Below are 227,303 nucleotides of genomic sequence, written 5' to 3' on the forward strand. Positions count from 1 at the left end.
TCGCTGGACAAGGGCCTGTCCGAACCGTCGTCGGAATTTGCGCCGGACTCCCTGCGCAAGGCGTTGGATCGAACAGCGCCGGCCGCCGAAACGCAGTTCGGTCCCGACGCGCACCTCGCGGGGCCAGCTGGCAACCTTGCACCCAACGCCGGCGTGTCGACAAACGGCACGGGGTTCGACGTTCCCGGGGCCTACAGTCGTGAGCCGATCGGGAACCTGCTGCCCGACCCGCACGCATTCGGTGTCTACCGCGATGAAAAGGGGATGCCTTATGTCATGGCGAACCGGCAGCCCTTTCCGGTCACGTTCGATAAGGACAATCAGACTTGGCGCGTGGCCCGGCCAGATAATCCGGCGGGATACAAGTATCCGATCCATCTGGAACAGGGCAACTGGCAAGTTCATGGAGACGTCGGCCTCCCGGCGGGCAACAAACCGGACCCCGACACCTCGGGCAATAGTCTCGCCAACCGGGAACAGCTCGAATCCGTACTGGAACGGTCGCCCACCTACGGTCAACCGGGCTCGTATCCCAACACCGTCAGTGTCGTGAACCGGATGTTGAAGCACTACGGCATCAACCTGTCGGACCCCTCCACTGAAAGGATCATTGCCAACGTGCGCCGGGTCGATGCGGGCGACCTCTCCCACGCCGGCGCATCGGCGTCCGAAGTCTGGACCTTCCGCAACGACCTCATGAACGACAAATTGCCATTGAAGGACCGCGCCGCGGCAGCGGTCGGTGTCTGTCTGAATGCGATTGGCGGCCCAACTTACATGGCTGATTTCGACTTGCAGAATTACCACTTCGGCAAGGACCAGTCCGCCAATCTGCGCCAGGCAATGCACCTGTATTCCCAGTTCGACCCGAAGGGATAACCGGTCTGAGTCGGCATTGACCGGCATTGAGCGGCATTGAGCGGGCGGGCGGCGCTAGCCATGTTCGCGGCCCTCCGAGGCCACGCGGGCGAGCGCCGCCCGCCCGCGCGCTTTCGCGTCATCGTGCCGAGCCCGCTCGATCTGCCACGCCCGTAGCGCCTCGCCGGCCTGCTGGCGCGCCAGTTCGTGCGCCTGCCGCGCGTTGCTCAAGCTCTGCTGCAACACCGGCGCCATGGCGTCGTGCGCACGCAGCGTGGCGTACCACTGTCCGCCCGCGCGCTGCTCGTGCCGGCAGAACATAAGCACACGCGTGCGCTCGTCCCCATGACGCGCCAGTGCCGCAACCTCAGCCTCCACGACAGCGGCCGCGCGCCGCTCCTGACGACGTGCGTCGGCCAGCGCATGCAGCTTGCGGCGCACCCGCAAACCACGCACTTTCGCGAGCACCCGCCAAAGCTCTGCTTCCCGCGCCGCGCCGCACGTCATACAGTGCCTGGCGCCACACCCGCGCTCGCGCACAACGCGCGCAGCGACGCCAACGTTTCCGCCCACGGACTACTGCGATCGTACGGTTGACACAGAAAGCGCTGGATCGCGGGACGCTGGTCGATCGCGCAGTCCGTTTCGGCGTCGTGACCGCGCTCGTACTCGCCGATCTGCAGCAGCATTTCGATCTCTTCGTAACGCGCGAGCCAGTCGCGCACACGGTTGGCGTCCGCGCGCTGCGCCGCGCCCGCCACGCGATTCATCAGGCGGCTGCGGCTGCGCAGAATGTCGATGGCCGGATAATGGCCGGCCGCGCCGAGCTTCGTCGAAAGCTGGATATGGCCGTCGAGCAGCGAACGCGCTTCTTCCGCGACCGGGTCCGACATGTCGGCCTCGTCGGCGAGCACGGTGTAGAACGCGGTAATGCTGCCCTGCGCCGTCGCGCCCGCGCTTTCGATCAGGCGCGGCAACTGGGCGAACACGCTCGGCGGAAAGCCGCCGCGCAACGGCGGTTCGCCGACGGCGAGGCCCAGTTCGCGCAACGCGCGCGCGTAGCGGGTCAGCGAGTCGAACAACAGCAGCACGTTGCGGCCCGTCGCGCGCAATCCCACCGCCACGCGCGCGGCCAGTTCCGCCGCCTTGATGCGCTCGGCGGCGGGACGCTCAGAGGTGGCGGCGATCACCACCGTCGATTCACGCCGCTGCGCCAGGTGATCGTGGATGAACTCGGCCACCTCGCGGCCGCGTTCGCCGATCAGCGCGACCACGACCGCATCGGTGGCCGCGCCATTCGCGATCATGCCCATGATGGTGCTCTTGCCGCCGCCCGCTGGCGCGAAAATGCCGGTGCGTTGTCCGACGCCGCAGGTCAGCATGGCGTCGATCGCGCGCACGCCGGTGGCGAATGGCGCGGAGATCACCGGACGCTCGAGCGGGTTGACCGAAGCGGCCGCGTTTCCAGGCTGGGTTGCATCGAATGAGGACGGCGACGGTGGCAGCGCCCTGCCGTCGAGCGGATTGCCGAGTCCGTCCACCACGCGGCCGAGCAGTCCGCTCGCCTCCACACTGCTCCAGGTGGCGCCGCAGCCCTGCACCTCCGTGATGTCGGACAGCCCGATGAGCCCCGCGAGCGGCATGACGAGCGCGCCGTCGTGCGCGAAGCCCACCACCTCGCCGAACTGCGCTTCGAGCGTATCGGGCCGCACCAGCCGCACCTTTTCGCCGATGCGCAAGGACACGCCCACCACGCGCGCGATCACGCCGCGCGCTTCCACGACGCGGCCATGCAGCGTGGGCGTGGAAATCAGCGTCGGCGCCCCGCCTCGCGCCCCACGTGGCAGATCGAAAGTCATGCCACCCCCAGAGTGGCGACGGTCCGCACGCGATAGATGTCGAGTGGAATTTCCTCGATCGCCAGCACGTCGATACGTCGGCCAAAATCGTGCAGCAGACGCATCAGATGCGGACGCAACAAGGCATTCGTGACGATCAGTCCGATGCCCGACAGGTCGCCGGTCAGGATGTGCTGCGTGCGCGCCATTTCGTCGGCGGACAACACGCATTGCGGCTCGCCATCCACGCCACCCCGGATTTGCGCTTCCAGGCTCGCTTCCCAGCCGGGGTCCAGCACCGCTGCACTGATCGTCCACGTTTCGAGGTCGGCGTAGACACGCGCGATCTGCCGCCCTAACTGAATGCGCGCCTCGCGCAGCATGCGGTCGGTGGTACGCTCGCCGGCGGGCACCCTCACGATCGCCTCCAGGATCGCGCGCAGATTGCGGATCGGCACCCGCTGCTGCAGCAATTGCCGCAGCACGCCCGCGAGTTGCACCGTGCTCACCGCCTGCGCCGCCTGGGCAACCAGTTCGCGGAATTCGATCGCCAACTGATCGAGCAGGAAGCGTGTTTCCTGGGTGCCGAGAATGTCGGCGGCCGAACGCTCGCACACCTCCGCCAGATGCTCGCAGAGCGCCTCTTCCACCGTCGCCTTGTGCAGTTGCGGATCGCGAAGCGACGCCGCCGTCGCGGCCGCCACCCAGACCGCTTTTTCCGCGCGCGACCGATAGCCTTCCACGCCTTCGAACGTGACCTGTGCCGCGTCGCCGCTCACCAGCATGTGCCCCGCCACCAGCGTGCCGCTAGCGAACGGCACGTCCTCAATATCGACGATGTACCGTTCCGGTGACAGCCGTTTGTCGCGCAACAACGCGAGACCCGGAAACGGCACGCCGAGATCGGTCATCAGATTGCGGCGCAACTGGCCGAGCGAGCGGTTCAGCGCCTCGGGCCGCAACGCGTCGAACGCCTTCAGACCGACCCGCAAACGCAGCGTCGCGCTCGTACCCAGTTCAACGTCGTCGAGAATGCGCGGCACGTAGTTGCCGCCGTCGCGCGTCATGCCGGGCATCAGCGCGCGCTGCGAGTTCGCCGCCAGCGATGCGTTGCGCAGCAGCGTGATGGCGAGCGTGAGCAGGAGCCCGCCCGCCACCAGAAACTGGATGTGCGGAAAACCCGGGATCGCGGCCAGCGCCATGCAGGTGGCCCCGGCCATGCCGATCGCCTTCGGATGCACCGTGAGCTGCTTGTAGATGTCGCCGCCCAGGTGCGCGTCGGCGCCCTCGCCCGCGCTCACGCGCGTCACCAGAATGCCCGCCGCCACCGAGACGATCAGCGACGGAATCTGCGAGACGAGGCCGTCGCCCACGGTGAGGATCGTGTACGCCTGCAGTGCGTCGGCGAACGACATGCCACGTTGCGCGATCCCCACCGTCAGTCCGCCGACGATGTTCACTAGCGCCACCACGAGGCCCGCCACCGCGTCGCCCTTGACGAACTTCATCGCGCCGTCGAGCGAGCCGTAGAAATACGTTTCGCGCTCCAGCGACGCGCGCATGCGACTTGCCTGCACCGCCGAGATCACGCCGTTGCGCAGATCGGCGTCGATACTCATCTGCCGCCCGGGAATACCGTCGAGCGTGAAGCGCGCCGCCACTTCCGCGACGCGGTCCGCGCCCTTCGCGACCACGATGAACTGGATCGCCGCCAGCACGATGAACACCACCAGCCCCACCGCCACGTTGCCGCCCACCACCAGCGCGCCGAACGCGCCGATGATCTGGCCGGCGTGCGCATGCAGCAGGATCATCTTGGTCGACGCGATCGCGAGCGCGAGGCGCAGCAAGGTGGTCAGCAGCAGCAAGGAGGGAAAGCTCGCCAGTTCCACCGACTTCGACACGTACAGCGTGGTGGTCAGCATCATCAGGCTGGCCGCGAAGCTCACGCAGATGAACAGATCGAGCACGAACGGCGGCACCGGCACGATCAGCAGCGCGAGCACCGCCAGAACGCCGATCCCGACGGCGAGATCGGCGTGCCGCGCGAAGAACGCCGAGAGATCGTAGCGACCGAGAAACGAAGGGTTCGACATGTTATTGACCAAGCTCCCGATGAAGTGCGCGACGACGGCTTTTCACATAGGGGTCGCCCTCGTCGTCGCGGAATTCGCGTTTGATTTCGTTCTTGTCCATGCGCAGTCCGCGCATCCACAAGAAGTGTTGAATGAGATAGTCGGCCACGCCGGGCACGATCTGCGACGCCGCCATCCACGCCAGCAGATGCGAATGCGAGATCGCCGTGTAGCCCAGCAGCACCGGCAGTGAAAACGTATAGGCGGGTGCGAGCTGGCGCAGCCATGTCTGGATCGCCATCGCGAAGAGAATCAGCAGAATCGCGAACTGTATGATCGTCAGCACGGAATCCCACACCAGTCGCAGGCTGAACATCTGCCTGAGTCCGTTGAGCGGATTGAGCCGCTTGAAGTCGGGCTTCACCCGCTTCAACGCGAGCAGGCCGCGCGTTTGCGCCAACTCCGGAATCAGCACCGCGAGCGCCCCCACGCCGAGTGTCGTCAGGAACGGCATCGTGAACACCTGGCAGGCGGCGAAGGTTGTAGCGAACTGGTCGTCGAAAGCGCGTGAGGCGTCGAGCGTCGTCACGCGCACGATCAACTGGCAAGCCAGCGCATAGAGATGCGGCGCCTCAATGACGAGATACAGCCACCAGCACAGGCCGCTGAACGCGACGCTGACGTGCGTACTTCTGGCGATCTCGCCGTCGTCGCGCGCGCGGCGGATACGTTTTGGGGTTGGTGCTTCGGTTTTGTTGCTCATGGGTCGCCCGGTGGCTTACGGAATCAGATGAATCGCGTGCTGGAAGACGAGTTGCAATTGCGCAAACAGCGCAGGCACACTCAACACCACCGCTAGAGAAAGCACCAGCGCCTTGACGGTGCGCGCGGTCGCAAACGGGTTGAGGCGCTTCGCGTGGCGCGACATCAGTCCGAAAGCGATGTCCACCATCAGCACGAGACCGAGCAGTGGGCTTGCGAGCCGCACGCCGTCGATAAACGTGTCCGTGATATCGCGTAGCGCGAGTTGCCGGAAAACGTCGACCAGATCGGTCCGCCAGCGTCCCGGTGGCCATAGCACCCAGGCGTCGGCAAAAAAGCCGAATAGCAACGGCAAGCCGGGCCCGGTGAAGAGCGTCAACGCGGCGAACTGCAGGAACAATGTTTCGAACAGCGCCGCGTCCTGCTGGAAGTTCGGGTCGTACATCGCGGCGCTCGCGTAGCCGCCCTGCTGGTCGAGAATCGCGCCGGCCGCGGCGGCGGCATGAAAAATCGTGCTGAGCAGCAAACCCAGCGCGATGCCGGTGGCCACCTCGAGACCGGCGCCCGTCAGCAGATGCGGCGGCCAGCCGACCTGCTGCGGCAGCATGGCGAGGGCCAGCAGCACCGGCAGGCGCAGCGCGATACCCAGCGAGCCGCTCTGCCCGAATGGAATCAGAAAGAGCGCCACGGCGGGGCGGATCGCGCAGAAGGCGAAGCCCTCCAGATAGTCGACGTGGTTCATGTTCAGTGCAGGCGCCCCGCCGCGATGAACGTGAAGACGTGCGCGAGAAAACGCGCCAGTTCGCGACTCGCCCACGGTCCGGTGAGCATCAGCACGAAGCCCACGCAGATGATCTTCACGCCGTACGGCAGGCTCTGATCCTGAATCTGCGTGATCGACTGCAGGAGGCCGATCACGAGACCCACGGCGGTGGCGACCGCGAGCGCCGGCAACGAGAGCCAGAACACCAGCAGCAATGCGTCGCTGGACAAGGTGGCGAGAGTCGGCACGCTGCTCATTTAGCGTAGCCGACAATGAGGCCGTGCATCAGCCTGGACATGCCCGATACCGATACGAAGACGAACAGCTTCAACGGAATCGATACCGTGCTCGGCGACAGCATCATCATGCCCATCGCCGTCAGCACGTTGGCCACCACGAGATCCACTACCAGGAACGCGATATACAGCAGGAAGCCCGCTTCGAAGCCGCTTGAAATCTCGCTGATCAGAAACGCGGGAATCAGAAGCGGCATATCGGTTTCGCGCGCGTCGCGGGCGGGGTCGATCCGCTTCGCGGCCGTGACGAGAAACTGCCGCTCGGCGGGGCGCGAATGCTTCATCATGAAATCGCCGAGCGGGCCGCGCACCGCCTGCAGCAACTCGGCGGGACGCGGCAGGGCGCCGGTGCTTTCAGCGCCCTGCGCGTCGTCGAGCGCCGACTGGATGGCGGCAATCGTCGGTGCCATCACGACCAGCGTCGCCGCGAGCGCGAGGCCCGAGATCACGAGATTGCTCGGCGCCTGCTGCACACCGAGCGCGGAACGCAGCAAGGTCAGAACGATGCTGAACTTCGTGAACGAGGTGGTCATCGCGACCGCGAGCGGTAGCAGGCCCATCATGAAAAACAGACTGACGACCTGCAACTGGTCGAGTTGGGCGATCATGCCGGCAGATCTCCGTGCGTCAATCGCGTGACGCGCACGCCGAGCGATCCCTCGATATCGATCAGTTCGCCACGCGCGAACGGAATCCCTTGACATAGCAACGTTACCTTCCGTTCACGCGTCGGCAAGCGAAACGCGACGATCGATCCCTCGCGCAAATGCGCCAGTTCGGCAACCGATAGCGACAGCGTGCCGAGCACGGCGTCGAACGGAAAAGTCAGGGCGTCGATGGGCAGCAGTTCGCTGCTCACTTCGAGGGGCGTGGCGGCTTCGGTCAGGACTTGGTCAATCATGGTGTGCTCCTCAGCAAACTTCAACAAAACCCTGCCCGTGCCCATTCGCATGGGCACACGCAGGCAACAGGAATGACGGTCGAATAGCAGTGCGTCGCCCACCGCGATCTTGCGCAGGCGCGGCAGCGATAAAGACGGACCGCTCACGCAAACAGGCAGGCGCACGTGAAGGCGTGCGAGCAGCGCCTCGCGGCCGACCGGGGGCGGCGGCCGCTGGCGCAGCCAGGCGTCGACCGCCGGACTGCGAAACGAAAAATGTGCTGTGCGACCGCTCGCGGTGTGCGTCACGGCGACGCCGTAGGCGCCCGTCGGCGCGAGCGCATCGAAGGCAACACCGTTCACGTCGAAGGTAAAACCAAACAGACCTTCGAGCGCGCACAGCCAGTCGCTCAGGGCGTCGGTGATATGCGTGGGGGCCGCGTCGCCGCGCGCGCCGAGCACCGGCGTGGCGAGTTCGGGCAGTAGCGCGCCGGCGTCGCACGCCACGCTGAACGGCGATTGCGCGGCAACGCCCGAGAGCAACAGCGGATAGCGCTCGCGGCACGCTTCGAATTGCAGCGTGAAGCGCCGCGCGCCGACCTGCACCGCGAGCGGGAAGCCAAAATGCCGGATCGCCAGGTTGTGGCGCTCCACGTCCTCCAGCGCGAGCGTCTCCATGTCGGGCCAGAGCGTCATGCCGCCTCCCGGATATAGGGGCGACGCACGATGCGCACGACGTTCGGCGGCGGGGCCGGCGGCACTGACGGTGGTGGCGAAAGTGGTGGCGAAGGCGGCGGCGCGATCGTCACGGGCGCCGACAACGCGGCCAACGTGTCGCGCACGCCGTGCTCGATCGCCGCTAGCGTCGTGCGGCCGGCCCGATCCGGGAAGTCGTATTGGTGCAGCATCGCAGCCACGCCATCGCGCATGCCCTGCTCCAGCGCGCGCAACTGCACCTTGAGGCCGCCGTCGATCACGCCCGCCTCCGTTTCGATCACGCACGAGTGCGCGGGCAGACCCGCATCGGCAAGCACCGTGCATAACGGCGCGCCCAGTTCGCGCTCAACCGTGCCGATCAGTTGCTTCGCCTCGTCGAACACCTCAGGGGCGACGCGCACTGAGACCAGCCGCTGTGATTGCGCGACGATCACCGAGCGGCGCAACTGATTCGCGAGCGCCGCCGAGGGCGGCAATTCGCCCACGATGTCCGTCACCGCCTCGAGCACCATGCGCATGAGCCGCTCCTCGAGACGATGCGCCGCGTACGCCGCCGCAGCCGTGCGCGCGACCTGCTCGCGCAACGCGGCGGCGACGCCGGACGCGTGCCCGCGCCGCCACGCCCGCCGCTTGAGCTTACGGGCGAGCGTCACGAGCCGACTGCGCTCGCGGGCGGTTTCGGCAGCGCGCTCCGCCTCGACGGCGCGCAGGCCATCGAGCGACAGTTGCTCACGTATGCTCAGATGCCCGTCGCATTCAATTCGCCACGGGCCAATTCGGCAGATCAGCATGGCTTGCCCTCCAACAGACGTCGCGCGGTAGCGACCAGCTCGCGTGCGTCGGCGGCGGTGAATTCGTGCACCTGGTAATGCGACGCGGCTTCTGAAATCCCGCGCGGCAACCTCAGGCTCCACCAGAACGCGTAGCGCGAATCTGCGGCAGCTTCGAGCGCCAATGCGAGGCCGACCGCCGTCATCTCGCGGCGGCTGAACAGCGGCGGCATGGGTTCGATCCGCAGATCGGCAACGGCCGCGCGTGGGTGACGCTGGATCGCGCCGAGCATGCGCGGCGCGACGCCCATCGCGAAGGCGGTGCGCGCCTGCGCGGCGACCACGCGGCGCAGCGAACGGGCGAACGCGAGCGCGGCGACGATGCGGCACAGGCGCGCGCACGCGGGACGCGGCCAGATCGGCAGCGCGGGCGGCACGTCGGAAAGCGCCACCTGAACCAATTGCGGGTAGCGGCCAAACAGCGCCGCATGTGCATTGCGCGCGGCGCGTTCGTTGCGGATCGGACGGCCGTCCTCGAGCCAGCTGTGATGCGCCCAGTCCGCCGGCGCGCAGGTATAGGCGTGCTTCATGCGTCTTCTCCGCGATGCTCCGTCGGGCCGGCCGCTTCTCCTGCTTCTTTCGCTTCGCCGGCTGCGCGTGGCTTGTCGCCCGTCATCGGCTCGCGGCGCCCGTCTGACGCGCCTGCCGGCTTGCGGCCGCCGCGCGGCTCGCGTTCGAACCGCGTGCGCAGACCCGAGCGCCATAGCCAGATCGATCCCGACACCAGCAGCACCAGCGCAGCCAGCGCACCCAGCACGGTGGTGGCACGCGACGGCATGCGCGCCCTGGCTTCGCTACAGGTCGTCACGCTGACCGCGCCTGCGGCGCTGGCCACATCGTTTCCGCCGGCGATGTCGTGATCGTTGTCGCAACCGCCAGGAAAACTCAGCACCGGCGTGACCGGCACGAGCGTCAAGGCCACGCGCTCGGGCATCAGTCCCTCGACCCCACCCGCCACCAGCGCGCGAATCCGGTCACGCATCGGTTCAAGATTGGTGTCGCCCCGGTAGCGCATCATCACGGAGGCCGACGGCAGCGTGTCGTGCGTCGGGTCCATCGGATCCTTCTCCGGCAGCACGATATGCACGCGCGCCAGCAACACGCCGTCCATCTTTTCAAGCGTTTCGGAGAGTTCCTGCGACAGGCCGAACACGTAGCGAATCCGGTCCTCCTCCGGACTTGAGATCAAACCCTGGCGGCTGAACAGGTCGCCGAGGTTGGCGTGGCCGCCGCGCGGCAGCGCATAAGCGCTCGCGAGTTCGGTGGCGACCACCGCGTCGGCGTCGTCGACGGAAATGTTCCAGCTCCGGTCGGCGTTGCGTTCCTTGTAGCCATTGATGCCGTGATGGCTCAACGCGGCGACGATCCGGTTCGCCTGGTCCTCGTCCAGGCCTTCGAATAGCGAGGTTCTGCAGCCGGCAAGGAGGAACAGCACCGGCAGCAGGATCAGAACGCGGCGCATCAGCTTCGCTGCGACAGCGTCTGGATCGCGCGACCGGCTTCGTCGGCGACGCGCACCGTCATCTGCACCCGCACCGCGAACGCGCCCATGTCCGCCTGGAGACGCAACATGTCGGAGGTCGAAATGCGACCGGAGTCGAGCTGCTCCATGTGCGTGTTCAGTTGCTGTGCCGACGCGTCCTGGGCGTCCTGGGCGCGCGCCAGCAGACGTTCGATCAGGGAGCCGTCGGTAGCCGCGTCGCCTGGCTGGCCGATGGTCTGGGCGCCGACGGTGGACCAAAGATCGGCCGGCGGCGGCGCGGTAATAACAGGGGGTTGCAACATATCAATGTCCGCTTCGGATAGTCAGTCGTTCATTGGTGGATAGAAAAACCGCAGGGCTCGCGGTCTGGGTCGTGCTGGCGGCTCGCGCGTAAGGCACGCATTCGGGCAGGCCGAGAAAGGCCGCCGCCATGGAACTGGCGCCGGGCTCGTCGGCTGTGACACTCGTCAACATCCGCACGCCGGCCGCGTAGCGCTGCTCGAGCACCAGACACACGCCAAGCCAGGCGCGCGCGAGCATGCTGGCGGGCGCGACGTCCATCGCCCGGCCAAACAACAGCGAGGCGCCGCGATAGTTGGCGCGGTCCAGTTCGACGAGACCAAGGCCGAGATACGGAAAAGCGCGCTGCGGATACAGCAACGCCAGTCGCTCGAACAGATAGCGCGCCTCGTCGAAGCGTCGGTAGACGCGGGCGTAATGGCCGATCGAAATCAGCAGTTCCAGGGTATCGTCCTGCATCGATGAAGCTCCCGAAGACACCCGAAGGTGTCTCCGTCCGGTTAAGAAAAAGCGTTAGTGGGAAGCGCGAGCGGTTTCCTTCTGCGCGTCAGTCAGGCCCTGGATACAGGACGTCGCGACGCTCTGGGTCGTGTTGACCGCGCCCATGGCCTGCTGCACTTTCATCATCGCGACGTTCTGCTGTTTGTCGTCCGCGCCTTCGGCCTGTTGCAGCTTGTTGTCGAAGTCCTTGTTCTGCTTCTCGAGGATCTTCGCCAGCACTTCCGACACTTTCTGCGCGGAGATGCCGCCAGTCGCGCCGACCGTGGAACCGCCATCGCCGCCGCCAAAGCCGCCGAAACCGTTGGCCCCGGTGTTCGGAGCTACTGTGTTGACCTGATTCATGATCTGGATTCCTTTCTGTTGTCGCGCGCGTTTGTGAAGTTGGCACTTCGTTCCACCACTTGCCGAGCCGCGCGCAAACACTCGACAAGCAGAATCAGTTCTTTTTGCGGGGCCGGCGCCGCGCTTTGCAGCACCTGGCTCAGGGCGGCGATTTCGTCCGTCAGTTGCGCAACGATGGCCGCGCGTCCCGCGCCGCCGCCTTCGGCGAGCCGCTCTTCCAGCAGCAGATCGGCGCAGGCGCCAAGGGTGCTTTTAACGGCAGTTTCTGGGGGCATGGCTCGCCTCCATGAAAAATTCGTATACCGAACCATCGTCATCACGCGTCACTTCCGCGGCGCACGCCGAGATGCGTGTAATCCGGCCCACCGGCAGCCGCGCCCCGGCGAAATAACGCGTGCCCTGCGCGTCCGTGAGCCAGAGCGCATGTTTTCCAACCAGCAGATTCATGCCGAGCGCGTCGAGGGGCACCCGCACGCGGTCCGCGCCTTGCGCATGGCCTGGGAAGGTAAGGCCGCGCAAGCCGTTGATTTCGCCGCGAGCCAGCCGCTCGACGCGGCCGTAGTCCCACGATTCGGGTGACACGAAGCCACGTCCGTCGGGCAGCGTCACGCTGAACGCACCGGGTTCGGCGGCACGCACCTCGGCGCCGCGGTAATAGCGGGTGAGGAACTCCCGGACCGCGTCCTGCAACTGGTCGAGCACGATCACCCGCATGACCGGCGCGCGTTGCCGCGACCACGCGCTCGCGCTCAGCGCAGCGAGATCGGTTTGCGTACGTACGTAGCCCTCGTAGACGAGCGCGCCGGATTTCGGATCGACATGGGTCTTGACGAGCCGAAAGGTCTCGCTGGTTCGAGATGAACGCGGCGGGTCCACCAGATGGTTCGACGCGAACCACGGAAGAAGCGCCAGCGCGCACGGCGTGGCGACCACGCAGGCCCTCAGGATCGGCGAAGCGTCCGACCAGCGTCTCGTCACGTAAGCGAGCGGCGCATGGCGCAGCAGATAGGCCCGCTCGGCGTCGCGCGCCATCGTCGTGGTGGATGCATCGCGTCCGCTGAAACGGAACTTGACCGGCCCCGCCGAGAACCACGCACCACGCCGCAACAGCACGCGACGCCCTGGCGCCAGGCTTCGCCCGAACACCGCGACGCCCGCCCGATGCGCGGTCAACGCGAGGCGCGCGTCCTGCAACTGGACACTCAGATGGCGCGCGTGGACCCCTTCGTCGATCACCATCAGATCGGCCTCGCTGCTGCTGCCGATCTGCAGTAACCGACCCGGCTGCAGCACCACGCTCGCGCCGGTGTGCACGCCGTCCGTCACCTGGATTTGCGCATCAGCGGTCACGGCGGTTCTCCCACGGCATCCTGTTCACCGGCTCGAGCGGAGACGGAGCCGATTGCATCGATTGGCCTGACGGCTTCGCTTGCGCCGCCTGGCCAGCCGGCAGCAACGCCGCGCCGACCTGCGACTGCACGGCTATGGCCGTCGCAGGCGCCGCCATCGACGCGCGCGCCAGTTGGCTCGTCAAATCCGGCGCTACGTCGCCGCCCGACGCGCGCTTCATGCGCGGCGTGATGAGAATCAGCCGCACGAGCCGCTCGTGAGTGGTCTCGGTGGAACGGAACAGCGCACCGACATACGGCACATCGCCTAGCCACGGCACCTTCGAGGTGCTGCTCTCGCTGCGTTCGTATTGGTAGCCGCCGATCAGCAAACTTTCGCCGTCGCGCACCACGGCCTGTGTCACGATCGAATGGTTGTCGACCTTTGGAATCCCATCCACCGACATCGTCGAGTTGAAGCCGCCGTCCTCGATCTGGATATTCAGGCGGATGCTGCTGCGCGCGTCGCCGGTCGCTTCGACACTCGGCGTCACTTTCAGCGTGAGCCCCACGTCGATATTGAACAGATCGACGTCCTGATTGCCCGCGACCCGCACGTACACCGAACTGCGCGAGGTCAACACCGCCTCGGTGTTGTTCAGCGTCAGCACCTGCGGACGTGAGAGCACGCGCGCCTTGCCGGCGTCCTCGAGTGCGTGAAGCTGGGCGAACAGGTACTGCGCCGAATTGCCGACGAGCGTCGCGAGATTCAACCCGCTGGCGGCGCTGGCGGGAGTCAGCAACCCCGGATTGCCGAAGCTCACCGGTGCGTTCATGGTCCCGGAGGCACCATTGATGCGCCCGCTCGCGCCGCCCCACTGCACGCCGAGCGAACGCGCCGCGCTGGACGACACGTCGATCACCACCGCATCGATCTCGACCAGCTCCTGCGGCTGATCCAGCATCGCGATCGCGCGTTCGTAATTCGGCATCATCGAAGCGAGGTCGTTGACGACCACCGAATTGGTGCGCGGATCGGCAAGGATGTTGCGCCGCGCGGGCGTCGCCGCCGGCGGCGCAGTCTGGGCATTCTGCGCGCCCGGCAGCGGCGGCGCGCTGTGGGTATCACTGTCGTCATCGCTGTCGGAGCTGGACGGCGTGCCGGCGAGACCCAGGCCGCGCAAGCTCGGCAGCGGCGGCGGCGCGCCGCGCGCATTGCGCACCTCGGCGCGCGAGCGAGTCACGGCGGGCACGCTTGCCTGCCACGTGTCGTTCATCAGACGGCGTAGCAGCGAGGCCACGCCCGGCACCACCTGATCCTGCGAGCGCACCGTGTAGTGAATGTCTTCCGCCTGCGCGTAACGCAGCGGAAAAATCCGGATCACGGTCTGATCGAACGAAGGCTCGACCGTCGCCTGGCGTTGCGCCTTGTCGATAGCCTCAACCACCGCGTCGACGAAAATCGCAGGACCGGCCACGCGCGCGGTGGTCGGCGAGTAGCGGACCGGCAGACGGGCGTCGTCGAGATCGAGGTTGCGCAGCAACGAAGCGACCGCGTCGCGGGTCAACGGCGCGAACGGGATGACACGACTGCGCACGCCGGCCGCGCTTGTGACGTGCATCGCCCTGCCGTCGAAATACCAGACCAGACCGTAGGCCTCGACCAGTTGCGCGAACACATTGCCCGGCGCGTCGTCGAAACGGCCGTTGACGACACCCTTGACGTCGCGGCCAATGTCCGCGGTCAGCCCTTCCACCGCGAGTACGTCGCGCAGCACGTCGGGCAACGGCGCGCCGTTCACCGCGTAGTGCATGGTGGCGCCTCGCCATACGGGCATGGCGGCGGGGGCTGCCGACACCAGCAACGCCGCCAGAACCGCCGCCACCGCAAGCTGGCCGGCGAGATGACGCACGGCCCGGGCCGCGGGCGGCGGCGAGCAGGCAGGTCGGCCACCGCCTTTCCTTCTGGTCGAATCACTGCGCAACATCATATGCATTGGAAAATTCCTGGCCACGTTTATTGACTACGTCAGCCATGAATTTAATGGCCCCGACAAAATCGCGGTCATATACATGTACGACAAAGAGCGGCGACACAGCGAAATGCCGTCCGATTAAATTTTTCTTGATCAAAAACAAAAAAACCTCTTGAACGGCCTTTAAATTCATTTCGCATATCCAGAAAATAAGACATTCATCGATTTATTAACGTCGTATCCCTGTATGACCCATTAGGCACTCCATAAGATGAAGATTGGCGAACTGCCACTCACTTCGTCCAGACATGCGAAACATCCGGTTCTATTTATCTCGTAAATTTAGCGATAACAATAAAAGCCTTGCGGCAGGAGTTGGCTTCATCGCATTACCCGTCGTCGCGTGTTCATGCATTCCTACACGCGAACGCCTATGCGGATGACAGAGTATTGCAACTTCACTCCCGCGCTGGCACGGCCACGACTGCGCTCCATACGTATCAACGGACTCGCAACCTGTCTGCGGCTGGAAGAAGTCTATTGGCGAATCATTGAAGAAATTGCCCGCCAGAAATCCATGTCGGTGGGGAAATTGATTTCTCAATGGGCACGCGAAATTGATTTGACGCAGGAGACGGTCTGCAACTTCACCGGCCTGATACGCATTATTTGCGTCACCCAATTACTTGACAAAAAACATCCAATCAATCCGGAAGCAATCGATCCCGACGCCTTGCGGAATCCGCCTCAATAACCCAGAAGGAGATTTATCGAAAAATTGAAAAAGACTGATCCGTTAGCTTTATAAAAATCTTTAGCCGGCGGCTGACGCGCTATTTTCGTTTCACGAAATCGCCGCACGGCTTTTCCGGCTCGACAATGGGCCAACACAAGGATATTAGTATGACGAATGCAATTGGTGACGGTGGCAACGGTATGGCTTTCGATATGGGCGCCAGCATGCCTTTCGATTTGGGCGGCGGTCCGGGCGCGCTGCAAGGCGGTATGCAGGCCGACGCGAATATCGGCGCCACGCAAATGTTCGCTCCTCCGGACGACGGCGGCGTTGGTGATATGGGCGGAGCCGGCCAGGTCGCCCGGCACGCGCCTGCGCAACAGGCCGGCGTCGCGGAGGACAATGGCGCGGCCCAAGGCGCGGGCGGCAAGAGTGGCGGCGGAGCGGACATGGCCCAGGGAATCGGCCAGATCATGGACATCATTAAACAGGCGCTCTCCGCCGCGACGCAACTGGTCTCGCCGATCCTCGGCATGATCACGTCCATGATGGGCAAGGCCGGTGGCACGGGCGGCGGCGGCGCCTGAGCGGGGCGCTCCACGCGAGCTTGACTCGCGCTGAACGCAGCCGGCCGCCGCATGGGTCGCCGGGTCATCCAATAAACCAGTCGGCTGCGCCCGCTCTGACCCGGACCTCCGCTTGAACCACTACGCCCGACTTCTCATTACCTTGATGTCGCGGGGCGGCAGCAATGTTGGAATCGGCAAGTCCATTGTCGAATTAGCTCCCGCCCCCGCTGTTCGCGCTACCGCGCTTCGCGATCGCCATCGCGGTGGCGTGGCCCGTGCTGCGCCTCGCGAAGGTGCAGCGCGCCGCAGCAAATTCATCCGACGCTGTACAATAGCGCGCCTGACGCGAGCTTCTCCGGCCTCCCTGGCCGCGTACTGCGCCGTCTGCGCCCTGGTTTGCGTGCTCGACCGCGCGTTTGATTTGCGCGTCGGGACAGCGCATTTAGTCCGTGTTCCGTCACCTGCGTTTCATCTGACTCTTACCTATGTCCGCTCCGCGACCCGACTCCGCCCGTCAGCGCCGCCCGATGCGCCCGCTGCCCGTCATCATCTTCATGAGCCGCTGGCTGCAGGTGCCGCTATACCTGGGGCTGATCGTCGCCCAGGCGGTCTACGTCGTCCTGTTCCTGAAAGAGGTCTGGCATCTGGTCAGCGCGTCCATGACGCTCGACGAAACCAACATCATGCTGGTGGTACTCGGCCTGATCGACGTGGTGATGATCTCGAACCTGCTGATCATGGTGATCATCGGCGGCTATGAAACCTTTGTGTCACGCCTCGGTGTGGAAGGTCATCCGGACGAACCGGAATGGCTCGACCACGTGAACGCCGGCGTGCTGAAGGTCAAACTGTCGATGGCGCTGATCAGTATCTCGTCGATCCATCTGTTGAAGACCTTCATCAGCCCCGACCAGAATTCGACGCACGCCATCATGTGGCAAGTGATCATTCACGTCGCGTTCCTCGTCTCGGCGCTGGTAATGGCACTGGTCGACCGCCTCACTACGCATACGCACCCGAAACATTTTCAGGAGCCCACGGCGCTGCATGTCGTGAGTTCCCACGATTCCACTCCCCTGAAGGCGCACGACTGACCGCACTGCCCTGCGTGTCGGAATAACAAGCGCCATTGTCCCCACTGAGCTAGCCATGACCGTCATCAAACAGGAAGATCTGATTCAGAGCATTGCTGATTCGCTTCAGTACATCAGCTATTACCACCCGCTCGACTACATCCAGGCCTTGGGCCGCGCTTACGAGCTCGAAGAGAGCCCGGCCGCGAAGGATGCGATCGCGCAGATTCTCACCAACAGCCGCATGTGCGCCGAAGGCAAGCGCCCGATCTGCCAGGACACCGGCATCGTCACGGTGTTCGTGAAGGTCGGCATGGACGTGCGTTGGGACGGTGCGACGATGGGCGTCACCGAGATGATCAACGAAGGCGTGCGCCGCGGTTATCTGAACCCGGACAACGTGCTGCGCGCATCGATCGTGAGCCCGCCGGAAGGCGCGCGCAAGAATACGAAAGACAACACGCCGGCCGTGATCCACTACGAAATCGTGCCGGGCGACAAGGTCGACGTGCAGGTGGCGGCCAAGGGCGGCGGCTCGGAAAACAAGTCGAAGTTCGCGATGCTGAATCCGTCGGATTCGATCGTCGACTGGATTCTGAAGACTGTGCCGACCATGGGCGCGGGCTGGTGCCCGCCGGGCATGCTCGGCATCGGCATCGGCGGCACCGCTGAGAAAGCGATGGTGATGGCGAAGGAATCGCTGATGGATCCGATCGACATTCAGGACGTGATCGCACGCGGTCCGCAAGACTGGATCGAAGAACTGCGCGTCGAACTGCACGAGAAGGTCAATGCGCTCGGGATCGGCGCGCAAGGTCTTGGCGGTCTTGCCACCGTGCTCGACGTGAAGATCATGGCCGCACCGACGCACGCCGCGAGCAAGCCGATCGCAATCATTCCGAACTGCGCAGCGACCCGTCACGCGCACTTCACACTCGATGGTTCGGGCGTGGCGAAGCTCGAAGCACCGTCGCTCGACGCATGGCCGAAAGTGCAGTGGGAACCGGATACGGAAAAGAGCCAGCGCGTCGATCTGAACACGCTGACGCCGGAACAAGTCGCCTCGTGGAAACCGGGCCAAACGCTGCTGCTGTCGGGCAAGATGTTGACGGGCCGCGACGCCGCGCACAAGCGCATCGCCGACATGCTCGCCAAGGGCGAAAAGCTGCCGGTCGATTTCACGAACCGCGTGATCTATTACGTCGGCCCGGTCGATCCGGTGCGCGACGAGGCAGTCGGCCCGGCAGGCCCGACCACCGCCACGCGCATGGACAAATTCACCGAGACCATGTTGTCGCAAACCGGCCTCATTTCGATGATCGGCAAGGCCGAGCGCGGCCCGGTTGCGATCGAGGCGATCAAGAAGCACAAGGCCGCGTATCTGATGGCCGTGGGCGGCGCGGCTTACCTCGTGTCGAAAGCGATTCGCAGCGCGAAGGTTCTCGCGTTCGAAGACCTCGGCATGGAAGCGATCTACGAGTTCGACGTGCAGGACATGCCCGTGACGGTTGCCGTCGATTCGAACGGTACCTCGGTGCACCAGACCGGCCCGAAGGAATGGCAAGCGAAGATCGGCAAAATTCCGGTCGCGACGGTTTGATCGCTATTGACATCCGCTGAATAATTTAAAGCCGGGGCCTGAAACCCCGGCTTTTTTTATGATGAAATGAGAACGGTACGCATCACGCGAAAAACCCTCTGAAATCAAGCGAAAATCTGATTTTTTGCCTTGGCTTTTTGCGTTTCGGCGTTTATTGTTCTGGGAAAATCAAATCCCCTACAAGGACACATCATGCAAGGCGACAAGAAGGTCATCGAATATCTCAACTCACAGTTGAAAAACGAACTGACCGCGATCAACCAGTACTTCCTGCACGCGCGAATGTACAAGCACTGGGGTCTCGAGAAGCTCGGCAAGCATGAATACGACGAATCGATCGGCGAAATGAAGCACGCCGACTGGCTAATCGAACGCATTTTCATGCTCGACGGCCTGCCGAACCTGCAAGACCTGCACAAGCTGCTGATCGGCGAGGAAACCAAAGAAATCCTCGCTTGCGATCTGAAGCTCGAACAGATTTCACAGAGCACCTGTAAAGAAGCGATCGTGTATTGCGAATCGGTTCGTGATTTCATCTCGCGCGAAATCTTCGTGAAGATTCTCGACGACACGGAAGAGCACATCGACTGGCTCGAAACGCAACTGGACCTGATCGACAAGGTCGGCATCCAGAACTACCAGCAAACCGCAATGGGCTCGATCGAGTCCTGATCGAACCAAGCTGAAAAAACCCGCGCGCCGGCTCATGGATCCGTTCATACGCCATCCGGCCTGGCTGGTGATCAGCCGGCAAGCGAGCCGGCTCGTTTATCAAAGCAGGCGCCGTGCGGGCGATATACTTGCGCACTTCCCCGTTTTCGTGAGTTTCCCGTGACCGGTGCGCCGCGCGTCTCCCTATCGCCTATGTCCACAGAATCGCCGTCTTCAAGTGTCGGGATTGCCGCCTCGGGTGACAATTCACGAGCGCCGGTCGGCATTTTCGATTCGGGTCTGGGCGGTTTGTCGGTGTTGCGGGCGGTTCGGGCGCAACTGCCCAACGAGGCGCTCATCTACGTCGCCGACTCGCTCTACGCCCCCTACGGCGAACGCGACGACGACTTCATCGCCGATCGCACCCTCGCAATCGGGGAATGGCTCGCAAAACAAGGGGCGAAAGCGCTGGTGGTCGCGTGCAACACGGCGACCGCACAGTCGATCGCGCTGGTCCGCGAAAAGCTGGCGATCCCGCTGGTGGGAGTCGAGCCGGGCATCAAACCCGCCGCGCTGCAGTCGAAAACGCGTGTTGCCGGCGTACTCGCCACTCAGGTGACTTTGCGCAGCGCCCGCTTCCAGGCCTTGCTCGAGCGCTACGCCAGTGATTGCCGTTTTCTTTGCCAACCGGGCCATGGGCTCGTGCAGGCGGTGGAGCGCTGCGACGTCGGGTCCGCTGAACTGCGCGAACTGCTGCGCAGCTACCTGGAGCCCATGCTCGACGCCGGCGCCGACACTCTGGTGCTCGGTTGCACCCACTATCCGTTTCTCGATGCGGCGATCCGCGATATCGTCGGCGACCGGTTGATGCTGATCGATACGAGCGTGGCCATTGCGCGCCAGCTGGAACGGGTACTCGACCAGCATGGGCTGCGCGCCACACCGGAAAGCACCGGCACTGTTCCGGCCCGCTTTTATTCGACCGACGACGGCTCACATCAGCAGCAACTTGCCGCTACCCTGCTGCATATTGACGCAACGGTCGACCAGGTCGTGATCCCTTCGCGCCGCACGGCCGCGCCGGATTCCCAAGCCGCATAAATCCGTTGCCCGCTGTGTTTCAGGCCTTCAGACGGCCTTTTCGCGTGCTTTTCAGACGTTTTTGCCCTCTTCCCGCCGCTCGCGCCCGACCCCTCCATTAGACGAAACCCTTCTAAGAGTCTGGTTTTGTTACAAAAAATGATGCAGGACGCTTGCCAAACCGGCCAATCAAAATGATAATAGTTCGCATTAACGTTAGCTATGACGCCCTGCCATGATTGTCTGTGTCTGCAAGTCTGTTTCTGACCGAAAGATCCGTGCCTCGATCGCGGAAGGCGTCGATTCGTTCGACGAACTCCAGTTCGAGCTCGGCGTCGCTATCTGCTGTGGAAAGTGCGCGGATTCCGTGCGCGGCGTCATGATGGAAAGCGGCGTGTGCGCGAGCCGTTGCGGCTTCGATCATCACGCGCAGGCCGTGCCGCTGACGTTTTACGAACGCAAGGCCGCCTGAGACCGTTTGCAGGGCGTGGCCCAGGCCGCGCCCCGGGGCTTGCCGCCCCACTGCTTCACGCGTTATCCCACTGCCGTCAGCAAGCCAGTATCCGTACCAGCCAGCTACCCCGCTCATCCGTTAAAAGGAGTTCGAGATGGAATTGCTGATAGGTTTCGTGACCACTTTGTTCATTTCGCTGCTGATCTTCCGAACATGACGATGTCTTGTCTGACGTGCCGCATCGACGGCACGCCTCCACGCTAACATGCAGGCCTCGCATACCGTTTCAGCCCGCACCACGCCGGCTTCGTCCCTCAGAATGAACTCCCGTGCCTTGACCGCGACTGCCGCGGTCGCGGCGATTCATGTCGCTTTGCTCGCCGTGATCCTGACGCTGCGTCATGACCCCACGCCACCGGCAATCGAATCGCGCGTCATGACCGCGCAGTTGCTGCCGCCGGCACCGGTGGCCGCGTCCGTCGCGTTGCAATCGATCGCGCCGCCACCGCCCAAGCCAACGCCGCCGGTCCATACCAAAGTCAAAGTCCAGCCAAAGCCGACACCGACGCCCAAACCAGCGCCTACGCCGCTACCCGTGGCTGCCGCGCCATCGCCCACGCCTGTCGCCGCGCCTGATCCGACGCCGCCCGCGCCGGCTGCACCGCCCGTTCAGGCCGCACCGGCAGTAGGCCGTCCGACGATGGAAATCACCGCGCCGAAAAACGTTTCGCACATCGACTGCAACATGGTCACGCCAGAGTACCCGTCGCTGTCCAAACGGCGTGGCGAAACCGGCACGGCCTACGTGAAGTTCGTGGTCGGACTGACGGGCAAGCTCGAAAACATCGAACTGAAAAAGAGCAGCGGCTTCAACCGTCTGGACGATGCCGCGCTTGCCGCAGCGCACGCGAGTGCCTGCAAACCCTATCTCGAGAACGGCCAGCCAATTCGGGCCGCGTACACCCAGCCTTACAACTTCAATCTGAACGATTGAGGCGGATTTTAAAAAAGAAGGAATAGCAATGCAAAACTACGGACTGGCGCACGTGTGGGCGCAAGGGGATTTCGTGACGCGCGGTATCGCGCTCGCGCTGTTGGTCATGTCGGTGATGTCGTGGAGCGTGATCGCCATCAAGGGCTGGAATGTGATGCGCCTGAACCGTCTCACGAAGAACGCCGAGCAGCAGTTCTGGCATTCGGACGACCTCGCCGATGGCGTGAAGAAACTCGGCGCCGGTTCGTCGACGCCGCAGGACAATCCGTTCCTCGCGCTCGCGCTGTCGGGCCAGGAAGCCGCCGATCACCATCATCAAACCCAGCCGCATCTGCACGACCGCATGGACGTGTCGGACTGGGTGACACGCTGCCTGAAAGACACGATGGATGAAAGCGTCGCGCGCATGCAAAGCGGTCTGGCGATTCTCGCCTCGATCGGCAGCACGGCTCCGTTCGTCGGTCTGTTCGGTACGGTGTGGGGCATCTATCACGCACTGCTGGCAATCGGCGCGAGCGGCCAGTCGTCGATCGATCAGGTCGCGGGCCCGGTCGGCGAAGCGCTGATCATGACCGCGTTCGGCCTGTTCGTGGCGATTCCGGCCGTGCTCGGCTACAACGCCCTGACGCGCGCCAACAAGGCGATCGTCGCCAAGCTGAGCCGCTTTGCGCACGGTTTGCATGCGTTCTTCGTGACGGGCGCCCGTCTGTCGTCGTCCAAGCGCGGCGACGGTTTGCGTCTCGCCACGCGCGCTCACTGATCGACGAGGTATTCCGATGGCAATGAGCCCCTTCGCCAGCGACGATGACGACGGCCTGATGAACGAAATCAACATGACGCCGCTCGTCGACGTGATGTTGGTTCTCCTGATCGTCTTCATGGTGACGATTCCAGTGATTCGTCACGCGGTCAAAATCGATCTGCCGCATGCAAGCAGTCAGAAGGAAGATACCAAGCCCGCGCAAGTGACAGTCGCGATCGATGCGGACGGCAACGTGTTGTGGGATGACAAGAAGGTCGACGACGCGGCACTGAGCGCGAAGATTGCAGAAGCCGCGCAAGCGAATCCGCAGCCGGAGCTGCATCTGGATGCGGACCGCAAGGTCGCCTACGAGAAAGTGGCGGAAGTGATGTCGGCGGCGCAGGCCGGCGGCCTCACCAAGATCGGCTTCGTCACGCAGCCTAAAACGAAATAAGGGCAAGCGCTCCGCCTGTGGCATCGCGCCCCTGTTAAGCAACGCCTGCCGAAAAAGCAGAATAGCCCTTGAAACAGGTGCTAAAAGTAAAAGGCCTTCATCGTCAGATGAAGGCCTTTTTTTGTGCGCACTCGGCGCCTTCGGGCGGCGGGATCACTTACCGTCAGAAGATGACTGATAGCTCGAATCACCGCATGCGACAGCCGTGGTCGACACGGACAGCGCGGTCAGCCCTATCAGGCCCACTATCATAGAGGCCATGAGTTTTCGCATAAGAGACTCCTTAGCGAAGGGATTTCACTATAGGCCCGCAAACGCGCGCATTCAAGCAAACTGCCATTGAAAGTACTCATGACAGGCGGCGCTTAAATGCTAAAAGCGATGTTGCCACCCGGAATAAGTGCTATGACGCGACCGCGAGAGCCGACTGCGCGGCGTCTTGTGTTTCTCGCGTCGGACACTCGCCCATGATGTGTTTACCTTCGTCCGGATCGAGCATTTCAACCAGATAATCGACGAACGCCCGCACGGCCGGCACCATTCCCTGCCGCGACACAAATACCGCGTACAACTGCGGCGTCGGAAACGTCCAGCCCGGCATCACCGGCGACAACTGCCCCGCGCGCAACGCGCTGCCATACATCATTTCCGGCAACGCGGCGATACCCACACCGGACAGCACCGCTTCACGAATCGTCATCAGATCGGCCGTGACGAGGCGCGGCTCGTGTTCGTGCGCGTGGCGCGTGCCGTCCGGAGCAATCAGATCGAAGACGTGGCGCCCGTCGCCGGTCGGCACGTCGAGCGTTTCAAAACGGCTGAGATCGGCAGGCAACAGCGGCGGCGCATTCTGCTGCAACAGGCTCGGTGCGCCGACCAGCATCTGCTGCGTGCGCCACAGCGGGCGCACCACGATGTTGGCGTTCTCCGGCGGATCGGAACGCACGCGCAACGCGATATCGATCGAATCGTCGAACAGATCGACCACGCGGTTCGTCACGCGCATCACAACCCGCACTTCCGGATAGCGATGCATGAACTCCGGCAGAATCTGCGACAGGATGGTTTGCGAAACCGTCACCGGCACGCTCACGCGCACCGTGCCGCGCGGCGACGAACGCAGCTGCTGCACCACGTTGACGGCCGCCTGCGCCTCGCTCAGCATCGCCTGACAGTGCTGGTAGAACAATTGACCGGCTTCAGTGAGCGCCAACTTGCGGGTGGAGCGTTGCAGCAGGCGCACGCCCAGCGACGCCTCCAACTCGGTCAGCCGACGCGACAGGCGCGACTTGGAAATACCCAGCACGCGCTCGGCGGCGGAAAACCCGCCATGTTCGACGACCTGCGAAAAGTACATCAGGTCATTCAGATTATGTGAATCGATCTTCATCTCATCGTTCCAGTAATAGAACAATCCATTGCGTAAGGGCGGCTGGCACCTAGGAAAACGGTCCCTATAATAGCTCTATGTTTCAAAAATAACGCTATTCCCCATTTTTTGAGGTGACTTTGATGAGCACGACGCGCACGATCGAACGCACGTTTCCCGCCGTTCGCACGACCGAAGGTGGCGGCTTTATCGTCCACCGCCCATTTCCGACCCGCCTACTGATGGATTTCGATCCGTTCCTGCTGCTCGACGAAATGGGTCCGATCGACTATGCGCCGGGCGAGGCCAAAGGCGCGCCGGATCATCCGCATCGCGGCTTCGAAACGGTCACCTACGTTCTCGAGGGCCAGTTCGGCCACAAGGATTCGGGCGGCCATTCCGGCACGTTGCGGGCCGGCGACGTGCAATGGATGACCGCGGGCGCAGGCGTTGTGCATAGCGAAATGCCGGACCCGTCGTTCGTGCGCTCCGGCGGGCGCGTACACGGCTTGCAGTTGTGGGTGAATCTGCCGCGCCGCGACAAGATGATCGAGCCGCGCTATCAGGAGATACCGTCGGCCAGCATTCCGGTCGCGACGTCCGCGGACGGCAAGGTGCGCGTCAAGGTCATCGCGGGTGAGGCGCTCGGCGTCAAGGCGGCGATTGAAACGCGCACGCCGATCCTCTACCAGCATTTCTCGCTGCAGCCGGGCGCGACGATCCGGCAACCCGTGCCGGCCGACTATCGGGTGTTCGCTTATAGCCTGTCGGGTAAGGGCTTTTACGGCGAAGGCGACGCGCGTCAGGAAATCGATGCGCAGAAGATGGTGGTGTTTCAGAACGACGGCGAGTCGGTCACGCTGAGCGCCGGCGCCGAGCCGCTCGAAGCACTGCTGCTCGGCGGGGTGCCGCTGAAGGAGCCAGTCGTGCGTTACGGCCCGTTCGTGATGAACACCGAAGATGAGATCCGCCAGGCCGTAATCGACTATCAGGCCGGACGCATGGGCGCGATCACGCACTGATTGCCCCTGCCAATGCGCGTTGCCGCTCACGATTGCGGTGACGCGCCACCACCGCGCCGCCACGCACTGGCGCGAAGGCCGGTAAATTCGTTCACAATAGTAATTTATGCCGCGCGCCACACCGTCTAAACATGACGGACCGTGGCGCGCGGCGATTTCCGTCCCTGTTCAGGAGCGCGCATGGCAGAGTCCCACGTCACCGCCCACATCGGTTCGACGAATTACCAGGTTCTTTTAGACGACGGCAAGCACACATGGCTCTCCGACGAACCCGAGTCCGCCGGCGGCGGTGATCGCGGGCCTTCGCCCGTCACGATGTTGCTGTCGAGCCTCGGCGCTTGCACGTCGATCACGCTGAAGATGTACGCTCAGCGCAAGGGCTGGCCGCTTGCCGACGTGCGCGTGGCGCTGTCGCTCGAAAGCGGCGACGCGGGCACAACGATCGACCGCAAGATCATGCTGGAAGGCGATCTGTCCGACGAACAGCGGGAACGGCTCTTGCAAATTGCCAATGCGTGCCCGGTTCACAAGATCCTCACGCATTCGATCACGATCCGTTCGGGTCTTGCCGCTGTCGCCTGAAGCAGGAAGGGTGCGGCACCGGCTGACGGGACCGCACCTATTGCAACGCTTTCATAGGAAGCCGTCGTTTTGAATTTCGAACACCTTATCCAGATCAACGATCCGTTGAATCCGCTTGTCGACCCGATAACCCGCGAGCAGTTGTGGGAAGGTCTCGTGCTCCGGGCTGAACAGCCGCAACTGTTCGTGATCGGCCTCGACAGCTGCACCATCCTTTCGCGCGAAGCCGACACGCTCGAACGGGAACTGCACTACGGCCAGGCCACCGTGCGCGACCGTGTCACGCTGCAGGATCGCCAGAGCGTGCGCTACGACATTCTGCCGACGGCGGACTATGTCGGCGGCTCGCTGACCATGACGATCGAGCAGCCCGACGAACTGCAGTTGTTCCTGCGCTTCGAATACACGACCACCCTGCCCGTGTCCGACGACCAGGACGCCGTGCAGACGCAGGAAATCGTGAAGTCGGCGTATCGCGAGAACGATATCGATACGGTGCGGCTGATCCGCCAGTATGTCGTGGCGAGGCAAGAACCCGGTTCGTTGCATTGATGTGGATGCGGGCGCCCTGCCCGCATCGTTGTACCGGGCGAGGCCGCTAGCTGGAAGGTGGCCTGCCTTTTTCTGCCGTTCGCCTCCACCCTTCCACTATCGAAAGCCAAATCCGATGAATTTCTCTTTCTTGTAAATGGGAATAGTTATCATTTAGAATTAATCCATCGAATCGACCAACAGCTAAAACGAATGACCGATCTCACGCGCTCTTCAACCCTCAGCCTGCGTCGCCCGGCGGCCGCGCTGACCAGCCGTCCGAAACCGTCGACGGCGACGGCGACGACAACCGCCGCGAAGCCGGCAGCGGATCGCGCCAACGGTGCCAGCGAAAAGTCGGATCGGGTCGTGCGCAGCGACGCACTGCTGCAAGGACACAGTCACGTCAGCATCGTGCATAACGGCGAAACCTATCAACTGCGCGCAACGCGCTTAGGCAAGCTGATCCTGACGAAGTAACAGGCAACACCGAATAGCAGTCAGTACCGGGTATTGTGGGGACCACCTCCTCGAGAGGTGTTGGGCATTAGCCAGCCACGACGGCTTGCACGTGAGAACTAGACCCCTTCGTGCAGACACCAAGCCAGCCGTCGCAGCCAGCCAGGCCGCTTTTTTGGTTCTCACTCAATGCGGATAGACGAACGACATCGTGTATCGCAAGACAGGAAAAGAAAAAGCCGTGGGATGTTCATCTCCACGGCTTTTTGTTTTGAACGGCGCCGATCAGGTTTCGACAGCACCACGAAGCGTTAGAACCTCGTTATGACCTACTTCGACGCCCAGCCCCAGAACATCAGCCACCACGCACTATCGACCACCGCCAGCGCCGCGGCGAACCACACCATCGCGAGGCTGCGTTGAACGAAGCGCTCGCTATAACGGCGTGTGACGAGCCACGCGAGCCACGCACTCCACAGGTTGGCAATCGCCAGAATCGCGATACGCATATCCGACGCCCACCATAACGGCACATGTTCCGCGCGCAGCAGCGACAGCGTGGTCGCCGACAAGCCAAGGAACACCCCTGCGCCTGCGATCGGAATGAGGCCTTGCGTCAAATGATGCAGACGCACGGTATTGAAGCGCCCCAGCATGCGCGTCGCGCCCATCAGCAACACCAGCAACGCGGTGCCGTACACCAGCGCGGTCGCGAGGATGTAGCCGATCACCATCGTGCCGTCGAGCCACGAGAATACGTCGTTCTGCTCAGGGTAATGCGTGAACAGGAACCACGGCGCGTTGGTGTCGAGCGGCCAGGTGATGTCGTGATCGACCAGCCAGTTGGCGAAGAACATCTTCAGGTCGATGAACCAGCGCGAAGCGGTCCAGTGGAACGCGCCGATCGCGATACCGAGCAGGCCGTACAGGATCAATGCGGTATCCCACGGGTTCGCCTGTTTGTCGCCGAGCTGCACGACTTCCGACGACGGCGCACGCCACGTCAGCGCGACCGCGTCGCGATGCCCGCTGCAACGGCCGCACATATGGCAATCCGCCGCGCCCTTCATATTGCGCAGCGGTACCAGCGGCGCGCAGTTGATTGGAATCACGCGATGCCCGTGCTCGCCGTTCTTGTACGACCGGCGCCACGCATCTTCATCGACTTTGTAGTGGAACGGCGCGAGACGCGCCAGTAGCGAAAAAACCCCGTTGACGGGGCACAGATACTTGCACCAGACGCGCTTCTCGCGTCCGTATAGCAAGCCGATGATCATTGCCGCGAAAGTCGAACCGCCGAGCACCAGCAGCACCGCTTTCGGATACTGGTAGACGCTGACCATCTGGCCGTAGATGGTCGTAATGCCGAACGCGACGAATGGCCAGCCGCCCCAGCGCATCCAGCGGGGAATCGCCCGGCCGCGGCCATACTTGCTCGCGAATTCCGCGAGCGCACCCTCCGGACACAGCACACCGCACCAGACACGGCCGAGCATCACCATCGACAGCAGCACGAACGGCCACCAGATGCCCCAGAACACGAACTGCGCGGCAAGCGTCAGGTTGCTCCACAGATGCGCGGTATCGTCAGGTAGCGGCATCACCGCCGGCACCAGAATCAGGAACGCGTACACGGCCACCACGACCCACTGAATGCCGCGGATCAGGCTGCCATGACGCTGCATCCACTGCCCGGCCGCAGCGAGCCGGCCCGGACGAGTCATCACGGCACTCATGCTGCGCGCCCGGCGGCCTGCTGCGCCGGCTTGCGATTCGCGCGACGCACCAGCAGATAGACGACCAGCCAGTACACGGCGTAGGCGATCAGATTCATCAACGCAGGGTGAGCGCGATAACCGGTGAGTGTCGCGACCAGCGAACCGAACGTACTGGAATCATCGAGGATGGCCGACGAATTCCACATCTGGCCAACGATTGTCGGCAGGATTTCCTTGTCGATCAGCTTATCGACACCGGTCTGGAACAGGCCCGCGCCGAGGAACAGCAGCATGATTTCCGTGACACGGAAGAAGAGCCGCCACGAGAAGATCTTGCCGCCCAACTGCAACACATAGAAGGTCAGGAATGCGAGACCGAGACCGATCGCCACCGCGAGCATCTGGCTGCCGTCCACCTGACCCGATTGGCCAAAGCCGAGACCGTACAGGAAGATCACGGTTTCGCTGCCTTCACGTGCGATCGCCAATGCGACCAGCAACGCGACGCCCCACCAGTTCGAATCGTGCTTGCTCTTTTGCAGCGACTGTTCCATGTCGCGCTTGAGCGAGCGGCCATGCTGCTTCATCCACAGCACCATCTGCACGATCAGCACACAGGCGACCAGCACCATCGCGGTCTGGAAATAATCCTGCGCGTCACCGGAAAGCACCTCGGTGAAACCGACCAGCGCCGCGCCGAGTGCGACCGCCGCGATCAGACCGGCCGCGACGCCGCCCCACAGGTACGGCAAACCACGGCGCGCATCGTCGTCGCCATTTTTCAACCATGCGTACAGGATGCCGACCACCAGCAGCGCCTCAACACTTTCCCGCCACACGATGAATAGAATCTGACCCATCCAAGCTCTCCCCTCTACCCTGCTACTGCTTTACCAGCCACTGCTCCGGCAAACGCGCCACCCGTTTGCTCAAGGTTCGCGTTCGCGCCCCAAGCCACTATTTCGCGACGATCACGCCCTGCGCCTGCTGATGAAAATCGTCGAAGAACTTGTACTCGCCCGGATCCAGCGGCGCGATCACGACGAACGAATCGCCGCCCGGCGCCAATACTTTTTCCTTACGCAATTGCACGCTTTCGAATTCAGCTGCACCCTTGCCCGTGTTGCGAATTGCAATCTTGATACGCTGCCCTGCCAGCACTTCGATGCGGGCGGGATTGAGCTTGCCGTCGTTCATTTCAAGATTGAAGGTGGGCAGATCCGCTGCGTGCGCGGCCCCAACTGCGAAAGCAGTCATGGCGAGGATGGCGATCTTTCGGTTAATTCTCATTAGCCTTTCCGGAAAACGCGGCGCGGGAAGTTTCATCGTCCGCGCGCCGCCTGCTGCATGCATTCACTCATTCGCTCATTCGCGGCCGGCCGCACGGTCATGTGTGACGAGTCGCGATGATCCGCGTGCGCGGCGATCAACGATCAGTAACCGCCCTTCTTGCCGATGCCCGCGAACGTGAAGTCATATTCGAGCGTGATCGGCTTGAACCACGGACCCACGCCAGTTTCCTTGTCGACGTGACGGCCGAACGCCATGTGACCGGTTTGCATCGGTGCTTCGACCGTCAATTTCAGATGGTATTTGCCCGGGCCTTGCAGCTTGACGTTGTCGCCGTAGTGCGGACCGTCGTTGGCGACCATCGCCATCATGTCGCCCTTCTGGGTCTGATTCGAACCGGCTTTCGTCAACTCATAGCGAACTTGCAGATACGGCATCCAGTCGCCTTCGGCGAAACCCGTCGGATTGTTCTTGACCGCGTGGATGTCGGCTTCCAGGTGGACGTCCGAATCCGACGCCTTGCGCATCATGCCTTCGGGTTCCATCGTGATCGGCTGCAGATAGACCGCGCCGATCTCCATGCCGCCCTGAATCTGGTGCTTGCCGATCGGGTATTCCGCAGCCGTTGCGGAAAGCGCCGCTACTGCGGCTACCGCTGCTGCGCCACCACGCACAAATGAAGAAATCCGCATTGAAACTCCTTGTTTTTATCTGACTGGAATCGAACCCATTGGAACAGCGCGCGGCGCCTGCTTCGATGCAGCCCTACCAATGCCCCTGTTGGCAGTCATCATGGGGCGTAAGCTGCATTACGAACGTTAATGCGAACCATTCTCAATATTGGTCGAGTTTATCATTGATCGGCAGGGAGAACAAACGCGGATGCACGCAAAGCCTTACGGGAGTAGGGCCTTAAGGCGGTTTTAAGGAAAGCGCGGGACTAGGGTGTCAGCGGGCTGCAAGGCGGGGAAAGACAGGGCGCGGCACATTGCCGCGCCCAGACAGGCAGGTTTACTGGACGCCGGGCACGTGGTCGCCGACGTTCGCACCGAACACGCGCTGCCGCAACAGCGCGAGCTGATCGCGAGTTTGTGCGGCCTTTTCGAATTCGAGATTCTTGGCGTGCTCCATCATCTGCTTCTCGAGACGCTTGAGCTCCTTGGCGAGCTGCTTCTCGGACATGTCCTCGAATTTCGCCCGAGTCTGCTGTTCCTTCAACTCGGCGCGGGCGTCGTCGACGTTGTACACCCCGTCGATGATGTCGCGGATCCGCTTGACCACGCCGCGCGGCGTAATGCCGTTCTCCAGGTTATAGGCGATCTGCTTGGCGCGCCGCCGCTCGGTTTCGTCGATGGCGCGGCGCATCGAGTCGGTCACCCGGTCCGCGTAGAGAATCGCCTTGCCGTTCACGTTACGCGCCGCCCGGCCGATGGTCTGGATCAGCGAGCGCTCGGCGCGCAGGAAGCCCTCTTTGTCGGCGTCGAGAATCGCGACCAGCGAGACCTCCGGAATATCGAGCCCCTCACGCAGCAGGTTGATCCCGACCAGCACGTCGAAGGTGCCCAGACGCAGATCGCGGATGATTTCCACCCGCTCCACCGTATCGATGTCGCTGTGCAGGTAACGCACCTTGACGCCGTGGTCGGCCAGAAACTCGGTGAGCTGCTCGGCCATCCGCTTGGTCAGCACCGTGACCAGCACGCGGTCGCCTACCTTGACGCGCTCGTTGATCTCGGCGAGCACATCGTCGACCTGGGTGCGCGCCGGGCGCACCTCGATTTCCGGATCGACAAGGCCGGTCGGACGCACCAGTTGCTCGGCCACCTGCCCCGCCGTTTTCTTTTCGTAGTCCGCCGGCGTGGCCGACACGAACACCACCTGACGCATCTTGCGCTCGAATTCGTTGAACTTGAGCGGACGATTATCGAGCGCCGACGGCAAACGGAAACCGTAGTCGACCAGATTCTCCTTACGCGCCCGGTCGCCGTTGTACATGCCGTTCAGCTGGCCGATCAGCACGTGCGACTCGTCGAGCAGCATCAGCGCGTCGGGCGGCAAATAGTCGACCAATGTCGGCGGCGGCTCGCCAGGCGCGGCGCCCGAAAAGTGCCGCGAATAATTCTCGATGCCCTTGCAGAAGCCCAACTCCTGCAGCATTTCCAGATCGAAGCGGGTGCGTTGCTCGAGCCGCTGCGCTTCGACGAGCTTGCCGCTGCTGTAGAAAAACTCGAGCCGGTCGCGCAATTCGGTCTTGATCGTTTCGACCGCGCGAATCACGGTATCGCGCGGCGTCACATAGTGCGACGACGGGTACACGGTGAAACGGGTGATCTTCTGCCGCACGCGGCCGGTGAGCGGATCGAACAGTTGCAGCGTCTCGACCTCGTCGTCGAACAACTCGATGCGCACCGCCATTTCGGCGTGCTCAGCGGGAAAAATATCGATCGTATCGCCGCGCACACGGAACGAACCGCGCTGGAAGTCGGCCTCATTGCGGTTGTATTGCATGGCGATCAACCGGGCGATGATGTCGCGCTGGCCGAGCTTGTCGCCGGTACGCAGCGTCAGAATCATCTTGTGATATTCCGACGGGTTACCGATACCGTAAATCGCCGACACCGTGCCGACGATGATCACGTCGCGCCGCTCCATCAGGCTCTTGGTGGCCGACAGCCGCATCTGCTCGATGTGTTCGTTGATCGACGAATCTTTCTCGATGAAGAGGTCGCGCTGCGGCACGTACGCTTCCGGCTGGTAATAGTCGTAGTACGAGACGAAATACTCGACCGCGTTGCGCGGAAAGAACTCGCGGAACTCCGAATAGAGCTGCGCGGCAAGCGTCTTGTTCGGCGCGAACACGATCGCCGGCCGGCCGAGCCGCGCGATGGTGTTGGCCATCGTGAAGGTTTTGCCGGAACCGGTCACGCCGAGCAGCGTCTGGAACGACAAGCCGTCCTCAATGCCTTCGACAAGCGTGTCGATCGCCGTCGGCTGGTCGCCGGCGGGCGGATACGGCTGGTAAAGCTGGAACGGCGAGCCTTCGAACGTGACGAATTTGGATTCGTCGAGCGTCTCGTCGGCTTCAGTCAGATGGTGTTCGGACATGGGGAGCGGCACCGGGCCTTAGGCAAAGGACTATTCTAACGGGTTGCGGGAACCCGGGCTGAACGGGTCTGCGTAGGGTTTGAACGGGCTGCGCAGAGAAGGTAAATGGCGCTTTGATGCCTGTTTTTCAAGCAAAAAATTCAGTCCAACGAGCTTTGCTGCCCGAAAATTGCCCACAAATTCGCTACAATGCCAAGTTGCGCTCGCTCGCCGATGCCCGCCCGCCGTCCGGATCGTCCGTCAGACGTCTTTGGCCGGGCTCCCCGCGCTCGAAGCCGCCCTCTTTTCACTACTGCTGCCCACCCATCATGTCTCTGTTCTCCGCCGTCGAACTTGCTCCCCGCGACCCGATTCTGGGCCTGAACGAAGCTTTTAACGCCGATGCGCGCGCCACCAAGGTCAATCTTGGCGTTGGCGTGTACTTCAACGAAGAAGGCAAGATTCCGCTGCTGCGCGCCGTGCGCGACGCAGAAAAGGCACGCGTCGAAGCCGCGCTGCCGCGTGGCTATCTGCCGATCGAGGGCATCGCCGCCTACGACGCCGCTGTGCAAACGCTGCTGCTCGGCAACGATTCGCCGCTGATCGCCGCAGGCCGCGTCGTGACGGCGCAAGCACTGGGTGGCACGGGCGCGCTAAAAATCGGCGCCGATTTCCTGAAGCGTCTGAACCCGAATGCCAAGGTCGCGATCAGCGATCCGAGCTGGGAAAACCACCGCGCGCTGTTCGAAGGCGCAGGCTTCGAAGTCGTGAACTATCCGTACTACGACGCACACACGCACGGCGTGAACTTCGAAGGCATGCTGAACGCGCTGAACAGCTACGCCGCGGGCACGGTTGTCGTGCTGCACGCGTGCTGCCACAACCCGACTGGTGTCGACCTGACGGTCGACCAATGGAAGCAGATCGTCGAGGTCGTGAAAGCGCGCAATCTGGTGCCGTTCCTCGACATCGCTTACCAGGGTTTCGGCGACAACATCGAATCCGACGCTGCAGCGGTCCGTCTGTTCGCCGCATCGGAACTGAACGTGTTCGTGTCGTCGTCGTTCTCGAAGTCGTTCTCGCTGTACGGCGAGCGCATCGGCGCACTGTCGATCATCACGGCAAGCAAGGAAGAATCGGCTCGCGTGCTGTCGCAACTGAAGCGCGTGATCCGCACGAACTACTCGAACCCGCCGACGCACGGCGGCTCGGTGGTCGCAGCGGTGCTCGCATCGGCTGAATTGCGCGCCACGTGGGAAACGGAACTCGCCGAAATGCGCGACCGCATCCGCGCCATGCGCAACGGTCTCGTCGAACGCCTGAAGGCAAGCGGCGTGGATCGCGATTTCAGCTTCGTGAATGCACAACGTGGCATGTTCTCGTACTCGGGCCTGACGGCGCCCCAAGTGGACCGTCTGCGTGAAGAGTTCGGCATCTACGCGGTGAGCACGGGCCGTATCTGCGTGGCTGCGCTGAATACGCGCAACCTCGACGTGGTGGCTAACGCGATTGCTCACGTGTTGAAGTAAGACATTTCAGGGCGCGGGCGTTGATCGCGCGCGCCTTGCCTTGCCTGGCTGGCTGAAGTTGCTTGAAGAAACGGCGCCCAATTCGGGCGCCGTTTTTCATTGGCCGACTGCTGCCGGAGGTGTGACTGACCTGCCGATGCGGCTTGCTGCCGTTAGTTGCTGATATGGCCTGCTGCTGCCTTGCACGACGATTTCACGGCAATTTCAGCGCGCATCCCGATGGATATCGTGCGTGACAAAACCTGCGTCGTTATCAGGCATGTCGAGCCAATCGGGTTGGGCCAGCGAATGGCGAATATCTTCAAGACCGCTACTCCAATGTTCGCGCATTGTAGAGAGGCCAAACTGAAAGTCTTTGAAGTGCCCTTCGTATTCCTTTTGCCGATAAATGAGGTGGATCACGTTGTAGCGCTTCGAACACGAGAGATCCTCCGCAAGCTTGCACCATGGATCGTCGCGCTGGTCAGACGGCACGCGATCGAGCACCTCGCGCAGCACATGCCGGAAACGCTGCGAACGTTGCAGCATATCGGTCACGAGACGCGTGCGGCTCGAGTACTGAATGTCTTTCATGCGCCCTTGAACATCGGTGATGTTGTCCGGCACCGGCCCGATCGCGCTCCATAGGTCAACCTGGAATGCAAGCGTATCGCGACGGGGCGTGGTCTGAATCACTTCATAGAGCGGCGTGTTCGACATCAGGCCACCGTCCCAGTAATACTGGCCGTCGATCTCAACTGCCGCAAAACCCGGCGGCAACGCACCTGACGCCATGAAGTGCTCAGGCCTCAGTTTCGTATGCCGGTTATCGAAGTAAGCGAAGTTGCCTGTCCCGCAATTCACCGCCCCGACCGATACACGCATCTCGCCGGAATTGATGCGATCGAAGTCACAGAGCGCCTCCAGCGTCGCCTTGAGCGGCGTGGTGTCGTAGTAGCTTGCCAATTGCGGCGGCCCGGAAACGGTGGGCAGCGGCGGCGGGAAACGCGGCACAAAAAAGCCCTTTTGGCCCTCCACAATCGCGCCCATGGCCTGAGTCGCCGTGAAAGCCTTGCGAACAGCTTCACTGGAATTGAACAGTGCGTGCTCGATAAAGGCCGGCAACGGCGGCCCGAACGCCGGTTGACAGATCGTTTCCCAGAATTGCAGCAGCCGCTCGACGCGCTTTTCCGGCGGATTGCCGGCAATGATGGCGGTATTCAGCGCGCCAATTGAAATACCGGCGAGCCAGTTCGGCTCGATACCGGCTTCGTAAAGTCCCTGAAAGACGCCTGCCTGATAGGCGCCCAACGCCCCGCCGCCTTGTAACATCAACGCGACGGTTTCGTAGTTGGGTAAATGGCGTTGCCGGCCGGGATGAGCGGCGGGCGCCGGACCGGCACCCTCGCCTTCCCCGCCGCCGGGCGCGCCGGCGCGCGCCCGTTTGAGATTGCGTTGCACCATGGGCGCCTCCTTATTGCATATACCAGCCGTGGCTCACAATAAAGGACTGGCCGGTCAGCGCCGCAGTCGGGAAAGTGGACAGGAACAGCACTGTCTGCGCGACGTCTTCCACCGTGGTGAAGATGCCGTCGACCGTGCCGCCCAGCATCACGCGCTTGATCACGTCTTCTTCGCTAATGCCGAGCTCTTTGGCCTGCTCGGGAATCTGCTTGTCGACCAGCGGCGTACGCACGAAACCCGGACATACGACATGTGAGCGCACATTGTGTTTCGCGCCTTCCTTGGCCAGTACGCGTGCGAGCCCCAGCAGCGCATGCTTGGCGGTCACATAGGCCGACTTGAGCGGCGACGCTTCATGCGAATGAACCGAACCCATGTAGATCACAATGCCGCCGCGATCGTCTTTGTACATGTGTTTGAGCGCGGCCTTGGTGGTAAGGAAGGCACCGTCCACGTGGATCGCCTGCATCTTCTTCCAATCGGAAAACGAGTAGTTTTCGATTGGATTAACGATCTGGATGCCGGCGTTTGAAATCAGAATGTCGATCGAGCCGAATTCGGCCGCGACTTTGTCGATACCCTGGTTGACGGCGTCTTCGTTCGTGACGTCCATCGCCACGCCGATTGCCTTTCCGCCAGCCTGTCTGATTTCTTCAGCAACGGCGTTCGCGCCGTCCTGGTTCAGGTCGGCGATCGCGATCGCCGCGCCCGCGGCAGAAAGCGTGAGCGCAATCTGCTTGCCGATGCCGCTCGCGGCGCCCGTAACCACCGCGACCTTGCCATTCAGATTCGTGTTCAGTGACGACATCCAGAACCTCCATGCAGTTGATGAGCAATGAGACCACGGGCCGCAGGCGGCGTGAAGTCAGCCAAACGGCATAGGCCGTTTGGCCGAATGCTGCACTGCGGCCAACGCTGCTATTGTGCATGAACCATGTGAACTACATCGGTAAAACGCGCATCGAGCTTTATCTCTTTAAACTAGGCGTCTTAGCGGGATTCCGGCGGCATCACTACCAAGGAGGAATGCATGAATTATCGACGTCTGGGCCGTTCCGGCCTGCAAGTCAGCGAACTGTCCATCGGCTCATGGGTCACCTACGGCAATCAGGTGGATCATCGCGCGGCACGCGAGTCGCTTGCGGCCGCACGCGATGCCGGAGTCAACTTCTTCGACAACGCGGAAGTGTATGCCGCCGGCCAATCCGAAGAAATCATGGGCCAGGCACTCAAGGAACTGGCGTGGCCACGCGTGAGCTACGTGGTATCCACAAAGTTTTTCTGGGGTCTCAACGAAGCGCCGAACCAGTACCACACGCTGAACCGCAAATATCTGCTGAACGCGATCGATACGTCGCTCAAACGCCTGCAGCTCGATTATGTCGATCTGGTGTTCTGTCATCGTCCTGACCCGAACACGCCGGTCGAAGAAACCGTTTGGGCCATGAGCGACATGATCACGCGCGGCAAGGCACTGTACTGGGGCACGTCGGAATGGAGCGCCGACGAAATCCGCGCGGCTTATGAGATCGCTGAACGGCATCATCTGCACAAGCCGGTCATGGAGCAGCCGCAATACAACCTGTTCCACCGCAAGCGCGTCGAGCAGGAATACAAGCGGCTTTACGAGGACATTGGCCTGGGGCTGACCACATGGAGCCCGCTTGCGTCCGGTCTACTCACCGGCAAATACCGCGACGGCGTACCTGCCGACAGCCGCGCGCAGTTGCAAGGCTACGACTGGCTGCGCAAGCAGGTCACCGACACCGGCAAGAACAACGTCGTCGGCAAGCTCGGCGAAGTGGCAGATGAGCTCGACTGTACGGTCGGCCAGTTGGCGATTGGGTGGATTCTGAAGAATCCGAACGTAAGCACGGTGATCACCGGCGCTTCGCGTGTCGAACAGATCGGCCAAAACATGAAATCCGCCGAGGTGGCCGAGCGGATCACGCCGGAGATCAAGCAGCGGATCGAGGAAATCATCGGCGACGCCTACGACTGACCCAACGCTCGCCGGCGCGCGCGGAACATGGCCCATGCATCATCAGGGCAGTGTCACGCGCAACGCATTACAGGGTGCAACGCGGCGTCGCGTACAATACGCGACCGCGCTGCACTTCTATTGTGCTGCCGCATTGCACTCGCACCGCCGAATCCGCCCTGGACCGGCACGCCCTCTTTCAGCGTCTCCTCATCATGCTCAGCTACCGCCACGCCTTTCATGCAGGCAACCACGCCGACGTTCTGAAACACGCCGTCGTGTTGCAGCTACTGCGCTACCTCGGCCAGAAAGACAAAGCCTATTGGTATATCGACACGCACGCGGGTGCCGGCGTCTATTCGCTGAAGGAAGGCTACGCGACCAAAACAGGCGAATTCCAGACCGGCATCGGCAAACTATGGGGCCGCAACGACCTGCCGTCGGTCTTCGCGGATTACGTCGATGAAGTGAGCGCGCTGAATCCAGACGGCCAGTTGCGCTTCTACCCGGGTTCGCCGTATATCGCATGGCGGCAGATGCGCGAACAGGACCGCATGCGTCTGTTCGAACTGCACACCACTGAAATCGACGTGCTGCGCCATAACTTCCGCGATGCGGGGCGCCGGGCAATGCTTTATGCGGGCGACGGCTTCGACGGCATTCTCGCGTTGCTGCCTCCGGCACCGCGCCGCGCGCTGGTACTGCTAGATCCGTCGTACGAAGACAAGCGCGACTACACGCGCACGCTGCGCTGCGTCGAAGAAAGCCTGAAGCGCTTTCCGACCGGTACCTATGCAGTCTGGTACCCGCAGGTCAGACGGCTTGAATCGCAGCGCTTCCCCGATCAGTTGAAGAAGCTGCAGGAGCGCAACTGGTTGCACGTAAGCCTGACCGTCAGCAATCCGCCGACTGACGGCTTCGGGTTATTCGGCAGTGGCATGTTCATCCTGAATCCGCCGTATACGCTGGCAAAAACGCTGAAAGATCAAATGCCCTGGCTGGTTCAGGCGCTCGGCGAGGACAAGGCCGCACAGTTCAAGGTGGAGTATCGCGGCGATTGAGCTCATTGCCCGCGGGGCATGGGACGAGGTTGCGGATAGGGTTGTGGAGACGGCGTGCCGCCGACAGGCACCGGGATATAGGGTGCGACAACGAACGGTATCGACGAATTCGGCGCCAACTCCGTGGGCGTGGCGATGGGCTGCGCCCCTACGATCGGCTGCCGCGAGAGCGGTGCGGTTTGCAGCACTGTGCCGCTCTGGCCGTCGTTGATACCGCCCTGCGAGTCGAGTATCACCGGTTTGCGGGTGTTGCCGCTCGTCGCGGCGAAACTCGCCGGTACTGCGAAACCCGAGGTCAGCGAAGTCGCGGCGATTATGACCAGGGCGGATTTGAGCAGGCGGACAGGAAACATGGGCAGACCGGTTGAGTTTGAGAATGCCGGATAGCGTGGAAAACGCTTTACCTTACCGCTACGACGCCCGTCAGGCTAGTCGTTATTGGCCATGGGTCGCTTTGAAGCGCCATTTGCCGTGAAATTTCCGTGGTCCAGATGTGACAAAGCCCCGTCTATACGGGGCTCAACACTTTACTTCTTCACTGCCGTGGCCGCGCACGAGCGCTGCCGGGTCAAACTTGATGCAGTTGAAACTTACAGCGAGTAGCCGTTGGTTTCGAGCGAGCGGATGCGCTGTTCGAGCTGAACGATATCCGACGACGACGCGAGATAGGCTTCACGACGGTTACGTTCTGCGGTTTCAAACCAGGTGCTCAGCTTTTCAAGTACGTATGCAAACATGATGTTCTCCAAGGATCAGATTGAATCCCCGGTGAGTTCTGCATCAGGGATTTCCCGCAAAAGGGTTAACCCGGATTATAGCCCTATGGTGCAACCTTGCTAGTGAAATGCCCGCATGACGTGCATTCCGTTTTGGAATGATGCACGTTTTCGGTGCACTTAAGTCCTTGATTTGTCTAAATTCGAGACGGCTGCCTCAAGACGATCGATAGCGCCCCCAATTATTTTGCACCGCTGTGGTGCTTTCTTACGTTCCGTCGCGACAAATCCCACAACGGGTTGCACCCGATGCGTTCAAATCGGATGACAGCCCTTCCCCGACACCAGATCGGTGTCGGCTAGCCGCTCGATAATCGGGCAATCCGGGCGCTCATCGCCGTGGCAATGGTCCGCCAGATGCGCCAATGTGTCGCGCATGTCGGTCAGTTCGGCAATGCGTCGATCGAGTTCCGCGACGTGCTCCAGCGCAATCGTCTTTACTTCGGCGCTGGCGCGCGACCGGTCATGCCAGAGCGCCAGCAACCGGCGGATGTCTTCGACCAGAAAACCCAGGCGGCGCGCCTGGCGGATAAAACGCAGCGAATGGACCTCTTGCGGCCCGTATACGCGGTAACCAGCGCTCGTGCGCGCCTTCGCTGCCAGCAACCCCACGCTTTCGTAATAGCGAATCATCTTCGCCGTGACGCCCGACGCGCGGGCCGCTTCACCGATATTCATGACTGTTTCCCCCAGTGTGTAGGTCGATCGTACGCCTTCCCATTGTGGGAAGGTCAGCCACCCAATTGCGCACCGGCAGGCATAATTCAACCGTCGCAACATTCATTTTTTCGAGGCAATCCCGATGACGATCGAATTCCAGGTAGAAGGTATGAGCTGCCAGCATTGCGTGGCAGCGGTTACGAATGCGATCCGCGAACACGATGACACCGCTCAGGTTCAGGTCGATCTGGCAACCGGGCGCGTGGCGATCGAATCGACGCAACAGGCTGGCACATTAAAGAGCGCCATTGACGAAGCCGGTTATACGGTGACCGGCGTAATCAGCGGCCCGGACCGTTAAGCGAGCGACCTTCATGTTCAAAGTTGCCGTCATTGGTGCTTCCGGGCTGCTCGGCCGGGCGCTCGTCAACGAACTGGCGCAGCAGGCCAGTTGGCAAGTTGTCGCCACGGCGTTCAGCCGACCGGGCCCGAACACCGTTGCACTGGACATTCGCGATGCGCGCGCAGTCGAGCAATTCATCGAGCGCGAAGCGCCGGACGCACTCGTGATTGCGGCGGCGGAACGTCGACCGGATGTGTGCGAGCACGATCCGGCGCTCGCCCGGGCATTGAACGTCGACGCAGTGCGCACTCTGGCTACGGCAGCCGGACGCCGCGGTGCATGGACGCTCTCGATCTCGACCGATTACGTATTCGACGGCACCCACCCGCCCTATCAGCACGATTCCGTGCCCGCGCCGCTCAATGCCTATGGGCGGAGCAAACTCGAAGGCGAACGCGCGCTGACGGAATCCACCGATCTCGGCTGCGTGCTGCGTTTACCGCTACTGTATGGGCCGATCGTCGATTGGGCAGAATCCGCGGTGACGAGCCTCGTGCCGGCGATTGCCGCGTCGGCTTCACGTGTGGGCAAGGCCGCCGTCATGGATGCATGGGCGATTCGTTACCCGACCTTTACACCGGACGTCGCGTTTGTGATCCGGCAGATGCTCGAATGGCATGCGCGGGGCGATGCGATCCGCGGCATCGTGCAATGGTCGGGCGACGAGCCGATGAACAAATATGAAATCGCTGTGCAGTTGGCCGCCGCGTTGCAACTCGATGCACAAATAACGCCGCAGCACACGCCCACGGACGCGACGCCGCGTCCGCATAACTGCCATCTGTCATCGGACCGGCTCGAGGCGCTTGGTATTGGCCGCCGCACGCCATTCGATGTGGCGATCCGGCAAGTGCTAGTCGAATTTCCATGGCGGGGTGAGACGGCAGCATAGCGCCCGGCAACGAGCTCGACCACGGCAGGTCCGCATCAATGAAAATCGCGGCTCGCCGTGGCCAGTTCGCCGAGCCAATCGCTGTGATCTTCAAGCCGATGCGCGACAAGATGGATCACCTCGCCCTTCTGTTTCCGTTTCGCCTTACCTGCCTGATTGACGTCCGCCGCGCTGCCGGTGCTGTCACCGCCGGTGGAAACGCCGTCATCACGCTGCAAGACGCCATACACCGCCAGCAACGATGAACCCAGCAACACCTTGCGCTGCTTTTCCACCAGCGATGGCCAGACGATCACGTTGATCGAGCCGGTTTCGTCTTCGATGGAAACGAACACGGTACCGTTTGCCGTGCCGGGCCGCTGCCGCACGGTGACAATGCCGCAGGCCCGCGCCAGCGTGCCGTGCCGGCACACCGCGAGTTCAGCCGCCGTGCGAAAACGCTGCCGGGCAAGACGTTCGCGCAATAAGGCTAGCGGATGGCGATTGAGCGTGAGACCGATGCTCGCGTAATCGTCGACGATCTCGCGACTCTCGGTTGCCTGCGGCAATGCCAGCGGCGTTTCGGTGATCGGCGCATCGCGCAGCAGCTTGGGCACCACGTGCTGCGCGGTCACCGCCCACCATGCTTCGCGCCGATGGCCCGCGATGCTGACCAGCGCATTCGCCGCGGCGAGCGCTTCGAGATCACGCCGCGTTAATGCCGCGCGACGCGTCAGATCGTCGACGTCGGTAAACTGCGCGTCGCTGCGAGCCGCCATGATGCGTTCGGCGGCCACCTGCGAAAGACCTTTGATCAGATGCATGCCGATGCGCACGGCCGGACCGCGTGCACCATAGGTTTTCGACGCTTGAAATACACGTGCGGTCAGCTGTTTTGCCGCGCGCCGGATCGTCCGGGCCACAGTGAAGCGCCGCAGCGACAGATCACGAAATTGCTGTGCGGACAATACGCCCTGCTGACGGCGCAAATAGGTCTCGCTCAATGAAATCCGCTGCCCTTCGTGGCCGCGTTGTTCGAAGGTCGACTCCCAATCGCTCAAGGTCACGTCAGGCGGTAATACCTGGACACCGTGACGCCTGGCATCCTGCACAAGTTGCGACGGCGAATAAAATCCCAACGGCTGACTGTTCAGTAACCCTGCCAGAAAAGCAGCCGGCTCATAACGTTTCAACCACGCGCTGAGATAGACGAGCAACGCAAAGCTCGCGGCATGGCTTTCAGGAAAACCATATTCGCCGAAGCCCTCGATCTGTTTGCAGATGCGGTCGATGAACTCTTTTTCGTAACCGCGCGCGGACATACGGTCAGTCAGGTCCTGCTGATGCTTCGCCAGATTGCCGGTGCGCCGCCACGCAGCCATCGCGCGCCGCAATTGATCAGCCTGCTCCCCGGTGTATTTCGCCGCAACCATCGCCAGGTGCATCACCTGCTCCTGGAAGATCGGCACGCCGAGCGTGCGTTCGAGCACGGGCCGCAACTCATCCTTTGCATAATCCACCGCCTCCAGCTCCTGCTTGCGACGCAGATACGGATGCACCATGCCGCCCTGGATCGGCCCGGGCCGCACGATCGCGACTTCGATCACGAGATCGTAGTACTTGTTTGGCTTCAGGCGCGGCAACATGCTTTGTTGCGCACGCGATTCGATCTGGAATACGCCGATCGTATCGGCATGACCGCACATTTCGTAGACGGCCCGGTCCTCGCGCGGAATATCCTGCATCCTGAATTCCGGCAAGCCGCGCCGCAAGGCGACGAATTCCAGCGCGCGCCGGATAGCCGACAACATGCCTAGCGCCAACACGTCGACTTTTAGCAGCCTGAGCGCATCGATATCGTCCTTGTCCCACTCGATCACGCTACGATCTTTCATCGTTGCGTTCTCGATAGGTACGAGCCGTGACAGCCTGTCTTTCGCGATCACAAAGCCGCCGACGTGTTGCGATAGATGACGCGGGAAGTTGCGCAACTCTTTGGTGAGACGAATCAGATTCTTCGTGATGTGCGAGTTGGCAGCGAAACCCGCTTCAGCAAGATATTTGGCGACCGCATCCGTGCCGTCCCACCACTGCTGCGATTTGCTGATTCGCTCGATCAGCGACGCTTCGAGTCCCAACGCCTTGCCGACATCCTTCAGCGCACTGCGTGCGTGATAGGTGATCAGCGTTGCAGTGAGCGCAGCGCGATGACGGCCGTACTTTCCATAGATATATTGAATCACCTCTTCCCGACGCTGATGCTCGAAATCGATGTCAATATCAGGCGGTTCGTTACGCGCACGCGAGATGAACCGTTCGATCAGCATGTTCATGTTTACCGGATCGATCTCCGTCACATGAAGGCAGTAACACACAATCGAATTTGCCGCCGAGCCTCGCCCCTGACACAAGATGTTTCTGGAACGCGCGAAGCTCACGATATCCTGTACCGTCAGGAAGTATTTTTCGTATTTCAGGTCGGCGATCAGTTGCAGTTCTTTCTCGATCTGATTGATCCGTTTGAGATCCATCCCTTTCGGCCAACGCTCCATCGCGCCGGCCATAACCAGTTTGCGCAGATAGCTTGATGGCGATTCACCGGAGGGCACCAGTTCTTCTGGATACTCGTACTTGAGCTCGTCGAGCGAGAAGCGACACAGGGCTGCAATGCGCAGCGTTTCTTCGAGCGTGTCGCGTGGATACAGTTTGCCGAGCCGCACGCGAGTGCGCATATGCCGTTCGGCATTGGCCTCAAGCGCGTGACCACACGCCGATAGCGGCGTGACGAGGCCAATCGCGGTCAGGGTGTCCTGCAGCGGCTTGCGCGATCGCACATGCATCAGGACGCCCCCTGCTGCTACCAGTGGCAAACCACTCGCTTTTGAAATCATTCGCAATGCGTCAATCTGAAGATCGTCGCTGCCGGTTTGCCAGAGTTCGAGTGCGATCCATGAGCGTTGCGGCGCGAACGATGCCAGCCAGTGCGCACAACGCAATGTGTGCGAGAGCGTCGCCGTGCGCTGCGGCACGAGGATCAGGACGCAATCGGGCAAAGCTTTGAGATGTTCGAGATGGGGTAGCGAATCGGTGAAGTCGGACGGACTAAGGCGATAGCTGCCTTTGTCCGCACGAGAACGAGCCAGCGTGATCAACTCGGAAAGATTGCCGTAGCCATTGCGGTTTGTTGCGAGCGCAATCAGGGTGCAGAACGGTTCGCCTGCATCGTCGGTCAGATTGAGTTCGCTGCCGATGATGAGGTGAGGGATTGGTTTTAACGCCTCTTGCTCTGCGGTTGCTGGCTCTGCGGTTGCTGGCTCTGCGGTTTCTTGTTGGGTGGTTTCTTGTTGGGAATCCGCTGGTTTTATAGCCGTCGACTTTGCTGCTTCCTCTAGAGACGCTCCGGTTTGCGCGGCTTTCGCCTTGTCATCGCGCTCCTTCTGTTGACGCTCCCGCTCCTGTTCGATTTCTTTCACCGCCATATGTGCGCGCACCACGCCCGCCAGTGAACATTCGTCGGTGATCGCGAGCGCGCTATAACCGCACGACATCGCCTGCACAACCAGTTCATGTGGGTGCGAAGCACCGCGCAGAAACGAAAAATTAGTCAGGCAGTGCAGTTCTGCATAGGGTGGTAACTGGGCTGCAAACGCCTGCTCCAATAAACCTGAGGCCTGGGAATCTGCCATGATGCTCAGCCGAACAAACCTTGCAAATACCACCCATCGCCAAAACGTTCCCGGTACACCCAGAACATATGGCCACGATCATCCGCCGCAATGTAGTAATCCCGCTCGACGAGGTTACCGTCCCACCACCCTGCTTCAATCCGTTCGGTGCGCGTGAGCATTTTCAGTGGCCGACGATAGATCGGCCGCTGGTCGCGCATCATCAGGCGCAGCGGTTTATCGAGCATCCAGACTGGACGAGGCTGGGACGACAATGCACTGTCGGTCAGATCGAGTGAAGCCTGGACATCGGCTGGTTGCGTGACGAATAGGCTACTGCTTTTAGCGTCGCCCGATTTGCCAGACTGCCGGGAAGGGTGCGCTGGGTGTGATGTGCCTGCTACCTGTTCTATCTGTTTCGCTTGCTCCATCGCATCGTTGTCTGCGCGCATGCTCTCCAATGCAGCGTTCTGCAACTCATCGGTCAGCCAGGTTTTATCCGCTTTGATTTTTGTCTTCGTAGACGAACGCTTCTTGCGCGAAAACGCCTGCGCCTGGTAGGCCTCGACGCGCATTGCCCGCTCGGGCCGATGATCGTCCTGCTCCGACATCTGCAGCACGTTCTCCGGCCCCAAACGCGCGCTCAAACGTTCGAGCAGACGTGCGATCGAATCGCCGTCTGATTCAGGCATAGGAAACAAGGTGTCCGACCGCCCTGCACACTCGCTGATCTGATCCGCGACCAGCTTCAACTCGATCACGGGCGCCGCCAGAACCGTCTGATTCAACTTCTCACGCAACAGCCAGATCAAATGCTCGGCGTCACGCGACGGTATGGCCCACGCGACCTTCAGACTCGATGTCTTCGGCGCATGACGGGATGCCAATTCATGTTCAAGCAATAACGTATAAGCACTAAGCGCGGCATGATGCGCGCTCAACCATCCAGCCAGTTGCACAATCAGCCGACGCGCGGCGAACAGTAGTGCATCAGCGTTATCGACCCGCGACGGCAACTCCAACTGAGCATGAAACGATGCCGGCGCACGAAACGATTCGCGCGGATCCGGACGGGTGCCATATGCTTGTGCCAGCAGATCCAGAATGCCGCTGCCGAAACGCCGCACGACACCGTGCCTTGGCAACTGACGCAAATCGGCCAGCGTCGTGCAACCGACATGCGTAAACGCATCGCGATTCGCCTGCGAAACCGGCAGCAACAACACGGATAAGCGATCGAGGACCCGCGCAAGCGACGCTTCCTTTACCACATGCCAACGACGATGCCCCTGCCGATCGGCGCACGCCTGCGCCAACAGCCACGCACCCCAAGCTGTCGGTGCACACGCGATGCGCGCCGTATAACCGAATTCGGCCACCGTCGCGGATACCCGTGACAACAACGTGCGCAAACCGCCAAACAACCGCAAACCGGAGCCGACTTCTAGCAACAAGGTGTGCGCATGCGCGAGCGACACCTTCGGTGTGTACGTCAGTAAAGCGAGCGCCATTGCTTCGAACGCCTGGGTTTCGCGGGGAGTATCCGCGGCAAGCATCTTGAGACCGGGCGCCAAAGCCAATGCATACGAGCGCGAATGACCCGCATGCACACCGGCACGCAGTGCGTCGAAATCCGGCATCAAGATGTGCGCGTGATCGGCCAGCGCATAGCAGCGCACCCCAATAACGTCTTCGGCGCCTGGGGGTTGGCTTGCCTCGTCGCCGGGCTCACACGGATTCGGCTTCGCGAGTGAACCACCCTGGAGCGACTCGAGAGGCTTCACCGCTTCCAGCGACAAGAGTGGCAATGTGACTGCGATCCACAACATGTTTGATCTCTCGTCCTTGATTGCTGCCGCTTCCGTTTTCCGGCAACACGACGCTTTGTAACGGCAAAATAAGGCGCAGAGGCTCCGCTAGCGGCGGGCCGCGGCGTTTGAAAATGTCAATCGAGATACCAATCTCCCGCAACCATTGACGACGATTGATCGTCTGCGCATTGGCCGGCAAAAGCGGTTCGCAGATCATTCGCAAAGGCGCTGGCGAAGATTGCGTTGCTGCCTCGACAGGCCGGATCAAAAATGCGAGTGAAGCCGACTCCTGGGCCGCGACCTGCAGACGTCGAACCTTATCGGTGCGCGCATTCGGCAGCCATACCAGCACGGCGCCCATACCATCCTGCTTCAATGCCTGTGCAGCGACCCAAAGAGCCTGATCCTCACTCGAACGCACCCATAAGACACGCTCGACATCGACACCCCAGGCCCTCAGAGCCGAAGCACTGGGCTGGTACGGCGGCGCCACGAGCATGACGTGCCGTTCGGCTTGTGCCGTGAGATGCTTGAGCGCACGGGCCAGCAGACGCAGCTCGCCAACTCCTTCGTGTTCAATCAATAATTCCGTCAGACCTCCAGCCGACCAGCCCTGCCCGGGCAGCAGTTGATCCAGCGCGGCATAACCGCTGGAAATCACCCGCGAGTCCGCCTCGGCAAGCTCACTGCCCTGCCATACCTGACGCCGCAATTGCGACGACAGCTCTGTTGTCGCCAGATGAATCGCTGCTGCCATAGACACGCTCATTCCATAGGAAATACTCCGCCCTGCCCGGTATCAGACAAGCATGAAGCGACGATCTTTCACTGTATATTTATACAGTATTTTAGGGGGGATGTTAAGAAGACAAAGCGAGGCGAAGAAGAGCACGCAGGGGGGAAATGACGAGGGGGTGAAGCTGTTTTGCCGTAGGTTTTCACCCGTGGGAGCAGTTGTTCTTTGGCGTAACGGCTAAGTTAGCCAACCTGGAGTTTCCATGTTCCAGAAGGATCGGAGCGAAAGTTCACGCATGTATGCTGCAGATATGCGCAAGAACTGACGGCTCATGCTGCGCCTCGATCCGTTGATGGACGATCAGGAACTTGATTCGCGCGAGTCGACCGGCGCGGTGTACTGGGAAGGTGCAGTGCGGGTGAGCCGCGACGGTGCGGACGTGGGCCGTGCGTATCTGGAGTTGACGGGTTACGCGAACGCGCTGCGGATCGGCAAGGAGTGAGCGGCGTGCCTGAGGGGATTTCCGGGGGTGCGTAAACGCAGAAACCCCACCTTGATGGGGCGGGGTTTCTGTTGCTGCTAGGGAGCCTGACGATTACCTACTTTCACACGGGAATCCGCACTATCATCGGCGTGGAGTCGTTTCACGGTCCTGTTCGGGATGGGAAGGGGTGGGACCGACTCGCTATGGTCATCAGGCATGACTTGTTGTCGTGTCGCCCTGGGGGGCGGCACAACCAATCTGGAAGAAGTAGTTTCTGGTGATGCTCACCAGAGGGAGATTCGGGGGTTGTGTTGTTTCTGGCACAACACTGATCTCAACCTGTGTGTGGTCTGCATAAGACCCTGCGCGTGGCGCAGGGTGGGGCATCCATAAGTGCTGAAGCACTCACGGCTGCCGACACACACCTGTTATAGGATCAAGCCTTACGGGCAATTAGTATCAGTTAGCTTAACGCATTACTGCGCTTCCACACCTGACCTATCAACGTCCTGGTCTTGAACGACCCTTCAAGGGGCTCGAAGCCCCGGGGATATCTCATCTTAAGGCGAGTTTCCCGCTTAGATGCTTTCAGCGGTTATCTCTTCCGAACATAGCTACCCGGCGATGCCACTGGCGTGACAACCGGTACACCAGAGGTTCGTCCACTCCGGTCCTCTCGTACTAGGAGCAGCCCCCTTCAAATATCCAGCGCCCACGGCAGATAGGGACCAAACTGTCTCACGACGTTTTAAACCCAGCTCACGTACCTCTTTAAATGGCGAACAGCCATACCCTTGGGACCGGCTACAGCCCCAGGATGAGATGAGCCGACATCGAGGTGCCAAACACCGCCGTCGATATGAACTCTTGGGCGGTATCAGCCTGTTATCCCCAGAGTACCTTTTATCCGTTGAGCGATGGCCCTTCCATACAGAACCACCGGATCACTATGACCTGCTTTCGCACCTGCTCGACTTGTCGGTCTCGCAGTTAAGCACGCTTATGCCATTGCACTATCAGCACGATTTCCGACCGTACCTAGCGTACCTTCGTACTCCTCCGTTACACTTTGGGAGGAGACCGCCCCAGTCAAACTGCCTACCATGCACTGTCCCCAGTCCGGATAACGGACCAAGGTTAGAACCTCAAACAAACCAGGGTGGTATTTCAAGGACGGCTCCACGCAGACTGGCGTCCACGCTTCATAGCCTCCCACCTATCCTACACAGATCGGTTCAAAGTCCAATGCAAAGCTACAGTAAAGGTTCATGGGGTCTTTCCGTCTAGCCGCGGGGAGATTGCATCATCACAAACACTTCAACTTCGCTGAGTCTCGGGAGGAGACAGTGTGGCCATCGTTACGCCATTCGTGCAGGTCGGAACTTACCCGACAAGGAATTTCGCTACCTTAGGACCGTTATAGTTACGGCCGCCGTTTACCGGGACTTCAATCAAGAGCTTGCACCCCATCATTTAATCTTCCGGCACCGGGCAGGCGTCACACCCTATACGTCCACTTTCGTGTTTGCAGAGTGCTGTGTTTTTATTAAACAGTCGCAGCCACCAGTTTATTGCAACCCCTTCACCCTCCTGGCGCAGGCCAGTCAGGCTACAGGGGCGTACCTTATCCCGAAGTTACGGTACCAATTTGCCGAGTTCCTTCTCCCGAGTTCTCTCAAGCGCCTTAGAATACTCATCTCGCCCACCTGTGTCGGTTTGCGGTACGGTCTTGTTAAACTGAAGCTTAGAGGCTTTTCTTGGAACCACTTCCGATTGCTTCTTCACCTAGGTGAATGGCCTCGCACCCTTGAATTCCGCGCCCGGATTTGCCTAAGCGCCTTCTCCAATGCAAGGACCGGGACTTCCAACACCCGGACAACCTTCCGCGATCCGTCCCCCCATCGCATTTAACAATGGTGCAGGAATATTAACCTGCTTCCCATCAGCTACGCATTTCTGCCTCGCCTTAGGGGCCGACTCACCCTACGCCGATGAACGTTGCGTAGGAAACCTTGGGCTTACGGCGAGGGGGCCTTTCACCCCCTTTATCGCTACTCATGTCAGCATTCGCACTTCCGATACCTCCAGCGCACTTTTCAATGCACCTTCGCAGGCTTACGGAACGCTCTCCTACCATGCACATAAATGTGCATCCGCAGCTTCGGTATATTGCTTAGCCCCGTTACATCTTCCGCGCAGGACGACTCGATCAGTGAGCTATTACGCTTTCTTTAAAGGATGGCTGCTTCTAAGCCAACCTCCTGACTGTTTTAGCCTTCCCACTTCGTTTCCCACTTAGCAATATTTGGGGACCTTAGCTGGCGGTCTGGGTTGTTTCCCTCTTGACACCGGACGTTAGCACCCGATGTCTGTCTCCCGTGATTGCACTCTTCGGTATTCGGAGTTTGCTATGGCGTAGTAATCCGCAATGGACCCCACAACCATGACAGTGCTCTACCCCCGAAGGTGATACACGAGGCACTACCTAAATAGTTTTCGGAGAGAACCAGCTATTTCCAGGTTTGTTTAGCCTTTCACCCCTATCCACAGCTCATCCCCTAACTTTTCAACGTTAGTGGGTTCGGACCTCCAGTACGTGTTACCGCACCTTCATCCTGGCCATGGATAGATCACCTGGTTTCGGGTCTACACCCAGCGACTGAATCGCCCTGTTCGGACTCGCTTTCGCTACGCCTGCCCTAATCGGTTAAGCTTGCCACTGAATGTAAGTCGCTGACCCATTATACAAAAGGTACGCCGTCACCCCTCGCGAGGCTCCGACTGTTTGTATGCATGCGGTTTCAGGATCTATTTCACTCCCCTCCCGGGGTTCTTTTCGCCTTTCCCTCACGGTACTGGTTCACTATCGGTCGATCACGAGTATTTAGCCTTGGAGGATGGTCCCCCCATCTTCAGACAGGATTTCACGTGTCCCGCCCTACTTTCCGTACACCTAGTTCTTCCTCGCTGTTTTCGTCTACAGGGCTATCACCTGCTATGGCAGCACTTTCCAGAGCCTTCGACTAACAATGAAGATAAAGAGTACAGGCTGGTCCCATTTCGCTCGCCACTACTCTGGGAATCTCGGTTGATTTCTTTTCCTGCGGTTACTTAGATGTTTCAGTTCACCGCGTTCGCTTCTCGTAACCTATGTATTCAGTTACGGATGACCCATACGGGCCGGGTTTCCCCATTCGGACATCTACGGATCAAAGCTCGTTTGCCAGCTCCCCGTAGCTTTTCGCAGGCTACCGCGTCCTTCATCGCCTGTGATCGCCAAGGCATCCACCACATGCACTTGTTCGCTTGACCCTATAACGGGTGTGTCTCTGTCGACCCAGAGTTAGCGCTTTAGCGCTTACTCTGGTCCCATCCCCGAAGGGGACAGGGACATTCACAGGGAATGTCCTGGACCTCAGTCACATCGTTACAGGTTGAGTATTCGTGTTGCGCCGTATTCCAAAAGCGATCTTTCGATCTCTCTTTTCATACATTGATACAATCACAACCCTGATTCACCTACTCGCATGCCCATCTCTAGACACGCTTTCGTGAATCTCTTTACTACTTCTTCCTGATTGTTAAAGAACGACAGCCGATATCGCAGTTGCTATAACCGCGTATCACTCTGACTGGCTCAATCGCCAATGCCTGTTTCACTACACCGCAAACCCCTTTCAAGGTTTGCCGCAGTAAAACCGGCATTGAAGATTGGTGGAGGATGACGGGATCGAACCGACGACCCCCTGCTTGCAAAGCAGGTGCTCTCCCAGCTGAGCTAATCCCCCAGTCATGCACAGACCATCATCACACTTCGGGGTTCATCGACTAGCGCAGCCATCGCAGACAAGACAATGGTGGGTCTGGATGGATTCGAACCATCGACCCCCGCCTTATCAAGACGGTGCTCTAACCGACTGAGCTACAGACCCCTCAGTCTGTCTGACTTACTGTCTAATTTCACAGCCGATAAGCGTGAGCGCTCAACGTTCGACACGTTAGCTCGAGAAAGGAGGTGATCCAGCCGCACCTTCCGATACGGCTACCTTGTTACGACTTCACCCCAGTCATGAATCCTACCGTGGTGACCGTCCTCCTTGCGGTTAGACTAGCCACTTCTGGTAAAACCCACTCCCATGGTGTGACGGGCGGTGTGTACAAGACCCGGGAACGTATTCACCGCGGCATGCTGATCCGCGATTACTAGCGATTCCAGCTTCACGCACTCGAGTTGCAGAGTGCGATCCGGACTACGATCGGTTTTCTGGGATTGGCTCCCCCTCGCGGGTTGGCGACCCTCTGTTCCGACCATTGTATGACGTGTGAAGCCCTACCCATAAGGGCCATGAGGACTTGACGTCATCCCCACCTTCCTCCGGTTTGTCACCGGCAGTCTCCCTAGAGTGCTCTTGCGTAGCAACTAGGGACAAGGGTTGCGCTCGTTGCGGGACTTAACCCAACATCTCACGACACGAGCTGACGACAGCCATGCAGCACCTGTGTTATGGCTCCCTTTCGGGCACTCCCACCTCTCAGCAGGATTCCATACATGTCAAGGGTAGGTAAGGTTTTTCGCGTTGCATCGAATTAATCCACATCATCCACCGCTTGTGCGGGTCCCCGTCAATTCCTTTGAGTTTTAATCTTGCGACCGTACTCCCCAGGCGGTCAACTTCACGCGTTAGCTACGTTACCAAGTCAATGAAGACCCGACAACTAGTTGACATCGTTTAGGGCGTGGACTACCAGGGTATCTAATCCTGTTTGCTCCCCACGCTTTCGTGCATGAGCGTCAGTATTGGCCCAGGGGGCTGCCTTCGCCATCGGTATTCCTCCACATCTCTACGCATTTCACTGCTACACGTGGAATTCTACCCCCCTCTGCCATACTCTAGCCCGCCAGTCACAAATGCAGTTCCCAGGTTAAGCCCGGGGATTTCACATCTGTCTTAGCGGACCGCCTGCGCACGCTTTACGCCCAGTAATTCCGATTAACGCTTGCACCCTACGTATTACCGCGGCTGCTGGCACGTAGTTAGCCGGTGCTTATTCTTCCGGTACCGTCATCCGCCCCGGGTATTAACCAGAGCGTTTTCTTTCCGGACAAAAGTGCTTTACAACCCGAAGGCCTTCTTCACACACGCGGCATTGCTGGATCAGGGTTGCCCCCATTGTCCAAAATTCCCCACTGCTGCCTCCCGTAGGAGTCTGGGCCGTGTCTCAGTCCCAGTGTGGCTGGTCGTCCTCTCAGACCAGCTACAGATCGTCGCCTTGGTAGGCCTTTACCCCACCAACTAGCTAATCTGCCATCGGCCGCCCCTGTAGCGAGAGGTCCTAAGATCCCCCCCTTTCCTCCGTAGAGCGTATGCGGTATTAATCCGGCTTTCGCCGGGCTATCCCCCACTACAGGACACGTTCCGATGTATTACTCACCCGTTCGCCACTCGCCACCAGGGTTGCCCCCGTGCTGCCGTTCGACTTGCATGTGTAAGGCATGCCGCCAGCGTTCAATCTGAGCCAGGATCAAACTCTTCAGTTCAAACCTGTTACTGTTTTTCGGTCTCTTTCGAAACCGGTCGCTCACTCAACGTACTGACGAATGATTAACCTGCCGGTGTGAATCCACCCCGACAGGAAAACCTTCCTTTAATACTCGTGTGAGACTTGATACTTTCGCTTCCGGCAGACCCCGAAGAGTCCACCGCGCGTCGCGCATCAAGCGCCCACACTTATCGGCTGTTAATTTTTAAAGATCAAATACGCATTCACCACCGAATCCGCACCGTGTCGCCCACCTGCTCAACCACCGGTACCGCTTCGTTCTGCGTCGCTGCATCAGCAGCAGAGAAACGAGATTATGAAGAACTTTCGCTACATCGTCAACAGGTTTTTATCACTTCCTGAACCCGTTCACGTCGCGCAAAGCCTTGCCACTACTGGCTCTCCCGCTTCCCGTGCCCCGGCGTCCGGAGCACGAAAGAGCGAGATTCTAGCGAGCCGGACCCCGCCTTGCAAGCGTTATCTGGAATTTATTTCAGGGCCCCTTTTCTATGCGCCTCGGCTCATCGACAACCGGCACTTCCACCTCGGATATCGGGACGTGCGCCGCCGGGGCGCCGATCGTCCAATCGTGCAGCACGGTATAGGCAACCGCCAGCAACGTTGGGCCGATGAAAACGCCAAGGAAGCCAAAAGCAAACGCACCGCCCAGGATACCCAGCATCACCAGGATCAGCGGCATGTCACTACTCTTGCCGATCAAAATCGGCTTGATGACATTGTCGGACATGCCGACCACCAGCACGCCCCACACGACCAGAAAGATTGCCCAACCCGTTGCGTCGCCGTGATACAACCAGATCGCCGCGGGCAACCAGACGATAACCGGGCCGCCCGGTATGACTGACAGGAAGAATGTCGCCAGCCCAAGCAGCGCCGGCGCCGGGACGCCCGCAATCCAGCATCCGAATCCGGCAAGAATGCCTTGCACAAGCGCGGTGCCGAGGATCCCGTAGACCACGCCCTTCACCGTGCTGCCCGCCAGTGTCAACAGATAATCGGCGCGTTCGCCGGCGATACGCCGCATGCCCGCCCGCAACCAGGCCGCCGCGCCCTCCCCGCCGGTATAAAAGAAAAATGCAAGCACGATACTCAGCGCCAGCAATCCCAGACCGTGCGTAACAGCGATCGCAGCCGCCAGGATCCACTTGCCGGCCGGCGCCGCAAGCGCACGCATTTGCGCGATCAGTTCGGAGTTGCTACTCGTTACATTCGCCCAAAACGCCTCGATGTTCGAGCCGACCAGCGGAATTCTCCCCACCCACGGCGGCAGATCCGGCAAGCCAGCCTCAAAGAGCCGCTGTACCATCGCGACGATCTCATGCACGTGTGCACCGAACGCAAAGCCTGCATAGACAAACGGGCCAAGCACCACAACCAGAATGATGAGCACGATCAATGTCGCGGCCAGCTTCCGCCGCCCACCAACTGCCGCAGTGAGCCGCCGGTACAAGCCCCACGAGCTATAACTGAGGATGGCGCCCCACAACAGCGCAGTCGTAAAAGGCGCAAGCACCAGCAGGGAGCCGCCTACCAGTATGATCAACGCGAACACTGCGGCGAGACGTTCAATCAGTTGGTCCGATTTCACTATGAATCTCCTGTTGCGCCAGACCACAGCGACGAATAGGCATGCACCTGCCAGGCGCCCACTGACCGCAGTCAGTATAGAAGCGAGTCCCGCTCCCGGGCATGTCTTATATCATCCGGCCAGGATGCCATGCAACGCATCTGACAGCGCCCGCCACAGCCTGATTTTCAATGCGAGAACGTCCTAATCCATCCCGCATAGCCGGCTAAATAATATGGCGGCATAGAAAAGACTAGAATATAAGGTTCTGTGCCCCCCAAATTCTGGATTTATGCGCTCGCGAATCGCCAAACGTCTCCCCCCCGATGCCGACAAGCTTGTCGGTCTTTCGCTCGCGCTTTTCGCGTCGGGCAGCCGCACCGAGGATCGCTTCTGGGAAGCGAAGCTCGATGTGTTGCTGGCCAAGATCATCCGCAACGCCAATCAGACAACGCTGGACGCCGCGCTCGATCATCTGCAGCAGAATCATCCTGATGCTTACGGCGCACTCGCCGACATGGCGGAAACGCACAGCGAGTCGTTCATCCTCGAACACGAAGGTGTTCCTTATGAAGCGCTGCTGATTGCTGCGCCGGTGCTGGCCTGGACTCGTTACATGATTCCTTCCGGCCCGCTCAAAACGGACGCGGCCGACGCGCTGCGTGCGCATCTGCAGGCGCACGTGCTCGCGGCCAATACGCGTGTCGCCATGGTGCCGTTCCTTTACAGCATCGACCAACTGCCGCGTCACCACGTCGAAACCTGGCGTATTGCCCAGCAGCTCGCTCAGGCAGCTATGGCCGGCGGTAACGTCAAACTTAATTTTGGCGAACTGCCGGAAACCTCGCCAATCCTCGCCGACCCGCGTTTTCTGCTGGCCGTGGTCGCGGCGCCGGTAGGCGAGCCGGCATTTCGCTGGCAGGAGGAGGAGAACGGCAGCCGGATCGAGCGCGGTCAATGCCTCGAACAATGGGCGACGCAAGGCGGCGCCAATCTGTCGCTGGTGCTGCCCGGATGTGAATTCGAGTGCCTGCTGCCGGATGCCTACTATTCAGCCTGCCGCGACGCCGACGAAAGTGTGCGCCCTCACACGGTACGTACCGCCGTGCGTTATCTGTTCGACACAATCGGCGCGGCGCCACAGGAGTTGCGCGCGGTTGTCGCAGGCTTCGGCGAGCGTCGGATCGACGAATATCGCGTCGGCTTCACACGCAAGGGCAGCAATGATGTGATCTACGGCGTCGTGTGGCCACTTTATGGCCGCGAAAATGGCGAGCCCGGCATTGATGAAGAACCGCAAGAGACGGCTGCATCAGACGACCCGCTCGAAGAAATCGTCGCCTTGCTCAAGGAAACCGGCGTGACAGACGTGCGCCGTCACGCGGGCCGCTTCGAGCCGGAATATTGCGATGACTGCGGTGTCCCCCTCTATGCCGACCCGCTTGGCGAAATCGTCCATGCCGAAATGCCGGAGGACGCGGAGCCCGCGCAACCGCATTTCCACTGATTCACGGGTGCCGGCGTCACTGCGCCGCAGCGTCGACATCAAGAAGCCCCGCCGAGCGCGGGGTTTTTTTATGCCATTCCTCCTATGCCTTTTGGACAGGCCGTCAAAACGAAGGGAATTTGTCATCATGGTGCCGGTGGCGCATCGTCATGCTCCCGGCACCCCGCCGGCCCGCACGCATCGCGCCACCTCGTCCGATTCATCTGGAGACATGGCATGCGATTCTCAATACTCAACTCAGACGCGGAACGACGCGACGGACTCAAGGCGCTGCTGCGGCAAATCGATCGGCTGGCGCGCTTTAACGAATCACAGGATTGGCGTCAGGTTGAACGTACCCTCAAGCGCCTGCTGCCCGACCTGCTCGTGATCGATTGGCAGGACTGGATGTCGGTTGACGATGCCCGTCATCTGCTCAGCCATTACCCGGACCTGCGTATTGCCGTGCTGACCGACGACGCCTCTCCAGCCGTCGTGCGAAACCTCATGGACGAAGGTGTGCTCGGCGTGATTCCGCGCGAAACCGACCCGTGTCTGATCGTGCGCGCTTTCGAGATGGTTCTGCTGGGGGGTCACTATGTGCCACCGGGCGCGTTGGCACTCAACCCTCCGCTACCGCCGGACTCCGCCATCCGGCCGTTTGACGAAAAAAATCCGCCGCCGCGCCGGACCAGACTTTCCACCGGACTGTCGCCTCGCCAGCAGCAGATCATGCGCTGCGTCCACATGGGCAGCACCAACAAAATGATCGCGCGCACGCTCGGCATCAGCGAAGGCACCGTCAAGATCCACCTGACCAGCATATTCCAGCAACTCGGAGCGCCTAACCGCGCCGCCGCGGTCGCGCTTTACAACGGCTGGCTGTCGGCTCATTTGCAAGTACTGCGCAACGATCACGAAGGTCCGGTTCGTCCGGTCATGGGGCAAGCAGGCGTGGTGCCGTTGCGGCGCCGTACGTCGCGGCGTTTCCAGTATCCGTTGCCCGCGAACGACACGCCGGGCACGCTGCCAATGGCAGCCGAACCGAACACGCCATACGGCGACGCGCCCGCCGGGCCGGCATCGGAACAGGCTACGCAAGGTCCGGCATGACGTCAGCCGACGCGCGCGCCAGAATCGGAACACGCACTTTCTGGCAGCGTTCATGCCGGCTGGCATGGAATCCGCTCACACCTTTTCTCGTCCAACGAGTAATATGAGATACATGGGTTTCCTCTACACACCGCTTCCGTTCTGGGTCGCTGTCGGTGGCTGGATCGCCACTGCGATAGTGGTCGCGCTCGCGCTGTGGAAAAATCCTTTCAAACGACTTCAGGACGGCACACTCCAGCATGTCTGGCTCGCGATCATTGTCGCGGTGTCGGTGCTGTGGGCGAGCAACGCGTGGCTCGACGACGGCACGGTCATGCATCTGCTCGGCGCCACGCTGGTCGTCACGTTGTTCGATTGGGGACTGGCGCTGATCGCCATGGCAATAGTCACCGGTCTTGCCGCCGTCGTCTTCGACGCGCCCTGGCAGGGCATCGCAGTGACTTTTCTCGTGTTCGGTGCGCTGCCTGTCGGCATCTCGACCTTGATCCAGCGCGCCAGCATCGCGTGGCTGCCGCGTAACCTCTTCATGTTTATCTTCGGCCAGGGTTTTGTCTCACCCGCCATTGCCGTATCGTTCACGGCGGCCGCGGCACTCGGCATCCACATCGCGCTCGCCGGCGGTTCGATGACCGTGGTGCCGGCCGGCTACGCGTTCAGCGTGCTTCTGCTGGCCACCGGCGAGGCATGGTTCACGGGCATGTCGACGGCATTGATCGCGGTCTACCGACCCGCGTGGGTTACCACTTATGATGTACGCCGATATCGATTGGGTGGCCCACGCACCTGACACGGGTGCGGCATCAAGCACCTATCCGTGACAATCGGCCATCTCGGCCCACAAGGCGCCTGAGTTCACGCACCGCGACAGGACAAAATATTTGTGTCAGGATTGAACTCATCCCTCTCGCCAGGCATCTTACGTGCCTCATGTCTCATTAGCGTCTAACGAACTAGATGGATCGCACCAACGTACCGCGCCGATTGCTGCGGTTGGTCGGCCGGTTAGCAACATTTGCAGCGAGTCTCTCGCTCATTTGCACTGCTCCCGCATACGCCGATCAACTCGAACAGCACAACGATCTCGTCAACAAATTTGTCAATGACATGCATGCGGATCCGCTTGTCGCGGATTGCGCTGCTCATGGCAACTTCGTTGCAAGTACATCGACCGCCTTCGACCATGTCGAATTTCCACCCAGTTCCTTCGACAGCGCGCATGCGTCGGTCACCCCCTGGAACGATTCGTTCGACGAGGGCAAACAGCGCGTCAAGGTGGATAACATCGTTACCGTCGAGGGCCTCGGCATCCCCCAGAGCGGTGGCGATCCAGCCGATCTCAAATTCCGCTGCGGCTACGTCGGCTCACAGATGCTCGCGTTCAGCTGGAACGATCCGGTGCCGCCCGCCCGGGCGCATAGCTCAGGCTCTGGCGGATCGCGCGCGTCCTCCGGCAAGCATAAGAGCGTGAAGGGCAAGCACTCCTCCAGTGGCAAAACCACCAAAAAAGCGACCGGAAAGACGTCGAAGGCAAGCTCGGGGAAATCTCCGCGAGCAGCTTCCAGCAAATCTTCTGGCAAGTCTTCAAGCAAATCGACCGCAAAGAAGTCCCCGGCGAAAAAGACTCAATAACGAGCATGACCTGCGGCCGTTTCAACTAACCTGCGCCGCGCGTCATACCCCAAAAAAACGGGGCACACACTTCGGAAGTGTGTGCCCCGTTTTCATACGGTATCCGGTCAGGCAAACGTCTCTACGTGCCGCAAAATCGCCTGCAGCATGGCGGCGCCCAGCGACGCGCTACGCTCGCCGTTCCAGCCCACCCGCTCGTCCGGCAAGTTGGCGTTGTCCTTGAACGGCATCTCCAGCGTCAACGACAAACAACCGAATTCGTTGCCGATGTACTTTGAAGCCAGCTTGAGCGCGTCTTCACGATACTTGCTCGCAGCATAGCCGTACTTGTCCTGGAAATCCGGACTCGCATGCTTGAATGCTTCGATGAACGCTTTCTGCTCTTCTCCCTGCCGCTCCGTGAAACCGGGCAGCATTTCGGAGCCGGCCACGAACACGTACGGCAGCGCCTCGTCGCCGTGGATATCGAAAAAGAGATCGCAACCGGTCGCGTGAATCGCGTCACGCACCACCAGCACCTCCGGACTGCGCGCGGCGTCCGGCTCCATCCATTCGCGGTTCAGGTTCGCACCGGTCGCGTTGGTGCGCAGATTGCCGTGCACGCTGCCGTCCGGATTCATATTCGGCACGATGTAGAACACCGCGTGATCGTAGAGCTTGCGCGCCACCGGGTCGCCCGCCCAATCGCCCCAACCCGCGAGACGCTTGACGAGACCTTCGATAAACCACTCGGCCATCGTCTCGCCAGGATGCTGGCGCGCGATCAGCCAGATCTTCTTTTTCGGCGTGTCACCGGTTTGCGGTGTGCCAAGCGTCAGCAAAGACATCGGCCGACCTTCGACGGTTTTGCCCAACTCCGTTAGCGTGGCCTGCGGCATCTGCTGGACCGCACCGAGAAATTCCGAATGACGTTCCTCGCTATACGGCTCGAAATACGCGTAGTAGACGCGGTCGAATTCCGGCGTGTGGTCGATGGTCAACACACGGCCATCGTAAGAGGTCGGCACACGGAACCAGTTCACCCGGTCATAGCTTGCCACCGCCTGGTAGTCGCGCCAGCCTTCGGCGAAAGCGCATGCCGCGGCATTCTCGAAGGTCATCACGCAGCGCTCGCCGGCCGCACCGGACAAACGGAAATAAAACCACTGCGCGAACTCGGCGTGACTGTCGGGCCGCACGCGCAGACGGATGTTGCCGGCGTCTTCGCAGGCCAGCACTTCGATCGCACCCGCGTCGAAGTTGCTCGTAATCGATAACGTCATGATGTTCTTCCCTGCTTGTGCGCGCCGCGATCGCCTAGTCAGCGATACGGCGACGGAATACGTAGGTGGAATCGTTCGAGGCCTCGGCGTTGAACGCGTAGCCTTCGGCGTCGAAATCCTTCAACTGTTCGGGCTTGTCGAGACGGTTTTCGACCGCGTAGCGCGCCATCAGGCCGCGCGCGCGCTTGGCGTGGAAACTGATGATCTTGTAGCGGCCGCCCTTCCAGTCTTCAAACACGGGGGTGACGATCGGCGCTTCGAGCACCTTGGGTTTGACGGACTTGAAGTACTCACCGGAAGCGCAGTTGACCAGCACGCGTGAAGCGGCAGCGCGCTTCTTCAGTTGCGCATTCAAAGCCTGCGTGATCCGTTCGCCCCAGAACGCGTATAGATCCTTGCCGCGCGTATTGGCAAAACGCGTACCCATTTCGAGGCGGTACGGTTGCAGCAGATCGAGCGGGCGCAGCAATCCGTACAGGCCGGAAAGCACCCGCACGTGATTCTGCGCGTAATCCAGATCGGCCGACGACAAGGTCCTGGCGTTGAAGCCTTCATACACATCGCCGTTGAACGCGAGCACGGCCTGCTTGGCGTTGTGCGTACCGAAACTGGGCGACCAGTCTGCGTAACGCTGAAAATTGAGGTGGGCGAGCTGATCCGAAATACTCATCAACGAACTGATCTGTTGCGGCGACAAAAGACGCAATCCGCCGATCAATTCGGCCGCATCGTCGACGAAATCGGGGATCGTGTGCTTTTTGACATGCGGAGGGGTTTCGTAGTCGAGCGATTTCGCCGGTGACAGAACGATTATCATAGAGGCCTTGCAGGCACGCCGTGCCTGGCGGTCAAAGACGAAAGCCAGATTGTAACGAATGCCCGGTTCCCATGCCTCACACGGCGCTTTGCGCGTCGTCCTCGATTCCAATGTCTGGATCGATATTCTCGTGTTCGACGATCCGCACACGCGGCCGATCCGCGCCGCGCTCGAAAATGGCGCGCTCGCCGCGCTGATCGACGCGCGCTGCCTCGCCGAGCTCACCTACGTGCTCGACTATCCGCAATTCGTGCATCGCAATGTCGACAAAGCGGCGGCGCTGGCCGTCGTGGCACGCCTCGCGCAGTTGGTCGAACCGGCCGCCCCCGCGGAAGATACCAGGCCGTTGCCCAAATGCAAAGACCGCGACGACCAGAAATTCCTCGAACTCGCGCACGCCGCGCAGGCCGACTGGCTGGTGTCGAAAGACCGCGCGGTATTGAAACTCGCCAAGCGGATTGCGCGCGACTTCGGTTTCCAGATTGCACAGCCGGCACCGTTCGTCAGCGCGTGTATGACAGTCGGGCCGGCGTCCCTATGACCCCTGGCCGGATGGCCAACATTGAGGCGAACGCGCGCACGTAGCGCCGCGATTCCCTACAATCAGGCTTCGTCCTTGTCGAACGACGCCCTCCGTTAATTCACCTATTCACCCGACCACGCTCCGGACAGCGCCATGAATGCACCGCACGACACGCCCATGAGTCCCTCGTTTCCGTCTCGCCTGCCAGACGTCGGCACAACGATTTTCACCGTGATGAGCGCGCTCGCCGCCGAGAAAGGCGCGGTGAACCTCGGCCAGGGTTTTCCCGATTTCGGCTGCGATCCCCGCATTGTCGACGCAGTCGCGAACGCCATGCGCGACGGCCACAATCAATATCCGCCGATGGCCGGCGCCGCGCCGCTGCGTCAGGCGATTTCGGACAAGATCGCGAACCTGTACGGCCGCCGCTACGACGCCGCGAGCGAGATCACCGTGACGGCGGGCGCCACCCAGGCGCTGCTAACCGCGATTCTCTGCACCGTGCATCCGGGCGACGAAGTGATCGTGATCGAGCCGAACTACGACAGCTACGTGCCGTCGATCGAACTGGCCGGCGGCAAGCCGGTATTCGTTACGCTCGAGGCGCCCGACTACGCGATCCCGTTTGACAAGCTCGCCGCCGCGATCACGCCGAAAACGCGGCTCCTGCTGATCAACACACCACACAATCCGACCGGTACGGTCTGGCGTGCGGAAGACATGCGCAAGCTCGAAGAGATCGTGCGCGGCACCAACGTGCTGATTCTCTCCGATGAAGTGTACGAACACATGGTGTACGACGGCGCACCGCACGAAAGCGTGGCGCGCTATCCGGAACTGGCGCAGCGCAGCTTCGTCGTGTCGAGCTTCGGCAAGACCTATCACGTCACCGGTTGGAAAGTCGGCTACGTTGCCGCACCCGCTGCGCTCACCGCTGAATTTCGTAAAGTGCATCAGTTCAACGTGTTCACGGTCAACACGCCGATGCAGATCGGCCTCGCGGACTACATGAAGGATCCGGCACCGTATCTGGATCTACCCGCGTTTTATCAGAAGAAACGCGACTTCTTCCGCGCCGGCCTCGCGAACTCACGCTTCAAGCTGCTGCCTTGCACGGGCACGTACTTTCAGTGCGTCGATTATTCGGCGATCAGCGATCTTCCCGAAGCCGAATTCGCGCAATGGCTGACCGGCGAAATCGGTGTCGCGGCGATTCCCGTGTCGGCGTTCTATCACGAGGCACATGAATCGGGCGTGGTGCGCTTCTGCTTCGCCAAGCAAGAAGCAACCCTCGCCACCGCGCTCGACCGGCTGGCGCGGCTCTAGAGTGCCCTGCGCGATGCCGCGAACGAAGCCACGTTCCTCGCCATCGCGCGCAGCAGTTCACGCGTGCGTTGCACGCGCAGGTTCATTTCGCCCGCGACACGGCCATCGCCTCGCTTCAGGCCGGGCGCGAGGCCGCGACAGCCGCTTTACGATCCTCGCTCACGCGCTGCGCGGCCGGCCGGGCGTTGATCGCCTTCACATAGCTTTTCCAGTCCACGCCCGCGTCGAGCAGGAAATCGCGGCCATAGATGGTCTGCGTCGCCATACCGACCAGCGGCAGGCTCACATACCCTGCTGCGTCGGCGACACTGAAACGCTCGCCGCGCAAATACGGCCCGAATTTCGCGATCCGCTTGAAGCCGGCAATGTGATGTACGAGCAGCTTCTCGACACGCCCCTTGGTCGCGTCGGTCACGGTCCCGCCGAAGAACGCTTCTTTATAGAGGTTGCGCACGGTCAGTTCGAGATGCACATCCACGAACGTGATCAACTCGCGCTCCTTGGCCGCTTCCCACGGGTCAGCGGAGAAAATCGCCTTGTCGGGAAAACGCGCGGCCAGATATTCGACGATGGCTTGCGATTCGCACAGATCGCCCTGTTCAGTCTGAATATAGGGCACCTTGCCGAGCGGAGAATGCTCGAGCATCGCCTCTTCCTGGCTCGGCTTCACGAACACTTCCTCGAACGGAATGCCGTGTTCGAGGAGCACGAACTTCACCTTGTTGTAATAGTTAGAGAGCGCGAAACCGCACAGCTTGATCATCAGGTGTCCCCTTTCTTAAGGTTGTTTGAGACCGCCCGTCAAAATCAACGCAGCGGCCTTCGATCAATCATCCAGTAAATTGCACGATCGTGCTATTCTAAAATAACCATGGAGTCGAGCAACACAATGACCTCTCGCAATTTCAGCATCGAGACTATCGGCATTGTCGGAACCGGTGCAATGGGCCGCGGCATCGCTCAAATTGCCGCGCTGGCGGGTCTCACCGTGCGTCTTTACGACACGAACCCCGTCGCGATCGGCGCCGCGCGCGACTACCTTGCCGAGACTTTCGCCAAATTAACCGCCAAAGGCAAGCTCGACCAGGCCCGCTCGCTCGCCGCGCTGGCGAACGTGAGCGGCGCGCAGGTCATCGGCGATCTGGCCGACTGCGATCTGGTCGTCGAGGCGATCGTCGAAAAACTCGATGTGAAGCAGGCCCTCTTTCGCGAGCTCGAAACGGTGGTGAGCGGCCTGTGCGTGCTGGCGTCGAACACTTCGTCGCTGTCGATTACGGCAATTGCCGCGGGGTGTACGAATCCGTCGCGGGTAGCTGGCTATCACTTCTTCAATCCGGTTCCGTTGATGAAGGTCGTCGAGGTGATCGACGGCCTGCGCAGCGATCCCGCTGTGGGCGACGCGCTGATGGATCTCGCGCGCCGCATGGGGCACACGCCGGTGCGCGCGAAAGATATGCCCGGTTTCATTGTCAATCACGCCGGCCGCGGTATGAATACCGAGGGTTTGCGGGTGGCCGGCGAAGGCGTTGCGAGCTTCGCCGACATCGACCGCATCATGCGCGAGCAGGCAGGCTTTCGCCTCGGCCCGTTCGAACTGCTCGATCTGACCGCACTCGACGTTTCGCATCCGGTGATGGAATCGATCTATCACCAGTTCTATGAGGAACCGCGCTTCACACCCTCGCCAATCACGGGCACGCGGCTCGCGGGCGGACTGATCGGCCGTAAAACGGGCGAAGGCTTTTACCGCTATGAAAACGGCAAGCAGCAAGTGCCTGCGGAAGCGCCCGCGCCAACTGAACTGCCGCATAGCGTGTGGGTCAGCAAGCGCTATCCGCGAGCGCATGACGCCGTCGTACGACTCATCGCCAAGGCCGGCGTCAAGCTCGACGAAGGCACCACGCCCGCAGCGGACTCGCTGATCGTCGTGACGCCGTTCGGTCATGACGCGACCACGGCCGCCGTCGAAGAAGCACTTGATGCAACGCGCGTTGTCGCTATCGATACCCTATTCCCCCTGGCCGTAGCGCCGCGCCGTACACTGATGACGACACCCGCCACCAGTCGGGCCGCGCGCGAGACCGCGCACGCGCTCTTTGCCGCCGACGGCGTTCCCGTCACCGTGATCCGCGACTCGACCGGCTTCGTCGCGCAACGTGTCGTGGCGACCATCGTCAACATCGGCTGCGACATCGCGCAAAAACAGATCGCGACGCCGGAAGACATCGATCTCGCCGTGACACTCGGCCTCGGCTACCCGCGCGGACCGCTCGCACTCGGCGATGCGCTCGGCGCGAACACGATCCTCACCATCTTGCGCAATATCCACAGCGTGCTCGGCGATCCACGCTATCGTCCGTCGCCCTGGCTTGCACGGCGCGCACAACTTGGCCTGTCGCTGACACAACGCGATGCCGCCGATACTCAAACGGAGACCCAACAATGAGCGCCGAACTGCTGACCTCGCGCCCGACCGAAAGCGAATCGACGTTAGTCCTCACGCTGTCGAACCCCGGCGCACGCAATGCGCTGCATCCCGACATGTATGCCGCGGGCATCGAAGCGCTTGAGTCAGTGGAGCGCGATCCATCCATACGCGCGGTTGTGATTGCCGGCGCGGACAATTTCTTTTGTGCCGGCGGCAATCTGAACCGCCTGCTGGAAAACCGCGCGAAAGATCCGTCGGTGCAGGCGGAAAGCATCGACCTGCTCGGCGAATGGATTTCGGCGCTGCGTTTATCGTCGAAGCCGGTGATTGCCGCCGTTGACGGGGCCGCAGCCGGTGCGGGATTTTCGCTCGCGCTCGCGTGCGATCTGATCGTTGCCGCGGATGATGCCAAATTTGTGATGTCGTACGCCCGCGTGGGTCTCACGCCCGATGGCGGCGGTTCGTGGTTTCTCGCACACGCGTTGCCGCGCCAGTTGGCGACCGAAGTGCTGATCGAAGGCAAACCGATCGGCGCCGCACGTCTGCACGATCTCGGCGTCGTCAACAAACTGGCGAAGACCGGCTCTGTGCGCGACACCGCTGTCGCCTGGGCCGACGAACTCGGCAAGATTTCGCCCAATTCGATCGCGCGCATCAAGGCGCTCATCGGCGCGGCCGGCACACAGCCGCTGGCTGAACATCTGGTCGCCGAACGCGACAGCTTCGTTGCCTCACTGCACCATCGCGACGGACTCGAAGGGATCTCCGCGTTCCTCGAAAAACGTGCGCCGGTCTACAAATGAACGCGAGCGAACCTAAGTGAACGAAGAGACAATGCCTGTATTCCAACTCCCTAAACGCCGTCGCATCTTCCTGATGCGTCACGGCGACGTGACCTACTTCGACGACTCTGGCCGTGCGATCGATCCTGAAACCGTGCCGTTGAACGCGAACGGCCGCGAGCAGGCAAGCGCCGCAGGCCGTGCTTTCGCCGCGCAGCAAATCCGCTTCGACCGGGTGATCGTGAGCGGTTTGCCGCGCACGGTCGAAACCGCGCAACGGGTGCTGGCCGAGACCGGTCAGCAGATCGAGCTCGATATCGAACCTGCGCTGCAGGAAATTCGCGGTGGCAAGCTGAGCAACATTCCACCACAGGATATCGAAGCAGCATTTCTCGGCGTGTTCGACGGCATCGTGCCGGAAAGTACCCGCTTTCTCGACGGCGAAACCATCGGTGAATTGTTCGACCGTGTGTTGCCCGCAGTGTCGGCGCTACGCGAGGACACATCGTGGGACACCGTACTGCTGGTGCTGCACGGCGGAGTGAATCGCGCAATTCTGTCGCATGCGCTCACCGCAGGCGGCCGCACTTTTTTTGGTCACCTGGCGCAGGCCACCGGTTGCATCAACGCGCTCGACGTCGGCGCCGCGCCACGCGACTGGGTGCTGCGCACAATCAATTATTCACCGCCGTCGCCGCTCCATCGCGACGTTCGCAATACCACGATGGAAATGCTCTACGCACAATTCATTCAATACCAGCGTAGCTGAACCCGAACTGGAGGAGACATATGGTGCAAGCCACACAGACCGGCGAACCAGAACACAAACCGGATTATTCGGCTTTCGAGGGCACGCGCCCGGTCAATGAGCGGCAACGCTTCGACAGCGACGCGCTCGCCGCGTGGCTAACCCAGCATGTCGATGGATTTTCCGGACCGCTCACCCTGGAGCAATTTGCCGGCGGCCAGTCGAATCCCACCTTCAAACTCGTCACGCCGTCGCGCTCGTATGTGATGCGCGCGAAGCCCGGGCCGGCCGCGAAATTACTGCCCTCGGCGCACGCCGTCGAACGCGAATATCGCGTGATGCATGCGCTGGCCGGCACGGGGGTGCCGGTCGCCAATATGCTTGCGCTGTGCGAGGACGAAAGTGTGATCGGCCGGGCGTTCTACGTGATGGAATTTGTCGAAGGCCGCGTGCTGTGGGACCAGTCTTTACCAGGCATGACGCCTGCAGAGCGCACAGCGATCTACGATGAAATGAATCGCGTGATTGCCGCGCTGCATAGCGTCGACGTCACGGCAATCGGTCTTGCCGACTACGGCAAACCGGGCAATTACTTCGCACGCCAGATCGGCCGTTGGAGCAAACAGTACGTCGCCTCCGAAACCGAGCCGATCGACGCGATGCAGCGTCTGATCGAATGGCTGCCCCAGCATATGCCGGCGGAAACGAGCGAGCGCGCCTCGGTCGTGCACGGCGACTACCGGCTCGACAATCTGATCTTCCATCCCACCGAGCCGCGCGTATTGGCTGTACTCGACTGGGAACTGTCCACGCTCGGGGACCCGCTCGCCGACTTCGCGTATCACTGCATGGCGTGGCACGTCGACCCGGCGCAGTTTCGCGGCATTGCAGGCCTCGACTGGGCGGCCCTCGGCATTCCCGACGAAGCGCAATACGTCGAGCGCTATTGCAAGCGCACCGGCTTCGAGATCCACGGCGACTGGAACTTCTATCTGGCGTACAACATGTTCCGCATCGCCGCCATCCTGCAAGGGATCATGAAACGCGTGGTCGACGGCACTGCAGCCAGCGCTCAGGCGCTCGATGCCGGCCGCCGCGCGAAGCCGATGGCCGAGCTCGCGTGGCGCTACGCCCAGAAAGTACGTTAAACAACTCGGCGCTTCTGATTGCGCTCCTGAACAAACGTCGTTCGTCATCCGCGAGGTCATACATGAATTTCGATTACACCCCGAAGGTTCAGGCGCTGCGCGAGAAATTGCTCGCCTTCTTCGACGAGCACATCTATCCGAACGAGCAGGCCTTTTACGCCGAGATCGCGCGTAATCGCCAGAACGGCAACGCGTGGCTGCCGACCGAACTGATCGAACAACTGAAACAGAAGGCACGCGACGCCGGCTTGTGGAATCTGTTCCTGCCTGAATCAGTGCGCGGGGCCGGTCTGACAAATCTCGAGTACGCGCCGCTGTGCGAGATCATGGGCCGCGTGCCCTGGGCGCCGGAAGTGTTCAACTGCAACGCGCCCGACACCGGCAACATGGAAACGATCGAGCGTTACGGCAGCGACGACAACAAGCGCGAGTGGCTCGAACCGCTGTTGCAAGGGCACATTCGCTCGGCGTTTCTGATGACCGAGCCGGACGTGGCGTCGTCGGACGCGACCAATATCCAGACAAGCATCGTGCGCGATGGCGACACCTACGTGATCAACGGCCACAAGTGGTGGTCATCCGGTGCCGGGGATCCGCGCTGCAAGGTCTACATCGTGATGGGCAAGACCGATCCTGAGGCGCCGCGCCACTCGCAGCAGTCAATGATCCTGGTCCCCGCCGATGCCACCGGCATTACCGTGCACCGCCCTCTTACCGTGTTCGGCTACGACGACGCGCCGCACGGTCACATGGAAATCACGCTGCAGAACGTGCGCGTGCCGGCCAGCAACATGCTGCTCGGCGAAGGGCGCGGCTTCGAAATCGCTCAAGGCCGCCTCGGACCGGGACGCATCCACCACTGCATGCGTTTGATCGGTCTCGCTGAACGCGCGCTCGAACTCATGGCGAAACGTTCCATGCAACGCATCGCTTTCGGTAAGCCGGTTGCCGCGCAAGGCGTCACGCAGGAGCGTCTGGCCGAAGCGCGTTGCATGATCGAACAGGCGCGACTGCTGACGCTAAAAACCGCGTACATGATGGATACGGTCGGCAACAAGGGAGCGCGTGGCGAGATCGCCATGATCAAGGTGGTCGCGCCGAATATGGCATGCCAGGTGATCGACTGGGCAATTCAGGCGCACGGCGGCGGCGGTGTCAGCGACGATTTTCCGCTGGCGTATGCGTATGCATCCGCGCGGACGTTACGCTTCGCCGATGGGCCAGACGAAGTGCACCGCAACGCGATCGCAAAGCTCGAGCTGGCGCGCTATATGGATGCGGGTGCTGCGGCTCGCGTGGAGATGCCGGTTACCCGGGTTTGAGCGTTTGATCGCTTGAGGGCGTGTCCGGGCCCGGCTCATGAAGGCACCGCCAGCAGCATCGCTCGATCTGTGCTCTAATTTTTGTCAATTGCGGCGCCCTTTGCGGCGCCGCTTTCACGAAACGAAGGAGCCAGGATGATCGACGTCTATAGCTGGGCAACCCCGAACGGCCATAAAGTTCACATCATGCTCGAGGAAACGGGCCTCGCGTACACGGCGCATGGCATCGATATCGGTGCGGGCGACCAGTTCAAACCCGAATTCCTCGCGATTAGCCCGAACAACAAGATTCCGGCGATCACCGATTCCGAGGGTCCTAAAGGTGCCGACGGCAAGCCGTTCGCGCTATTCGAATCAGGCGCGATTCTGATTTACCTCGCGGAGAAAACCGGCAAGTTTCTGCCCACCGATCCGGCCGCACGCTATGCGACGCTGCAATGGCTGATGTTCCAGATGGGCGGTATCGGTCCGATGCTCGGGCAAACGCATCATTTCCGCATCTACGCGCCGGAGCCGATCGAATACGCGATCAATCGCTACACGAACGAAACGCGGCGTCTTTATGGCGTGATGGATACGCAGCTCGGCAAGACCAAATATCTGGCAGGCAATGACTACACGATCGCCGACATCGCGGCATTTCCCTGGACACGCTCGTGGCAGAACCAGGGTATCGAACTGGATGCATTTGCGAATGTGAAACGATGGCACGAAGAAATTGCCGCACGTCCTGCGGTGGTGCGCGGCGTCGAGGTGCTGGCGTCGGCCCGCAAGCCACTCATGGATGACAAAGCTAAAGAGATGCTGTTCGGCGCGACGCAGTACGCCAAGCGGTAGTCGCGCTGTCTGTACATGGCATCGGCGCTCATTGGGTTTGACGGTGAAATGCATGCAACTGCGGTATCGCCATCCATAGAAGCATAGATATAAAAAAGCGCGAGACGGCAATACGGCCGCTCGCGCTTTTTGCCAACCGGCCGGCTATGAACGCTTAGAAGTAGTGCCGCGTGATGAACTCCGCGACACATACCGGCCGCTCGCTGCCCTGCCGCTCCAGCGTCACATTCCATTCAACCTGCACGCCTGCGTTGTCGACGTCGGTGACGGATTCCACGGCAAACCGTGCACGCAGCTGCGAGCCGACCAGCACCGGCGACGTGAACCGCACACGATTCAATCCGTAATTGACGCCCATGCGCTGCTCGAGCACCACCGTCTTGCCAAGCAACGCCGGAATCAACGACAGCGTCATGAACCCATGCGCGACCGGACCACCAAACGGCGACTCACGCCGCGCCCGCTCGGGGTCGACATGAATCCATTGATGATCGCCGGTCGCTTCGGCGAAGCGATCGACGCTCGCCTGATCGACCGTTATCCAGTCGCTGACGAGTGGCTCGGCGCCAATCAGCGCACGCAAACCCGCTGCGTCGCCGAACGTCGCGGCGGCCGCCGCGCTGCTGCCCGTCACGACGCAGCTCCCGGATTGCGCAATCCAAACAAGCCTTTGGAGCGCACGGTAATCACCGTTTCACCATGCTGGTTGATGCCCTCCCACTGCGTCGATACGATGCCGCGATCCGGCTTGCTCTCCGAAACACGCTTGTCGAGCACAGCGTTCATCATCGTGATCGTGTCGCCGACGCGCACCGGCTTCAACCAGCGGATCTCGTCGATACCGGGCGAACCCATCGACGTGGAACCCGCGATCGCGTTACGCACCAGCATGCCCATCATGACGGAGCAGGTGTGCCAGCCGCTTGCGACCAGGCCGCGAAACGGCGACTCCGCAGCGGCGGCATCGTCCACGTGAAACGGTTGCGGATCGAACTTCTCCGCGAACTCGACAATCTCTTCACGCGTGAACGTGTGCTTGCCGATTTCGGTAGTCGTGCCGACTACCATGTCCTCGAAACTCAAACCCATCGCCACACCTCCTTCCCATCCGATTCGACCGGCTGATCAAGCTTCGGCAGTGACAAAACCGGGCAGCGCGGCGAACCGCGCAAGATGGTGATCGACATCGCCCAATGTGGTTTCGATGATAGCAAGGCGTTTGAACAGATGCGCCGCGGCGACTTCGTTCGTGACACCCATGCCGCCGTGCAACTGGACGGCCTGCTGCCCCACGAAACGGGCAGCCTGACCGACGCGCACCTTAGCTGCGGAGACCGCACGGCGACGCTCGTCAGCGTCTGCGCTGGTATAGCGTACCGCCGCGAGGTAAGTGACCGAACGCGCCTGCTCGGCGTGAATCAGCATCTCGACCATGCGATGCTGCAACGCCTGAAAACGCGCGATTGGCTGACCGAACTGCTGGCGTGTCCTGGTGTACTCGACCGTTGCGTGGTTCAGCGCGTCGAGCGCGCCGACCGCTTCCGCACAGAGCAGCACCGTCCCGTAATCCGCGATATGCTCGAGCGCCGCGGCGCCTGCGTGCTTGCCCGTGAGCCGGCGTGCAGGCGTGCCCTCGAATTTGAGCGTCGCGGCGCGCTGACCATCGATGGTGCGGTAGTCAGTGATTTTGACGCCGGCCGCATCGCGGGCGACGACGAAGAGCGCAATCTCGCCATTGAACCGGGCCGGCACGATCCAGTAATCTGCCTGCGCGCCGTGTAGCACCACCGACTTCGTGCCGCTCAACGTCTGCTGATCGCCCTCACCGCTCGCGGCGGTCTCGATTTCGAACAGGTCGTAACGTGCATGCGGCTCGTGAAATGCCATGGCGAGCTTGATCTCGCCCAGGGCCGCGCGTTCGAGCAGCGATGCGTCTTCGCCCTGCCCGCTACCCGCCAGCCGCAGCGCTTCGACACCCACCGCGGTCGCCCAATACGGCTCGACCACCAAAGCGCGGCCGAGCTCCTGCATCACCACCAGCATATCGATCGGACTGCCGTTAAAGCCACCTTGCGCTTCCGGTACCGGCAACGCGGTCAGTCCCAATTCGGTGAAGGCTGCCCAATGCGCGTTTGACACACCGGTTTCCGATTGCACGATCACCTGGCGCGCCTCGAACCCGTAGCTCTTATCAAGGTAGCGGCGCAGCGCGTCAGCAAATTGCTGTTGTTCGTCGTTGAAAGTGAAGTCCATGCGCCGCTCCTCAAAGTCCCAGAATCATCTGCGCGATGATGTTCTTTTGAATTTCATTCGAGCCGCCATAAATCGACGTCTTGCGGAAGTTGAAGTAGTACGCGGCCAGCGGCGCAGCGTCATCATCGCCGGCGAGGCTATGCTCGCGCTCACCTTCGAGGAAAGGCACGTCGAACGGTGCGGCAAGTGGTCCAATTGCTTCGAACATCAGTTCGGTTAGCGCCTGCTGCACTTCCGTGCCCTTGATTTTGAGCATGGAGGCTTCCGGTCCCGGCCCACGCCCCCCCGTTTCATTGGCGACCACACGTTGCACGGTGACTTCGAGCGCCATCAGTTCGATCTCGAGGTTCGCGACTTTCGCGGCGAACACAGGATCTTGCAGCAGCGGTTTGCCGTTCTTCTTCTGATCCAGCGCGAGGCGCTTCAGGAATACGAGCTCGCGTTTCGATTGCCCGACGCGCGCAATGCCCGTGCGCTCGTGCCCGAGCAGGTACTTCGCATAGGTCCAGCCGCGATTCTCTTCACCGACCAGATTGTCGACCGGCACCTTCACGTCTTCGAAGAAGACTTCGTTGACTTCGTGGTCTTCGTCGAGCGTGATGATCGGACGCACCGTAATACCGGGCGTCTTCATGTCGATCAGCAGGAACGAGATGCCCTCCTGCTTTTTCGCGCCGCTGTCAGTGCGCACGAGGCAGAACATCATGTCGGCGTACTGGCCGAGCGTGGTCCAGGTCTTCTGACCATTGACCACATAGTGATCGCCAACGCGCTCGGCACGTGTGCGCAGCGAGGCCAGGTCGGACCCGGAGCCCGGTTCGGAGTATCCCTGGCACCACCAGTCCGTACCGTCGAGAATGCGCGGCAGATAGTGGCGTTTCTGCGCCTCATTGCCGTACTTCATCAACACCGGCGCAACCATCGAGACACCGAACGGCAGCACGGACGGCGCACCGATACGCGCACACTCTTCGTCCCAGATATGCCGTTGGGTCGCGTCCCAGCCCGGGCCGCCGTATTCTTTCGGCCACGCGACGACCGACCAGCCGCGCGTGCCGAGCAGCTTGTGCCAGCTTGCGAAGTCTTCGCGGTTCAGACGCTTGTGGTTGAGTACTTTGTTGCTCAGCTCGCGAGGCAGATTCGCTTCGAGCCAGGCGCGGATGTCGGCGCGGAACGCGTCGTCAGCGGGGGAATAGTCCAGATTCATGCGTAGTGTCTCCTGGCCGCAACCGCCCGCTGCCAGAGAGCCACTGCGCTATTGCAGCGGTTCCTTCAAAGCAGCCGGGACCGGCAGCGGCATCACTTCGATGCCTTCTTCGACCAAGGCTTTCGCGTCTTCCGGTGTCGTAACACCGCGAATATTGCGTGCGGGCGCTTCGTTGTAGTGAATGCGCCGTGCTTCCTCGGCGAAGCGGTCGCCCACGTTCTCCGTCTTTTCCAGTACCTCGCGCAATGCGCGCATCACGCGCGCCTGCATGTCCCCAGCGCCCGCAGGGACTTTCGTGTCAGTCGCACCCGACAGATTCAGCCGGGGCGCCGACGGCAACCGGCTCACTTCATGCGCACCGCAGATCGGACATTCGACGAGCTTGCGAGACTGCTGCGACTCGAAGTCATCAGCCGAAGCAAACCAGCCTTCGAACCGATGGCCATGCGGACACTGTAAATCGAGGACCTTCATGTGGAATCAGGGCTTGCGTGCCAGTTTAGCGCAAAATGGAAATTTGTGAACGATCGTTCGTAAATTTTTACGGCCGACACGTCGACACCAAGCGTCGCCTACAAATCGAACGCGGTGGGCGATTTTAACGCTTTGCGCACCGGGCTGCCGAAGGTGATTCAACCGCGAGCGGCATACCTTCAATTCGTGCATGACAGGGCTTACTGATCGCATGGCGCTCGTGGGTCCGCGCAGCCTCCATCCCGCACTTTTTAAGTCACAAGGGATTCGAGCCGGCAGTTAAGCCGCCGCTCGAGTTGAAGCGCCTCTTTGGCGAGGTTGATCTGCTTGGCCGATTTCGCGACATCGAATATGTCCGCCTTGATGTCATACCCGCCACGTGCATTCAGCCAGCCAAGTATGTCTGACAGATGCCATACCGACGCGCTCCCCTCATGAACGGGTGGCGGAAAGTCGAGTGCGTGGCTCAACATCAGCTTGCGCATGTTTTGCCGTGACACGCCGGCTACCTCAGCGACATCCGTGAGGCCGACGAAATCCGGCCCCGCCTCGACAAGGCGCGCTGACGGCACTGACTGCTTGATATCCTGGAGTGCGCTGACAAGCGCCTCGAATGCCGACGTGCCTTCGCGACTAAAAACCAGCGCAATACGCCCCGGTTGCCCGACGCCGATCGTAGCGTCGTCACATCCGGCTTCGCCAAGGCGCTCGACGATCTCGTCAAGATCGCAATCTTGCGCAGCAAGCTGATACTTCAAGGTGAATACATATTCCATAAGCTACTCCTGCCTTCATTCCGTCTCGGGTTTTACCCTTCGAACATTTTCATTGCCGGTGCGTCGTGCAGTTGTCGACGATGCGTTTGAGGTGCTTTGCGTGATTGCCGGGATTCTTCGGCGTACTCCACACACTCGAAATGCAGAACTCACCGCAACGACATTCCGCGTCGTTGTATGGACAGTACATTTTTCCCCACGCATGACCTTTGCCGCCGCCCCGGATACGCCAGCCGTGGCTTTCCGCATAAACCAGCGCAGCCTCAATCTCTTTTTCGGAATGGACTCCACGAACCATCTATACCCTCCAATCTAGTGCATACAAGCATGGTTGTCAAATGACAACCATGCTTGTATGTGCCCGCAATCCAGCCCATCGCACACTCTTCGTTATCCAGAATAAGGGCGATGGCAAACCTGGTTGCCAGACGTCGATACTAGAACGGCAACTGCCGTGGGGCGAGACGGCCGGATGGCATAGGACAAGAGCCTTCTTCGGGTACGGATGCAATGCGTCGAATCGATACGCTGCCCCAATGACAAAGCCCCTGCCGGTCACAGACCGACAGGGGCTTTTCGCAGGTTGCCCGCACGGTGCGCGATTCGCGCCCGCCGTGCGTTCTGAACCAGGCTCGCTATTGCGGCGCGGCCATCGGCCACACACCCGACAGTACCTTCTCCAGCCAGAACGTACCGATGACGGTTTTCACGTCGGTGATCTTACCGGTGCGCACCCATTCGGACACGTCGGCAACAGTCGCCGTGAACAGTTCAAGAAACTCACCGTCGTCGAGTTTGCGCTCGCCGGCAGTCAACCCACGCGCCAGGTAGATATCGATGAATTCGGTCGAGTAGGAAATGATGGGATGAATGCGCGTCAAATAAACATACTCGCGCGCCGTATAGCCGGTCTCTTCCTGCAACTCGCGTTTCGCGCAAGCCAATGCGCCTTCGTTCGGATCGAGCTTGCCCGCAGGATACTCGACCATGACCTTACCCATCGGATAGCGGTACTGGCTTTCCAGCAACACGCGGCCGTCGTCGAATAGCGGAATCACCATCACGGCACCCGGATGCTGAACGTACTCGCGAGTGGCCTGCTTCCCATCAGGCAAGCTGACCGTGTCGCATTTGAGTGTCAGGAACGGCCCTTGATGGATCGTTTTGCTCTCGAGACAGGTCTCGGTGAGCGCGGCATCGTGATTGGGAAGTTCAGCCATATGCGACCTCAGGACAGCTTGGGGCGCGACGGCGAGACGCCGTCAGCGACGTTTGACGAGATACTGGAAGGTAAAGCCGGGAAAGGCGAACACGATGAACAACGCGAACGTGATCGCATAGAACTGCCACCCCTGTTCGAAGCGGTTACCCGCGCGCGCTTCCAGCAGAAAACCGAACGCACCGACCACAAAGTACAGCACGATCAGTTCGGCAATCCGGATCCAGGCACTCTTCTTCGCCGCTTTCAACGGCACGGCGGCGAAGAGACGCTGGTTCAGGAACGGCAGGTTGGCGCCGACCAGCGCCAACAACACGATAAACCAACCCGCAGCTGACATCAGAGCAGCAGCGTGTGCTGGATAGCCTGCAGGCAGGCCTTCAACAGCGGATCCGGTACGATACCGAGCACCAGTACGGCAACACCATTGAGCGCGAGCAAAGCACGCGTGCTGGTATCGGCAACGATCGGCGACTTGTCTTGCGGTTCGTCGAAGTACATCAGCTTGACGATACGCAGGTAATAGAACGCACCGAACAGCGACGTAATCACGGCCAGCACGGTCAACCAGGTCAAACCGGCATTCATGGTTGCCTGCAGCACCGCGAGCTTGGCATAGAAGCCGACCGCAGGCGGGATGCCGGCAAGCGAGAACATCATCACCATCATGACGAACGCAAACACCGGGCTGCGCTGATTCAGACCCTTGAAGTCTTCGAGCGTATCCGCTTCAAAATCGCGGCGTGCCAGCAGCATGATGACGCCGAAGGTGCCCATCGTCGTAATCAGGTAGACGATGCTGTAGTACATCGCCGAGCCGTACGCATTGGCCGCGCCGGTCGTCTTCTGATCCACCACGCCGGCCAGCAGGCCAAGCAGCACGAAGCCCATGTTCGAGATCGCCGAGTAGGCGAGCATGCGCTTGACGTTGCGTTGCACGATACCGGTGATGTTGCCGACGATCAACGACAGCGCGGCCAGAATCACCAGCATCTGCTGCCATTCGACAGCCAGCGGCAGCAGACCCATCACGAGGAAGCGCAAGCCCCAGGCGAACGCGGCCACCTTCGGACCGCCGCCCACCATTAGCGTCATGGCCGTCGGAGCACCCTGATACACGTCAGGCACCCACATGTGGAACGGCACCGCGCCCATCTTGAACGCCACGCCCGCCACGATGAAGATCACGCCGAACAGCAGCACGCTCGGATCGTAGTGGCTCGTGCCGATCGCCTTGAACACCTCGTTCAGATCAAGCGAGCCGGTTGCGCCGTACAGCATGGAAATACCGTACAGCAGGAAGCCGGAAGCCAACGCGCCGAGCACGTAGTACTTCATTGCCGCTTCGTTCGAAGGCGCCGCGTCACGACGCAGGGCGATCGCACCATACAGCGACAGCGACATCAGTTCCAGACCGAGATACAGCGTCAGGAAGTTGTTGCCGGAGATCATCACGAGCTGGCCGAGCAACGAGAACATGCCCAACAGGAAGAATTCGCCGCGGAACAGCCCGCGATCTTCGAGGTACCGGCGCGAATAGACGATCGACACGGCATAACCGAGCGTGACCACTGCCTTCATCACACTGGCGAACGAATCCACCACATACATGTGACCAAAGAAGTAGTGCACCTGCGGATCGAACGCGTTCACCGCGAACCAGATGCCGGCAATCAGCGTCGAGAAGAACGCGATGAAATACGTGGTGCGGCGACCGGCCTGGCCGACGAACGTGTCGTTGAGCCACGCAACGACAACGGCGAGCATCACCAGTGCGTCGGGTAACAGGGCAGTCATAGGGGCGTTTTGCATGATCTTTAAATTCCTCCGCTCTGCATTACTGTGGCAACGGCAGCTTGGACTGCGCGACGTGGGAGAGGAGGTTTTCCACGGATACGTGCATCACATCGGTAAAGGGCTTCGGATACAGGCCCATGAACAGCGTCAGTGCGGCGAGCACTGCCAGCATGAAAAACTCGCGGCGGTTGATGTCTACGAGGCCCTTCACGTGATCGTTGGCGATCGCGCCGAAGTACACGCGCTTGTACATCCACAGCGTGTAGGCCGCGCCGAGAATCAGCGTGACAGCCGCACCGCCCGCGATCCAGAAGTTGTACTGGACGGCAGCCAGAATCACCATGAACTCACCGACGAAACCGGACGTACCCGGCAAGCCGCAATTCGCCATGGAGAACAGCATCACGAATGCCGCGAACTTCGGCATCACGTTGACGACGCCGCCGTAATCGGCGATCTGGCGCGAGTGCATACGGTCGTACAGCACGCCGATGCTCAGGAACATCGCGCCCGACACGAAGCCGTGCGAGATCATCTGCACGATCGCGCCTTCCACGCCGAGCTGATTGAAGATGAAGAAACCCAGCGTCACGAAACCCATGTGCGCGATCGACGAATACGCGACCAGCTTCTTCATGTCGGCCTGCACCATCGCGACCAGACCGATGTAAATCACAGCGATCAGCGACAGCGTGATGACGACCGGCGCGAGGAAGTGACTTGCGTCCGGCGTAATCGGCAGCGAGAAGCGCAGGAAACCGTAGGCGCCCAGCTTCAGCATGATCGCGGCCAGCACGACCGAGCCGCCGGTCGGCGCTTCCACGTGGGCGTCAGGCAACCACGTGTGAACCGGCCACATCGGCACCTTCACGGCGAAGGCCATGAAGAACGCTATAAACAACAATATCTGCGGGGTCATGCCGATTTGCGCGTTCTGCCATGTAGCCAGATCGAACGTGCCGGTCTGGACGTACAGGTACAGCAGCGCAACCAGCATCAACAGCGAACCCATCAGCGTGTACAGGAAGAACTTGAACGCCGCGTACACGCGGTTCGCCCCGCCCCACACGCCGATGATGATGTACATCGGAATCAGCGTCGCTTCGAAGAAGACATAGAACAGCATGCCGTCTGCCGAACTGAACACGCCGACCATGATGCCGGACAGAATCAGGAACGCAGCGAGATACTGCGCGACGTTCTTCGTGATGACTTCCCACGCGGCGATCACGACGATCACCGTAATCAATGCGGTCAACACAACGAACCACATCGAGATGCCGTCGACACCCAGGTGGTACGTGATGTTGAAGCGCTCGATCCAGTTCGCCTTTTCGACGAACTGCAGATCGGCGGTGCTCGAATCAAAACCGGTAATCAGCGGGATCGTCACGAGGAAACTGACGACCGAGCCGATCAGCGCAATCCAGCGCGCCGGAGCCGGATTCCGGTCGGAGCCAATGGCCAGAACCAGCAGACCTACGAGGATCGGTAACCAGATCGCGATACTGAGAATCGGATAAGCGTGCATTAGTGTCCCTCGCCTTATTTGCCGCCGAGCGTTACAAACAGGGTCAGGAGCCCCAACATGCCGATAATCATGGCAAACGCGTAGTGGTAGATGTAGCCGGATTGGAGGAAGCGGATCACGCCGGCAAACCAGCCGATAAAGCGTGCGCTGCCGTTGACGATACCGTCGATAACCACGACGTCGCCTTCCTTCCAGAGACCACGGCCAATTGCCACAGCGCCCCGCGCGAACACGACTTCGTTGATCTTGTCCATGTAGTACTTGTTATCGAGCAGCGTGTAGATCGGACCGAACGCGCGCTTGATGACAGCCGGCAGATCAGGACGAACCAGGTACAGGAACCACGCGGCGACCACACCCGCGAGCGCCAGCCACACCGGCAGACCCGAGATCGAATGCAGGCCCATTGCCGCCCAGCCGTGGAATTCTCCAGTCATCTCTTGCAGCGCCGGATGGTTTTCGCCGATGAAGATCACCTTGTCGAACGCCACACCGTGCTGGAAGAAGTCGCCAAACAGCATCGGGCCCACACCGATCGCACCAATCACGATCGACGGAATCGCCAGCAACACCAGCGGCACCCACACCACCCACGGCGTTTCATGCGGCTCGTGCGCGTGGTCGTCGTGACCATGACCGTGGCCGTGTGCATCATGGCCGTGACCGTCATGCGCATGCGCGGCCGCTTCGATGCCCATCGGCGATTCCGGATGCTTCGGACCGCGGAAGCGCTCCTTGCCGTGGAACACCAGGAAGTACATACGGAACGAGTACAGCGCCGTGACGAACACGCTCGCCACGACCGCGAAGTAGGCGAAGCCCGAACCCGGCAGATGCGACAGCTTCACTGCGTCGATGATCGAGTCTTTCGAGTAGAAGCCTGAGAAGAACGGCGTACCGATCAGCGCCAGCGAGCCGACCAGCGACGTGATCCAGGTAATCGGCATGTACTTGCGCAGGCCGCCCATGTTGCGGATGTCCTGATCGTGGTGCATGCCGATAATCACGGAACCCGCGCCGAGGAACAGCAGCGCCTTGAAGAACGCGTGCGTCATCAGGTGGAACACCGCGACCGAGTAGGCCGATGCGCCCAGCGCGACCGTCATGTAACCGAGCTGCGACAGCGTGGAGTAAGCGACCACACGCTTGATGTCGTTCTGGATGATCCCGAGGAAACCCATGAACAACGCGGTGATTGCGCCGATGACCATCACGAACGACAGCGCCGTATCCGACAGTTCGAACAGCGGCGACATGCGCGTGACCATGAAGATACCGGCCGTCACCATGGTTGCCGCGTGAATCAGCGCGGAGATTGGCGTCGGACCTTCCATCGAATCCGGCAGCCAGACGTGCAGCGGGAATTGCGCCGACTTACCCATCGCGCCGATGAACAGACAGATGCAGGCCACCGTCAGCAGACCCCAGTCGGTGCCCGGGAAGCTCAGTGCCGCGAGTTCGGTGCGCTTCGCAAATACATCGCCGTAGTTCATCGAACCGGCGAACGCGAACAGCAGGCCGATACCGAGCAGGAACCCGAAGTCGCCGATGCGGTTCACGATGAACGCCTTCATGTTGGCGTAGATCGCAGTCGGGCGCGTGAAGTAGAAGCCGATCAGCAGGTACGAAACCAGACCCACTGCTTCCCAGCCGAAGAACAGTTGCAGGAAGTTGTTGCTCATCACGAGCATCAACATCGAGAACGTGAACAGTGAGATGTACGAGAAGAAACGCTGGTAGCCGTCGTCGTCGGCCATGTAGCCGATCGTGTAGATGTGCACCATGAGCGACACGAAGGTCACCACACACATCATCATCGCCGTCAGCGAGTCGACCAGGAAGCCGATCTCGAACTTCGTCTGGCCGATCTGCATCCAGTCATAGACGGTCGCGTTAAAACTTGCCCCACCCATCACCTGGAAGAAGACGACAGCCGAAAGGATGAACGAGATCGCGACGCCGAGGATCGTAACCGAGTGCGCACCGGCTCGCCCTACCGCTTTCCCGAACAGCCCCGCAATCAGGGAGCCGGCCAGCGGTGCCAGCGGGATCGCCAGCAGCAGGTTTTCATTGAGTATCGTTGACATAACCGCTTTACCTGAAATTAACCTTTGAGCTGATCGAGATCCTCGACATTGATCGTGTCGAGGCTACGGAACAGGGTCACCAGAATCGCCAGGCCGATCGCTGCTTCCGCTGCTGCAACCGTCAGCACGAAGAAGACGAAGATCTGGCCATGGATGTCGCCGAGGTAGTGCGAAAACGCGACGAAATTGGTGTTCACCGCCAGCAGCATCAGCTCGATCGCCATCAGGATGATGATGACGTTGCGACGGTTCAGGAAAATGCCCACCACGCTGATCGCAAACAGGATCGCGCCGAGGACAAGGTAATGAGCAAGGGTCAACATGATTTCTATCTCCTGTCCGCTCAGCTGTTTTTAGCGGGTGCCGAGTCGGCCGCCGCTGCTGCCGCTGCGGCGGCTTCTTCCGCCGCGACTGTTGCCGCGGTCTTTTCAGATGCCATCTTCACGATGCGCACGCGGTCCTGAGCACGCACCTTGACCTGCTCGCTGACGTTCTGGCGCTTGCTGTCTTTCTTGTGACTCGTGGTCAGCGCGATCGCCGCGATGATCGCCACCAGCAGCACGAGGCCGGCGACTTCGAACGCGAAGATGTAGTCGGTGTAGATGACCTTGCCGATCAGGCGAGTGTTCGACCAGTCGCCCATGCCATTCGCGGCAGCCGTGGTGTCGCGCAGCGCCGTAGCGGTCGCGCCGTAACCGTGCCACAGAATCAGCGCGGTCTCGATCACGATGATCGCGCCCACCAGCGTAGCCATTGGCACGAAGCGTTTGAAGTCTTTTCGCAGCACGTCGATGTTGATGTCCAGCATCATCACGACGAACAGGAACAGCACCATCACCGCGCCGACATACACCAGCACCAGCAGGATCGCGAGGAACTCGGCCTGCAGCAGCATCCAGATCGCGGCTGCATTGAAGAACGCCAGCACCAGAAACAGTGCGGACGAAACCGGGTTGCGCGAGGTGATCACCTTCAGCCCTGAAACCACCAGGAGCAGCGCGAAGATGTAGAACAGTACGGTCGTGAATTCCATGATTACCGGTTCATCGTTAGGCCATCGTCAGGCATTGTTCTTTGGCACGTGGCGGGTAAAAGCGGCCGAACCGCCAGAACTGCCGCACAGGTGCGCCGTGCCGCGGCGGTCAAACCGCGGCGCTCGGCCCGACAACAGGCCGTGTTACTGCTGCATTTACTGCTTCAACAGAAGAAGCGCTTCAACGATACGGTGCATCGGCTGCCTTGTTCGCAGCGATCTCTGCTTCGTAACGATCGCCAACGGCCAGCAGCATGTCCTTCGTGAAATACAGGTCGCCACGTTTTTCGCCGTGATATTCGAGAATGTGCGTCTCGACAATCGAATCGACCGGGCAGCTCTCTTCGCAGAAGCCGCAGAAGATGCACTTGGTCAGGTCGATGTCATAACGCGTCGTGCGGCGCGTGTTGTCCGCACGGGTTTCCGATTCGATCGTAATGGCGAGTGCCGGGCACACTGCTTCGCAGAGTTTGCAGGCGATGCAGCGTTCTTCGCCGTTTTCATAGCGGCGCAGCGCATGCAGGCCGCGGAAACGCGGTGAAATCGGCGTCTTCTCTTCCGGGAACTGCACCGTGATCTTGCGCTGGAACGTGTAACGTCCGGTCAGCGCGAGGCCTTTGAGCAGTTCCGTCAGGAAGAAGGTCTTGAAAAAGTTTTGGATTGCGGTCATGGGTTCATCCGCCCTTTATTTCCAGATATTCAACGGCGACATGATCCAGAAGCCGACCACGATGAGCCACACCACGCAAACCGGAATGAAAACCTTCCAGCCCAGACGCATGATCTGGTCATAGCGGTAGCGCGGGAACGTGGCACGCGCCCAGATGAATACCGACAACAGGAAGAAAACCTTGGCGACGAGCCAAACGATGCCCGGGATAAACGACAGGAAGCCGAACGGTGCGCTCCAGCCGCCGAGGAACAGCGTTGCAGCCAATGCCGAGATCACGATCATGTTGATGTACTCGGCGAGGAAGAACAGCGCGAACGCCATCCCCGAGTAATCGATCATGTGGCCCGCGACGATTTCCGACTCACCTTCCACCACGTCGAACGGGTGACGGTTCGTTTCGGCGATGCCCGAGATGAAGTACACGACGAACATCGGCAAGAGCGGCAGCCAGTTCCACGACAGGAAGTTCAAGCCGTAGCCGGCGAAAATGCCGCGTTCCTGCGAACCGACGATGTCCGACAGATTCAGACTGCCCGACGTCATCAGCACGACGACGAGGGCGAAGCCCATTGAAATTTCGTACGAGACCATTTGAGCGGCCGCGCGCATGGCACCGAGGAACGCGTACTTCGAGTTCGACGCCCAGCCCGCCAGGATCACGCCGTACACGCCGATGGACGAGATCGCCATTGCGTAAAGCAGACCGGCATTGATGTCGCCGAGAACCGCACCGGCCTGGAACGGAATCACCGCCCAGACCGCGAAGGCCGGCACCACCACCATGATCGGCGCGATCATGTAAATCCAGCGGCTCGCCTGGGCCGGCTGAATCACTTCTTTCAGCAACAGCTTCAGCACGTCGGCGATCGGCTGCAGCAAGCCTGCAGGGCCGACGCGGTTCGGGCCGAGACGCACGTGCATCCAGCCGATCAGCTTACGCTCCCAGAGAATCAGGTAAGCCACGCACAGCAGGATCACGACGGCCACCACCAGGATGCGCACGAGTGCCCACACCGTGGGCCATGCCACACCGAGAAGCTGGGTGCCGCCCGAGTTGATCGTATCGAACAAGCTCATTTACGCCTTCTCCACCACCAGTTCACCGAACAGGCTGCCCAGCGCTGCACCGGCAGGCGTAGCCGCCGATACGCGGACGACCGTCTCCGCAAGATTTGCATCGCGCACGGCCGGCAACTGCACCGATTGCTCGCCCTGGCGCACGCGCACTGCGTCGCCTTCCTTCAAACCCAGTTTGTCGAACAGCGCAGCCGGCAGGCCGACCGAGTTCGCCGCGCGCGCCGCTGCCGTCAGATGCAGCGACTCGGCGCGACGCACAATCGCGTCGGCGTGGTAAATCGGCACGTTGGCGATACGCTCGAACTTGCCTTCCGCTGCCTTCGCTGCCTTGCCGCGCGCAACCGTGACGTCCGTCTTGTTCGACAGACGCGACTTGATCTCGCCGTCACCGAGGGCTGCCGTGCGCACTTCTTCCGAGGTATCGAATTCGAAGCCCGGCACACCCAGCAGGCTGCCCAACACACGCAAAACTTTCCACGCCGGACGCGTATCGCCAAGCGGACGCACGACGCCGTTGAAAGTCTGCACGGTACCTTCGGCGTTGACGAACGTACCGGCCGTTTCCGTGAACGGCGCGATCGGCAGCAGCACGTCAGCGTACTCGGCGCCAATCTGGAACGGCGACATCACGACGACCATTTCAGCCTGCTTCAGCGCGGCCAAAGCCTGCACCGGATTGGCCGTGTCGAACTCGGGTTCGACGTTCAGCAGCACATAACCCTTGCGCGGTTGCTCGAACACTTCGCGAGCGTTCAAACCACCCTCACCCGGCAATGCATTCACGAGGTGCGCGCCGACCGTGTTAGCGGCTTCCGTGAGGAAACCCAGCGTAGCGCCGGTCGCGTCTGCGATCCATTGCGCTGCGGCGTGAATCGCGGCGAAGTCCGGATGACGAACCGCGGCGTTGCCGAGCAGTACCACGCGATGTTCGCCGGTAGCGAGCGACTTCGCGACCTGCTTGCCGGCGTCCGTGGCTTGTGTGCCAGCGAAGGCTTCCGGCAGTGCCACGCCATTTGCTTCCGATACCGCGCCGGCGATGCCAGCCAGTGCATCGAGCCATGCCGACGGTGCGGCAACCACGCGTTGCGCCTGCGGAATCAGCGCGTCGTCATTGGTGGCTTGCACGAGCGTGAGCTTGGTCCCGCTCTTGGCAGCCTGACGCAGACGCGCGGCGAACAGCGGATGATCGCGGCGCAGGTCCGAGCCGATCACGAGCGCTGAATCCAGGTTCGACAGATCAGCGATCGCCGTGCCGAGCCACGGTGCACCGTTGACGGGTGCGGAGAAATCCGACTGACGCAGACGGAAGTCGACGTTAGGCGTGCCGACCGCTTGCGCCAGCTGCTTCAACAGGAACAGTTCTTCGACCGTGCTGTGGGCGCTGCCGAGCGCGGCCAGCGCGCTCGCGCCGTGATCGCCCTTGATGCCCTTCAGACCCTTGACGACGTATTCAAGCGCGGTTTGCCAATCGGTCTCGACCCACTTGCCGCCTTGCTTGAGCATAGGCTGCGTGAGACGTTCCGGGCTGTTCAGGGCTTCGTACGAGAAGCGGTCTTTGTCCGAAATCCAGCATTCGTTGATGGATTCGTTTTCGAACGGCAGAACACGCATCACGCGGTTGTTCTTGACTTGCACCACGAGGTTGGCACCGACGGAATCGTGCGGGCTCACCGACTTGCGGCGCGACAGTTCCCACGTGCGGGCGCTGTAGCGGAACGGCTTGCTGGTCAGCGCGCCAACCGGGCACAGATCGATCATATTGCCCGACAGTTCGGAGTCGACCGTCTTGCCGACGAACGACGTGATTTCCGAATGCTCGCCGCGGCCCAGCATGCCGAGTTCCATCACGCCGGCGACTTCCTGGCCGAAGCGGACGCAACGCGTGCAGTGAATGCAACGAGACATTTCTTCCATCGAGATCAGCGGACCGACGTTCTTGTGGAACACCACGCGCTTTTCTTCGCTGTAACGCGACGACGACTTGCCGTAGCCCACGGCCAGATCCTGCAACTGACACTCGCCGCCCTGATCGCAGATCGGGCAATCCAGCGGGTGGTTGATCAGCAGGAATTCCATCACGGCTTGCTGGCCCTTCACCGCCTTCTCGGACTTGGTGCGCACGATCATGCCGGCGGACACCGGCGTGGCGCATGCGGGCACGGCCTTCGGCATCTTTTCGACATCGACCAGACACATCCGGCAGTTGGCCGCAATCGACAGCTTCTTGTGATAGCAGAAGTGAGGAATGTACGTGTCGACCTTATGCGCAGCCTGGATCACCATGCTGCCTTCAGGCACCTCTACTTTCTTGCCGTCTATTTCAAGTTCAACCATGATGGTCAATCTTCCTTAACCTGTTACCGCTCAATCGTTCGCCCTGTTCATCGCCCGTTCCGGACGATGAATCCCGCGGTTGACGTGTTCTGGTGCGCTATTCGGCGTACTCAGGCAGCCACTGTTTCTGACGCCGCTGCCGCACCGGCGTGACCGCCGACGAGGCAATGCTTATGGGCGACGTGGTATTCGAATTCGTCCCAGTAGTGCTTGAGCATGCCGCGAACCGGCATGGCCGCTGCATCGCCGAGCGCGCAAATCGTGCGGCCCATGATGTTTTCAGCAACCGAGTTCAGCAGATCCAGATCTTCCGGACGGCCTTGCCCATGTTCGATACGATGCACGACGCGATACAGCCAGCCGGTACCTTCGCGGCACGGCGTGCACTGACCGCACGACTCTTCGTAATAGAAATACGACAGACGCAGCAGCGAACGCACCATGCAACGCGTCTCGTCCATCACGATGACCGCACCGGAACCGAGCATCGAGCCAGCCTTGGCGATCGAGTCGTAGTCCATGTCGGTCTGCATCATGATGTCGCCCGGGATCACCGGTGCCGACGAGCCGCCAGGAATCACGGCCTTGATCTTCTTGCCGCCGCGCATGCCGCCGGCGAGTTCCATCAGCGTCGCGAACGGCGTGCCGAGCGGAACTTCGTAGTTGCCCGGACGCTCGACGTCGCCGGCGACCGAGAAAATCTTCGTACCGCCGTTGTTCGGCTTGCCGATCTCGAGGTAATTCTGCGGACCAATCGCGAGCAGGAACGGCACCGCCGCAAACGTCTCGGTGTTGTTGATCGTGGTGGGCTTGCCATAGACGCCGAAGCTCGCCGGGAACGGCGGCTTGAAGCGCGGCTGGCCTTTCTTGCCTTCGAGCGATTCGAGCAACGCGGTTTCTTCGCCGCAAATGTAGGCGCCGTAACCATGGTGCGCATGCAGTTCGAACGAGAAGCCCGAACCCATGATGTTGTCGCCGAGGAATCCGGCACGGCGGGCTTCATCCAGAGCCTGTTCGAAGCGCTTGTAGACTTCCCAGATTTCGCCGTGGATGTAGTTGTAGCCGACCGTAATGCCCATCGCGTACGCGCCGATGGCCATGCCTTCGATCAGCGAATGCGGATTGAAGCGAAGGATATCGCGATCCTTGAACGTGCCCGGCTCGCCTTCGTCCGAATTGCAGACGAGATATTTCTGACCCGGGAACTGACGCGGCATGAAGCTCCACTTCAGGCCGGTCGGGAAACCCGCACCGCCACGGCCGCGCAAACCCGACGCCTTGACGTCGGCAATTACCTGCTCGGGCGGAATTTTTTCTTCCAGAATGCGGCGCAGCTGGGCGTAACCGCCGCGCGCCACATAGTCTTCGAGATGCCAGTTGTCACCGTTCAGGCCGGCGAGAATCAGCGGTTTGATGTGACGATCGTGTAAAGACGTCATTTCGAAAGTTCCTCGAGCAGCTGGTCGATCTTCGCGCGGCTCATGAAGCTGCACATGCGATGGTTGTTCACCAGCATCACCGGCGCGTCGCCGCACGAACCCATGCACTCACCTTCTTTCAGGGTGAATTTGCCGTCGGGCGTGGTTTCGCCGAAGTCGATGCCGAGCTTCTGCTTCAGATATTCCGCGGCACTGTCTGAGCCGCCATCCGGGCCGAGCTGGCACGGCAGGTTCGTGCAGAGCGTGATCTTGTACTTGCCGACCGGCGAGGTCTCGTACATCGTGTAGAAGGTAGCCACCTCCTGCACGGCGACCGCCGGCATGCCGAGATAGTCCGCGACGAACTGCATGAGTTCGGGCGACAGCCAGCCATGCTCTTCCTGAGCAGTAGCCAGCGCCGACATCACGGCGGACTGTTTCTGATCGGCGGGATACTTCGCGATCGCACGATCGATTTCTTTCAGGCCTTCAGCTGAGATCATTTTCAGACACGACTCTTTCAATTCCTACCGAACGAAAACCCGTCGCGCGTTGCATGTTGCGACAGACCCGGCGTTCCTTTGCTTGACGCGCGCTTCGGTGCAACCTGAAGACGCGCGCGGATGAATACGTCCTAGCGATCCACTTCGCCGAACACGATGTCCTGCGTACCGATGATCGTCACAGCGTCGGCGATCATGTGACCGCGCGCCATTTCATCGAGTGTGGACAGGTGTGCATAGCCCGGCGCGCGAATCTTCAGGCGATACGGCTTGTTCGCGCCGTCCGAGATCAGGTAGATACCGAACTCGCCCTTCGGATGTTCGACGGCGGCGTATGCCTCGCCTTCCGGCACATGGAAGCCTTCCGTGAAGAGCTTGAAGTGGTGAATCAGATCTTCCATGTTCGACTTCATGCCGACACGCGACGGCGGCGCAACCTTGTGATTGTCGACCATCACCGGGCCGGGATTCTTACGCAACCACTCAATGCACTGTTTCACAATCCGCGTGGATTGGCGCATTTCTTCGACGCGAACCAGATATCGGTCATAGCAGTCGCCATTCACGCCGACCGGAATGTCGAAATCAAGCTTGTCGTAGACTTCGTACGGCTGCTTCTTGCGCAGATCCCACTCGATACCCGAGCCGCGCAACATCGCGCCGGTCATACCGAGGTTCAGCGCGCGCTCTGGCGTGACCACGCCAATCCCAACCAGACGTTGCTTCCAGATCCGGTTGTCGGTCAGCAGCGTTTCGTATTCGTCGACACACTTCGGGAAACGCGTAAAGAAATCGTCGATGAAGTCGAGCAGCGAACCCTGGCGGTTCTCGTTCATCCTCGACAATGCCTTGGCATTGCGAATCTTCGAAGCCTTATATTGCGGCATGGCGTCAGGCAGATCGCGATACACGCCACCCGGACGGTAGTAAGCAGCGTGCATCCGTGCACCGGACACCGCTTCGTACACGTCCATCAGGTCTTCGCGTTCGCGGAACGCGTACAGAAACACCGCCATTGCGCCGACGTCCAGCGCGTGTGCGCCGATCCACATCAGGTGGTTCAACACCCGCGTGACTTCGTCGAACATGACGCGGATGTACTGCGCACGCACCGGCACTTCAATGCCGAGCAGCTTTTCGATTGCCATCACGTAGCCGTGTTCGTTGACCATCATCGACACGTAGTCGAGACGATCCATATACGGCACGGACTGGATGAAGGTTTTGGTTTCCGCGAGCTTTTCTGTCGCGCGATGCAACAGGCCGATATGCGGATCGGCGCGCTGAATGACTTCGCCGTCGAGTTCGAGCACGAGGCGCAGCACACCGTGCGCGGCCGGATGCTGAGGGCCGAAGTTGAGCGTGTAGTTCTTGATCTCTGCCATGGCGTTCTCTTAGTGTTTCAGACCGCCATAGCGATCCTCGCGGATCACGCGCGGCGTGATTTCCCGCGGCTCGATCGTCACAGGCTGATAGACGACGCGCTTCTCTTCCGGGTCGTAACGCATTTCGACATAACCGGAGACGGGGAAATCTTTACGGAACGGGTGACCAATGAAACCGTAGTCAGTCAGGATGCGGCGCAAGTCCGGGTGGCCTTCGAAGACGATGCCGTACAGGTCGAATGCTTCGCGCTCGTACCAGTTGGCCGAACTCCAGATATCGACGACTGACGCGACGATCGGCACTTCGTCGTCCGGCGCGAACACACGCAGACGCAGACGCCAGTTGTTCTGCACCGACAACAAATGCAGAACGGCCGCGAAACGCGGGCCGTCGTAGGCGCCATCGCCATAGGTCTGATAGTCGACGCCGCACAGATCCATCAGCTGCTCGAAACCGAGCGAGCGGTCGTCGCGCAGACGCGTTGCCACATTGATGTAGTCGCTCGCCTTCACGACGATCGTCAACTCACCGATTGCCTCGGTGGTGCTCAACAGGAGGCCGCCAAAGGCCGCCTCGAGGTTCGCTTTCAGGGTCTCGAGTTTGCTTGCCATATTGTGGGGGAGGCGTTGGCCTTATTGACGGGCGATGGTGTTGGTGCGACGGATCTTGGCCTGCAGCTGGATCACGCCATACACCAGCGCTTCCGCCGTAGGCGGGCAACCCGGCACATAGACGTCGACCGGCACGATCCGGTCACAGCCGCGCACCACCGAATAGGAATAATGGTAGTAGCCGCCGCCGTTCGCGCACGAGCCCATCGAAATCACCCAGCGCGGCTCGGCCATCTGGTCGTAGACCTTGCGCAAAGCCGGCGCCATCTTGTTGCACAGCGTGCCGGCGACGATCATCACGTCCGACTGACGCGGACTCGGACGAAACACCACGCCGAAACGGTCAAGGTCATAACGGGCAGCGCCCGCATGCATCATCTCGACCGCGCAGCACGCGAGACCGAACGTCATCGGCCACAACGAGCCGGTGCGCGTCCAGTTGATCAGTTTGTCTGCCGTAGTGGTGACAAACCCTTCCTTCAAGACCCCTTCGATACTCATTTGCTTTCCACTCCAGACGGGGCGGCAAGCCATGGCCACCCACGCAAACCGGCGATTAATCCATCATTCCCAGTCGAGGCCGCCCTTCTTCCAGATATAGGCAAAGCCCAGCAGGAATTCGAGCAGGAAAATCATCATCGCCATGAAGCCAGTCCAGCCGATGTCGCGCAGGGCCACACCCCACGGAAACAGGAACGCGGTTTCAAGGTCGAAAATGATGAAGAGAATGGCGACGAGGTAGTAACGCACATCGAACTTCATGCGCGCATCTTCGAATGCTTCGAAGCCGCACTCGTATGGTGCGTTTTTCTCGGTATCGGGCTTGTTGGGACCGAGGATCTTGCCGATGCTGACCAGTGCTACGCCTAAACCGGTGCCCACAATGAGGAACAACAAGACGGGGAAATAGGCTGCGAGGTTCAAGACTATCCTCTATCGGTTGGTTCTGAATGCCGCCAAGAGCATAGCACTCTTGGCGCGAAATCACTTCGGCAACGCACATGCCGCCCAACGTAAGCCGCGCGTCAGAAGTGAAAATGCCAGCCGAAGCGAAGCAAGCGGCTGGCATTTAGATAACATTTGGTGCCGACGGCGAGACTCGAACTCGCACAGCTTTCGCCACTACCCCCTCAAGATAGCGTGTCTACCAATTTCACCACGTCGGCACTAATTGCAATCCGGGAAAACAACTTATAAAACCCGCGAATCGCTTCAAGACTTAGATTGTAACTGGTCTAAACAGTTTGTTCAACGCACAAAAGCACTTTGAACGAAAAATTTATTTCGGCACATCGGTCGCCGGGACGGACGCAGCCGACGCCGGCAATACGGCCGAACCACCCGCCGGTGCAGACGCTGCAGACGCCGCAACCGGTGCGGTCACAGCCGTACCCAGCAAGCCTGCCGACGGTTTCGCGCGATACGCGCCGAGGTAGGTAAGCGTCAATGTCGTTACAAAAAACACGGCTGCGAGCACGGCCGTAGTACGCGACAAAAAGTTTGCCGAACCGGTCGCGCCGAACAGACTGCCCGATGCGCCGCTACCGAAAGCAGCGCCCATATCGGCGCCTTTGCCGTGTTGCAGCAAGACAAGGCCAATGACCCCAAGTGCCGACAACAGCTGAACGACGATAATCAATGTTTTCAAATACAGCATCACACTCACCTGAGTCTTTATTTAACCGCGCCACACAAATTGTGCCGCGCGGGATTGGGTCATCCTCGCCAAGGCGCCCTGCCTAACCGGCGACGCTCGTCGCGGCCGCCGCCTTGCAGATCGCCAGGAAATCCTGGTCTTTCAACGACGCGCCGCCAATCAGGCCACCGTCGATATCCGGCTCGCGGAACAATTCTTCCGCGTTCTCCGGCTTCACACTGCCGCCATACAACACCGGTACGTCTGCCACCGCCGCGCCCTTGGCCGCCAGGCGAGAGCGCAAAAAAGCATGCACTGCCTGCGCCTGCCCGGACGTAGCGCTCTTGCCAGTACCGATTGCCCAAACCGGCTCATACGCGACGACGATGCGCGCCGCATCGTCCGCCGACAAATTCGCCAACACCGCATCCAGTTGCGCGCCGACCACCTGTTCCGTCGAACCGGCTTCACGCTCTTCGAGCGTTTCGCCGACACAGACGATCGGGGTCAAACCCGCCTCCAGTGCGCGCTGCGTCTTCACCGCAACCAGGTCCGAGCTTTCACGATGGTAAGCACGGCGCTCCGAGTGACCCACAATCGCAAGCGTGGCGCCAAAATCCACCACCATCTGCGCCGCCACTTCGCCGGTATAGGCCCCATGCGTGAATGCGGAGACATCCTGCACGCCCCACACGACCTTGCTGCCTTCCAGCAACGACTGGGTCTGCGTGAGATAAGGGCACGGCACACAGACACCGACGCGCACATCGGCCGGCAATTCGCCCGCACCTTGCGCCACGGCCTGCAACAGCGTTGCGTTCCCGGCGAGGCGCCCGTGCATCTTCCAGTTACCGACTACCAGCTTGGCTCGTTGTTTCGACATCGTCTCGTCGTCTCATCTTGTATTGGCGGCGGACTTGGTTTGCGCCTATGCCCGCCTTTCGGATTCATGCGGCGTGCGCAAAACGCGCAATTTTACTGCGTGGGGTGGATCGGGTCAAACCGACCGTGTCAAGCGTCCTGACCCCAAGTCAGCACGATCTTGCCGACGTGCGTGCTGCTTTCCATCAGCGCATGCGCTTCAGCGGCTCGCGCGGCCGGAAATACACGGTGCACCACCGGCTTGATGCGGCCATCTTCGAGATGCGGCCACACGCGCTCTTTCAACTGCGCGGCGATCTTCGCCTTGAATTCGATCGGCCGCGGACGCAACGTCGACCCCGTCACCGTCAAACGGCGGCGCAGCACTTCGTTCAGATTCAGCTCCGCTTTCGCACCGCCCAGCAAAGCGATCAGCACGATGCGGCCGCCGTCGGCCAGCGCGGTCAGCTCGCGGGGCACGTAGCTGCCCGCCACCATATCGAGGATCACATCGACGCCGCGATCGTTCGTCAGCGACTTGATGACCTCGACGAAATCCTCAGTCTTGTAGTTGATCGCCCGCTCAGCGCCGAGCGCCTCGCACGCGCGACATTTTTCATCCGATCCGGCCGTGGCGAACACGCGAAAACCCAGTGCGTGCGCGATCTGGATCGCCGTCACACCAATGCCGCTCGAGCCGCCTTGCACCAGCAGCGTCTCGTTCGGCGCGCCCTCGCCCTTGCCGAGTTGCGCACGGTCGAACACATTGCTCCACACCGTGAAGAATGTTTCCGGCAGCGAAGCCGCTTCGACATCCGACAAGCCCGCGGGCACCGGCAAGCACTGCAACAGCGGCGCGGTCGCGTATTCCGCGTAGCCGCCGCCTGCAAGCAAGGCGCACACGCGGTCACCCACTTTCAGACCGAACGGATTGCTCTTCTCGTCGATGGTACCGCCGACGATCTCGCCCGCCACTTCCAGCCCCGGCAGGTCCGAAGCGCCCGGCGGCGGTGCATAGCCGCCTTTGCGCTGGAACACGTCCGGGCGATTGATGCCCGATGCCGCCACCTTGATCAGCACCTCGCCCGCTTTCGGCTGCGGCGTGGGCCGCTCCGCCAGCTTGAGCACTTCCGGCGCACCAAATTCGGTGATTTCGATCGCTTTCATCTGCGTCAACTCCAAGATTGGATTGCGTTGCCTACCGTCGGAAATCGTCTGAATCGAGACAAAATGCCTCATCCAGACAGAGTACCCGTTTGCGTCGGTTCGCACCTGTCTGCGCCAGCTTGTACCTGCCGGCAACGCAATCCACCCTGCACCCCTCATGAAAAACGGCCGGCACGCATTCGCGCTGCCGGCCGTCGCCCTGCTACCGCATTACTGCGGCGAGGACTCGCCTTGCGGCGCGCCGTTCGGAGCGTCGTTCAGCAACGCCTTGGCCGACAAACGCACGCGGCCCTTTTCGTCCGTCTGGATAACCTTGACCTTCACCTGCTGGCCATCCTTCAGGTAGTCGTTGATGTCCTTGATACGCTCGTTGGCAATTTCGGAGATGTGCAGCAGACCGTCCTTGCCCGGCAGGATGTTCACAATCGCGCCGAAATCGAGCAGCTTGAGCACGGTACCTTCGTACACCTGGCCCACTTCGACTTCCAGCGTGATGTTCTCGATACGCTTCTTCGCTTCGGCCATCCCTTCGCTGCTCGTACTGGCGATGGTGACAACGCCGTCGTCCGAAATATCGATCGTCGTGCCGGTTTCTTCGGTCAGCGCGCGAATCACCGAACCACCCTTGCCGATCACGTCGCGGATCTTTTCCGGGTTGATCTTGATGGTGATCATGCGCGGTGCGTAGTCCGACAGCACCGTGTTGGCGCCCGACACAGCCGCGGTCATCTTGCCGAGGATGTGCATACGGCCTTCCTTCGCTTGCGCGAGAGCGACCTGCATGATTTCCTTGGTGATGCCCTGGATCTTGATGTCCATCTGCAGCGCGGTCACGCCTTGCTCGGTACCCGCCACCTTGAAGTCCATGTCGCCGAGGTGATCTTCGTCGCCGAGGATGTCGGTCAGGACGGCAAACTTGTTGCCTTCCAGGATCAGGCCCATCGCGATGCCGGCGACGTGCGCCTTCATCGGCACGCCGGCGTCCATCAGTGCGAGGCAGCCGCCGCACACCGAAGCCATCGACGACGAACCGTTCGATTCGGTGATTTCCGAGACGACGCGGATCGAGTAACCGAATTCGTCGGCGCTCGGCAGGCACGCAGCCAGCGCGCGCTTGGCCAGACGGCCGTGACCGATTTCACGGCGCTTCGGCGAACCGACGCGGCCCGTTTCGCCGGTCGCGAACGGAGGCATGTTGTAGTGGAGCATGAAGCGTTCGCGGTACTCGCCTTCGAGCGCGTCGATGTTCTGCTCGTCGCCCTTCGTGCCCAGCGTTGCGACCACCATGGCTTGCGTTTCGCCACGCGTGAACAAGGCTGAGCCGTGCGTACGCGGCAGCACGCCGGTCCGGATTTCGATCGGGCGCACGGTGCGCGTGTCGCGGCCGTCGATACGCGGCTCGCCGTTCAGGATTTGCGAACGGACGATCTTCGCTTCAATGTCGAACAGCACATTGCCGACGCTAGCCTTGTCCGCCGCAACCGTGCCGGCTGCCGCAGCTTCTTCTTCCAGCTTGGCCGACGTTGCCGCGTAGACTTCCTTCAGCTTGGTCGAGCGAGCCTGTTTGTCGCGAATCTGATACGCGCCGAGCAGATCGGCTTGCGCCAGTTCCGTCACGCGGGCGATCAGCGGCTCGTTCTTCGCCGCCGGCTGCCAATCCCATTCCGGCTTGCCGCCTTCGGCGACCAGTTCGTGGATCGCGTTGATCGCGATCTGCATTTGATCGTGGCCGAACACCACTGCGCCGAGCATCACTTCTTCGGTCAGTTGCTGCGCTTCCGATTCCACCATCAGCACCGCGCGTTCCGTACCGGCGACGATCAGGTCGAGCGCCGATTCCTTCATTTGCGGACGCGTCGGGTTCAACACGTATTCGTTGTTGATATAGGCCACGCGTGCTGCGCCGACCGGGCCGTTGAACGGCAGGCCGGACACGGCGAGCGCCGCCGACGCGCCGATCAGCGCGGGGATGTCAGCGGGGATTTCGGGGTTCAACGACAGGACGTGGATCACGACCTGAACTTCGTTGTAGAAGCCTTCCGGGAACAGCGGGCGCAGCGGACGGTCGATCAGGCGCGAGATCAGCGTCTCGCCTTCCGACGGGCGGCCTTCGCGGCGGAAGAAACCGCCGGGGATCTTGCCTGCAGCGTAGGTCTTTTCGAGGTAATCGACGGTCAGCGGGAAGAAGTCCTGGCCCGGCTTGGCAGTCTTGGCGCCGACCACGGTAGCCAGCACGACGGTGTCTTCGACGTCGACGATCACCGCACCGCTCGCCTGGCGAGCGATTTCGCCCGTTTCGAGGCGAACGTTGTGTTGTCCCCACTTAAATTCTTTGACGATCTTGTTGAACATAGTCATTTCTTTTCCTCATCGTTATGCCGCGCGGACCAGAAGCGGCGCGGCAACGCCAGGACCGGCGCCACATGGGAAGAGTAGTGTTATGCCATTCCAGAGAACCACGCTCTACGTGATGTACGCGCGCGAACCGCTGGAATGACACAAAGCTCCGCCCTGAAGCCCGGCCGTATTTCTACTTTTTACTGCTATTTCCCTGCTGGCCGCCACATGAATCGTCACGCTAGCGCGACCGGCAGGCGGTGCGCATCACATGAAGCGCACCGTGCAAAAACAAAATGCCTGTATCAGTGGAACTGACACAGGCATCTTGCTGAACGACTGGCCGATTACTTACGCAGACCCAGCTTCTCGATCAGTGCACGGTAACGATCCGCATCCTTACCCTTCAGGTAGTCGAGCAGCTTACGACGGCGGCTCACCATGCGCAGCAGACCGCGGCGGCTGTGGTGATCCTTCGTGTGAGCCTTGAAGTGAACGGTCAGTTCGTTGATGCGGGTCGTGAGCAGCGCGACCTGAACTTCGGGGGAGCCCGTGTCGTTAGCTGCGCGTGCGAATTGCGCAACGACGTCGGACTTCTTGCTTGTTTCAACTGCGGACATGTCGATTTCCTTGAGAACTAGACAGGCGGTCACGGAAGAAAGGCCGTGCCGTGGGTTACCCGTGTGTGCAATCCATGCAATTCATAGAATCTTTGCAAGCATGCCTCACAACGGGACCCGTATTGTAGCACAGCCCAATCCGGCCGCGAACCCTGCTGTACCGGGCGGGATCGGGACCTGCCCACGCCGGCCGGGGGGCGCCTTACGGCCGTTTCATCTTGCAGACGGTCGCCGGCACCGTGCGCTCGGGCGGCAAAGCCAGCACCGTGCGGAAACCGTAGCCTGAGCCTTCGTTGTCGAACTTGACGCCCGGCGTACCAGCTTTGTCCATCTCCATCACGTAAAGGGGCTGGATCAGCTGATGGTCGTCGGGCCGCATCCACGAAGCATGAAAGCCGTTGTCGAACTTGATCCCTTCCAAGGCGCGGGCGACGGCGGTTGGGTCGGCACTCCCGGCGCGATTCATTGCCGCGGCGAGCGTTTCGATCATCAATACCATGCGCAGCACCGGGTAGTCGTCCCGGGCAGCCGGAAAACGCGCGCGAAATGCCGCATACCATGCGTCTGAGGCCGCTCCGCCGGCATTCGGGTGCCAGTCGGCCACCGCGATCACATGCTTGACGCCGGCATCGCCCAGCGCGGCCGGCGCGCCAAGGCTATTGCCATAGAACGTGTAGAACCGGGTGTCCAGGCCCTGCTCCCGCGCCGCTTTGACGAGCAGCGTCAGATCGTTGCCCCAGTTGCCGGTGATCACCGCGTCGGCGCCGCTCGCGCGGATCTTCGCGATGTACGGCGCGAAGTCCTTCACGCGGCCAATCGGATGGAACTCGTCACCGACCACGGCGATGTCCGGGCGCTTCGCGGCAAGCGTCGAACGCGCCAGACTGCTGACATCGTGGCCGAAACTGTAGTCCTGGTTCAGCAGATAGACTTTCTTCACCGCCTTATCGCGCTGGATCACGTCGGCCAGCGCATCCATGCGCATGCCCGCGTGCGCGTCGAAGCGGAAGTGCCAGAAACTGCAATTGGCGTTGGTCAGTGCAGGATCGTCGGCGGAATAGTTGAGGAACAGTTCGCGGTTGTCCGGCTCGCGGCTGTTCTGCTTGTCGATCGCGCCGATCAGCGCGGCCGCCACGGCTGAACTGTTGCCCTGCATGATGTAACCGATGTGCCGGTCCGCGGCGGCGCGCAGTTGCACCAGCGCCTCTTCCGTGCTGCCTTTGCTGTCGAGCACGACCAGTTCGAGCGGATGTGCGCCGTCGGCGAGCTTCACACCACCTTGCGCATTCACCTGTTCGACGCCGAAGCGCAGATTGCGCTCCACCGCCGCGCCTGCATTCGCGAACGGGCCGGACATGCCTTCGATCAGCGCCAGCTGGATCGGCCTACCCGTGGGCTTATTGACCGGCTTACCTGCCGGACCCGACGCCGCCTCCCCTGCGGCGTGAGCCGCCACGGCCATCGAAATCGCCGCCAGCGCGACGACTGCCGCTGCTGCCGCCCGTTGCCACTTCGCCATCGTCATTGCCCCGCTTGATTCGTCGAAGCGCGGATCATAGGGCGTTCCAGACGGAATAAGCAAGCCGGCGAATTCGTTATTGTGTATCCAGCGACACCTCGCACGAAGCACAGATCTTTTGCCGTCGCCCGTGTCAAAATAATGCGTCTCGATGATAAAAAACCGCTACTCAAATGCCATCGGAGGAATTCATGTTCAACCGCCACCCATCCACGGCGGCCTCGATCGAAGCGCAGACCGCAGCACCTCTGCGCCGCGCCGCGCTCGTCTGCCTGAGCGCGCTCACGCTCACGCTCACGGTTGCGCTCGCCGGCTGCGCGCAGCCCTGGCAGCAATACACCCAGGGCGCGGACGCATCGACCATCGTCGCCCGCCTCGGCGCACCGCGTGAAAGCTACGACCTGCCCAACGGCGGCAAGCGGCTGATGTGGCCGACCCAGCCGATGGGCGAAACCACCACCGCTGCCGATATCGACGCATCCGGCAAGATTGTCTCGGTACGCCAGGTGCTTCAGCCTAACGAGTTCTACCGCGCGGAAATCGGCAAGTGGACGAAGAGCGACGTGCTGGTGAACTTCGGCCGTCCGGTCGAAACCTCGTACTTCCCGCTGATGAAGCGTGAGGTCTGGACGTATCGCTATCTGGAAGACAACGTCTGGTACATGATGTACAGCTTCTATTTCGACGATCAGGGCATTGTGCGTCTCACGCAGAAAACACCTGACCCGCTGCACGATCCGGATCGCCGCAACCTGTTCTGAGCGTCCGCTCGAACCCATTGCGTATGAATCTGCGAAGCCGCCTCCTCAGGCGGCTTTTTTTATTTATGTCGCATGACGGCGAATTTTATTTCGTGCACGGCGGATTTATTTTTTGATAGAAAGGCTTTCGTAATAATTGATTCCGCGCCGACTGCGCTTCCCGTGATCCGCAGACAGCCGTGGATCCGGCTATGAATCGATGCCCCTACCTACGGAGCCGCTCTCGATGAACCGTCCGAAACGTCTGCTAGTCGCCAATGTCGCATGGGCGCACGAAACCGCTGCGCGCAACCCCGAATTTTTCCGTGATCTGGTGCGAGGCCAGAATCCGCACGTGCTGTGGGTCGGCTGCTCGGACAGCCGTGTGCCCGCGGAAACCATCACGCATTGCGAGCCAGGCGATCTGTTCGTTCACCGCAACATCGCCAACCTCTTCCATCCCGACGACGACAACTCCGCGAGCGTCCTTGAATATGCCGTGCGGGTACTTAAGGTGGGGCACGTAATCGTCTGCGGTCACTATGGCTGCGGCGGCGTGCGCGCCGCCCTGCTACCGCCGGAACCCACGCTGCCACACGTCAATCGCCGGATCGCGCCGTTATGCGCGTTAGCAAAAGCACATAGCGACGAGTTCAGGAGTCATGCGAGCGAGCAGGCGCGTGTTAATCGCCTCGCGGAACTCAACGTGCTCGAACAGGTGCGCCAGTTGCGCGCAAGTCCGATCGTACGGGACGCCGCCCCCGCACCGCTCGTTCACGGCTGGATCTTCGCGCTCGAGGATGGCCGCATCAAGGTACTCACGTCCGGCTACGAAGCCGACGACGCAATGACCTGCGCGACAGCCGCCCATAGCGCCGCGGCCTGATGCGCGGCTTTTATCGCGAACGGCCCTCGATTTGAGCCTCGCCGCCTACGCAACGCCAAACACTACTGCACCGACTCCATGAACCTTCGAGCTTTCTTTTCCACGTTTCAGCGCGATCTACTGGCCGGCACCGTTGTTTTTCTGGTGGCGTTGCCGCTGTGTCTGGGTATCGCGAACGCATCGGGCGTCGAGCCATTTGCCGGGCTTGTGTCGGGCATCGTCGGCGGTCTGGTGGTGGCCGTGCTGAGCGGTTCGCGCCTGAGCGTCAGTGGGCCGGCGGCGGGCCTCGTCGTGATCGTCGTCGACGGAATCGCGCAACTTGGCAGCTTCCCGGCATTCCTGCTCGCAGTGCTGCTGTCTGGCGCGATTCAGTTCGGCTTCGGGATGTTGAAGGCCGGCAGATTCGCGGCCTATGTGCCGTCGCCGGTCATCAAAGGCATGCTTGCGGCGATCGGCGTGCTGCTGATCGTCAAACAATTCCCGCTTGCGCTCGGGCTGTTCAGTTCGAATGCGCCGGCCGGGTCGCAAGCTGCCGCGCAGATGGCCGGCACCGTAACGACCCCGTTCGGCTCGATATCGCCTGCGGCCTGCGTAATCACGTTGCTGTCGCTAGCGATTCTGGTGGGCTGGGAAACCCGCGCGCTGCGCCGCTTCAGACTCGTGCGCCTCGTCCCCGCGCCGCTCGCCGTGGTTCTGCTGGGGATCGGCGCCACGCTGCTACTCGGCCTGCTCGCCCCGTCGTTTGCGCCACCTGCCGAGCATCGCGTCGCGCTGCCGTCGATCGAATCCTTTGGCGCGTTGCGGCTCGCCCTCGAATGGGCCGACTTCGGGCCGCACTTCGCACAACTCGTCAATCCCGATGTCTGGCGCGTCGCCATCACGCTGGCGATTGTCGCAAGTCTCGAAACGCTGTTGAGCCTCGAAGCCGTCGAGCAGATCGACCCTGCCCGACGCGCCGCACCGCCGGATCGCGAATTGAAGGCGCAGGGCGTGGGCAATCTGATCGCCGGCGCGATCGGTGGCTTGCCGATCACCTCGGTTATTGTGCGCAGTTCCGCGAACGTGCACGCGGGCGCCCAGAGCCGGCTCTCCGCAATCATTCATGGCGTGTTGCTGCTGGTCAGCGTCTTCCTGCTCACCAGCATCATCAACCTGATTCCGCTTGCCTGCCTCGCGGCCATTCTTATCTTTACCGGCGTCAAGCTCGCCAAGCCATCGTTGTTCGTCGGCATCGCGAGGCAAGGTTTTGCGCCGTTTGCACCGTTCATCGTCACGCTGGTCGGCGTGCTCGCCACCGATCTGCTGATCGGCATCGTGCTCGGCGTTCTGTGCAGCGTGTTGCTCGCGCTGTATGAGAATCTGCGCAGCCCGATCGTGCTCGCACAGCATGGCGATCACTATCTGCTGTCGTTTCGCAAGGACGTGTCGTTTCTCGGCAAGGTGCCGCTCAAGCACTATCTGCAACAGATTCCCGACGGCGCGACCCTGATCGTCGACGCAACGCGCGCCGACTTCGTCGATCACGATGTGCGTGAACTGCTGGACACGTTTGTCGCCGATGCGCCGCGCCGCGAGATCGCGGTTGAAGTGCGGCATCAAGCACAGGCACAGGCACGCGCGGCGCGTGGTTGGTCGATGCGGCGTGCAGCGACAGAGTAGTCTGAGTCGAGGTAATGCGATTGCAAGCGCCGCAAAAAAAGAAACCCCGTGCCGTTCAGGGCACGGGGTTTCTTATCGTCTTCTTGTCAATCTGGTTCAGCAAAGCGCGCAGCCAAGGGCACGCCTGCAGCCATCACTCCGAGCGTTGCGGATTCAATTTATCGACGTTCGAATACAGCTTGTTGAGCGCCGAGATGTAAGCCTTCGCGGAAGCCGCAACGATATCCGGATCGGTGCCCACGCCGTTGACGATCCGCCCGCTCTTCGACAAGCGCACGGTCACTTCGCCCTGCGCCTGCGTACCGGTCGTGATCGCATTCACCGAATACAGCAGCAGTTCCGACCCGCTGCCCACTTCCGTTTCAATCGCATTGAGCGTGGCATCCACCGGACCGTTGCCGCGCGCTTCGCCGGTCACTTCCTTGCCTTCGACCGAGAACACGATCTTCGCGTGCGGTTGCTCGCCGGTTTCCGAATGCTGCGACAGCGACAGGAACTTGTAGTGCTCTTTCTCCTGCGCCTCAGCCGACTCCTCGGTGACGATCGCAATGATGTCTTCGTCGAAGATTTCCGACTTGCGGTCAGCCAATTCCTTGAAGCGTGCGAACGCGGTGTTCAACTCGCCTTCGCTATCGAGCGCGATACCCAGTTCCTGCAAACGTTGCTTGAACGCATTGCGGCCCGACAACTTGCCCAGCACGATCTTATTCGCGCTCCAGCCCACATCTTCGGCACGCATGATTTCGTACGTGTCGCGCGCTTTCAGCACGCCGTCCTGGTGAATGCCGGATGCGTGCGCAAATGCGTTCGCGCCAACCACCGCCTTGTTCGGCTGCACGACGAAACCGGTGATCTGCGACACCAGCTTCGATGCCGGCACGATCTGCGTCGTGTCGAGACCGACATCGAGGCCGAAGTAATCCTTGCGGGTCTTGACCGCCATCACGATTTCTTCGAGCGACGTATTGCCCGCGCGCTCGCCAAGCCCGTTGATCGTGCACTCGACCTGACGCGCGCCGCCAATCTGCACGCCGGCCAGCGAGTTCGCCACGGCCATGCCAAGGTCGTTATGGCAATGCACCGAGAACACGGCCTTATGCGAGTTCGGAATCCGCTCACGCAGCGTCTTCACGAGCTGGCCATACAACTCCGGCACGCCATAGCCGACCGTGTCCGCGATGTTGATGGTGGTGGCGCCCTCGGCGATCACCGCTTCCAGCACCCGGCACAGGAAATCCATGTCCGAGCGGCTGCCGTCTTCCGGCGAAAACTCGACGTCGTCTGTGAATTTGCGGGCGAAACGCACCGCCAGCTTCGCCTGTTCGAACACCTGATCCGGTGTCATGCGCAGCTTCTTTTCCATATGCAGCGGCGACGTTGCGATGAACGTGTGGATGCGGAAATGATCGGCCGGTTTGAGTGCGTCGGCAGCGCGTTGAATGTCTTTGTCGTTGGCACGGGCCAGCGAGCAGATCGTGCTGTCCTTGATCAGGCCCGCGATCGTCTGGATCGAATCGAAGTCGCCGTTCGAGCTGGCCGCGAAGCCCGCTTCGATCACGTCCACTTTCATCCGTTCGAGTTGCTTGGCGATACGGATTTTTTCTTCTTTCGTCATCGACGCGCCGGGCGATTGCTCGCCGTCGCGCAACGTGGTGTCGAATATGATCAGTTTGTCGGACATGTCGGGTCTCCTGGGGAGTCGTTCAATTGCGGGGATCGGATTCTGGAATTTTGGGATTCGCGCCACCGTTGGCGACGCTATAAACCACAGACGAGGCAGACGGAGGGCAAAAAGCTCGGCGATCAGCGCGGTAGACGCGCCGCACTGGCGCGCCTGGCTGCGCACCGGCTTGTTGAGGCTCGCGTCGCGGCTCAAATGGGAACGCGAACGCATCTCTCGAACGACTATAGCGGCATTCCCCTCATCGTGCAATTGGCGTCAGACCTGCCTGCCGCGCGCCGTGGGACGGGCTCCAAAACGAAAAACGGCAGCCTCGCAAGGCTGCCGTTTTCTTGTGTCGCTTTCATGCACCGGTTGGGCGCTTTACCTGTCCCGTGCCACGGACCGAGCCGGGTTCGCTCTGCCCCGCAGCGCCTGATAACCCCAGAACACATAGCCCGACAGACCGTACAGCACGAACAGGCCAAACAGCATCAGCGGCGGATCGGACGACACCAGCACGAACGCCACGACCACTAGCAAAATCACGCCGAACGGCACGCGGTGCCGCACGTCGAGCGCCTTGCCACTGTAGAAAGGCGCGTTCGAGACCATCGTCACACCGGCGTAAATGGTCAGTACGAAGGCAACCCACGGCAGCCACACCAGCTTGAGCGGCACGCGGTTGTCGGTGGCGAGCCACACGAAGCCGGCGATCAGCGCCGCGGCTGCGGGGCTCGGCATACCCTGGAAGAAACGCTTGTCGACCACGCCGATGTTCGTATTGAAGCGCGCCAGACGCAGCGCCGCCCCCGAGCAGTAAACGAACGCGGCAAGCCAGCCCCAGCGGCCGAGATCCTTCAGAATCCACTCGTACATCACGAGCGCCGGCGCCACGCCGAACGACACCATGTCAGAGAGGCTGTCGAACTGCTCGCCGAACGCACTCTGCGTATGGGTCATACGGGCGACGCGGCCGTCCATGCCGTCCAGCACCATTGCCACGAAGATCGCGATCGCCGCGATTTCGAAGCGCACGTTCATCGCCTGCACCACAGCGAAGAAGCCGCAGAAGAGCGCAGCGGTGGTGAACGCGTTCGGCAACAGATAAATGCCGCGCTTTCTCAGGAACTGCTGACGTTGCGCGCGCCGGCTATCGACTGCCGGCGACTCCGCCACGATCGGCTTGTTACGGCGGAACGGACGCGGCAGCGGTCCACTGTTACGGGGTCGACGCGGTTTGAATGCGGCCATTCGGAAAACCTCCTTGGTGCCGCTTTATAGTTCAGCGAGGATCGTGGACGACGCGGAAACCTTCTCACCGATCGACACACGCGGACGGCTGCCAACCGGCAGATACACGTCGACGCGCGAGCCAAACCGGATAAATCCATAGCGTTGACCACGTGTGAGCGGCTCTCCGGCCCGCACGTAGCAAAGAATCCGCCGTGCAATCAGGCCGGCGATCTGCACCGAGGTCACCGTCTGGCCACCGGCCATCTGGATCACCACCGCATTGCGCTCGTTTTCGGTCGAAGCCTTATCCACGGCGGCATTCAGGTACGCGCCCGGGAAATATTCGACCTTGGAGATCGCGCCGTCTACCGGCGAGCGTTGAGAATGGACGTTGAATACGTTCATGAACACGCTGATTTTCAGCGCTTCACGGTTGGCATACGGGTCATGCGCTGTTTCGACCGCGACGATACGGCCGTCTGCCGGGCACAGCACAGCGTTGGCCTGAGTCGGAATCGGGCGCGCCGGATCGCGGAAGAACTGCACCACGAAGGCCAGAAGCAGCCAGAACAGCCATGCCAAGCCGAACCCCGCGAAGAATTGAACCAGTAATGCTACGACGGCTGCGATGGCGATGAACGGCCAGCCTTCTCGCGCGATGATCGGATGAGGGTAATTCATGGATGGCTTCAGTATTTTTGTAAAACCGTAGGATAGCAAAAGCCGCCCAGGGTTCAGCACCCTTGGACGGCTTTTTGCATTACCGGCTGCCGCGACGATGCGCCGCGCCGGTCAGATTCGGCAGAACTGGCTTCTTAGTTCTTCGACTGGTCGACCAGCTTGTTCGCGGCGATCCACGGCATCATCGAACGCAGCTTCGCGCCCACCGTTTCGATCTGGTGCTCGGCCGTCAGACGGCGGCGCGATTGCAGCGTCGGTGCGCCGGCCTTGTTTTCGATGATGAAGCTCTTTGCGTACTCGCCGGTTTGAATGTCCGTCAGCACGGCCTTCATCGCCTTCTTCGTTTCAGCCGTCACGATACGCGGACCCGTCACGTACTCGCCGTATTCGGCGTTGTTCGAGATCGAGTAGTTCATGTTCGCGATGCCGCCTTCGTAGATCAGGTCGACGATCAGCTTCAGTTCGTGCAGGCATTCGAAGTACGCCATTTCCGGCGCGTAGCCTGCTTCCACCAGCGTTTCGAAGCCGGCCTTGATCAGGTCGACCGTACCGCCGCACAGCACGGCTTGTTCGCCGAACAGGTCGGTTTCCGTTTCTTCGCGGAAGTTCGTTTCGATGATGCCGGCACGGCCGCCGCCGTTCGCTGCCGCGTACGACAAAGCGATGTCACGTGCTGCGCCCGACTTGTCTTGCGCGACGGCGATCAGGTGGGGCACGCCGCCACCTTGCGAGTACGTACCGCGAACCGTGTGGCCCGGCGCCTTCGGCGCGATCATGATCACGTCGAGGTCGGCACGCGGAATCACTTGACCGTAGTGCACGTTGAAGCCGTGTGCGAAGGCCAGTGCCGCGCCTTGCTTGATGTTGGCGTGCACTTCCTTTGCGTAGACGTCGGCGATCTGCTCGTCCGGCAGCAGCATCATGACGACGTCCGCGCCCTTGACGGCTTCCGCCACTTCCTTGACTTGCAGGCCGGCGTTCTCAGCCTTGCTCCACGATGCGCCGCCCTTGCGCAGACCGACCGTGATGTTCACGCCGCTTTCCTTCAGGTTCAGCGCGTGAGCATGGCCTTGCGAGCCATAGCCGATGATGGTGACTTGCTTGCCCTTGATGAGGGAGAGGTCGGCGTCCTTGTCGTAGAAAACTTTCATGTCGGTTCCTTGGCTAAATTCGGTGAAATCAGTGAAATACAAATACTGCGAATGTTGTGTTGCTGGCCGGACGGCGCCAGTTGCCGGCACTGCCCGGTTTCGATCGAGACGGTTAAGACGGCAAATAACCGCAACTCAGCGCGCGCGTCAAACCTTCAGAATGCGCTCGCCGCGGCCGATACCCGAACTGCCCGTACGGACGGTTTCGAGAATCGCGGTCGCGTCGATCCCTTCGATGAAGGCATCGAGCTTATCGCTCGCGCCCGTCAATTCGATCGTGTAGGTCTTTTCTGTGACGTCAATGATCCGGCCGCGGAAAATATCCGACATCCGTTTCATCTCCTCACGTTCCTTGCCGACCGCCCTCACCTTGATCAACATCAGCTCGCGCTCGATGTGGGCGCCCTCGGTAAGGTCGACCACTTTCACCACCTCGATCAGGCGGTTCAGATGCTTCGTGATCTGTTCGATCACGTCGTCCGAGCCAATGGAAACGATGGTCATGCGCGACAGCGAACGGTCTTCGGTCGGAGCCACCGTCAAGGTTTCAATGTTGTAGCCGCGTGCCGAGAAGAGACCGACCACGCGTGACAACGCGCCCGGTTCGTTTTCCAGCAGGACTGAAATGATGTGTCTCATGTTTCGCTTCTTCCAGATGTTTTGTCGATGTATGCGAGCCGGTTCGCGCCGCTTCGTCCGCTTTCGCCCTTTGTGGAGGCGCGCTTGACGAAGCCAACGCTGCGTTTAACTCAACGCGCCGTCGTTATAGATCTTCCGATCCCATGAGCATCTCGGTGATGCCCTTGCCGGCCTGAACCATCGGCCAGACGTTTTCGGTCGGATCGGTCTGGAAATCGAGAAACACCGTGCGATCTTTCAGGCGCAGCGCTTCCTTCAACGCCGGTTCCACATCGGCCGTGCGTTCGATACGCATGCCGACATGGCCGTACGCTTCGGCGAGCTTCACGAAATCCGGCAGCGCATCCATGTACGAATGCGAATAGCGCTTGCTGTATTCGATCTGCTGCCACTGGCGCACCATGCCCAGATAGCGGTTGTTCAGCGAAATGATCTTCACCGGAGTCTCGTACTGCTTGCAGGTCGAGAGTTCCTGGATACACATCTGGATCGAGCCTTCGCCCGTGATACAGAGCACGTCGTCGTCCGGGTGCGCCATCTTCACGCCCATCGCCGCCGGCAGGCCGAAGCCCATCGTGCCGAGGCCACCGGAGTTGATCCAGCGGCGCGGCTTGTTGAAGCGATAGAACTGCGCCGCCCACATCTGGTGCTGACCGACGTCGGAACACACGAAGGCATTGCCGTCGGTCAGTTCCCACGCCTTTTCCACCACGTACTGCGGCTTGATGATGTCGCTCTTGCGGTCGAACTTCAGGCAGTCTTTGGCGCGCCAGGCTTCGATGTCCTTCCACCAGTCGGCGAGCGCCGCGGTGTCCGGGCCATGCTCGGCCGTCTGCAACTGCTCGATCAACTCCTTCAACACTTCCTTCACGTCGCCGACGATCGGAATGTCGACCTTGACGCGCTTGGAGATGGAAGAAGGATCGATGTCGATATGGATGATCTTGCGCGGGCGCGACGCGAAGTGCGCCGGGTCGCCGATCACACGGTCGTCGAAGCGCGCGCCGATCGCGATCAGCACGTCACAGTGCTGCATCGCCATGTTGGCTTCGTACGTACCGTGCATGCCAAGCATGCCGAGGAATTTCTTGTCGCTCGCGCGGTAGCCGCCCAGACCCATCAGCGTATTGGTGACGGGATAGCCGAGCAGATCGGCGAACTGGTTCAGCTCACGCGACGCATCCGCGAGGATGATGCCGCCGCCGGTATAGATATAAGGACGTTTGGCCGACAGCAACAAGGCCACGGCCTTGCGAATCTGGCCGGAGTGACCTTTCGTGACCGGGTTATACGAGCGCAGCGAAACGCTCTTGAGCGGTTCGTACTGGCACGGCATCTTCGAGACGTCTTTCGGAATGTCGATCAGCACCGGGCCTGGACGGCCGGTACGGGCGATGTAGAAAGCCTTCTTGACGGTAGCGGCGAGGTCGCGCACGTCCTTCACGAGGAAGTTGTGCTTCACGCAAGGACGCGTGATGCCGACCGTATCGCACTCCTGGAACGCATCCTGACCGATCGCAGCAGTCGGCACCTGGCCGCTGATGATCACCATCGGGATCGAATCCATGTAGGCCGTCGCGATGCCGGTCACCGCATTGGTGACGCCGGGGCCGGAGGTCACGAGGCACACACCCACTTTCCCGGTGGAACGCGCATAGGCGTCAGCGGCGTGGACTGCGGCTTGTTCGTGGCGCACGAGGACGTGCTGGAATTTGTCCTGCTTGTACAGCTCGTCGTAAATGTAGAGTACCGAGCCGCCGGGATAGCCCCAGATAAACTCGACGTCTTCGTCGGCCAGTGCCTTCATGAGCACGGTGGCGCCGATAGAGTCAGCTTCGGGATGGGGGGTCGTATCCGACGTGGAGAATTCCGCGCTGGGCATATTCATTTATTCACCTTTCGAATTTTCGGCAAAAAATTGATCGGGTGCTCTCTGCCGGGCTTGTGGCTCGGGTTCAAGCGGCGCGTCCAGTTGACAGGTGAGCTTCTTGGGCCACACCTCAATTGAGACAAGTCACTTATGTTGCGAACCAGCGACGATATCTGCAGATGTCCGCGCGGTCAAGCAAATATTGCCCTGGCGCCCTGCCCCCAATCTCACTAACGAATAAAAACGACCGAAATCCTGTTATAGAGATGCAAGGTAGGGCGGGTTTCGCCCCAGCGGAGCGAAAGTTTGTTAGCATCCGCGAGTTTTACGACATTTTTCGACCGATTACGCGCACGCACGCTGCGCCGACCCCAAAACGGATGGCATCAGACAAGGAACTCGCCGATTTTCTGGCGGGCGTCGAAAGGCGGGCATTCAAGCAGACGGTCTACGCCGTGCGGGACGACGACGCCTCGCTCGATATCGTGCAGGACGCGATGATCAAGCTCGCCGAAAAATACGGTGACCGTCCACCCGCCGAACTTCCGCTGCTGTTTCAGCGTATTCTCCAGAATGCGATGCACGACTATTTCCGTCGTGCCAAAGTGCGCAATACTTGGGTTAGTCTATTTTCTTCGCTCGGCAACGCCGACGACGACGAATTCGACCCGCTCGAAACATTCGAGGCGCAACAAGGCTCGGCGGGCGCCGAGAGCAACGAACAGAAACTCGAACGCGAACAGGTCTTACAGTTAATCGACGACGAGATCCAAAAATTACCGGCACGTCAACGGGAGGCGTTTCTCATGCGTTATTGGGAAGATATGGATGTCGCCGAGACTGCCGCCGCGATGGGCTGCTCCGAGGGTAGCGTGAAAACGCACTGCTCGCGGGCCACGCACACGCTGGCGCAAGCGCTCAAGGCTAAAGGAATCACGCTATGAGCTCCCTGGAAACCAAAGAACTCGAGTTCGCCCGCCAGGTGCGGCGCGCGCTCGACGAAAACGCCGCCAGCATTCCGGCCGCCACCGTCGACCGGCTCGCCGTGGCGCGCCGCGCCGCACTTGCCCGTAAGAAGCCCGAAACCGTGAGCGCGCCGGTCTTCGTGCCCGCCTTCGCCGGTGCCGGCATGCCCGCCGGCATGCCGCAAGTCGAGATGCCGCAGCGCCGCCGTTCACCGCTGCGCCGTTTTGCGCTCGCGTGGCCGCTCGTCGCGCTGGTCGTCAGTCTCGTGGCTATTGCCTACTGGGAAGACCAGCAACGCACGGCCGAACTCGCCGATATCGATGCCGCCATGCTAAGCGACGACCTGCCGCTCAATGCCTATCTCGATCACGGTTTCAACGCGTACCTATCACGCGCCCACTGAGCGGGAGATTCTTCGGGTGAGTTACAAGCGCGGCTTGGCCGTTGTTTTCGGATGTGCGATCGCGGCCCTGGTGTCGTTCGCCGCGACGTATCCGCGCTTTTATCCGAGCCCGTCGTCGCCCACCAGCGCGCCTGCCGCAAACGGCAACGCGACCGCCAAGGCGCCCGCACCCACCCTCGCCGTCGAACTGCCTGGCCTGCCCGGCAGCAAGAGCCCAATGGCATGGTCCCGTCTGAGTGCGGCCGACCACGTCGCGCTCGCACCGTTCGCCGGCCAATGGGATTCCTTCAGCGAAGAACGCAAGCGAAAATGGATCAAGATCGCTTCGCGTTACCCGAAGTTGTCGCCTGATGCACAAAAACGCCTGCATGACCGAATGACCGAATGGGTGCGTATGACCCCCGATCAGCGGCGCGTTGCACGCGAAAACTACCAGGTGTCGAAAGAATTGCCGCGCGAAACCCGTCAGAACGCCTGGAAGGCTTATCAGCAATTGCCGGAAGAGCAGAAGGAGCGGCTCGCGGCGAGCGAGCGCAAGCGGCGGCCGAGCGTAGTGAGCGCGCCGCCGTCCGGCAAGACCGAGATCAAGGGCCTGGATCGCCTCGTCAATGCCCGCGAGCACGAGGCGAGCGGCGCCGCAGCGGCGAGTGCCGCGGCTGCCGCCGCGCTGCCGAGCCCGGCCACCACGCCGGCGATTCCGGCTGCGGGCAGCTTCGTGCCCGCCATCCCGGTGCCGGTTTCGCCGTCCGAGGCGCCGTCGATCTTCAACGGCTCCTGAGCGGAGCCCGACCGTGTCCCAGCCGCTCGCCACCTCGACACTGCCCGCCGCTTCGTCCGGCAACCCGCCCACGGTTCGCCGGCGCCTGGCCACGCTGCTCTACGAAGCCGTGATCCTGTTCGGCGTCGTGTTCATTGCGGGTTATCTGTTCAGTACCTTGACGCAACAGCGCAACGGTCTCACCCATCACAATCTGCTCGCTGCCTGGATCGGCCTCGTAGTCGGCCTGTATTTCGTCTGGTTCTGGACCCACAGCGGCCAGACGCTGCCGATGAAAACGTGGCACTTGCGCGTTGTCGGCGCTAACGGCGCGCCGCTATCCACCGGCCGCGCGATCGCTCGTTACGTGCTGGCGTGGCTGTGGTTTTTGCCGCCCCTCGCACTGCACCCGTTGCTGGGCCTCACCGTGCCGCAGACCCTGCTGATCGCCGCGCTCTGGTTCGTACTGTGGGCCGCCACCGGCCGCTTAGATCCGCAGCGTCAATTCCTGCACGACCGCCTCGCCGGCACCCGCGTCATTAGCGTCGCAAACTGACCACGCTGCCGCACCCGCGGTACGCGTTTGCTTTACCGGACTTGCCGGCCGGCATCGCCCTCCTCCGAGCACCGCCGCTCCGCCGCCGTCTCCTTCTCCCGACACAGTAATAAGAACTTCTCGTGACTGTCACGGCGCGGTCACGCGCGACTGGCGCAATACGGGCACCGCAACTCGACGCGTGAGCCATGGACCCCAAAACGTCCGCGACTTCCCTGTTCCGCCAGACCGGCCCGAGCGTCGACCCTGTCGCGTTCCGCCCGGAACCCAACCCCAGTCACGGACGACCGCTGCCTGTGCCATCGCTGCCCCTCGACGCGCAAGCCGGCCATCAAGACGACGAACACGGCGAGCCGCATCGCTATCGCACCATCTGGCTGTCCGACATCCATCTCGGCTCGAGCGGTTGCCAGGCGCCGTATCTGCTGGACTTCCTGCGGCACAACGAGTCGGAATACCTGTACCTGGTGGGCGACATCATCGACGGCTGGCAGTTGAAAAAAGGCTGGTACTGGCCGCAGGCGCACAACGACGTCGTACAGAAAATCCTGCGCAAAGCGCGCAAAGGCACCCAGGTCATCTACGTGCCAGGCAATCACGACGAAGCCGCGCGTCAGTTCTGCGACCTCGCGTTCGGCGACATCCACGTGCGCGGCGAAGCATTCCACACGACGCTCGCCGGCAAACGCCTCTGGATCGTGCACGGCGATCTGTTCGACGGCGTGATCCAGCACGCCAAATGGCTCGCCTATCTCGGCGACACGCTCTACACGATGATCCTGATCCTGAACCGCTGGTTCAACCGGATCCGCAGCCGGCTCGGCTTCCCGTACTGGTCGCTGTCGCAATACCTGAAACATCAGGTGAAGAACGCGGTGAATTTCATCTCGTCATTCGAGCGCGTGATGACCGACGAAGCACGCCGCCGCGGTTGCGACGGGGTGGTGTGCGGACATATTCACAAAGCCGAAATCCGCGAAATCGACGGTGTGCTGTATTGCAACGACGGCGATTGGGTCGAGAGCCTGTCGGCACTCGTCGAGACGTACGAAGGCGAACTCAAGGTGATCTACTGGACTGTGATGCGCGCCCCGGAAGTCGGCGTGCAAAAAGCCCGGGCGACCGCGTAGTCCCTCTCCACTTCTATTGGGCCGAAACCGATGAAGATCATGATCGTCACCGATGCATGGGAACCGCAGGTCAATGGCGTCGTGCGTACGCTGAAAAACACCACGCGCGAGCTCACCGCACTCGGCCACCGCGTCGACTTGCTGACACCGCTCGAATTCAAGACGATTCCGTGCCCGACCTATCCTGAGATTCGCCTGTCCCTGCTGCCGCGCCGCAAGCTCCATCAGCGCATTGACGAATTCGCGCCCGACGCGCTGCACATCGCCACCGAAGGCCCGCTCGGCATGGCCGCACGCGCCTACGCGATCAAACACAAGCTGCCGTTCACGACGGCCTATCACACGCGCTTTCCCGAATATGTGCAGGCGCGTTTCGGCATTCCGCTCGGGGTGACCTACAAGTTTCTGCACTGGTTCCACAAGGCGTCGCTGGCCGTGATGGCGCCCACGCCGGTAGTCAAGGCCGATCTCGAAAAATTTGGCTTCACCAACGTGGTGCTATGGACCCGCGGCGTCGACCTCGACATTTTTCACCAGATGGACTCGAAGGTGCTCAACACCGCGCGGCCGATCTTTCTGTATGTGGGACGGGTAGCGGTCGAGAAGAACGTCGAGGCGTTTCTCAAGCTCGATCTGCCCGGTTCGAAGTGGGTCGCGGGTGAAGGCCCCGCACTCGCCGAGCTGAAATCGCGCTATCCGCAGGCGAACTACCTGGGCGTCCTGACGCAAGCCGAGTTGGCCAAGGTCTACGCCGCCGCCGACGTCTTCGTGTTCCCGAGCCGCACCGATACCTTCGGGCTCGTGCTGCTTGAAGCGCTGGCTTGCGGCACGCCGGTCGCGGCCTATCCGGTGACCGGCCCGATCGATGTGCTCGGTGACGGCGGCGCGGGCGCCATGCACGAAGACTTGCGCGAAGCCTGCCTCGAAGCATTGAAGATCGAGCGCAGCCATGCGCGTGCGTGGGCCGAACGTTTCTCGTGGGCCGCGGCGTCAGAGCAGTTCGCGGCTCATCTGAAGCCGCTGCCGCGCACGTCATATAGCGAGGAAAGCGCCGCCGCATGAAGCGGCGCGCCGAGCCGCTTATGCCAACCCGACACTCCAACGCAGCACGCACGTCGAACGGCGCGTTGCGCGCTGTCAAAAACGATACCGGCGCCGCCAGCGTCGAGCCGTTCGAAGACGTGAGCGAGCACGCCGCGCCGAATCATGCCCAACACGCGAACGGTTTTCGCGGCATGAACGGCGCGGGTCCCGAGGGCTCAGAGCAGCTCGATAACGAGCCTCACCACGAGCCGCTCAGTCCCGACGATCCGTTCGCCCCGCTCCCCTTCAATCCGTACAAGGGCAATCGCGGCCTGACCCGCGCGTGGCACGCGATGAAAAATTCGCTGGCCGGGTTCCGCGTGGCGATCCGCGAGGAAAGCGCGTTTCGCCAGGAGCTCACGCTCGCTGCGATCCTGATTCCGTGCGGCGTGCTGGTGCCGGTCGATCCGGTTTCGCGCGTGTTGCTGCTCGGCTCGGTGCTCCTGGTGCTGATCGTCGAGTTGCTGAATTCGAGCGTCGAGGCTGCCATCGACCGGATTTCACTCGAGCGCCACGAGTTATCGCGCCGCGCCAAGGATCTCGGCAGCGCGGCGGTGATGGTCGCGCTCGGCATGTGTCTGATGACATGGGGGCTGATCGTCGGGCCGCTGATCGTGCACTGGATCAAAGCGTGGCTATGAGGGTGACGGCAGCCCCATCCGCCGCCCCAAAGAATGAAAACCCTGAGTATCCGCTTGGTATTAGAACGGTCGGTTTATAATCGTCCGACAGCCCCACGGAAAATCGCTGGGGCGCTCAATATACCAACCGCGTCCGGGTGGATCACGCTAGAGCGGCAAGCCGCCACGCGCCCAGCCCGGCGTAACCAGGGCCGGACGACATGGAAGCCAAACCTCCCCGCCGCACCCGCGAACGGATCCTCGAACTGTCGTTGAAACTGTTCAACGAAATCGGCGAGCCGAACGTCACGACCACGACGATCGCCGAGGAAATGGAAATCAGTCCAGGCAACCTGTACTACCACTTCCGCAACAAAGACGACATCATCAACAGCATCTTCAGCCAGTTCGAGCAGGAGATCGAAAAGCGTCTGCGCTTTCCCGACGACCACCGCGCCACGATCGACGAGATGTGGTCGTATCTGCAGTACATGGTCGATTTCACCTGGCGCTATCGTTTCCTGTATCGTGATCTGAACGATCTGCTGGCGCGCAACCGTACGCTCGAAACGCATTTCAAGCAGATCATCAGCCACAAGGTGCGCTTCGCGAGCCAGTTCTGCGAGCAACTCGTGGCGGACGGCGAAATGGTCGCCACGCCCGAAGAACTGCAGGTGATCGCCACCAATATCGGCGTGATCGCCACGTACTGGCTGTCGTATCAGTTCGTGATGAACCCGCGCAAGTACAACGAGCAGGAAACCATTCGCGCCGAACTGCATCAGGTGAGTGTGCAGATCGTGTCGCTGATGGCGCCTTATCTGCGTGGCCGCTCGCGGCAGATTTTCGACGATCTCGTGTCAGGCAAGCTGCCCAAGCGCGAGTTCTACGACTACCTGCCGCCGAAAGAAGGCGCCGCGCCCCGTAACGAACCGAAGGACGTTTGAGTATGAAGTCGGTGTGTGTGTATTGCGGCTCCTCCGACGGAGCCAGACCGTTGTACGCCGAAGCCGCGCGCGCCTTTGGCCGCGCGCTGGTGCAGGCCGATCTCGCGCTGGTCTATGGCGGCGGCAAGGTCGGCCTGATGGGCGTGATCGCCGATACGGTGATGGCCGAAGGCGGTCGTGCAATCGGCGTGATTCCCGAGTTGCTGGTCAACAAGGAAGTCGGCCATAACGGTTTGACGGAATTGCATGTCGTACCCGATATGCATCATCGCAAGAAGATGATGGCCGACCTGTCCGACGCGTTCGTCGCGATGCCGGGCGGTGCGGGCACGCTCGAAGAACTGTTCGAGGTCTATACGTGGGCGCAACTCGGCTACCACCAGAAGCCGGTGGCACTGCTGAATATCGACGGCTTCTACGATCCGCTGATCGCGCTGCTCAAACACACGGTAGACGAAGGCTTCATGCGGCAGACCTATTTCGACATCCTGCAAAGGGACGCCGACCCGGTCGCGCTGATCGACAAGCTGCAACGCTATCAGCCACCTGCCAGCGACAAATGGGCGATTAAACGCGACGCTGTCTGAGCGCCGCGCAGCACGCCTGTTCGACGCCCTCTTTCACCCCGCTGAACAAAACCGGCCGCACACTCCCGCGGCCCCCACCCGAGCGATGAGGTTGCGATGACGAAAGCCGTTCTGATCACCGGTGGCAGCCGCGGCATTGGCCGCGCAACCGCGCGTTTGCTGGGCGCGCAGGGCTGGTCGGTGGGCGTGAACTATGCGCAAAACCTCGCGGCGGCGCGGGAAACCGTTGCCGATGTGGAACGCGCCGGTGGTCAGGCGCTCGCGATTGCCGGCGACGTCGCCAGCGAAACCGATGTGATCGCGATGTTCGACGCGCTCGAGCAGAAGTTCGGCCGGCTCGATGCACTCGTCAATAATGCCGGCATCGTCGCGCCGTCAAGCCAGCTTGCGGACATGGAGCTGGCGCGCCTGAAGCGTATGTTCGACGTCAACGTGCTCGGCGCCTACCTATGCGCACGCGAAGCCGCGCGCCGCATGTCGACCGCCCGTGGCGGCGCCGGGGGCGTGATCGTGAACATCTCGTCGGCGGCTGCACGTTTAGGCTCACCGAACGAATACATCGACTATGCCGGCTCGAAAGGCGCAGTCGACACCCTGACAATTGGTCTCGCCAAAGAACTCGGCCCGCAGGGTGTGCGCGTGAACGCGGTGCGCCCCGGCCTGATCGATACCGACATCCACGCCAGCGGCGGCAAACCCGAGCGCGCCGCCCAGCTCGGCGCGACCACGCCGCTCGGCCGCCCCGGCAGCGCCAACGAGGTTGCCGAGTCGATCGTCTGGTTGTTGAGCGACGCCGCCTCGTACGTGACGGGCGCACTGCTCGACGTCACCGGCGGCCGCTGAGCGGCCCCGCAGCCGCCCCTGAGCTGCCCCTCTTCCGTTTGCGCGGCCAGCGGGTTTCCGCGGCCGCTTTTCCCTTCCCGCCCCCTATTCCCCTCGATTTGGCGAGGAATCGGCGCGATCTGTTCGATTGACCGCCATATTCTTCGCTTTTTCTGTAATCGTTCGTAACAAAGTGGGTCTACAATCGCAGCATTCGCATGCAACCGCATGCGGCGTGCAGCTAGACCACAAGCCCGCGGCCAATGTCGCCGCATAGGGCAATCAGAGATTCTCATGTACGAAAACCCATCCGCGCCCTGGCGCACGGGGAACGTCGCGGTTGCGACACCTGCACCGGCCGGCCCTGCCGACGGTGCGCCGGGCACGCACTCCGGCTCGGCACGCCTTGACGAATCCGGCGCGGTCTTGCCAGACGGCCACACGGTGGCGGCCGAAGCAGTAACGCCCGCAAGGCCCGCCGCACCCGTCGGCCCCTCAGCGCCCGCCGCGCCGGGGCCGGTTCCCGCTTCGCGTGGCGCCCGGCACTTGCGTGCACTGACCGCTGCCCGTCCGCTCATGTGGCTGGTGGCGCTGGCCGTCCTGTGCGCGTGGCTTCTGCCGGGCACCCTGGGCCACGAGCCGTGGAAACAGGACGAAACCTATACGTTCGGCATCATCCAGCACATGCTCGATACCGGCGACCTGGTCGTGCCGACCAACGCCGGCCAGCCCTTTGTCGAAAAGCCACCGATCTACGACTGGGTCGCCGCCGGCTTCGCCTGGATGTTCGGCCGCTATCTGCCGCTGCATGACGCTGCCCGTCTCGCGAGCGCGCTCTTCGCAGGCCTGAGCATCTACTACACGGCGCGCGTCGCCCGCCGCGCGGTAAGCGCGTCCAGCTGGTTCGATATCCGCGTGATCGGTACGCTGGCGTTATTCGCGAGCACGCTCGTCGTCATCAAGCACGTGCATGACATGATGACCGACGTCGCGCTGATGGCCGGCGCCGCGCTCGGTTTCTGCGGATTGTTCGAACTGGTGCTGGTCCATCTGCGCGACGAAGCGCGCCTGCTTCCGGTCGACGTGCACCACCGGCGTCACGCGATTCTGAGCGGCGCGGCGATGTTCGGCGCCGGCGTCGGCGTGTCGTTGCTGGCCAAGGGCCTGTTCGTGCCGCTCGTCTTCGGCGCGACCACCGTCGCCGTGCTGGTGCTGTATCCCGCCTGCCGCACACGCAGCTTCGCCGCGTCGCTCGGCGTCGCCGCGCTGGTCTGCGCGCCCTTCGCGCTGATCTGGCCAATCTGCTTCTATCTGCGCTCCGAGACGCTCTTCAAGGTCTGGCTGTGGGACAACAACATCGGCCGCTTCCTCGGCTTTTCGGTGGCGGAACTCGGCTCTGAAAACGAAAGCCGCTGGTTTGTGTTGCGCACCGTGCTGAGCGTCGGTTTCCCGGTGGTGCCGCTTGCGGTGGCCGCGCTCGCGAGCGGCGGATGGCGCCGCTGGCGTGATCCACGCGTGGCGCTGCCGGTGATTTTCTCGGGCGTCGGTTTCGCCGTGCTGCAAACGTCGGCAACGGTTCGCGAACTGTACATTCTGCCGTTCATCGCCCCGCTCGCCCTGGTGGCGATGCAAGCCATCGACAAGCTGCCGCGGCGTCTGCACGCAAGCTGGGACATAGCGAGCCGCGTGCTGTTCGGCAGTACGGCCGCGCTCGCGTGGATCATCTGGTCGATCATGAGCGGTCCGGCCGATACACATGCGTCGCTGCACTGGCTCGGCCGCTGGTTGCCACTCGACTGGGCGCTGCCCGTCAAACCCACATTGATCGCGGCCGCGCTGCTGATGACGCTCGGCTGGCTTTGGCTGCTGCCGGTCTTCAGACACACCGGCAAATGGCGCGGCGCGCTGAGCTGGTGCGCGGGTGCGATTCTGGCGTGGGGACTGGTGAGCACACTGCTGCTGCCGTGGCTCGACTATGCGAAGAGTTACCGCGCTGTATTCGAAAATCTCGGTGCCGCCATGAATATCGAATGGAACGATGGCGACTGCATGGCCAGTACCGGACTCGGCGAATCCGAAGCGCCGATGCTGTACTACTACACCGGTATCGAGCATCAACCGGTCGCGAACACCGCGGCAACCGAATGCACGTGGCTGATCGACCAGGGCCGTCGCGACAATGCGCGCGCGCCAGCCGGCGATTGGCGGCTGTTCTGGTCGGGCGCGCGGCCGGGCGATACCGGCGAGTTGTTGCGGGTATTTGTGCGGACCCCGGCGACGCCCTGGAACGGCGAATAGCACATGGCGGCAAAGAGCGCCGCCATGCCTTGTGTCCGCGGTTTCGCAACGCCTAGAACGACGAGCCGGGTCCTTTCAGGAAAGCCGTTTCTTCATCCGTCGACTGCCGCCCGAGTACCGCGTTGCGATGGGGAAAGCGTCCGAAACGCTCGATGATTCTGGCGTGCCCGACTGCCGATGAGTAGTAGGACGCACCATCCGGCTCGGCCTTCAGTTGTTTGAACAGGCGCACCGATTCATGCTGACTGGCGAGCGTTTCGTCGTGTTCGAACGGCAAATACGCGAATGCACGATGATGCGCGGTGGGCAACCGGAGATCGGCGCCGCTTGCGACCATCTGCTGCGCAACGCGCAGCGCCTGATGATCTGCTGCGAAAGCACGCGGCGTATTGCGATAGCAATTGCGGGAAAACTGATCCAGCACGATGACCAGCGCCAACGCGCCAGACGGTGTTGCCGTCCAGCTATCGAGGGCTCCTTCGCGCGCGGCATCGATTAGCGTCCCGAAGCGTTCCAGCAGCATCGCGTCGAAAGCCTGATCGCGGGCAAACCAGAGCTTGCGCGCCTGGCCGAAGGTGGGCGTATCCGGCGCGCCAAACCAGCAGTCGAGAACCGCGCGCGCCTCTGCCGCTTCCAGCCCCGCGGCCCGCTCAACCATTGCGATTGCGCATCCAGTCCGCTGTCTCGAAGAACGACGCCAGCAGGCGCTCCCGCAACGGTTCGGAGAGCCCGACGTCTTCCATTGCCCACGCCATGCAGCGAAGCCATTGATCCCGCTCGCTGGACGCGATCGGAAACGGCATGTGCCTCGCCCTCAACCTGGGATGGCCGAAGCGGCTGATGTAATGATCGGGTCCACCCATCCAGCCGCACAGGAACCAGAAAAACTTGTCGCGCGAACCATCGAGCGACTCGGGATGCAAGGCCCGAATCCCGGCGAATTCCGTTTCGAGATCCATCAGGTCATAAAACCGGTCGACCAGTTCGCGCACACGCGCTTCACCGCCCACCAGTTCGAAGGCCGTCGGCTGTGCGGCGGACACTTCGTCGTTAAGATCGCTCATACCCAATCACAAAAAACAGAAGAGAAAAATCACGCATCCCGCAGCGATTGCAACGCGGGCCGCATCAGCACATGCCGCAAGCTGATCCAGCCGCCCACACCCGCACAGGCAATCCCGGCCGCGATACCCGCGGGCAACAGCCATGGATTGAAGCTCAGATAGAACTCGAACACGCGCGTCGCCAGCAACCAGCCGATCACTTGCGCGCCGATCGCCGCCATCAACCCCGCCAGCGCCCCTACTGCCACAAACTCGGCGACCTGCACCGCCCGCACCTGGCGATGCGAGGCGCCCAGCGCGCGCAGCAGCGCGGATTCTCGCATACGCTCGTCGCGCGTGCCGGCCAGCGCCGCGTAGAGCACCAGCACGCCAGCCGCGAGCGTGAACGCGAACAGGAACTGCACCGCGCCGATCACCTGCTGCAAGACGCGCTGCACCTGGGCCAGAATCGGACCCATGTCGATGGCCGTGAGGTTCGGATAAGCGGCGATCAGCCCGTCGATAGTCGACTGTTTTTCCGGCGGCAAATGGAAGCTGGTAATGAACGTCGCCGGGAAATCCTGCAAGGCGGCCGGCGGCATCAACACGAAAAAATTGACCTTGAACGAACCCCAGTCGAGCTTGCGCACACTCGTCACCGGCGCGTCGATCTGCAAACCCGTCACGTCGAAGCGCAGCGTATCGCCAGGCTTCACGTTGATCAGCTTCGCCAAGCCCTGCTCGATCGAGATCTGCGGCGTCTTCGTATCGCCATACCAGGTGCCGGCGGAAAGACGGTTGTCGTCAGGCAGCTCGGTCGTGTACGACAGATTGAATTCGCGGTCGACGAGACGTTTGGCATCCTCGCCCTTGAACGAATCCGGATTGACGGGCTTGCCGTTGATCGCAATCAGCCGGCCGCGCACCATCGGCGCGAGTACCGTGCCGGGCACGCCGTGCGTGTTCAGATATTGCGTGACAGCGTCGCGCTGGTCGGGCTGGATGTCGATGATGAATTCGTTGGGCGCATCCGGCGGCGTGGATTTGCGCCAGCCGGCCACGAGATCGTTACGCGTCATCGCGATCAGCAACAGACACATCAGACCGATGCCGAGTGCGGTGATCTGCAACGCGCTCGCGCCGCTGCGCCGCTCCAGCGAAGCCAGCGCGTAACGCCAGCCGATTCCCGCATTCACGCGCTCGCTGCGCACGACGCGCGACGCGCTCCACAACGCCAGCCGCGCGATACATGCGAACACCAGCAGTCCGCCCGCGAAACCACCCGCGACAATGCCGCCGAGCTTCAACTCGCCCGCGGCAAGGATCAGGAGCGCGGCGAACAACACAATGCCGAGCGCGTACGCGGCCCACGCGGTACGCCCCGCTTCACCCCATTCGCGGCGCAGCACGCGCACCGGCGGCACGCGCGTCAGCGGCAACAGCGGCGGCAACGCAAAGCCGAGCAGCAGCACGAGACCGGCTGCGATACCTTCGAGCGCCGGCCAGACCGTGGGGTACGGCAAGGTGACATCGATCAGACTGCCGAGCCACGTCAGCAACGCCATATGCCCCAGGTAACCGAGCGCCACGCCGAGCGCGCCGCCGATCAAACCCAGCCCGATGAATTCAAGCGTAAACAGCGTGCGCAGCGTGGCTTGGCTGACACCGAGACAGCGCATCGCAGCGCAACCATCCAGATGCCGGCGCATATACCGATGCGCGGCCATCGCGATCGCCACCGCCGCGAGCAACGCGGTGAGCAGCGAGACGAGCGTGAGGAAGTGACTCGCGCGGTCGAGCGTCTGACGCACCTGAGGCTGGCCGTCCTGCAACGACTCGAGCGCGACGCCGCGCATTTTGCCGCCGTCCACCTTGTCATGCGCGAATTGCGTGAAGCGCGCTACCGATGCATCCGGACCCGCCACCAGCAGCCGGTAGGTCACACGGCTGCCGTAGGTGATGAGGCCAGTTGACGGGACATCGTCGGCACGCAGCATCAGACGAGGCGAAAAATTGACGAACGAGAAACCACGGTCGAGTTCGCGGGTAATCACCGCGCCGATCGTGAAGTTGCGCGACCCGACCTTCACTGCGTCGCCGACATGCAGCTTCAACGCGTCGAGCAACGCCTGATCGACCCATACCGTACCGGGCGCCGGAATCGAACGGGTAGGATGGCCCGCTGCGCCCGGCGCCGACGCGATCCGCAATTCGCCGCGCAACGGATAACCCGGCGACACCGCCTTGACGGCGGCCAGCCGCGAGACCGGCTGTGCGCCGGTCGAATTGACCATACTGGGGAAGATCGCCGTGCTGGCGGTGCTCAAACCAAGCGCACCCGCTTGCTTCGCGAACTGCGGATCAACTGGATGATCGGCACGGACGATGAAATCGGCGCCGATCATGCGCCGCGCATCGCGCTCGAGCCCTTGATGCAAGCGGTCAGCCAGAAAGCCGACACTCGACAACGCCGCGACGGCCAGCACCAGCGCCAGCAGCAGCATCGTCAGTTCGCCCGCGCGCCAGTCGCGCGCCGTCATGCGGATGGCCTGGCGCAGCACATCCGCGCCGCCCAGCCGGCGCGTTGGCCGTGAGGCCGTTCGCGCCGTCACACTCCTTACCGTATCGCTCAATCGTGCCGACTCCTGGCAAACCGCGACACCATGTGCGTCGCCATTCCGCGAAAACCGCCCTGCACCCCACGCCACAGCCGCGGCAACGCCCAGCCCGCCAGCATCAGAAAGCCCACCATCAAGACCAGGAACAGAAGCGGCACGAACAGCGCGAGCAACATGCCGCCGAACACGAGTCCGTCTTCAGCAGTCGAGGTCACGACATTCGACACCGGTTCCGGCGACAGATTGATCAGCGCGCGCGTGCCCGCTTTAGCCAGATGCGCGGTACCTGCCAGCGTGCCGCCCGCCAATGCCGCGACCGTCAGCAGCGCGGGATCGGCATGGCCGAGCGCGCCGGCTGCCAATACCGCGCCAGCGGGAATCCGGATAAAGGTATGGACCGCGTCCCATAAGGAATCGAACGCAGGGATCTTGTCGGCGAGAAATTCAGTGACCGTCAGCACCCCGGCGACGCCAATGACCCACGGCGACGACAGCGCGGACAGCGTATCGGGAAGATGGATGAAGCCAAGACGTGCGAACACGCCGGCCAGCAGGACTGTCAGATAGAGGCGCAGACCGCTGCCCCATGAGAGGCCCGCAGCGAGCGAAAGTGATTCAAGCATGGCCGCCTCCAGGCGCGCTGTGCGTGCCGGGCGCTTCGACGGGCAAAGCAAAGGGAGCCGCCGCACCGAAGTCGTCAGACCCGCGCCAAGCCGGCCGCGCCAAATGGGCCGCGGACAATTTCAGGTTGGATTCAATCTCATTATAGCCACGTTAATTCGCAGAACGCAGAGTGGCGAACAAATGCTGGCCTCTAATGGCGGGGGATTGGCGTCCGATCCAGGCGCGCGCGGACACCGCGGGCACGATAATCCGCTTGAACATCAAGGTCTCAATGAGAGATCAATGCCCCGACGACAGCTTCAACCCGATCAAGCCGATCACGATCAGCGCCGCGCTCGCCACCCGCGCGACCGTCAAAGCCTCGCCCATCATGACGATCCCGAAGATGAACGCGCCGACCGCGCCGATGCCTGTCCACACGGCGTAGGCCGTGCCGAGCGGCAATTGGCGCATTGCCATGGCAAGCAGAACGAAACTGCCGAGCGCGGTCACGACCGTAAATACGGACGGCCACAGCCGGGTAAAGCCTTCGGAGGTTTTAAGACCGGCCGCCCAGGCAACTTCGAGCAAACCGGCAATCAGCAGAAGAATCCAGGACATGAGACAGCTCCATGGTCAGATGGGGCCGTCCCCGTTTGAAGCAGATGCGCAAGGTCGTCCTTACGAATCGTAATTATACCAAAATCGCGTTAAACGGCGCCGACCAGCCGATATCCCACCCCCGTCTCAGTGACGATATGCTCCGGTTGCGCCGGATCGCGCTCCAATTTCCCGCGCAGATGCGCCATGTAGATGCGCAGATAGTGATGGCTCTCCACATGGGACGGCCCCCACACGTCGCGCAGCAATTGCCGGTGCGTCAGCACCCGGCCCGCATGGCGCACCAACGTCGCGAGCAGCCGATATTCGATCGGTGTGAGATGGACGGCAGCGCCCTCGCGCGTCACCTGGCGCAAGGCCAGGTCGACTGTCACCGCACCGAAGCGCACCAGCGGCGATTCATTCGCGCCACCCTGATTGCGGCGCCGCATATGCGCACGGATTCGCGCCAGCAGTTCGGACACGCCGAATGGCTTGGTGAGGTAATCGTCCGCGCCGGCGTCGAGCGCGGCGACTTTCTCGGTTTCCTGCGTGCGCGCCGACAGCACGATGACCGGCAGTTCACTCCAGCCCCGCAGCTCGCGAATCACGTCGAGACCGTCGGTGTCGGGCAGCCCGAGATCGACGATGACGAGATCGGGTTTGCGCGTCGCGGCTTCGACGAGACCTTGTTTGCCGGTTTCGGCGTCGTGCACGACGATGCCCTCGCCTTCCAGCGCGGTTCGCACGAAGCGGCGAATCTGCTTTTCGTCTTCGATCAGGACGACGGTGATGCTCGGGTCACTCATGGCTAGGCTTGGAAAGCAGGTTAGAAGTTGGATCGCGGTCGGGCAAAGCATCGGCGCCTTCGTCTTCCAGCGCATCGGGTGCTTCGGGCGGTGTTTCCACCGGCAAGGTAAACCAGAAGCGCGCGCCTTCGACACGGCCGTCCGCGGACATCCGATTGAGCGCGCCGATTGTACCGCCGTGCGCTTCGACGATCGCGCGGCAGATCGCGAGGCCAAGGCCGATGCCCGGCTTGGCCGACTCCTTCTCGCCGCGCGTGAATTTCTCGAACACACGCGCTTCCATGCCGGCCGGCAGACCCGGCCCGTTATCGTCGACCGCGACGCGTACGAACGATTTGCCGTCCGCGTCGAGACGTTGCGCGCCGATCGTCAACGGCGTATCCGGCGGGGTGTACTTGGCCGCGTTCTCGAACAGGTTCGAGAAGAGCCGCTCCATCAGCACCGCATCGAGATGCAGCAGCGGTAAATCGGCAGGCAGCTTGACTTGCACCGGATGATTCGCCAGCACGCGTTTGCACGCCCGCAGCGCGGCACCCACCGTTTCCTCGAGAAGGGTCCACTGCTGGTTCAGTTGCAGGCTGCCTGCCTGCAAACGCGCCATGTCGAGCAGATTGGTGACGATGCCGGTCATGCGCAGCGCCTCTTCGTGAATCGCTTCGACGAGATCGTCGCCGGGTTGCGCACCGGGATGCGCCTCGCGCGATTGCGCCAGCATCGACGAGAAGCCGACGATCGTCGTCAGCGGTGTGCGCAGGTCGTGCGAGATCGCCGACAGCAGCGAATTGCGCAAGCGCTCCGACTCCATATTGACGAGCGCGTCGCGCGCGATGTCGACGTAGTGCACCCGCTCCAGCGCCAGCGCGATCTGCGCGGCAAATGCGTCGAGCATGCGTTGCTGCTCAGGCACGTCCAGTTCGCGCTCGTCGCGCATCACGACCGCGAGCACACCGCGCGTGCGCATCGGCGCCTTCAGCGGCAGGTACAGCGCGGCGGCGGCCGGCAACGTATCGGTACCGTGTCCAGCCGGCTTCTGCTGATCGTAGACCCATTGACCGACGTCGCTATCGAGCATCTCGCCTTCGAGCGTGACCGCCGCATCGGGGTCCTCGATTTTCTGCTTCACCTGATCGGCGCTGTCCGGCAACAGGATCGCGACTCGCGCGCCGAACACTTCGCTGACATGCCGGCTGCCGATGCCGACGATCTGCTCGGTGGTAAGCGCGGCAGCCAGCTCACGCGCCATTGCATACATCGCGCCGGTGCGTTGTTCGCGACGCCGCGCGACGCTCGCCTCGCGGCGCAAGCTCGACGTGAGATGGCTAATGACGAGTGAGGTCAGCAACATGCCGATGAAGGTCAGCAGGTACTGCGTGTCGGACACCGACAGCGACATGCGCGGCGGCACGAAGAAGAAATCGAACGCCGCCACGCTCATGAACGACAGCACGACGCCCGGCCCACGCCCCAGCTTCACGGCCGTGAAAATCACGCCAAGCAGGTACAGCATGACGAGGTTGGTCAGATCGATATGGTCGATCAGCTGACTCGACAATAGCGTAATGACCGCGCAAATCGTCAGTGCGATGCCATAGGCGCGCGGCGGCGAACGGCGTTCGCGCGCCGTGCTCAGCGCCTCGCGCCACGCATTCGCCGTGGTATTGAGCAAGCGGCGCTGCTCGCCGCCGTCACGTTCCGACGACGCGCGAATCAGCGTGAGATCGAGGTCGCCCGCGCGTTCCGCGATGCGCTCGCCGAGCGGCCGGCGCACCCAGCGCTGAAAACCGCTGCGCGCCGATGCGCCGGCCACCAGCTTGGAGACGTTGCGAGCCTGCGCGTAGCCGATCAGCGCGGCGACCGCATCGGTGCCCGCCAGCGTCGCGGTTTCGGCGCCGAGTTCGGCGGCGAGCTTCAAGGCGTTCAGTGTGCGTTCGCGGCGCGCATCGGGCAGGCGCTGCAGCGCGGGTGTTTCGACGTAGACCGCGATCCAGTCGGCCTTCAGGCTGGCGGCGAGGCGTGCCGCCGCGCGCACCAGCATCGGCGCTTCCGGCCCCGGACCGACACACACCAGCAAGCGCTCGCGCGCCTGCCAGATTCGCTCGATGGAACGGTCGGCACGATACTCACGCATCTGCGCATCGACACGGTCCGCGGTGCGGCGCAACGCCAGTTCGCGCAGCGCGATCAGATTGCCCTTGCGAAAGAAGTTGCGCACCGCGCGCTCGGCCTGCTGCGGCAAATACACCTTGCCGTCGCGCATCCGGTCGAGCAATTCTTCAGCGGGCAGGTCGACCAGGGTGACTTCGTCGGCGCGATCGAACACGCGGTCGGGCACCGTCTCCCAGACCCGGATACCGGTGATCTGGCCGACCACATCGTTCAGGCTTTCGAGGTGCTGGACGTTGACCGTGGTGTAGACGTCGATGCCCGCGTCGAGCAGTTCATAGACGTCCTGCCAGCGCTTCAGATGCCGCGCGCCCTGCACGTTCGAATGCGCGAGCTCGTCGACGAGAATCAGTTGCGGCTTGCGCGCGAGCGCGGCGTCGAGATCGAACTCGCCGAGCTTGCGGCCGCGATACTCGATCACCGCGAGCGGCAGCACGTCGAGACCTTCGAGCAACGCAGCGGTTTCGCCGCGGCCATGCGTTTCGGCAATGCCGACCACCACGTCCGTGCCTTCATCGGCACGGCGGCGCGCGGCCTGCAACATCGCATAGGTTTTGCCGACGCCCGCCGACGCGCCGAAGAAAATCTTCAGCCGGCCCCGTTGACGCTTTTCTTCGTCGCGTTGCAGCTTGTCGAGCAGTTCATCAGGATCGGGGCGGTTCATGCTCAATGGTTTTCATGATAATGCGAGCGATAGTGCATGCATGGTGGCACGGCAGCAGCGCCACCGCAAATGGCAATCGCAAATGGCGAAGGCGGCACCGCATGGTCGCCGCCTCCTCGAACCACAGCCATCAATAACGCTGATCCGCGCTCAACCCTGCTTCATCTCGTCCAGCGCCAGATTCAGTTGCAGTACGTTCACGCGCGGTTCACCAAGAACGCCGAACTGGCGGCCAGTCGTATAACGATCGACCAGCGCCTGCACGTCGTTGGTGGCGAGCTTGCGCGCTTTGGCGACGCGTTCGATCTGGTACGCGGCCGCCGCCGGGCTGATCTCAGGATCGAGACCGCTGCCCGAGGACGTCACCAGATCGACCGGCACCGGCTTCGACATATCCGTGCCGGCCGCCTTCAACGCGTCGATGCGGCCTTTGATTTCGTCGGTCAGCGCCGGGTTGGTCGGGCCGAGGTTCGAACCGCCCGAATTGGTCGCGTTATACGGCATCAGGCTGGTGGCCGACAGACGGCCCCAGAAGTACTGCGGCGCATCGAACTGCTGGCCGATCAGCTTCGAGCCGACCACCTTGCCGTCCTTCTCGAGCAGGCTGCCGTTGGCCTGGTTGTTGAAGGCCGCCTGACCGACCGCGGTCATTACAGCGGGGTAAGCGAGTCCGGTGACGGCGGTCAGTACCGCGAAGATCACGATCAGCGGACGGAACAGATTTTTCATGACAGATAACTCCTCTTAAGCTGCCGCTTCTCAAACCCAGCCGAATGCGGCCAGCACCATATCGATCAGCTTGATGCCGATGAACGGCACGATGATCCCGCCCAGACCGTAGACCAGCAGATTGCGGCGCAACAGAATCGCCGCACCCAGCGCCCGGTATTTCACGCCCTTGAGCGCCAGCGGAATCAGCAGCACGATGATCAGCGCATTGAAAATCACCGCCGACATGATCGCCGAGGCCGGCGTGGCCAGATGCATCACGTTCAGCGCATTCAGCGCCGGATACGTGGTGGCGAACGCCGCCGGGATGATCGCGAAGTACTTGGCGACGTCGTTGGCGATCGAGAACGTGGTGAGCGAGCCGCGCGTCATCAGCATCTGCTTGCCGATCTCGACGATCTCGATCAGCTTGGTCGGATTCGAATCGAGGTCGACCATGTTGCCGGCTTCTTTCGCGGCCTGCGTACCGGTGTTCATCGCCACCGCCACGTCCGCCTGCGCAAGCGCCGGGGCGTCGTTGGTGCCGTCGCCGGTCATCGCCACCAGACGGCCTTCGGCCTGGTGCGAACGGATCGTGGCGAGCTTCGCTTCCGGCGTGGCTTCGGCGAGGAAATCGTCGACGCCTGCTTCGGCTGCAATCGCCGCGGCCGTGAGACGGTTGTCGCCCGTCACCATGATGGTCTTGATACCCATCTTGCGCAGTTCGGCGAAGCGTTCCTTGATACCGCCCTTCACTACGTCCTTCAGTTCGATCACGCCAAGCACACGTGCGCCCTGCTCGCCTTTCTCGGCGACCACCAGCGGCGTGCTGCCGCGGCGCGCGACTTCGGCCACTGCCGTGCTGACTTCGTTCGGGAAACGGCCGCCATTCGCTTCCACATAGTTCTTCACTGCGTCGGCCGCGCCCTTACGGATTTCACGGCCCGGCAGATCCACACCGCTCATCCGCGTTTGCGCGGTGAAGGCGAGGAATTCCGCCTTCAGCGAGGCCATATCGCGTTGCCGGATATTGAAGCGTTGCTTCGCCAGCACGACGATGCTGCGGCCTTCCGGCGTTTCGTCGGCGAGCGACGAAAGCTGGGCGGCATCCGCCAGCGCTTCTTCGGTCAAACCCGGCGCCGGCACGAATTGCGATGCCTGACGGTTACCGAGCGTGATCGTCCCGGTCTTGTCGAGCAGCAGCACGTCGACGTCACCGGCTGCTTCCACAGCACGGCCCGAGGTGGCAATCACGTTCGCCTGCATCATGCGGCTCATGCCGGCCACACCGATCGCCGACAACAGTCCGCCGATGGTGGTCGGAATCAGACACACCAGCAACGCGACCAGCGCCGTGATCGTGACCACGTGACCCGCCTTGGCCGCTTCGACCGAGAACATCGAGAACGGCAGCAGCGTGGCGGTGGCCAGCAACATCACGATGGTCAGCGCGACCAGCAGGATTGTCAGCGCGATTTCGTTCGGCGTTTTCTGACGCTTGGCGCCTTCGACCATCGCGATCATGCGGTCGAGGAAGGCTTCGCCCGGATTCGCCGTGACCCGCACGACAATCCAGTCCGACAGCACGCGCGTGCCGCCCGTCACCGACGAAAAATCGCCGCCCGACTCGCGGATCACCGGTGCGGATTCGCCCGTGATCGCCGATTCGTCGACCGACGCAACACCGTCGATCACTTCACCGTCAGCCGGAATCACGTCGCCGGTTTCGACCAGCACAACGTCGCCTTTACGCAGATCGGACGCCGTCAGAATACGGATCGGCGACTTCGGATGCGGCTCGTTGAGCTTCTTGGCCATCACGTCTTTCTTCGCGCTGCGCAGCGACGCGGCCTGGGCCTTGGAACGGCCTTCGGCGAGCGCCTCCGCGAAGTTCGCGAACAGCACGGTGAACCACAGCCACAAGGTGACCGCGAGAATGAAGCCCGCGGGCGCCTCGGCCTGACCGCCGAGCGCGGCGATCCACAGAATGGTCGTCAGAATACTGCCGACGTACACGCAGAACATCACCGGGTTGCGGAACTGCGTGCGCGGTGTGAGCTTCTTGAAGGAGTCCACGATCGCCGGGCGCACCAGCGCCGGGTCGAACATGGACCTGGTTGCATTATGTTCAGTCATTGAATCCTCGAATTTCCCGTTTGCGCCTATTCACTCGTTGGTCACTGGTGTCATGTCAACGGGCCGCCTCAGTGAGCGCCCATCATCATCAGATGTTCGACACCAGGTCCGAGTGCAAGCGCGGGCACATAAGTCAGCGCGCCCACCAGCAGCACCGTGCCGAGTAGCAACACGACGAACAGCGGGCCGTGCGTCGGCAGCGTGCCGCCGGTCACACCGATACGCTTCTTCGAAGCCAGCGAACCGGCAATCGCCAGCACCGGGATGATCGTGCCGAAGCGGCCGAACCACATCGCGATAGCCGTGAGCCAGTTGTAGAACGGCGTGCTCACCGTCAGGCCGGCAAAAGCGCTGCCGTTGTTGTTCGCGGCCGAACTGAACGCATAGAGAATTTCGGAGAAACCGTGCGCGCCAGGGTTGGAAATACCAGCCTTGCCCGCATCGGTCAGCACCGCGATCGACGTGCCCACCAGCACCAGCAGCGGCGTGAGCAGCACCACGATCGACACCATCTTCATCTCGTACGCTTCGATCTTCTTGCCGACATATTCAGGCGTGCGGCCGATCATCAGGCCCGCGACGAACACGGCCAGCAGGGCGAACACGAGCATGCCGTACATACCGGAACCCACGCCGCCGAAGATCACTTCGCCGAGTTGCATCAGCAGCATCGGATAGAGACCGCCGATCGGCGTCAGCGAGTCGTGCGTATTCGCTACCGCACCGCACGAAGCCGCCGTGGTCGCTACCGTGAAGATGCCCGACTGCGCGATACCGAAGCGCGTTTCCTTGCCTTCCGCGTTACCGCCCGACTGCAACGCATTCGCCGATTGATCGATATTCAACGCGGCGAACGCCGGATTGCCGCTTTGCTCGGCACTGATTTCGCCAACCACGCATGCAGTAAATGCAATCGTCATCGCGGCGAGGACGGCGACGCCCTGTTTGCGGTCCGCGATCATGCGTCCGAACACCAGCGCCAATGCCGCCGGAATGATCAGGATCGAGAAGATCTGCAGGAAGTTCGAGAACGGCGTCGGGTTTTCATACGGATGCGCCGAGTTGCCGTTAAAGAAGCCGCCGCCGTTGGTGCCGAGCATCTTGATCGACTCCTGCGAAGCGACCGGACCCATCGCGATGGTTTGCGCTTTCACCGGCGTGTCGACCGTGACCGGGTTGCCCTTCGCGTCCTTCACCGGGTTGCCTTGTGCATCGAGCTTCGGTGCGGCGTAGGTGGTGGTTTGCAGCGTCGGCACGTCCTGATAGGCCTTGAAGTTCTGCACCACGCCCTGGCTCATCAGAAGCGCCGCGACGATTGCCGCCATCGGCAGCAATACGTAGAGCGTCACGCGTGTGATGTCGACCCAGAAGTTGCCGATGGTTTGCGTCGTGTGACGCGCGAAGCCGCGAATCAGCGCGATCACCACCACGATGCCGGTTGCTGCCGACAGGAAGTTCTGCACGGTCAGGCCGAGCATCTGCGTCAGATAGCTGACGGTTTGCTCAGGCGTGTAGTCTTGCCAGTTCGTATTCGACACGAAGCTGACCGCCGTATTGAAGGCGCCGTCCACCGTCATCGGACCGAACTGCTGCGGATTGCCCGGCAGCCAGCCTTGCACGCGCAGCAGCACATAAAGGAACAGCACGCCGAGCACGTTGAACGCGATCGTGGCGATCGCGTAGTGCTTCCAGCTCATTTCCGCCGACGGATCGACGCCCGCGATGCGATACAGCAAACGTTCGAGCGGGCCGCCAATGCGGACCACGCGCGAACTGCCGTCCATCACATTGCTCAGGTAGCGGGACATCGGCACCGCGGCTGCCAGCAGCACGACGATGAAAAGGCCCGCTTGCAGGACATTGTTCGAGTTCATTCAATGTCCTCCGCGCGCAACAGCGCATAGACCAGGTACGCAAACAACAACGCGGTAGCCGCGCCCGACAACCAGAGAATCCAGTTCATGAGCGGGCTCCCTGGCCGCGCCGGAACTGCATCAACTTCTCGCAGCCGGCAATCAATGCAAAGGTCAGCGCGGAAAACAGCACCAGCCCCCCGACATACAGCACATCCATTTTTGTTCTCCATACACGGACTTTGGATAGGTGGAACGTTATGCCGATACGCGTAAAGGCTTGGTCAAAGGTAGGAGACCAGGTGTAAAAATCGTGTAAACGACCGCGGCGGCAGCGGTGCGCCGCGCTTGTGCCGTGCTTGAATCAATTAACCCGGCGCGCCGGCCGCCGCATTGGAAAGAAAGGATATAAATGGCCGCGCATTTAATTCTGGCCAAAATCCGAAACCATCGCTCATAATGGCGCGCCGATAACCACCTGAATGGCCGTCGTTATTCACCGCGCCGGAATGCGTATTGGATTAAACGAAAACCGGCCATTCACCCAGCCAATAGCGCGCCCGATATGCCAATTGCTTCAGAAACCGAAAGCGGAACTGCACCCGAGCTCGTGAACGACGACCGCATCACGCTGCTGGCGGTGCTGTCGACTGCTCACTACATAGACGACGATCGCTGCGACGCGGCGCGCGAGCGGCTGCTGGCGCATCCGGAAATCCAGTTTGAGCCGTGCACGTCGAGACAGTTGCTCAATTGGCTGATCGCCGAAAAATATATCGACCGGGACGACGAGGAAAATGCCACGCTGAAAATTCTGCAGTGGTCGGAAGACAAAACCGTTGCACTGGATCAGCGCATTGCGATGCTGATTTATCTGAACGACGTCGATTCGAGAATTAGCGCACGCCTCGCTGCGTTGCTCGAACTGCGCAAAAAGAAAGCGAAAAATGCTTTCCTGATGCAAGTCGGCGGCGTGCTGGCGGTATTGATCGGCTTCGGCATATACAAGCTGATACCCGATTCAACGCCGCAGTGCAGCGCGTCGTCAGCGACCTCGGCGCTCGATTCGCTGCTGCTCGAAAGTGCGGCGAAAGGCCTGGGTGGCCAGCAGATGGTGGAGGAGCACGAGTTCCCGCGCACCCGCAACTATCGGGAAATCGGCTATGACAGCAAGGACCATTCGCGCGGCTGCATCGCCGATCTCAGTCTCGACAAGGATCTGGTTCCCGGCAAAGAAAAGATGCAGATCGGCTATGTGGTCCTGCGGACCCCGGAAGACAAGAACCGGTTCGCCATCCAGGCTTTCCCGCCCGAGTACGTCATGGCGCGCTACAACGCGGCAACGCTGAACAACACGCTCGGCACGCCGGTCGGTCGGGACAACATGGAAACGGCAGTAAAGGCCGCGCTGGTGCAGCTCGACGCGCAGACCCACGCGCCTTCGATGCCCTCCACCAACGACGATCAACCGGAGGGTCTCGCGAACAGCGTGCTGAGCGTCATTCCAAGCGCGAACTGCCGTGCACTGGCCGACGGGCGCCAATCATGCCCAGTGACGGTCGACTACCGGGACAATCTGCTGTCGGCGATCGGCGCGGTGCCGATCATCCAGTTGCACAGCGAGTTCGTGTTCGTGAAGAACGGCACCGGCTGGACGGTGTCCGACGACTTCCCCAAAACATTCTTGAGCGCGATCGTCACCGGACGGATGTCCGCGCTGAGCGCCAAGCCGCCCGGAGCCGCCAGCGAAGCGTCGAATTAACCGGCCGGCGCAAGCCCGCGCTACGGCGCGGGCCGAGCCTGATAACCCGCGATAGCCGCGGGCGGCCCGGCCAGGCGTTACGGCAGCAGAATCGTCGAGCCGGTCGTGCGGCGGCCTTCGAGATCGGCATGCGCGCGCCCCACCTCCGCCAACGGATAACGTTGATTGATGCTGGTCTTCACCTTGCCCGACACCAGCATGCCGAATAGTTCAGCCGACATCGCTTCGTAATCGGCACGCTTCGCGATGTAGGTAAACAGCGTGGGGCGCGTAAAGAACAGCGAGCCGCGTCCGGCGAATTCGGACGAGTCGATCGGCGGCAACGGGCCCGACGCATTGCCGAAGCTCACGAACATGCCAAGCGGTGCGAGGCAATCGAGTGAAGCCGTAAACGTATCTTTACCGATCGAGTCGTACACCACCGGCACGCCCGCGCCATTGGTGATCTCGCGCACCCGCTTTGTGAAGTTTTCACGCGTATAGACGATCGCATGGTCGCAGCCGTGCGCCTTGGCAATTTCCGCCTTTTCGTCGGAGCCGACCGTGCCGATCACTGTCGCGCCTAATGCCTTCGCCCATTGGCAGGCCAGCAAACCGACGCCGCCGGCCGCCGCCTGAATCAGGATCGTGTCGCCGGCTTTCACCGGATAGGTACGGCGCAGCAGATATTGTGCGGTCAGACCTTGCAGCATCACGGAGGCCGCCTGCTCATCGCTCACCGCGTCGGGCACCTTGACCACTTGCGCCGCCGACAGCACGCGCTCCTGCGCATAGGCGCCCGGCGGACGCGCAACATAGGCCACCCGGTCGCCGGCCTTCAGCCCCGTCACGCCGCTACCGACCGCCGTCACCTCGCCGGCCGCCTCCATGCCCAGACCGCCCGGCAGCGGCAACGGATAAAGACCCGTGCGGAAATACACGTCGATATAGTTCAAACCGACCGCGTTCTGCTTGACGCGGATCTCGCCCGCGCCCGGCTCGCCTACTTCGACGTCGACCCATTTCATTACTTCGGGGCCGCCAGTTTTGTCGAATCGGATTGCTTTGACCATCATGTCTCCTTGATGTGTGATCCAGTGTGATCGTGAAGCGCCGCGGTGTCGATTCAGACCTGCTGCGTGAGGCGCAAGGTCAGCACGTCGAGAATCATGCGCGCGGTCGAAATGTTGGTGGCGCACGGAATATTGTGAACGTCGCAGGCACGCACCAGCGCGTTGATATCCGGTTCGTGCGGCTGCGGCGTCATTGGGTCACGCAGGAAGATCACCATGTCCACTCGCCCTTCCGCGAGTTGCGCACCGATCTGCAGGTCGCCGCCATGCGGGCCGGACAACATGCGCTCGACCGTGAGGCCATGCGCGTCGCTAATGCGCGTGCCGGTCGTACCGGTCGCGATGATGTCGCAGCGCCTCAGCGTATCGACGTATTCGCCGGCCAGTTTGACGATGTCGTCTTTCTTGTGATCGTGCGCGATCAGCGCAATACGGGTGGTCATGACGTAAGACTCCTGAAACCGTTGTGATTGTCGTTGTTGTAGTGATGAGCGATGCTGGTGCTTCGAAAGAGCCCCGTTCAGAACGTACCGGGGTAAGCACCGCCATCGACCAGCCAGTTCTGGCCGGTGATATAGCCGGCATGCACGCTGCACAGAAACGCGCAGGCACGGCCGAATTCGTCGCGATTGCCGAAACGGCCGGCGGGAATCGTCTTCATGCGCTGCTTGCGCGCTTCGTCGACGGAAATGTTTTGCGCCTTGGCCTGCGCCGCGAAGGTGGTGGCGATGCGGTCGGTGTCGAACAGCCCCGGCAGCAGGTTGTTGATCGTCACGCCCGTGGCGGCCACCTTGCTGCGCGCCAGTCCCGCCACGAAGCCGGTCAGCCCCGAGCGCGCGCCGTTGGACAGGCCCAGCACGTCGATCGGCGCCTTGACCGCCGAGCTCGTGATATTGACGATGCGCCCGTAACCGCGCTCGCTCATCCCGTCGATAGTCGCGCGAATCAACTCGATCGGCGTGAGCATGTTGCTCTCCAGCGCGCGAATCCAGTCCTCGTGCGTGAAATTGCGAAAATCGCCCGGCGGCGGCCCACCTGCGTTGTTGACCAGAATGTCCGGCTGCGGACAGGCGGCGAGCGCCGCGGCACGTCCTTCGGGCGTGGTGATGTCGCACGCCACGGTCTTCACTTCAACACCGCTCTGCTTGCGAATCTCCGCGGCGGTCGCCTCCAGTGTCTCCTGCGTGCGCGCGACGATCGTCAGATTGACGCCTTCAGCTGCCAGCGCTTCCGCGCAGCCGCGCCCCAGTCCTTTGCTGGCCGCGCAAACCAGCGCGGTGCGTCCTGCGATTCCCATGTCCATGTGCGTATCCTTGTGACGTAATCGTGGCGCGGAACACTCCCGCGGTTGCCCAATGGCGGCAAAGTTTCCCCCGATTCTAGAAGAATCGGTGCCGGACTGTGCCGGGCCCCTGCAATCTCCGGTATCTTCCGGCGCCACTCTTTCGGTAAACTTGCGCCGTGGCGCGTCCGTCAGCCGGTTTCCGGCCGGGCGGCACGCCAAACCGATCCCTCTAGCCGCCGCTTGCGCCCCCGCCATGACCCAGGACAGCCGTTTTCCCAATCTTTTCATCCTCGATCACCCGCTGATCCAGCACAAGCTGTCGCATATGCGCGACCGGGACACCTCAACCCGCACGTTCCGCGAACTGCTGCGCGAAATCACGCTGCTGATGGGTTACGAAATCACCCGTAACCTGCCGATGACCACGCGCCGCATCACCACACCGCTGGTCGACATCGACGCGCCCGTGATCGCCGGCAAGAAACTGGCGATCGTGCCGGTGCTGCGTGCCGGCATCGGCATGTCGGACGGCCTGCTGGAACTGGTGCCGTCGGCGCGGGTGGGCCATATCGGCGTGTATCGCGCCGAGGACCACCGTCCGGTGGAGTATCTGGTGCGCCTGCCGGATCTGGAGGACCGCGTGTTCATTCTGTGCGATCCGATGGTCGCGACCGGCTATTCGGCCGTGCACGCCGTGGACGTGCTCAAGCGCCGCAACGTGGCCGGCGAGAACATCATGTTCCTCGCGCTGGTGGCCGCGCCGGAAGGCGTGCAGGTGTTCCAGGACGCCCATCCCGACGTCAAGCTGTACGTCGCGTCGCTCGATTCGCACCTGAACGAGCACGCCTACATCGTGCCGGGCCTCGGCGACGCCGGCGACCGCCTGTTCGGCACGAAAAACTGACAGCGGACTGAGAAAATCGAGCAGCGGCGCGTACAAAACGCGGCCGCCGCCCGGTTGATGAACCGTTTCCACGCTGTTTCACGCTACGCGCCCCTCTGCCGCGCCCTCACGGCGTGATAAAATTCGAATCCGCTCAAAGAGCGGCTCGACTTGCACTGCCACCCGGTGCATCGCGCCTTTACGCGGGACCTGCCGGAACCGGCGCGCTTGAGGCGCCGCTGAGCCCCCCGCTGACCGCACTGCCCCGTCACCAACCGCGCTGCCGGCTTTCGGCTCCGCTTGCCAGGCCTGGCGGGGCGCGATCAAGCTGATGAAGGCCTGACACCGGGCGGTCCGGCGCCGAGCGGTTTAACATCGAGGCGCAAGGTCGCATTCACACGCGTAAGCGCCCGACATCGCAACGACAATTGCACTATGCGTGCGCCCACTGGCGCGCGCGACGGAGAAAGGTATGGCGGGTCATTCGAAATGGGCCAACATCAAGCATAAGAAAGCAGCGGCCGACGCCAAGCGCGGCAAGGTCTGGACGCGGCTCATCAAGGAAATTCAGGTGGCGGCCCGCATGGGCGGCGGCGACATCGACTCGAACCCGCGTCTGCGGCTCGCCGTCGAAAAGGCGTACGACGCCAACATGCCGAAAGATAACGTCAACCGTGCGATCCAGCGCGGTGTGGGCGGTGTCGACGGCGCAAACTACGAAGAAATCCGTTACGAAGGCTACGGCATCGGCGGCGCGGCGGTAATCGTGGACACCATGACCGACAACCGCACCCGTACGGTGGCGGACGTGCGTCACGCGTTCTCGAAGAACGGCGGCAACATGGGCACGGACGGCTCGGTGTCGTTCATGTTCGATCACGTCGGCCAGTTCCTGTTCGGACCCGACACGCCGGAAGACAAGCTGATGGAAGCCGCGCTCGAAGCCGGCGCCGACGACGTGCTCACGAACGAAGACGGCAGTATCGAGGTGCTGTGCCCGCCGAACGATTTCCCGAAGGTGAAGTCCGCGCTTGAGGCGGCGGGCTTCAAGGCCGAAGTGGCCGAGGTCACGATGAAACCTCAGACGGAAGTCGAATTCACGGGCGACGACGCGGTGAAAATGCAGAAGCTGCTCGACGCGCTGGAAAATCTGGACGACGTGCAGGAAGTCTATACAAACGCCGCGATCGCCGACGAGTGAGCGCGCCCCGGCGGCGTCCGGCGGCGTGGTTCGGCATCGAGCCACGCCCGCGCCGCCCGTTGGCCCTCGCGTTGCTGCTGAACGGGCATGTTGGCCGGGCGTTGGGTTTGAGCCCTTTGGCACCGCCTCCACCCGGGTTCGCCATGTGCCCTGCGCCGTTGTCCGGCTGCGGGCCCATCGCAAACCTTGCTGTTATTCCACGGCTAAGCGTCATGCTTCAGCCGTTTATGGTTTTTAAGTCTCGGGGATTCACATGAAGTTACTCGTCGTCGGTTCCGGCGGTCGCGAACATGCGCTCGCATGGAAGCTCGCGCAATCGCCACGGGTTCAGCTCGTCTACGTAGCTCCCGGCAACGGCGGCACCGCCCAGGACGAGCGTCTGCGCAACATCGACATCACCGATCCGGCTGAACTCGCTGATTTCGTCGAGAAAGAACAGATCGCCTTCACGCTGGTCGGGCCGGAAGGGCCGCTCGCCGCGGGTATCGTCAATCTGTTCCGCTCGCGCGGCCTGAAGATTTTCGGACCGAGCAAGGAAGCCGCGCAGCTCGAAAGCTCGAAGGATTTCGCCAAGGCGTTCATGAAGCGCCATGCGATCCCGACCGCCGAATACGAAACCTTCGCCGACGTCGCCGCCGCGCACGCGTATCTGGACGCCAAGGGCGCGCCGATCGTGATCAAGGCCGACGGCCTCGCCGCCGGCAAGGGCGTGGTGGTTGCGCAAACGCTGGAAGAAGCGCACGCCGCGGTCGACATGATGCTGTCGGACAACAAGCTGGGCGATGCCGGCGCGCGTGTCGTGATCGAGGAATTCCTCGCCGGCGAGGAAGCCAGCTTCATCGTGATGGTGGACGGCAAGCATGTGCTGGCACTCGCCTCGAGCCAGGACCACAAGCGTCTGCTCGACGAAGATCAGGGTCCGAACACCGGTGGCATGGGCGCTTATTCGCCCGCGCCGATCGTCACGCCGCAACTGCATGCCCGCGTGATGCGCGAAATCATCCAGCCGACCGTGCGTGGCATGGAGAAAGAAGGTATTCGCTTCACCGGTTTTCTGTACGCCGGCCTGATGATCGACGCGCAGGGCAATCCGAAAACGCTCGAGTTCAACTGCCGGATGGGCGACCCGGAAACGCAGCCGATCATGGCGCGGCTGAAAGGCGACTTCTCGAAGGTGGTCGAACAGGCTATCGCCGGCACGCTCGATACGATCGAACTCGAATGGGACCGCCGTACCGCGCTGGGCGTGGTGCTCGCCGCACACAACTATCCGGACACGCCGCGCAAGGGTGACCGGATCAGCGATATCCCGGCCGAAACCGCGGATTCGGTCACGTTCCACGCCGGCACCACCCTCACGGACGGCAAGCTGACCACCTCCGGCGGCCGCGTGTTGTGCGTGGTCGGTCTGGCGGATTCGGTGCGCAGCGCGCAATCGGTCGCGTACGAGACGATTAACCAGATCTCGTTCGACGGCATGCAGTATCGCCGCGACATCGGCTACCGCGCATTGAACCGCAAGCACGACGTCAAGACCGACGGCAAGCACTAAGCCACAGCCCCACTTGCCCGCGTGCCGCGCCAACGGCGCTACACTGCGGGTTTTCGCGATCGTTGCGGCGCCCACCGTACCCTGTGGGCGCGCGCCGCTTGACCGGCGTGTCACCCGGCGCGAATGACCGGAATGACCGTAGCGCCGCGCCTTCGCAGGAAAGTCCTGACGCAGGCCCGGCCCTCGCCCTTCAAGAAGAACCCGCGGCGCGACCAGCGTGCCGCCCTCAGCACCTGCATTCATGACCGATTCGAGCTACGACGCACAGGCCGTGCGCAGCTGGCTGCAAGGCCTGCAAACGCACATCGCGGACACGCTCGGCGCGTTCGACGGCCAGCCGTTCGCGACCGACGCATGGCAGCGCGCCCCCGGCGAAAAGCTGCGCGGCGGCGGCTGCACGCGGATTCTGGAAGGCGGCAACTTCTTCGAGCGGGCCGGCATCGGCTTTTCGGACGTCGCGGGAAACGCGTTGCCGGGTTCGGCGAGCGCTGCGCGCCCGCAACTGGCCGGTCGTGGTTTCGAAGCCATGGGCGTCTCGCTCGTGCTGCACCCGCACAATCCGCACTGCCCGACCGTGCATATGAACGTGCGTCTGCTGATCGCGACCAAAGCCGGCGAAGAGCCGGTGTTCTGGTTCGGCGGCGGCATGGATCTGACGCCGTACTACGGCTATGAGGAAGACGCGCAGCATTTCCATCGTGTCTGCCGCGACGCGCTGCAGCCTTACGGCGCGGACCTCTACCCGAGCTTCAAGCGCTGGTGCGACGAGTATTTTTTCCTCAAGCACCGCAACGAACCACGCGGCATCGGCGGGATTTTCTTCGACGATTTCTCGGCGCCAGGCTTCGATCAGTCGTTCGCGATGCTGAAAAGCGTCGGCGAGGGATTCCTCAAAGCGTATATGCCGATCATCGAAAAGCGCCGCAACATTCCGTACGGCGAAGCCGAGCGGGACTTCCAGGCATACCGGCGCGGCCGTTACGTCGAGTTCAATCTGGTCTTCGACCGTGGCACACTGTTTGGGCTGCAGAGCGGCGGACGCACCGAATCGATTCTGATGTCGATGCCGCCTGTGGTGAACTGGCGCTACAACTGGCAGCCCGAACCGGGCACGCCGGAGGCGCGTCTTTACAGCGATTTTCTCGTGCCGCGCGAGTGGGTGTGAGGCGTTAGGCCCGCACCGCACTGCACGTGACCACGACAAAGGATCTTCACCTGAAGCCGAACGCTCATCCTGTCGCCCTGCCTCGCCGGATTGGATTGCTCGGCGGCACTTTCGACCCGATCCACGACGGCCACCTCGCGCTCGCGCGGCGTTTCGCCGAAGTGCTGAACCTGACCGAACTGGTGCTGCTGCCCGCCGGCCAGCCGTGGCAAAAAACGGACGTGTCGGCAGCCGTTCACCGGTTGGCCATGACCCGCGCCGCGGCCGGCGCGTTAGTGCTGCCGGGCGTCACCGTGCGGGTGGCGACCGACGAGATCGAGCACGACGGTCCGACTTACACGATCAACACGCTGCAGTTGTGGCGTGAACGCGAAGGTCGGGATGCGTCGATTGCGCTGCTGATCGGCGCGGATCAACTGGTACATCTCGACACCTGGCGCGACTGGCGTCATCTGTTCGACTTCGCTCATATTTGCGCGGCCACGCGTCCCGGTTTCGACCTTGCGTCGATTCCGCCCGTGGTCGCAAAAGAAATCGACGCGCGCCGTGCCCGCGCCGACGTTCTGCAAGCCACGCCCTGCGGCCACTTGCTGATCGATACGACGCTTGCGTTCAACGTCTCGGCCACCGACATTCGCGCGTATCTGCGCGAACAGGTGAGCCAACGACTCGCCCACGTGGGCGACGAACCGCAAGACCAGGCCGCCGCGAGCCATGTCCCCACCGCGGTGTGGGACTATATTCTTCAACATCATCTGTACCACCGGTAACCCCATGGATATTCGCAAACTGCAACGCGTGATCGTCGACGCCCTCGAAGACGTCAAAGCGCAAGACATCAAGGTGTTCAACACCAGCCACCTGACCGCGCTGTTCGATCGCGTGATCGTCGCCTCCGGCACCTCGAACCGCCAGACCAAGGCGCTCGCTTCGAGCGTGCGCGAAAGCGTCAAGGAAAACGGCGGCGACGTCATCAGCACCGAAGGCGAGGACATCGGCGAATGGGTGCTGGTCGATTGCGGCGACGCAATCGTGCACATCCTGCAACCGGCGCTGCGCCAGTACTACAACCTCGAAGAAATCTGGGGTGACAAGCCGGTGCGTATCAAGCTGTCCACGCCGGACCCGTTCGGCGGCGCGCGCTCGAGCGAACCCGACGACGAGGACGAAGAGGAAGAAGCGCCGGTTGCGAAGAAAAAGCCGGCGCGCAAGACGACCGCACGCAAGTAAGCGCGTTGGCTGTCATCAGCAATTGCTTCCGTCATGAAACTGCACATCCTCGCCGTCGGCCACAAGATGCCGGACTGGATCGCCACCGGCTTCGACGAATACGCGAAACGCATGCCGCCCGAGCTGCGCATCGAGCTGCGCGAGATCAAGCCTGAGCAGCGTTCGTCGGGGCGGCCGGCCGAAAGCGTGATGGCGGCGGAGCGGCAGAAAATCGAAGCCGCGTTGCCGAAGAACGCGCGTATCGTCGCGCTCGATGAACGCGGCAAGGATTGGACCACGATGCAGCTCGCCGGCGCCCTGCCCGGCTGGCAGCAGGACGGTCGCGACGTGGCGTTTCTGATCGGCGGCGCCGACGGACTCGATCCCGATCTGAAAGCGCGCGCCGATATGCTGCTGCGTGTCTCCAGCCTGACGCTGCCGCATGCCATGGTCCGCGTGCTGCTCGCCGAGCAGCTTTACCGCGCGTGGACCATCACGCAAAATCACCCCTATCATCGCGTTTGAGCGAACGAGGCCGCGAACCGATCGCGCGCCTGGATCCCGTTTCGGGTCCCGTTTCAGGTGTCGTTATGCGCGTCGATTGGCGCTTGACTAATACGCTGACCCACTCTTCGCGCGCTCTTCGCTCATTGACGCAACCCGCCTCATCGAGACCTGTTCATGCCCACGCTCGCCGCTTCGCTGCATCCGTTCGTCTACCTTGCTTCCCAGAGTCCACGCCGTCAGGAGTTGTTGCAACAGCTCGGCGTGCGTTTTGAATTGCTCCTGCCGCGCCCCGATGAAGATGCCGAGGCGCTCGAACTCGAGCTGCCCGGCGAGCGCGCGCGCGACTACGTGCAGCGCGTGTGCATCGCCAAGGCGCACGCCGCGCGCGCGCGTCTCATGGCGGGTGGCCATGCCGTGCGGCCGATTCTGGTTGCCGACACAACGGTCACAATCGACGACGCGATCCTCGGCAAGCCCGTCGACGCCGACGATGCCGTCGCGATGCTCACGCGTCTCGCGGGTCGCGATCACGAAGTGTTGACGGCCGTCGCGGTGGTCGACGCAGAAGGCACATTGCTGCCCGCTGCGCTATCGGTCTCGAAGGTGCGTTTTGCTGCACTGCAAGCGGACGCCGTGCGCCGCTATGCCGCGAGCGGCGAACCGCTCGGCAAGGCAGGCGCGTATGGTGTGCAGGGACGCGCCGCGGAGTTTATCGAACATATCGACGGGTCCTATTCAGGTATCATGGGTTTGCCGCTTTTTGAAACCGCTGCCCTCCTGCGGGCAGCGCGCATCGACTTCTAAAATAAACCATGAATGAAGAAATCCTGATCAATGTCACGCCGCAGGAAACGCGCGTCGCGCTCGTCCAGCAAGGCGCCGTCCAGGAACTTCACGTCGAACGAACGCTGTCGCGAGGACGCGTCGGCAATGTCTATCTCGGCAAAGTCGTCCGCGTGTTGCCGGGCATGCAATCCGCCTTCATCGACATCGGTCTGGAACGCGCCGCGTTCCTGCACGTAGCGGATATCTGGCATCCGCGCATTGCGGGCGAACCGCAACATCAAACGCCGCACCAGCCGATCGAGAAGATCGTTTTCGAAGGTCAGACGCTGATGGTGCAGGTCGTGAAGGATCCGATCGGCACCAAAGGCGCACGGCTGTCCACGCAGGTGAGCATCGCCGGGCGCACGCTCGTGTATCTGCCGCAGGAGCCGCACATCGGCATCTCGCAGAAGATCGAGAGCGAAGCCGAACGCGAAGCCGTGCGCGCGCGTTTGACCGCGGTGCTGCCCGCCGATGAAAAAGGCGGCTACATCGTCCGCACCATCGCCGAAGATGCAACCAGCGAAGAGTTAGCCTCGGACGTTGCGTATCTGCGCAAGACGTGGGCAACGATCATCTCGCAAGGTCAGCGCATGCCGCCGACCAGCCTGCTGTATCAGGACCTGAATCTCTCGCAACGTGTGCTGCGCGATTTCGTGAATGACGAGACCTCGCGCATTCAGGTCGACTCGCGCGAGACCTATCAGATGCTTGCCGACTTCGCGGCGGAGTTCACGCCGGCGGTCTCGTCGAAACTGCATCACTACACCGGAGAGCGGCCGCTCTTCGATCTGTACAACATCGAGGCGGAGATCCAGCGCGCCTTGTCGCGCCGGGTCGATCTGAAGTCGGGCGGCTATCTCGTGATCGACCAGACCGAAGCGATGACCACCATCGACGTGAACACCGGCGGCTACGTCGGCGCACGCAACTTCGACGATACGATCTTCAAGACCAACCTCGAGGCCGCTCATACGATCGCGCGGCAATTGCGGCTGCGTAATCTGGGTGGCGTGATCATCATCGACTTCATCGACATGGAGAACGTCGAGCATCGCGATCAGGTGCTCGGTGAGTTGAAGAAGGCGCTCTCGCGCGACCGCACGCGCGTGACCGTGAATGGCTTCTCGCAGCTTGGGCTCGTGGAGATGACCCGCAAACGTACGCGTGAGTCGTTAGCGCACGTGCTGTGTGAGCCCTGCCCGGTGTGCCAGGGCAAGGGACAGGTCAAGACGTCGCGTACGGTCTGCTACGACGTGCTGCGCGAGATTCTGCGCGAGTCGCGGCAGTTCAATCCGCGCGAGTTCCGCGTGGTGGCCTCGCAGCAGGTAATCGATCTGTTTCTCGAGGAAGAGTCGCAGCATCTGGCCATGCTGATCGATTTCATCGGCAAGCCGGTGTCGTTGCAGGTGGAGTCGAATTTGAGCCAGGAGCAATACGATATCGTGCTGATGTAGGCTTGCCCGGCGCTCAGCCGGGACCCTCCATTCGGCTTAGCTGCGCCAATCGATTTCAGGCGCGTTCTCGTGCACCTTCTGAAGCAGGCGGCAACGGCACGCCGCCTTGGATGCGAATGGATGCAGCTCAGGGCTGCACACCGGAAACACCTCCTCCTGCAAAAGCACGACGTCATCCGGGCGTAGCGCGCGCTCAGGTACGTGCACGACTGCGAGGTCGATGGCGTGCCCCGCGAAACCTGGTTCGCCGACAGCTCCCACAGCGCCGTTGCATATAGCGATCGATAAGCTCCCTCATCCATCATTTCAATATTACTTGAAATATAAAAACGAACACGCTATCGTTCCGGCCATGGACTCAAATCTTGTTGTACGCGCGCTAGGCGCGCTTGCCCATGAATCGCGGCTTGCGATTTTTCGTCTGCTGGTCGTTGCAGGCCCGCAAGGCATGGCCGCCGGAGAGATCGCGCAGCAGATCGGGATTTCCCCCTCACGCTTGTCGTTCCACCTGAAGGATCTGTCGCACGCAGACCTGGTGAAGCCGCGGCAGGATGGGCGATTCGTCATTTACTCAGCCAATTTCGACGCGATGAAGGGGCTGATTGGTTTTCTGACGGAAAACTGCTGCGCCGGCACACCGTGTGCCGCGAGCACCCCCGCCGATTGCTGCGGAAACGCCTCATGAGCAGCATGGATACGGCCCGCAGCGCAGCTCCGGCGATTGGTTTTTTCGAGCGTTACCTGACGGTCTGGGTAGCCCTGTGCATCGTGAGCGGCATCCTGCTCGGGCAGGTGCTTCCACAACTCTTTCAGACGATCAGTCGCATGCAGGTGGCACAGGTCAATCTTCCTGTCGGCGTACTGATCTGGGTAATGATTATCCCAATGCTGGTCAAGATCGATTTCGCCGCCATGACGCAGGTGAAAAGCCAGTGGCGTGGCATCGGCGTGACGCTCTTCGTCAACTGGGTCGTCAAGCCGTTCTCGATGGCGCTGCTCGGCTGGATTTTCATCCGTCATGTGTTTGCGCCGTGGCTGCCTGCCGACCAACTTGACAGCTACGTTGCCGGCTTGATCCTGCTCGCCGCCGCACCGTGTACAGCGATGGTGTTTGTCTGGTCTCAACTGTGCAAAGGCGATCCGTACTTCACACTGTCACAGGTCGCGCTTAACGATTCGATCATGATCGTGGCGTTTGCACCGCTCGTTGCGCTTCTGCTGGGCCTGTCCGCCATCACCGTACCGTGGAACACGCTGATTATCTCCGTCGGCCTGTACATCGTCGTTCCCGTCATGCTTGCGCAATTGCTGCGCAAGCGCCTGCTGGCCAGGGGCGAACAATATTTCCATCGGACTGTCGCGTATCTCAGCCCGTATTCGATCTGTGCGCTTCTCGCGGCACTGGTCTTACTGTTCGCGTTTCAAGGTCAAGCCATCGTCAGGGAACCGCTTGTTATTGCCATGCTGGCGGTCCCGATCCTGATTCAGGTGTTTTTCAATTCCGGGCTCGCTTATCTGCTCAATCGACGGTTGGGTGTCGCGCATTGCGTTGCCGGACCATCCAGCCTGATAGGCGCAAGCAACTTCTTCGAACTCGCCGTAGCGACCGCCACCAGTTTGTTCGGGTTTGAGTCAGGGGCTGCACTCGCGACCGTGGTTGGCGTGCTGATCGAAGTGCCCGTCATGTTGCTGGTTGTCGGAATTGTTAACCGGTCGCAATCCTGGTACGAAGCAAGCAACCGCATCAAAGGACAAAAGGCATGAGCGTCTCGATCTATCACAATCCGGATTGCGCAACATCACGGAATACGCTGGCAATGATCCGCAACGCGGGCATTGAACCTCGGATCATCGAGTATCTGAAAACGCCGCCAGACCGTGAAACCTTGAAGACGATAATCGCGCAAGCAGGCCTCAGCGTACGCGCCGCGCTGCGTGAGAAAGACACACCGTACGCGGACCTGGGACTCGGTGACACGTCGCTGAGCGACGAGCATTTGCTTGACGCGATGCTGGCGCAGCCGATCCTTATCAATCGTCCGTTCGTTGTCACGTTGCATGGCGTGCGCCTGTGCCGTCCCTCCGAACTCGTTCTCGATATCCTGCCTGAGGCACGGAACAAGCCCTTCACGAAGGAAGATGGTGAAGTGGTCATCGACAGCGAAGGCCGGAGAGTCGGAAAGTGATTGAACACCTGCCAAACATCAGCCGCTCCCATCTCGATACGCCTGACCTGCAAAAGCTCACGCCACGCGTCGTGTCGCAGCATGCGCCGCGGATTCTCCTACTCTACGGATCGCTGCGGGCTGCGTCTTTCAGCCGTCAACTGACACTCGAAGCTGAACGTATCCTGCGTCACTTCGGCGCTGACACGCGAGTGTTCGACCCGCATGATCTTCCCATCGTGGATAGCGTCCCCGCGGATCATCCCAAGGTAGTGGAACTGCGCAAATTGTCGGAATGGTCGGAGGGACAAGTCTGGTGCAGTCCAGAGCGTCACGGCACGCTCACCGCTGTGTTCAAGAACCAGATCGACTGGCTGCCGCTCGAGAGTGGCGGCGTCCGCCCGACTCAGGGGCGCACCCTCGCAGTCATGCAGGTATGCGGCGGGTCGCAGTCATTTAACGCGGTGAATGCGTTGCGCGTGCTCGGCCGCTGGATGCGGATGGTGACCATTCCCAATCAGTCGTCAGTGGCGAAGGCATGGCAGGAATTCGATGCGGATGGCCGGATGAAGCCATCCGCATACTACGATCGGGTGGTTGATGTAATGGAGGAGTTGTACAAGTTCACGCTGATGGTCCGCGATCGTTCGGACTACCTGACAGATCGCTACAGCGAGCGAAAGGAAGCGCACCCGGAACTTGCGGAGAAGCTGGCCGCTGCGGCGATGGATCATGAAGCCGGCGATGCCAATGCCGATGCCGACGAAGGCGAAACGGAGTGACAGCGGCGGCGGTCGAGCTAATGCGTAAGTTGGGTGCTCGCAGTCACGTAGCGCCTGCCGATCCCCTACCCCTCTGCGGTCGAGCTGCCGGTATCGAACCGATTTTCGCCAATCGCCCCCCCAGAGTCTGCCGTTCACACAACGCCGGATTGCTGCTTCCAATTCTCTACCGGCCCTCAATTTCCCCATTGACGTCGTCCGGACCAACCGCGTATAACCATCCCACTGGATGTTATTTGGATGGCGTACGGATGCCATGCGACCGTCAAGCGGAAAAGAAATGCCTAACCTCAAACTCATCGACACCTCCCGCCCCAAAGGCGGCGAGACCGAAAAAATCACCATCAACCTCGGCCCAGTGGACCTGGGCCAGATCGACTTGCTCGTCGAAGAGGGTTTTTACTCGAACCGTACCGACCTGATCCGCACGGCGATCCGCAACCAGCTCGCCGTGCACGCGCAGGTCGTCACGGAAACAGTGACCCGGCGCGCGCTAGTGCTCGGCTTGCAACACTTCTCGAAGCAGGACCTGGAAGCCGCACGAGCCGCAAACGAACGACTGGACATTCACGTGCTCGGCCTCGCCAGTATCGCCGCGGATGTGTCGCCGGAACTTGCGACGGCCACGATCGCATCGGTGGTGGTGCTCGGCGCATTTCACGCGTCGCCCGCAGTCAAGGCGGCGCTCGCCGGCCGCATCGGGTAGCCGCGCCTCGCACAGTTCGTTGCCAAATCATGCCGAAGCCGGGACGCGCATCGTCCGACCCGGCCACGCCCAAAGCAGGTCAACGTAGTCGTCTACGAACATGAAAATGAATGAAGATTTCCTGAAGTCGATGAAAGAAGCCTTCGACCTGCTGCGCACGAAGGGCCCGAAGGAAGCAACCGCCGCGGTTCAGCGCGCACTCGCAAAAGGCACGGCCGAAGGAGGTCATGCGCAAGCTCCGCACATGCCGCAGAGTGTCGACCAATGGAAGCAGGCGTGGCAGCAGGCGCCAACACCCACCGCGCCCCACGCCCCCGCCGAACGCACTTTCGACGCCGACACACCGGGCACCTTCAGCACTCACACGTTCAGCAATGGCGCGGGCCAACGTCGATACAAGCTATACGTACCGGCCGTCTACAACAACGAACCGTTGCCGCTCATCGTGATGCTGCACGGCTGCACACAAAACGCCGACGACTTCGCGGCCGGCACGCGCATGAACGAAATGGCCGAGCGTCACGGCTTCATCGTCGTGTACCCGAATCAGTCGCAGGCGGCCAATCATTCGTCGTGCTGGAACTGGTTCAAGCCGGGTGATCAGCAGCGCGATCAGGGCGAGCCATCGTTAATCGCGGGCATCACACGTGAGGTAATCGCGCGCTATCGCGTCGATCCGGCACGCGTGTACGTGGCGGGTCTGTCTGCCGGCGGCGCAATGGCGGATGTCATGCTGAAGACCTCGCCCGACCTGTATGCGGCAGCCTGTGTGCATTCCGGCCTCGCCTACCGATGCGCGAAGGACCTGCCCTCCGCACTCGCCGCGATGAAAGGCGGCAACGCGCTTCGCAACCGCGCATGCGTCGAACCGCAGCGGCCACTCATCGTATTTCATGGCGACGCGGATACGACCGTGCATCCGTCGAACGCCACTGCGCTCGTAGCGGCCTTCGACGCCGGCGTCACGACAGTCAGCACGCCCTCGCCTGCCGCGGGCACGGCGAGCGGCCTGCGCGGTTGCACGGTGCAGCGGCTGGTCGCAGCGAATGGCGTCGACGCGGAGTACTGGTCGATTCACGGCGCGGGCCATGCATGGGCAGGCGGCAGCCAGCGCGGCTCGTACACGGACCCGGCCGGTCCCGATGCCGCAGCCGAGATGCTGCGTTTCTTTTTCGCTCATCCGCTTGCATGAGACACAAACTGAGCGCCTTTCGACTGATGAATCATCTTGACGAAAACGCTGTACATCCTGCCGCAAAGGTATAGAGTGGCTCATGTTGCAGCGCAGCAAAACACTGCGCCGCGTCGACCTGCCGTCTCGTGTGAGACCTGGCCTCCGAAATCCTTTGGGCGCCTGCCCCGGGTCACTTTGGAGATCACCCACTATGAACAGCCCCGCGATCGAACATAGCGCCGCCTTTGGCCAACGCACGTTCAACATCTTCACCGCTTTGCAACTCGACGGGCTGGCCTGTCTGCAAAAACTCGGCGAACTCAATCTCGCGGCGATGAAAGCAACGGTCACCGAAGGCAGCCACGCATTGTCGGCCGGCCAATTCAACGCTGCGCCACTAGCCGGCGCATCCGATCTGCAACAGCAACTGGTTCAGCGCACCCTGTCGTACGCGCAACACGTCAAGGAAATCGACGCGCAATTCACCGCAGCGTTGACGAAGGCCGGCGAAGCACTGCGCGAAGAGTTTGGCGCCAGCGTGGCACAGTTCGGTTCGGGTTTCGGCCAGACCACGTCACTCAGCCCGGATAGCGCATTTAGCGCAATGCAATCTGTCATGGCCTCGATGATTCATTCCGGCAACGTGATACAGGACAGCATCAAGCGTGCATCGAGCACGGCGGTCACTGTCGCAGGCGACGCTGCACACTGAATTCACTGAATTGCGCGTACGTACGTAGTAACGCGACCCAACGAAAAGGGGCCAATCGGCCCCTTTTCTATTATTTTCGCGCAGCTAGGCGGCTACCGGACAGCCGGCCTGTTCAAGCGCGGCCTGAGCATGATCGTGCAGGTCGTCGGTGGTGAGCGACACGTCCGGCGAACGCACCCAAGCGGCGATGCGAAGCGTTGCGCCGCCACGTTCGGGATAGTCCGCCACGGTGATAACCGGTGCAAGCGTCGTACCGCTCAAGACGCGCGGTTCGTCGGCAACCACTTTTTTCAACTCGCCGATCGCCGCATCCACATCCGTACGCTGCGCGAGTCCGACTTCGACCTCGATGCGTTGCGTGCCGCCACTGCTGTAGTTGATCACCGGATTGCTCCAGATCTGGCTATTCGGCACGAACACCGCGTTGCCGTCACCGCGTTCAATGCGTGTCGTGAACAGGCCCACTTCGCGCACGATGCCCGCGGCGGCCCCGCTTCCCTCGATCACGTCACCGACGCGAAACGGACGCAACATCAGCAGCATCATGCCGGCGGCAATATTCTGCAGCGTACCTTGCAAAGCGAGGCCGATTGCGAGACCGGCCGCGCCGAGCACCGCCAGCACACTCGCCGTGGCAATGCCGACCTCACTAAGGGCCGCGACGAAAACAAGCACGCGCACCGCCCAGGTGCCCATTGCGGCCAGCATCGGTGCGAGGGTCGGATCCGCACGCGTGCGGGCGAGCGCTCTCGCGAACACCGCGCCTACGCGGTTCGATAACCACCAGCCGACAATCAGAATCAGCGCGGCCAGTACGATCTGAAGGACGTCGTGCGTCAATGTGACAAGCAGCGACGGCTGAAAATGCCAAATACGGGTAAGGAGATCGTTCATCGTTTGCCTGCCTTCCGTTGCGTATATGTTCTCTTGACGCAAGGAAGCAGGATACGTTCCCACGGTTTTCACCACGGCAAGCGAGGCACATGGTTTGCTAAAACCAGAGTCAGGCGCCCTCTTCCGACTGCGGCGTCACGTGGTGCCCAACGGCTTCAGCAAATTACGCAACGCCGCAATAGTGATGGGCCGCGAAAACCAGAAGCCTTGCGCTTCGTCGCAGCCTAGTGCTTCCAGTTGCATGGCCTGCTCGGCTGTTTCCACGCCCTCGGCCGTCACCCGCAGCTTCAATGCGTGCGCCATAGCAATAATCGCGCCGACCAGCGCCGCGCATTGCGGATCGGTACTCATGCGCATCACAAACGAGCGATCGATTTTCAGCCGATTCAGCGGAAAACGCGTAAGGTAGGCGAGACTCGAATAGCCGGTGCCGAAGTCGTCTACCGCAACTTCAACGCCCAATTCTCGCAACGCATGCAGTGTCTGCAGAGCCTGCTCTGTGTCGCCGAGCAGCACGCCTTCGGTGATCTCCACTTCGAGATATGAAGGGTCGAGTGCGGCGTCTTCGAGCGCTCCGCGAATCGTCTCGAACAGATTGTGCCGCTGGAATTGCTGCGGCGACACGTTCACCGCGACCCGTGGCAACGTGCCGGTAAGCCGCAGCAATTTGCCGGCATCGCGGCACGCGGTACGGATCACCCACTCGCCGATCTGCTCGATCAGCCCCGCCTCCTCCGCCACCGGCACGAATTCGACCGGGCTGATCAAGCCACGCTGCGGATGATTCCAGCGCAGCAGCGTCTCCACTTGCGCGATGCGTCCGTTGGCGAGCGTCACCTGCGGTTGATACACGAGATGCAGTTGCTGACGTTCGAGCGCTTCGCGCAGCATTCCCTCAAGTTCGAAACGGCGCGCCGCCTGGCCTTCGAGCGCGGTGGAAAAACGCCGCACCGCATTGCCGCTGATCGCCGAAGCCGCCGACAACGCCACGCCCGCGCGGCGCATCAGCGTCGGCGCATCGGCACCGTCGGCGGGATAGGCAACGATGCCGATACTCGCCGTGATATTCAGCGCGGTGCCCGCGTAGTCGATCGATTCGGCGATGCGGCCCAGCGCTTCGGCCGCGAAAGCATCGGCCGCCGCGCCGGTTTCGTTGATCAGCAGCGCGAATTGTGTGCCGCCAATCGAGGCGATCGTACCGTCGTTGGGAAAGAGACCGCGCAGCCGCTCGCCGACGATCTGCAGCACCAGTTCGGCCGCATGCAAACCAAGTGCGTCGCGCAGCTTGCGCAAATGATCGAGCTCGGCGATCAGCACGGTAAAGCCGCTGCCGCTGCGCTGACAGCGCGCGATCGTGAGTTCGAGGCGTTCGGTGAAAAGCGTCTGATTCGGCAGCCGGGTCACACCGTCATGGTGCGCGACGTACCACAGGCGCGCCTCGGACTGCGCGTAACGCGTCATGTCGATCGCAATGCCGACATAGCGAGCAGGTCCCGTCACTACCCCAGCGGAATGCGCCGGCCCGGCGACGAGCGGCGCCAGTGCGAACACCACGCGAATGGGGTTGCCGTTGCGCCGCACGTAGGTCCATTCGCCTTCATAGCGCGAACCTACCGCGGACAGCGGCGGCAATTCGGAGCGCCGCTTCGCAAGTTCGGCCGGGTCGTGCAAGGACTCAAAAGTGCGCCGGCCGATCAATTCTTCGGCGGTAAAACCGGTCAACTTTTCGAAAGCGGCGTTGACCGAGTCGAACGTGCCGTCGGCCGTGCAGATGAACATGCCGTATGGCGCCGCAGCAAGCGCGGCATCGGGCATGCGCGCGTCGGCGTAGTAGGGGTCTTGCATCGCGCCGGCCTTTGAATTTCCTGAATATTGAAAGCGAGTGAGCGTTTTTCTTGATGCTTACGGCGCAGCCGGCAAAGCCGGCGAATTCGGTCCAATCCGCCGGGTAATCGTCACCATGATAGCGGCTTTCCTGGCCGGAACCGTCACGCCAGCCACGCATTCCCGGCGGCAATCGTTTCCCTTGGTGTATTCCCCAACCCCGGCGCCAGCACGCGCGTTATCGCACACATCATAAAGCGTTCGCTATTGCCGGGATACTCCACACCTCATGACTCAACGCACATCGGCCTTCGACACGTTAGCACCGGGCTTCGACGGATTGACGACCGTTATATCCGCCGATATATTTTGCTCGCGATCCTTCAATAGAAAACCGCCGCCCCACTGCATGGATCCGCACGAAACAGAGTCCCACTTCTCATGTCCAAGGAAATCATCGATTCGCACCTTCTCAAGGTGCTGCACACGCTTCTAACCGAATCGAGCGTGTCGCGCACGGCAAGCTTGCTCGGACAATCGCAGCCGACCATCAGCGTGGCGCTGCGCAAACTGCGTGACATGACCGGCGATCCGCTGCTGGTGCGCAGCGGCAGCCGGATGGTTCTCACCGCGCACGCACTCACGCTAATCGAACCCGCTGCGCAAGCGCTGAACAGTATCGCGGCCATTCTGCATCCCACCACGTCGTTCAATCCGGCCACCACCAGCCAGACCTTTCGGATCGGCTCGCCGGATTATCTCGACGCATTCTTCGTCCCCGCCGTGGTCGATGCGTTTCATCGCGAAGCGCCCAGTGCGAAGCTCGAATTCCGACACCTGATGATGGTGGACGGCGGTTACGAACATGGTCTTGAAAGCGGCTTTCTCGATCTGGTGATCGGCAACTGGCGCACGCCGCCGGAGCATCTGCATCTGCAACCGCTGTGCAAGGACGAACTGGTGTGCCTGATGCGCAACGGCCACCCGATCAAGCCGGGACGGCTGAGCAAGCCTGTCTACGAAGAAGCGGAGCACCTGGCCGTGATGACCTACAACACGACGTCGTGGGGCACCGTCGATGTCGAACTCGCCCGCAACGGCCTGTCGCGCACAGTAACCACGACGCTGCCCTACTTCGGCATGGCTCCTTATGTATTGGCGCGCTCCAATCTGCTGTTCACCACCACCCGCGCGCTTGCCACGCACTACACCAAATTGCTGCCGCTGCGCATCGAACCGATTCCCGGTGAGCCGCAAGCGCTGACCTACTATCAACTGTGGCACGACCGCACACATCGCAGTGTCGCGGCGATCTGGCTGCGCAGGTTGATCGCCAACGTCGCCAAAGATCTGGCTTCCTAAGTATCTGGCAGCAGCAGGTACGTCCTTAAGGCAACTCTCCCGGGCAATTCGCAGATAAAAAAAACGCCGCAAGCAAAAGCTTGCGGCGCGAATGCGATCATCGGATGTGTTGCAGGTGACAGGCCCTTTAAAACACCGAGCGATCACAAAGTGAGGTCGGTCAGACGGAAGATTGTTATGGGTCAGCTAGCCGCCAATGGCCCCTCGGTCATGGCCTTGAGCAACGCGGCCTTGCCTTCGATCGCCGTGCCCAGCAAGGCGAAGCCCAACGGCCGCTCGGTGGCGGCGTGCCGGCACACGGCGCGCGCGGCGTGTTTCGCGGCATCGCCGGCGGTTTCGATCGACCACGCGCCCTCGCTTTCCGGCGTCACGACGACGGCGGGACTCGCCGGCGTCTTCACGGTAATCGGCATCACCGGAAACGCGACGCGTGTCAGCTGCCCGGCCAGGGTGCGTGCAAGCGCGCGGGCGGCGTGCATGATCGGCAAGACATAAGGCTGCACCTTGCCGTCGATCGCGGCGCAGTCGCCGAGTGCGTAGATATCCGGCGCACTGGTTCGGCACCATGCATCGGTTCGAATACCCTGATCGATTTCAAGACCCGCCGCGGCGGCAAGCGCCGTGCGCGGCGCAAGGCCGACCGCCGACACGACCAGATCCGCGTCGATCGGCTCGCCTTCGGCGAACCTCAGGCGATAGCCGTCCGACAAGCGGTCGATACGATCCACACTGCGACCGGCATGAAAACGGATGCCGCCGTCGTCCAACGCGCGAGCGAAAATCTCACCCACGTCTCGCGGCAGCAGGCGAGCCAGCGGTGTCGATGCAGGATCGATCAGACTGACCGCATAACCGGCAGCCGCCAGATCGTTGGCGAACTCGCAGCCGATCAGACCCGCGCCCAGAATCGCCACTGAGCGGCACCGCGTGAGCGCCAACCTGAAGCGCGTGTAATCGCCGAGATCATTGATCGACATCACGTCGGCCGCGCCGTCGCCCGCTATTTTCAGGCGACGGGGGTCCGCGCCCGTGGCCAGCACCAGCTTGCTGTAGCCAAGCAACGCGTTATCGACAATCAGCGTGTGCTCCGCCGGCAAAATGCGCTCGACATGCTGATGCACGCGAATCCACGCGCCCAGTTGCGCGGCCATCGCGATGGCGTCGAAGCTTGCCAGCGTTTGCGGCTCTTTCTTCATCGCCAGTGCATTCGACAACATCGGCTTCGAATAGAAACTGCCGTCGTCGCGGCTGATCATCACGATCGGCACCGTGCTATCGAGCTTGCGCAATTCGCGCGCGACCGTATAGCCCGCCATGCCGGTGCCGACGATCACCACCGGCTGTCCCCTGTCCTCGTGCTGGGCGGCCGTCATGCGATCACCTGCATTTCAAAGTCGTGTTTGCCGGTCGCGCAGTCCGGGCACAACCAGTCGTCCGGCACGTCTTCCCAGCGCGTGCCCGGTGCAATACCCGCTTCCGGCAGACCCAGCGCTTCGTCATAGCGAAAGCCGCAGATCACGCATTCCCATACTTTCATGGCTTCTCTCCCGAATCACCCGTCACGCACCGCGAACTAGCGCACATAGTTCTGACCGAGACCGATCTCGGCCAGCGCCCGACGGTAGGCACCCGATGAACGGTCAGCAAGAATCGGCGCTTCCGCCGCGCGGTCGATCGGCAAATCTTCCGGGCATTGCAGCTCGACAATCGCGCGATCTTCTTCGAACACCTGACGATTGAATGCGTAGACATCCTCGAGCGGCAAATCCTTATCGAAGTTGCGCACGATCGGCACGAACAGACGCGTCTTGCGCGCGGACACCGGGCTCGCGGCATTCAGGATCGACAGACGGCCGTTTTCAGGGAAATGTACGGTCAGGCACGCAAAGAACGGCACATCCACGTCGAAGAAACGGCGCCACAGATAGCCCTCCGGCGCACGATGCTGCATCGACTTCGGGAAGTTGCTGACCGTGCTCACGTACTCCGCGTGCATGCCGCGTTCGCGCCGCTCGACCGAGTACTGCGGCACCACCGGGTTGTGCCGGTCGGCGAAACTATCGTGATGAATCCACGCGAAATGCGCGACGTCGATAAAACCTTCGGTCTGGCGTCCCGCCGAGGCGTTGATATCGATCGAGGGCGGCAGGATCTGTTGGAAGTCGGGGTCGTCCCAGCTGGGAAACGCGGGCAAGGCTTCGGTGCCGCCGCCCAGCGAGACCCACACGAGACCGTAGGCTTCCTGCGTCGCATACGTGACGAGCTTCAGGCGATCGGGAATCGGGCCGTCCGTTTGCGACGGAATGTGCTTGCACTTGCCGTCGCTACCGTACGAGAGGCCGTGATACGGGCACACGATGTTGCCGTTGTCGACCCATCCCTGGCTGAGCGGCGCGCCGCGATGCGGACAGACGTCGCGTGCGCTCACCAGTTGGCCGTTCGAGCGGAACACGACCAGCGGCTCGTCGAGCAGCGTCACGCTGATGGGTTTGTCGGCCACCTCGGCGGCGAACGCCACCGGATGCCAGTAGCGGCTGAGAATTTCCCAGTCGCGGCTATCGAAGGTGCAATTGCGGGGTAAAGCGGGGGACCGTTGGAAGGTCAGCGGCGTAGTGGCAGCAACAGCGGTGGCGGAACTCATACGTGTCTCCAAAACCTGTGGGGTTCGTCGCGCTCATGTGGTGTCCTGAGCGCGTGGAGAGAACGATAGCGGGATGAGGTCCGCCGACCCATCCCCTGAAGTGCATCTAGTCTATGTACGAAAATGCATAGGGTGCCGCCGCACCGCCGGATCCGCGCCCGCTGAAACGCTTATGACGCGCGCGGCAATGCGGCTTCGATAAACACGGCGCACAGCGCTTCCATGCCCTTCGCGTCTTCAGCGTCGAAGCGCGCGACAACCGGGCTGTCGACATCCCATACGCCGATCAGCGTGCCGTCCGGCGCGACCAGCGGCACGACGATTTCCGATTGCGATGCCGAATCGCAGGCGATATGGCCGGGGAATTCATGCACGTCGCGCACCACTTGCGTCTGACGGGTTTGCGCCGCCGTGCCGCACACGCCCTTGCCGAGCGCGATGCGTACGCAAGCGGGCTTGCCCTGGAACGGCCCGACCACCAGTTCGCGGCCGTCATGGAAATAAAAGCCGGCCCAGTTCAGATCGCTGAGGGAATGGAACACGAACGCGGAGAAATTCGCGGCGTTGGCGATCCAGTCGGTTTCGCCGGCGAGCAGCGCGCGCGCCTGGGCAACCAGTTCTTCGTATTGCGCGGCTTTGGGCAGATGCGAGGCGGAGGAGATTTCGAACATGACGGCGTCCGTGATGAGAGCGGAAAGAGAAACGGCAAGGCGTGCAGTGTAAAGCAAGCCGCCGTTTCCTTCACGGCGCGCCGTGCCCGGCATGCCGCCCTCTTTCCGTCCGCACTACGTGCGCGCTGATGGCGCTATCCGGACGTTAGCGCCGTAGACAACGTCAAACGTGAAGCCTTATTCGACGCCGATGATCACGCTCGACGCCTTGAAGATCGCCGTCGCTGCTTTGCCGCTTGCGAGGCCGAGACGATCGACGCTTTCATTGGTGATGATCGCGGCGATCTGCGCGCCGCCGGCGTTAATGGTCACTTCCGAATTCACGGCGCCTTTGGTGACAGCCGACACGGTACCGGCGATGCAGTTGCGGGCCGACACCTGGCTCTTCGTCACGTCGACCATTACGATCACCGACGATGCCTTAACGAGTGCGAACGCTTTCTTGCCGGCGGCAAGGCCGAGCGAGGTTGCGCTGCCGTGCGTGATGATCGCGACGATCTCGAGGCCGCCCTGGGTGCGCAGCGTGACCTCATCGTTTACCGCGCCGTGTTTGACTTCGGCGACTTCGCCGGCGAATTGATTGCGTGCGCTGGTTTGCATATTGTTCTCCTGGTTGAGGTGCCTCGGGAAAAGACGCTCCGAGGCAAAATGGATCGAATGTAACGAAACGCTCTGCCTGAATGACGGCTAGTGCTTGATATGCGGTATTACACAGCCGTGATGGACGATTCTGACGATTCGAACCTCAATGAAACCACATAACCGTTGTGTAAATACACTCACAACGCTGCAACGGCGCCGGCATTCACCGCCCGGCCCGGCGTGCGACACCGTATCATCGTGCCCTCGGACCCATATCGTCGAACCCTATGCCCGTCGTCGTCCTGCCCCGCTTTGCCGCACGCTTTGCACAACGCTTTAGCGAACGCCTCGCCACCCGGTTCCGGTTGCCGCAGCCCCGCCGCGCCGCCACGTTATGCGTTGCTCTTGCAGCCGCCGCCAGCTTCGCCGCCTGCAGCAATCCGTCGCCAACGCGCGACGCCCACGCGAACGTCGACACGATCACGCTGTTCCCGATCGCCAACTACGACCAGAACGTCGACCACTGGCTGGAGCCGGACAGCCCCGGCTACGACCGGCCGTTCCTGAGCCCCGCGGATCAGCAGGCGCACTTCAGTGCGCTCTACGCGCGCTATTTCGGCACCGGCACGAGCGCAGCGTCGCCGTGGAATTCCGCCTATGTGGCGATGCGCGTCTACCGTCAGCAAGGCGCGGATATTGTCGCGCTGCAGCAGCGCCGCATCGGCAAGTTCGACAACACTGGCAAAAGCGGCGCGGCGCTCGGCTACGGCGAGAATTTCCGGCCGCATGACAAGGCGTGGATCGACGCCATCGCGCAAAACATGGCCGTCGACCAGTTCACCCAGCAGGCCGCTTACACGCCCGAACGCCGCGCGATCGCCACCGGCAACCTGCTGGTGCGCGAACTGCCGACCATGGACCCGTCGTTCTACGACCGCCACCTGGCCGGCGAAGGCTATCCGTTCGACAACCTGCAGATCTCGGCAGTACGCCCCGGCACGCCGCTGTACGTGCTGGGCACCAGCGCAGATGGCGCGTGGCGCTACGTGCAGACGCCCGACGTGCAAGGCTGGGTGCGCAGCGACGGCGTCGCCCTGACCGACGATCGCTTCGTCGATACATGGCGCGCCGCCACCGCTAAGTCGCTGGGGGCGGTCACGGTCGCCTCGGCAGCGGTGCGCGACAGCCGCGGCGTGTTCCGCTTCGACGCACCCGCCGGCACGCTGCTGCCGCTCGTGTCGGATAGCACCGCACGACCGGCAACCCAGGCAAGTGAAACGGCCGACGCAGCCGCCGACGCTACCGCCTCCGTCAAACTCCTGGTTCCGGTCCGCGATGCGGACGGTCAGGCGATCATTCGCACCGCTCAACTGAGCGACGCGCAGATCGCCCCCATGCCGCTCGCCGCCACTCCGCGACATCTGGCGATGCTGATGAAAACGCTGATCGGGCGACCGTACGGCTGGGGCAATAGCGGCTTCTACAACGACTGTTCGTCGGAACTGCAAAGTATCTTCGCGACGTTCGGGGTGTGGCTGCCGCGTCATTCGTCAACCCAAATGAGCGCGGGACGCATGATCGATCTGTCCGCGTCGACGCCGGCGCAACGGCTCGATTACCTCGCCCAGCATGGCGAACCGTTGCGCACGCTGATCTACATCGGCGGCCATGTGATGCTGTATATCGGCAATACGACCCGCAACGGCATCGCGGTGCCGGTGGTCTACCAGGACGTATGGGGCTTGCGTCCGGCCGACAACAGCCGGCGCGCGGTGATCGGCGGCTCGGTGATCCTGCCGCTGCTCGAACACATCCCGGAAGACGCGACGTTGCAGTCGCTCGCGGCAACCCCGACGTTCCAGATTACGATTCTCGGCGCGCCCGGCGGTGCAACGTCGACACCATCGGCACCAGCAACTCCGGACGACGACAACCCGGCCGGTTGAAATAACACCGGAAAAGGACGGCGCGGCCGATTGAACCTGCATGGCACTCACGCGCCGCATGGCGACGCGCATAGCCGCATCGCACCATGCCCCGCCCCGCGCCGCCGCACGGGCGTGCTTAAAAATATTTTTTCCGGGGTGTCGATTCAAAGGCCATGCACTCGTCGTAACGTTGAAGGCCTCGCTCACGCAGCCTGTCTTTCAACTCACGAACCTGTTACTTCAAGGAGTCGCCGTCATGTCCAGTGCCGCTGTCAAACCGATCCCGGACGGGATGCATTCGCTGACCCCGTATCTGATTTGCGCCAACGCCGCAGACGCCATCAAGTTCTACGCCAAGGCTTTCAACGCCGTCGAGCAATTCTCGATGCCCGGACCGGGCGGCAAAGTGATGCACGCCTGCCTGAAGATCGGCGACTCCATGCTGATGCTGACCGACGAATGGCCCGACCACAACGCGCTCGGCCCGAACTCGCTGAAAGGCACGCCGGTCACGATTCATCACTACGTCGAAGATGTCGACGCCAGTTTCAAGCAGGCTGTCGACGCCGGCGCGACCGTCGTCATGCCGGTAGCCGACATGTTCTGGGGCGACCGCTACGGTCAGTTGAAGGACCCGTTCGGCCACAGCTGGTCGCTCGCCACGCACAAGCGCGATCTGAGCCCGGAAGAGATTCAGAAGAATATGCAGGCGATGGGATCGGAATGCGGCCCGCAATAAGCCGGGTCCCGTCCACCAGCGACATTGCGCTGGTCGCACAGGCGTGTCGGGGCGGCCAGCGCAATCTTTGATAGGATCGGTCTCGACCTCCAAACGGCGAGACATGAACGGTGCGCGTCAACCATCAGGCTTTCTTCTGCTCGCTGTTTGTCGCGCGTCTCGCCGATCAGGTGCTGCTGTTTCTCGTCCCGCTCGTCGTGTTTCAGACGACGCACCAGGTATCGTGGTCAGGTCTCGCGTTCTTTATCGAAACGCTGCCACGCTACCTGGTCTTTCCCTTCTTCGGCGCGTTATGCGACCGCATCTCGCCTCTGCGGCTGATGCGGATCAGTCAGACCGTGCGGGCCTTCGTGTGTTTTGGCGGCGTGCTGGCCTACGTGCTGTTTGGCGGCATCGGCTGGCTGATCGCGTTGTCCGCGTTGTGCGGCGTGCTCACGAGCCAGGGGCTGGTCGCACGCGAAGTGATGTTGCCGCAAATTTTCAGCACGCAGCAATTCCAGCGCGTGCTTGCCTACTCGCAATTGGCCGACCAGTTGGGTTTTGTGCTCGGCCCGATGCTGGCCGCGCTGCTGCTTGGCTTGTGGCGCTGGGAATGGGTGGTTGGCGCAACCGGCGTGCTGTTTCTGCTGGCCGACGCGGCGCTGCTGCTGTGGGCGCGCGCCAGCGGTTTCCGCGCAGGCGTTCCGCCGCCCGCTGAACCGGGTCATTGGACGATGCCACTGCGCATCGCGTTGCGCCATGTACTGCTGCGCCCCGGCCTGAAGAAAGTCGTGCTGCTCGCCGCCGCCGAGAATCTGGTGATCGGCGTGACCCTCGCGACCTCCGCCGCGATGGTGACCGGCATCCACGCACAATCGAACCGGTACTATGCGGGCCTGCAAACGGCCGGCGCCGTGGCCACCGTGCTGATTCTGTTGACGATCGCGCGTAACGCCTGGCCGGCGCGAACACTCGGCCTGATCGCCTTCATTTCAATCTGTGCCGGCGGGGTGATCGCGGGCGCCAGTGCGGCGCCTTGGGGGTATGCAGTCGGCTTTCTGTTGATCGTCGGCTTCGACAAGATGTTCAATGTCTACATCCGCAGTGCGCGGCAGAAAATCATTCCACCCGAGGACTACGGCAAGACGACTGGCGTGGTGATCCTGTTGAACAACATGACACAACCGCTCGCCGGTTTGCTGGTCGGCGTATTTTCGGCACGGGCACAAACGGGCCTGCTGATCGTGGCGCTCTCGGTAGCGATGGGCTGCATCGGCGCGACGGTGTCGATCGGCTCCGCGCTGTCGCGACGCAGGCGCGCGCTGGCGCTTGGGGAATAACGCAGCGCACTCCGCGCCCGAAGGCCGTCACTAATCCTGCGTCTTCGCAGCACCCCTATCGGCCGGAGATTTAATCGGCGCGAGTTTCAAACGAGTCAATTCGCATTGGACAATCACTCGCCCCGCATAACCAAGCACAATTCATGCATCAATAAAAATAAAAAATATTCAAATTTATTAGAAAAAACTACCTGAATTAGGTATTTCCCCGAATCCATGCGCAGAAACATTTTCCCAATTCGCTCACTTACCCGCCTCACCCAACAAGGCCTATACGCGGCCTTCCAAATTAATCATCCAATGCAATAATTTGTATTACCGATAAAGTCTGGTGTAGACTAAATTTCATCAAATACGACAATCCTTGCATAAGGTAATACAGCGCTCTGTAATGTCCATTGAATTGATCCACTATCCGGCCGGTGCGCTTTCAAACTGCCCATGCAATTGAAAATCAGCGTCCCGCTGGCTTGCGAGGTCTCATGATGAAACAAAAACTGCTGTCGTCCAGCCTCATCGTTGCCTTGATATTCGGCTTGCCTCTACAGCTTGCACGCGCCGCCACCTATTCGAACGGCACCGCTGTCACCACTTTTAATGTCACGCTGACTTTGAACGCCAACTGCTCGATCAGCGCCAATCCGTTGAACTTCGGCAGCAACGGTGTGCTCGGCACTGCGATCAACCAGCAAACCACGGTCGCTGTAACCTGCACCAACACCACGCCTTACAACGTCGGGCTCGACGCCGGCACCGTCACCGGCTCCACCGTGACGAGCCGCTTAATGGCCGGCACGGCCACCGGCAATACCGCCACCACAGTCGGCTTCCAGCTGTATCAGGATGCCGGCCACACGACCCTATGGGGCAACACGCAGGGCACCAACACAGCCAGCGGCACCGGTACCGGCTCGGCGCAATCGATTGTCGTGTACGGCCAGGTGCCGGCGCAGACCACCCCAAAACCTGACACCTATCAGACCACCATTACCGCGACGGTCTACTTTTGAGACGATCGGTAAGGACGTGCCTGGTGAGCCCATGCGTCGCAAGCGCCATGGGCGCGCCTCTACGGCTCCTGACAGCAGGTGCATTCGCGTGGTGTCTGACGGCGCCCCTTGCGCAAGCCGCGACGCTGCAAATTTCGCCGGTGATGGTCGATATGTCCGCTGACGCCAACGCCACGGGTATCACGCTGAAGAACCCCGGTGAGAAACCGCTGTTCGGCCAGGTGCGCGTATTCCGCTGGGATCAGGCAAGCGGCGAAGACACGCTCACGCCCACTCAGGATCTGGTGGCAAGCCCACCGCTGATCCAAATCGCCGCGCATGCCGATCAACTGGTGCGGCTAGTGCGTACCCGTGCGCAGCCGTCGGCCGCCGAGCAGGGCTATCGCGTGCTGATCGACGAGTTACCCGAACCCGATGCCGCGCCCACCAGCGGCGTAACGATCCGCCTGCGCTACTCGGTTCCGGTGTTCGTCGAACCGTCCGTCGATATCGGTCAACCGAAACTGTCCTGGCATCTGTCGCGTGACGCGCAAGGCTGGATGCTGCGGGTCGACAACACAGGCAAAAAGCGCGCGCAGATCGCCGCCGTGCAATTGATCGACAACACAGGCAACGTCTACGTCATCAACAAAGGACTGCTTGGCTACGCGTTGGCCGGTCGCGAACGGCACTGGCCAGTCACCTTGCCGGACAACGCCGCTCAGAACGCTCCGCTGAAGGTGCACGCCGCGGTCAACTCGCTGCCGGCCGAAGCGACGGTGAACGTCGAGTAAGCCCGCGCGGACACAAGGGCCGACACGGATGCAGACCTTGGGCACGCGCGACTGGCCATGATCGTATCCGGGTCGATGGGAACGGACACGCTGCCCCGCCACGCAATCGATGAGAATGACACGACGGCGAAAACGTCATGGATGGAGACTGCAGATCATTTTGCTTGCAGCAACGCTGACCATGCTGAGCCCAACTCAGGCCGGTGCGCAGGTGCCGCGGCGGGTCGCCAGAACGGGCGTCGATGCGTCGGGCGTCGATACGTCGGGCGGCGCGGGCGTCAGTCCCGTCGTCAACATGGGCGCCGATCCGGGCACGGCTACAGGCTCGAACGCCACGTCGGCGTCCGGCCAGGCCACCACCGCCCAACCCGCGGCGACGAAGTCTGCGCGGGACGTCACCGCGGGCCGTGATCTGTATCTGGAAGTCATGCTCAACGGCCAGCGTACCGGGTTGATCGCGCACTTTCGCGAAGTCGGCGGCCGGCTCAGTGCAACGGGCAAAGACTTGAGCGAAATCGGCGTCGCCACCGACAAGCTCGGCGCCGCCGATACCGCCTCGCTCGAACTCGACCGGATCCCGGGTCTGCACTACGAGTACGACGCCGCGCGCCAGACCATCGACCTCAAGGTGCCCGACGCGATCCGCAAGCCGTACACGTTCGACACGCGCGAGTTGACGCAAACGCCTAACGCCGCCGCGTCGCGCGGCTTTCTGCTCAACTACGACGCGTTTGCACAAACCAACACCAATGCGCAGCTCGCACTGTGGAGCGAAGAACGCTACTTCGACCCGACCGGCGTGTTGAGCAGTACCGGCATTGCGTATCTGTACCGCGACCTCCATCGCTATGTGCGCTACGACACGTCGTGGAGCACCTCGAATCCCACTTCGCTCAGCACCACGCAGATCGGCGACACCATTTCATCATCGCTCGACTGGAGCCGTTCGATCCGTATCGGCGGTTTTCAGTGGCGCAGCAACTTCGCGCTGCGGCCCGACCTCGTGACGTTTCCGGTGCCGGCATTGTCAGGCACCGCGGTCGTGCCCTCCGCCGTGGATCTGTATATCAACAACGTGCGGCAATACAGCGGCAACGTACCGAGCGGGCCGTTCATCGTCAACAACGTGCCCGGCATCACCGGTGCGGGCGAAGCCACCGTCATTACGCACGACGCGCTTGGCCGCACGATTTCGACTTCGCTGCCGCTCTACGTCGATACACGCATGCTGGCCGCGGGTCTGTCGAGCTATTCGTTCGAAGCCGGCTTCCTGCGCCGCGCCTATGGCATCGATTCGTTTTCCTACGACCCTCGCCCGGCGCTCAGCGCCACCGCGCGACGCGGCATGAGCGACACGCTGACACTCGAAGGCCATGCGGAAGCCACCGGCGGCCTCGTCAACGCGGGAGCCGGTGCGCTGGTACGGATGGGCATGGCCGGCGTGATCAACGGCTCATTGTCCGCGAGCGCCGGCAAGCTGAACGGTACCCAGGTCGGTCTCGGCTATCAGTTGATCGAACCGCACTTCTCGATCGATGCGCAGACGCTGCGCGCCTACGGCAACTACGGCGACCTGGCCGCGCGCGACGGCACGCCGGTGCCGACCGCCACCGACCGCGTGACGCTGGCGCTCCCTTTCTTCAGCCGCCAGACGGTATCGCTCAGCTACATCGGCTATCGCTTTCCTGGCATTCCCGCCTCGCGGATCGGCTCTCTGTCGTACACATTGAATTTCGGCAGTCTGGCCTCGCTCACGCTCAGCACGTACAAGGACTTCTTGCAGCACAACGCGCAAGGCGTGTTTCTGACCATGAGCTTCGGTCTCGGCAACAACACTGCGATCAACGCGAGTGTCGGCCGCCAGAACGGCCAGTCGACCTACAACCTCAATGCGCAGCGGCCACCCGACTACGCCGGCGGCTGGGGTTGGGGTGTTCAGGCAGGCGGCTCGGGCGCGGTGCCGTACCGCCAGGCGCAGGTGCAGTATCTCGGCAACTACGGCGAAGTGACCGCGCTTGCGCAGGACATCGACCAGCACGCGAACGCCTCGCTCGACCTGACCGGCGCAATCGTGCTGATGGACCACAGCGTCCAGCCGGCTCGGCGGATCGACGACGGCTTCGCGCTGGTATCCACCGACGGTATCCCGGGTGTGCCGGTGCTGCATGAAAACCGCGTGATCGGCGCGACCGACCGCAACGGCCATCTGCTGATACCGGACCTGAACGCGTACCAGCACAACCAGGTCGCGATCGACAGCATGAATTTGCCCGCCGACGCGCGCATCGCCACGACTTCGATGGATCTAGTGCCGGAATCGCGCGCAGGCGTGCTCGCGAACTTCCGCGTGTCGCGCTACAGCGCCGCCTCGCTGATTCTGCGGAGTGCCGACGGCAAGCTGCTGCCACCTGGTACGCACGTGCATCACGTCGAAAGTGGGGGCGATACAATCGTCGGCTACGACGGTCTGACCTTCGTCGAGAATCTGCAGCGCGACAACCATCTCGACGTCGACACCGGCGCCATGCGTTGCCGCGTCGAATTCACGTACCAGCGCCCGGCGGACGGCTCGTTGCCGACGCTTGGCCCACTGACCTGCCGCGGCACCGCAGCGGGCACGGCGGCGGCGCAATGAAGCGGCCCCTGGCGCTCCTGCTTGTGGTGTTGTGCATGCTGCTCGGCGCGCTGCCGCAGCGTGCGAGTGCGCAGACCTGTACGGCGAGCGCCTCGGCGCTCAGCTTCGGCAACATCAGTCCGATCGCATTGAGCGCCGTGTCCGCGACCGGCACCGCCACCGTTTCGTGCACCTGGCCGGTGATTACGCTAACCCCGAGCGTGCAGGTGTGCCTGAATCAGGGCGGCGCGACGCCGCGCTATCTGGGGAGCGGCAGTAGCCAGTTGCTCTATGGGCTCTATCAGGACGCGGCACATTCGATCCCGTGGGGATCCACGGTACTCGGCACGACCCCCATTTCGATGATCCTCAATAAACCGTTGGTCGGCAATACCGCGACGGCGTCGGTGAATTTTTACGGACAGGTCACCGCCAATCAGGCGACGGTGCCGACCATCGGCAACGCCAGCACCGTCTATTCGCAGACCTTAAGCCAGACTTCACTGACGTATGGATTCTTTTTGCTTGTCGCGCCGGGTTGCGCCGCGCTGACCACGAACGGCGGGAGCTTCGGTTTTACGGCCAACGCAACGGTGGTGAACGACTGCCAGATCAGCGCGACGAATATCGCCTTCACCGCAAGCGGCGTCTTGAGTTCGGCATTGAACGCGACCGGCTCGATCACCGCGCGCTGCACCAATGGCGACGCTTTCCGGATTGCGCTGAACGGCGGTTCGAGCGGAAATGTAGCGGCGCGCCAGATGCAGCGCGCGGGCGGCGGAGGTACCGTGAACTACCAGCTATATACCGATGCCGGCCACGCGAGTGCATGGGGAGACGGCACGGCGGGCACCACGATGCCCACGGGTACCGGCACCGGCAATGCGGTATCGATCACCGTGTACGGCATCGTACCGGCCCAGGCGACGCCGATACCGGGCAACTACAGCGACACGATTACCGCGACGATCAGCTTCTGATTTTTTGCCTTGATACGTGCCGGCCGGGCAATCGCGCGGGCGAGGGACGAATCGATCAGGAACGAATTCTAGAAATTGATCATCCAGACCGTTCGCTGGGCGTCGTGGGTGGCGACAAATTCCACCGGCCGCGCCTGATCCCGCCCGGTTTCGCCCGGCGCCGCAGGATCCAATGCGGCTTGGGATATCTGGAACGGTGCCCCGTGCAGACAGGCAACCGCCGGTTGATTGGCAACGGTAATCGCCGCATCCACCGACTGGATGACGCAGGTTTCCTGCACGGTCAGGCTCACCGGAATCGAGGCAAGCCCCGATGGCCATGCTGTTGAGGCTGGCGAAAGCAGCAGGATTGCCACTGACGTGGCGGCTATGTTGCGGGGCATCATGATGGTCCGGGATCGGCTCGCGGTGCGAGTAGGGATACCGATCTTTTCGGCACTTCATGAGGGAAACTTTAAGACTTTCCTGGCAAAAAACCTATATCGCCTCGCAGACGACATCGAACTTCAATAGCTCCGTAGGTCCGAACGCATTGCTGATAGCGACATCCGCCGCATCTCTGCCCCGCGCCATCAGAACCCGCCCCGTACGGGGCACATTGTTCCGCGGATCGAAGGTCTGCCAGCACCCGCCGACATACGCCTCGAACCACGCCGCGAAGTCCATCGTCGCATACGGCGGTGGCGTGCCGACATCGCTGATATACCCGGTGCAATACCGCGCCGGTATGTTCATCGCCCGGCACAGCGTCACGGCCAGATGCGCGAAATCCCGGCATACGCCCTTGCGCTCCTGCCACGCCTGCCAGGCGGTCTTGGTCGGCCGCGCGAAATCGTAGCCGAACACAATGTGCTCGTGCACATAGTTGCAAATCGCATCCACCCGCCCGCGACCGAGCGGCAGTTTGCCGAATGTCTGCCAGGCAAATTCGGATAGCAAATCAGTTTCGCAATAACGGCTGCCCAGCAGAAACACCAGCGAATCATCAGGCAGCGCCTCCACCGCGTGCTGCTCGGTCAACGACGGCCGCAGCTCCGGTTCCGACGACACCTCGAGCACCGCACTCGTCGACAACGCAAGCCGTCCCTGCGGGGCGACGATCCTGCTGCACAAATTGCCAAAGCCGTCGCGATACTGGCTGATCGGCACCGGTGGATCGACCGCCAGCAGATCCGCGCTCAACACGTCTTTCGCATGGGAATAGTGCGTGTTCAACATCAACATCATCGGCGTCGGTTGCACGCACTCATAGACCAGCTCGTAGCCAACGCGCAATTTCATTACGGCGCCCTCTTCCAGTTGATACGTTCAATGGACGCGTCCGGTGAGCAACCTGAGTTGACACTCCCTGCTAACACGCTCGATTTGTACAAATCCCTTCACCCGGTTCGCCCCTCGCTCGCCTTCGTCACGCTCACGTCGACCTGCAACCCGCGAAACGAATGCGATGCGCCGTGCCAGGTGCCCCACAAAGGCAATGCCTGGTAGTAATTCCACGCCACCGCCACCCGGATCAGATGGCGATTGCCGACTATGCTATTGGTCGGATCGAAATCGACCCAGCCGGCGCCCGGCAAATAGATCTGCAGCCAGGCATGCGTCGCACCGCCGCCCTGCGTGGCATCCTGCTCGGGCACGAACAGATAACCGCTGACAAAGCGTGCCGCAAGACCGAGTGAGCGCACCGCGTCCATCATCAGCACCGCGAAATCGCGGCAACTGCCGCTGCGGTTGCGCAAGGTGTCGCCGGGACGGTTCACCCCCTTCTCCGTGCGGCGCACATAGCAAAACGTGCTTTTTATCTCGAGCGTCATTGCGCGCAATAGCGCCATCGTGCTGCCCGTGCCGTTCGTACCGCTGATACCGCGGGCACCCTGCACAGGAACGAAACGGCGTGCCCATTCGTTCACGTCGCTGTCCGGATACTGGCGGCTGCGCGCGTTCACGAGATCGGAGGCTTCTTCGTTGGTGTACGCGAACGGCCAGTTCACGGCGTACGGCTCAAGCGCGTAGTCGGGCATGGGCGTTTCGAAGTGTTCGAGCGTCGCTTCGCTATCGAAGCGCAATTCGCTCGCCTTCCCCGTGAAACTCGCGACTGCCACCGAGTTGTCGAACACATCGTGCAGCCAGTGCAGCCGGGACGGTGTCGGTGTAATCAGCAACTGGTTCGTGACGAGGCGCAAGTCGTGGCTGGCGCGCGGACGGAACATCATTCGGTGTTCGCCGAACCGGACGGGTTCCGAGTAGCGGTAGACGCTGACATGACGTACCGTGAAACGCTGTGGCTCAGTCATCTGACAGGCCGATGGATGCAACTGGATTCGTCCTGAGCATCACGTTCACGCTGGTAAAACCTGCTGCCGCGGCAGGTGCTGAGCGCCCGGCGCGGTTTGATCCTAAATGAGCCACAGCCGTGGTTTGGCGCGGTGGGACGCTGTCATCGACAAGCTTTCGACTTCAGCATACACCCGCCATATTGGTTGAAATCACTCATTTGTGCTCAGATGCCGCTGGGTGCGGAAGCTACCAGCAGGATCTGTTCGCGAATCTGGGCGAAAACCGTTCCCCAACAGAAGAACTGATCTACGTAATTGAGATAGTTTGATGCGGGCTGCCGATAGATATAATCCGCCGCTCGACCAATCCGACAAACAGCCTTCATGCGAGTCGCCGTCATTAGCGCCTACTATAAAGAGCCGCGTTACGTCTTACGAAGATGTCACGAAAGCGTTCTTGCGCAAGCGGGTAATGTGACCCACGTTATGGTCGCCGACGGATTCCCTGCCTCCGACATTGATAGCTGGAAAGGTGTGATCCACATCAAGATTCCCAATCACGCGGACTATGGGGACACGCCTCGGCGTGGGTGCTGCTTACGCATCTGCGAATGGCTTCGATGCGATCTGTTTTCTGGACACCGACAACTGGTATGCGCCGAACCATGTCGAAACGATGCGCATCATAGTCGAGGAAACGGGCGCACAGGTAGTCACGGCGACTCGAACGATTTTCACTGCCGACGGCCGGATGCTCGGCATTTGCAAAGAATCCAACGGCGTCGATTTCAACGACACCAACTGTTATTTCCTTACGCGTGCCGCCTTTCCCGCGTGCGCGGCGTGGTTATTCAAGGACCCGCGCGAAAGCATCCGCGGTGACAAGATATTCTGGAATGCCGTGCGAACCGGTGGCTACCTACATTTCCACTCGATTGTGCCAACCGTCAATTACGTGAGCACGTTCGCATTTCACTACGAGATGTTCGGCGAAGTTCCGCCCGACGACTCGAAGGTCATTGCGAAACTGCCGGGCCGCCAGAATTTTCAGATGGTTAGTTACGCGGAATATAAGGCGATGGGGGGAGCGGGCAGCAGGTAGGGGGCGTTGTATGCAAACAAAATCATGATGGCAGCGCGCGCACCGCGGCCGTCCGCTTCGCCTTGGCGCCATGACCAAACATCGGTCGGCCATGGAACTCAGCTCTCCGGCCAATTATTCTTCTGACGGCCTGTCAATTGGGTGCTGTGTAAGCGCCAGGCAATGTTTGATGTCAGGCCGGCCTGCCGCAATCACATTGAGCGCGGCAACCCCCAGTTGCAGCGCCAATTCGTCGTCAAACTTAAATTCGTCGCCGTCTAGAAAAAACGGCACTTCCATAATTCCCGAGAGGACCGGAGCCAGTCTGGCTGAATCTACAGCCTGCATGACCAATTGCTGAGGATCTTCGGTGTAGGTCAAAACTAAGGAATACGGCAGATGATTGGCCATGGATACCCTCCACAGTCTTGATAGATTTTGAACGCTCTCTGTCTATGCAGCACGGCGGCCTGCACGCCGCTCATGTCGAAAGCCATCGCATTGCACATGTCGATTTGAGCTTCATACTGTGCGAAGCATTCGTTTTAGAAATATCCGGCGGCGCCGCCCGCGCCGCTGGACCGTCGCGCTGACAGGACCGTTCACGCTTTCCTACGGCCTTCATCAGGCTCACTGCTGTCCTGTCGGCGCCATGGCCAGCCTCCAGTCAGACGGTTCTTAAACTCCGGCTGTCATTTTTCTGGCGGCTTCTCGATTGGGTGTTGGGTGACCGTCATATATTGCTTGATCTCCGGTTGACCCAGTGCGATCAGATTGAGCACTCCCCCTCCAAACCGGCGCGCGAATTCGTCGTCAAGCTTGAAATCGAATTCGTCTAAAAGGATCGGTGCTTTAAGCGTTCGAGCCAGGAACGGCGCCAGCTTTGCAGGGTCAACTAACTGCAAGATCAACTGTTGACTATCTTCGTCGTAGGTTACGACCACGGACCGTGGGGGATAATTAGCCATCAATGATCTCTACACTTTTAAAAGATTCGAGGCAACAACAAAACGCTAGTCGGTAACGCCACTCAACTTGTGCTTGCTACTCATCCGAGAGCCTATTGATTGGGTCCGGCGTAACAGTCATGTATTGCTTGATTTCAGGCTGACCCAGCGCGATCGCATTGAGCACTGCAACTCCAAGCCGACGCGCGAATTCGTCGTCAAGCCTGAAATCGAAATCGTCTAACAGGATCGGCACTGTGAATTTTCCAGCCAGAAGCGGGGCCAGTTTGGCTAGGCTCAACTAACTGCACGTTCAACCGCTGACTGTCTTGGTCGTAGTTCAGAACTACGGAGCGGGGCGGATCAATAGCCATCATTACCCTCTGCAAACATTATTCATCGATATCCTCCGTATCCGACTGCCGTGGCAACTCGTCGATTGGCTGCTGGGTAACATTCATGTATCTCTCGATGTTAGGCTGGCCCAGCGCAATCAAATTGAGCATTGCAACCCCAAGCCGTCGCATCGCACTTGTCGATTTGAGCTTCATACTGCGCTACGCATTCGTTTCAGACATCCGCCGGCGCGCGGCCCACGCCGCTGGACCGTCGCGATGACAGGACAGTTCACGTTTTCCTACGGCCTTCTTCAGGCTCGCGGCTGTCCTGCCGGCGCCATGGCCAGCCTCCAGTCAGACGGTTCTTGAACTCCGGCTGTCATTTTTCTGGCGGCTTCCCGATTGGGTGTTGGGTGACCGTCATATATTGCTTGATCTCCGGTTGACCCAGTGCGATCGTATTAAGCATTCCAATCCCAAGCTGTCGCGCAAATTCATCGTCCAGTTTGAAGTCTTTTTCATCAGCCATGACAACGCCCATTCGTCCTGCAACGAGTGGGGCAAGGCTGTTTGGATCAACAGTGTGAACGATTAACTGTTGCATATCTTTGTTGTAAGTCAGAACCACGGAATACGATGGATGATTAGCCATCGATACCCTCCACATTCTTAATAGATTTTGAATGCTCTCTGTCGATGCAGCTCGGCGGCCTAGGCGCCGGACGGTGGTGATAGGAGGACGGTCAGCACCTCTCCCACAGGCCTCATCAGGCCCGCTCCACTGTCCTTGATGGGATGGCCAAACATCGGTCGACCATGGCACTCAACTCTCTGGCCAATTATTCTTCTGACGGTCTGTCGGTTGGTGCCTCTGTAAAAGTTATGTACTGTTTGAGATCGGGTTGACCCAGCGCGATCAGACTGAGCACGCCAGCACCAAATCGACGCGCAAATTCGTCGTCAAGTTTGAACTCGAATTCATCCAGTAAGACGGGCATTTCAATTGCCCCTTTCAACGCCGTGGCAATCCTTGCTCGCTCGACTGACTGCAAGATCAACTGTTGGCGATCCTGGTCGTAAGTTACCAGCACGGAACATGGTGGAAATCTCATCATCAGCGCCCCCTGCACTCCTGATAGTCATCAAATGCATTCTTCTTGCAAAGCGCGAGGCCCGCCAAACCACCCATATATTTGGCAAGCGAGTTACACCTGAACATCTCGGACTCGTACTTCGCATGACAGTCCGCCTCACGCCACTCATTATCCCCGCTGCTCCCACACTTGACCATTCCACCGTTGCCGCTCGCGGCTCCGAAGAATGCGCTGTAAAGCACCATCCTCTTCGCAGATCCAGTCAGATCCGGCACAAGAACAGGATACGGAACCTGCGACTGATCGCTCAGCATCAGCTCCGTTGTCTCACCCCACTTCGGCAGTGTATCGCTCAGCTCGCTACCAAACAGCTTCCCTGTGAACTTCGCCTTCCACGCCACATAACATTCAACGCACATGTCGGGAACGAAGGTTCCTGCATCAGCCTTGATTCCCGTGAGCATAGGCGGTGGCGCAACCGGGTCATTACCTAACTCCCAGTTGGTTAGCCAGACGCCTAGCTCAGCGTCGTTGATCGGCTGCCACCACGCGCCGTTAGTTGATACCTTCGCCGAACGCGACGACACCATGCCATTCGCACCGTACTGATAGTCGACTGCCAGTACGCGGGAAATTCCGCCGTTTATCGAACTTGCCGGCTCTTTGTACTGAAAAGACTTTACACGGCCCCGTTCATCGTAAGCGATGCTCGCCTGGCCACTGTTACCCGCTATCTGCGTTGCACGGTTCGCGGCGTTTCGCTCGAGCGTTCGCATCGTCCATCCCGACACGGCGTCCTTGGTCGTCGCTATGTTGCCCTTTGCGTCGTAGGTATAAGTCCAGTCCTCGAGCTTCACGCCGTCCTGGATGACAGTGGCTGACACAAGGCGGCCTGCATCGTCGTAGCGTGCGCCGACTGTCATCTGATTGCCCGTCCCGAGCGCCTGCAGTCCCTGCTCGCCCGTCAGGTCAGTCGTTGCGCGCTCCGCATAACCCGTGACATTGCCTCGCGAGTCATAGACGAATGCGCGAACTTTGCCCGGCGTGGCGACCAGATGCGGACGCAGTGAACTGTCATCGGTGTACTCAACCGTCGTTACTGTCTTTTTCCCCGCACCTGTCGCAACCGCCTTCGTTGGCCGGTTGATGCTGTCCCACGTGTACTGGATATTTCCATCAGGAGTCTCTCTCTGTTTCAGATTCCCTGCTGCATCCCACGTGCGCGAGACTGTGCCGCCTGGTGTGGCAATTGAACGAGGGCGCCGCGTCTCCAGGACATCAAAGGTGTACGTGCTCCTGCCGGCCATGTCGCTGAGCGTCGTAAAGCCGGGACCGTAACTGAGCGACACGTTACGCGTCGTGTCAGGATGGCTGACTGAGCTTGCGCGTCCGTTCGAATCGTAGGTCCACGTTGCGATCCGCGAGCCGGATTCGTCCTTTACACCGGTCAATGCGTTGGGAAAGCGAGCGTCCTCGTATAAGTACTGACGAACGTAGCCATCTGGTGGGGTTAGCGAAGCGAGATTACCTTTCGCATCGTACGCATAGTGCGTGGAATCGCCAGAGGGCGTCACCATGCTCAGCATGCGACCGTCCTTGTCGTATTTGAGCGTAATTGTCGTTCGCGATGCGGGCAGTCCTACGCGATCGACAGGCCACTGGGCGATCGCCACAACCAGACGTCCGTTGTATGTGACCTCCCGAAACATGCCCGTGCGAGTTGTCTCGGACTGGAACAAACCCGTACTGCCCGAATACGCTTCCGTCGTACCAAGAAGTTCATCCTTCAGGTAGAAATACCCGTCGCCCGCTTTCGTCAGCTTGAGCCAGCGATTTGCCGGCACAACCCACGCGCCGCCAATCCATTTGAACACCAGCGCTTGCTGGTCACCCCGGTAAGCAACGATGTGCGGCACGCTCGCTTTGACCCCAAGCAGATCGAGCCTACGCTGCCAGTTGTTGACCCAGTTGCGACCCATCGCTGTCTGCGCAGTGTCATAGGGTGTCGAGAGATACGTGCGCTTAAAGACGAGTGGAAGCGTGTCGCCACTCGCAAAGTCAGCCTCAGAGAGCATGACAATGCCTTTCGCCGGCAACACCGGGTCCGCTACCGGACAGGAGTCGTCGGACTGAGGCGGAACCTGGACGCCGCCGCAATAGTCCGCAATCCAATCCGAGGCATTCGGACAGTTGTAGTAATTCATTGCGTTATAGGGATCGTCCGGGCCCGTCGACAAAGGCGAAGTGCCCGCGACCTGAATAGCGCAGATCGGGGTGCCGGGAATCCCGAGGGACTTCTGGTACGTCTGCATGCATTGCATGTAATCGGCCGCGTCGGCGCCAAACGTGACCAGTAGCAGCATGAATGCGGTGAACAGGCGCGCGGCCGCGCCTGTTAGATTCTCCGTAGATCTTTTGTTTTTCATAGTCATCCTTATTGGTTTACTTGGTTGACACCCAAGCACCCTATAAGGAGGCTTCCACCCTCTGCTATCCGACAATTCCTAAAACAAGGCCTCTTTTATTCCCGTACAAACGTCGCCCTCAAACCTCCTACGCAATCCGTAGGGATCTATGCAAGAGACCGTTAGTCGCCACCGCGTCGCAGAGAAAAAACCAGAAGGTCGGACGTGGAAAATCCGCCGTTCACAGTGAAGTGATGAGTCGCCGACACTAAACCCGGGCGACCGGAAGCGCAGAGACAGCACGCGGAGCGCGCGCCCATAAGGGACATAGCTAGCGCAGGAAAGCGCTGAGAAATTGATCGCCGTACAAACTACGATTCAAGAAATTAGAGCCGCGAGAAACGGGCTAAACCTCACCCGAGTGCCATCCGAACGGCAACCTCAAAGTTATCCCCAGTTTTAGTTCATAAATCTGTGCATAACTATCCGGCAAGATCGGCAAGCTCTTGATACGCCGGCTATTTTTGCCGCTACGCCGAAGTTGGGCAGACGAGGCGCATAGCCGTGTCGTGCGCCGGTTGTAGCGGAGTTTCGCCTCAATCGCAGTTGAGAGCCCATCTCGCCGTCGAGTCCCCCGCGCCGCACGCCGGCGTCACACGCATCAATCCCGCACCGCGCCCGCGGCATCCTCGCGCCCGCTTTCCGGCGCAGCCGGCGCACTACGCTCCTCGTCGCGCCATTCCTGCCTCGACCGCACCATTCTGCGCACAGCAAGACGCGCCATCTTCACCCAGCCAGACGGACGTGGATCGGCGAGCATGCTGAGCGCACGCGCATAATCGAGCGTCAGACCCGGCGTCCACGCCATCGTCGCGGCGCGTTTGCGCAGTTGCGCGGCCACCCACAATTCCGGCGTCGTAATCACGCGCAAGAACGGCCGCCAACCGCCGAGATCGCCCCACACGCGCGCCGACGCGCCTTCGATCGCCGCTTCCAGCGCGTGCGATACGGTACTCGAACAATTGCGATGCGTCAGGTTGTAGGTCGTGTCCTGACGATAGGTGTCCCAGAAACGGCGCAGCCGCGCCGGATCGTAATTGCGTATGCGCACCTGAACCGTCGACGGACACCATGCTTTCGATTCAGTCGGATAGTCAGGCTGAAATAAACCGGGCACGTCGTTCTCGCTGGTCGCGCGCAGAAGCCGCGCGAAATCGTCGGGTGAGCGATCGATCTCGACGCCGGGATACAGGCTGATATAGATACCCTCAGGCGATTCGAGCGCGGCATGCCCGGTAGATATCACACCGTTGCGATCCACCGCGGCAATATAGCGGTCGACAATCAATTGCCGCCGTGCCTCGCTCCTGGACGATCCCACTGGCGTCCACACATGCACAGTGAGCGCCTCTTCATCGGCGGCGGGTGGGCCGTCCCATTCGACGACACCCAGCCGACCGGGCGCGATCGCACTCGCCGCGGAATTAGCGGCATCAGCCGTTGCGTCATCCGAAGCGACCGCGAGATTCGACGCGAGACGCCGCACCCGCGTGCTCAGCAAAATCATGTTCCAGCCGCCGAATATCAGGCCGAGACCGAGGCAGTACGGCACGGTGCCTACATAGTGCGTCGGATATGGCTGATAGAAGAAAATCGCCAGCGCGATTTCAATCGCGCCGCCGATCATCGCGAGGCGCCAGGTACGATATCGAACGACCTTTGCGGAGACGATCTGCAGCAGACCGTCGGCCAGAAAGAGCGTGCCGAAGATCATCGACAGAATGAAGTTGCCGTGGTGATGGCCGACGAGAATCAGCGCCGCCGCGAAGCAGAATGCGAAGCCCTTCACGTAGCGCAGCGTGCGTTGGCCGCCCATGCCGGTCCAGGCGACGGCCAGCGTGGCGAGTCCTTCGAGCAGCAGCAATACGGCGAACGGTGTGATCGGGAAATAGAGCGCGCTATCGAGTGCGTCGATGAACACCACCACGCCAAGCGCGAGGCTCATCCAGCCGATCAACTGCAATGAACGCCAACGCGTACGCAAATAATCGACACCCAGCAGGATCATAACCAGCCGAACCATCGCAAACCCTCCGTGATCGATGCGCCTTTCTGGTCGTAATCTTAACCATATTCATGGTAGCGGCGTAACCGGCCCCCTATAGCGATGATCCACGCGCGGCGAAGCTGACATCCAGCGCCGCCCCACCTATGCATCGCGCATCGGCATCATATGATCGCAACGGAATTCTCAAACGTATTTGTGACGCTCATGCCGATGCGCCTTCGCCGGACGTACGCCGCGTTTGCCCACGCTCCTGGCCGCGTGCGGTTCGTCAGCACGCGGCGCGGCCGATGAAGTGGCTGCTGCGGGCAACGGTCCCGTTGCGGCATCGATGAGCTTCTGCAATTCGTCTTGCGCGTAAGCAGGCAGCGGTGCGGGCGGATACGTCGCAGCGGCAGCCATGACCGTGGAGGAAGCCGCACAAGCGAGGCCGAGAGCGATGATTAAGCAAGCGATTTTCATGTCGAGTCCTGGTCGGGATGACGCGGCCCGCATGATTGGAAAACTGGCGCGCGTCGATGAATCGGAAGATTCCTGACGGCTCGCACCGTCAGCACAAGCAGTGTGACGGCAGGGACATGATGGGTAAATTTTATTAAGCCAGATTCAGATATGGCTAATCTGGCTTAATAAGTGACGAATAAGCGCCGGCGTGGGAGATTCTCGACACGCCGGCGCGCTGCGTGACTCAGCGCAACGCTACTCAGGCCGCCGCGGCTTGCGGCATCGCCTCGCCCTGCTCGCCGCCCAATGCGTCGAGCAGATCGCATAGCATACGGTCGAGTTCGGCGGTCATCAGTGTCACGTCGGAATCGAAGCGTTCGTCGTCGTTCTGCGCGGTGGGGTCGCTCGCTTCCTTGAGAACGTCGAGCGGCGCGATGCGCTTGATCGTCAACGAAGGCGTCAGCACGAACGACACGCGGTCGTTCCACGTCATCGCGAGACGCATGCATTGTTTGCCGGCCTCGATATGGCGGCGCATGTCTTCGGCGTCCAGGGTATGTCCAACGTAGCGCACCGTTGCATTGCCTTCCGCCGGCGAGCGCAACTCGGTGTCCTGGTCGAGCGTGAAGCCTGCGGGACCTTCGCCTGAGAGAAGCCATCCGGTCATCGCCGCAACCGGCGATTGCGTGACACGCACGGTACCGAGCGGCAGTTGATCGATCGACTTCACCAGCAGGCCGCGCACTTCGTCGGCGACGGCTTGCGAGCCCGCATCGATCACGAGCCAGCCGTTGCGGGTATCGATCCACACGCGCGTGTCGCGGCGAATGCTGAAGGCGCGCGGCAGCAGTTCGTCGGTCACCTGCTCCTTGAGTTCGCGCATCTGCTTGCGGCCGGGTTTGAAGCCTTGCTGTTCTTCGAGTTCGAGCGCACGCGCCTTGGTCACCTGGGTGACGACAGAGGCCGGCAACAATTTCTTTTCGGCGCGAAACACCAGCAGCATCTGGCCATTGAGCGCATACACCAGCGAGTCGTTGTCGCGTGGCGACGCCCAGCCATGGCTTTGCATCTCGACGCTGTTGCCGGGCGCGAACGCGTGCGGCGCAAGCCATTTCTCGATTTGTTCAGGGGTAACGGACCACGGAGCGGGAAGACGGTGCAACTGAAGGTTTTTGAACCACATGGGCGGGGTCTTGTTCGGGCAAAGCGCGTCATTCTATCCGACGCGGCAAGGATGGCGCGCTCGGGCGCGTACCTGCCGCTCTGTGCCGGGGCGCCGTCCCCACAAGCGTAATTTTCGCTTTGGGTTCAAATCACCTAGACTTTTCAGGAGGCACGCGACTTGGACGGAGGCGGCCATGGCCGATGAAACCGCACCCTGGCGGATGGTGGAGTACGAGGGTTTCGAAATTCACGTGGCGCCGTTTCTGAAAAATCCGCCCGATGAGGCGAAGCCGTCAGCCGTGCCTGATAACCGTTACACGTATGTCGGCCATGTGTGCCATCCTGGCGCCAATCCGGCCATCCCGGGGCATGCGGTGCCGTTTCATGCGGACGGCGAAGAAAGCTTCGCCGGCATGGAAGAGGCGCTCTACGAAGGCATACATGTGGGGCGCAGCATCGTCGACGGCACGCACCCGGATTTGACGGTGCTGCCACTGGTAACGGGCGGCGTGTAACGCACTAACGCGCGCCGGCGTTAGCTGAACGCACGTTTGATGCGCGACTTGAGCAGCGCCCGCCGCAAGCGGCCGGTCTGCTCGGGTTCGCCGACCGCCTGAGCGCCTTCCACCGCGGTGCCGCGGCGCAGAAAATAACGATCGAAGGTGGCTTGCGTCATGCCCCATTTGTTCAGGAACTGTCGGCGACCGTCGTTCTTGACGACCTTGCCGGTGCTCTTCTGCTGAAAGTGATACACCAGACTGTCGCCGACGCCGAGGAACACCCGGCAACCGGCGTCCCACAGCTTCATTGAAAAGTCGTTGTCGCTGCTCATGCCAGGGCTCAATTCGCTGCTATAGCCGCCGAGCTTGTACCACCAGTCGCGATGCACGAGCGTGGGCGGCCACGTGGCGCCGCGCCAGTCGGCGCGCACGAGTTTCGGCGTGGCGGCCACCAGCTCGTCGGCACGGAAATTTTCCACGTCGCGGCCAAAGTTCTGCACGACGACGCACGGATTGCCGGAGTCGACCGGCTCGACCATCGTGCCGGACAACATGAACAGATTGTCGGCCGGCATCTGCGCGAGACGCCTGACGAGCGCGTCGTCCCAACCGGGGCAGCAGTACATATCGTCGTTCATGTAGACGATGTAGTCCTGGGTGGCGCGCGCCGCCGCGATATTGACCGCGTGGCAGATGCCGATGTTGCCGGGCGAAGCCGTGTGTTCGATGCCTTCTTCGCGCACCCATGCCAGCGTGCCGTCGGAGCCGTCGTTCACGTGCACGATGATCTGATGCGTATGCGTGGAATGGCGCCGCAGGCTTTCGATCACGAGCCGCAGATAAGGCAGGTTGTTCCAGGTCGGGATGATGATTGAGAACATCGAATGCGTTTTTCCGTGGTGGTTGTCCGCGCGCGCGGATCAGTGGCCGTCGACCTTGTCGCCCGCCGGCTTGCCGAATGGCTTCATGAACGTCAGCTTCGCGGGAAGGTCGGGTTCCCAGCCTTCGAGATCCTCGAATGGATAACGGCCAAGCGCATACAACACTCGCTTCACGCGGCTTTTGAACGGTGCGCGCGGAACATTGGGCAGAGAACCCGCCTCGGCGGAAGCCGTCTGCCGAATGTAGTCGCGGTTGAAGTCGCGCTGCGAAATGCCCCACTTCATCAGGAACTCACGGCCGCCGCGGTTGCGGCGGATCCGGCCGGTCGATTTGCAGCCGAAGTGATAGATGCGGCTTGCACCGACCGAGCGGAACACCCGGCAGCCGACGAGCCACAGCTTCATCAAAAAGTCGTCGTCGCTGCTCATGCCCGGGCCGAACTCGATGCTGTAGCCACCCACCGCATGCCACAACTGGCGGCTGATCAGCATCGGCTGCAAAGCGATGCCGTCGCGATCGGCCGACTTCATTCCGGCGCTGTATGCGAGCAGGCCCGCTTCGTCGAAATTCTCAGGACCGGTGCCGTAGTTGGCCGCGGTCACATTCACATTGCCGGTATCGGTCGGCTCGATCAGCGTCGAGGACAGATACGCGCACGAATGGCCTAGCTCGCGCAAGCTCGCATCGAAGGCGCGATCCCAGCCCGGCGTGCAAAACATATCGTCGTTCAGGAACAGGATCCAGTCGCGCGTGGCGAGCCGCGCCACGTCGTTCAATGCGAGGCAGACGCCGACGTTGCCCGTGCTCCACGTGTGCCGGATCCCTTCCGAGCGGACCCATTCGAGCGTGCCGTCGCTGCCGTCGTTCACATGCACGATGATCTCGTGATCGAACGCCGAATGACGGCGGATACTGTCGATGCACAGCTTCAGGTACGGCAGGTTGTTCCAGCTCGGAATCAGGATACTGAACATGAGGTGGTGACGATTCTCATTAAGTGGGAGTGCGCGGCGCACGCACGACAGCACGGTCCGCCTGCCCGCCGGAGCGGACGACGCCATTTCTGTCCGCATACGCGGAGGCCGCCGCCAGGATCGCGATGATGGTGGCATAGAAAGATACGGTCATCTTCAAATCGAACGTTTCGACCGTCAGACCGAAAATCCAGAACGCCACGATAAACGTCAGCCCCATCAGCGCGGCCCGCCGAGCCGGCTCGGTGCGCGCGGCAAGCCGGCGCCAGAAAAGCACCCCTGGCACGACGTAGATGGCCAGCCCGGCAAGCCCGCCGATGATGCCGTAATCGGTCATGTAAGCCAGCATCTGGTTATGGGCTTCGCCTCTGCCCAATTGCGCCGCGGCAGGTGTGAGCAGCCCCGAATTGGCAAACGACTGCATACTGTTGCGAAAACCGTCGCCGCCGAGCCCGAGCAGCGGGTGGCTCGCTACGATGCGCACCGCCGCCTCGTAAAGTTGCAGACGGATGCCCAGCGACGTGTCCTTGTTGCCATGCGTGTATTGCACCACGTCCGACGAAAGATCGCCGACGCGGTCACGCGCCGTCGGCGAAAACACGTAGACGCCGGCAAGAATCGCGACGATCGCAAGCGGCAGCAGCACCTTCCACTTACGTGACTTACCGCGGCTGCGCAAGTAGAGCGCCATCGCGGCGACTACCGGGATTGCCACCCAGCCGCCGCGCGAGCCGGTGATCAGCGACGCGGACAATCCCGCAAAAAGACCCGCCACCTTGATGATGCGTACAACCAGCCGGTCCTTGCGCCACCAGTTCAGCGAAAGGACGGACAGCACCCCCATCACCAGCGCGATATCGCCGAAGTGAATCGGATTCAGGAACTTGCTGCTAAGCCGGCCGAGCCCCCAGTCGCGTGGCGCAATCAGCAGAATGCCAAGCGACGCGAGTCCGGCAAGCGCAAACGACAGATCGGCCCATGCAAGGGTGCGCGGCAAAGCACGCCGCAACACGAGAAATAACGGCACGGTGGCAAAGAAGCGGGACGGCGAATCGAACTCGTTGGGCACGATCGCGCCGTGCCATACGCCGCCGAGCAGCACGACAAGCACCGGGCTCACCATGGCGGCACACAGCGCAAAATCGGTGCGGTCCCACTGAAGCGGCAGCAGGCCCGCCCAGGCTTTCGGCGAGGCCAGCAAGGCAAGCGAAATAACCACGGCCGCGATCGACAACGCACTGCCGGCACCGTGTATCAGCAGGGTGGCCGACGGATACGTGAGCAGAAATAACGCTGGTAGCAAGCTTCGTGGGTGGACGCTCATGAAAGATTTTTTTGCGGGCGTCGACATGTCTGATGAATTTAACCGGCCGCCGCGGCAGCTGACGCGCATGGCCGGATATGGAGGCTGCGCTATTGTACCGGGTTCCCGCCCTTATCCGATTAATGCAATGGCGCCGGGCGCGCCTGCCGTGGACGATCCCGGCTGCCTCGAAGCACTGACGCTCGCGTAGGAAAGTACGCTAGAGCGTGTAAGGCATGTAAGCGGGTGCTGCTACCATACGGGCCACGCGCTCCGCCGTGGCGACTGGCCGCCCTTGATGCGCCGCAACACTCCCGCCAGCAGAGAGACCCCCGAATTTCCCCCAGCACCTGAGCAATGAAACGACTAATGCGCGCGCTCTATCGCAACGCACCCGCCGCCGTGAAACGAGCCGTGGACAAGGCCGTCAGCCGCTCCACCCGCATTCCCTATGCGGGCGTCGCGCACAAGCCCGACGTGTTTCTGCGCAAGACTTCGCGGGCAAGTATCGTCAAAAAGTATTTACACAAGTATCTGCTGCTCAAATGGCACGGGCAGACACGCCTGCAGCTCAAAAGCGCGACCGGGGTCAAGCGCTGGCTGTGGATTTACACCGGCAAGCGCAATTTCGGCGACGCGACGATGGACATGTCCGGGCGGGCGCTACTGAAAGGTACGGACGTCGAAATCGACCTTTTCACCTTGCCGAACCTGCACAAGCTGTTCGAGGAGGACGACGTCTTCAGGAACGTTTTTTCCGACTTACAGGATCTTTCCAACCGTCACTACGATGCGATTCTGATGTCGGAGTACAACCTGCCGTCGATCAGGCTGAAGACGAAGCATTTCAAAACGTTGCCTTATACGTGCCTGTTCCAGTATTTCTACGGTCCGGACCGCAATCAGACCAGCTTCAGCCATGCCGCAATCAACCACGTCTTCGCGCTGGGCTACAGCGACGCCGACGTCGTTTCGAAAAGCAAGCCGTATCTGGCGACGAAGCCGCAGACTCAGGAGTCGGTTCACCCGTTCCTGCCGCACGAGCGGTTTCTGGCACTCGCGGTCGGCGGGCTCGATGCAAACCGCACTTACCGGCATTGGGGCGCGGTGCTCGAACTCATTGATCGCGCGAACGACCCGAATCTGCCGAAGCAGGTGGTTGTGCTCGGCTCGGACAATGGGCTCGCGATGGCGGATGAATTGTTAAACCGGGCATTCCGCACGCTGAAGATCACTTCATGCGTCGGCAAGCTGACGTTGCTGCAGTCGCGCGAAATGGTCGCGAAGGCAAGTCTCTTTGTGGGTGCGGACGGGGGCTTGATGCATGTCGCGCACTCCACGCCCACGCCGAGTGTCTCCCTGTTTTCCGACCGTGAACCGCCCTATCTGCGTCTGACCGAACAATGCCACTCGATCGGCATTCAGAGCAGCGGCGACGTGGACGAAATCGCAGCAACCGACATCATGAACGCCATCGAAACGCAGTTGGCCAAGGCAGCCACGCGGACTTTCACCGCTTAGCAGGTGAAGGCGGTGAACGGCGTCGCAGACGGATGGTCTGCGACCGCCGTATTCCTGTCACGACTCAGGCGGCGTCCTGCTGGAACTGGATGCGATGCAGATGCGCGTACAGGCCACCTTGGGTCAGCAGTTCCCGATGGCTGCCGCGCTCGACAATACGTCCGGCTTCCATTACCAGAATCCGGTCGGCGCGTTCGATGGTCGACAAACGATGCGCGATCACCAGCGTGGTGCGGCCCTTCATCAAGGTTTCCAGCGCCGCCTGCACGTGGCGTTCGGACTCGGAATCGAGCGCCGAGGTGGCCTCGTCGAGAATCAGGATCGGCGCGTCCTTATAAATCGCGCGCGCGATCGCCAGACGCTGGCGTTGACCGCCCGAGAGCATCATGCCGTTGTCGCCGACCAGGGTGTCGATACCTTTGGGCATCGCCTCGACGGTATCCCACAGGTTCGCCGCGCGCAGCGCCGCCTTGACCTTGTCCGGATCCGCCGTCTGCCCATAGGCGACGTTGTTGGCCACCGTGTCGTTGAACAGCACGACGTCCTGGCTCACCATCGCGATCTGGCTGCGCAGTGCGTGCAGACCGTAATCCGGCAGTGCGACGCCGTCGACCAGAATCTCGCCGCCGGTGGGATCGAAGAAGCGCGGCAGCAAATTCACCAGCGTGGTCTTGCCGCTGCCCGACGGGCCCGCCAGGGCGACCATTTCGCCCGGCGCCACCTTGAAGGACACCTCCGTGAGCGTGTGGCGGTTATGCGTGGCATTGCTGCCGTAGCTGAACGAGACGTCGCGGAACTCCACTTCGCCGCGGGCGCGCTCGAGCGGCTTGCCGCCGCCCGCCGGTTCCGACGGCTCGTCAATCAGGCCGAAGATCAGTTCGCACGCCGTCATGCCGCGTTGCAGCGGCTGGTTCACGTCCATCAGGTGCTTCAGCGGCGAAATGATCAGCAGCATCGACGTGACAAACGCCACAAAGCCGCCGACCGTGGTCTGGTCCGACGACGATTGCACCACCGCGATCGTAATCACCACGGCGAGCGCGATCGACGCAAGAAACTGGGTCAACGGTTGTGCCAGACCGCCTGAGACGGTCATGCGCATCGCGTAACCGCGCAGACGCTTGCTCATTGCCGTGAAGCGGTCCATCTCGTACTGCTCGCCGTTGTGCACCTTGACGACCTTGTAGCCGCCCACGGTTTCTTCGACGATGTACGACAGCTCGTTGGTCAGCAGTTGATGCTCTCGGTTCAGACGCCGCAAACGACGGTTGATCTTGCCGACCAGCCAGCCGATCCCCGGCAGCAGCACCGCGACGATCAGCGTCAGCCGCCAGTTCAGGTAGAACAGATAGCCGAGCAGGAAGACGACCGTCAGTGAGTCACGCACCAGTGTGACCATCACGCTCAACAGCACGTTGAGAATCTGGTTCACCTCGAACACGATCGCGTTGATCACCGTGCTCGCGGTTTCGCGCTGGAAGAACGCCACGCCCGTATGGATCATGCGGTCGAACATCTTCAGGCGAAGTTCGAGCAGGATCTTGTTCGACACATAAGCGAGCAGATAACCGGACGCATACTGCGACACACCGCGCACCAGCGCGAGGCCGATCACCGCCGCCGGCACGAACCATTTGGCGTTGTCGCTGGCATGCGCGCCGAAGCCCTTGTCCAGCAATGGCTTGAGCAATGCGGGAATCGCCGCGTCAGTACTGGCGCTCACGGCCATCGCGATGATCGCGCCGACCACCACCCACATTAGCGGTTTGATATAAGGCCACAAGCGTCGGAAGACGACGGCAGGCGACGAGGCCTCTCCTGAACCGATGGGTTTGCTTAACGTTGGCTTCGCGCTCAAGGAATCCTCTGAGAATGCGGGAAAGCATCCGCGCAACGGGCAGAATGCCTGGCACGCGAAATATCAAAAACAGCATTGTAAACGGTTGAAGATCATAGCCGGCGGTTGCGGATCGGCCGGGTTAGGTGGCCGGGCTGTATACTTTGCGCGACTCATTCCGCCACCCGGCACTTTCCACGCAATTCAGGTATGCAAGAAACCACCCTCGGCGTCGCCATCATCACCAAAAACGCGGCGGCGCGACTGGCCGAATGCCTGCAGGCCGTGGCCTTCGCCGATCAGATCGTCGTGATCGACGGCGGCAGCACCGACGGTACCGCTGAAATCGCCCGGGCACACGGCGCGCACGTACTCGAGCACACCGACTGGCCGGGCTTCGGCCCGCAGAAAAACCGTGCCGTGGATGCGCTCACCACCAGCTGGATTCTCTCGCTCGACGCCGACGAGATCGTCTCGCCGGAACTGGCGGCGGCGATTCGCGCGGCGCTGGCCGCCCCTACCGCCGACGTCTACGCGGTGGACAGGTTGTCGAGCTTCTGCGGCCACTGGATTCACCACAGCGGCTGGTATCCAGACTGGATTCCGCGCCTGTTCAAACGTGGCGCCGCGCGTTTCTCAGACGACCTTGTGCATGAGCGCCTGGTATTCGACACGCCCTCGCAGCGCCTGACCGGCAAACTGATGCACTACTCCTACGAGGACTTCGAAGGCGTGTTGCGCAAGCTCGACGCGTATTCGACAGCAGGTGCGCAGCAACGTCATGCAGCAGGCAAGCGCGGCAGTTTCGGCAAGGCGCTCAGGCGCGGCGCCTGGGCCTTCGTGCGGACCTATCTGCTGCGGCGTGGATTTCTCGACGGCCGCGCGGGTTTCATGATCGCGGTATTCAATGCGGAAACGGTGTACTACCGGTTTCTGAAACTGGCGCGGCTCGGGGAAAAGACGCAGCGCTAGTGGGCAGACCCGCCGCCATCAATAAACAATCTCGATCGAGCTGCCTGCAAACTCGCCACGCAAGGCCGCGAGCAGTTCGTCGGTTGGTTTCACGCGCCATGCGTCGCCCAGACGCATTTCACCTTGCGCATTCTCGCTGCGATAAACCACTTGCACCGCAAGCCCATTCGGGATCTGCACGGCCTGGCGTTGGCCACCGCCGCCATAGCCTCCGCCGTTGCGCCCGCCACCGCCTCCGCCACCGTTGCCGCCACGCGATGAGGCCGCCGGTGCCGGCGCAGCTTGCGGCTCGTCCTTACCCGCGCTATGCGCTTCGAGCACGCGCCGTAATGCCGACGCGTCTGCATTGCCGTTCATCTGCACCTTCACGGCTTCCGCATAACGGCAACGGGCGCGGCCGAGGTCCATCACCGTATCGACCGTGAAGCGGATGCCGCCCGTGAACGCGTCGTTACGCGCCGAGCCTTGCACCACCAGCAGCTCGTCTTCCTTGAAGAACGGCTTGTTCGCCTCGAAAGTCTCATTGAAGACGGTCACTTCGCATTGGCCCGTGCCGTCGTCGAGCAACGCGATCAACATCTTGCCGCGCTGGGTCATTTGCGTGCGCAGCGACGCAATCACACCGGCAACCAGCTTGTCGCGCCCTTCCTTCAGTTCGCCGATCTTCTGACGCACGAAACGGCGCACTTCGTCCTTGTACGCATCGAACAGGTGGCCCGACAGGTAGAAGCCGAGCGCGGCCTTCTCTTCCTGCAGCTTCTTCTTTTCCGGCCATTCCGGCTCGTCGATCAGTTCATGCCCTTGCGACGGCGCATCGCCCATGTCGAACAGGCCCGCCTGCATGGCGTTGGCGCTTGCCTGTTCGGCCGCCTCCATGGCCAGCGAGACCGACGCGATCAGCTGCGCACGGTTGGCGTGCAGCGTGTCGAACGCACCGGCGCGGATCAAGGCTTCTACCGTCCGGCGATTGACGATCCGGCGGTCGACCCGGTTGCAGAAGTCGAAGATGTCGATAAACGGACCTTCTTCGCGTGCGCGCAGGATTTCCTCGATCGCGTTCTGGCCGCTGCCCTTGATCGCGCCGAGACCGTAGCGGATCGTTTTCGAGCGCTTGCCGTCCGCTTCCGCGACCGGCTCGAAACGATACGCCGACAGGTTGACGTCCGGCGGCAGCACAGCCATCTTGTTCGTTAGGCAATCTTCGAACAGGATTTTGACCTTGTCCGTGTCGTCCATGGCGAGCGACATATTCGCCGCCATGAATTCGGCCGGATGGTGCGCCTTCAGCCAGGCCGTGTAGTACGCCAGCAGCGCATACGCCGCCGCGTGCGACTTGTTGAAGCCGTAGCCCGCGAACTTCTCCATCAAGTCGAAGATTTCGTCGGCTTTCTCGCCGGCCAAGCCGTTCTTCGCGGCGCCCTGGCGGAACAGTTCGCGATGCTCGGCCATTTCCTCGGCCTTCTTCTTACCCATCGCGCGGCGCAGCAAGTCGGCGCCGCCGAGCGAGTAACCGCCGATGATCTGCGCCATCTGCATCACCTGCTCCTGGTAGACCATGATGCCGTAGGTCTCTTTCAGAACAGATTCGACGCGCGGATCCGGATACTCCACCACTTCGCGGCCGTGCTTACGCGCACAGAAGCTCGGGATCAGGTCCATCGGGCCCGGACGGTACAACGCGACCAGCGCGATGATGTCCTCGAAGCGGTCAGGTTGCGCGTCTTTCAGCATGCCCTGCATGCCGCGGCTTTCCAGCTGGAACACAGCGACCGTGTTCGCTTTCTTCAGGATCGAGAACGACGCCGCGTCGTCGAGCGGCACCTGCGCGAGCGACCAGTCTTTCTTCGAAGGATCGAGACGGCGGATATAGCGCTCGGCCCAATCGAGAATGGTCAGCGTGGTGAGGCCCAAAAAATCGAACTTCACGAGGCCGACGGCTTCGACGTCGTCCTTGTCGTACTGGCTCACGACGCCGCTTTCGTCGCCCTGCGTATAGAGCGGACAGAAATCGGTCAGCTTGCCGGGCGCAATCAGCACGCCGCCGGCGTGCATACCGACGTTACGCGTAAGGCCTTCCACGCGCTGCGCGAGTTCGAGCAACTGATGCACTTCGTCTTCGTTGTCGAAGCGCTCCTGCAGCAGCGGCTCTTCCTTCATCGCATCCGCGATGGTGACGTGTTTGCCCGGCTTGAACGGAATCAGCTTGGCGATGCCGTCCGTGAACATATAACCGAGATCGAGCACGCGGCCGATATCCCGCACCGCGGCCTTCGCCGCCATCGTGCCGAAAGTGGCGATCTGCGATACGGCGTCCGCGCCGTATTTGTCTTTCACGTACTGAATCACACGGTCGCGGCCGTGCTGACAGAAGTCGATGTCGAAGTCGGGCATCGAAACCCGTTCCGGATTCAGGAAACGTTCGAACAGCAGGTTGTAGCGCAGCGGATCGAGGTCGGTCACGCCGAGCGCGTACGCAACCAGCGAACCTGCGCCCGAACCCCGGCCCGGTCCGACCGGCACGCCGTTGTTCTTGGCCCAGTTGATAAAGTCCGCAACGATCAGGAAGTAGCCCGGAAAACCCATCTTGATGATCGTGCCGCACTCGAATTCGAGGCGCTGGTAATACGTTTCGCGCTGCGCTTCGCGCTCGGCCGTATCCGGGTACAACTGTTCGAGACGCTTTTCGAGGCCCTCTTTTGACAACTGCACGAGGTAGTCGTCAAGCGACATGCCGTCGGGCGTCGGGAAGAGCGGCAGCTTCGGCTTGCCGAGTTCGAGCGTCAGGTTGCAGCGCTTGGCGATTTCCACACTATTGGCGAGCGCCGACGGAATATCCGCGAACAGCTTCGCCATCTCTTCCTGCGTATGGAAATACTGTTCGGACGTAAAGCGCTTCGAGCGGCGCGGATTCGCCAGAATGTCGCCTTCGGAAATACACACGCGCGCTTCGTGCGCGGTGAAATCGTCCGGCGTCATGAACTGCATGGGGTGGGTGGCCACCACCGGCAATTTCAGCGACGCCGCGAGCGCCACCGCCTGCTGCACGTATTGCTCGCCGCCGGGCTGACCACACCGCTGCAGTTCGATATAGAAGCCGCCCGGAAACACCTTCGCCCAATGCAACGCGTTGCGTTTGGCCGCTTCTTCGTTGCCGGCCGCGAGCGCGAGGCCAATGTCGCCCTGTTGAGCACCCGACAGCGCCAGCAGACCTTCACCCAGACCGGATTCGAGCCAGCCGGCCTCGACTTCCGCACGGCCGCGATACTGGTTGGTGAGCGATGCCTTGCTGAGCAGTTCGCACAGATTCAGATAGCCGCGCCGATTCTTGACCAGCAGCAGCAAACGCGAAGGCTTGTCGCGGTCGTCCGGATTGGTGATCCAGACGTCGCAGCCGGCAATGGGTTTGACCCCTTTGCCACGGGCTTCCTTGTAAAAACGGACGAGGCCGAACGCGTTGCCGAGGTCGGTAAGGGCGAGCGCACCCTGACCGTCTTTGGCGGCAGCCTTGACGATGTCGTCAAGACGCACGATGCCGTCGGCAATCGAGAATTCGGAGTGGACGCGGAGATGAACGAAGCGGGGATCTGACATGGGCGACATTGTAACTCCACACTTCGGGAGTTTTCAGGCCAAAACCACGCGTTAGCCGTTCGGCTTAGGACAGAAACGCGAGCATGCCGTACACCGGCGTTGTGCGGGCATGGGGTAAGCGCCGCACAAGTTTGCGAGCGGTTTGCGCTGCCGCAACGGGCTGGCCATTCGGCCGAGTCGGACGAATAGCCAGCTTGAGGGATAATACGGGTTTCGCCTATTCGACGTGGCCCGCCACAGGGAGGCTGAATGCGGGCATCCCAATGCGCCCCATTTTCCGCGCCGCCGGGCACTTCTTACCGCTGGACAAACATGAGTATCGTCAATCTCGCCGCGTATCATTTCGCGACTATCGAAGACACCGCCGCATGGCGCCCGCACGTCACCGAGCGCTGCAATACGCTCGGCTTGCGCGGCACCGTGCTGCTGGCGCCGGAAGGCATCAACCTGTTCGTCGCCGGCACTCGCGAAGCCACAGACGCGTTCATCGACTACATCCGTCACGACGCGCTATTCGGAGGCAAGTTCGTCAATCTGCAGTTCAAGGAAAGCCTGTCTGACAAGCAGCCGTTCACCCGCATGCTGGTCAAGCTCAAGCGCGAAATCATCACGATGAAAAAGCCGGCAATCCGGCCGGAACTGGGCCGCGCGCCGTTCGTCGACGCGCCCACGCTGAAAAGCTGGCTCGACCGTGGCCATGACGACGAGGGCCGCCCCGTCGTCATGCTCGACACACGCAACGCATTCGAAGTGGACGTCGGCACCTTTGACGACGCGCTCGACTACCGCATTACGAAATTCAGCGAATTTCCGGAAGTGATCGAGCAAAACCGCGCCGATCTGGAAGGCAAGACGGTGGTGTCGTTCTGCACGGGCGGGATTCGCTGTGAGAAGGCTGCGATCCACATGAAGGAAGTCGGCATCGAGAACGTGTACCAACTCGAAGGCGGCATCCTGAAGTATTTCGAGGAAGTCGGCGGCGCGCACTATCACGGCGACTGCTTTGTTTTCGACTACCGCACCGCGCTCAATCCGCAACTGGAGCCGACCGCGACCGCGCAATGCTTCGGCTGCCGCGCGGTGGTAACGCCCGAAGCGCAAAAATCGCCAATGTACGTGGCAGGCAAGACATGTCCGGAATGCCATCCGGACAGCAAGGCGGCACGCGTCGCGTGATAAGCGCGAGCGCCTTCGCGCGATCGCGGCGAGGCCCATCCAACCCATGACCTATCGTGGACGCTTCGCGCCGTCGCCTACCGGACCTCTGCACTTCGGCTCCCTGGTGAGCGCGCTTGCAAGCTGGCTGGACGCGCGCGCGCATGGCGGTGCGTGGCTTGTGCGGATCGAAGACATTGACGGACCTCGCACTGTCCCAGGCGCGGCCGAGGACATTCTGTCGACCCTCGAACGTTTCGGCATGCGCGCCGACGAGCCGCCTGTCTGGCAAAGCCATCGTATTGCGCGCTATCAGGAGGCGCTCGAGCAATTGCAGGCTGCCGGCCTCGTCTATCCCTGCGGCTGTACGCGCAAAGAAATCGCGGATTCGCTGCTGCATGCGCACGCGCGCAACACCACGCTCGCCTACCCCGGCACCTGCCGCAGCGGCCTGCACGGCAAACCGGCACGCGCATGGCGCCTGCGCGTACCTGACGGCGACGCGGCGGTGATTACATTCGAAGATCGCTGGCAGGGCAAGCAGACACAGAATCTGGCTACCGAGGTCGGCGATTTCGTCCTGAAGCGCGCCGACGACCAGTGGGCGTACCAACTGGCGGTGGTGGTCGACGATACGGACGCGGGTATGACGCACATCGTGCGAGGCGCGGACCTGATGGACTCAACGGCCCGCCAGATTTACCTGCAGCACTGCCTTGGCGTACCGACGCCATCGTATTTGCACGTCCCTGTGGTCACGAACGATCAGGGCGAAAAGCTCAGCAAGCAGAACGGCGCAACCGCGCTGGGGAATGAGAGGCCGCTCGACACGCTGATTGCCGCAGCAAAACACCTAGGCCTGGAATTGGACTGCGCGGAGCCCTCTTCGCTGGAGAATTTCCATGCTGCTGCAACGGCAGCATGGGCGCACCGCATGAGTCGCAAAGACATGTGATGAACATCGCAAAGCGCTCAGCCCGTCCCCAACTGCGAGCCGACCTGTCACGTTGGCGCCGGAGGCAGCCCCAGCGCTACACGCAATCATGCCCGCAATGCAATCGCGGGCAGTCGAGGCACTCGCTTCAAGCGCGGGTGACATATCGCATGCGCGAGCGGTCTGCCTACGCGTTGATGGCGACTATCGCCCACGCAATTTTCAGAGCTCTCTGATTTCGAGGTCCTTTCCCGTCGCCCTACGCTCGGTGTTGCGACAACAATATCGCCAACACACTGATTAGGCATCCTTCACAAACTATGACCAATCGACGTGCTTTCCTGCGCAGCGGTGCATTTTCCATATTTGTTACCGGCATCGGGGCCGCGACCTTCACCCAGGCTGCGCCCGTGACACCTCCCGCAACACTCACCCAACTCCACGGCTATCGACTCACAAATGGTGCGACCGCACTTAAGCGCGAGGACGGCGCTTGGGTTTTCTGGGTGCGAATCATCAATCTCGATGACCGGAAAAGCGACATCTCTGCAAGCGTCCAGATAGCGACAGACCGCGCCTTCAGCCAGATAGTGGACGTTTTACCGGTCACTCTAACCGAAAACAATTCGTTCATCGCACAACCCGCCTATAAACCCCGCAATACCAACACCCAACCCTATTATCGGTATCTGATCCGAAATGACCCAAGAACTTCCCCTTCCGTCAGTGACGTCGTGAATATTATCGTGCCGTGGGACAACGCATCGAGGGTAGAGTAAAAATGGCGAATACAGAAATAGTGGTCCAGATAGTTGAAAATGGTTCGAATGTGATGAGCACATATCAAGCCATACTCTCAGCGCTGCAAACCCCGTCGGACTCGCTGTCATTAATATTAAATGGCTCGACATTAATTGTGGCCGTATCAAACGTCACAAAAATATTGCAACCGATCCGGATAGAGACAAATCTCCTTGTTGCAACGTCAGCACTTGTAAAGATCACGATGGACTGGAAGGATCCCAACAAGAAAGTTCAAGTAGGTGACGTGCTAACGTTGGTCAGCGCCTCAACAACGGTAGCTTTGAATGTACTAGTACTCACGGAGATCGGCCCTGCAGCGGCCATCGGCCTATCGGCACTGGTACTTTCCGCTGACTTGCAAGCGATCTTCACGCCGTACGTCAAATCGCTCACTACCTGGATGCGTATCGTCCCGCTGAACCTGGCCCCTCCCGTTTCAACAGCGAGTTCGTCCCTCTATTGGTCCACTTTCATTGATGGGACTGGGTACCGCCTGGCAACGTACGATGAAGTAATCATCAACAAAGGACTCTTTATATGCATGAGCAACAAACAGGTCGTAGGAGGCGCCGGGGTTAGCCCGTACGGATCTCCAGTACCCGGAAGCCTCACCCCGGTAAACGAAGCAGAATATAAAAAGAACTACTGCAAATATCTTGGAGACATGCAACAGGTGAGTGACTGGACCAGCTGGATGGACTATTGTGAAAACACAAAGTTCTAGTGTGCCGTTTGTGAAAACACCAATCTCGATAAAAGCGGCGCTCGTCAGCTTTTCACTCGCGTTCCTGTGCGAAACATACGTGGAGTGGCTGAAACTGCTCGACCCTAAAACTACGATAATTGGCTACACCGCGATATGCGTTAGCGTGATTGCAAATCTACTCGCCGTCTATTTTTGTCATTCGGGGCGACGTTGGGCACGTGATCTACTTATTCTTATAGCTGCGACCACTCTTGTCTGGACAAAGGTGAATCTCGAATGGCTAAAGGCGGCAGGGCCACTTCCGGCAGCGCTCATTACGCTTACCGCGTTTCTCCGTTTCGGCGCGGTGATCGCCCTTCGGCGACCGGCATCCAATCAATGGTTCGATGCGAATGGCAGCGGATCGAGGCTTTGGGGCTTCCGCCCAGTTGATAAACCAATAGACACACGTCGGGTCATGGCGCTCAAGGCGGGTGGCGGCATCACGCTGGCCATCGCACTGCTATCTTTCGTGCCAGGCACCCCCTTATCCGGCATGTATTGGTTAGGCTCTTTCGCATTGGTAGCCTGCATCGCTTTTAATGTCCTGGCATTCCGGCCTACGCGAAAGAACTCATAGGCACGAAAGGCTCTTACGAGCCTTTCGTCCGTAGGCCACAACATCAAAAACAAGGCACATTCTTGACGACGGATCCTGTACAGCATAGCGATTTACGACGAAGACGTGCTCTTCCTCGGCATCCCAAACCCACCCAGCAACGCAGCCAACGGCTGTTTAGAAGAAGACTTCTGCGGAGCAGCAGCAGATGCAGAAGCCGCAGCCTCCTCCCCCTTCCTCACAGAAGCCGCCGAAGGCTCATAAGGCTTGAGGAAAAAATCATCCACAGGCTGCGCCCGATGATGATGCGGCCGGTCGAACGAACCCGAAGACGAAGCGCCCGGACGTCGGCGACCACCCCGCTCCTCGCGGCCCTCTGCACGGCCATCGACGCGTTCACGCCGCGGCGCACGCTCTTCATGGTGATGCCGCACCGGCGCATCCACGACCAAACGTTGCACATCCAAAGGCCGCTTGATCAGCTTCTCGATATCGGCAAGCTGCTTGCGCTCATTCGGGCTACACAACGACAAAGCATCACCCGAAGCCCCAGCACGCCCCGTGCGCCCAATCCGGTGCACATAATCTTCCGCATTAAACGGCAGATCGAAATTAATAACAGCAGGCAGTTCGGCAATATCCAACCCACGCGCAGCAACATCCGTCGCCACCAAAGCCTCGATCTCGCCACGCTTGAACGCATCCAGGGCCTGCATCCGCTCATTCTGCGAACGGTCACCGTGAATCGCCGTGGCAACCACACCGTCGCGCTCCAGACTCCGCGCGAGGCGGCTCGCGCCGATCTTGCTGTTACAGAACACGATCACCTGCTTGAGGCCGCGGTCGCGAATCAGCTTAACGACAGCAGCAGTCTTGTCGCCTTCGGCAACCTCATAAACGATCTGCGTCACATTGGTCGCGGTCGAATTGCTACGCGCGACTTCGATCGTTTGCGGGTCGCGCAGATAGGTAGCGGCAAGCTTCTTGATTTCGCCCGAGAACGTGGCCGAAAACAGCAGCGTCTGACGTTCCTTCGGCAGCAGGTTCAGGATGCGCTGCAAATCCGGCAGGAAGCCCATATCGAGCATCCGGTCGGCTTCGTCGAGCACGAGGATCTGCACCTGGCCGAGATTGGCGGTTTTCTGTTGCACGTGGTCGAGCAGACGGCCCGGCGTGGCGATCAGAATTTCGACACCACGGCGCAACTGCTCGGATTGAGGATTCATGTCGACCCCGCCGAACACCACGGCGCTGCGCAGCGCCGTGTGCTTCGCGTACGACTGCACGTTCGCCGCCACCTGGTCGGCCAGTTCGCGAGTCGGCGTAAGGATCAGCGCGCGCACCGGATGGCGGGCGGGCGATGCGCTCGTGCTGGCCTGCGGCAGCAAGCGCTGGATGATCGGCAGCGAGAAGCTGGCCGTTTTGCCCGTGCCGGTTTGGGCGGCGCCCATGACGTCACGGCCGGCCAGCACGACAGGAATCGCCTGCGCCTGGATCGGCGTAGGAATGGTGTAGCCCGATTCCTTGACGGCTTTCAGAATGTCGGGCGCGAGACCGAATTGATCAAAAGTCGCAGTGCTGGGCGTGACGGCTGTGTCGGACATGGTGGCTTTCGCTAAAAATGCGCTTGGCGCGGTGCGCGCGGCAGCGGCCGGAACCGCAGAGGGCATCAGGATGAAGGCGGAGCCACGGCGTTCCGCACGGGACCCGTCGGTGTTACGGGAAAAATGCGGCCGGCTCCGGCCGGCGGAAACACCCGCCGGAAAGGCCGGTATTGTAGCACTTCAGCAAAAACACTCATGGCGCATCTGCCGGCTTTCTGCTTACGGCGGCGAAAGCCGGCCGACTGCGGTCCGGCGCGGGCGGCAGCGTCACGTCCTGAAACGCACCTGACATCTCGGCGCGCCCGCGCGCCTCGCTGGCAGCGTAGTTCGCCTACGCGACAGTTGCGTGACAGCGAACGCACCCCATTACCACGTCTCGCGCATTACCATCAGGCGCATCTCGGTCATGTCCTCGATCGCGTAGCGCACCCCCTCGCGCCCGAGTCCGGAGTCTTTGACGCCGCCATACGGCATGTTGTCGACCCGGAACGACGGCACGTCGTTGATCACCACGCCGCCCACGTCGAGCAGATCCCACGCGCGATGCGCGTGGGCGAGCGAATCGGTGAACACGCCCGCCTGCAGACCGAAGTCGCTGTCGTTGACGGTGGCCAGCGCGGCATCGAAATCGTCGAAACGCTCCAGAATCGCCACCGGGCCGAAGGCTTCCTTGCGATAAAGATCGCTATCGCGCTTCACGTCTTCGAGCAGCGTGGCCTCGAACATCGCACCGTCCACCTTGCCGCCGGCGACAATCTTCGCGCCCGCCTGCACCGCGCTTTCCATCCAGCCGGCAAGCCGGTTGGACTCCGATTCGGAGATCATCGGCCCGACAAAGGTCTTTTCGTCCTTCGGATCGCCCATGACAAGCGATTTGGTCTTCGCGATCAGTTTCTCGCGCAGCGCGTCGTAAATCTTCGCGTGCACCAGAATCCGCTGCACGCCGATACAACTCTGCCCCGACTGATAGAACGCGCCGAACGCCAGCCGGTCGACCACGTAGTCGAGCTTGCCGCCCTGATCGCCGTCGACGATCGCCGCCGCGTTGCCGCCCAGTTCCAGAATCACCTTTTTCTTGCCAGCCTTTTTCTTCAGCTCCCAACCCACCGCGGGCGAGCCGGTGAAGGACAGCAGCTTGAAACGCTCGTCGGTGGTGAACAGATCTGCACCGTCGCGATGCGCCGGAAGAATCGAGAACGCGCCTTTCGGCAGGTCTGTCTCGGCCAGAATCTCGCCCATGATGAGCGCACCGACCGGCGTGCGGCTCGCCGGCTTCAACACGAACGGCACGCCCGCCGCGATCGCCGGCGCGACCTTGTGCGCGGTCAAGTTCAGCGGAAAATTGAACGGCGAGATAAACGAGCACGGACCGATCGGCACCCGCTTCACATAGCCGTGATACCCCTTCGCGCGCGGCGAAATCTCCAGATTGATGATCTCGCCATCAATGCGCACCGATTCTTCAGCCGCCACCTTGAACGTATCGATCAGACGCGTGACCTCGCCTTTCGAGTCGTTGATCGGCTTGCCCGCTTCGATACACAGCGCGAGCGCCAATTCGTCGTAACGCTCGCGGAACCGCTTCACACAATGTTCGAGCACGGCCTGGCGCTTGAACGGCGGAAACGCACGCAGCGCCGGCATCGCGTCGACGGCATAGCCGATTGCTTTGTCGATCGCCGCCGCGTCCGCCATCGCCACACGGGTCGCCACTTCGCCGCTGAATTTATCCGTGACTTCGAGATCGGTGTTGGCGGCCACCGCAACGTTAGCGAGGTAGTACGGGTAAGTCTTGTTCAACATGACGCGCTCTCCTTGATTCGATGCCTGACATCAGCCATGCAGCCAGCAAGGGCTATGCCCCGTTGCCGCCCATGGCCGCTCCGCCCATCGCTGTTCCGCTCACAGTTGCGCGGAAAGCCGCTTGATCTCGCGATTCAGCACACGCTCGTTGTCCGAGTAGTCAATCGGCAGATCGATCACATGCACACCCGGGGTCGCGAAACACTCGCGCAGCAGCGGCGCGAATTCCGCAGCCGACTCAATGCGATGCCCCTTCGCGCCGTAACTCTCCGCATACGCAACGAAATCGGGGTTGCTCAGCGTCATGCCGTAGTCCGGGAAGTTCATGTTTTCCTGCTTCCAGCGGATCATGCCGAACGCGTCGTCGCGCAAAATCAGGATCACCAGATCGAGCCGCAGACGCACGGCCGTTTCCAGTTCCTGCGAATTCATCATGAAACCGCCATCGCCACACACCGCCATGACCTTGCGGTCCGGGTGCACGATCTTGGTTGCGATCGCCGAGGGCAAGCCGGCGCCCATCGACGCCAGCGCGTTATCGAGCAGCAGCGAATTCGGTTCGTGCGCACGGTAGTAGCGCGCGAACCAGATCTTGTACATCCCGTTGTCCAGACACACGATGCCGTCTACCGGCGTGGTTTCGTAGACGTCGTTGACGATTCGCACCGGGTACATCGGGAACCGGTCGTCGAGCTGGCCTTTGACCAGATGCGCTTCGAAATGCTGCTTGATCTCCTTGAAGCGCGTGAAGTCCCAATGCTCCTGCCGCTCCTTGAGACTTTCCTTGAGTTGCCACACGGCGTTGGCGATGTCGCCCACCACTTCGATCTGCGGAAAATACACCGTATCGACTTCCGCGCCGAGAAAGTTGACGTGAATCACCGTCTTCTCGCCCGCTTCGCCGCTGCGCATGAAGAATGGCGGCTTTTCGATCACATCGTGACCGACATTGATGATGCAATCCGCGTGGTCGATCGCGCGGTGTACGAAGTCGCCGTCGGACAAGGTCGCGTTGCCGAGCCACATCGGATGTGATTCGTCGATCACGCCCTTGCCCATCTGCGTCGTAAAGAACGGAATGCCGATCTGGTCGACGAATTCCCGCAACATCTTGGTGGTGGTCTTGCGGTTGCCACCCGCGCCGATCATCAGCAAGGGATGCTTCGCCTTCGTGATCGCCTCCACCGCGCGCGCCACGGCCTTTTCTTCGGCGACGGGACGGCGGCTGAAGCTCTTCGGAATCGGATGGCCGTCGCCCTCTTCGTGCGCGACGTCTTCCGGCAATTCGAGGTGCGTGGCGCCGGGCCGTTCTTCTTCTGCCTGACGAACCGCCTCGCGCACCGCGGCCGGAATGTTGCCGATCGATACGATCTGCCGCGTGTACTTGGTGAGCGGCTCCATCATCCGCACCACGTCGACGATCTGAAAATGCCCCTGCTTGCTCGACTTGATTGGCTTTTGCCCGGTCACCATCAGCATCGGCATACCGCCTAACTGCGCGTACGCGGCGGCGGTCACGAAGTTGGTCGCGCCCGGCCCCAGGGTGGCCAGACACACGCCGGTGCGTCCGGTGAGGCGTCCATACGTGGCGGCCATGAAACCGGCCGCCTGTTCGTGACGCGTAAGAATCAGACGAATTTTCGAGCGGCGCAGCGATTCGAGCAGATCGAGATTTTCTTCACCGGGAATGCCGAACACGTACTCGACACCTTCGGCTTCCAGCGATTTGACGAACAGGTCCGATGCTTTCATGGAGGGTCTCGCTTGATGAAACGGACGCGGGCTCTGAGCCCGCCCGTTGGGGTCCGGTATCGGACGATCGAAGACGACGACAGCCGGCGCGACGCGAGCGGCACGCGGCATGGCAGGCCGGCACAGCGGATGCCACGCCGGACAGCTTACTACTCGAACGGAAAGGATGCGCGCAGGCGGGCAGCGCCGCAAGGCGGAGACAAACGTCAGGCAAGGCAGGCGGCGTGGTTGAAGAGAGCCGCCGCATCATGCTCAGCGATTGAGATTGGTGGTGATGCAGTCGGACAGCATCGGCGGAGCGTTTTCGCCGTCCGTCGCGTCGTACAGGTCGGCGCGCGGGCCCTTGGTCCACCAGGTGTAGCTGCCGGCCTGGTACTTCGCGCCGGAGGCCGAGATTGTATTGACGAACAGCAGCTGCTGACCTTTCACAGGCACGAGCGCGAAGCTCTGGCCGTTCGCCGTGTTCCAGTAGGTCACCTGCAGAATCTTGCCGGTCGCGCAGGTGTATTTGTGCGTCTGGCGGCTCTTGGCCTGAATCTCGGAGAGATGCAATGGCACGGCCCATGCATTACCGTACAACGCCGCAAGACCCGCTGCCGTAGCAACTGCAACAAGCCATTTCTTCATGAGATGCCTCGATCGTTGTTGCACATCGAGCACGAGCGGCGTGCCCTGGTTTGCATCCGCTGTTGCAGTTGGGCTGCGCCACCGGATGATCGCTCGCGAAGCTATCGTGAAACCGCTGCGAACCGCTTAGGGATCGATCACACCGGCGCAGGCATCGGTCGGCGCGGCGGCGACGTGTCCAACCAGCGGCACGATCTTCAACCCAGCCGACGCCACCCGGCACGGCGCAGCGGCAAGGCCGCACCCCGTCACGCCGGCACAGAGCGCGAGTATCACACCCAGTGCGCCGAGACGGCCGAGCGCTCCAGACCGCATGTTCTTGCGGGACTCCAGGGCCATACGTACCTCTACTTCAACGAACTTCGATGAATCAGGCTGCGCGCGCGGCAAGTCTTGTCCGGCGCGCGCAGTACTTCACAGCACTTCACGGTACTTCACTTCATTTGCACGGCACCTCGATACGTTGCAACTCAGACCCGCAACGCGCTTCGACGCCCCTTACTTCGTGGAAACGGGCCGCACCGCCGCCGCAGCCTGTTTCGCCCGCGCGCGGGCTTCGTCGACCGTTTCGCCAGTGGCGAGCGCCACACCCATCCGGCGCTTGACGAAACTCTCCGGTTTGCCGAACAGACGCAGATCCGCATTCGGTACAGCCAATGCCGCGGCAACACCTTCGAAAGCGATCGCCGTTTCGTCCAGACCGCCGTAAATCACCGCCGACGCGCCCGGTGCCCGCAGCGACGTATCCACCGGCAAGCCGAGAATCGCGCGCGCATGCAGTTCGAACTCCGAGAAGCGTTGCGAGCACAGCGTGACCAGACCGGTATCGTGCGGACGCGGACTGACTTCCGAAAACCATACGTCATCGCCGCGCACGAAAAGTTCCACGCCGAACAGGCCCCTGCCGCCCAATGCCGCAGTCACCTTGTGCGCCACTTCGCGCGAACGTTCCAGCGCAAGCGGGCTCATCGACTGGGGCTGCCACGATTCGACGTAGTCGCCCGCCACCTGCACGTGACCGATCGGATCGCAGAAATACGTGCTGACTGCGCCGCTCGCCGGATCGATCGCGCGCACGGTCAGTTGCGTGATTTCGTATTCGAAGTCGATAAAGCCCTCGACGATCACCCGGCCGTGATTCACGCGGCCACCCGCCATCGCATATTGCCAGGCGGGTTCGACATCCGCGTCGCTCTTCAGCACCGACTGGCCCTTGCCGGACGACGACATCACCGGCTTCACGACGCACGGATAGCCGACCTTGGCAATGCCCGCGCGCAGTTCCTCAAGCGAATCGGCGAACGCGTACGGCGAGGTCGGCAGGCCGAGTTCCTCAGCAGCCAGACGGCGGATGCCTTCACGGTTCATGGTGAGTTGCGTGGCGCGCGCGGTCGGAATCACTTCGGCGAGGCCGTCGGTTTCGATGGCGGCGAGTGCGTCCGTTGCGATCGCCTCGATCTCGGGGACGATCAGGTGCGGGCGCTCCTGCTCCACCAGCGCGCGCAACGCGGCGCGGTCGGTCATGTCGATCATGTGCGAGCGATGCGCGACCTGATGACCCGGCGCATTCGGATAACGGTCGACGGCGATCACTTCGACGCCCAGCCGTTGCAGCGCGATGATCACTTCCTTGCCGAGTTCGCCGGCGCCGAGCAGCATGACGCGCGTGGCGGATTCAGAAAGAGGTGTGCCGATCCGTTGGCCGATCTGCATGAGGTCTCCAGATAAAAGTCGGATGAGGGTGGGAATAGGTAGAACACGATGTTAACATGCGCACCCCGCGCCGCGCCTTGCTCGCCGGGTCCGCGTGGCCATTTGTGCGCAGGGCGCGCAGAAAGGCTGCTGCGCACGTGTTTAAGCCCGCTCACGCCGTTGCGCTCGCGTGCGGCGAGCTTAGTGCGTTACCCTTACGCCTTCGCCAGTTTGAAGAGGAACGACGCCATGCCCCAAAGCGCCTCCCCGCGACGTGTTGCGCGCTTCATCCCGTACGCGCGCTCGGTCATCGCCGCGTTGAGCGTCGCCGCGCTATGCAGCGCGTGCGCCATGCCGAAGCATCCCGATTCGGAAGCGGCACCGCCCGATCCGTTCAACCCGGCCGCCACCCAGTTGCTGGACGACACCAGTTGGGTACTCACCGGCTGGAAACAGGCTGACGGCACGGCACGTGAGATTCCGTCCGCCGATCAGGGCGCACCGATCACGCTCGTGCTCTCAACCGCCAAAGGCCTGCGCCACGCCAGCGGCTTTTCCGGCTGCAACCGCTACATGGGCTCGTATGCGCTGAAAGACGGCAAGCTGAGCTTCGGCACGCTGGGCGGCACGCGCATGGCGTGCGCGACGCCGGGCGGACAGATCGAAGGCCCGTATCTCAATGCGCTGCAGCACATCGAGCGCACCGGCGTACAGATGCGCGCGCCGCAGCAGATGCAGCTCATACTCGATAACGGCGACACGCTCACGTTCAGCAGTAGCGCCAAATGACGCATCCACGGGCCGCTGAATGGATTCAACGGATGCGGCGTCACAACCGATGCTGTCCGCATGGCGCGCGTCGGGCCCGGTAGCGGCCGTTGTTTTTCACCGACGGCAGGCCGCGCACCGGTCTGCCTTCCCATTCGACGCAAGCATACTTGCGTTTGCCTTCGAAGCATCGGGCTTCGCCAGTTAAACTCGACGGATTGCGTTTTTGCGGGTCCGTCATTCGCTGATGTCTAGTATGCACACGGTAGTTTTCGGCTGGTTCGGCGGGTCAGCCGTCTGGTTCATTCCTCTTTTGTGGCGTCTCGTGAAGTCGGCGCTGCCAGGCGGCGCAGGTTTGCGCGGCCCCGGCACGATCCGCCTCTGGCTCGGCTTCGTCTGCGTGATGCTGGCGAGTTGCACGCTGGAGGCGTCGCTGATCGGCACGGCCGGCGTGAATGGTTTCGGCCACGCGCTGGCGGCGGCCTTCGGACATCTGCTCGGGCATATCGGCACGCCGCTCGCGGCACTCGCCCTGCTCGCGATCAGCTTGCCCTGGCTGATCGACTTCCGCTGGCGCGATGTCGCCGTGTGGGCCGATGGGGCATTCGGCCTCGGGCTGTCACGCGGCCTCGCCAAACGCGACGAGGAAGCGCGCCGCCATCGCAGTGTCGATGACGGTTTGCCGTCGCACGTCTCGCCGGCCACCAATACGATGGCGCCTAAAAGCAACGGACGTTATGCGCGTCCGACAGTCTGGCGGCCGCCGGCGGGTGGCCGCGGTGCCACTGCGGGGGCGGCAACGGCTAAAGACGCAACGGCGCGCGGCACGGCGGCAAGCTGGCGCGTCGGCGCGATGAAGACGCGCAGCCAGACGGCGCAGGCAGAGCCGGTGCTACGGACGGACGTCGGGACGCCGCCGCGCCAGACGCCGCGGCCCTTGCCGATGCAAACGCAAACGCCGGTACAGACGCACCCGTTAAAAGCGGACAAGGCCGCGTGGACACCGGCCGAGCCGGTCGCGCCGAGCGGATGGTTGCGTGAGTCCGCAACGACGCCACGCGCGCCCGCTGCGGCTTCGGCGGCTTCGGCGTTGCATACCATGGCGGCCGCGCGGCTGGCGACCGGCTCGGCCGCCAGTTCGTCGTCCGGTTTGTCATCCGGTCCGACGCCGAGCACTTCGGCCGGCGCGGGTCGGCCGTCGGCGACTCAAGGTAGAGCGGCCGACATATCTCAAGGAAGTCGCTCCACGGCGGCCCCACCGCCGTTCGCACCCGCTCCGCGCACGAACGCCAGCATCACGCCGGCTCAACCCACGCGGCGTCCGGCTTCGCTCGGTACGCCAGCGCCCAGCTATACACGGCCGATGCCCGCCGCGCAGAAAGTCACGCCGCCTGCCAGCGTCCAGGAAACGCTTCGTAGCATCGCGGAAAACGCCGCGCGCTGGACTGACATCGCCGGCGTCAGCCTCGCGCGCAGCAGCGGCGGGGAAAACACGCTGGTCACAACGGATCCGTTGAGCGCCGAACCATCGGTCGAAGCTGTGCAATCTGGCGTGGCTTCGCCACGTGCAAGCGAAGCTGAAGTGGGCGCGGCACCGGGCGTGGATGTACCTTTGCAGGAGGTAGCCGAGGCTGCGCCGAACCTGCCGCCGATGCAACCACCGGTCGAAACGACACGGATTGAAGCGGCATCCGAGACGCCGATCGCGGACGACACCGAGCCCGTCGTGCAATGGCCGATTGAGCCGCCGATCATTCAGGCGCCGTTGGCATCGACGGCACCGACATCGGCGCAGGTGCAAACGCAGGCGAACGCGCAAACAGCGTCACCGCCGCCAGCCATGCAACATGCTGCGCCGGCGAGCACCGCAACGCCGTTTCAAACCTTCGCTGCGCAATTGCACACAAGCAGCGCGCAAGCGGACGTGCCGCCGCCCCTCGAAGAAGAGCCGACGCCCGACCACGCCGCGCCGCCCGCGCCAATCGCCGAAGTCGTCATCGATAAACCGCTGGCGCCTTGGGAGGCCAGGATCGAGGCTGTCGCGCCGGCCGAGGTCGTGTCGATGCATCACGCCACCCCGCCATGGCACGTCCCAAGCGCGAACGAAGCGGCCGCACCGGTCGAAGCAGAAACGACGGACACCCCTGCCCTACCGGATAGCTCAAACCTTTCCGACGATGTGAACTCGTCGAACGCCTCGGACGCGTCAGACGCTTCGCCCTCCACGGCGAGCGTCCAGCCGCAAGGCATAGCTTCGCACGCGTCAAACGTGGTTCGCTTCCCCGGCTTCACGGGCGAGGCCACGCCGGCGAGCTCCGCCACCATCGTCGACGAAGCCGCCAACGGGCTGGCTTATGCACAGAGCGTACAAAGCGCACAGAGCGCACCGAATATCCCCGCAGCTCCGCCAGCCCCGGCCGTTCCTGTCGCTCCCTCAGCGCCCCACTTCGCAACCGAACCGTCGACCGAACCCGCTGAGCTTGCCGAGCCTACCGATCCCGCAGTCCAGCGCACCCCGCTGCGCGGCCACACCCCGGCCAACGGCTTCGAATTTCGTGCGCCGGCGGCGTCGATGGTCGAGTTGCCGACGCTCGATCTGCTCGCGCGCGCCGACACCGACGTCGAGCCTGTTTCAGAAGAAAAACTCATCGAAACCGGCCTGCTGATCGAGCAGCGTCTGCAGGAATTCAAGGTGCCGGTGACGGTGGTCGGTCACTCGGCCGGGCCTGTCATTACGCGCTTCGAGATCGAGCCGGCGCTCGGCGTGCGCGGCAGTCAGATCGTCGGCCTGATGAAGGACTTGTCGCGCGGCCTCGGTCTCACGTCGATCCGCGTAGTCGAGACGATTCCCGGCAAGACCTGCATGGGTCTTGAGTTACCGAACGCCAAGCGGCAGACGATCCGCCTGTCCGAAATCCTCGAAGCCAACGTCTACCAGAACTCGCACTCGCAATTGACGCTGGCGATGGGCAAGGACATCACCGGGCATCCGGTGGTCGCCGATCTGGCGAAAGCGCCGCACATGCTGGTCGCCGGTACGACGGGCTCGGGCAAGTCCGTGGCGATCAACGCCATGATCTGCTCGCTGCTTTACAAGGCGACGCCTGAAGAAGTGCGGCTCATCATGATCGACCCGAAGATGCTGGAACTGTCAGTGTACGAAGGCATTCCGCACCTGCTTGCGCCGGTCGTCACCGATATGAAGCTGGCGGCCAACGCACTGAACTGGTGTGTCGGTGAAATGGAAAAACGCTACCGGCTGATGTCCGCGGTTGGCGTGCGCAATCTGGCCGGCTTCAATCAGAAGATCCGCGATACGGAAGCCAAGGGCAAAAAGCTCGGCAACCCGTTCTCGCTGACGCCGGAAGCACCCGAGCCGCTCGCGCCGCTGCCGCTGATCGTCGTCGTGATCGACGAGCTGGCCGACCTGATGATGGTGGCGGGCAAGAAGATCGAAGAGCTGATCGCGCGTCTCGCGCAGAAAGCGCGCGCCGCCGGCATCCACCTGATTCTGGCGACGCAGCGTCCGTCAGTAGACGTAATCACCGGCCTCATCAAGGCGAACATTCCGACGCGCGTGGCGTTCCAGGTGTCGTCGAAAATCGACTCCCGCACGATCCTCGATCAGATGGGCGCCGAATCGCTGCTCGGCCAGGGCGATATGCTGTTCCTGCCGCCGGGCACGGGTTACCCGCAGCGTGTGCACGGCGCATTCGTCGCCGACGAGGAAGTGCATCGGATCGTCGAGTATCTGAAACAGTTCGGCGAGCCGCAATACGAAGAAGGCATTCTCGACGGCCCGGCGACCGAAGGCGCGTCGCAGGACCTGTTCGGCGATGCGCCGGAGGCCGAAGCCGATCCGCTGTACGACGAAGCCGTCGCCTTCGTGGTGCGTACGCGGCGCGCGTCGATCTCGTCGGTGCAGCGGCAGTTGCGCATCGGCTATAACCGCGCGGCGCGTCTGGTCGAACAGATGGAGACCGCGGGTCTGGTGTCGGCCATGGGCATCAACGGCAGCCGCGAAGTGCTCGCGCCGGGACCGGCGGAATAACACGCAAATGCGTATGTAAAACCGGCAAGTGCCAATCCGAACCAGCTGAAAAAACGGGCCGCTCAGTTCACTGAGCGGCCCGTTGTCTTATACGGCCAGCATGTTCAGGTCATGCAGCGCACGAATGCCGACACCCGTTCATGCCGCGCGCCCGACCGACACTCACGACGGCGACACCAGCTTGAAGTCCACCGGCGAACCCAGCTCGAACTGCTTCGGGTTCGCTTCGAGCAAACCGGTCTGCGGGTCGCGCCTGAACACCACCACCGTATCGCTGTTCTGATTGCCGACGATCAGCCAGTTGCCGGTCGGATCGATCGCGAATTCGCGCGGCGACTTGCCGAGGCTCGACTGGTGGCCGATCTTCTTCAGATGACCATTGGCCGGATCGACGGAGAAGATCACGATATCGTTCGCATCGCCGCGATTGGTGGCGTACAGGAAACGCCCGTCCGGCGAAAGATGAATCGCCGCGGCGCCTACCGCGCCCTTGAAGCCCGGCTCGGCCAGCGGGATGGTTTGCACCTGCGTGAGCCTGCCGTCGTCGTAGTTGAAAGTGCTGACCGTGCCGGCCAGCTCGCTCGTCAGATAGGCATGCTTGCCGTCCGCGCCGAACACCAGATGGCGCGGGCCCGTGCCGGCTTTCTCCTGGGTGTAGCGCCATTCGGTCGGACCGAACAGGCCGCGGCTGCCGTCCGGCGTGTAACGGTACGAATACAGCTTGTCGGCACCCAGGTCCTGCGCGAACAGATAGTGACCGTCCGGCGAGAACACGGTGGAGTGAACGTGCGAGTTGTCCTGACGTCCTTTTACCGGACCGCCGCCTTCATGGTGTACCGTGAGCACCGACGCGCCGACCTGGCCATCCGCCTGCAACGGAAACACCGCGAAACTGCCGCCCGGATCGGCCGCCACCGAGTAGTTCGCGGTCAGCAGATATTTGCCGTCCGGCGACAGCTTCAGATAGCACGGGTCATTACCGTCCGACGAAACCTTGTTGAGAAAGGTCAACTGGCCGCTCGCGGCATCGAAGCGAAACGCGCTGATGCCGCCGCGCTGCGTAGCCGGACCGTTGTCGCCGGGCAACTCGTTGACTGCATAGACGAAGCGCCGGTCAGGAGTGACCACGAGATACGACGGATTGACGGTCTGCGCGACCGACACGCGGGTCGCTTCGCCTGTCTTGGTGTCGAAGCGATAGACGTACAGGCCCTCGCTCTTGCCGCCGGTGTAAGTGCCGACCAGCATGTCATAGACGCCGTCGGCGGGGACCGGGCCAGAATCTTGCGCAAACGCATGCGAAGCAACAATCGAGACCATGAGCACGAAACCTTTTATTATCGAGCGGGCGGAGCGCAATGGAACTGGCCGGGCGCCGCGCCATGAGGTGGATTGAGCAGAAGGCAAAGAAGAGCTTGAAACGGCACGCACTGCGGCACGGTGACGACGAAGCATAGGACCTCCTGGACATCGGTTATCGGGTGGATTCGGTTGTAACGGTGTCTCTGGTCTGCCGCGCAATGGGTCGAATTATTTTATCGAGGCAAGTATAAAAGCGTTGCGTCGGATCATGCAGTGAATCTCACCCCCATCACACTACGGAGCTTTCATGAACGTCACACTCAGCCTGGGCCCGCTTGTTTCGCTGATCGCCGGCATTCTGATCCTCGTCATGCCGCGCCTGTTGAACTTCATTGTTGCGCTCTACCTGATCATCATCGGCATCATTGGGATTTTCGGCGTGGGCTCGTCGCACTTCTAGACGAACGCAGGCAGCCGGACGGTCGGCAAGATCGGCGGAAAGGGACCCACAAGGGGCCAACAAGGACGCACAAAGAGGCAAAACCGGGCGCAGTGCCGGCCCGGCGACGCCTCGCACGCACCGGATGCCGGCTTGGACGGTGGCATGCGTGGCACGTGGATTGACGGCTGCGGCAGCGCAACAATTGGCGCGGTGAAACGGTGCGGCAAAGCAATGCGCGCTCGACAGATTCCCTCGACCCGCGGCGTGCCGGATGCAAGACAGCCGCGCGGTTCAAGCCCGTGAAGCGGACGATCAGCCGTTCGAAAGCTGGTCGAGCCGCAAACGTCCCTGCAGCGACAACCCGCCGACGGCATAATGTCCGTCACCCTCCTGATGGCGGCGGAAGCAGGCCCGTTCGATCAGAAAATGCGCCGCAGTCAGCATGCCGTTGCGGCTCAGGCCCAGCCGGCCGTGTTCGAGCGGCAGCATCGAATCGTCGGCCAGTTCGCTGGCGGCGGAGAGAATCGTGATGCAATCGGATTTCGACGGGTTCAGCATCGCTTGGGTCCTCGAAGACGGTATCGGCATACGTCATGGACAGGGCCGAGGCATGATCCGGAGAGCTCCGCGCATCGGCATGAAAAATGATTGTAGGCAGTGATTTGACAATTACCAACCCGCGTTTTGCCGCATTGCGAGCTGAACCAAAACGCATTGCGCGAGTCCGGTAAAAAACAACGCTTGCAAACCGACCCCACGCACGGCGACCCCGCCTCGCGTAAAACTGACACGTTGCCCATGCCCGCACTCATCGAAGACTACGCGCTTATCGGCGACGGCCACACGGCCGCGCTCGTCTCCCGGGAGGGGTCCGTCGACTGGCTATGCTGGCCGCGCTTCGACTCCGGCGCCTGCTTCGCCGCCCTGCTCGGCACCCCCGACAACGGCCGCTGGCTGATTTCGCCGGTTTCGGATACGCCGCCCACGATCACGCGCCGTTATCGCGGCGAAACGCTCATCCTCGAAACCGACTTCGAAACAGCCGAGGGTGCGGTGACGCTGATCGATTTCATGCCGCCGGGCAACGGCTGGTCGGAGATGGTGCGGATCGTGGTCGGCAAACGCGGCACGGTGCGCATGCAGATGGAACTGGTGCTGCGCTTCGACTACGGTTTTTCGATTCCGTGGGTCGATCGGCTGACGCACGACAGCGGCATCAAGGCCATCGTCGGACCAGACACCGCGGTGCTGCGCACCCCAGTTGAACTGCGCGGCGAGAACATGAAGACCGTCGCGGAATTCACCGTGAGTGAAGGCGAGCGCGTGCCGTTTTCGCTGGCCTATGCGGCCTCGCATCTGCGCATTCCGCCGAGCCGCGATCCGCACACGTCGCTCGCCCGCACCGAGAACCACTGGCTCGAATGGTCGGCGCGCAGCACGGTTGAAGGCAGATGGGCCGAGCCCATCCGCCGCTCGCTGATTACGCTGAAGGCACTCGCCTATGAGCCGACCGGCGGCATCGTTGCCGCGCCCACCACGTCGCTTCCGGAGCAGTTGGGCGGCACGCGCAACTGGGACTACCGTTATTGCTGGCTGCGCGACGCCACCATCACGCTGCTCGCGATGATGCGCGGCGGCTACTACGACGAAGCCCGCGCGTGGCGCAGCTGGCTCGGCCGCGTGATGGCCGGCGCGCCCGATCAGTTGCAGATCATGTACGGCATCGCCGGCGAGCGGCGCCTGCCCGAATTCGAAATCGACTGGTTGCCGGGTTATCAGGATGCCAAGCCGGTGCGGATCGGCAACAACGCGGTCGGGCAGCGTCAGCTCGACGTTTACGGCGAAGTGATGAACGCGCTGCATCTCGCGCGCGTCGGCGGCCTGCAGGCGGACGACACCGCATGGAACGTGCAGCGCGCATTGCTCGGCCATCTCGACACGATCTGGCAAGAGCCGGACGAAGGCATCTGGGAAACCCGCGGCGGCCGTCAGCACTTCACCTTCTCGAAGGTGATGGCGTGGGTCGCTTACGACCGCGCCATCCGGTCGGCCGAAATGTTCAAGCTGGAAGGCCCTCTCAATGAATGGCGCGCCACCCGCGCGACCATTCACGCGGAAGTCTGCGCAAAGGCATGGAATCCGGCGCTCAACGCGTTCTCGCAGTCTTACGGCAGCGACCAGCTCGATGCGAGCGTCCTGTTGATGCCGCTGGTCGGCTTCCTCCGGCCTGAGGATCCGCGCATCAAAGGTACGGTAGCCGCGATCGAAAAGGATCTGATGCACGACGGCTTCGTGATGCGCTACCGCACCACGGAATTCGACGACGGCCTGCCGCCGGGCGAAGGCACATTCCTCGCGTGCTCGTTCTGGATGGTGGACAACCTGGCCTTGCAAGGCCGCATGGACGAAGCCATCGCGATGTACGAACGGCTGCTCGCGCTCTGCAATGACGTCGGTCTGCTCGCGGAAGAGTACGATCCCGCTGCGAAGCGTCTGGTCGGCAACTTCCCACAGGCGTTTTCGCACGTCGCGCTGGTCCACACCGGCCTGAACCTGATGAAGCACGAACAGGAAATGGCGCAGGCAACCGGACAGCCACCGCATAACGGCAGCATGGCTGCAGAACTTGAGGCTGCGGCAACCCCCGATAGCGGCGCGGCAGCATCGCCAGTACCATGATTCAATGACAGTTTGTGCGCAGCCCACGCGCAAATTGCTGCATTGCACAAGTACGCTTTGTTCAGTATGATCGAGCAGACTGTTGGCCGAAAATCAATGTGCCCACAACCAGTACGGCCTGCCGCAACGCCACATGCGTGTTTGCCAAGCCCCATGCGAACCGCTTAAACGGAGCACCCATGCTCTACCAACTGCACGAATTCCAGCGGGCGATGTTGAGCCCCCTCACCGCCTGGGCTCAGGCCGCGTCGAAATCGTTCGCGAATCCCGCCAGCCCATTGGCCTATGTGCCCGGTGCCACCCGCCTCTCCGCCGGATACGAACTGCTCTATCGGCTTGGCAAAGATTACGAAAAGCCTGAGTTCAACCTTCATCAGATTGTCAAAGACGGTCACAACATTCCGATCATCGAACAAACGATCATCGAGAAACCGTTTTGCCGCCTGATGCGCTTCAAGCGTTTCGCAGACGACAGCGACGCTGTTACCCAATTGAAAGATGAGCCTGTCGTGCTGGTGTGCGCACCGTTGTCAGGCCACCACGCCACGCTGCTGCGCGATACCGTGCGCACGTTGCTGCAAGACCACAAGGTCTACCTGACCGACTGGATCGACGCACGCATGGTGCCGCTCGAAGAAGGCGAGTTTCATCTCGACGATTACGTCGCTTACATCCAGGAATTCATCCGCCACATCGGCGCGAAGAATCTGCACGTGATCTCGGTTTGCCAGCCTACCGTCCCGGTGCTCGCCGCCATTTCGCTGATGGCGAGCCGCGGCGAAGACACGCCGCGCACCATGACCATGATGGGCGGCCCGATCGACGCGCGTAAGAGCCCGACCTCGGTCAACTCGCTCGCCACGCAGCACTCGTACGAATGGTTCGAAAACAACGTGATCTTCACGGTGCCGCCGAACTATCCGGGCGTGGGCCGCAAGGTTTACCCGGGCTTCCTGCAACACACCGGTTTCGTCGCGATGAATCCGGAGCGGCACGCGGCCTCGCACTGGGACTATTACCAGAGCCTGTTGCGCGGCGACGAAGACGATGCGGAAGCCCATCGCCGTTTCTATGACGAGTACAACGCGGTACTCGACATGGATGCGGACTATTACCTCGACACGATCCGCGTGGTGTTCCAGGAATTCCGTCTGGCCGAAGGCACGTGGGACGTCGCGGGCGAACGGGTGCGTCCGCAGGACATCACCAAGACCGCGCTCTTCACCATCGAAGGCGAGCTGGACGATATTTCCGGCGACGGTCAGACGTTCGCCGCGCAAGGCCTGTGCAGCGGTATTCCAGAGGCGAACAAGCGTCACTTCACCGCGGAAAAATGCGGCCACTACGGCATTTTCTCGGGCCGCCGCTGGCGCACCATCATCTATCCGCAGTTGCGCGACTTCATCCTCGAGCACAACAAGGCGCCGAAGGTAGCGAAGGAAAAAGTCGAAGCCTGAGCAGCGCACGCACGAAGATAAACAACGGCCTCTTTTCAGAGGCCGTTGTCGTTTCTGGCACTGCGCATGATCCGTCTTACGCCGTTCGGGCAGAGCCGCGCCGTTTACTTCCGCAACAGATACGCAAGCAGCAACTCGGTGTTCATCTGGATGAGTTCGCTACGTTCGCTCGCACTGCTGAAATCACGGCCGAGTGTCGCTTCGAGCGTGAAGCGGTTCGACACGATGTAGTAACCCATGCCGGACAGCGTCACGTAAAAGCGCAACGGATCGACGTTGGTGCGAAACAGCCCCGCACGTTGACCCCGCTCGAGAATGCCGCCGAGCGTGGCGACGATCGGCGAGATCATTTCGCGGATGCGCGTCGACTTCTGCATGTAGCGTGCCTCATGCAGATTCTCGTTGTTGATGAGACGCAGTAACTCGGGATGATCGCGGTAGTAATCCCAAACAAAATGCGCGAGACGTGTCACCGCCTCGACCGGTGCGACACCGTTCAGTTCGAGCGTTCGTTCTGCTTCATTGAGCGCGCTGAATGCGTGCTCGAGTACCGCAGTGAAAAGCTGCTCCTTGCTACCGAAGTAGTAATAGAGCATGCGTTCATTCGTCTCCGCACGGCGGGCGATCTGATCGACCCGCGCGCCGAACAACCCTCCATTTGCAAACTCTTCGGCCGCCGCAAGCAGAATGCGGCGCCGCGTGCCTTCAGGATCTCTTTTGATTTTCGGCTGATTCATGGTGGCATCGTCTTCGTGAGCCGCGTTATCCGGATCGCGCCGCCGGCCTCTCCTCGGGCCTTGCACCGACAGCACTGAACGGGCTGGTTGGGGGAACACCCTTATGCGGTCTTTCGAAAAAGCGCTTCGATTATGGCACATGGATTGCGGATGGCAATTGGGGAAATCGGCGATAATGTGCTATTTAGTTCAAGCTCCGCGGCCGCAAGGCAAGCACCAACGTTGTGACCGTGATCAACTCCAAAACACTCGCAGACCGCATTGAGGATCTGCTCCCCCAAACGCAATGCACCAAGTGCGGCTATCCGGCATGCCGTCCGTATGCCGAGGCCGTCGCCAAGGGCGAAGCCAGCTACAACCAGTGCCCACCGGGAGGCGCCGAGGGCGTCGCCCGCCTTGCCGCACTGCTCGGCCAACCGGTGATTCCGCTCAATTCCGCCAACGGCGTCGAACGGCCGCGTCCTTTGGCGGTTATCGACGAACAGGTGTGCATCGGCTGCACGCTGTGCATGCAGGCCTGTCCGGTCGATGCAATAGTTGGCGCACCGAAACAGATGCATACGGTAATCGCCGAACTCTGCACCGGTTGCGACCTGTGCGCGCCTCCCTGCCCGGTCGATTGCATCGCAATGCCGCCGGTCACCGATGAAGCAACAGGCTGGGACGCATGGAGCGAGGCGCAGGCCGACGCCGCGCGCGAGCGCCACAACCGGCGTGAAGCGCGTCTCGCACGCGAGCGTGAAGCGGCCGAAGCGCGTGCTGCAGCGCGGCGAGCCGTCAGTGGCGCACCGGCTCAAGTCATGCAAACCGGCGCCACCGCAACGCCCACGGCACCCGCCGCTGAAGACGCCGACGCGAAAAAACGCGCGATCATCCAGGCGGCTCTCGAACGGGCGCGTCAGAAGAAAGAAGAGTTGGCTGCCAAGGGTCTGGGTCCGCAAAATACGGAGCGCGTCAGCGCCGACGTGCAGGCGCAGATCGACGCCGCCGAAGCACGCCGCCATCGTCTCGGACTCGCTGCGGACAACACCGCGAGCAGTACAGATACTCCGCCAACGAAGCGCTAACCCTCACCTCTGCCCTTACGCCGCGCATGAACGCGAACAAACGCCGCGCCATCTACGAGACGCTTCAGAGTCTCAACCCGCATCCCACAACCGAACTCGAATACACCACACCGTTCGAACTGCTGATTGCCGTCCTGCTTTCGGCGCAGGCCACCGACGTCTCGGTGAACAAGGCGATGCGCAAGATGTTCCCGGTCGCGAACACGCCGCAGAAGGTGTTCGATCTCGGCGAAGAAGGGGTGGCCGGCTACATCAGGACGATTGGCCTGTATCGGACCAAGGCGAAGAATGTGATCGCAACCTGCCGCATTCTGCTCGACCAGTACGGCGGCGAAGTGCCGGAAGATCGCGAGGCGCTCGAAAGCTTGCCGGGGGTTGGGCGCAAAACGGCGAACGTGATCCTGAATACGGCGTTCGGTCATCCGACCATCGCCGTCGATACGCATATCTTTCGGGTTGCGAATCGAACCGGGCTCGCGCCCGGCAAAGACGTGCGCGCGGTCGAAGCGGCGCTGGAGAAATTCACCCCCGCCGAGTTCAAGCAGGATGCCCACCATTGGCTGATTCTGCACGGCCGCTACGTATGCAAAGCGCGCCGGCCGGAATGCTGGCATTGCGTGATCGAGCCGCTGTGCGAGTTCCGGCCCAAGACGCCACCGCCGGATCTTTGAGGGCGGCGCGCCGCCAGCAAGCTATGTGGCCACGGCGTAAAATAACGCCCTGCACGCATGTCTGACGCGCCCCACACCCAGCTCCACCCTAACCGCACCGTTCCCACGATGTTCAATCCCAGCCGCGACGAAGTCCGTCAATTTTTCACCGACACCTGGCGCAAACAGCGTCAAGGCGAGATTCTGACGCCGCTCGAAGCCATCGCTGCCGACTGGATCGTCGAGCATCCGGAATTTCACGCCGATCTGACCCATACGGAAGCCGCCCAGGCCCAGGACTATTCGCCTGAACGCGGCCAGACCAACCCGTTCCTGCATCTGTCGATGCACCTGGCGATCACCGAGCAATTGTCGATCGACCAGCCGCCGGGCATCCGCGCGGCGCATGAGCGGCTCGCCGCCCGTCTCGGTTCGACCCATGAGGCACAGCACGCGATCATGGACTGTCTCGGCGAAACCATCTGGGAAGCACAGCGCACCGGCGCCCCGCCGGACACAGACGCCTACTTGCAGCGTATCGAGCGACGCGCCACGAAGGACTGAAGCGCCCTGGCGGGCTCAACCGTCACACGCCGCCCGCAACCGCCACCCTACGTCCGCCCTAAAAGCAAACACCCCGCCGAAGCGGGGTGTCGTTCAATCTGCAAGCCATGCAAAAACAGCGCGACGCTGTTACTTCTTCTGCACCAGATCGCCGTTCAGCGATTCGACGTAGGCCGCGATGTCTTTCATGTCGCTTTGCGACAGGCTCTGCACTTGCGCCTGCATGATCGGATTGTTGCGACCGAGGTGCGGGTTGCCGTTGCCCATCTGATACTGGCGCAGCGCCCAGTAGACGTAATCGGCGTGCTGACCGGCGAGCTTCGGATACTCCGGGCTCACCGGCTTGTTCAGGTTGACGCCGTGGCAAGCCGCGCAGTTGTGGCTGTCCGCCAGCACCTTGCCGTTGCCGGCGTCAGCGGCGTACGCGACGTTCGCTGCAACCAGACCGATAACTGCCGCCGACGCGCATGCAGCCTTGAACACCGTGTGGAGTGCCTGTTGGGGCTTATTCATGAATTCTCCTATCCCGCGAATATAAATAGCCGAGTGACCAGATGGATGAGCGCAGCCGATCACTTGTCGGGATTGTTTTTCGAAGAGGCATTTTGCGCTGCGTAGTAGGCAGCGATGTCGGCGATGTCCTGATCCGAAAGCGACGCGGTGATCGCGTGCATCGTTTCGAAGTGGCGGTCGCCCTTCTTGTAGCCATGCATGGCGTTCTCGAGGTACGCCTGATTCTGGCCGCCGAGCTTGGGCACGCGGTAGACCTCAGGGTAAGCCGTGCGGTATTCAGGAATGCCGTGGCAACCAATACACATCGCGACCTTGCCTTGGCCCGCCTTCGCGTTGCCGACGACATCCGCTGCCTGCGCACTGGCCGCATAGCCCGCGAGCACCGACAGCGCTGCGATCACGACGTGTTTGCCAACGAATTTATTCATAGCATGTAACCTGGCTTGAGGGGAAACGGGCGCCCGAAAAGGCAACGGCCCGCGCCGTTATTCTTATGGGTAGCCACGCAGGCCAAAAAAATCGGGCTAATTGTACCGCGACGTCGCGCCGAACGTCCACCGGGCAGGGCCAGCGGCGCATCCGGGCGCCGCAAAGCCACGGCTAGCGCCTTTTCTGCTCCGCCGCGCCCGATCCGCACGGCCTGGGTGCCGACCGCCGCGATCCGGCCAGTCTTGCCCAATCTGCCCCGACACCCGGCACGGCCACCCACCGGGCGCACCGGACATTACGGGTAAACGCGGGTCGTTCACGAGCCCATCGGGCGCTCGCTTCGACGTCCGACACCGCGGGTGAAACCATACGCGAGCCCGTTTCAGCGCAACAGGCCTTCTGACTTATACTGGGTTTTTTCCCAAAAAAGAGCATCTCGCCATGCGTTTTGAAGGCTCATCGCAGTACGTCGCCACCGACGACCTCAAGCTCGCGGTCAACGCCGCGATGACGCTCAAGCGCCCGCTGCTGATCAAGGGCGAACCCGGCACCGGCAAAACCATGCTCGCCGAAGAGGTTGCCGCCGCGCTCGGCATGCCGCTGCTGCAATGGCATATCAAGTCCACCACCAAGGCCCAGCAAGGCCTGTACGAGTACGACGCGGTTTCGCGCCTGCGCGATTCGCAACTCGGCGACGAGCGCGTCAAGGACATCCGCAATTACATCGTAAAGGGCGTGCTGTGGCAGGCGTTCGAATCGGACGAGCAAACGGTGCTGCTGATCGACGAAATCGACAAGGCCGACATCGAATTCCCGAACGACCTGCTGCGCGAACTCGACCGCATGGAGTTCTACGTGTACGAGACCCACGAGCTGATCCGCGCCAAGCAGCGCCCGCTCGTGATCATCACGTCGAACAACGAGAAGGAACTGCCCGACGCGTTCCTGCGCCGCTGCTTTTTCCATTACATCAAATTCCCCGATCCGGTCACGATGCAGCAGATCGTCGAGGTGCACTACCCCGGCATCAAGAAGGAACTGCTCGCCGCGGCCATGCAGAGCTTCTTCGAGTTGCGCAACGTCGCCGGCCTGAAGAAGAAACCGTCCACCTCGGAACTGCTCGACTGGCTGAAGCTGCTGCTCGCCGAAGATATTCCGCCCGAAGCGCTGCGCTCGACGGACCAGAAGCAGATCATCCCGCCGCTGCACGGCGCGCTTCTGAAGAACGAACAGGACGTGAGCCTGTTCGAGCGGCTCATCTTCATGAACCGCAACAACCGCTAATTGACCGCTGGATGACCGCGAATACCCGTTGATAAAGGCGCCGCCCCGCACATCCGCCGCCGAGGACACAGCATGCTGATCGACTTCTTCTACTCGCTGCGCGCCGCCAGACTGCCGGTGTCGGTCAAGGAATACCTGACGCTGCTCGAAGCGCTGAAAGCCAATGTGATCGCGCCGTCGCTCGACGAGTTCTACTATCTCGCGCGCATCACGCTGGTCAAGGACGAGCAGTATTTCGACAAGTTCGACCAGGCGTTCGGCGCCTATTTCAACGGCGTCGCGAAGGCCTCGGAGCTTGCCTTCGACGTCCCGCTCGACTGGCTCAAGAAGAAGCTGCAACGCGATCTGTCGCCCGAGGAAAAAGCGCAGATCGAAGCGATGGGCGGCCTCGACAAGCTGATGGAGCGCCTCAAGGAGCTGTTCGATGAGCAGAAAGAGCGCCACGAAGGCGGCAACAAATGGATCGGCACGGGCGGCACCTCGCCGTTCGGCAACGGCGGCTACAACCCTGAAGGCGTACGCATCGGCGGCGACGCGGCGGGCAACCGCACAGCGGTGAAAGTGTGGGAAGCGCGCGCCTATCGGGACTACGACGACCAGGTCGAAATCGGCACGCGCAACATCAAGATCGCGTTGCGCCGCCTGCGCCGGTTCGCCCGCGAAGGCGCCGCCGAAGAACTCGATCTGCCCGACACGATCCGCAGCACCGCCGCGAACGCCGGCTGGCTCGACCTGAAGATGGTCCCGGAACGGCACAACAAGGTCAAAGTGTTGATGCTGCTCGACGTGGGCGGCTCGATGGACGATCACATCAAACGCACCGAAGAGCTCTTTTCCGCCGCCAAGGCCGAATTCAAGCATCTCGAGTTCTATTACTTCCACAACTGTGTGTACGATTTTCTGTGGAAGAACAATCGCCGCCGCCACGCCGAGCGCATGCCGACGTGGGACCTGCTGCACAAGTTCACACCCGACTACAAGCTGATCTTCGTCGGCGACGCGACCATGAGCCCCTATGAAGTGTTGCAACCGGGCGGCTCGGTCGAGTACAACAACGCCGAAGCCGGCGCCGTCTGGCTGCGCCGCCTAGCCGATCATTTCCCGCACTACGCATGGCTCAATCCGGAGCCGGAAGGTTTGTGGGCCTACCGGCAGTCGGTCAGCGCAATCCGCGAAGTGCTCGGCCACCGCATGTATCCGCTCACTCTCGCCGGGCTCGAAACGGCAATGCGCGCATTGAGTAAATAATCGGACCGCGTTTTTGTCCCAACTATAAGAAAGCTTCAGCATGAATCCGTCTTCAGCGCCCGATTTGTCCCCTGCCGACGCCCTCGCCGGGCCGCTCAAACCGTTTAGCGATATGTCGCTGTCCGCCGTTGTTGCCGGCTTCGTCGCGATGATGACGGGCTATACCAGTGCGCTCGTGCTGATGTTTCAGGCAGGCCAGGCCGCGCATCTCACCGACGCGCAGATTTCGTCGTGGATCTGGGCGCTGTCGATCGGCATGGCCGTCTGCACGATCGGCCTCTCGCTGCGTTTTCGCGCACCGATCGTGATCGCCTGGTCGACGCCCGGCGCGGCGCTGCTGGTGTCGTCGCTGCCGCATGTGGCCTACCCTGAGGCAATCGGCGCGTTCATCGTCTGCGCGGTGTTGCTGACGGTGGTCGGCCTGACCGGATGGTTCGACACGCTGATGAAGAAAATCCCGGCCGGCATCGCTTCGGCTTTGCTGGCGGGCATTCTGTTCGAGATCGGCATCGAGATTTTCCGCGCCGCGCAGTTCCAGACCGCGCTCGTGCTGACGATGTTCTTCACCTACCTGATCGTTAAACGCTTCGCGCCGCGCTATGCGATCGTGACAACGCTGATTGTCGGCACGATCGCCGCCGGGGCGCTCGGGCTGCTCGACTTCAGCCGCTTTCACGTCGCGCTCGCCCACCCGGTGTTCACGATGCCGGTATTTTCGGTCGCGGCGAGCATCAGCATCGGCATCCCGCTCTTCATTGTCGCGACGGCCTCGCAGAACGTGCCGGGGATCGCCGTGCTGCGCGCGGACGGCTACACCACGCCTTCCGCGCCGCTGATCGCGACAACCGGCATCGCCTCGCTGTTGCTCGCGCCGTTTGGCTCGCACGGCATCAATCTTGCGGCTATTACGGCGGCGATCTGTACCGGCCCCGAAGCCCACGAAAACCGCAACAAGCGTTACACCGCGGCGCTCTGGTGCGGCATTTTCTATCTGATCGCCGGGATTTTCGGCGCCACCATCGCCGCGCTGTTCGCGGCCTTGCCCAAGGCGCTGGTGGTCTCGGTCGCGGCGCTGGCGCTGTTCGGCTCGATCATGAGCGGCCTTGCCAACGCAATGCAGGATACGAAGCAGCGCGAGGCGGCGCTGGTGACGTTCATGGTGACGGCCTCGGGCCTGACGCTGCTGTCGATCGGCTCGGCGTTCTGGGGGCTGGTGGCAGGCGTGCTGACGCAACTGGTGCGGAACCTCCGGCGCAGCTGAATCGCCCGCCCGGAACCGTCGGCCAAATCCTTGTGAACGGATCGGCGCCGCCAAGTGTCAATACTGCATCAGGCGATCCGCCATAGAATAGAAGCATCCGGCAGCGTTTCCCGGCAACATGGCGGGCGGACGCTGCAGCGTGACCCGCGGCCACCGGTACTGTTTTGTCTTTTCCGTCCGGTGGCGACCTCATTTCTCCTGAACCACGGCGCACGCGCGCCATGAAGGCCCGAACATGACAACCGCACTCGACCAACTCAAGCAATACACCACCGTCGTCGCCGATACCGGCGACTTCCAGCAGCTTGCGCAGTACAAGCCGCAGGACGCGACGACCAATCCGTCGCTGATTCTGAAGGCCGTCCAGAAAGACGACTACAAGCCGCTGCTCGAAAAGACCGTGAAAGCTCACGCGTCGAAACCGGTCGGCGCGATCATCGACCAGTTGCTGATCGCGTTCGGCACCGAGATTCTCAAGATCATCCCGGGCCGGGTGTCGACCGAAGTGGACGCACGCCTGTCGTTCGACACTGAAGCGTCGATCGCCAAGGGCCGTGAGCTGATCGCCCTGTACAAAGAACACGGAATCGGCCGCGAACGCGTGCTGATCAAGCTGGCTTCCACGTGGGAAGGCGTCCGCGCCGCTGAAGTGCTGCAGAAGGAAGGCATCCACTGCAACATGACGCTGCTGTTCTCGCTTGCCCAGGCCGCCGCTTGTGCCGAAGCGGGCGCGCAACTGATCTCGCCCTTCGTCGGCCGTATCTACGACTGGTACAAGAAGAACGCCGGCAGCGCATGGGACGAAGCCAAAGACGGCGGCGCCAACGATCCGGGCGTCCAATCGGTGCGCCGCATTTACGCGTACTACAAGAAGTTCGGCTACAAGACCGAGGTGATGGGCGCGAGCTTCCGCACCACGGGCCAGATTCTGGAACTGGCCGGTTGCGATCTGCTGACCATCAGCCCGGATCTGTTGCAAAAGCTGCAGGACAGCACGGAGAAGGTCGAACGCAAGCTGTCGCCTGAGCTCGCCTCGGGTACGGACATCGAACGCGTGCCTGTCGACGAAGCGTCGTTCCGTTTCCTCGTCAACGACGAAGCCATGGCAACCGAAAAGCTCGCGGAAGGCATCCGCGCGTTCGCGGCCGACGCCGTCAAGCTGGAAAAGCTGATCGAAGCGCTGCGTTAAAGCTTCGCCTTCATCGCCTGAGTACGCGGCCCTGAGCCTTCCGGTTCAGGGCCGCGCGGCGTTTACGGCTGCGCGTGCCGGTCCGAAGCAGGTCCCGCGTCACAGCCCTCTTACGCCTGCGCCCTACGCAATAAAGTCACAATTGCTGCCGCAACGGACGACTACAATCGTCTGCACGCCCGCTCCCTCGCGGCCATTTGCCGAAGGAACGCGGCGCCGCTGACCCTATTCCGGGAGACGATCATGTACGTTCAGCCTTACGTTTTTTTCAACGGCCGGTGTGAAGAAGCACTCAAGTATTACAGCGAGAAACTCGGCGCCGAAGTCACGTTCCAGATGCGCTACAAGGAGGCGCCGCCTGAGGCCCAAGCGCAGATGCCTCCCGGCACAGGGGACAAGATCATGCATGCGGCCATCAAGCTTGGCTCGACGGTCTGGATGGCGTCCGACGGCCGATGCGACCCCAACGCAGGCTCGATGAACGGTTTCAGTCTGTCGCTGACGGTCGACGACGACGCCTCGGCCGAAAAATACTTCAACGCGCTCGCCGATGGCGGACAGGTCATGATGCCGCTTCAGCCCACCTTCTGGAGCAAAAGGTTCGGGATAGTGGTGGACCGCTTCGGTCTCGGCTGGATGGTGGGCGTGCCGGAAGAGCAGGCATCGTGAGCGGCGGGTCCGATTGCCGCCATTGCGGCGGCAATCGGAAAGGGGCATGCGAGCCTGACCGCTGCACCCTAGGCTTTCTGCAAAAAATGCGAATGCCGTTCGATGTTCCAGTTCGGCTCGGTTTCCAGCAGCAAGGCGCGCAACCGGTCCACCTGTTCGGCAAGCCGCTGCCCGAGCCAATACGGCCCTTGCAAGTCGGGCGGCAAATCCAGCGCCACGCCGCTGCATACCTCGGTGAGCGGTGAAGCGGCCGGAATGCCGAAGTGCGTCGCGCGGCCAAAACGCAGGCCGCGCGCCATCGCCAGCAGCATGCCGCGCACGGCGTGCACCTCGACGCCGCACTGCCGCGCATACGCAGCGCGAGCCACGGCATCTGCGCGCATCAGCGGGCCGGTCGCCAGCAATTCCAGCGAACTGAGCACCGAGCGATGCAGCCGCTGGATCTCGTCGAGTTTGGACTGTGGCACGTCGATCTCTTTCGCCACCGAAGGCATCAGCGAGCGCAGTTGAACCAGCCGTTTGTTGATCTCGAGAAAGCGTTTGACCTGCTCGTCCTCGCTGATCGTCTCCCCTTCCAGCAAGCGGCTGTAAATCTGGGCGCAGGCACGCAAATTGGCGGCGAGCCCGTAACGCCACGAATAAGTCGCATGCAGCGGCAACGCGAATGAAAACGCCAGCGCGATCACAATACCGATCAGCACGTTCAACGTGCGCCATAGGCCGACGTCGATCAGATTGTCGCCATGACCGGCGACGATGCACATCGTAATTGCCGTCAGCAAACCGATATACCCCGATGAACCGATTGCGAACCACGCGCAGATCGCCGCGACGATCGACATCAGCACATAGGTGAGCGGCAGCGAGCCGGTCAGGTTCTGCAACAGGATCAGCGCCAGTCCGATCACCGCGCCGAGCAGCGTTCCCGCCGCCCGGTCGGCGGCCTTCTTGCGGATATTGCCGTGGTGCTGCAAGCCGCCGATCACCACCAGCAGGGTGACCGACGACCAGATGCCGTGGGGAATGTCGATGCCGGTGGTCGCGAGAATCGACACCAGCATCGCGATACCGACGCGCAAGCTATGCAGCACCTTCGCATGGCGATAGCGGTAGTAGGGCGAGGTGATCGCGCGCACCATCCGGCTCATGGCCGAGCGGCGGGCAATCACGCGGGGGGAATCGGCAGAAGCCATGGCTCGCGCGACGGACGCTTTGAAGGTTAGTTCCGCTATCCTGCCCTGGAGTACCCCGGAAAGACAAACGCCCGCAAACTTTTGTCTGCGGGCGTTGCTTTTTCAGGCGGGACAGAACGGCGGATTTAGCCTTCGACCACGTCCAGATAGTCTTCCGGACGGGTGCGGTCTTCGGCGCGCTGCATGCCGAACATGCGCACCAGAATGCTCACCACCACCGAAACCACCAGGTTGACGATCAGCGACCACACCGCGGCGTAGCCGGGGATCGCCATGCCGAACAGGTGGATCGTGAAGATCGAGCCTGCCAGCTTCAGCGAAATCGCCATCCAGGTGCCGGTTGCGATACCGACTGCCCAGCCGATCAGCAGGCCGCGGTAGTCGAGCACACGCGTGTAGAGACCCAGCACGATGGCCGGCAGCGTCTGGATGATCCAGATGCCGCCCAGCAACTGAAGCTGAATCGCGTACGTGAGCGGCAAACCGAGAATGAACGCGACCGCGCCGACCTTGACGATCAGCGACACCAGCTTCGCGACGTTGGTCTCCTGCTCATGCGACATGTTGCGGTTCACGAACTCCTTGTGGATGTTGCGCGTGTACAGGTTCGCTGCCGCGATCGACATGATCGCCGCCGGCACCAGCGCGCCGATGCCGATTGCCGCGAACGCGACACCGACGAACCACGACGGGAAGAAGTGCAGGAACAGCGCCGGCACCGCGAAGTTCGGGCCGAACGCCTTGAAGTACGGCGCGAATTCCGGCATGTCCTTCACGCCCGAGGCCAGCGCCATGAAGCCGAGCAGCGCGAGCAGGCCGAGCACCAGCGAGTAAGCCGGCAGCATTGCCATGTTGCGGCGGATCGTGTTACCCGACTTCGACGACAGCACCGCGGTGATCGAGTGCGGGTACAGGAACAGCGCGAGCGCCGAGCCGACCGCAAGCGTCGCGTACGCGCTGTAGCCATTCAGGCTCGACACGTCGGGCGCTTTCAGCAGCAGCTTGGCCGGCGGCACCACGCTGAAGATATGGCCGAAGCCGCCCAGTTGCGGCGGAATCACGATAATCGCGGCAAAGATCGTGATGTAGATCAGCACGTCCTTCACCACCGCGATCATGGCCGGCGCGCGCAGGCCTGAGGTGTACGTGTAGGCCGCCAGAATCGCGAACGCGATGATCAGTGGCAGATCGCCGACGAAACCCTGGGTGTCGAAACCCAGCGC

The 227,303-nt window shown here is 61.7% G+C and carries 218 protein-coding genes, 3 tRNA genes, 3 rRNA genes and 1 pseudogene (2 of these 225 cut by a window edge); 95 read left to right on the forward strand and 130 right to left on the reverse strand.

The window, feature by feature from the left end:
• Positions 1 to 879, forward strand: partial view of a hypothetical protein gene (locus tag GH665_RS14570; RefSeq protein WP_153136449.1) — the final stretch only. It extends 1,542 nt beyond the left edge of the window; the window shows 879 of its 2,421 coding nt (coding positions 1,543-2,421); its start codon lies off the left edge, out of view; it ends in the stop codon at positions 877 to 879.
• A gap of 54 nt (positions 880 to 933) precedes the next feature.
• On the opposite strand, the gene GH665_RS14575 is transcribed toward GH665_RS14570, so the two are convergent.
• From GH665_RS14575 to GH665_RS14660, 18 genes are read right to left on the reverse strand one after another with little or no spacing between them, the layout of a single operon-like run.
• A complete protein-coding gene (locus GH665_RS14575; protein ID WP_246216219.1) occupies positions 934 to 1,314 on the reverse strand; it encodes a hypothetical protein in 381 nt (126 codons plus the stop codon).
• A gap of 47 nt (positions 1,315 to 1,361) precedes the next feature.
• On the reverse strand, positions 1,362 to 2,717 hold the full coding sequence (locus tag GH665_RS14580) for a FliI/YscN family ATPase (RefSeq protein ID WP_153136450.1): 1,356 nt from the start codon (positions 2,715 to 2,717) through the stop codon (positions 1,362 to 1,364).
• Positions 2,714 to 4,792 carry a flagellar biosynthesis protein FlhA gene (locus tag GH665_RS14585; RefSeq protein WP_153136451.1) on the reverse strand — a complete coding sequence of 693 codons (2,079 nt, stop codon included), beginning with the start codon at positions 4,790 to 4,792 and terminating at the stop codon, positions 2,714 to 2,716. Before GH665_RS14585 ends, GH665_RS14580 begins: the two co-directional genes overlap by 4 nt.
• Position 4,793: 1 nt before the next feature.
• A complete protein-coding gene (locus GH665_RS14590; protein ID WP_153136452.1) occupies positions 4,794 to 5,534 on the reverse strand; it encodes an EscU/YscU/HrcU family type III secretion system export apparatus switch protein in 741 nt (246 codons plus the stop codon).
• 15 nt (positions 5,535 to 5,549) lie between these two features.
• Complete coding sequence (locus tag GH665_RS14595) at positions 5,550 to 6,275, reverse strand: EscT/YscT/HrcT family type III secretion system export apparatus protein (RefSeq protein WP_153136453.1); 726 nt, start codon at positions 6,273 to 6,275, stop codon at positions 5,550 to 5,552.
• Positions 6,276 to 6,277: 2 nt separating this feature from the next.
• Positions 6,278 to 6,553: a type III secretion system export apparatus subunit SctS gene (gene sctS / locus GH665_RS14600; RefSeq protein WP_153136454.1), complete on the reverse strand. Its 276-nt coding sequence runs from the start codon at positions 6,551 to 6,553 to the stop codon at positions 6,278 to 6,280.
• Positions 6,550 to 7,200, reverse strand: a complete 651-nt coding sequence (sctR, locus tag GH665_RS14605; RefSeq protein WP_153136455.1) for a type III secretion system export apparatus subunit SctR — start codon at positions 7,198 to 7,200, stop codon at positions 6,550 to 6,552. Before sctR ends, sctS begins: the two co-directional genes overlap by 4 nt.
• Complete coding sequence (locus tag GH665_RS14610; protein WP_153136456.1) at positions 7,197 to 8,168, reverse strand: FliM/FliN family flagellar motor switch protein; 972 nt, start codon at positions 8,166 to 8,168, stop codon at positions 7,197 to 7,199. The genes sctR and GH665_RS14610 overlap by 4 nt, the downstream gene beginning before the upstream one ends.
• Positions 8,165 to 8,980 carry a FliH/SctL family protein gene (locus GH665_RS14615; RefSeq protein ID WP_153136457.1) on the reverse strand — a complete coding sequence of 272 codons (816 nt, stop codon included), beginning with the start codon at positions 8,978 to 8,980 and terminating at the stop codon, positions 8,165 to 8,167. Before GH665_RS14615 ends, GH665_RS14610 begins: the two co-directional genes overlap by 4 nt.
• A complete protein-coding gene (locus GH665_RS14620) occupies positions 8,974 to 9,549 on the reverse strand; it encodes a hypothetical protein (protein ID WP_106353685.1) in 576 nt (191 codons plus the stop codon). The genes GH665_RS14615 and GH665_RS14620 overlap by 7 nt, the downstream gene beginning before the upstream one ends.
• Positions 9,546 to 10,481 (reverse strand): type III secretion system inner membrane ring lipoprotein SctJ, encoded by a 936-nt coding sequence (gene sctJ, locus GH665_RS14625; RefSeq protein WP_153136458.1) that lies wholly within the window; start codon positions 10,479 to 10,481, stop codon positions 9,546 to 9,548. The genes GH665_RS14620 and sctJ overlap by 4 nt, the downstream gene beginning before the upstream one ends.
• A complete protein-coding gene (locus GH665_RS14630) occupies positions 10,481 to 10,804 on the reverse strand; it encodes an acyl carrier protein (RefSeq protein ID WP_246216220.1) in 324 nt (107 codons plus the stop codon). The genes sctJ and GH665_RS14630 overlap by 1 nt, the downstream gene beginning before the upstream one ends.
• A 1-nt stretch (position 10,805) precedes the next feature.
• The gene (locus GH665_RS14635) at positions 10,806 to 11,261 is read right to left on the reverse strand and encodes a tetratricopeptide repeat protein (protein ID WP_153136459.1); all 456 of its coding nucleotides are present in this window, start codon (positions 11,259 to 11,261) and stop codon (positions 10,806 to 10,808) included.
• A 54-nt stretch (positions 11,262 to 11,315) separates the two neighbouring features.
• A complete protein-coding gene (locus GH665_RS14640) occupies positions 11,316 to 11,645 on the reverse strand; it encodes a hypothetical protein (RefSeq protein ID WP_025496410.1) in 330 nt (109 codons plus the stop codon).
• Positions 11,642 to 11,920, reverse strand: coding sequence for a hypothetical protein (locus GH665_RS14645; protein ID WP_153136460.1), 279 nt, complete (start codon positions 11,918 to 11,920; stop codon positions 11,642 to 11,644). The genes GH665_RS14640 and GH665_RS14645 overlap by 4 nt, the downstream gene beginning before the upstream one ends.
• On the reverse strand, positions 11,898 to 12,995 hold the full coding sequence (locus GH665_RS14650; RefSeq protein ID WP_153136461.1) for an FHA domain-containing protein: 1,098 nt from the start codon (positions 12,993 to 12,995) through the stop codon (positions 11,898 to 11,900). Before GH665_RS14650 ends, GH665_RS14645 begins: the two co-directional genes overlap by 23 nt.
• Entirely contained in the window at positions 12,985 to 14,970 is a 1,986-nt protein-coding gene (gene sctC / locus GH665_RS14655; RefSeq protein ID WP_153136462.1) for a type III secretion system outer membrane ring subunit SctC, read from the reverse strand. The genes GH665_RS14650 and sctC overlap by 11 nt, the downstream gene beginning before the upstream one ends.
• Complete coding sequence (locus tag GH665_RS14660) at positions 14,948 to 15,142, reverse strand: hypothetical protein (protein WP_153136463.1); 195 nt, start codon at positions 15,140 to 15,142, stop codon at positions 14,948 to 14,950. The genes sctC and GH665_RS14660 overlap by 23 nt, the downstream gene beginning before the upstream one ends.
• Before the next feature lie 240 nt (positions 15,143 to 15,382).
• Between GH665_RS14660 and GH665_RS14665 the strand changes: the two genes are divergently transcribed.
• The 10 genes from GH665_RS14665 (at position 15,383) to GH665_RS14710 (ending at position 23,302) form a co-directional block, all read left to right on the forward strand.
• A complete protein-coding gene (locus tag GH665_RS14665) occupies positions 15,383 to 15,703 on the forward strand; it encodes a ribbon-helix-helix domain-containing protein (protein WP_246216221.1) in 321 nt (106 codons plus the stop codon).
• 149 nt (positions 15,704 to 15,852) lie between these two features.
• Positions 15,853 to 16,272: a hypothetical protein gene (locus GH665_RS14670; protein ID WP_153136465.1), complete on the forward strand. Its 420-nt coding sequence runs from the start codon at positions 15,853 to 15,855 to the stop codon at positions 16,270 to 16,272.
• Between the two features lie 467 nt (positions 16,273 to 16,739).
• A complete protein-coding gene (locus GH665_RS14675) occupies positions 16,740 to 17,348 on the forward strand; it encodes a TIGR00645 family protein (RefSeq protein WP_153136466.1) in 609 nt (202 codons plus the stop codon).
• A 55-nt stretch (positions 17,349 to 17,403) separates the two neighbouring features.
• Positions 17,404 to 18,927 (forward strand): fumarate hydratase, encoded by a 1,524-nt coding sequence (locus GH665_RS14680; protein ID WP_153136467.1) that lies wholly within the window; start codon positions 17,404 to 17,406, stop codon positions 18,925 to 18,927.
• A gap of 192 nt (positions 18,928 to 19,119) precedes the next feature.
• Positions 19,120 to 19,599, forward strand: a complete 480-nt coding sequence (bfr, locus tag GH665_RS14685; RefSeq protein ID WP_025496401.1) for a bacterioferritin — start codon at positions 19,120 to 19,122, stop codon at positions 19,597 to 19,599.
• Between the two features lie 192 nt (positions 19,600 to 19,791).
• Positions 19,792 to 20,679, forward strand: a complete 888-nt coding sequence (gene murI / locus GH665_RS14690) for a glutamate racemase (protein ID WP_153136468.1) — start codon at positions 19,792 to 19,794, stop codon at positions 20,677 to 20,679.
• Positions 20,680 to 20,893: 214 nt separating this feature from the next.
• Entirely contained in the window at positions 20,894 to 21,130 is a 237-nt protein-coding gene (locus tag GH665_RS14695; protein ID WP_153136469.1) for a (2Fe-2S)-binding protein, read from the forward strand.
• 247 nt (positions 21,131 to 21,377) lie between these two features.
• The gene (locus tag GH665_RS14700; RefSeq protein WP_153136470.1) at positions 21,378 to 22,106 is read left to right on the forward strand and encodes an energy transducer TonB; all 729 of its coding nucleotides are present in this window, start codon (positions 21,378 to 21,380) and stop codon (positions 22,104 to 22,106) included.
• 28 nt (positions 22,107 to 22,134) lie between these two features.
• The gene (locus GH665_RS14705) at positions 22,135 to 22,866 is read left to right on the forward strand and encodes a MotA/TolQ/ExbB proton channel family protein (protein WP_153136471.1); all 732 of its coding nucleotides are present in this window, start codon (positions 22,135 to 22,137) and stop codon (positions 22,864 to 22,866) included.
• 16 nt (positions 22,867 to 22,882) lie between these two features.
• A complete protein-coding gene (locus GH665_RS14710) occupies positions 22,883 to 23,302 on the forward strand; it encodes an ExbD/TolR family protein (RefSeq protein WP_153136472.1) in 420 nt (139 codons plus the stop codon).
• Between the two features lie 403 nt (positions 23,303 to 23,705).
• Here GH665_RS14710 and GH665_RS14715 read toward each other — a convergent pair whose 3' ends face one another.
• Positions 23,706 to 24,692: a LysR family transcriptional regulator gene (locus tag GH665_RS14715; protein WP_153136473.1), complete on the reverse strand. Its 987-nt coding sequence runs from the start codon at positions 24,690 to 24,692 to the stop codon at positions 23,706 to 23,708.
• 122 nt (positions 24,693 to 24,814) lie between these two features.
• On the opposite strand from GH665_RS14715, the gene GH665_RS14720 reads away from it, so the two are divergent.
• From GH665_RS14720 to hemP, 4 genes are all read left to right on the forward strand, one after another.
• Positions 24,815 to 25,693: a pirin family protein gene (locus GH665_RS14720; protein WP_153136474.1), complete on the forward strand. Its 879-nt coding sequence runs from the start codon at positions 24,815 to 24,817 to the stop codon at positions 25,691 to 25,693.
• 180 nt (positions 25,694 to 25,873) lie between these two features.
• On the forward strand, positions 25,874 to 26,275 hold the full coding sequence (locus GH665_RS14725; RefSeq protein WP_153136475.1) for an OsmC family protein: 402 nt from the start codon (positions 25,874 to 25,876) through the stop codon (positions 26,273 to 26,275).
• A gap of 69 nt (positions 26,276 to 26,344) precedes the next feature.
• On the forward strand, positions 26,345 to 26,827 hold the full coding sequence (locus GH665_RS14730) for an SRPBCC family protein (protein WP_153136476.1): 483 nt from the start codon (positions 26,345 to 26,347) through the stop codon (positions 26,825 to 26,827).
• A gap of 192 nt (positions 26,828 to 27,019) precedes the next feature.
• Entirely contained in the window at positions 27,020 to 27,286 is a 267-nt protein-coding gene (gene hemP, locus GH665_RS14735; RefSeq protein WP_153136477.1) for a hemin uptake protein HemP, read from the forward strand.
• Positions 27,287 to 27,594: 308 nt separating this feature from the next.
• On the opposite strand, the gene GH665_RS14740 is transcribed toward hemP, so the two are convergent.
• The 5 genes from GH665_RS14740 to uvrB form a co-directional block, all read right to left on the reverse strand.
• Entirely contained in the window at positions 27,595 to 29,001 is a 1,407-nt protein-coding gene (locus GH665_RS14740) for a 4Fe-4S binding protein (protein ID WP_153136478.1), read from the reverse strand.
• Positions 28,998 to 29,843 (reverse strand): FTR1 family iron permease, encoded by an 846-nt coding sequence (locus tag GH665_RS14745; protein ID WP_153136479.1) that lies wholly within the window; start codon positions 29,841 to 29,843, stop codon positions 28,998 to 29,000. Before GH665_RS14745 ends, GH665_RS14740 begins: the two co-directional genes overlap by 4 nt.
• Before the next feature lie 97 nt (positions 29,844 to 29,940).
• A complete protein-coding gene (locus GH665_RS14750) occupies positions 29,941 to 30,273 on the reverse strand; it encodes a cupredoxin domain-containing protein (RefSeq protein WP_153136480.1) in 333 nt (110 codons plus the stop codon).
• Between the two features lie 143 nt (positions 30,274 to 30,416).
• Positions 30,417 to 30,965 (reverse strand): iron transporter, encoded by a 549-nt coding sequence (locus tag GH665_RS14755; protein WP_153136481.1) that lies wholly within the window; start codon positions 30,963 to 30,965, stop codon positions 30,417 to 30,419.
• 319 nt (positions 30,966 to 31,284) lie between these two features.
• A complete protein-coding gene (gene uvrB / locus GH665_RS14760) occupies positions 31,285 to 33,378 on the reverse strand; it encodes an excinuclease ABC subunit UvrB (RefSeq protein WP_153136482.1) in 2,094 nt (697 codons plus the stop codon).
• A 308-nt stretch (positions 33,379 to 33,686) separates the two neighbouring features.
• Between uvrB and GH665_RS14765 the strand changes: the two genes are divergently transcribed.
• Positions 33,687 to 34,886, forward strand: coding sequence for an amino acid aminotransferase (locus GH665_RS14765; RefSeq protein ID WP_153136483.1), 1,200 nt, complete (start codon positions 33,687 to 33,689; stop codon positions 34,884 to 34,886).
• A gap of 204 nt (positions 34,887 to 35,090) precedes the next feature.
• On the opposite strand, the gene GH665_RS14770 is transcribed toward GH665_RS14765, so the two are convergent.
• A complete protein-coding gene (locus tag GH665_RS14770; RefSeq protein WP_153136484.1) occupies positions 35,091 to 36,329 on the reverse strand; it encodes a DUF3734 domain-containing protein in 1,239 nt (412 codons plus the stop codon).
• 10 nt (positions 36,330 to 36,339) lie between these two features.
• Positions 36,340 to 37,137 carry a 3-hydroxybutyrate dehydrogenase gene (locus tag GH665_RS14775; RefSeq protein WP_153136485.1) on the reverse strand — a complete coding sequence of 266 codons (798 nt, stop codon included), beginning with the start codon at positions 37,135 to 37,137 and terminating at the stop codon, positions 36,340 to 36,342.
• Positions 37,138 to 37,359: 222 nt separating this feature from the next.
• Here GH665_RS14775 and GH665_RS14780 point away from each other — a divergent pair, with 222 nt between their 5' ends.
• Positions 37,360 to 38,331, forward strand: a complete 972-nt coding sequence (locus GH665_RS14780; protein WP_153136486.1) for a potassium channel beta subunit family protein — start codon at positions 37,360 to 37,362, stop codon at positions 38,329 to 38,331.
• 194 nt (positions 38,332 to 38,525) lie between these two features.
• The gene (locus GH665_RS14785; RefSeq protein ID WP_153136487.1) at positions 38,526 to 39,371 is read left to right on the forward strand and encodes a 23S rRNA (adenine(2030)-N(6))-methyltransferase RlmJ; all 846 of its coding nucleotides are present in this window, start codon (positions 38,526 to 38,528) and stop codon (positions 39,369 to 39,371) included.
• A 2-nt stretch (positions 39,372 to 39,373) separates the two neighbouring features.
• On the opposite strand, the gene GH665_RS14790 is transcribed toward GH665_RS14785, so the two are convergent.
• The 3 genes from GH665_RS14790 to cueR form a co-directional block, all read right to left on the reverse strand.
• On the reverse strand, positions 39,374 to 39,724 hold the full coding sequence (locus GH665_RS14790) for a hypothetical protein (RefSeq protein ID WP_153136488.1): 351 nt from the start codon (positions 39,722 to 39,724) through the stop codon (positions 39,374 to 39,376).
• Positions 39,725 to 39,961: 237 nt separating this feature from the next.
• Entirely contained in the window at positions 39,962 to 40,108 is a 147-nt protein-coding gene (locus GH665_RS14795; RefSeq protein WP_153136489.1) for a DUF3563 family protein, read from the reverse strand.
• Positions 40,109 to 40,402: 294 nt separating this feature from the next.
• Positions 40,403 to 40,825 (reverse strand): Cu(I)-responsive transcriptional regulator, encoded by a 423-nt coding sequence (cueR, locus tag GH665_RS14800; protein ID WP_153136490.1) that lies wholly within the window; start codon positions 40,823 to 40,825, stop codon positions 40,403 to 40,405.
• A 124-nt stretch (positions 40,826 to 40,949) separates the two neighbouring features.
• On the opposite strand from cueR, the gene GH665_RS14805 reads away from it, so the two are divergent.
• Both GH665_RS14805 and GH665_RS14810 read left to right on the forward strand, forming a co-directional pair.
• Complete coding sequence (locus GH665_RS14805) at positions 40,950 to 41,168, forward strand: heavy-metal-associated domain-containing protein (RefSeq protein ID WP_153136491.1); 219 nt, start codon at positions 40,950 to 40,952, stop codon at positions 41,166 to 41,168.
• Between the two features lie 13 nt (positions 41,169 to 41,181).
• Complete coding sequence (locus GH665_RS14810) at positions 41,182 to 42,102, forward strand: dTDP-4-dehydrorhamnose reductase family protein (RefSeq protein WP_153136492.1); 921 nt, start codon at positions 41,182 to 41,184, stop codon at positions 42,100 to 42,102.
• Positions 42,103 to 42,137: 35 nt separating this feature from the next.
• Here GH665_RS14810 and GH665_RS14815 read toward each other — a convergent pair whose 3' ends face one another.
• Genes GH665_RS14815 through imuA form a run of 3 tightly spaced genes read right to left on the reverse strand, consistent with a single transcriptional unit; the run spans position 42,138 to position 48,314 of the window.
• Positions 42,138 to 45,767, reverse strand: a complete 3,630-nt coding sequence (locus GH665_RS14815) for an error-prone DNA polymerase (protein WP_153136493.1) — start codon at positions 45,765 to 45,767, stop codon at positions 42,138 to 42,140.
• Positions 45,768 to 45,772: 5 nt separating this feature from the next.
• Entirely contained in the window at positions 45,773 to 47,575 is a 1,803-nt protein-coding gene (locus GH665_RS14820; protein WP_153136494.1) for a Y-family DNA polymerase, read from the reverse strand.
• Positions 47,475 to 48,314 carry a translesion DNA synthesis-associated protein ImuA gene (gene imuA, locus GH665_RS14825; protein WP_153136495.1) on the reverse strand — a complete coding sequence of 280 codons (840 nt, stop codon included), beginning with the start codon at positions 48,312 to 48,314 and terminating at the stop codon, positions 47,475 to 47,477. The genes GH665_RS14820 and imuA overlap by 101 nt, the downstream gene beginning before the upstream one ends.
• A 307-nt stretch (positions 48,315 to 48,621) precedes the next feature.
• On the opposite strand from imuA, the pseudogene GH665_RS14830 reads away from it, so the two are divergent.
• A pseudogene (locus GH665_RS14830) lies at positions 48,622 to 48,795 on the forward strand (lipocalin family protein); the annotation flags it as partial.
• 84 nt (positions 48,796 to 48,879) lie between these two features.
• Here GH665_RS14830 and rrf read toward each other — a convergent pair.
• From rrf to GH665_RS14860, 6 genes are all read right to left on the reverse strand, one after another.
• A 5S ribosomal RNA gene (gene rrf / locus GH665_RS14835) occupies positions 48,880 to 48,992 on the reverse strand.
• Positions 48,993 to 49,209: 217 nt separating this feature from the next.
• A 23S ribosomal RNA gene (locus tag GH665_RS14840) occupies positions 49,210 to 52,089 on the reverse strand.
• Positions 52,090 to 52,489: 400 nt separating this feature from the next.
• Positions 52,490 to 52,565: transfer RNA gene (locus GH665_RS14845), tRNA-Ala, on the reverse strand.
• 67 nt (positions 52,566 to 52,632) lie between these two features.
• Positions 52,633 to 52,709: transfer RNA gene (locus tag GH665_RS14850), tRNA-Ile, on the reverse strand.
• 76 nt (positions 52,710 to 52,785) lie between these two features.
• Positions 52,786 to 54,316: ribosomal RNA gene (locus GH665_RS14855) — 16S ribosomal RNA — on the reverse strand.
• Together the 16S, 23S and 5S rRNA genes with 2 tRNA genes alongside form the textbook arrangement of a ribosomal RNA operon.
• Before the next feature lie 495 nt (positions 54,317 to 54,811).
• A complete protein-coding gene (locus GH665_RS14860) occupies positions 54,812 to 55,927 on the reverse strand; it encodes an AI-2E family transporter (protein WP_174771721.1) in 1,116 nt (371 codons plus the stop codon).
• 271 nt (positions 55,928 to 56,198) lie between these two features.
• Between GH665_RS14860 and GH665_RS14865 the strand changes: the two genes are divergently transcribed.
• From GH665_RS14865 to GH665_RS14880, 4 genes are all read left to right on the forward strand, one after another.
• A complete protein-coding gene (locus tag GH665_RS14865) occupies positions 56,199 to 57,413 on the forward strand; it encodes a DUF2863 family protein (RefSeq protein ID WP_153136496.1) in 1,215 nt (404 codons plus the stop codon).
• Between the two features lie 216 nt (positions 57,414 to 57,629).
• On the forward strand, positions 57,630 to 58,505 hold the full coding sequence (locus GH665_RS14870; RefSeq protein ID WP_153136497.1) for a response regulator transcription factor: 876 nt from the start codon (positions 57,630 to 57,632) through the stop codon (positions 58,503 to 58,505).
• 112 nt (positions 58,506 to 58,617) lie between these two features.
• The gene (locus GH665_RS14875) at positions 58,618 to 59,292 is read left to right on the forward strand and encodes an energy-coupling factor ABC transporter permease (RefSeq protein WP_153138487.1); all 675 of its coding nucleotides are present in this window, start codon (positions 58,618 to 58,620) and stop codon (positions 59,290 to 59,292) included.
• Between the two features lie 167 nt (positions 59,293 to 59,459).
• Positions 59,460 to 60,134 carry a BspC domain-containing protein gene (locus tag GH665_RS14880; RefSeq protein ID WP_153136498.1) on the forward strand — a complete coding sequence of 225 codons (675 nt, stop codon included), beginning with the start codon at positions 59,460 to 59,462 and terminating at the stop codon, positions 60,132 to 60,134.
• 107 nt (positions 60,135 to 60,241) lie between these two features.
• Here GH665_RS14880 and GH665_RS14885 read toward each other — a convergent pair whose 3' ends face one another.
• Both GH665_RS14885 and yaaA read right to left on the reverse strand, forming a co-directional pair.
• Positions 60,242 to 61,396 carry a M14 family metallopeptidase gene (locus GH665_RS14885; RefSeq protein WP_153136499.1) on the reverse strand — a complete coding sequence of 385 codons (1,155 nt, stop codon included), beginning with the start codon at positions 61,394 to 61,396 and terminating at the stop codon, positions 60,242 to 60,244.
• Positions 61,397 to 61,430: 34 nt separating this feature from the next.
• On the reverse strand, positions 61,431 to 62,213 hold the full coding sequence (yaaA, locus tag GH665_RS14890; RefSeq protein ID WP_153136500.1) for a peroxide stress protein YaaA: 783 nt from the start codon (positions 62,211 to 62,213) through the stop codon (positions 61,431 to 61,433).
• 58 nt (positions 62,214 to 62,271) lie between these two features.
• On the opposite strand from yaaA, the gene GH665_RS14895 reads away from it, so the two are divergent.
• Entirely contained in the window at positions 62,272 to 62,754 is a 483-nt protein-coding gene (locus GH665_RS14895; RefSeq protein ID WP_153136501.1) for a putative toxin-antitoxin system toxin component, PIN family, read from the forward strand.
• 135 nt (positions 62,755 to 62,889) lie between these two features.
• The gene (locus GH665_RS14900; RefSeq protein WP_153136502.1) at positions 62,890 to 64,062 is read left to right on the forward strand and encodes a pyridoxal phosphate-dependent aminotransferase; all 1,173 of its coding nucleotides are present in this window, start codon (positions 62,890 to 62,892) and stop codon (positions 64,060 to 64,062) included.
• Between the two features lie 115 nt (positions 64,063 to 64,177).
• Here GH665_RS14900 and GH665_RS14905 read toward each other — a convergent pair whose 3' ends face one another.
• Positions 64,178 to 64,825 (reverse strand): glutathione S-transferase family protein, encoded by a 648-nt coding sequence (locus tag GH665_RS14905; RefSeq protein ID WP_153136503.1) that lies wholly within the window; start codon positions 64,823 to 64,825, stop codon positions 64,178 to 64,180.
• Positions 64,826 to 64,951: 126 nt separating this feature from the next.
• Between GH665_RS14905 and GH665_RS14910 the strand changes: the two genes are divergently transcribed.
• The 6 genes from GH665_RS14910 (at position 64,952) to GH665_RS14935 (ending at position 71,327) form a co-directional block, all read left to right on the forward strand.
• Entirely contained in the window at positions 64,952 to 66,508 is a 1,557-nt protein-coding gene (locus tag GH665_RS14910; RefSeq protein WP_153136504.1) for a 3-hydroxyacyl-CoA dehydrogenase, read from the forward strand.
• On the forward strand, positions 66,505 to 67,293 hold the full coding sequence (locus tag GH665_RS14915) for an oxepin-CoA hydrolase, alternative type (protein WP_153136505.1): 789 nt from the start codon (positions 66,505 to 66,507) through the stop codon (positions 67,291 to 67,293). The genes GH665_RS14910 and GH665_RS14915 overlap by 4 nt, the downstream gene beginning before the upstream one ends.
• Positions 67,294 to 67,324: 31 nt before the next feature.
• Positions 67,325 to 68,041: a histidine phosphatase family protein gene (locus GH665_RS14920; protein ID WP_153136506.1), complete on the forward strand. Its 717-nt coding sequence runs from the start codon at positions 67,325 to 67,327 to the stop codon at positions 68,039 to 68,041.
• 20 nt (positions 68,042 to 68,061) lie between these two features.
• On the forward strand, positions 68,062 to 69,168 hold the full coding sequence (locus tag GH665_RS14925; protein ID WP_153136507.1) for a phosphotransferase: 1,107 nt from the start codon (positions 68,062 to 68,064) through the stop codon (positions 69,166 to 69,168).
• Positions 69,169 to 69,230: 62 nt separating this feature from the next.
• Complete coding sequence (locus tag GH665_RS14930) at positions 69,231 to 70,490, forward strand: acyl-CoA dehydrogenase family protein (protein WP_153136508.1); 1,260 nt, start codon at positions 69,231 to 69,233, stop codon at positions 70,488 to 70,490.
• A gap of 135 nt (positions 70,491 to 70,625) precedes the next feature.
• The gene (locus GH665_RS14935) at positions 70,626 to 71,327 is read left to right on the forward strand and encodes a glutathione binding-like protein (RefSeq protein WP_153136509.1); all 702 of its coding nucleotides are present in this window, start codon (positions 70,626 to 70,628) and stop codon (positions 71,325 to 71,327) included.
• 154 nt (positions 71,328 to 71,481) lie between these two features.
• On the opposite strand, the gene GH665_RS14940 is transcribed toward GH665_RS14935, so the two are convergent.
• The 30 genes from GH665_RS14940 to GH665_RS15085 all read right to left on the reverse strand — a co-directional run bounded on the left by GH665_RS14940 (position 71,482) and on the right by GH665_RS15085 (position 99,852).
• Positions 71,482 to 71,961: a MaoC family dehydratase gene (locus GH665_RS14940; RefSeq protein WP_153136510.1), complete on the reverse strand. Its 480-nt coding sequence runs from the start codon at positions 71,959 to 71,961 to the stop codon at positions 71,482 to 71,484.
• Positions 71,958 to 72,416: a MaoC family dehydratase gene (locus GH665_RS14945; RefSeq protein WP_030102886.1), complete on the reverse strand. Its 459-nt coding sequence runs from the start codon at positions 72,414 to 72,416 to the stop codon at positions 71,958 to 71,960. The genes GH665_RS14940 and GH665_RS14945 overlap by 4 nt, the downstream gene beginning before the upstream one ends.
• Before the next feature lie 36 nt (positions 72,417 to 72,452).
• Complete coding sequence (locus GH665_RS14950; RefSeq protein ID WP_153136511.1) at positions 72,453 to 73,580, reverse strand: acyl-CoA dehydrogenase family protein; 1,128 nt, start codon at positions 73,578 to 73,580, stop codon at positions 72,453 to 72,455.
• Positions 73,581 to 73,590: 10 nt separating this feature from the next.
• Entirely contained in the window at positions 73,591 to 74,787 is a 1,197-nt protein-coding gene (locus GH665_RS14955; RefSeq protein ID WP_153136512.1) for an acyl-CoA dehydrogenase family protein, read from the reverse strand.
• Positions 74,788 to 74,835: 48 nt separating this feature from the next.
• Positions 74,836 to 75,261, reverse strand: coding sequence for a DUF1178 family protein (locus GH665_RS14960; RefSeq protein ID WP_153136513.1), 426 nt, complete (start codon positions 75,259 to 75,261; stop codon positions 74,836 to 74,838).
• A 251-nt stretch (positions 75,262 to 75,512) separates the two neighbouring features.
• Positions 75,513 to 76,037 carry a helix-turn-helix transcriptional regulator gene (locus GH665_RS14965; RefSeq protein ID WP_153136514.1) on the reverse strand — a complete coding sequence of 175 codons (525 nt, stop codon included), beginning with the start codon at positions 76,035 to 76,037 and terminating at the stop codon, positions 75,513 to 75,515.
• Between the two features lie 49 nt (positions 76,038 to 76,086).
• Positions 76,087 to 76,335, reverse strand: a complete 249-nt coding sequence (locus GH665_RS14970; RefSeq protein WP_153136515.1) for a hypothetical protein — start codon at positions 76,333 to 76,335, stop codon at positions 76,087 to 76,089.
• Positions 76,336 to 76,672: 337 nt separating this feature from the next.
• Positions 76,673 to 77,257, reverse strand: a complete 585-nt coding sequence (locus tag GH665_RS14975; RefSeq protein ID WP_028196953.1) for an NUDIX domain-containing protein — start codon at positions 77,255 to 77,257, stop codon at positions 76,673 to 76,675.
• Between the two features lie 42 nt (positions 77,258 to 77,299).
• Positions 77,300 to 77,596: a DUF2818 family protein gene (locus GH665_RS14980; RefSeq protein WP_028196952.1), complete on the reverse strand. Its 297-nt coding sequence runs from the start codon at positions 77,594 to 77,596 to the stop codon at positions 77,300 to 77,302.
• Positions 77,596 to 79,068 carry an NADH-quinone oxidoreductase subunit NuoN gene (nuoN, locus tag GH665_RS14985; RefSeq protein WP_153136516.1) on the reverse strand — a complete coding sequence of 491 codons (1,473 nt, stop codon included), beginning with the start codon at positions 79,066 to 79,068 and terminating at the stop codon, positions 77,596 to 77,598. The genes GH665_RS14980 and nuoN overlap by 1 nt, the downstream gene beginning before the upstream one ends.
• Before the next feature lie 25 nt (positions 79,069 to 79,093).
• Positions 79,094 to 80,584, reverse strand: a complete 1,491-nt coding sequence (locus tag GH665_RS14990) for an NADH-quinone oxidoreductase subunit M (RefSeq protein ID WP_153136517.1) — start codon at positions 80,582 to 80,584, stop codon at positions 79,094 to 79,096.
• A 14-nt stretch (positions 80,585 to 80,598) separates the two neighbouring features.
• Positions 80,599 to 82,671 carry an NADH-quinone oxidoreductase subunit L gene (gene nuoL, locus GH665_RS14995; RefSeq protein ID WP_153136518.1) on the reverse strand — a complete coding sequence of 691 codons (2,073 nt, stop codon included), beginning with the start codon at positions 82,669 to 82,671 and terminating at the stop codon, positions 80,599 to 80,601.
• A 17-nt stretch (positions 82,672 to 82,688) separates the two neighbouring features.
• Positions 82,689 to 82,994 carry an NADH-quinone oxidoreductase subunit NuoK gene (nuoK, locus tag GH665_RS15000; RefSeq protein WP_028196948.1) on the reverse strand — a complete coding sequence of 102 codons (306 nt, stop codon included), beginning with the start codon at positions 82,992 to 82,994 and terminating at the stop codon, positions 82,689 to 82,691.
• 20 nt (positions 82,995 to 83,014) lie between these two features.
• Positions 83,015 to 83,704 (reverse strand): NADH-quinone oxidoreductase subunit J, encoded by a 690-nt coding sequence (locus GH665_RS15005; RefSeq protein WP_153136519.1) that lies wholly within the window; start codon positions 83,702 to 83,704, stop codon positions 83,015 to 83,017.
• Positions 83,705 to 83,885: 181 nt separating this feature from the next.
• A complete protein-coding gene (gene nuoI, locus GH665_RS15010) occupies positions 83,886 to 84,374 on the reverse strand; it encodes an NADH-quinone oxidoreductase subunit NuoI (RefSeq protein ID WP_012401389.1) in 489 nt (162 codons plus the stop codon).
• 15 nt (positions 84,375 to 84,389) lie between these two features.
• The gene (gene nuoH, locus GH665_RS15015) at positions 84,390 to 85,454 is read right to left on the reverse strand and encodes an NADH-quinone oxidoreductase subunit NuoH (RefSeq protein ID WP_030102893.1); all 1,065 of its coding nucleotides are present in this window, start codon (positions 85,452 to 85,454) and stop codon (positions 84,390 to 84,392) included.
• Positions 85,455 to 87,788, reverse strand: a complete 2,334-nt coding sequence (gene nuoG, locus GH665_RS15020) for an NADH-quinone oxidoreductase subunit NuoG (RefSeq protein WP_153136520.1) — start codon at positions 87,786 to 87,788, stop codon at positions 85,455 to 85,457. It lies immediately after the preceding gene.
• Positions 87,789 to 87,898: 110 nt separating this feature from the next.
• Entirely contained in the window at positions 87,899 to 89,227 is a 1,329-nt protein-coding gene (gene nuoF / locus GH665_RS15025; RefSeq protein WP_028196944.1) for an NADH-quinone oxidoreductase subunit NuoF, read from the reverse strand.
• Positions 89,224 to 89,709: an NADH-quinone oxidoreductase subunit NuoE gene (nuoE, locus tag GH665_RS15030; RefSeq protein WP_007175612.1), complete on the reverse strand. Its 486-nt coding sequence runs from the start codon at positions 89,707 to 89,709 to the stop codon at positions 89,224 to 89,226. Before nuoE ends, nuoF begins: the two co-directional genes overlap by 4 nt.
• A gap of 131 nt (positions 89,710 to 89,840) precedes the next feature.
• A complete protein-coding gene (locus GH665_RS15035; RefSeq protein ID WP_153136521.1) occupies positions 89,841 to 91,094 on the reverse strand; it encodes an NADH-quinone oxidoreductase subunit D in 1,254 nt (417 codons plus the stop codon).
• A 9-nt stretch (positions 91,095 to 91,103) separates the two neighbouring features.
• Positions 91,104 to 91,706: an NADH-quinone oxidoreductase subunit C gene (locus tag GH665_RS15040; RefSeq protein ID WP_153136522.1), complete on the reverse strand. Its 603-nt coding sequence runs from the start codon at positions 91,704 to 91,706 to the stop codon at positions 91,104 to 91,106.
• Positions 91,707 to 91,727: 21 nt separating this feature from the next.
• Positions 91,728 to 92,207: a NuoB/complex I 20 kDa subunit family protein gene (locus GH665_RS15045; protein WP_006052903.1), complete on the reverse strand. Its 480-nt coding sequence runs from the start codon at positions 92,205 to 92,207 to the stop codon at positions 91,728 to 91,730.
• A gap of 63 nt (positions 92,208 to 92,270) precedes the next feature.
• Positions 92,271 to 92,630, reverse strand: coding sequence for an NADH-quinone oxidoreductase subunit A (locus GH665_RS15050; protein WP_025496704.1), 360 nt, complete (start codon positions 92,628 to 92,630; stop codon positions 92,271 to 92,273).
• 157 nt (positions 92,631 to 92,787) lie between these two features.
• Positions 92,788 to 92,872 (reverse strand) — tRNA-Leu (locus tag GH665_RS15055).
• Between the two features lie 113 nt (positions 92,873 to 92,985).
• Entirely contained in the window at positions 92,986 to 93,363 is a 378-nt protein-coding gene (gene secG / locus GH665_RS15060; protein WP_025496077.1) for a preprotein translocase subunit SecG, read from the reverse strand.
• 82 nt (positions 93,364 to 93,445) lie between these two features.
• Positions 93,446 to 94,225 (reverse strand): triose-phosphate isomerase, encoded by a 780-nt coding sequence (gene tpiA / locus GH665_RS15065; protein ID WP_153136523.1) that lies wholly within the window; start codon positions 94,223 to 94,225, stop codon positions 93,446 to 93,448.
• 128 nt (positions 94,226 to 94,353) lie between these two features.
• Positions 94,354 to 95,370, reverse strand: coding sequence for an NAD(P)H-quinone oxidoreductase (locus GH665_RS15070; protein ID WP_153136524.1), 1,017 nt, complete (start codon positions 95,368 to 95,370; stop codon positions 94,354 to 94,356).
• A gap of 210 nt (positions 95,371 to 95,580) precedes the next feature.
• Positions 95,581 to 97,728 carry a polyribonucleotide nucleotidyltransferase gene (gene pnp, locus GH665_RS15075; RefSeq protein WP_174771722.1) on the reverse strand — a complete coding sequence of 716 codons (2,148 nt, stop codon included), beginning with the start codon at positions 97,726 to 97,728 and terminating at the stop codon, positions 95,581 to 95,583.
• A 326-nt stretch (positions 97,729 to 98,054) separates the two neighbouring features.
• Complete coding sequence (rpsO, locus tag GH665_RS15080) at positions 98,055 to 98,327, reverse strand: 30S ribosomal protein S15 (protein WP_025496081.1); 273 nt, start codon at positions 98,325 to 98,327, stop codon at positions 98,055 to 98,057.
• Positions 98,328 to 98,529: 202 nt separating this feature from the next.
• Complete coding sequence (locus GH665_RS15085; protein ID WP_153138491.1) at positions 98,530 to 99,852, reverse strand: branched-chain amino acid ABC transporter substrate-binding protein; 1,323 nt, start codon at positions 99,850 to 99,852, stop codon at positions 98,530 to 98,532.
• A gap of 185 nt (positions 99,853 to 100,037) precedes the next feature.
• Here GH665_RS15085 and GH665_RS15090 point away from each other — a divergent pair, with 185 nt between their 5' ends.
• The 3 genes from GH665_RS15090 (at position 100,038) to GH665_RS15100 (ending at position 103,131) form a co-directional block, all read left to right on the forward strand.
• Positions 100,038 to 100,607 carry a hypothetical protein gene (locus GH665_RS15090; RefSeq protein WP_153136525.1) on the forward strand — a complete coding sequence of 190 codons (570 nt, stop codon included), beginning with the start codon at positions 100,038 to 100,040 and terminating at the stop codon, positions 100,605 to 100,607.
• A gap of 226 nt (positions 100,608 to 100,833) precedes the next feature.
• Entirely contained in the window at positions 100,834 to 101,472 is a 639-nt protein-coding gene (locus tag GH665_RS15095; protein ID WP_153136526.1) for a carbonic anhydrase, read from the forward strand.
• Positions 101,473 to 101,550: 78 nt separating this feature from the next.
• Positions 101,551 to 103,131: a SulP family inorganic anion transporter gene (locus GH665_RS15100; protein WP_153136527.1), complete on the forward strand. Its 1,581-nt coding sequence runs from the start codon at positions 101,551 to 101,553 to the stop codon at positions 103,129 to 103,131.
• A gap of 133 nt (positions 103,132 to 103,264) precedes the next feature.
• Here the strand turns inward: GH665_RS15100 and GH665_RS15105 are convergent, their stop codons facing one another.
• The 6 genes from GH665_RS15105 to GH665_RS15130 form a co-directional block, all read right to left on the reverse strand.
• Positions 103,265 to 104,812 carry a 2-isopropylmalate synthase gene (locus GH665_RS15105; RefSeq protein ID WP_153136528.1) on the reverse strand — a complete coding sequence of 516 codons (1,548 nt, stop codon included), beginning with the start codon at positions 104,810 to 104,812 and terminating at the stop codon, positions 103,265 to 103,267.
• 363 nt (positions 104,813 to 105,175) lie between these two features.
• Entirely contained in the window at positions 105,176 to 106,045 is an 870-nt protein-coding gene (gene pssA / locus GH665_RS15110; protein ID WP_120345687.1) for a CDP-diacylglycerol--serine O-phosphatidyltransferase, read from the reverse strand.
• A gap of 24 nt (positions 106,046 to 106,069) precedes the next feature.
• Positions 106,070 to 106,708: a phosphatidylserine decarboxylase gene (locus tag GH665_RS15115; RefSeq protein ID WP_025496088.1), complete on the reverse strand. Its 639-nt coding sequence runs from the start codon at positions 106,706 to 106,708 to the stop codon at positions 106,070 to 106,072.
• A 134-nt stretch (positions 106,709 to 106,842) separates the two neighbouring features.
• Positions 106,843 to 107,859, reverse strand: coding sequence for a ketol-acid reductoisomerase (gene ilvC, locus GH665_RS15120; protein ID WP_025496089.1), 1,017 nt, complete (start codon positions 107,857 to 107,859; stop codon positions 106,843 to 106,845).
• Between the two features lie 147 nt (positions 107,860 to 108,006).
• Positions 108,007 to 108,498 (reverse strand): acetolactate synthase small subunit, encoded by a 492-nt coding sequence (gene ilvN, locus GH665_RS15125; protein ID WP_011487482.1) that lies wholly within the window; start codon positions 108,496 to 108,498, stop codon positions 108,007 to 108,009.
• A gap of 124 nt (positions 108,499 to 108,622) precedes the next feature.
• The gene (locus GH665_RS15130) at positions 108,623 to 110,386 is read right to left on the reverse strand and encodes an acetolactate synthase 3 catalytic subunit (RefSeq protein WP_153136529.1); all 1,764 of its coding nucleotides are present in this window, start codon (positions 110,384 to 110,386) and stop codon (positions 108,623 to 108,625) included.
• A 362-nt stretch (positions 110,387 to 110,748) separates the two neighbouring features.
• Here GH665_RS15130 and GH665_RS15135 point away from each other — a divergent pair, with 362 nt between their 5' ends.
• The 11 genes from GH665_RS15135 to GH665_RS15185 all read left to right on the forward strand — a co-directional run bounded on the left by GH665_RS15135 (position 110,749) and on the right by GH665_RS15185 (position 120,537).
• Positions 110,749 to 111,312 (forward strand): RNA polymerase sigma factor, encoded by a 564-nt coding sequence (locus tag GH665_RS15135; protein WP_074763516.1) that lies wholly within the window; start codon positions 110,749 to 110,751, stop codon positions 111,310 to 111,312.
• Positions 111,309 to 111,737 (forward strand): DUF3619 family protein, encoded by a 429-nt coding sequence (locus tag GH665_RS15140; RefSeq protein WP_153136530.1) that lies wholly within the window; start codon positions 111,309 to 111,311, stop codon positions 111,735 to 111,737. Before GH665_RS15135 ends, GH665_RS15140 begins: the two co-directional genes overlap by 4 nt.
• Before the next feature lie 16 nt (positions 111,738 to 111,753).
• A complete protein-coding gene (locus GH665_RS15145) occupies positions 111,754 to 112,515 on the forward strand; it encodes a DUF3106 domain-containing protein (protein WP_153138493.1) in 762 nt (253 codons plus the stop codon).
• A 13-nt stretch (positions 112,516 to 112,528) separates the two neighbouring features.
• Positions 112,529 to 113,050: an RDD family protein gene (locus GH665_RS15150; protein ID WP_153136531.1), complete on the forward strand. Its 522-nt coding sequence runs from the start codon at positions 112,529 to 112,531 to the stop codon at positions 113,048 to 113,050.
• Between the two features lie 188 nt (positions 113,051 to 113,238).
• Positions 113,239 to 114,180, forward strand: coding sequence for a UDP-2,3-diacylglucosamine diphosphatase (locus GH665_RS15155; protein WP_153136532.1), 942 nt, complete (start codon positions 113,239 to 113,241; stop codon positions 114,178 to 114,180).
• 30 nt (positions 114,181 to 114,210) lie between these two features.
• On the forward strand, positions 114,211 to 115,242 hold the full coding sequence (locus GH665_RS15160) for a glycosyltransferase family 4 protein (protein ID WP_153136533.1): 1,032 nt from the start codon (positions 114,211 to 114,213) through the stop codon (positions 115,240 to 115,242).
• 20 nt (positions 115,243 to 115,262) lie between these two features.
• Positions 115,263 to 115,904 (forward strand): diacylglycerol kinase, encoded by a 642-nt coding sequence (locus GH665_RS15165; protein ID WP_153136534.1) that lies wholly within the window; start codon positions 115,263 to 115,265, stop codon positions 115,902 to 115,904.
• 200 nt (positions 115,905 to 116,104) lie between these two features.
• Positions 116,105 to 116,830 (forward strand): TetR/AcrR family transcriptional regulator, encoded by a 726-nt coding sequence (locus tag GH665_RS15170; RefSeq protein ID WP_028196931.1) that lies wholly within the window; start codon positions 116,105 to 116,107, stop codon positions 116,828 to 116,830.
• Between the two features lie 2 nt (positions 116,831 to 116,832).
• On the forward strand, positions 116,833 to 117,417 hold the full coding sequence (locus tag GH665_RS15175) for an LOG family protein (protein ID WP_153136535.1): 585 nt from the start codon (positions 116,833 to 116,835) through the stop codon (positions 117,415 to 117,417).
• Positions 117,418 to 117,513: 96 nt separating this feature from the next.
• Positions 117,514 to 118,260 carry an SDR family oxidoreductase gene (locus GH665_RS15180; protein WP_153136536.1) on the forward strand — a complete coding sequence of 249 codons (747 nt, stop codon included), beginning with the start codon at positions 117,514 to 117,516 and terminating at the stop codon, positions 118,258 to 118,260.
• Positions 118,261 to 118,533: 273 nt separating this feature from the next.
• Positions 118,534 to 120,537 carry an ArnT family glycosyltransferase gene (locus GH665_RS15185; protein WP_153136537.1) on the forward strand — a complete coding sequence of 668 codons (2,004 nt, stop codon included), beginning with the start codon at positions 118,534 to 118,536 and terminating at the stop codon, positions 120,535 to 120,537.
• A 52-nt stretch (positions 120,538 to 120,589) separates the two neighbouring features.
• On the opposite strand, the gene GH665_RS15190 is transcribed toward GH665_RS15185, so the two are convergent.
• The 12 genes from GH665_RS15190 to GH665_RS15245 form a co-directional block, all read right to left on the reverse strand.
• Positions 120,590 to 121,195 carry a DUF924 family protein gene (locus GH665_RS15190; RefSeq protein ID WP_153136538.1) on the reverse strand — a complete coding sequence of 202 codons (606 nt, stop codon included), beginning with the start codon at positions 121,193 to 121,195 and terminating at the stop codon, positions 120,590 to 120,592.
• On the reverse strand, positions 121,188 to 121,601 hold the full coding sequence (locus GH665_RS15195; RefSeq protein WP_046566171.1) for a group II truncated hemoglobin: 414 nt from the start codon (positions 121,599 to 121,601) through the stop codon (positions 121,188 to 121,190). Before GH665_RS15195 ends, GH665_RS15190 begins: the two co-directional genes overlap by 8 nt.
• 29 nt (positions 121,602 to 121,630) lie before the next feature.
• A complete protein-coding gene (locus tag GH665_RS15200; RefSeq protein WP_408274102.1) occupies positions 121,631 to 124,213 on the reverse strand; it encodes an ABC transporter permease in 2,583 nt (860 codons plus the stop codon).
• Positions 124,210 to 124,821, reverse strand: a complete 612-nt coding sequence (locus GH665_RS15205) for a DUF4126 domain-containing protein (protein WP_120345701.1) — start codon at positions 124,819 to 124,821, stop codon at positions 124,210 to 124,212. Before GH665_RS15205 ends, GH665_RS15200 begins: the two co-directional genes overlap by 4 nt.
• Positions 124,822 to 125,101: 280 nt before the next feature.
• The gene (gene sugE, locus GH665_RS15210) at positions 125,102 to 125,422 is read right to left on the reverse strand and encodes a quaternary ammonium compound efflux SMR transporter SugE (protein ID WP_028196924.1); all 321 of its coding nucleotides are present in this window, start codon (positions 125,420 to 125,422) and stop codon (positions 125,102 to 125,104) included.
• A gap of 89 nt (positions 125,423 to 125,511) precedes the next feature.
• A complete protein-coding gene (gene kdpE / locus GH665_RS15215) occupies positions 125,512 to 126,210 on the reverse strand; it encodes a two-component system response regulator KdpE (RefSeq protein WP_153136539.1) in 699 nt (232 codons plus the stop codon).
• The gene (locus GH665_RS15220; RefSeq protein WP_153136540.1) at positions 126,203 to 129,037 is read right to left on the reverse strand and encodes a DUF4118 domain-containing protein; all 2,835 of its coding nucleotides are present in this window, start codon (positions 129,035 to 129,037) and stop codon (positions 126,203 to 126,205) included. The genes kdpE and GH665_RS15220 overlap by 8 nt, the downstream gene beginning before the upstream one ends.
• A gap of 150 nt (positions 129,038 to 129,187) precedes the next feature.
• Complete coding sequence (gene kdpC, locus GH665_RS15225) at positions 129,188 to 129,766, reverse strand: potassium-transporting ATPase subunit KdpC (RefSeq protein WP_153136541.1); 579 nt, start codon at positions 129,764 to 129,766, stop codon at positions 129,188 to 129,190.
• 30 nt (positions 129,767 to 129,796) lie between these two features.
• Positions 129,797 to 131,881 (reverse strand): potassium-transporting ATPase subunit KdpB, encoded by a 2,085-nt coding sequence (kdpB, locus tag GH665_RS15230; protein WP_028196920.1) that lies wholly within the window; start codon positions 131,879 to 131,881, stop codon positions 129,797 to 129,799.
• 68 nt (positions 131,882 to 131,949) lie between these two features.
• Positions 131,950 to 133,755 carry a potassium-transporting ATPase subunit KdpA gene (gene kdpA / locus GH665_RS15235; RefSeq protein ID WP_153136542.1) on the reverse strand — a complete coding sequence of 602 codons (1,806 nt, stop codon included), beginning with the start codon at positions 133,753 to 133,755 and terminating at the stop codon, positions 131,950 to 131,952.
• Positions 133,752 to 133,844 (reverse strand): K(+)-transporting ATPase subunit F, encoded by a 93-nt coding sequence (gene kdpF, locus GH665_RS15240; RefSeq protein ID WP_007583461.1) that lies wholly within the window; start codon positions 133,842 to 133,844, stop codon positions 133,752 to 133,754. The genes kdpA and kdpF overlap by 4 nt, the downstream gene beginning before the upstream one ends.
• Positions 133,841 to 133,954, reverse strand: a complete 114-nt coding sequence (locus GH665_RS15245; protein ID WP_120345708.1) for a potassium ABC transporter ATPase — start codon at positions 133,952 to 133,954, stop codon at positions 133,841 to 133,843. The genes kdpF and GH665_RS15245 overlap by 4 nt, the downstream gene beginning before the upstream one ends.
• A 345-nt stretch (positions 133,955 to 134,299) precedes the next feature.
• Here GH665_RS15245 and GH665_RS15250 point away from each other — a divergent pair, with 345 nt between their 5' ends.
• On the forward strand, positions 134,300 to 135,496 hold the full coding sequence (locus GH665_RS15250) for a hypothetical protein (protein ID WP_153136543.1): 1,197 nt from the start codon (positions 134,300 to 134,302) through the stop codon (positions 135,494 to 135,496).
• Positions 135,497 to 135,573: 77 nt separating this feature from the next.
• Here GH665_RS15250 and GH665_RS15255 read toward each other — a convergent pair whose 3' ends face one another.
• The 3 genes from GH665_RS15255 to GH665_RS15265 all read right to left on the reverse strand — a co-directional run bounded on the left by GH665_RS15255 (position 135,574) and on the right by GH665_RS15265 (position 137,851).
• On the reverse strand, positions 135,574 to 136,548 hold the full coding sequence (locus GH665_RS15255; RefSeq protein ID WP_153138497.1) for a quinone oxidoreductase family protein: 975 nt from the start codon (positions 136,546 to 136,548) through the stop codon (positions 135,574 to 135,576).
• Positions 136,549 to 136,601: 53 nt separating this feature from the next.
• On the reverse strand, positions 136,602 to 136,991 hold the full coding sequence (locus GH665_RS15260; protein WP_028196916.1) for a methylglyoxal synthase: 390 nt from the start codon (positions 136,989 to 136,991) through the stop codon (positions 136,602 to 136,604).
• Positions 136,992 to 137,068: 77 nt separating this feature from the next.
• Positions 137,069 to 137,851, reverse strand: a complete 783-nt coding sequence (locus tag GH665_RS15265) for an SDR family oxidoreductase (RefSeq protein WP_028196915.1) — start codon at positions 137,849 to 137,851, stop codon at positions 137,069 to 137,071.
• 235 nt (positions 137,852 to 138,086) lie between these two features.
• On the opposite strand from GH665_RS15265, the gene upp reads away from it, so the two are divergent.
• The 16 genes from upp to GH665_RS15345 all read left to right on the forward strand — a co-directional run bounded on the left by upp (position 138,087) and on the right by GH665_RS15345 (position 152,171).
• Positions 138,087 to 138,737 (forward strand): uracil phosphoribosyltransferase, encoded by a 651-nt coding sequence (upp, locus tag GH665_RS15270; RefSeq protein ID WP_120303672.1) that lies wholly within the window; start codon positions 138,087 to 138,089, stop codon positions 138,735 to 138,737.
• 451 nt (positions 138,738 to 139,188) lie between these two features.
• Positions 139,189 to 139,917 carry a YebC/PmpR family DNA-binding transcriptional regulator gene (locus GH665_RS15275; RefSeq protein ID WP_153136544.1) on the forward strand — a complete coding sequence of 243 codons (729 nt, stop codon included), beginning with the start codon at positions 139,189 to 139,191 and terminating at the stop codon, positions 139,915 to 139,917.
• Between the two features lie 253 nt (positions 139,918 to 140,170).
• Positions 140,171 to 141,469, forward strand: coding sequence for a phosphoribosylamine--glycine ligase (gene purD, locus GH665_RS15280; RefSeq protein WP_153136545.1), 1,299 nt, complete (start codon positions 140,171 to 140,173; stop codon positions 141,467 to 141,469).
• Positions 141,470 to 141,710: 241 nt separating this feature from the next.
• Positions 141,711 to 142,634 carry an oxygen-dependent coproporphyrinogen oxidase gene (gene hemF, locus GH665_RS15285; RefSeq protein WP_153136546.1) on the forward strand — a complete coding sequence of 308 codons (924 nt, stop codon included), beginning with the start codon at positions 141,711 to 141,713 and terminating at the stop codon, positions 142,632 to 142,634.
• A 26-nt stretch (positions 142,635 to 142,660) separates the two neighbouring features.
• Positions 142,661 to 143,404, forward strand: coding sequence for a nicotinate-nucleotide adenylyltransferase (locus GH665_RS15290; protein WP_408274123.1), 744 nt, complete (start codon positions 142,661 to 142,663; stop codon positions 143,402 to 143,404).
• A gap of 4 nt (positions 143,405 to 143,408) precedes the next feature.
• Positions 143,409 to 143,864: a ribosome silencing factor gene (gene rsfS, locus GH665_RS15295; RefSeq protein WP_153136548.1), complete on the forward strand. Its 456-nt coding sequence runs from the start codon at positions 143,409 to 143,411 to the stop codon at positions 143,862 to 143,864.
• A gap of 33 nt (positions 143,865 to 143,897) precedes the next feature.
• Positions 143,898 to 144,368 (forward strand): 23S rRNA (pseudouridine(1915)-N(3))-methyltransferase RlmH, encoded by a 471-nt coding sequence (gene rlmH / locus GH665_RS15300; RefSeq protein WP_093639533.1) that lies wholly within the window; start codon positions 143,898 to 143,900, stop codon positions 144,366 to 144,368.
• A 156-nt stretch (positions 144,369 to 144,524) separates the two neighbouring features.
• Positions 144,525 to 145,154: a Maf family protein gene (locus GH665_RS15305; protein ID WP_153136549.1), complete on the forward strand. Its 630-nt coding sequence runs from the start codon at positions 144,525 to 144,527 to the stop codon at positions 145,152 to 145,154.
• 8 nt (positions 145,155 to 145,162) lie between these two features.
• Positions 145,163 to 146,632: a ribonuclease G gene (rng, locus tag GH665_RS15310; protein ID WP_153136550.1), complete on the forward strand. Its 1,470-nt coding sequence runs from the start codon at positions 145,163 to 145,165 to the stop codon at positions 146,630 to 146,632.
• A 352-nt stretch (positions 146,633 to 146,984) separates the two neighbouring features.
• Positions 146,985 to 147,317 carry an ArsR/SmtB family transcription factor gene (locus GH665_RS15315; RefSeq protein ID WP_153138499.1) on the forward strand — a complete coding sequence of 111 codons (333 nt, stop codon included), beginning with the start codon at positions 146,985 to 146,987 and terminating at the stop codon, positions 147,315 to 147,317.
• Positions 147,314 to 148,396 carry an ACR3 family arsenite efflux transporter gene (gene arsB, locus GH665_RS15320; RefSeq protein ID WP_153138501.1) on the forward strand — a complete coding sequence of 361 codons (1,083 nt, stop codon included), beginning with the start codon at positions 147,314 to 147,316 and terminating at the stop codon, positions 148,394 to 148,396. Before GH665_RS15315 ends, arsB begins: the two co-directional genes overlap by 4 nt.
• A complete protein-coding gene (arsC, locus tag GH665_RS15325; protein WP_153136551.1) occupies positions 148,393 to 148,818 on the forward strand; it encodes an arsenate reductase (glutaredoxin) in 426 nt (141 codons plus the stop codon). The genes arsB and arsC overlap by 4 nt, the downstream gene beginning before the upstream one ends.
• The gene (arsH, locus tag GH665_RS15330) at positions 148,815 to 149,579 is read left to right on the forward strand and encodes an arsenical resistance protein ArsH (RefSeq protein WP_153136552.1); all 765 of its coding nucleotides are present in this window, start codon (positions 148,815 to 148,817) and stop codon (positions 149,577 to 149,579) included. The genes arsC and arsH overlap by 4 nt, the downstream gene beginning before the upstream one ends.
• Positions 149,580 to 149,859: 280 nt before the next feature.
• The gene (locus GH665_RS15335; RefSeq protein WP_153136553.1) at positions 149,860 to 150,285 is read left to right on the forward strand and encodes a CopG family transcriptional regulator; all 426 of its coding nucleotides are present in this window, start codon (positions 149,860 to 149,862) and stop codon (positions 150,283 to 150,285) included.
• Positions 150,286 to 150,385: 100 nt separating this feature from the next.
• Positions 150,386 to 151,477, forward strand: coding sequence for an extracellular catalytic domain type 1 short-chain-length polyhydroxyalkanoate depolymerase (locus tag GH665_RS15340; RefSeq protein WP_153136554.1), 1,092 nt, complete (start codon positions 150,386 to 150,388; stop codon positions 151,475 to 151,477).
• A 193-nt stretch (positions 151,478 to 151,670) separates the two neighbouring features.
• On the forward strand, positions 151,671 to 152,171 hold the full coding sequence (locus GH665_RS15345) for a phasin family protein (protein WP_167530949.1): 501 nt from the start codon (positions 151,671 to 151,673) through the stop codon (positions 152,169 to 152,171).
• Between the two features lie 84 nt (positions 152,172 to 152,255).
• Here GH665_RS15345 and GH665_RS15350 read toward each other — a convergent pair whose 3' ends face one another.
• Both GH665_RS15350 and GH665_RS15355 read right to left on the reverse strand, forming a co-directional pair.
• Positions 152,256 to 153,065, reverse strand: coding sequence for a mechanosensitive ion channel family protein (locus GH665_RS15350; protein WP_153136556.1), 810 nt, complete (start codon positions 153,063 to 153,065; stop codon positions 152,256 to 152,258).
• A 135-nt stretch (positions 153,066 to 153,200) separates the two neighbouring features.
• Positions 153,201 to 154,910: a putative bifunctional diguanylate cyclase/phosphodiesterase gene (locus tag GH665_RS15355; protein WP_153136557.1), complete on the reverse strand. Its 1,710-nt coding sequence runs from the start codon at positions 154,908 to 154,910 to the stop codon at positions 153,201 to 153,203.
• A 420-nt stretch (positions 154,911 to 155,330) separates the two neighbouring features.
• On the opposite strand from GH665_RS15355, the gene GH665_RS15360 reads away from it, so the two are divergent.
• Positions 155,331 to 156,251 carry a LysR family transcriptional regulator gene (locus GH665_RS15360; protein WP_153136558.1) on the forward strand — a complete coding sequence of 307 codons (921 nt, stop codon included), beginning with the start codon at positions 155,331 to 155,333 and terminating at the stop codon, positions 156,249 to 156,251.
• Between the two features lie 182 nt (positions 156,252 to 156,433).
• Here GH665_RS15360 and GH665_RS15365 read toward each other — a convergent pair whose 3' ends face one another.
• The 5 genes from GH665_RS15365 to GH665_RS15385 form a co-directional block, all read right to left on the reverse strand.
• Complete coding sequence (locus tag GH665_RS15365; protein WP_153136559.1) at positions 156,434 to 157,624, reverse strand: NAD(P)/FAD-dependent oxidoreductase; 1,191 nt, start codon at positions 157,622 to 157,624, stop codon at positions 156,434 to 156,436.
• Positions 157,621 to 157,788 (reverse strand): rubredoxin, encoded by a 168-nt coding sequence (locus GH665_RS15370; RefSeq protein WP_093639504.1) that lies wholly within the window; start codon positions 157,786 to 157,788, stop codon positions 157,621 to 157,623. Before GH665_RS15370 ends, GH665_RS15365 begins: the two co-directional genes overlap by 4 nt.
• Positions 157,789 to 157,824: 36 nt before the next feature.
• Complete coding sequence (locus GH665_RS15375) at positions 157,825 to 158,892, reverse strand: aromatic ring-hydroxylating oxygenase subunit alpha (RefSeq protein ID WP_153136560.1); 1,068 nt, start codon at positions 158,890 to 158,892, stop codon at positions 157,825 to 157,827.
• Positions 158,893 to 159,062: 170 nt separating this feature from the next.
• A complete protein-coding gene (locus tag GH665_RS15380; protein WP_030102920.1) occupies positions 159,063 to 159,563 on the reverse strand; it encodes a GAF domain-containing protein in 501 nt (166 codons plus the stop codon).
• 177 nt (positions 159,564 to 159,740) lie between these two features.
• Positions 159,741 to 160,163, reverse strand: coding sequence for a TOBE domain-containing protein (locus GH665_RS15385; RefSeq protein ID WP_153136561.1), 423 nt, complete (start codon positions 160,161 to 160,163; stop codon positions 159,741 to 159,743).
• Positions 160,164 to 160,432: 269 nt separating this feature from the next.
• On the opposite strand from GH665_RS15385, the gene GH665_RS15390 reads away from it, so the two are divergent.
• From GH665_RS15390 to GH665_RS15420, 7 genes are all read left to right on the forward strand, one after another.
• Positions 160,433 to 162,091: an SH3 domain-containing C40 family peptidase gene (locus GH665_RS15390; protein WP_153136562.1), complete on the forward strand. Its 1,659-nt coding sequence runs from the start codon at positions 160,433 to 160,435 to the stop codon at positions 162,089 to 162,091.
• A 238-nt stretch (positions 162,092 to 162,329) separates the two neighbouring features.
• A complete protein-coding gene (locus tag GH665_RS15395) occupies positions 162,330 to 162,812 on the forward strand; it encodes a VOC family protein (RefSeq protein WP_153136563.1) in 483 nt (160 codons plus the stop codon).
• A gap of 110 nt (positions 162,813 to 162,922) precedes the next feature.
• Positions 162,923 to 164,131, forward strand: a complete 1,209-nt coding sequence (locus GH665_RS15400; protein ID WP_153136564.1) for an MFS transporter — start codon at positions 162,923 to 162,925, stop codon at positions 164,129 to 164,131.
• Positions 164,132 to 164,616: 485 nt separating this feature from the next.
• Positions 164,617 to 165,141: a Csu type fimbrial protein gene (locus GH665_RS15405; RefSeq protein ID WP_102857473.1), complete on the forward strand. Its 525-nt coding sequence runs from the start codon at positions 164,617 to 164,619 to the stop codon at positions 165,139 to 165,141.
• Positions 165,142 to 165,209: 68 nt separating this feature from the next.
• Positions 165,210 to 165,914: a fimbrial biogenesis chaperone gene (locus GH665_RS15410; protein ID WP_425496050.1), complete on the forward strand. Its 705-nt coding sequence runs from the start codon at positions 165,210 to 165,212 to the stop codon at positions 165,912 to 165,914.
• Between the two features lie 109 nt (positions 165,915 to 166,023).
• Complete coding sequence (locus tag GH665_RS15415) at positions 166,024 to 168,549, forward strand: fimbria/pilus outer membrane usher protein (protein WP_425496038.1); 2,526 nt, start codon at positions 166,024 to 166,026, stop codon at positions 168,547 to 168,549.
• Positions 168,546 to 169,508, forward strand: a complete 963-nt coding sequence (locus GH665_RS15420) for a Csu type fimbrial protein (protein ID WP_153136566.1) — start codon at positions 168,546 to 168,548, stop codon at positions 169,506 to 169,508. The genes GH665_RS15415 and GH665_RS15420 overlap by 4 nt, the downstream gene beginning before the upstream one ends.
• Positions 169,509 to 169,576: 68 nt before the next feature.
• Here the strand turns inward: GH665_RS15420 and GH665_RS15425 are convergent, their stop codons facing one another.
• The 3 genes from GH665_RS15425 to GH665_RS15435 all read right to left on the reverse strand — a co-directional run bounded on the left by GH665_RS15425 (position 169,577) and on the right by GH665_RS15435 (position 171,802).
• Positions 169,577 to 169,864: a hypothetical protein gene (locus GH665_RS15425; protein WP_153136567.1), complete on the reverse strand. Its 288-nt coding sequence runs from the start codon at positions 169,862 to 169,864 to the stop codon at positions 169,577 to 169,579.
• Positions 169,865 to 169,985: 121 nt separating this feature from the next.
• Complete coding sequence (locus tag GH665_RS15430; protein ID WP_153136568.1) at positions 169,986 to 170,789, reverse strand: transglutaminase-like domain-containing protein; 804 nt, start codon at positions 170,787 to 170,789, stop codon at positions 169,986 to 169,988.
• Between the two features lie 98 nt (positions 170,790 to 170,887).
• Positions 170,888 to 171,802 carry a transglutaminase family protein gene (locus GH665_RS15435; RefSeq protein ID WP_153136569.1) on the reverse strand — a complete coding sequence of 305 codons (915 nt, stop codon included), beginning with the start codon at positions 171,800 to 171,802 and terminating at the stop codon, positions 170,888 to 170,890.
• A gap of 550 nt (positions 171,803 to 172,352) precedes the next feature.
• On the opposite strand from GH665_RS15435, the gene GH665_RS15440 reads away from it, so the two are divergent.
• Complete coding sequence (locus tag GH665_RS15440) at positions 172,353 to 172,886, forward strand: glycosyltransferase family protein (protein ID WP_153136570.1); 534 nt, start codon at positions 172,353 to 172,355, stop codon at positions 172,884 to 172,886.
• 114 nt (positions 172,887 to 173,000) lie between these two features.
• Here GH665_RS15440 and GH665_RS15445 read toward each other — a convergent pair whose 3' ends face one another.
• From GH665_RS15445 to GH665_RS15485, 10 genes are all read right to left on the reverse strand, one after another.
• The gene (locus GH665_RS15445; protein ID WP_153136571.1) at positions 173,001 to 173,276 is read right to left on the reverse strand and encodes a hypothetical protein; all 276 of its coding nucleotides are present in this window, start codon (positions 173,274 to 173,276) and stop codon (positions 173,001 to 173,003) included.
• 281 nt (positions 173,277 to 173,557) lie between these two features.
• Positions 173,558 to 173,833: a hypothetical protein gene (locus tag GH665_RS15450; RefSeq protein WP_153136572.1), complete on the reverse strand. Its 276-nt coding sequence runs from the start codon at positions 173,831 to 173,833 to the stop codon at positions 173,558 to 173,560.
• Positions 173,834 to 173,909: 76 nt separating this feature from the next.
• Positions 173,910 to 174,113, reverse strand: coding sequence for a hypothetical protein (locus GH665_RS15455; protein ID WP_343038715.1), 204 nt, complete (start codon positions 174,111 to 174,113; stop codon positions 173,910 to 173,912).
• A 91-nt stretch (positions 174,114 to 174,204) separates the two neighbouring features.
• Entirely contained in the window at positions 174,205 to 174,363 is a 159-nt protein-coding gene (locus GH665_RS38745; RefSeq protein ID WP_167530950.1) for a hypothetical protein, read from the reverse strand.
• A gap of 166 nt (positions 174,364 to 174,529) precedes the next feature.
• Positions 174,530 to 174,802 carry a hypothetical protein gene (locus GH665_RS15460; RefSeq protein WP_153136573.1) on the reverse strand — a complete coding sequence of 91 codons (273 nt, stop codon included), beginning with the start codon at positions 174,800 to 174,802 and terminating at the stop codon, positions 174,530 to 174,532.
• Positions 174,803 to 174,989: 187 nt separating this feature from the next.
• Positions 174,990 to 175,265, reverse strand: coding sequence for a hypothetical protein (locus tag GH665_RS15465; RefSeq protein WP_153136574.1), 276 nt, complete (start codon positions 175,263 to 175,265; stop codon positions 174,990 to 174,992).
• Positions 175,265 to 177,670: a DUF6531 domain-containing protein gene (locus GH665_RS15470; protein ID WP_153136575.1), complete on the reverse strand. Its 2,406-nt coding sequence runs from the start codon at positions 177,668 to 177,670 to the stop codon at positions 175,265 to 175,267. Before GH665_RS15470 ends, GH665_RS15465 begins: the two co-directional genes overlap by 1 nt.
• Positions 177,671 to 178,310: 640 nt before the next feature.
• On the reverse strand, positions 178,311 to 179,732 hold the full coding sequence (locus GH665_RS15475; protein WP_153136576.1) for an HdeD family acid-resistance protein: 1,422 nt from the start codon (positions 179,730 to 179,732) through the stop codon (positions 178,311 to 178,313).
• A 168-nt stretch (positions 179,733 to 179,900) separates the two neighbouring features.
• Positions 179,901 to 180,176 (reverse strand): hypothetical protein, encoded by a 276-nt coding sequence (locus tag GH665_RS15480; protein WP_153136577.1) that lies wholly within the window; start codon positions 180,174 to 180,176, stop codon positions 179,901 to 179,903.
• A 241-nt stretch (positions 180,177 to 180,417) separates the two neighbouring features.
• Positions 180,418 to 181,341, reverse strand: coding sequence for a recombination-associated protein RdgC (locus GH665_RS15485; protein ID WP_030102935.1), 924 nt, complete (start codon positions 181,339 to 181,341; stop codon positions 180,418 to 180,420).
• A 175-nt stretch (positions 181,342 to 181,516) separates the two neighbouring features.
• Here GH665_RS15485 and GH665_RS15490 point away from each other — a divergent pair, with 175 nt between their 5' ends.
• A complete protein-coding gene (locus tag GH665_RS15490; protein ID WP_153136578.1) occupies positions 181,517 to 181,837 on the forward strand; it encodes a hypothetical protein in 321 nt (106 codons plus the stop codon).
• A 20-nt stretch (positions 181,838 to 181,857) separates the two neighbouring features.
• Here GH665_RS15490 and GH665_RS15495 read toward each other — a convergent pair whose 3' ends face one another.
• From GH665_RS15495 to GH665_RS15505, 3 genes are read right to left on the reverse strand one after another with little or no spacing between them, the layout of a single operon-like run.
• The gene (locus tag GH665_RS15495; RefSeq protein ID WP_153136579.1) at positions 181,858 to 182,703 is read right to left on the reverse strand and encodes a glycosyltransferase family 2 protein; all 846 of its coding nucleotides are present in this window, start codon (positions 182,701 to 182,703) and stop codon (positions 181,858 to 181,860) included.
• Between the two features lie 39 nt (positions 182,704 to 182,742).
• Positions 182,743 to 183,678 carry a glycosyltransferase family 2 protein gene (locus GH665_RS15500; protein ID WP_153136580.1) on the reverse strand — a complete coding sequence of 312 codons (936 nt, stop codon included), beginning with the start codon at positions 183,676 to 183,678 and terminating at the stop codon, positions 182,743 to 182,745.
• Between the two features lie 19 nt (positions 183,679 to 183,697).
• Positions 183,698 to 185,002 (reverse strand): O-antigen ligase family protein, encoded by a 1,305-nt coding sequence (locus GH665_RS15505; protein ID WP_246216222.1) that lies wholly within the window; start codon positions 185,000 to 185,002, stop codon positions 183,698 to 183,700.
• On the opposite strand from GH665_RS15505, the gene GH665_RS38750 reads away from it, so the two are divergent.
• Both GH665_RS38750 and GH665_RS15510 read left to right on the forward strand, forming a co-directional pair.
• Positions 185,001 to 185,192, forward strand: a complete 192-nt coding sequence (locus GH665_RS38750; protein ID WP_167530884.1) for a hypothetical protein — start codon at positions 185,001 to 185,003, stop codon at positions 185,190 to 185,192. The genes GH665_RS15505 and GH665_RS38750 overlap by 2 nt on opposite strands.
• A 146-nt stretch (positions 185,193 to 185,338) precedes the next feature.
• Positions 185,339 to 186,502 carry a glycosyltransferase family 9 protein gene (locus tag GH665_RS15510; protein WP_246216223.1) on the forward strand — a complete coding sequence of 388 codons (1,164 nt, stop codon included), beginning with the start codon at positions 185,339 to 185,341 and terminating at the stop codon, positions 186,500 to 186,502.
• A 64-nt stretch (positions 186,503 to 186,566) separates the two neighbouring features.
• Here the strand turns inward: GH665_RS15510 and msbA are convergent, their stop codons facing one another.
• Positions 186,567 to 188,360: a lipid A export permease/ATP-binding protein MsbA gene (gene msbA, locus GH665_RS15515; RefSeq protein WP_153136582.1), complete on the reverse strand. Its 1,794-nt coding sequence runs from the start codon at positions 188,358 to 188,360 to the stop codon at positions 186,567 to 186,569.
• A gap of 189 nt (positions 188,361 to 188,549) precedes the next feature.
• Between msbA and GH665_RS15520 the strand changes: the two genes are divergently transcribed.
• Positions 188,550 to 189,311 carry a glycosyltransferase family 2 protein gene (locus tag GH665_RS15520; protein ID WP_153136583.1) on the forward strand — a complete coding sequence of 254 codons (762 nt, stop codon included), beginning with the start codon at positions 188,550 to 188,552 and terminating at the stop codon, positions 189,309 to 189,311.
• An 18-nt stretch (positions 189,312 to 189,329) separates the two neighbouring features.
• Here the strand turns inward: GH665_RS15520 and dnaE are convergent, their stop codons facing one another.
• The gene (gene dnaE, locus GH665_RS15525; RefSeq protein WP_153136584.1) at positions 189,330 to 192,911 is read right to left on the reverse strand and encodes a DNA polymerase III subunit alpha; all 3,582 of its coding nucleotides are present in this window, start codon (positions 192,909 to 192,911) and stop codon (positions 189,330 to 189,332) included.
• A 303-nt stretch (positions 192,912 to 193,214) separates the two neighbouring features.
• Here dnaE and GH665_RS15530 point away from each other — a divergent pair, with 303 nt between their 5' ends.
• From GH665_RS15530 to GH665_RS15550, 5 genes are all read left to right on the forward strand, one after another.
• Complete coding sequence (locus GH665_RS15530) at positions 193,215 to 194,078, forward strand: sulfurtransferase (protein ID WP_153136585.1); 864 nt, start codon at positions 193,215 to 193,217, stop codon at positions 194,076 to 194,078.
• Positions 194,079 to 194,124: 46 nt separating this feature from the next.
• A complete protein-coding gene (gene gluQRS, locus GH665_RS15535; protein WP_153136586.1) occupies positions 194,125 to 195,012 on the forward strand; it encodes a tRNA glutamyl-Q(34) synthetase GluQRS in 888 nt (295 codons plus the stop codon).
• Positions 195,013 to 195,311: 299 nt separating this feature from the next.
• The gene (locus GH665_RS15540) at positions 195,312 to 195,770 is read left to right on the forward strand and encodes a hypothetical protein (RefSeq protein WP_153136587.1); all 459 of its coding nucleotides are present in this window, start codon (positions 195,312 to 195,314) and stop codon (positions 195,768 to 195,770) included.
• Positions 195,771 to 195,772: 2 nt separating this feature from the next.
• Positions 195,773 to 196,519 (forward strand): hypothetical protein, encoded by a 747-nt coding sequence (locus GH665_RS15545; RefSeq protein ID WP_153136588.1) that lies wholly within the window; start codon positions 195,773 to 195,775, stop codon positions 196,517 to 196,519.
• Positions 196,500 to 197,120, forward strand: coding sequence for a hypothetical protein (locus GH665_RS15550; protein WP_153136589.1), 621 nt, complete (start codon positions 196,500 to 196,502; stop codon positions 197,118 to 197,120). Before GH665_RS15545 ends, GH665_RS15550 begins: the two co-directional genes overlap by 20 nt.
• A 92-nt stretch (positions 197,121 to 197,212) precedes the next feature.
• Here GH665_RS15550 and GH665_RS15555 read toward each other — a convergent pair whose 3' ends face one another.
• From GH665_RS15555 to purT, 6 genes are all read right to left on the reverse strand, one after another.
• A complete protein-coding gene (locus GH665_RS15555; RefSeq protein WP_153136590.1) occupies positions 197,213 to 198,703 on the reverse strand; it encodes a DEAD/DEAH box helicase in 1,491 nt (496 codons plus the stop codon).
• A gap of 366 nt (positions 198,704 to 199,069) precedes the next feature.
• Positions 199,070 to 200,506, reverse strand: a complete 1,437-nt coding sequence (locus GH665_RS15560; protein ID WP_153136591.1) for an aldehyde dehydrogenase family protein — start codon at positions 200,504 to 200,506, stop codon at positions 199,070 to 199,072.
• A gap of 99 nt (positions 200,507 to 200,605) precedes the next feature.
• Positions 200,606 to 202,258, reverse strand: coding sequence for an acetolactate synthase large subunit (locus tag GH665_RS15565; RefSeq protein WP_153136592.1), 1,653 nt, complete (start codon positions 202,256 to 202,258; stop codon positions 200,606 to 200,608).
• Between the two features lie 252 nt (positions 202,259 to 202,510).
• The gene (locus GH665_RS15570; RefSeq protein WP_153136593.1) at positions 202,511 to 202,885 is read right to left on the reverse strand and encodes an MliC family protein; all 375 of its coding nucleotides are present in this window, start codon (positions 202,883 to 202,885) and stop codon (positions 202,511 to 202,513) included.
• 126 nt (positions 202,886 to 203,011) lie between these two features.
• Positions 203,012 to 203,224 (reverse strand): DUF6726 family protein, encoded by a 213-nt coding sequence (locus GH665_RS15575; RefSeq protein WP_153136594.1) that lies wholly within the window; start codon positions 203,222 to 203,224, stop codon positions 203,012 to 203,014.
• A 159-nt stretch (positions 203,225 to 203,383) separates the two neighbouring features.
• Positions 203,384 to 204,598 (reverse strand): formate-dependent phosphoribosylglycinamide formyltransferase, encoded by a 1,215-nt coding sequence (purT, locus tag GH665_RS15580; protein WP_153136595.1) that lies wholly within the window; start codon positions 204,596 to 204,598, stop codon positions 203,384 to 203,386.
• Between the two features lie 228 nt (positions 204,599 to 204,826).
• On the opposite strand from purT, the gene GH665_RS15585 reads away from it, so the two are divergent.
• Positions 204,827 to 205,366 (forward strand): META domain-containing protein, encoded by a 540-nt coding sequence (locus GH665_RS15585; protein WP_153136596.1) that lies wholly within the window; start codon positions 204,827 to 204,829, stop codon positions 205,364 to 205,366.
• A 235-nt stretch (positions 205,367 to 205,601) separates the two neighbouring features.
• Positions 205,602 to 209,396 carry a DNA translocase FtsK gene (locus GH665_RS15590; RefSeq protein ID WP_153136597.1) on the forward strand — a complete coding sequence of 1,265 codons (3,795 nt, stop codon included), beginning with the start codon at positions 205,602 to 205,604 and terminating at the stop codon, positions 209,394 to 209,396.
• 162 nt (positions 209,397 to 209,558) lie between these two features.
• Here GH665_RS15590 and GH665_RS15595 read toward each other — a convergent pair whose 3' ends face one another.
• On the reverse strand, positions 209,559 to 210,851 hold the full coding sequence (locus tag GH665_RS15595) for a lactonase family protein (RefSeq protein ID WP_174771723.1): 1,293 nt from the start codon (positions 210,849 to 210,851) through the stop codon (positions 209,559 to 209,561).
• Between the two features lie 154 nt (positions 210,852 to 211,005).
• Between GH665_RS15595 and GH665_RS15600 the strand changes: the two genes are divergently transcribed.
• Positions 211,006 to 211,158 carry a DUF3096 domain-containing protein gene (locus tag GH665_RS15600; RefSeq protein ID WP_081833067.1) on the forward strand — a complete coding sequence of 51 codons (153 nt, stop codon included), beginning with the start codon at positions 211,006 to 211,008 and terminating at the stop codon, positions 211,156 to 211,158.
• 294 nt (positions 211,159 to 211,452) lie between these two features.
• On the opposite strand, the gene GH665_RS15605 is transcribed toward GH665_RS15600, so the two are convergent.
• Positions 211,453 to 211,698 carry a hypothetical protein gene (locus GH665_RS15605; RefSeq protein ID WP_153136599.1) on the reverse strand — a complete coding sequence of 82 codons (246 nt, stop codon included), beginning with the start codon at positions 211,696 to 211,698 and terminating at the stop codon, positions 211,453 to 211,455.
• A gap of 240 nt (positions 211,699 to 211,938) precedes the next feature.
• Between GH665_RS15605 and GH665_RS15610 the strand changes: the two genes are divergently transcribed.
• Both GH665_RS15610 and GH665_RS15615 read left to right on the forward strand, forming a co-directional pair.
• Complete coding sequence (locus GH665_RS15610; protein ID WP_153136600.1) at positions 211,939 to 213,819, forward strand: glycoside hydrolase family 15 protein; 1,881 nt, start codon at positions 211,939 to 211,941, stop codon at positions 213,817 to 213,819.
• Between the two features lie 179 nt (positions 213,820 to 213,998).
• Positions 213,999 to 215,276 (forward strand): polyhydroxyalkanoate depolymerase, encoded by a 1,278-nt coding sequence (locus tag GH665_RS15615; RefSeq protein WP_028196867.1) that lies wholly within the window; start codon positions 213,999 to 214,001, stop codon positions 215,274 to 215,276.
• 104 nt (positions 215,277 to 215,380) lie between these two features.
• Here GH665_RS15615 and GH665_RS15620 read toward each other — a convergent pair whose 3' ends face one another.
• Complete coding sequence (locus GH665_RS15620) at positions 215,381 to 216,013, reverse strand: TetR/AcrR family transcriptional regulator (RefSeq protein ID WP_153136601.1); 633 nt, start codon at positions 216,011 to 216,013, stop codon at positions 215,381 to 215,383.
• A 230-nt stretch (positions 216,014 to 216,243) separates the two neighbouring features.
• Here GH665_RS15620 and rsxB point away from each other — a divergent pair, with 230 nt between their 5' ends.
• From rsxB to GH665_RS15635, 3 genes are all read left to right on the forward strand, one after another.
• Positions 216,244 to 217,080 (forward strand): electron transport complex subunit RsxB, encoded by an 837-nt coding sequence (gene rsxB / locus GH665_RS15625; protein WP_153136602.1) that lies wholly within the window; start codon positions 216,244 to 216,246, stop codon positions 217,078 to 217,080.
• A 26-nt stretch (positions 217,081 to 217,106) separates the two neighbouring features.
• Positions 217,107 to 217,751, forward strand: a complete 645-nt coding sequence (gene nth / locus GH665_RS15630) for an endonuclease III (protein WP_097391796.1) — start codon at positions 217,107 to 217,109, stop codon at positions 217,749 to 217,751.
• A 108-nt stretch (positions 217,752 to 217,859) separates the two neighbouring features.
• Complete coding sequence (locus GH665_RS15635) at positions 217,860 to 218,294, forward strand: DUF1841 family protein (protein ID WP_153136603.1); 435 nt, start codon at positions 217,860 to 217,862, stop codon at positions 218,292 to 218,294.
• 129 nt (positions 218,295 to 218,423) lie between these two features.
• Here the strand turns inward: GH665_RS15635 and GH665_RS15640 are convergent, their stop codons facing one another.
• Both GH665_RS15640 and GH665_RS15645 read right to left on the reverse strand, forming a co-directional pair.
• Positions 218,424 to 218,807, reverse strand: coding sequence for a c-type cytochrome (locus GH665_RS15640; protein WP_028196862.1), 384 nt, complete (start codon positions 218,805 to 218,807; stop codon positions 218,424 to 218,426).
• Positions 218,808 to 218,866: 59 nt separating this feature from the next.
• Positions 218,867 to 219,235, reverse strand: a complete 369-nt coding sequence (locus GH665_RS15645) for a c-type cytochrome (protein WP_120347741.1) — start codon at positions 219,233 to 219,235, stop codon at positions 218,867 to 218,869.
• 442 nt (positions 219,236 to 219,677) lie between these two features.
• Between GH665_RS15645 and GH665_RS15650 the strand changes: the two genes are divergently transcribed.
• The 5 genes from GH665_RS15650 (at position 219,678) to GH665_RS15670 (ending at position 224,887) form a co-directional block, all read left to right on the forward strand.
• Complete coding sequence (locus GH665_RS15650; protein WP_153136604.1) at positions 219,678 to 220,520, forward strand: AAA family ATPase; 843 nt, start codon at positions 219,678 to 219,680, stop codon at positions 220,518 to 220,520.
• Positions 220,521 to 220,592: 72 nt separating this feature from the next.
• The gene (locus tag GH665_RS15655) at positions 220,593 to 221,768 is read left to right on the forward strand and encodes a vWA domain-containing protein (protein WP_153136605.1); all 1,176 of its coding nucleotides are present in this window, start codon (positions 220,593 to 220,595) and stop codon (positions 221,766 to 221,768) included.
• A gap of 40 nt (positions 221,769 to 221,808) precedes the next feature.
• A complete protein-coding gene (locus GH665_RS15660) occupies positions 221,809 to 223,029 on the forward strand; it encodes a benzoate/H(+) symporter BenE family transporter (RefSeq protein ID WP_153136606.1) in 1,221 nt (406 codons plus the stop codon).
• A gap of 235 nt (positions 223,030 to 223,264) precedes the next feature.
• A complete protein-coding gene (gene tal / locus GH665_RS15665; RefSeq protein WP_153136607.1) occupies positions 223,265 to 224,218 on the forward strand; it encodes a transaldolase in 954 nt (317 codons plus the stop codon).
• 243 nt (positions 224,219 to 224,461) lie between these two features.
• Complete coding sequence (locus GH665_RS15670) at positions 224,462 to 224,887, forward strand: VOC family protein (RefSeq protein ID WP_153136608.1); 426 nt, start codon at positions 224,462 to 224,464, stop codon at positions 224,885 to 224,887.
• A gap of 68 nt (positions 224,888 to 224,955) precedes the next feature.
• Here GH665_RS15670 and GH665_RS15675 read toward each other — a convergent pair whose 3' ends face one another.
• The gene (locus GH665_RS15675; RefSeq protein WP_174771724.1) at positions 224,956 to 226,080 is read right to left on the reverse strand and encodes an FUSC family protein; all 1,125 of its coding nucleotides are present in this window, start codon (positions 226,078 to 226,080) and stop codon (positions 224,956 to 224,958) included.
• Positions 226,081 to 226,205: 125 nt separating this feature from the next.
• Positions 226,206 to 227,303 carry the 3' portion of a monocarboxylate uptake permease MctP gene (gene mctP / locus GH665_RS15680; RefSeq protein ID WP_153136609.1) on the reverse strand. 453 nt of this gene lie beyond the right edge of the window, so 1,098 of the gene's 1,551 nt are visible here — the last part of the coding sequence; its start codon lies off the right edge, out of view — the gene reads right to left on this strand; the stop codon is at positions 226,206 to 226,208.

Source organism: Paraburkholderia agricolaris, from assembly GCF_009455635.1.
GTDB lineage: Bacteria > Pseudomonadota > Gammaproteobacteria > Burkholderiales > Burkholderiaceae > Paraburkholderia > Paraburkholderia agricolaris.

What these genes read in the sequence shown, in the direction of transcription:
- GH665_RS14580 (WP_153136450.1), bottom strand. Translation starts at nt 2,717, where the DNA reads ATGACTTTCGATCTGCCACGTGGGGCGCGAGGCGGGGCGCCGACGCTG.
- GH665_RS14585 (WP_153136451.1), bottom strand. Translation starts at nt 4,792, where the DNA reads ATGTCGAACCCTTCGTTTCTCGGTCGCTACGATCTCTCGGCGTTCTTC.
- GH665_RS14590 (WP_153136452.1), bottom strand. Translation starts at nt 5,534, where the DNA reads ATGAGCAACAAAACCGAAGCACCAACCCCAAAACGTATCCGCCGCGCG.
- GH665_RS14595 (WP_153136453.1), bottom strand. Translation starts at nt 6,275, where the DNA reads ATGAACCACGTCGACTATCTGGAGGGCTTCGCCTTCTGCGCGATCCGC.
- sctS (WP_153136454.1), bottom strand. Translation starts at nt 6,553, where the DNA reads ATGAGCAGCGTGCCGACTCTCGCCACCTTGTCCAGCGACGCATTGCTG.
- sctR (WP_153136455.1), bottom strand. Translation starts at nt 7,200, where the DNA reads ATGATCGCCCAACTCGACCAGTTGCAGGTCGTCAGTCTGTTTTTCATG.
- GH665_RS14610 (WP_153136456.1), bottom strand. Translation starts at nt 8,168, where the DNA reads ATGACGCTCTGGCCCGACATGGAGACGCTCGCGCTGGAGGACGTGGAG.
- GH665_RS14615 (WP_153136457.1), bottom strand. Translation starts at nt 8,980, where the DNA reads ATGCTGATCTGCCGAATTGGCCCGTGGCGAATTGAATGCGACGGGCAT.
- GH665_RS14620 (WP_106353685.1), bottom strand. Translation starts at nt 9,549, where the DNA reads ATGAAGCACGCCTATACCTGCGCGCCGGCGGACTGGGCGCATCACAGC.
- sctJ (WP_153136458.1), bottom strand. Translation starts at nt 10,481, where the DNA reads ATGCGCCGCGTTCTGATCCTGCTGCCGGTGCTGTTCCTCCTTGCCGGC.
- GH665_RS14630 (WP_246216220.1), bottom strand. Translation starts at nt 10,804, where the DNA reads ATGTTGCAACCCCCTGTTATTACCGCGCCGCCGCCGGCCGATCTTTGG.
- GH665_RS14635 (WP_153136459.1), bottom strand. Translation starts at nt 11,261, where the DNA reads ATGCAGGACGATACCCTGGAACTGCTGATTTCGATCGGCCATTACGCC.
- GH665_RS14640 (WP_025496410.1), bottom strand. Translation starts at nt 11,645, where the DNA reads ATGAATCAGGTCAACACAGTAGCTCCGAACACCGGGGCCAACGGTTTC.
- GH665_RS14645 (WP_153136460.1), bottom strand. Translation starts at nt 11,920, where the DNA reads ATGCCCCCAGAAACTGCCGTTAAAAGCACCCTTGGCGCCTGCGCCGAT.
- sctC (WP_153136462.1), bottom strand. Translation starts at nt 14,970, where the DNA reads ATGCATATGATGTTGCGCAGTGATTCGACCAGAAGGAAAGGCGGTGGC.
- GH665_RS14660 (WP_153136463.1), bottom strand. Translation starts at nt 15,142, where the DNA reads ATGAATTTAAAGGCCGTTCAAGAGGTTTTTTTGTTTTTGATCAAGAAA.
- GH665_RS14665 (WP_246216221.1), top strand. Translation starts at nt 15,383, where the DNA reads ATGCGGATGACAGAGTATTGCAACTTCACTCCCGCGCTGGCACGGCCA.
- GH665_RS14670 (WP_153136465.1), top strand. Translation starts at nt 15,853, where the DNA reads ATGACGAATGCAATTGGTGACGGTGGCAACGGTATGGCTTTCGATATG.
- GH665_RS14675 (WP_153136466.1), top strand. Translation starts at nt 16,740, where the DNA reads ATGTCCGCTCCGCGACCCGACTCCGCCCGTCAGCGCCGCCCGATGCGC.
- GH665_RS14680 (WP_153136467.1), top strand. Translation starts at nt 17,404, where the DNA reads ATGACCGTCATCAAACAGGAAGATCTGATTCAGAGCATTGCTGATTCG.
- bfr (WP_025496401.1), top strand. Translation starts at nt 19,120, where the DNA reads ATGCAAGGCGACAAGAAGGTCATCGAATATCTCAACTCACAGTTGAAA.
- murI (WP_153136468.1), top strand. Translation starts at nt 19,792, where the DNA reads ATGTCCACAGAATCGCCGTCTTCAAGTGTCGGGATTGCCGCCTCGGGT.
- GH665_RS14695 (WP_153136469.1), top strand. Translation starts at nt 20,894, where the DNA reads ATGATTGTCTGTGTCTGCAAGTCTGTTTCTGACCGAAAGATCCGTGCC.
- GH665_RS14700 (WP_153136470.1), top strand. Translation starts at nt 21,378, where the DNA reads ATGCAGGCCTCGCATACCGTTTCAGCCCGCACCACGCCGGCTTCGTCC.
- GH665_RS14705 (WP_153136471.1), top strand. Translation starts at nt 22,135, where the DNA reads ATGCAAAACTACGGACTGGCGCACGTGTGGGCGCAAGGGGATTTCGTG.
- GH665_RS14710 (WP_153136472.1), top strand. Translation starts at nt 22,883, where the DNA reads ATGGCAATGAGCCCCTTCGCCAGCGACGATGACGACGGCCTGATGAAC.
- GH665_RS14715 (WP_153136473.1), bottom strand. Translation starts at nt 24,692, where the DNA reads ATGAAGATCGATTCACATAATCTGAATGACCTGATGTACTTTTCGCAG.
- GH665_RS14720 (WP_153136474.1), top strand. Translation starts at nt 24,815, where the DNA reads ATGAGCACGACGCGCACGATCGAACGCACGTTTCCCGCCGTTCGCACG.
- GH665_RS14725 (WP_153136475.1), top strand. Translation starts at nt 25,874, where the DNA reads ATGGCAGAGTCCCACGTCACCGCCCACATCGGTTCGACGAATTACCAG.
- hemP (WP_153136477.1), top strand. Translation starts at nt 27,020, where the DNA reads ATGACCGATCTCACGCGCTCTTCAACCCTCAGCCTGCGTCGCCCGGCG.
- GH665_RS14740 (WP_153136478.1), bottom strand. Translation starts at nt 29,001, where the DNA reads ATGAGTGCCGTGATGACTCGTCCGGGCCGGCTCGCTGCGGCCGGGCAG.
- GH665_RS14745 (WP_153136479.1), bottom strand. Translation starts at nt 29,843, where the DNA reads ATGGGTCAGATTCTATTCATCGTGTGGCGGGAAAGTGTTGAGGCGCTG.
- GH665_RS14750 (WP_153136480.1), bottom strand. Translation starts at nt 30,273, where the DNA reads ATGAGAATTAACCGAAAGATCGCCATCCTCGCCATGACTGCTTTCGCA.
- GH665_RS14755 (WP_153136481.1), bottom strand. Translation starts at nt 30,965, where the DNA reads ATGCGGATTTCTTCATTTGTGCGTGGTGGCGCAGCAGCGGTAGCCGCA.
- uvrB (WP_153136482.1), bottom strand. Translation starts at nt 33,378, where the DNA reads ATGTCCGAACACCATCTGACTGAAGCCGACGAGACGCTCGACGAATCC.
- GH665_RS14765 (WP_153136483.1), top strand. Translation starts at nt 33,687, where the DNA reads ATGTCTCTGTTCTCCGCCGTCGAACTTGCTCCCCGCGACCCGATTCTG.
- GH665_RS14770 (WP_153136484.1), bottom strand. Translation starts at nt 36,329, where the DNA reads ATGGTGCAACGCAATCTCAAACGGGCGCGCGCCGGCGCGCCCGGCGGC.
- GH665_RS14775 (WP_153136485.1), bottom strand. Translation starts at nt 37,137, where the DNA reads ATGTCGTCACTGAACACGAATCTGAATGGCAAGGTCGCGGTGGTTACG.
- GH665_RS14780 (WP_153136486.1), top strand. Translation starts at nt 37,360, where the DNA reads ATGAATTATCGACGTCTGGGCCGTTCCGGCCTGCAAGTCAGCGAACTG.
- GH665_RS14785 (WP_153136487.1), top strand. Translation starts at nt 38,526, where the DNA reads ATGCTCAGCTACCGCCACGCCTTTCATGCAGGCAACCACGCCGACGTT.
- GH665_RS14790 (WP_153136488.1), bottom strand. Translation starts at nt 39,724, where the DNA reads ATGTTTCCTGTCCGCCTGCTCAAATCCGCCCTGGTCATAATCGCCGCG.
- GH665_RS14795 (WP_153136489.1), bottom strand. Translation starts at nt 40,108, where the DNA reads ATGTTTGCATACGTACTTGAAAAGCTGAGCACCTGGTTTGAAACCGCA.
- cueR (WP_153136490.1), bottom strand. Translation starts at nt 40,825, where the DNA reads ATGAATATCGGTGAAGCGGCCCGCGCGTCGGGCGTCACGGCGAAGATG.
- GH665_RS14805 (WP_153136491.1), top strand. Translation starts at nt 40,950, where the DNA reads ATGACGATCGAATTCCAGGTAGAAGGTATGAGCTGCCAGCATTGCGTG.
- GH665_RS14810 (WP_153136492.1), top strand. Translation starts at nt 41,182, where the DNA reads ATGTTCAAAGTTGCCGTCATTGGTGCTTCCGGGCTGCTCGGCCGGGCG.
- GH665_RS14815 (WP_153136493.1), bottom strand. Translation starts at nt 45,767, where the DNA reads ATGGCAGATTCCCAGGCCTCAGGTTTATTGGAGCAGGCGTTTGCAGCC.
- GH665_RS14820 (WP_153136494.1), bottom strand. Translation starts at nt 47,575, where the DNA reads ATGTTGTGGATCGCAGTCACATTGCCACTCTTGTCGCTGGAAGCGGTG.
- imuA (WP_153136495.1), bottom strand. Translation starts at nt 48,314, where the DNA reads ATGGCAGCAGCGATTCATCTGGCGACAACAGAGCTGTCGTCGCAATTG.
- GH665_RS14865 (WP_153136496.1), top strand. Translation starts at nt 56,199, where the DNA reads ATGCGCTCGCGAATCGCCAAACGTCTCCCCCCCGATGCCGACAAGCTT.
- GH665_RS14870 (WP_153136497.1), top strand. Translation starts at nt 57,630, where the DNA reads ATGCGATTCTCAATACTCAACTCAGACGCGGAACGACGCGACGGACTC.
- GH665_RS14875 (WP_153138487.1), top strand. Translation starts at nt 58,618, where the DNA reads ATGGGTTTCCTCTACACACCGCTTCCGTTCTGGGTCGCTGTCGGTGGC.
- GH665_RS14880 (WP_153136498.1), top strand. Translation starts at nt 59,460, where the DNA reads ATGGATCGCACCAACGTACCGCGCCGATTGCTGCGGTTGGTCGGCCGG.
- GH665_RS14885 (WP_153136499.1), bottom strand. Translation starts at nt 61,396, where the DNA reads ATGACGTTATCGATTACGAGCAACTTCGACGCGGGTGCGATCGAAGTG.
- yaaA (WP_153136500.1), bottom strand. Translation starts at nt 62,213, where the DNA reads ATGATAATCGTTCTGTCACCGGCGAAATCGCTCGACTACGAAACCCCT.
- GH665_RS14895 (WP_153136501.1), top strand. Translation starts at nt 62,272, where the DNA reads ATGCCCGGTTCCCATGCCTCACACGGCGCTTTGCGCGTCGTCCTCGAT.
- GH665_RS14900 (WP_153136502.1), top strand. Translation starts at nt 62,890, where the DNA reads ATGAATGCACCGCACGACACGCCCATGAGTCCCTCGTTTCCGTCTCGC.
- GH665_RS14905 (WP_153136503.1), bottom strand. Translation starts at nt 64,825, where the DNA reads ATGATCAAGCTGTGCGGTTTCGCGCTCTCTAACTATTACAACAAGGTG.
- GH665_RS14910 (WP_153136504.1), top strand. Translation starts at nt 64,952, where the DNA reads ATGACCTCTCGCAATTTCAGCATCGAGACTATCGGCATTGTCGGAACC.
- GH665_RS14915 (WP_153136505.1), top strand. Translation starts at nt 66,505, where the DNA reads ATGAGCGCCGAACTGCTGACCTCGCGCCCGACCGAAAGCGAATCGACG.
- GH665_RS14920 (WP_153136506.1), top strand. Translation starts at nt 67,325, where the DNA reads ATGCCTGTATTCCAACTCCCTAAACGCCGTCGCATCTTCCTGATGCGT.
- GH665_RS14925 (WP_153136507.1), top strand. Translation starts at nt 68,062, where the DNA reads ATGGTGCAAGCCACACAGACCGGCGAACCAGAACACAAACCGGATTAT.
- GH665_RS14930 (WP_153136508.1), top strand. Translation starts at nt 69,231, where the DNA reads ATGAATTTCGATTACACCCCGAAGGTTCAGGCGCTGCGCGAGAAATTG.
- GH665_RS14935 (WP_153136509.1), top strand. Translation starts at nt 70,626, where the DNA reads ATGATCGACGTCTATAGCTGGGCAACCCCGAACGGCCATAAAGTTCAC.
- GH665_RS14945 (WP_030102886.1), bottom strand. Translation starts at nt 72,416, where the DNA reads ATGGGTTTGAGTTTCGAGGACATGGTAGTCGGCACGACTACCGAAATC.
- GH665_RS14950 (WP_153136511.1), bottom strand. Translation starts at nt 73,580, where the DNA reads ATGGACTTCACTTTCAACGACGAACAACAGCAATTTGCTGACGCGCTG.
- GH665_RS14955 (WP_153136512.1), bottom strand. Translation starts at nt 74,787, where the DNA reads ATGAATCTGGACTATTCCCCCGCTGACGACGCGTTCCGCGCCGACATC.
- GH665_RS14960 (WP_153136513.1), bottom strand. Translation starts at nt 75,261, where the DNA reads ATGAAGGTCCTCGATTTACAGTGTCCGCATGGCCATCGGTTCGAAGGC.
- GH665_RS14965 (WP_153136514.1), bottom strand. Translation starts at nt 76,037, where the DNA reads ATGGAATATGTATTCACCTTGAAGTATCAGCTTGCTGCGCAAGATTGC.
- GH665_RS14970 (WP_153136515.1), bottom strand. Translation starts at nt 76,335, where the DNA reads ATGGTTCGTGGAGTCCATTCCGAAAAAGAGATTGAGGCTGCGCTGGTT.
- GH665_RS14975 (WP_028196953.1), bottom strand. Translation starts at nt 77,257, where the DNA reads ATGGCTGAACTTCCCAATCACGATGCCGCGCTCACCGAGACCTGTCTC.
- GH665_RS14980 (WP_028196952.1), bottom strand. Translation starts at nt 77,596, where the DNA reads ATGTCAGCTGCGGGTTGGTTTATCGTGTTGTTGGCGCTGGTCGGCGCC.
- nuoN (WP_153136516.1), bottom strand. Translation starts at nt 79,068, where the DNA reads ATGCAAAACGCCCCTATGACTGCCCTGTTACCCGACGCACTGGTGATG.
- GH665_RS14990 (WP_153136517.1), bottom strand. Translation starts at nt 80,584, where the DNA reads ATGCACGCTTATCCGATTCTCAGTATCGCGATCTGGTTACCGATCCTC.
- nuoL (WP_153136518.1), bottom strand. Translation starts at nt 82,671, where the DNA reads ATGTCAACGATACTCAATGAAAACCTGCTGCTGGCGATCCCGCTGGCA.
- nuoK (WP_028196948.1), bottom strand. Translation starts at nt 82,994, where the DNA reads ATGTTGACCCTTGCTCATTACCTTGTCCTCGGCGCGATCCTGTTTGCG.
- GH665_RS15005 (WP_153136519.1), bottom strand. Translation starts at nt 83,704, where the DNA reads ATGGAATTCACGACCGTACTGTTCTACATCTTCGCGCTGCTCCTGGTG.
- nuoI (WP_012401389.1), bottom strand. Translation starts at nt 84,374, where the DNA reads ATGACCGCAATCCAAAACTTTTTCAAGACCTTCTTCCTGACGGAACTG.
- nuoH (WP_030102893.1), bottom strand. Translation starts at nt 85,454, where the DNA reads ATGAGCTTGTTCGATACGATCAACTCGGGCGGCACCCAGCTTCTCGGT.
- nuoG (WP_153136520.1), bottom strand. Translation starts at nt 87,788, where the DNA reads ATGGTTGAACTTGAAATAGACGGCAAGAAAGTAGAGGTGCCTGAAGGC.
- nuoF (WP_028196944.1), bottom strand. Translation starts at nt 89,227, where the DNA reads ATGACGTCTTTACACGATCGTCACATCAAACCGCTGATTCTCGCCGGC.
- nuoE (WP_007175612.1), bottom strand. Translation starts at nt 89,709, where the DNA reads ATGATCTCAGCTGAAGGCCTGAAAGAAATCGATCGTGCGATCGCGAAG.
- GH665_RS15035 (WP_153136521.1), bottom strand. Translation starts at nt 91,094, where the DNA reads ATGGCAGAGATCAAGAACTACACGCTCAACTTCGGCCCTCAGCATCCG.
- GH665_RS15040 (WP_153136522.1), bottom strand. Translation starts at nt 91,706, where the DNA reads ATGGCAAGCAAACTCGAGACCCTGAAAGCGAACCTCGAGGCGGCCTTT.
- GH665_RS15045 (WP_006052903.1), bottom strand. Translation starts at nt 92,207, where the DNA reads ATGAGTATCGAAGGGGTCTTGAAGGAAGGGTTTGTCACCACTACGGCA.
- secG (WP_025496077.1), bottom strand. Translation starts at nt 93,363, where the DNA reads ATGCTGTATTTGAAAACATTGATTATCGTCGTTCAGCTGTTGTCGGCA.
- tpiA (WP_153136523.1), bottom strand. Translation starts at nt 94,225, where the DNA reads ATGTCGAAACAACGAGCCAAGCTGGTAGTCGGTAACTGGAAGATGCAC.
- GH665_RS15070 (WP_153136524.1), bottom strand. Translation starts at nt 95,370, where the DNA reads ATGAAAGCGATCGAAATCACCGAATTTGGTGCGCCGGAAGTGCTCAAG.
- pnp (WP_174771722.1), bottom strand. Translation starts at nt 97,728, where the DNA reads ATGACTATGTTCAACAAGATCGTCAAAGAATTTAAGTGGGGACAACAC.
- rpsO (WP_025496081.1), bottom strand. Translation starts at nt 98,327, where the DNA reads ATGTCCGCAGTTGAAACAAGCAAGAAGTCCGACGTCGTTGCGCAATTC.
- GH665_RS15085 (WP_153138491.1), bottom strand. Translation starts at nt 99,852, where the DNA reads ATGACGATGGCGAAGTGGCAACGGGCGGCAGCAGCGGCAGTCGTCGCG.
- GH665_RS15090 (WP_153136525.1), top strand. Translation starts at nt 100,038, where the DNA reads ATGTTCAACCGCCACCCATCCACGGCGGCCTCGATCGAAGCGCAGACC.
- GH665_RS15095 (WP_153136526.1), top strand. Translation starts at nt 100,834, where the DNA reads ATGAACCGTCCGAAACGTCTGCTAGTCGCCAATGTCGCATGGGCGCAC.
- GH665_RS15100 (WP_153136527.1), top strand. Translation starts at nt 101,551, where the DNA reads ATGAACCTTCGAGCTTTCTTTTCCACGTTTCAGCGCGATCTACTGGCC.
- GH665_RS15105 (WP_153136528.1), bottom strand. Translation starts at nt 104,812, where the DNA reads ATGTCCGACAAACTGATCATATTCGACACCACGTTGCGCGACGGCGAG.
- pssA (WP_120345687.1), bottom strand. Translation starts at nt 106,045, where the DNA reads ATGGCCGCATTCAAACCGCGTCGACCCCGTAACAGTGGACCGCTGCCG.
- GH665_RS15115 (WP_025496088.1), bottom strand. Translation starts at nt 106,708, where the DNA reads ATGAATTACCCTCATCCGATCATCGCGCGAGAAGGCTGGCCGTTCATC.
- ilvC (WP_025496089.1), bottom strand. Translation starts at nt 107,859, where the DNA reads ATGAAAGTTTTCTACGACAAGGACGCCGACCTCTCCCTCATCAAGGGC.
- ilvN (WP_011487482.1), bottom strand. Translation starts at nt 108,498, where the DNA reads ATGAGACACATCATTTCAGTCCTGCTGGAAAACGAACCGGGCGCGTTG.
- GH665_RS15130 (WP_153136529.1), bottom strand. Translation starts at nt 110,386, where the DNA reads ATGAATATGCCCAGCGCGGAATTCTCCACGTCGGATACGACCCCCCAT.
- GH665_RS15135 (WP_074763516.1), top strand. Translation starts at nt 110,749, where the DNA reads ATGGCATCAGACAAGGAACTCGCCGATTTTCTGGCGGGCGTCGAAAGG.
- GH665_RS15140 (WP_153136530.1), top strand. Translation starts at nt 111,309, where the DNA reads ATGAGCTCCCTGGAAACCAAAGAACTCGAGTTCGCCCGCCAGGTGCGG.
- GH665_RS15155 (WP_153136532.1), top strand. Translation starts at nt 113,239, where the DNA reads ATGGACCCCAAAACGTCCGCGACTTCCCTGTTCCGCCAGACCGGCCCG.
- GH665_RS15160 (WP_153136533.1), top strand. Translation starts at nt 114,211, where the DNA reads ATGAAGATCATGATCGTCACCGATGCATGGGAACCGCAGGTCAATGGC.
- GH665_RS15165 (WP_153136534.1), top strand. Translation starts at nt 115,263, where the DNA reads ATGCCAACCCGACACTCCAACGCAGCACGCACGTCGAACGGCGCGTTG.
- GH665_RS15170 (WP_028196931.1), top strand. Translation starts at nt 116,105, where the DNA reads ATGGAAGCCAAACCTCCCCGCCGCACCCGCGAACGGATCCTCGAACTG.
- GH665_RS15175 (WP_153136535.1), top strand. Translation starts at nt 116,833, where the DNA reads ATGAAGTCGGTGTGTGTGTATTGCGGCTCCTCCGACGGAGCCAGACCG.
- GH665_RS15180 (WP_153136536.1), top strand. Translation starts at nt 117,514, where the DNA reads ATGACGAAAGCCGTTCTGATCACCGGTGGCAGCCGCGGCATTGGCCGC.
- GH665_RS15185 (WP_153136537.1), top strand. Translation starts at nt 118,534, where the DNA reads ATGTACGAAAACCCATCCGCGCCCTGGCGCACGGGGAACGTCGCGGTT.
- GH665_RS15190 (WP_153136538.1), bottom strand. Translation starts at nt 121,195, where the DNA reads ATGGTTGAGCGGGCCGCGGGGCTGGAAGCGGCAGAGGCGCGCGCGGTT.
- GH665_RS15195 (WP_046566171.1), bottom strand. Translation starts at nt 121,601, where the DNA reads ATGAGCGATCTTAACGACGAAGTGTCCGCCGCACAGCCGACGGCCTTC.
- GH665_RS15205 (WP_120345701.1), bottom strand. Translation starts at nt 124,821, where the DNA reads ATGCTTGAATCACTTTCGCTCGCTGCGGGCCTCTCATGGGGCAGCGGT.
- sugE (WP_028196924.1), bottom strand. Translation starts at nt 125,422, where the DNA reads ATGTCCTGGATTCTTCTGCTGATTGCCGGTTTGCTCGAAGTTGCCTGG.
- kdpE (WP_153136539.1), bottom strand. Translation starts at nt 126,210, where the DNA reads ATGAGTGACCCGAGCATCACCGTCGTCCTGATCGAAGACGAAAAGCAG.
- GH665_RS15220 (WP_153136540.1), bottom strand. Translation starts at nt 129,037, where the DNA reads ATGAACCGCCCCGATCCTGATGAACTGCTCGACAAGCTGCAACGCGAC.
- kdpC (WP_153136541.1), bottom strand. Translation starts at nt 129,766, where the DNA reads ATGAAAAATCTGTTCCGTCCGCTGATCGTGATCTTCGCGGTACTGACC.
- kdpB (WP_028196920.1), bottom strand. Translation starts at nt 131,881, where the DNA reads ATGACTGAACATAATGCAACCAGGTCCATGTTCGACCCGGCGCTGGTG.
- kdpA (WP_153136542.1), bottom strand. Translation starts at nt 133,755, where the DNA reads ATGAACTCGAACAATGTCCTGCAAGCGGGCCTTTTCATCGTCGTGCTG.
- kdpF (WP_007583461.1), bottom strand. Translation starts at nt 133,844, where the DNA reads ATGAACTGGATTCTCTGGTTGTCGGGCGCGGCTACCGCGTTGTTGTTT.
- GH665_RS15245 (WP_120345708.1), bottom strand. Translation starts at nt 133,954, where the DNA reads ATGGATGTGCTGTATGTCGGGGGGCTGGTGCTGTTTTCCGCGCTGACC.
- GH665_RS15250 (WP_153136543.1), top strand. Translation starts at nt 134,300, where the DNA reads ATGCCAATTGCTTCAGAAACCGAAAGCGGAACTGCACCCGAGCTCGTG.
- GH665_RS15255 (WP_153138497.1), bottom strand. Translation starts at nt 136,548, where the DNA reads ATGGTCAAAGCAATCCGATTCGACAAAACTGGCGGCCCCGAAGTAATG.
- GH665_RS15260 (WP_028196916.1), bottom strand. Translation starts at nt 136,991, where the DNA reads ATGACCACCCGTATTGCGCTGATCGCGCACGATCACAAGAAAGACGAC.
- GH665_RS15265 (WP_028196915.1), bottom strand. Translation starts at nt 137,851, where the DNA reads ATGGACATGGGAATCGCAGGACGCACCGCGCTGGTTTGCGCGGCCAGC.
- upp (WP_120303672.1), top strand. Translation starts at nt 138,087, where the DNA reads ATGACCCAGGACAGCCGTTTTCCCAATCTTTTCATCCTCGATCACCCG.
- GH665_RS15275 (WP_153136544.1), top strand. Translation starts at nt 139,189, where the DNA reads ATGGCGGGTCATTCGAAATGGGCCAACATCAAGCATAAGAAAGCAGCG.
- purD (WP_153136545.1), top strand. Translation starts at nt 140,171, where the DNA reads ATGAAGTTACTCGTCGTCGGTTCCGGCGGTCGCGAACATGCGCTCGCA.
- hemF (WP_153136546.1), top strand. Translation starts at nt 141,711, where the DNA reads ATGACCGATTCGAGCTACGACGCACAGGCCGTGCGCAGCTGGCTGCAA.
- rsfS (WP_153136548.1), top strand. Translation starts at nt 143,409, where the DNA reads ATGGATATTCGCAAACTGCAACGCGTGATCGTCGACGCCCTCGAAGAC.
- rlmH (WP_093639533.1), top strand. Translation starts at nt 143,898, where the DNA reads ATGAAACTGCACATCCTCGCCGTCGGCCACAAGATGCCGGACTGGATC.
- GH665_RS15305 (WP_153136549.1), top strand. Translation starts at nt 144,525, where the DNA reads ATGCCCACGCTCGCCGCTTCGCTGCATCCGTTCGTCTACCTTGCTTCC.
- rng (WP_153136550.1), top strand. Translation starts at nt 145,163, where the DNA reads ATGAATGAAGAAATCCTGATCAATGTCACGCCGCAGGAAACGCGCGTC.
- GH665_RS15315 (WP_153138499.1), top strand. Translation starts at nt 146,985, where the DNA reads ATGGACTCAAATCTTGTTGTACGCGCGCTAGGCGCGCTTGCCCATGAA.
- arsB (WP_153138501.1), top strand. Translation starts at nt 147,314, where the DNA reads ATGAGCAGCATGGATACGGCCCGCAGCGCAGCTCCGGCGATTGGTTTT.
- arsC (WP_153136551.1), top strand. Translation starts at nt 148,393, where the DNA reads ATGAGCGTCTCGATCTATCACAATCCGGATTGCGCAACATCACGGAAT.
- GH665_RS15335 (WP_153136553.1), top strand. Translation starts at nt 149,860, where the DNA reads ATGCCTAACCTCAAACTCATCGACACCTCCCGCCCCAAAGGCGGCGAG.
- GH665_RS15340 (WP_153136554.1), top strand. Translation starts at nt 150,386, where the DNA reads ATGAAAATGAATGAAGATTTCCTGAAGTCGATGAAAGAAGCCTTCGAC.
- GH665_RS15345 (WP_167530949.1), top strand. Translation starts at nt 151,671, where the DNA reads ATGAACAGCCCCGCGATCGAACATAGCGCCGCCTTTGGCCAACGCACG.
- GH665_RS15350 (WP_153136556.1), bottom strand. Translation starts at nt 153,065, where the DNA reads ATGAACGATCTCCTTACCCGTATTTGGCATTTTCAGCCGTCGCTGCTT.
- GH665_RS15355 (WP_153136557.1), bottom strand. Translation starts at nt 154,910, where the DNA reads ATGCAAGACCCCTACTACGCCGACGCGCGCATGCCCGATGCCGCGCTT.
- GH665_RS15360 (WP_153136558.1), top strand. Translation starts at nt 155,331, where the DNA reads ATGTCCAAGGAAATCATCGATTCGCACCTTCTCAAGGTGCTGCACACG.
- GH665_RS15365 (WP_153136559.1), bottom strand. Translation starts at nt 157,624, where the DNA reads ATGACGGCCGCCCAGCACGAGGACAGGGGACAGCCGGTGGTGATCGTC.
- GH665_RS15370 (WP_093639504.1), bottom strand. Translation starts at nt 157,788, where the DNA reads ATGAAAGTATGGGAATGCGTGATCTGCGGCTTTCGCTATGACGAAGCG.
- GH665_RS15375 (WP_153136560.1), bottom strand. Translation starts at nt 158,892, where the DNA reads ATGAGTTCCGCCACCGCTGTTGCTGCCACTACGCCGCTGACCTTCCAA.
- GH665_RS15380 (WP_030102920.1), bottom strand. Translation starts at nt 159,563, where the DNA reads ATGTTCGAAATCTCCTCCGCCTCGCATCTGCCCAAAGCCGCGCAATAC.
- GH665_RS15385 (WP_153136561.1), bottom strand. Translation starts at nt 160,163, where the DNA reads ATGCAAACCAGCGCACGCAATCAATTCGCCGGCGAAGTCGCCGAAGTC.
- GH665_RS15390 (WP_153136562.1), top strand. Translation starts at nt 160,433, where the DNA reads ATGCCCGTCGTCGTCCTGCCCCGCTTTGCCGCACGCTTTGCACAACGC.
- GH665_RS15395 (WP_153136563.1), top strand. Translation starts at nt 162,330, where the DNA reads ATGTCCAGTGCCGCTGTCAAACCGATCCCGGACGGGATGCATTCGCTG.
- GH665_RS15405 (WP_102857473.1), top strand. Translation starts at nt 164,617, where the DNA reads ATGAAACAAAAACTGCTGTCGTCCAGCCTCATCGTTGCCTTGATATTC.
- GH665_RS15415 (WP_425496038.1), top strand. Translation starts at nt 166,024, where the DNA reads ATGAGAATGACACGACGGCGAAAACGTCATGGATGGAGACTGCAGATC.
- GH665_RS15420 (WP_153136566.1), top strand. Translation starts at nt 168,546, where the DNA reads ATGAAGCGGCCCCTGGCGCTCCTGCTTGTGGTGTTGTGCATGCTGCTC.
- GH665_RS15430 (WP_153136568.1), bottom strand. Translation starts at nt 170,789, where the DNA reads ATGAAATTGCGCGTTGGCTACGAGCTGGTCTATGAGTGCGTGCAACCG.
- GH665_RS15435 (WP_153136569.1), bottom strand. Translation starts at nt 171,802, where the DNA reads ATGACTGAGCCACAGCGTTTCACGGTACGTCATGTCAGCGTCTACCGC.
- GH665_RS15440 (WP_153136570.1), top strand. Translation starts at nt 172,353, where the DNA reads ATGGGGACACGCCTCGGCGTGGGTGCTGCTTACGCATCTGCGAATGGC.
- GH665_RS15445 (WP_153136571.1), bottom strand. Translation starts at nt 173,276, where the DNA reads ATGGCCAATCATCTGCCGTATTCCTTAGTTTTGACCTACACCGAAGAT.
- GH665_RS15450 (WP_153136572.1), bottom strand. Translation starts at nt 173,833, where the DNA reads ATGGCTAATTATCCCCCACGGTCCGTGGTCGTAACCTACGACGAAGAT.
- GH665_RS38745 (WP_167530950.1), bottom strand. Translation starts at nt 174,363, where the DNA reads ATGAAGCTCAAATCGACAAGTGCGATGCGACGGCTTGGGGTTGCAATG.
- GH665_RS15460 (WP_153136573.1), bottom strand. Translation starts at nt 174,802, where the DNA reads ATGGCTAATCATCCATCGTATTCCGTGGTTCTGACTTACAACAAAGAT.
- GH665_RS15465 (WP_153136574.1), bottom strand. Translation starts at nt 175,265, where the DNA reads ATGATGAGATTTCCACCATGTTCCGTGCTGGTAACTTACGACCAGGAT.
- GH665_RS15470 (WP_153136575.1), bottom strand. Translation starts at nt 177,670, where the DNA reads ATGAAAAACAAAAGATCTACGGAGAATCTAACAGGCGCGGCCGCGCGC.
- GH665_RS15475 (WP_153136576.1), bottom strand. Translation starts at nt 179,732, where the DNA reads ATGGTTCGGCTGGTTATGATCCTGCTGGGTGTCGATTATTTGCGTACG.
- GH665_RS15480 (WP_153136577.1), bottom strand. Translation starts at nt 180,176, where the DNA reads ATGAAAATCGCTTGCTTAATCATCGCTCTCGGCCTCGCTTGTGCGGCT.
- GH665_RS15485 (WP_030102935.1), bottom strand. Translation starts at nt 181,341, where the DNA reads ATGTGGTTCAAAAACCTTCAGTTGCACCGTCTTCCCGCTCCGTGGTCC.
- GH665_RS15490 (WP_153136578.1), top strand. Translation starts at nt 181,517, where the DNA reads ATGGCCGATGAAACCGCACCCTGGCGGATGGTGGAGTACGAGGGTTTC.
- GH665_RS15495 (WP_153136579.1), bottom strand. Translation starts at nt 182,703, where the DNA reads ATGTTCTCAATCATCATCCCGACCTGGAACAACCTGCCTTATCTGCGG.
- GH665_RS15500 (WP_153136580.1), bottom strand. Translation starts at nt 183,678, where the DNA reads ATGTTCAGTATCCTGATTCCGAGCTGGAACAACCTGCCGTACCTGAAG.
- GH665_RS38750 (WP_167530884.1), top strand. Translation starts at nt 185,001, where the DNA reads ATGAAAGATTTTTTTGCGGGCGTCGACATGTCTGATGAATTTAACCGG.
- GH665_RS15505 (WP_246216222.1), bottom strand. Translation starts at nt 185,002, where the DNA reads ATGAGCGTCCACCCACGAAGCTTGCTACCAGCGTTATTTCTGCTCACG.
- GH665_RS15510 (WP_246216223.1), top strand. Translation starts at nt 185,339, where the DNA reads ATGAAACGACTAATGCGCGCGCTCTATCGCAACGCACCCGCCGCCGTG.
- GH665_RS15520 (WP_153136583.1), top strand. Translation starts at nt 188,550, where the DNA reads ATGCAAGAAACCACCCTCGGCGTCGCCATCATCACCAAAAACGCGGCG.
- dnaE (WP_153136584.1), bottom strand. Translation starts at nt 192,911, where the DNA reads ATGTCGCCCATGTCAGATCCCCGCTTCGTTCATCTCCGCGTCCACTCC.
- GH665_RS15530 (WP_153136585.1), top strand. Translation starts at nt 193,215, where the DNA reads ATGAGTATCGTCAATCTCGCCGCGTATCATTTCGCGACTATCGAAGAC.
- gluQRS (WP_153136586.1), top strand. Translation starts at nt 194,125, where the DNA reads ATGACCTATCGTGGACGCTTCGCGCCGTCGCCTACCGGACCTCTGCAC.
- GH665_RS15540 (WP_153136587.1), top strand. Translation starts at nt 195,312, where the DNA reads ATGACCAATCGACGTGCTTTCCTGCGCAGCGGTGCATTTTCCATATTT.
- GH665_RS15545 (WP_153136588.1), top strand. Translation starts at nt 195,773, where the DNA reads ATGGCGAATACAGAAATAGTGGTCCAGATAGTTGAAAATGGTTCGAAT.
- GH665_RS15555 (WP_153136590.1), bottom strand. Translation starts at nt 198,703, where the DNA reads ATGTCCGACACAGCCGTCACGCCCAGCACTGCGACTTTTGATCAATTC.
- GH665_RS15560 (WP_153136591.1), bottom strand. Translation starts at nt 200,506, where the DNA reads ATGTTGAACAAGACTTACCCGTACTACCTCGCTAACGTTGCGGTGGCC.
- GH665_RS15565 (WP_153136592.1), bottom strand. Translation starts at nt 202,258, where the DNA reads ATGAAAGCATCGGACCTGTTCGTCAAATCGCTGGAAGCCGAAGGTGTC.
- GH665_RS15570 (WP_153136593.1), bottom strand. Translation starts at nt 202,885, where the DNA reads ATGAAGAAATGGCTTGTTGCAGTTGCTACGGCAGCGGGTCTTGCGGCG.
- GH665_RS15575 (WP_153136594.1), bottom strand. Translation starts at nt 203,224, where the DNA reads ATGGCCCTGGAGTCCCGCAAGAACATGCGGTCTGGAGCGCTCGGCCGT.
- purT (WP_153136595.1), bottom strand. Translation starts at nt 204,598, where the DNA reads ATGCAGATCGGCCAACGGATCGGCACACCTCTTTCTGAATCCGCCACG.
- GH665_RS15585 (WP_153136596.1), top strand. Translation starts at nt 204,827, where the DNA reads ATGCCCCAAAGCGCCTCCCCGCGACGTGTTGCGCGCTTCATCCCGTAC.
- GH665_RS15590 (WP_153136597.1), top strand. Translation starts at nt 205,602, where the DNA reads ATGCACACGGTAGTTTTCGGCTGGTTCGGCGGGTCAGCCGTCTGGTTC.
- GH665_RS15595 (WP_174771723.1), bottom strand. Translation starts at nt 210,851, where the DNA reads ATGCTTCGTCGTCACCGTGCCGCAGTGCGTGCCGTTTCAAGCTCTTCT.
- GH665_RS15600 (WP_081833067.1), top strand. Translation starts at nt 211,006, where the DNA reads ATGAACGTCACACTCAGCCTGGGCCCGCTTGTTTCGCTGATCGCCGGC.
- GH665_RS15605 (WP_153136599.1), bottom strand. Translation starts at nt 211,698, where the DNA reads ATGCTGAACCCGTCGAAATCCGATTGCATCACGATTCTCTCCGCCGCC.
- GH665_RS15610 (WP_153136600.1), top strand. Translation starts at nt 211,939, where the DNA reads ATGCCCGCACTCATCGAAGACTACGCGCTTATCGGCGACGGCCACACG.
- GH665_RS15615 (WP_028196867.1), top strand. Translation starts at nt 213,999, where the DNA reads ATGCTCTACCAACTGCACGAATTCCAGCGGGCGATGTTGAGCCCCCTC.
- GH665_RS15620 (WP_153136601.1), bottom strand. Translation starts at nt 216,013, where the DNA reads ATGAATCAGCCGAAAATCAAAAGAGATCCTGAAGGCACGCGGCGCCGC.
- nth (WP_097391796.1), top strand. Translation starts at nt 217,107, where the DNA reads ATGAACGCGAACAAACGCCGCGCCATCTACGAGACGCTTCAGAGTCTC.
- GH665_RS15635 (WP_153136603.1), top strand. Translation starts at nt 217,860, where the DNA reads ATGTTCAATCCCAGCCGCGACGAAGTCCGTCAATTTTTCACCGACACC.
- GH665_RS15640 (WP_028196862.1), bottom strand. Translation starts at nt 218,807, where the DNA reads ATGAATAAGCCCCAACAGGCACTCCACACGGTGTTCAAGGCTGCATGC.
- GH665_RS15645 (WP_120347741.1), bottom strand. Translation starts at nt 219,235, where the DNA reads ATGAATAAATTCGTTGGCAAACACGTCGTGATCGCAGCGCTGTCGGTG.
- GH665_RS15650 (WP_153136604.1), top strand. Translation starts at nt 219,678, where the DNA reads ATGCGTTTTGAAGGCTCATCGCAGTACGTCGCCACCGACGACCTCAAG.
- GH665_RS15655 (WP_153136605.1), top strand. Translation starts at nt 220,593, where the DNA reads ATGCTGATCGACTTCTTCTACTCGCTGCGCGCCGCCAGACTGCCGGTG.
- GH665_RS15660 (WP_153136606.1), top strand. Translation starts at nt 221,809, where the DNA reads ATGAATCCGTCTTCAGCGCCCGATTTGTCCCCTGCCGACGCCCTCGCC.
- tal (WP_153136607.1), top strand. Translation starts at nt 223,265, where the DNA reads ATGACAACCGCACTCGACCAACTCAAGCAATACACCACCGTCGTCGCC.
- GH665_RS15670 (WP_153136608.1), top strand. Translation starts at nt 224,462, where the DNA reads ATGTACGTTCAGCCTTACGTTTTTTTCAACGGCCGGTGTGAAGAAGCA.
- GH665_RS15675 (WP_174771724.1), bottom strand. Translation starts at nt 226,080, where the DNA reads ATGGCTTCTGCCGATTCCCCCCGCGTGATTGCCCGCCGCTCGGCCATG.